Origin of the sequence: Bradyrhizobium sp. Pha-3 (assembly GCF_042258325.1) — a bacterium.
Taxonomy (GTDB): Bacteria; Pseudomonadota; Alphaproteobacteria; order Rhizobiales; family Xanthobacteraceae; genus Bradyrhizobium; species Bradyrhizobium elkanii.
On record NZ_CP170151.1, the window covers coordinates 57,672 to 283,381 of the forward strand.

204 protein-coding genes, 3 tRNA genes and 4 pseudogenes (2 of these 211 cut by a window edge) are annotated in these 225,710 nt (G+C 65.0%); 100 read left to right on the forward strand and 111 right to left on the reverse strand.

What is annotated here, in order from left to right; genetic code table 11:
* Positions 1-415, reverse strand: the 5' portion of a protein-coding gene (locus tag ACE10X_RS00295) for a DUF2239 family protein (protein WP_038382803.1). 167 nt of this gene lie to the left of the window's left edge; only the first 415 of its 582 coding nucleotides appear in the window; its start codon is at positions 413-415; its stop codon lies off the left edge, out of view.
* A gap of 119 nt (positions 416-534) precedes the next feature.
* On the opposite strand from ACE10X_RS00295, the gene ACE10X_RS00300 reads away from it, so the two are divergent.
* A complete protein-coding gene (locus ACE10X_RS00300; RefSeq protein WP_038382804.1) occupies positions 535-1,200 on the forward strand; it encodes a glutathione S-transferase family protein in 666 nt (221 codons plus the stop codon).
* A gap of 114 nt (positions 1,201-1,314) precedes the next feature.
* On the forward strand, positions 1,315-1,650 hold the full coding sequence (locus tag ACE10X_RS00305) for a GIY-YIG nuclease family protein (RefSeq protein WP_038382805.1): 336 nt from the start codon (positions 1,315-1,317) through the stop codon (positions 1,648-1,650).
* Positions 1,651-1,752: 102 nt separating this feature from the next.
* Here ACE10X_RS00305 and ACE10X_RS00310 read toward each other — a convergent pair whose 3' ends face one another.
* From ACE10X_RS00310 to ggt, 4 genes are all read right to left on the reverse strand, one after another.
* The gene (locus ACE10X_RS00310) at positions 1,753-2,628 is read right to left on the reverse strand and encodes an NAD(P)-dependent oxidoreductase (RefSeq protein WP_038389020.1); all 876 of its coding nucleotides are present in this window, start codon (positions 2,626-2,628) and stop codon (positions 1,753-1,755) included.
* Positions 2,629-2,684: 56 nt separating this feature from the next.
* A complete protein-coding gene (locus ACE10X_RS00315) occupies positions 2,685-3,782 on the reverse strand; it encodes an ISAs1 family transposase (RefSeq protein ID WP_038389016.1) in 1,098 nt (365 codons plus the stop codon).
* Positions 3,783-3,930: 148 nt separating this feature from the next.
* Positions 3,931-5,229: an MFS transporter gene (locus ACE10X_RS00320; protein ID WP_038387669.1), complete on the reverse strand. Its 1,299-nt coding sequence runs from the start codon at positions 5,227-5,229 to the stop codon at positions 3,931-3,933.
* A gap of 176 nt (positions 5,230-5,405) precedes the next feature.
* Positions 5,406-7,151: a gamma-glutamyltransferase gene (gene ggt / locus ACE10X_RS00325; RefSeq protein WP_375763915.1), complete on the reverse strand. Its 1,746-nt coding sequence runs from the start codon at positions 7,149-7,151 to the stop codon at positions 5,406-5,408.
* 126 nt (positions 7,152-7,277) lie between these two features.
* Between ggt and ACE10X_RS00330 the strand changes: the two genes are divergently transcribed.
* Positions 7,278-8,657, forward strand: a complete 1,380-nt coding sequence (locus ACE10X_RS00330; RefSeq protein ID WP_038387671.1) for an MFS transporter — start codon at positions 7,278-7,280, stop codon at positions 8,655-8,657.
* Between the two features lie 136 nt (positions 8,658-8,793).
* On the opposite strand, the gene purH is transcribed toward ACE10X_RS00330, so the two are convergent.
* The 3 genes from purH to ACE10X_RS00345 form a co-directional block, all read right to left on the reverse strand.
* Entirely contained in the window at positions 8,794-10,386 is a 1,593-nt protein-coding gene (gene purH / locus ACE10X_RS00335) for a bifunctional phosphoribosylaminoimidazolecarboxamide formyltransferase/IMP cyclohydrolase (protein WP_038387672.1), read from the reverse strand.
* Positions 10,387-10,639: 253 nt separating this feature from the next.
* Complete coding sequence (locus ACE10X_RS00340; RefSeq protein ID WP_080583545.1) at positions 10,640-12,391, reverse strand: heparinase II/III family protein; 1,752 nt, start codon at positions 12,389-12,391, stop codon at positions 10,640-10,642.
* 129 nt (positions 12,392-12,520) lie between these two features.
* Complete coding sequence (locus ACE10X_RS00345) at positions 12,521-13,867, reverse strand: RsmB/NOP family class I SAM-dependent RNA methyltransferase (RefSeq protein WP_038387674.1); 1,347 nt, start codon at positions 13,865-13,867, stop codon at positions 12,521-12,523.
* A 175-nt stretch (positions 13,868-14,042) separates the two neighbouring features.
* Here ACE10X_RS00345 and ACE10X_RS00350 point away from each other — a divergent pair, with 175 nt between their 5' ends.
* On the forward strand, positions 14,043-14,270 hold the full coding sequence (locus tag ACE10X_RS00350; RefSeq protein WP_038387675.1) for a DUF1674 domain-containing protein: 228 nt from the start codon (positions 14,043-14,045) through the stop codon (positions 14,268-14,270).
* A 154-nt stretch (positions 14,271-14,424) separates the two neighbouring features.
* Positions 14,425-14,922 (forward strand): thermonuclease family protein, encoded by a 498-nt coding sequence (locus ACE10X_RS00355; RefSeq protein WP_369529628.1) that lies wholly within the window; start codon positions 14,425-14,427, stop codon positions 14,920-14,922.
* 81 nt (positions 14,923-15,003) lie between these two features.
* On the opposite strand, the gene ACE10X_RS00360 is transcribed toward ACE10X_RS00355, so the two are convergent.
* Positions 15,004-15,531: a L,D-transpeptidase gene (locus ACE10X_RS00360; RefSeq protein WP_028342054.1), complete on the reverse strand. Its 528-nt coding sequence runs from the start codon at positions 15,529-15,531 to the stop codon at positions 15,004-15,006.
* A 332-nt stretch (positions 15,532-15,863) separates the two neighbouring features.
* Complete coding sequence (acs, locus tag ACE10X_RS00365; protein WP_038387682.1) at positions 15,864-17,816, reverse strand: acetate--CoA ligase; 1,953 nt, start codon at positions 17,814-17,816, stop codon at positions 15,864-15,866.
* 198 nt (positions 17,817-18,014) lie between these two features.
* Here acs and ACE10X_RS00370 point away from each other — a divergent pair, with 198 nt between their 5' ends.
* Positions 18,015-18,140, forward strand: coding sequence for a hypothetical protein (locus ACE10X_RS00370; RefSeq protein WP_276325886.1), 126 nt, complete (start codon positions 18,015-18,017; stop codon positions 18,138-18,140).
* Between the two features lie 430 nt (positions 18,141-18,570).
* Positions 18,571-19,749 carry a DNA topoisomerase IB gene (locus ACE10X_RS00375; protein WP_038387677.1) on the forward strand — a complete coding sequence of 393 codons (1,179 nt, stop codon included), beginning with the start codon at positions 18,571-18,573 and terminating at the stop codon, positions 19,747-19,749.
* Positions 19,750-19,906: 157 nt separating this feature from the next.
* On the opposite strand, the gene ACE10X_RS00380 is transcribed toward ACE10X_RS00375, so the two are convergent.
* Entirely contained in the window at positions 19,907-20,320 is a 414-nt protein-coding gene (locus tag ACE10X_RS00380) for an EVE domain-containing protein (RefSeq protein WP_028342057.1), read from the reverse strand.
* Between the two features lie 86 nt (positions 20,321-20,406).
* Positions 20,407-21,519 carry an alpha/beta hydrolase gene (locus ACE10X_RS00385; protein ID WP_038387678.1) on the reverse strand — a complete coding sequence of 371 codons (1,113 nt, stop codon included), beginning with the start codon at positions 21,517-21,519 and terminating at the stop codon, positions 20,407-20,409.
* Positions 21,520-21,767: 248 nt separating this feature from the next.
* On the opposite strand from ACE10X_RS00385, the gene ACE10X_RS00390 reads away from it, so the two are divergent.
* The gene (locus ACE10X_RS00390; RefSeq protein WP_038387679.1) at positions 21,768-22,529 is read left to right on the forward strand and encodes a haloacid dehalogenase type II; all 762 of its coding nucleotides are present in this window, start codon (positions 21,768-21,770) and stop codon (positions 22,527-22,529) included.
* Positions 22,530-22,535: 6 nt separating this feature from the next.
* Here the strand turns inward: ACE10X_RS00390 and ACE10X_RS00395 are convergent, their stop codons facing one another.
* Together ACE10X_RS00395 and tsaD are read right to left on the reverse strand one after the other, a co-directional pair.
* A complete protein-coding gene (locus tag ACE10X_RS00395) occupies positions 22,536-23,513 on the reverse strand; it encodes an NAD(P)H-dependent glycerol-3-phosphate dehydrogenase (protein WP_038387680.1) in 978 nt (325 codons plus the stop codon).
* Between the two features lie 13 nt (positions 23,514-23,526).
* The gene (tsaD, locus tag ACE10X_RS00400; RefSeq protein WP_304557402.1) at positions 23,527-24,600 is read right to left on the reverse strand and encodes a tRNA (adenosine(37)-N6)-threonylcarbamoyltransferase complex transferase subunit TsaD; all 1,074 of its coding nucleotides are present in this window, start codon (positions 24,598-24,600) and stop codon (positions 23,527-23,529) included.
* Between the two features lie 174 nt (positions 24,601-24,774).
* Between tsaD and ACE10X_RS00405 the strand changes: the two genes are divergently transcribed.
* From ACE10X_RS00405 to ACE10X_RS00425, 5 genes are all read left to right on the forward strand, one after another.
* On the forward strand, positions 24,775-25,506 hold the full coding sequence (locus ACE10X_RS00405; protein WP_304557942.1) for a uroporphyrinogen-III synthase: 732 nt from the start codon (positions 24,775-24,777) through the stop codon (positions 25,504-25,506).
* 120 nt (positions 25,507-25,626) lie between these two features.
* Positions 25,627-26,886: a COG4223 family protein gene (locus tag ACE10X_RS00410; RefSeq protein ID WP_304557403.1), complete on the forward strand. Its 1,260-nt coding sequence runs from the start codon at positions 25,627-25,629 to the stop codon at positions 26,884-26,886.
* 20 nt (positions 26,887-26,906) lie between these two features.
* A complete protein-coding gene (locus tag ACE10X_RS00415) occupies positions 26,907-28,673 on the forward strand; it encodes a heme biosynthesis protein HemY (protein WP_375763916.1) in 1,767 nt (588 codons plus the stop codon).
* Between the two features lie 103 nt (positions 28,674-28,776).
* Positions 28,777-28,852: transfer RNA gene (locus ACE10X_RS00420), tRNA-Thr, on the forward strand.
* Positions 28,853-29,342: 490 nt separating this feature from the next.
* Positions 29,343-31,970, forward strand: a complete 2,628-nt coding sequence (locus tag ACE10X_RS00425; protein WP_375763917.1) for a glycosyltransferase — start codon at positions 29,343-29,345, stop codon at positions 31,968-31,970.
* Here ACE10X_RS00425 and ACE10X_RS00430 read toward each other — a convergent pair.
* Together ACE10X_RS00430 and ACE10X_RS00435 are read right to left on the reverse strand one after the other, a co-directional pair.
* Positions 31,967-33,034 (reverse strand): hypothetical protein, encoded by a 1,068-nt coding sequence (locus tag ACE10X_RS00430; RefSeq protein ID WP_202948941.1) that lies wholly within the window; start codon positions 33,032-33,034, stop codon positions 31,967-31,969. The two genes, ACE10X_RS00425 and ACE10X_RS00430, sit on opposite strands and share 4 nt — an antisense overlap.
* A gap of 555 nt (positions 33,035-33,589) precedes the next feature.
* On the reverse strand, positions 33,590-34,648 hold the full coding sequence (locus ACE10X_RS00435; RefSeq protein WP_038387691.1) for a polysaccharide deacetylase family protein: 1,059 nt from the start codon (positions 34,646-34,648) through the stop codon (positions 33,590-33,592).
* 313 nt (positions 34,649-34,961) lie between these two features.
* Here ACE10X_RS00435 and ACE10X_RS00440 point away from each other — a divergent pair, with 313 nt between their 5' ends.
* Entirely contained in the window at positions 34,962-35,177 is a 216-nt protein-coding gene (locus tag ACE10X_RS00440) for a cysteine rich repeat-containing protein (protein ID WP_016842076.1), read from the forward strand.
* An 84-nt stretch (positions 35,178-35,261) separates the two neighbouring features.
* On the opposite strand, the gene ACE10X_RS00445 is transcribed toward ACE10X_RS00440, so the two are convergent.
* Positions 35,262-36,941, reverse strand: a complete 1,680-nt coding sequence (locus tag ACE10X_RS00445) for an MFS transporter (protein WP_304557404.1) — start codon at positions 36,939-36,941, stop codon at positions 35,262-35,264.
* Between the two features lie 198 nt (positions 36,942-37,139).
* Between ACE10X_RS00445 and ACE10X_RS00450 the strand changes: the two genes are divergently transcribed.
* The 7 genes from ACE10X_RS00450 (at position 37,140) to ACE10X_RS00480 (ending at position 44,985) form a co-directional block, all read left to right on the forward strand.
* Entirely contained in the window at positions 37,140-38,501 is a 1,362-nt protein-coding gene (locus ACE10X_RS00450) for a hydrolase (protein WP_038387694.1), read from the forward strand.
* Positions 38,502-38,584: 83 nt separating this feature from the next.
* On the forward strand, positions 38,585-39,970 hold the full coding sequence (locus ACE10X_RS00455) for a cytochrome P450 (protein WP_038387704.1): 1,386 nt from the start codon (positions 38,585-38,587) through the stop codon (positions 39,968-39,970).
* A 41-nt stretch (positions 39,971-40,011) separates the two neighbouring features.
* Positions 40,012-41,421, forward strand: coding sequence for an adenylate/guanylate cyclase domain-containing protein (locus tag ACE10X_RS00460; RefSeq protein ID WP_016847257.1), 1,410 nt, complete (start codon positions 40,012-40,014; stop codon positions 41,419-41,421).
* 174 nt (positions 41,422-41,595) lie between these two features.
* Complete coding sequence (locus ACE10X_RS00465; protein WP_038387695.1) at positions 41,596-42,099, forward strand: TerB family tellurite resistance protein; 504 nt, start codon at positions 41,596-41,598, stop codon at positions 42,097-42,099.
* A 226-nt stretch (positions 42,100-42,325) separates the two neighbouring features.
* Positions 42,326-43,105, forward strand: coding sequence for an SDR family oxidoreductase (locus tag ACE10X_RS00470; RefSeq protein WP_038387696.1), 780 nt, complete (start codon positions 42,326-42,328; stop codon positions 43,103-43,105).
* Positions 43,106-43,252: 147 nt separating this feature from the next.
* Positions 43,253-44,062, forward strand: a complete 810-nt coding sequence (locus ACE10X_RS00475) for a glutamine amidotransferase (RefSeq protein WP_038387697.1) — start codon at positions 43,253-43,255, stop codon at positions 44,060-44,062.
* Positions 44,063-44,175: 113 nt separating this feature from the next.
* Positions 44,176-44,985, forward strand: coding sequence for an enoyl-CoA hydratase (locus ACE10X_RS00480; protein WP_038387698.1), 810 nt, complete (start codon positions 44,176-44,178; stop codon positions 44,983-44,985).
* 156 nt (positions 44,986-45,141) lie between these two features.
* Here the strand turns inward: ACE10X_RS00480 and ACE10X_RS00485 are convergent.
* Positions 45,142-45,217, reverse strand: a tRNA-Ala gene (locus ACE10X_RS00485).
* Positions 45,218-45,507: 290 nt separating this feature from the next.
* On the opposite strand from ACE10X_RS00485, the gene ACE10X_RS00490 reads away from it, so the two are divergent.
* The 3 genes from ACE10X_RS00490 to folD are packed head-to-tail and all read left to right on the forward strand — an operon-like array spanning position 45,508 to position 47,053.
* The gene (locus tag ACE10X_RS00490; RefSeq protein ID WP_016847252.1) at positions 45,508-45,798 is read left to right on the forward strand and encodes a YggT family protein; all 291 of its coding nucleotides are present in this window, start codon (positions 45,508-45,510) and stop codon (positions 45,796-45,798) included.
* A 33-nt stretch (positions 45,799-45,831) separates the two neighbouring features.
* Positions 45,832-46,167: a DUF167 domain-containing protein gene (locus ACE10X_RS00495; RefSeq protein ID WP_080583546.1), complete on the forward strand. Its 336-nt coding sequence runs from the start codon at positions 45,832-45,834 to the stop codon at positions 46,165-46,167.
* Between the two features lies 1 nt (position 46,168).
* Positions 46,169-47,053: a bifunctional methylenetetrahydrofolate dehydrogenase/methenyltetrahydrofolate cyclohydrolase FolD gene (folD, locus tag ACE10X_RS00500; protein WP_038387700.1), complete on the forward strand. Its 885-nt coding sequence runs from the start codon at positions 46,169-46,171 to the stop codon at positions 47,051-47,053.
* A 154-nt stretch (positions 47,054-47,207) separates the two neighbouring features.
* On the opposite strand, the gene ppa is transcribed toward folD, so the two are convergent.
* Positions 47,208-47,738: an inorganic diphosphatase gene (gene ppa / locus ACE10X_RS00505; RefSeq protein WP_028337382.1), complete on the reverse strand. Its 531-nt coding sequence runs from the start codon at positions 47,736-47,738 to the stop codon at positions 47,208-47,210.
* A 165-nt stretch (positions 47,739-47,903) separates the two neighbouring features.
* Positions 47,904-48,413, reverse strand: a complete 510-nt coding sequence (locus tag ACE10X_RS00510) for a GNAT family N-acetyltransferase (protein WP_028343770.1) — start codon at positions 48,411-48,413, stop codon at positions 47,904-47,906.
* Between the two features lie 374 nt (positions 48,414-48,787).
* On the opposite strand from ACE10X_RS00510, the gene ACE10X_RS00515 reads away from it, so the two are divergent.
* From ACE10X_RS00515 to ACE10X_RS00530, 4 genes are all read left to right on the forward strand, one after another.
* Positions 48,788-49,255, forward strand: a complete 468-nt coding sequence (locus tag ACE10X_RS00515; RefSeq protein WP_375763918.1) for a DUF2269 family protein — start codon at positions 48,788-48,790, stop codon at positions 49,253-49,255.
* Between the two features lie 63 nt (positions 49,256-49,318).
* The gene (locus ACE10X_RS00520) at positions 49,319-50,647 is read left to right on the forward strand and encodes an SDR family oxidoreductase (protein WP_304557405.1); all 1,329 of its coding nucleotides are present in this window, start codon (positions 49,319-49,321) and stop codon (positions 50,645-50,647) included.
* Positions 50,648-50,706: 59 nt separating this feature from the next.
* The gene (locus tag ACE10X_RS00525) at positions 50,707-51,114 is read left to right on the forward strand and encodes a thiol-disulfide oxidoreductase DCC family protein (RefSeq protein ID WP_038387715.1); all 408 of its coding nucleotides are present in this window, start codon (positions 50,707-50,709) and stop codon (positions 51,112-51,114) included.
* An 85-nt stretch (positions 51,115-51,199) separates the two neighbouring features.
* Positions 51,200-52,105, forward strand: a complete 906-nt coding sequence (locus ACE10X_RS00530; RefSeq protein ID WP_038387706.1) for an HNH endonuclease — start codon at positions 51,200-51,202, stop codon at positions 52,103-52,105.
* Between the two features lie 21 nt (positions 52,106-52,126).
* Here the strand turns inward: ACE10X_RS00530 and ACE10X_RS00535 are convergent, their stop codons facing one another.
* The 6 genes from ACE10X_RS00535 to ACE10X_RS00560 all read right to left on the reverse strand — a co-directional run bounded on the left by ACE10X_RS00535 (position 52,127) and on the right by ACE10X_RS00560 (position 58,352).
* Complete coding sequence (locus ACE10X_RS00535; protein ID WP_038387707.1) at positions 52,127-53,377, reverse strand: NAD(P)/FAD-dependent oxidoreductase; 1,251 nt, start codon at positions 53,375-53,377, stop codon at positions 52,127-52,129.
* A gap of 202 nt (positions 53,378-53,579) precedes the next feature.
* The gene (gene typA / locus ACE10X_RS00540) at positions 53,580-55,406 is read right to left on the reverse strand and encodes a translational GTPase TypA (RefSeq protein ID WP_016847242.1); all 1,827 of its coding nucleotides are present in this window, start codon (positions 55,404-55,406) and stop codon (positions 53,580-53,582) included.
* A gap of 282 nt (positions 55,407-55,688) precedes the next feature.
* Complete coding sequence (locus tag ACE10X_RS00545) at positions 55,689-55,931, reverse strand: hypothetical protein (protein ID WP_157788131.1); 243 nt, start codon at positions 55,929-55,931, stop codon at positions 55,689-55,691.
* A 6-nt stretch (positions 55,932-55,937) separates the two neighbouring features.
* The gene (locus ACE10X_RS00550) at positions 55,938-56,210 is read right to left on the reverse strand and encodes a hypothetical protein (RefSeq protein ID WP_224741276.1); all 273 of its coding nucleotides are present in this window, start codon (positions 56,208-56,210) and stop codon (positions 55,938-55,940) included.
* A complete protein-coding gene (locus tag ACE10X_RS00555; protein ID WP_038387708.1) occupies positions 56,207-57,652 on the reverse strand; it encodes a radical SAM protein in 1,446 nt (481 codons plus the stop codon). Before ACE10X_RS00555 ends, ACE10X_RS00550 begins: the two co-directional genes overlap by 4 nt.
* Positions 57,633-58,352: a prolipoprotein diacylglyceryl transferase family protein gene (locus ACE10X_RS00560; RefSeq protein WP_038387709.1), complete on the reverse strand. Its 720-nt coding sequence runs from the start codon at positions 58,350-58,352 to the stop codon at positions 57,633-57,635. Before ACE10X_RS00560 ends, ACE10X_RS00555 begins: the two co-directional genes overlap by 20 nt.
* Positions 58,353-58,655: 303 nt before the next feature.
* Between ACE10X_RS00560 and ACE10X_RS00565 the strand changes: the two genes are divergently transcribed.
* From ACE10X_RS00565 to ACE10X_RS00580, 4 genes are all read left to right on the forward strand, one after another.
* The gene (locus tag ACE10X_RS00565) at positions 58,656-60,047 is read left to right on the forward strand and encodes a hypothetical protein (protein ID WP_244435981.1); all 1,392 of its coding nucleotides are present in this window, start codon (positions 58,656-58,658) and stop codon (positions 60,045-60,047) included.
* Positions 60,048-60,312: 265 nt separating this feature from the next.
* Complete coding sequence (locus tag ACE10X_RS00570; protein ID WP_375763919.1) at positions 60,313-60,771, forward strand: hypothetical protein; 459 nt, start codon at positions 60,313-60,315, stop codon at positions 60,769-60,771.
* A 152-nt stretch (positions 60,772-60,923) separates the two neighbouring features.
* Complete coding sequence (locus ACE10X_RS00575) at positions 60,924-62,663, forward strand: type I secretion system permease/ATPase (RefSeq protein WP_080583547.1); 1,740 nt, start codon at positions 60,924-60,926, stop codon at positions 62,661-62,663.
* A complete protein-coding gene (locus tag ACE10X_RS00580; protein ID WP_038387712.1) occupies positions 62,660-64,132 on the forward strand; it encodes an HlyD family type I secretion periplasmic adaptor subunit in 1,473 nt (490 codons plus the stop codon). The genes ACE10X_RS00575 and ACE10X_RS00580 overlap by 4 nt, the downstream gene beginning before the upstream one ends.
* A 15-nt stretch (positions 64,133-64,147) precedes the next feature.
* Here the strand turns inward: ACE10X_RS00580 and ACE10X_RS00585 are convergent, their stop codons facing one another.
* The 3 genes from ACE10X_RS00585 to ACE10X_RS00595 form a co-directional block, all read right to left on the reverse strand.
* Positions 64,148-64,924, reverse strand: coding sequence for a response regulator transcription factor (locus ACE10X_RS00585; RefSeq protein ID WP_038387713.1), 777 nt, complete (start codon positions 64,922-64,924; stop codon positions 64,148-64,150).
* Between the two features lie 205 nt (positions 64,925-65,129).
* Positions 65,130-65,714, reverse strand: a complete 585-nt coding sequence (locus tag ACE10X_RS00590) for a hypothetical protein (protein WP_244435983.1) — start codon at positions 65,712-65,714, stop codon at positions 65,130-65,132.
* 203 nt (positions 65,715-65,917) lie between these two features.
* The gene (locus tag ACE10X_RS00595; RefSeq protein WP_038388889.1) at positions 65,918-66,682 is read right to left on the reverse strand and encodes a Crp/Fnr family transcriptional regulator; all 765 of its coding nucleotides are present in this window, start codon (positions 66,680-66,682) and stop codon (positions 65,918-65,920) included.
* 266 nt (positions 66,683-66,948) lie between these two features.
* On the opposite strand from ACE10X_RS00595, the gene ACE10X_RS00600 reads away from it, so the two are divergent.
* Both ACE10X_RS00600 and ACE10X_RS00605 read left to right on the forward strand, forming a co-directional pair.
* Entirely contained in the window at positions 66,949-67,323 is a 375-nt protein-coding gene (locus ACE10X_RS00600; RefSeq protein ID WP_038388888.1) for a response regulator, read from the forward strand.
* A 94-nt stretch (positions 67,324-67,417) separates the two neighbouring features.
* Positions 67,418-68,545 carry a hypothetical protein gene (locus ACE10X_RS00605; RefSeq protein WP_038388890.1) on the forward strand — a complete coding sequence of 376 codons (1,128 nt, stop codon included), beginning with the start codon at positions 67,418-67,420 and terminating at the stop codon, positions 68,543-68,545.
* Positions 68,546-68,796: 251 nt separating this feature from the next.
* On the opposite strand, the gene ACE10X_RS00610 is transcribed toward ACE10X_RS00605, so the two are convergent.
* Positions 68,797-70,359: an alkaline phosphatase gene (locus ACE10X_RS00610; RefSeq protein ID WP_038388887.1), complete on the reverse strand. Its 1,563-nt coding sequence runs from the start codon at positions 70,357-70,359 to the stop codon at positions 68,797-68,799.
* A gap of 267 nt (positions 70,360-70,626) precedes the next feature.
* A complete protein-coding gene (locus tag ACE10X_RS00615) occupies positions 70,627-72,030 on the reverse strand; it encodes a TAXI family TRAP transporter solute-binding subunit (protein ID WP_244435940.1) in 1,404 nt (467 codons plus the stop codon).
* 211 nt (positions 72,031-72,241) lie between these two features.
* Between ACE10X_RS00615 and ACE10X_RS00620 the strand changes: the two genes are divergently transcribed.
* A complete protein-coding gene (locus ACE10X_RS00620) occupies positions 72,242-72,547 on the forward strand; it encodes a 4a-hydroxytetrahydrobiopterin dehydratase (RefSeq protein ID WP_016847224.1) in 306 nt (101 codons plus the stop codon).
* Positions 72,548-72,638: 91 nt separating this feature from the next.
* On the forward strand, positions 72,639-73,016 hold the full coding sequence (locus tag ACE10X_RS00625) for a YkvA family protein (RefSeq protein WP_304557407.1): 378 nt from the start codon (positions 72,639-72,641) through the stop codon (positions 73,014-73,016).
* Positions 73,017-73,217: 201 nt separating this feature from the next.
* On the opposite strand, the gene ACE10X_RS00630 is transcribed toward ACE10X_RS00625, so the two are convergent.
* Entirely contained in the window at positions 73,218-74,198 is a 981-nt protein-coding gene (locus tag ACE10X_RS00630) for an NADPH:quinone oxidoreductase family protein (RefSeq protein ID WP_038387266.1), read from the reverse strand.
* A 105-nt stretch (positions 74,199-74,303) separates the two neighbouring features.
* Here ACE10X_RS00630 and ACE10X_RS00635 point away from each other — a divergent pair, with 105 nt between their 5' ends.
* The 6 genes from ACE10X_RS00635 (at position 74,304) to argG (ending at position 79,918) form a co-directional block, all read left to right on the forward strand.
* The gene (locus ACE10X_RS00635) at positions 74,304-75,140 is read left to right on the forward strand and encodes an SDR family oxidoreductase (protein WP_038387264.1); all 837 of its coding nucleotides are present in this window, start codon (positions 74,304-74,306) and stop codon (positions 75,138-75,140) included.
* Positions 75,141-75,312: 172 nt separating this feature from the next.
* Positions 75,313-75,897 carry an invasion associated locus B family protein gene (locus tag ACE10X_RS00640; protein ID WP_375764668.1) on the forward strand — a complete coding sequence of 195 codons (585 nt, stop codon included), beginning with the start codon at positions 75,313-75,315 and terminating at the stop codon, positions 75,895-75,897.
* Between the two features lie 75 nt (positions 75,898-75,972).
* The gene (gene rlmN / locus ACE10X_RS00645) at positions 75,973-77,187 is read left to right on the forward strand and encodes a 23S rRNA (adenine(2503)-C(2))-methyltransferase RlmN (RefSeq protein WP_057021293.1); all 1,215 of its coding nucleotides are present in this window, start codon (positions 75,973-75,975) and stop codon (positions 77,185-77,187) included.
* Between the two features lie 4 nt (positions 77,188-77,191).
* The gene (locus tag ACE10X_RS00650) at positions 77,192-77,677 is read left to right on the forward strand and encodes a hypothetical protein (protein ID WP_038387260.1); all 486 of its coding nucleotides are present in this window, start codon (positions 77,192-77,194) and stop codon (positions 77,675-77,677) included.
* 39 nt (positions 77,678-77,716) lie between these two features.
* The gene (locus tag ACE10X_RS00655) at positions 77,717-78,499 is read left to right on the forward strand and encodes a phosphatase PAP2 family protein (protein ID WP_038387259.1); all 783 of its coding nucleotides are present in this window, start codon (positions 77,717-77,719) and stop codon (positions 78,497-78,499) included.
* A gap of 81 nt (positions 78,500-78,580) precedes the next feature.
* Positions 78,581-79,918: an argininosuccinate synthase gene (gene argG, locus ACE10X_RS00660; protein ID WP_038387258.1), complete on the forward strand. Its 1,338-nt coding sequence runs from the start codon at positions 78,581-78,583 to the stop codon at positions 79,916-79,918.
* A 168-nt stretch (positions 79,919-80,086) separates the two neighbouring features.
* On the opposite strand, the gene ACE10X_RS00665 is transcribed toward argG, so the two are convergent.
* Positions 80,087-80,674 (reverse strand): TetR/AcrR family transcriptional regulator, encoded by a 588-nt coding sequence (locus tag ACE10X_RS00665; RefSeq protein WP_375763920.1) that lies wholly within the window; start codon positions 80,672-80,674, stop codon positions 80,087-80,089.
* A gap of 95 nt (positions 80,675-80,769) precedes the next feature.
* Between ACE10X_RS00665 and ACE10X_RS00670 the strand changes: the two genes are divergently transcribed.
* Positions 80,770-81,135, forward strand: coding sequence for a polyketide cyclase (locus ACE10X_RS00670; RefSeq protein WP_038387255.1), 366 nt, complete (start codon positions 80,770-80,772; stop codon positions 81,133-81,135).
* 110 nt (positions 81,136-81,245) lie between these two features.
* Positions 81,246-83,003, forward strand: a complete 1,758-nt coding sequence (locus ACE10X_RS00675; protein ID WP_038387257.1) for an alkaline phosphatase — start codon at positions 81,246-81,248, stop codon at positions 83,001-83,003.
* 257 nt (positions 83,004-83,260) lie between these two features.
* On the opposite strand, the gene ACE10X_RS00680 is transcribed toward ACE10X_RS00675, so the two are convergent.
* The 6 genes and pseudogenes from ACE10X_RS00680 to ACE10X_RS00705 form a co-directional block, all read right to left on the reverse strand.
* Entirely contained in the window at positions 83,261-85,570 is a 2,310-nt protein-coding gene (locus ACE10X_RS00680; protein WP_304557408.1) for an OmpA family protein, read from the reverse strand.
* 230 nt (positions 85,571-85,800) lie between these two features.
* The gene (locus ACE10X_RS00685; RefSeq protein ID WP_375764669.1) at positions 85,801-86,034 is read right to left on the reverse strand and encodes a hypothetical protein; all 234 of its coding nucleotides are present in this window, start codon (positions 86,032-86,034) and stop codon (positions 85,801-85,803) included.
* Positions 86,035-86,140: 106 nt separating this feature from the next.
* Entirely contained in the window at positions 86,141-86,527 is a 387-nt protein-coding gene (locus tag ACE10X_RS00690) for a VOC family protein (protein WP_283089048.1), read from the reverse strand.
* A 187-nt stretch (positions 86,528-86,714) separates the two neighbouring features.
* Positions 86,715-87,572 (reverse strand): FkbM family methyltransferase, encoded by an 858-nt coding sequence (locus tag ACE10X_RS00695; protein ID WP_085970762.1) that lies wholly within the window; start codon positions 87,570-87,572, stop codon positions 86,715-86,717.
* A 30-nt stretch (positions 87,573-87,602) separates the two neighbouring features.
* Positions 87,603-89,654: an ABC transporter ATP-binding protein/permease gene (locus ACE10X_RS00700; protein ID WP_038387249.1), complete on the reverse strand. Its 2,052-nt coding sequence runs from the start codon at positions 89,652-89,654 to the stop codon at positions 87,603-87,605.
* Positions 89,655-90,018: 364 nt separating this feature from the next.
* Positions 90,019-92,162, reverse strand: a pseudogene (locus ACE10X_RS00705) (ATP-binding protein).
* 333 nt (positions 92,163-92,495) lie between these two features.
* Here ACE10X_RS00705 and ACE10X_RS00710 point away from each other — a divergent pair.
* From ACE10X_RS00710 to ACE10X_RS00720, 3 genes are all read left to right on the forward strand, one after another.
* Complete coding sequence (locus ACE10X_RS00710) at positions 92,496-92,783, forward strand: FeoA family protein (protein ID WP_026192088.1); 288 nt, start codon at positions 92,496-92,498, stop codon at positions 92,781-92,783.
* Positions 92,780-94,654, forward strand: coding sequence for a ferrous iron transporter B (locus ACE10X_RS00715; RefSeq protein ID WP_038387247.1), 1,875 nt, complete (start codon positions 92,780-92,782; stop codon positions 94,652-94,654). Before ACE10X_RS00710 ends, ACE10X_RS00715 begins: the two co-directional genes overlap by 4 nt.
* Positions 94,655-94,779: 125 nt before the next feature.
* Entirely contained in the window at positions 94,780-97,530 is a 2,751-nt protein-coding gene (locus ACE10X_RS00720; RefSeq protein WP_038387246.1) for a bifunctional acetate--CoA ligase family protein/GNAT family N-acetyltransferase, read from the forward strand.
* A 28-nt stretch (positions 97,531-97,558) separates the two neighbouring features.
* Here ACE10X_RS00720 and ACE10X_RS00725 read toward each other — a convergent pair whose 3' ends face one another.
* The 5 genes from ACE10X_RS00725 to ACE10X_RS00745 all read right to left on the reverse strand — a co-directional run bounded on the left by ACE10X_RS00725 (position 97,559) and on the right by ACE10X_RS00745 (position 102,142).
* Positions 97,559-98,344 (reverse strand): succinate dehydrogenase iron-sulfur subunit, encoded by a 786-nt coding sequence (locus ACE10X_RS00725; protein WP_038387245.1) that lies wholly within the window; start codon positions 98,342-98,344, stop codon positions 97,559-97,561.
* 18 nt (positions 98,345-98,362) lie between these two features.
* Positions 98,363-100,201 (reverse strand): succinate dehydrogenase flavoprotein subunit, encoded by a 1,839-nt coding sequence (gene sdhA / locus ACE10X_RS00730; protein ID WP_038387244.1) that lies wholly within the window; start codon positions 100,199-100,201, stop codon positions 98,363-98,365.
* Positions 100,202-100,204: 3 nt separating this feature from the next.
* The gene (gene sdhD, locus ACE10X_RS00735; RefSeq protein ID WP_085964893.1) at positions 100,205-100,579 is read right to left on the reverse strand and encodes a succinate dehydrogenase, hydrophobic membrane anchor protein; all 375 of its coding nucleotides are present in this window, start codon (positions 100,577-100,579) and stop codon (positions 100,205-100,207) included.
* A gap of 14 nt (positions 100,580-100,593) precedes the next feature.
* Positions 100,594-100,992 carry a succinate dehydrogenase, cytochrome b556 subunit gene (gene sdhC, locus ACE10X_RS00740; RefSeq protein WP_028340868.1) on the reverse strand — a complete coding sequence of 133 codons (399 nt, stop codon included), beginning with the start codon at positions 100,990-100,992 and terminating at the stop codon, positions 100,594-100,596.
* A gap of 229 nt (positions 100,993-101,221) precedes the next feature.
* A complete protein-coding gene (locus tag ACE10X_RS00745; RefSeq protein WP_304557409.1) occupies positions 101,222-102,142 on the reverse strand; it encodes a LysR family transcriptional regulator in 921 nt (306 codons plus the stop codon).
* A 105-nt stretch (positions 102,143-102,247) separates the two neighbouring features.
* Here ACE10X_RS00745 and ACE10X_RS00750 point away from each other — a divergent pair, with 105 nt between their 5' ends.
* Both ACE10X_RS00750 and ACE10X_RS00755 read left to right on the forward strand, forming a co-directional pair.
* Complete coding sequence (locus tag ACE10X_RS00750) at positions 102,248-102,496, forward strand: hypothetical protein (protein WP_038387241.1); 249 nt, start codon at positions 102,248-102,250, stop codon at positions 102,494-102,496.
* Positions 102,497-102,509: 13 nt separating this feature from the next.
* Entirely contained in the window at positions 102,510-103,370 is an 861-nt protein-coding gene (locus ACE10X_RS00755; RefSeq protein ID WP_375763921.1) for a sulfite exporter TauE/SafE family protein, read from the forward strand.
* Positions 103,371-103,377: 7 nt separating this feature from the next.
* On the opposite strand, the gene ACE10X_RS00760 is transcribed toward ACE10X_RS00755, so the two are convergent.
* The 3 genes from ACE10X_RS00760 to ACE10X_RS00770 all read right to left on the reverse strand — a co-directional run bounded on the left by ACE10X_RS00760 (position 103,378) and on the right by ACE10X_RS00770 (position 106,079).
* Complete coding sequence (locus tag ACE10X_RS00760) at positions 103,378-103,704, reverse strand: hypothetical protein (protein ID WP_157788091.1); 327 nt, start codon at positions 103,702-103,704, stop codon at positions 103,378-103,380.
* A 316-nt stretch (positions 103,705-104,020) separates the two neighbouring features.
* Positions 104,021-104,524 (reverse strand): hypothetical protein, encoded by a 504-nt coding sequence (locus ACE10X_RS00765; protein ID WP_038387238.1) that lies wholly within the window; start codon positions 104,522-104,524, stop codon positions 104,021-104,023.
* 25 nt (positions 104,525-104,549) lie between these two features.
* The gene (locus tag ACE10X_RS00770; protein ID WP_038387237.1) at positions 104,550-106,079 is read right to left on the reverse strand and encodes a malonyl-CoA synthase; all 1,530 of its coding nucleotides are present in this window, start codon (positions 106,077-106,079) and stop codon (positions 104,550-104,552) included.
* 86 nt (positions 106,080-106,165) lie between these two features.
* Here ACE10X_RS00770 and ACE10X_RS00775 point away from each other — a divergent pair, with 86 nt between their 5' ends.
* Positions 106,166-106,927, forward strand: a complete 762-nt coding sequence (locus tag ACE10X_RS00775; RefSeq protein ID WP_038387236.1) for an SDR family oxidoreductase — start codon at positions 106,166-106,168, stop codon at positions 106,925-106,927.
* Between the two features lie 381 nt (positions 106,928-107,308).
* Here ACE10X_RS00775 and ACE10X_RS00780 read toward each other — a convergent pair whose 3' ends face one another.
* Together ACE10X_RS00780 and ACE10X_RS00785 are read right to left on the reverse strand one after the other, a co-directional pair.
* Positions 107,309-108,124 (reverse strand): MFS transporter, encoded by an 816-nt coding sequence (locus tag ACE10X_RS00780; RefSeq protein ID WP_276325878.1) that lies wholly within the window; start codon positions 108,122-108,124, stop codon positions 107,309-107,311.
* Positions 108,091-108,708: an MFS transporter gene (locus ACE10X_RS00785; protein WP_276325877.1), complete on the reverse strand. Its 618-nt coding sequence runs from the start codon at positions 108,706-108,708 to the stop codon at positions 108,091-108,093. The genes ACE10X_RS00780 and ACE10X_RS00785 overlap by 34 nt, the downstream gene beginning before the upstream one ends.
* A gap of 327 nt (positions 108,709-109,035) precedes the next feature.
* On the opposite strand from ACE10X_RS00785, the gene ACE10X_RS00790 reads away from it, so the two are divergent.
* From ACE10X_RS00790 to ACE10X_RS00800, 3 genes are all read left to right on the forward strand, one after another.
* A complete protein-coding gene (locus tag ACE10X_RS00790; protein ID WP_038387235.1) occupies positions 109,036-109,590 on the forward strand; it encodes a fasciclin domain-containing protein in 555 nt (184 codons plus the stop codon).
* 181 nt (positions 109,591-109,771) lie between these two features.
* On the forward strand, positions 109,772-110,404 hold the full coding sequence (locus tag ACE10X_RS00795) for a cytochrome b/b6 domain-containing protein (RefSeq protein ID WP_016840266.1): 633 nt from the start codon (positions 109,772-109,774) through the stop codon (positions 110,402-110,404).
* A gap of 10 nt (positions 110,405-110,414) precedes the next feature.
* The gene (locus tag ACE10X_RS00800; protein WP_038387234.1) at positions 110,415-111,200 is read left to right on the forward strand and encodes a molybdopterin-binding protein; all 786 of its coding nucleotides are present in this window, start codon (positions 110,415-110,417) and stop codon (positions 111,198-111,200) included.
* Positions 111,201-111,315: 115 nt separating this feature from the next.
* Here ACE10X_RS00800 and ACE10X_RS00805 read toward each other — a convergent pair whose 3' ends face one another.
* Both ACE10X_RS00805 and ACE10X_RS00810 read right to left on the reverse strand, forming a co-directional pair.
* Positions 111,316-112,524 carry a YbfB/YjiJ family MFS transporter gene (locus tag ACE10X_RS00805; RefSeq protein ID WP_038387233.1) on the reverse strand — a complete coding sequence of 403 codons (1,209 nt, stop codon included), beginning with the start codon at positions 112,522-112,524 and terminating at the stop codon, positions 111,316-111,318.
* An 81-nt stretch (positions 112,525-112,605) separates the two neighbouring features.
* Positions 112,606-113,469: an EamA family transporter gene (locus ACE10X_RS00810; RefSeq protein ID WP_375763922.1), complete on the reverse strand. Its 864-nt coding sequence runs from the start codon at positions 113,467-113,469 to the stop codon at positions 112,606-112,608.
* Positions 113,470-113,743: 274 nt separating this feature from the next.
* On the opposite strand from ACE10X_RS00810, the gene leuB reads away from it, so the two are divergent.
* Complete coding sequence (gene leuB / locus ACE10X_RS00815; protein ID WP_038387231.1) at positions 113,744-114,856, forward strand: 3-isopropylmalate dehydrogenase; 1,113 nt, start codon at positions 113,744-113,746, stop codon at positions 114,854-114,856.
* A gap of 160 nt (positions 114,857-115,016) precedes the next feature.
* Here the strand turns inward: leuB and ACE10X_RS00820 are convergent, their stop codons facing one another.
* The gene (locus ACE10X_RS00820) at positions 115,017-115,421 is read right to left on the reverse strand and encodes a hypothetical protein (protein WP_016847645.1); all 405 of its coding nucleotides are present in this window, start codon (positions 115,419-115,421) and stop codon (positions 115,017-115,019) included.
* A gap of 176 nt (positions 115,422-115,597) precedes the next feature.
* On the reverse strand, positions 115,598-116,392 hold the full coding sequence (locus ACE10X_RS00825) for a hypothetical protein (protein WP_038387229.1): 795 nt from the start codon (positions 116,390-116,392) through the stop codon (positions 115,598-115,600).
* Between the two features lie 116 nt (positions 116,393-116,508).
* On the opposite strand from ACE10X_RS00825, the gene ACE10X_RS00830 reads away from it, so the two are divergent.
* Together ACE10X_RS00830 and ACE10X_RS00835 are read left to right on the forward strand one after the other, a co-directional pair.
* Positions 116,509-117,543 carry an aspartate-semialdehyde dehydrogenase gene (locus ACE10X_RS00830; protein ID WP_038387228.1) on the forward strand — a complete coding sequence of 345 codons (1,035 nt, stop codon included), beginning with the start codon at positions 116,509-116,511 and terminating at the stop codon, positions 117,541-117,543.
* A 37-nt stretch (positions 117,544-117,580) separates the two neighbouring features.
* Positions 117,581-118,141 carry a TIGR00645 family protein gene (locus ACE10X_RS00835; RefSeq protein ID WP_038387227.1) on the forward strand — a complete coding sequence of 187 codons (561 nt, stop codon included), beginning with the start codon at positions 117,581-117,583 and terminating at the stop codon, positions 118,139-118,141.
* 106 nt (positions 118,142-118,247) lie between these two features.
* Here the strand turns inward: ACE10X_RS00835 and ACE10X_RS00840 are convergent, their stop codons facing one another.
* Positions 118,248-118,904 carry a carbonic anhydrase gene (locus tag ACE10X_RS00840; RefSeq protein WP_028340853.1) on the reverse strand — a complete coding sequence of 219 codons (657 nt, stop codon included), beginning with the start codon at positions 118,902-118,904 and terminating at the stop codon, positions 118,248-118,250.
* A gap of 142 nt (positions 118,905-119,046) precedes the next feature.
* Here ACE10X_RS00840 and ACE10X_RS00845 point away from each other — a divergent pair, with 142 nt between their 5' ends.
* On the forward strand, positions 119,047-119,925 hold the full coding sequence (locus ACE10X_RS00845) for a CoA ester lyase (RefSeq protein ID WP_038387242.1): 879 nt from the start codon (positions 119,047-119,049) through the stop codon (positions 119,923-119,925).
* A gap of 466 nt (positions 119,926-120,391) precedes the next feature.
* Here ACE10X_RS00845 and ACE10X_RS00850 read toward each other — a convergent pair whose 3' ends face one another.
* The 3 genes from ACE10X_RS00850 to ACE10X_RS00860 form a co-directional block, all read right to left on the reverse strand.
* Positions 120,392-121,183 (reverse strand): hypothetical protein, encoded by a 792-nt coding sequence (locus tag ACE10X_RS00850; protein WP_038387226.1) that lies wholly within the window; start codon positions 121,181-121,183, stop codon positions 120,392-120,394.
* Positions 121,184-121,275: 92 nt separating this feature from the next.
* Positions 121,276-121,878: a 3-isopropylmalate dehydratase small subunit gene (gene leuD / locus ACE10X_RS00855; protein WP_016847636.1), complete on the reverse strand. Its 603-nt coding sequence runs from the start codon at positions 121,876-121,878 to the stop codon at positions 121,276-121,278.
* A gap of 87 nt (positions 121,879-121,965) precedes the next feature.
* On the reverse strand, positions 121,966-122,364 hold the full coding sequence (locus tag ACE10X_RS00860) for a metallopeptidase family protein (RefSeq protein WP_016847635.1): 399 nt from the start codon (positions 122,362-122,364) through the stop codon (positions 121,966-121,968).
* Positions 122,365-122,479: 115 nt separating this feature from the next.
* On the opposite strand from ACE10X_RS00860, the gene ACE10X_RS00865 reads away from it, so the two are divergent.
* Entirely contained in the window at positions 122,480-122,806 is a 327-nt protein-coding gene (locus ACE10X_RS00865) for a hypothetical protein (RefSeq protein WP_038387218.1), read from the forward strand.
* Here the strand turns inward: ACE10X_RS00865 and ACE10X_RS00870 are convergent.
* Positions 122,803-123,027 (reverse strand): hypothetical protein, encoded by a 225-nt coding sequence (locus tag ACE10X_RS00870; protein ID WP_244435938.1) that lies wholly within the window; start codon positions 123,025-123,027, stop codon positions 122,803-122,805. The genes ACE10X_RS00865 and ACE10X_RS00870 overlap by 4 nt on opposite strands.
* Before the next feature lie 340 nt (positions 123,028-123,367).
* On the opposite strand from ACE10X_RS00870, the gene ACE10X_RS00875 reads away from it, so the two are divergent.
* Complete coding sequence (locus tag ACE10X_RS00875) at positions 123,368-123,601, forward strand: hypothetical protein (RefSeq protein WP_016847632.1); 234 nt, start codon at positions 123,368-123,370, stop codon at positions 123,599-123,601.
* 127 nt (positions 123,602-123,728) lie between these two features.
* A complete protein-coding gene (locus tag ACE10X_RS00880) occupies positions 123,729-124,067 on the forward strand; it encodes a hypothetical protein (RefSeq protein WP_304498102.1) in 339 nt (112 codons plus the stop codon).
* A gap of 75 nt (positions 124,068-124,142) precedes the next feature.
* On the opposite strand, the gene ACE10X_RS00885 is transcribed toward ACE10X_RS00880, so the two are convergent.
* Positions 124,143-124,436 carry a DUF1330 domain-containing protein gene (locus ACE10X_RS00885; RefSeq protein WP_038387221.1) on the reverse strand — a complete coding sequence of 98 codons (294 nt, stop codon included), beginning with the start codon at positions 124,434-124,436 and terminating at the stop codon, positions 124,143-124,145.
* Positions 124,437-124,592: 156 nt separating this feature from the next.
* Here ACE10X_RS00885 and ACE10X_RS00890 point away from each other — a divergent pair, with 156 nt between their 5' ends.
* Positions 124,593-125,129, forward strand: coding sequence for a hypothetical protein (locus ACE10X_RS00890; protein WP_038387217.1), 537 nt, complete (start codon positions 124,593-124,595; stop codon positions 125,127-125,129).
* A 125-nt stretch (positions 125,130-125,254) separates the two neighbouring features.
* Here the strand turns inward: ACE10X_RS00890 and ACE10X_RS00895 are convergent, their stop codons facing one another.
* The 6 genes from ACE10X_RS00895 to ACE10X_RS00920 all read right to left on the reverse strand — a co-directional run bounded on the left by ACE10X_RS00895 (position 125,255) and on the right by ACE10X_RS00920 (position 131,255).
* Positions 125,255-125,464, reverse strand: a complete 210-nt coding sequence (locus ACE10X_RS00895; protein ID WP_016847629.1) for a hypothetical protein — start codon at positions 125,462-125,464, stop codon at positions 125,255-125,257.
* Between the two features lie 110 nt (positions 125,465-125,574).
* The gene (gene leuC / locus ACE10X_RS00900; protein ID WP_038387216.1) at positions 125,575-126,981 is read right to left on the reverse strand and encodes a 3-isopropylmalate dehydratase large subunit; all 1,407 of its coding nucleotides are present in this window, start codon (positions 126,979-126,981) and stop codon (positions 125,575-125,577) included.
* Between the two features lie 417 nt (positions 126,982-127,398).
* Positions 127,399-127,779, reverse strand: coding sequence for a 50S ribosomal protein L19 (gene rplS / locus ACE10X_RS00905; RefSeq protein ID WP_018269387.1), 381 nt, complete (start codon positions 127,777-127,779; stop codon positions 127,399-127,401).
* A gap of 109 nt (positions 127,780-127,888) precedes the next feature.
* The gene (gene trmD / locus ACE10X_RS00910) at positions 127,889-128,650 is read right to left on the reverse strand and encodes a tRNA (guanosine(37)-N1)-methyltransferase TrmD (RefSeq protein ID WP_051003191.1); all 762 of its coding nucleotides are present in this window, start codon (positions 128,648-128,650) and stop codon (positions 127,889-127,891) included.
* A 9-nt stretch (positions 128,651-128,659) separates the two neighbouring features.
* Complete coding sequence (locus ACE10X_RS00915) at positions 128,660-129,742, reverse strand: zinc-binding dehydrogenase (RefSeq protein WP_375763923.1); 1,083 nt, start codon at positions 129,740-129,742, stop codon at positions 128,660-128,662.
* Positions 129,743-130,055: 313 nt separating this feature from the next.
* The gene (locus tag ACE10X_RS00920; RefSeq protein WP_038387213.1) at positions 130,056-131,255 is read right to left on the reverse strand and encodes an MFS transporter; all 1,200 of its coding nucleotides are present in this window, start codon (positions 131,253-131,255) and stop codon (positions 130,056-130,058) included.
* 172 nt (positions 131,256-131,427) lie between these two features.
* Between ACE10X_RS00920 and gcvA the strand changes: the two genes are divergently transcribed.
* Entirely contained in the window at positions 131,428-132,339 is a 912-nt protein-coding gene (gene gcvA, locus ACE10X_RS00925; RefSeq protein ID WP_038387212.1) for a transcriptional regulator GcvA, read from the forward strand.
* 13 nt (positions 132,340-132,352) lie between these two features.
* Here the strand turns inward: gcvA and rimM are convergent, their stop codons facing one another.
* The 3 genes from rimM to ffh form a co-directional block, all read right to left on the reverse strand.
* Positions 132,353-132,886, reverse strand: coding sequence for a ribosome maturation factor RimM (rimM, locus tag ACE10X_RS00930; RefSeq protein WP_038387211.1), 534 nt, complete (start codon positions 132,884-132,886; stop codon positions 132,353-132,355).
* 18 nt (positions 132,887-132,904) lie between these two features.
* The gene (gene rpsP, locus ACE10X_RS00935) at positions 132,905-133,237 is read right to left on the reverse strand and encodes a 30S ribosomal protein S16 (RefSeq protein WP_028340838.1); all 333 of its coding nucleotides are present in this window, start codon (positions 133,235-133,237) and stop codon (positions 132,905-132,907) included.
* 85 nt (positions 133,238-133,322) lie between these two features.
* Entirely contained in the window at positions 133,323-134,870 is a 1,548-nt protein-coding gene (ffh, locus tag ACE10X_RS00940) for a signal recognition particle protein (protein ID WP_018269389.1), read from the reverse strand.
* 450 nt (positions 134,871-135,320) lie between these two features.
* Here ffh and ACE10X_RS00945 point away from each other — a divergent pair.
* Positions 135,321-136,384: pseudogene (locus tag ACE10X_RS00945) on the forward strand (MBL fold metallo-hydrolase).
* A 147-nt stretch (positions 136,385-136,531) separates the two neighbouring features.
* Here the strand turns inward: ACE10X_RS00945 and ACE10X_RS00950 are convergent.
* Together ACE10X_RS00950 and ACE10X_RS00955 are read right to left on the reverse strand one after the other, a co-directional pair.
* Positions 136,532-137,272 (reverse strand): SIMPL domain-containing protein, encoded by a 741-nt coding sequence (locus ACE10X_RS00950; protein ID WP_038387220.1) that lies wholly within the window; start codon positions 137,270-137,272, stop codon positions 136,532-136,534.
* Positions 137,273-137,277: 5 nt separating this feature from the next.
* Positions 137,278-137,988, reverse strand: a complete 711-nt coding sequence (locus ACE10X_RS00955; protein WP_028340834.1) for a GyrI-like domain-containing protein — start codon at positions 137,986-137,988, stop codon at positions 137,278-137,280.
* A gap of 183 nt (positions 137,989-138,171) precedes the next feature.
* Between ACE10X_RS00955 and dapF the strand changes: the two genes are divergently transcribed.
* Positions 138,172-139,059: a diaminopimelate epimerase gene (dapF, locus tag ACE10X_RS00960; RefSeq protein ID WP_375763924.1), complete on the forward strand. Its 888-nt coding sequence runs from the start codon at positions 138,172-138,174 to the stop codon at positions 139,057-139,059.
* 5 nt (positions 139,060-139,064) lie between these two features.
* Positions 139,065-140,348, forward strand: a complete 1,284-nt coding sequence (gene mtaB / locus ACE10X_RS00965) for a tRNA (N(6)-L-threonylcarbamoyladenosine(37)-C(2))-methylthiotransferase MtaB (protein ID WP_304557944.1) — start codon at positions 139,065-139,067, stop codon at positions 140,346-140,348.
* A gap of 1,501 nt (positions 140,349-141,849) precedes the next feature.
* On the opposite strand, the gene ACE10X_RS00970 is transcribed toward mtaB, so the two are convergent.
* Entirely contained in the window at positions 141,850-142,398 is a 549-nt protein-coding gene (locus ACE10X_RS00970) for a hypothetical protein (protein ID WP_375763925.1), read from the reverse strand.
* Between the two features lie 600 nt (positions 142,399-142,998).
* Here ACE10X_RS00970 and ACE10X_RS00975 point away from each other — a divergent pair.
* Positions 142,999-143,469 (forward strand): annotated as a pseudogene (locus ACE10X_RS00975) (tRNA (N(6)-L-threonylcarbamoyladenosine(37)-C(2))-methylthiotransferase MtaB); the annotation flags it as partial.
* A gap of 349 nt (positions 143,470-143,818) precedes the next feature.
* Here the strand turns inward: ACE10X_RS00975 and ACE10X_RS00980 are convergent.
* Positions 143,819-144,958: a DUF2336 domain-containing protein gene (locus ACE10X_RS00980; RefSeq protein ID WP_038384711.1), complete on the reverse strand. Its 1,140-nt coding sequence runs from the start codon at positions 144,956-144,958 to the stop codon at positions 143,819-143,821.
* Between the two features lie 105 nt (positions 144,959-145,063).
* Positions 145,064-145,765 carry an RluA family pseudouridine synthase gene (locus tag ACE10X_RS00985; RefSeq protein ID WP_038384710.1) on the reverse strand — a complete coding sequence of 234 codons (702 nt, stop codon included), beginning with the start codon at positions 145,763-145,765 and terminating at the stop codon, positions 145,064-145,066.
* A 210-nt stretch (positions 145,766-145,975) separates the two neighbouring features.
* Between ACE10X_RS00985 and ftsY the strand changes: the two genes are divergently transcribed.
* Both ftsY and ACE10X_RS00995 read left to right on the forward strand, forming a co-directional pair.
* On the forward strand, positions 145,976-146,923 hold the full coding sequence (gene ftsY / locus ACE10X_RS00990) for a signal recognition particle-docking protein FtsY (RefSeq protein WP_038384709.1): 948 nt from the start codon (positions 145,976-145,978) through the stop codon (positions 146,921-146,923).
* Between the two features lie 61 nt (positions 146,924-146,984).
* Positions 146,985-147,587 carry a septation protein A gene (locus ACE10X_RS00995; RefSeq protein WP_038384708.1) on the forward strand — a complete coding sequence of 201 codons (603 nt, stop codon included), beginning with the start codon at positions 146,985-146,987 and terminating at the stop codon, positions 147,585-147,587.
* A gap of 115 nt (positions 147,588-147,702) precedes the next feature.
* On the opposite strand, the gene ACE10X_RS01000 is transcribed toward ACE10X_RS00995, so the two are convergent.
* The 5 genes from ACE10X_RS01000 to ccmA form a co-directional block, all read right to left on the reverse strand.
* Entirely contained in the window at positions 147,703-148,296 is a 594-nt protein-coding gene (locus tag ACE10X_RS01000; protein ID WP_038384707.1) for a DsbE family thiol:disulfide interchange protein, read from the reverse strand.
* The gene (ccmD, locus tag ACE10X_RS01005) at positions 148,293-148,472 is read right to left on the reverse strand and encodes a heme exporter protein CcmD (protein ID WP_038384706.1); all 180 of its coding nucleotides are present in this window, start codon (positions 148,470-148,472) and stop codon (positions 148,293-148,295) included. Before ccmD ends, ACE10X_RS01000 begins: the two co-directional genes overlap by 4 nt.
* Before the next feature lie 4 nt (positions 148,473-148,476).
* Entirely contained in the window at positions 148,477-149,262 is a 786-nt protein-coding gene (locus tag ACE10X_RS01010) for a heme ABC transporter permease (protein ID WP_038384705.1), read from the reverse strand.
* A gap of 75 nt (positions 149,263-149,337) precedes the next feature.
* Positions 149,338-150,006, reverse strand: a complete 669-nt coding sequence (gene ccmB / locus ACE10X_RS01015) for a heme exporter protein CcmB (protein ID WP_018269392.1) — start codon at positions 150,004-150,006, stop codon at positions 149,338-149,340.
* Positions 150,003-150,605, reverse strand: coding sequence for a heme ABC exporter ATP-binding protein CcmA (gene ccmA, locus ACE10X_RS01020; protein WP_304557410.1), 603 nt, complete (start codon positions 150,603-150,605; stop codon positions 150,003-150,005). The genes ccmB and ccmA overlap by 4 nt, the downstream gene beginning before the upstream one ends.
* A gap of 240 nt (positions 150,606-150,845) precedes the next feature.
* On the opposite strand from ccmA, the gene acnA reads away from it, so the two are divergent.
* The 3 genes from acnA to ACE10X_RS01035 all read left to right on the forward strand — a co-directional run bounded on the left by acnA (position 150,846) and on the right by ACE10X_RS01035 (position 155,405).
* Entirely contained in the window at positions 150,846-153,566 is a 2,721-nt protein-coding gene (acnA, locus tag ACE10X_RS01025; protein WP_038384700.1) for an aconitate hydratase AcnA, read from the forward strand.
* A gap of 161 nt (positions 153,567-153,727) precedes the next feature.
* The gene (locus tag ACE10X_RS01030; protein WP_038384699.1) at positions 153,728-154,489 is read left to right on the forward strand and encodes a thioredoxin family protein; all 762 of its coding nucleotides are present in this window, start codon (positions 153,728-153,730) and stop codon (positions 154,487-154,489) included.
* 544 nt (positions 154,490-155,033) lie between these two features.
* On the forward strand, positions 155,034-155,405 hold the full coding sequence (locus ACE10X_RS01035) for a DUF2794 domain-containing protein (RefSeq protein WP_028340822.1): 372 nt from the start codon (positions 155,034-155,036) through the stop codon (positions 155,403-155,405).
* Between the two features lie 343 nt (positions 155,406-155,748).
* On the opposite strand, the gene ACE10X_RS01040 is transcribed toward ACE10X_RS01035, so the two are convergent.
* From ACE10X_RS01040 to ACE10X_RS01050, 3 genes are all read right to left on the reverse strand, one after another.
* Positions 155,749-156,540 (reverse strand): Bax inhibitor-1/YccA family protein, encoded by a 792-nt coding sequence (locus tag ACE10X_RS01040; RefSeq protein ID WP_021078796.1) that lies wholly within the window; start codon positions 156,538-156,540, stop codon positions 155,749-155,751.
* Positions 156,541-156,773: 233 nt separating this feature from the next.
* Positions 156,774-159,344, reverse strand: coding sequence for an ABC transporter permease (locus tag ACE10X_RS01045; RefSeq protein WP_375763926.1), 2,571 nt, complete (start codon positions 159,342-159,344; stop codon positions 156,774-156,776).
* A 13-nt stretch (positions 159,345-159,357) separates the two neighbouring features.
* Positions 159,358-160,077: an ABC transporter ATP-binding protein gene (locus ACE10X_RS01050; protein ID WP_038384696.1), complete on the reverse strand. Its 720-nt coding sequence runs from the start codon at positions 160,075-160,077 to the stop codon at positions 159,358-159,360.
* Between the two features lie 55 nt (positions 160,078-160,132).
* On the opposite strand from ACE10X_RS01050, the gene ACE10X_RS01055 reads away from it, so the two are divergent.
* The 12 genes from ACE10X_RS01055 (at position 160,133) to ACE10X_RS01110 (ending at position 174,359) form a co-directional block, all read left to right on the forward strand.
* Positions 160,133-160,792, forward strand: a complete 660-nt coding sequence (locus ACE10X_RS01055) for an arylesterase (protein ID WP_038384697.1) — start codon at positions 160,133-160,135, stop codon at positions 160,790-160,792.
* A 166-nt stretch (positions 160,793-160,958) separates the two neighbouring features.
* Positions 160,959-161,495, forward strand: a complete 537-nt coding sequence (thpR, locus tag ACE10X_RS01060; RefSeq protein ID WP_038384695.1) for an RNA 2',3'-cyclic phosphodiesterase — start codon at positions 160,959-160,961, stop codon at positions 161,493-161,495.
* Positions 161,496-161,646: 151 nt separating this feature from the next.
* Positions 161,647-162,834: a cell division protein ZapE gene (zapE, locus tag ACE10X_RS01065; protein WP_304557412.1), complete on the forward strand. Its 1,188-nt coding sequence runs from the start codon at positions 161,647-161,649 to the stop codon at positions 162,832-162,834.
* Between the two features lie 207 nt (positions 162,835-163,041).
* Positions 163,042-164,010, forward strand: coding sequence for a malate dehydrogenase (gene mdh / locus ACE10X_RS01070; RefSeq protein WP_038384693.1), 969 nt, complete (start codon positions 163,042-163,044; stop codon positions 164,008-164,010).
* Between the two features lie 161 nt (positions 164,011-164,171).
* Complete coding sequence (gene sucC / locus ACE10X_RS01075; protein WP_028340816.1) at positions 164,172-165,368, forward strand: ADP-forming succinate--CoA ligase subunit beta; 1,197 nt, start codon at positions 164,172-164,174, stop codon at positions 165,366-165,368.
* 2 nt (positions 165,369-165,370) lie between these two features.
* Entirely contained in the window at positions 165,371-165,847 is a 477-nt protein-coding gene (locus ACE10X_RS01080; protein WP_016845086.1) for a DUF1579 family protein, read from the forward strand.
* A gap of 96 nt (positions 165,848-165,943) precedes the next feature.
* Positions 165,944-166,825 carry a succinate--CoA ligase subunit alpha gene (sucD, locus tag ACE10X_RS01085; protein WP_038384691.1) on the forward strand — a complete coding sequence of 294 codons (882 nt, stop codon included), beginning with the start codon at positions 165,944-165,946 and terminating at the stop codon, positions 166,823-166,825.
* A gap of 254 nt (positions 166,826-167,079) precedes the next feature.
* Positions 167,080-170,040, forward strand: a complete 2,961-nt coding sequence (locus tag ACE10X_RS01090; RefSeq protein ID WP_038384690.1) for a 2-oxoglutarate dehydrogenase E1 component — start codon at positions 167,080-167,082, stop codon at positions 170,038-170,040.
* Between the two features lie 184 nt (positions 170,041-170,224).
* Entirely contained in the window at positions 170,225-171,472 is a 1,248-nt protein-coding gene (odhB, locus tag ACE10X_RS01095; RefSeq protein WP_028340812.1) for a 2-oxoglutarate dehydrogenase complex dihydrolipoyllysine-residue succinyltransferase, read from the forward strand.
* Positions 171,473-171,544: 72 nt separating this feature from the next.
* Positions 171,545-172,294 carry an SDR family oxidoreductase gene (locus tag ACE10X_RS01100; RefSeq protein WP_038384688.1) on the forward strand — a complete coding sequence of 250 codons (750 nt, stop codon included), beginning with the start codon at positions 171,545-171,547 and terminating at the stop codon, positions 172,292-172,294.
* Between the two features lie 84 nt (positions 172,295-172,378).
* On the forward strand, positions 172,379-173,779 hold the full coding sequence (lpdA, locus tag ACE10X_RS01105) for a dihydrolipoyl dehydrogenase (RefSeq protein WP_038384686.1): 1,401 nt from the start codon (positions 172,379-172,381) through the stop codon (positions 173,777-173,779).
* A gap of 40 nt (positions 173,780-173,819) precedes the next feature.
* Positions 173,820-174,359 (forward strand): hypothetical protein, encoded by a 540-nt coding sequence (locus ACE10X_RS01110; protein ID WP_028336313.1) that lies wholly within the window; start codon positions 173,820-173,822, stop codon positions 174,357-174,359.
* Positions 174,360-174,502: 143 nt separating this feature from the next.
* On the opposite strand, the gene ACE10X_RS01115 is transcribed toward ACE10X_RS01110, so the two are convergent.
* Both ACE10X_RS01115 and ACE10X_RS01120 read right to left on the reverse strand, forming a co-directional pair.
* On the reverse strand, positions 174,503-175,093 hold the full coding sequence (locus tag ACE10X_RS01115) for a DUF4337 domain-containing protein (RefSeq protein ID WP_026192099.1): 591 nt from the start codon (positions 175,091-175,093) through the stop codon (positions 174,503-174,505).
* A gap of 147 nt (positions 175,094-175,240) precedes the next feature.
* Entirely contained in the window at positions 175,241-176,212 is a 972-nt protein-coding gene (locus ACE10X_RS01120; RefSeq protein ID WP_038384685.1) for a tyrosine recombinase XerC, read from the reverse strand.
* A gap of 235 nt (positions 176,213-176,447) precedes the next feature.
* Between ACE10X_RS01120 and ACE10X_RS01125 the strand changes: the two genes are divergently transcribed.
* Positions 176,448-178,658 carry a primosomal protein N' gene (locus ACE10X_RS01125; protein ID WP_304557413.1) on the forward strand — a complete coding sequence of 737 codons (2,211 nt, stop codon included), beginning with the start codon at positions 176,448-176,450 and terminating at the stop codon, positions 178,656-178,658.
* 205 nt (positions 178,659-178,863) lie between these two features.
* Here ACE10X_RS01125 and ACE10X_RS01130 read toward each other — a convergent pair whose 3' ends face one another.
* Positions 178,864-179,355, reverse strand: a complete 492-nt coding sequence (locus ACE10X_RS01130) for a septal ring lytic transglycosylase RlpA family protein (protein ID WP_016843825.1) — start codon at positions 179,353-179,355, stop codon at positions 178,864-178,866.
* Between the two features lie 630 nt (positions 179,356-179,985).
* On the opposite strand from ACE10X_RS01130, the gene ACE10X_RS01135 reads away from it, so the two are divergent.
* The 7 genes from ACE10X_RS01135 (at position 179,986) to ACE10X_RS01165 (ending at position 186,496) form a co-directional block, all read left to right on the forward strand.
* Positions 179,986-180,546: a F0F1 ATP synthase subunit delta gene (locus ACE10X_RS01135; RefSeq protein ID WP_028340805.1), complete on the forward strand. Its 561-nt coding sequence runs from the start codon at positions 179,986-179,988 to the stop codon at positions 180,544-180,546.
* A complete protein-coding gene (gene atpA, locus ACE10X_RS01140) occupies positions 180,546-182,075 on the forward strand; it encodes a F0F1 ATP synthase subunit alpha (protein WP_038384679.1) in 1,530 nt (509 codons plus the stop codon). Before ACE10X_RS01135 ends, atpA begins: the two co-directional genes overlap by 1 nt.
* Before the next feature lie 91 nt (positions 182,076-182,166).
* Positions 182,167-183,045, forward strand: a complete 879-nt coding sequence (locus tag ACE10X_RS01145) for a F0F1 ATP synthase subunit gamma (RefSeq protein ID WP_028340803.1) — start codon at positions 182,167-182,169, stop codon at positions 183,043-183,045.
* 25 nt (positions 183,046-183,070) lie between these two features.
* Entirely contained in the window at positions 183,071-184,513 is a 1,443-nt protein-coding gene (atpD, locus tag ACE10X_RS01150) for a F0F1 ATP synthase subunit beta (protein WP_016843821.1), read from the forward strand.
* A gap of 116 nt (positions 184,514-184,629) precedes the next feature.
* Positions 184,630-185,037 (forward strand): F0F1 ATP synthase subunit epsilon, encoded by a 408-nt coding sequence (locus tag ACE10X_RS01155; protein ID WP_026192102.1) that lies wholly within the window; start codon positions 184,630-184,632, stop codon positions 185,035-185,037.
* A gap of 137 nt (positions 185,038-185,174) precedes the next feature.
* On the forward strand, positions 185,175-185,396 hold the full coding sequence (locus ACE10X_RS01160; RefSeq protein WP_038384678.1) for a hypothetical protein: 222 nt from the start codon (positions 185,175-185,177) through the stop codon (positions 185,394-185,396).
* Between the two features lie 104 nt (positions 185,397-185,500).
* Entirely contained in the window at positions 185,501-186,496 is a 996-nt protein-coding gene (locus tag ACE10X_RS01165) for a helix-turn-helix domain-containing protein (RefSeq protein WP_375763927.1), read from the forward strand.
* Here the strand turns inward: ACE10X_RS01165 and ACE10X_RS01170 are convergent.
* The 12 genes from ACE10X_RS01170 to ACE10X_RS01225 form a co-directional block, all read right to left on the reverse strand.
* Positions 186,454-186,954: an RNA pyrophosphohydrolase gene (locus tag ACE10X_RS01170; RefSeq protein ID WP_038384676.1), complete on the reverse strand. Its 501-nt coding sequence runs from the start codon at positions 186,952-186,954 to the stop codon at positions 186,454-186,456. The two genes, ACE10X_RS01165 and ACE10X_RS01170, sit on opposite strands and share 43 nt — an antisense overlap.
* Positions 186,955-186,987: 33 nt before the next feature.
* Complete coding sequence (locus ACE10X_RS01175; protein WP_038384675.1) at positions 186,988-187,491, reverse strand: RNA pyrophosphohydrolase; 504 nt, start codon at positions 187,489-187,491, stop codon at positions 186,988-186,990.
* Positions 187,492-187,572: 81 nt separating this feature from the next.
* Entirely contained in the window at positions 187,573-188,787 is a 1,215-nt protein-coding gene (locus ACE10X_RS01180; protein ID WP_038384674.1) for a divergent polysaccharide deacetylase family protein, read from the reverse strand.
* A 152-nt stretch (positions 188,788-188,939) separates the two neighbouring features.
* A complete protein-coding gene (locus ACE10X_RS01185; protein ID WP_018269401.1) occupies positions 188,940-190,307 on the reverse strand; it encodes a S41 family peptidase in 1,368 nt (455 codons plus the stop codon).
* Entirely contained in the window at positions 190,304-191,614 is a 1,311-nt protein-coding gene (locus ACE10X_RS01190; RefSeq protein WP_375764670.1) for a murein hydrolase activator EnvC family protein, read from the reverse strand. Before ACE10X_RS01190 ends, ACE10X_RS01185 begins: the two co-directional genes overlap by 4 nt.
* 139 nt (positions 191,615-191,753) lie before the next feature.
* On the reverse strand, positions 191,754-192,236 hold the full coding sequence (gene rlmH, locus ACE10X_RS01195) for a 23S rRNA (pseudouridine(1915)-N(3))-methyltransferase RlmH (protein ID WP_038384672.1): 483 nt from the start codon (positions 192,234-192,236) through the stop codon (positions 191,754-191,756).
* A 129-nt stretch (positions 192,237-192,365) separates the two neighbouring features.
* On the reverse strand, positions 192,366-192,734 hold the full coding sequence (gene rsfS, locus ACE10X_RS01200; RefSeq protein ID WP_016847840.1) for a ribosome silencing factor: 369 nt from the start codon (positions 192,732-192,734) through the stop codon (positions 192,366-192,368).
* A 186-nt stretch (positions 192,735-192,920) separates the two neighbouring features.
* Positions 192,921-193,499: a nicotinate-nucleotide adenylyltransferase gene (locus ACE10X_RS01205; RefSeq protein WP_229159574.1), complete on the reverse strand. Its 579-nt coding sequence runs from the start codon at positions 193,497-193,499 to the stop codon at positions 192,921-192,923.
* Between the two features lie 90 nt (positions 193,500-193,589).
* Positions 193,590-194,882: a glutamate-5-semialdehyde dehydrogenase gene (locus ACE10X_RS01210; protein ID WP_038384670.1), complete on the reverse strand. Its 1,293-nt coding sequence runs from the start codon at positions 194,880-194,882 to the stop codon at positions 193,590-193,592.
* A gap of 123 nt (positions 194,883-195,005) precedes the next feature.
* Positions 195,006-196,148 carry a glutamate 5-kinase gene (gene proB, locus ACE10X_RS01215; RefSeq protein ID WP_038384669.1) on the reverse strand — a complete coding sequence of 381 codons (1,143 nt, stop codon included), beginning with the start codon at positions 196,146-196,148 and terminating at the stop codon, positions 195,006-195,008.
* A gap of 82 nt (positions 196,149-196,230) precedes the next feature.
* Complete coding sequence (gene obgE / locus ACE10X_RS01220; protein WP_038384668.1) at positions 196,231-197,280, reverse strand: GTPase ObgE; 1,050 nt, start codon at positions 197,278-197,280, stop codon at positions 196,231-196,233.
* A gap of 101 nt (positions 197,281-197,381) precedes the next feature.
* A complete protein-coding gene (locus ACE10X_RS01225) occupies positions 197,382-197,861 on the reverse strand; it encodes a MaoC family dehydratase (RefSeq protein WP_038384667.1) in 480 nt (159 codons plus the stop codon).
* A 157-nt stretch (positions 197,862-198,018) separates the two neighbouring features.
* On the opposite strand from ACE10X_RS01225, the gene ACE10X_RS01230 reads away from it, so the two are divergent.
* On the forward strand, positions 198,019-198,933 hold the full coding sequence (locus ACE10X_RS01230; protein ID WP_375763928.1) for a DMT family transporter: 915 nt from the start codon (positions 198,019-198,021) through the stop codon (positions 198,931-198,933).
* An 81-nt stretch (positions 198,934-199,014) separates the two neighbouring features.
* On the opposite strand, the gene ACE10X_RS01235 is transcribed toward ACE10X_RS01230, so the two are convergent.
* The 3 genes from ACE10X_RS01235 to rplU form a co-directional block, all read right to left on the reverse strand.
* Positions 199,015-199,611, reverse strand: coding sequence for a GNAT family N-acetyltransferase (locus ACE10X_RS01235; RefSeq protein ID WP_038384665.1), 597 nt, complete (start codon positions 199,609-199,611; stop codon positions 199,015-199,017).
* A gap of 170 nt (positions 199,612-199,781) precedes the next feature.
* Positions 199,782-200,051 (reverse strand): 50S ribosomal protein L27, encoded by a 270-nt coding sequence (gene rpmA / locus ACE10X_RS01240; protein ID WP_016847848.1) that lies wholly within the window; start codon positions 200,049-200,051, stop codon positions 199,782-199,784.
* Between the two features lie 102 nt (positions 200,052-200,153).
* A complete protein-coding gene (rplU, locus tag ACE10X_RS01245; protein WP_038384664.1) occupies positions 200,154-200,621 on the reverse strand; it encodes a 50S ribosomal protein L21 in 468 nt (155 codons plus the stop codon).
* Between the two features lie 450 nt (positions 200,622-201,071).
* Here rplU and ACE10X_RS01250 point away from each other — a divergent pair, with 450 nt between their 5' ends.
* On the forward strand, positions 201,072-202,229 hold the full coding sequence (locus ACE10X_RS01250; protein ID WP_038384663.1) for an ROK family protein: 1,158 nt from the start codon (positions 201,072-201,074) through the stop codon (positions 202,227-202,229).
* A 433-nt stretch (positions 202,230-202,662) separates the two neighbouring features.
* On the opposite strand, the gene ACE10X_RS01255 is transcribed toward ACE10X_RS01250, so the two are convergent.
* Positions 202,663-203,526, reverse strand: a complete 864-nt coding sequence (locus ACE10X_RS01255; protein ID WP_038384662.1) for an alpha/beta fold hydrolase — start codon at positions 203,524-203,526, stop codon at positions 202,663-202,665.
* A gap of 213 nt (positions 203,527-203,739) precedes the next feature.
* On the opposite strand from ACE10X_RS01255, the gene ACE10X_RS01260 reads away from it, so the two are divergent.
* Positions 203,740-203,829, forward strand: a tRNA-Ser gene (locus ACE10X_RS01260).
* Between the two features lie 252 nt (positions 203,830-204,081).
* On the opposite strand, the gene ACE10X_RS01265 is transcribed toward ACE10X_RS01260, so the two are convergent.
* On the reverse strand, positions 204,082-204,837 hold the full coding sequence (locus ACE10X_RS01265; RefSeq protein WP_038384580.1) for a helix-turn-helix transcriptional regulator: 756 nt from the start codon (positions 204,835-204,837) through the stop codon (positions 204,082-204,084).
* Positions 204,838-205,082: 245 nt separating this feature from the next.
* Here ACE10X_RS01265 and ACE10X_RS01270 point away from each other — a divergent pair, with 245 nt between their 5' ends.
* The gene (locus ACE10X_RS01270) at positions 205,083-206,498 is read left to right on the forward strand and encodes an MFS transporter (protein ID WP_375763929.1); all 1,416 of its coding nucleotides are present in this window, start codon (positions 205,083-205,085) and stop codon (positions 206,496-206,498) included.
* A gap of 61 nt (positions 206,499-206,559) precedes the next feature.
* Here the strand turns inward: ACE10X_RS01270 and ACE10X_RS01275 are convergent, their stop codons facing one another.
* The 5 genes and pseudogenes from ACE10X_RS01275 to ACE10X_RS01295 form a co-directional block, all read right to left on the reverse strand.
* Positions 206,560-207,450: a sigma-70 family RNA polymerase sigma factor gene (locus ACE10X_RS01275; RefSeq protein WP_304557421.1), complete on the reverse strand. Its 891-nt coding sequence runs from the start codon at positions 207,448-207,450 to the stop codon at positions 206,560-206,562.
* Positions 207,447-208,085, reverse strand: a complete 639-nt coding sequence (locus ACE10X_RS01280) for a flavodoxin family protein (protein ID WP_038384577.1) — start codon at positions 208,083-208,085, stop codon at positions 207,447-207,449. The genes ACE10X_RS01275 and ACE10X_RS01280 overlap by 4 nt, the downstream gene beginning before the upstream one ends.
* A 776-nt stretch (positions 208,086-208,861) precedes the next feature.
* Positions 208,862-210,450 (reverse strand): annotated as a pseudogene (locus ACE10X_RS01285) (ABC-F family ATP-binding cassette domain-containing protein).
* A 132-nt stretch (positions 210,451-210,582) separates the two neighbouring features.
* Complete coding sequence (locus ACE10X_RS01290; RefSeq protein WP_038384572.1) at positions 210,583-211,902, reverse strand: Hsp70 family protein; 1,320 nt, start codon at positions 211,900-211,902, stop codon at positions 210,583-210,585.
* Between the two features lie 254 nt (positions 211,903-212,156).
* Entirely contained in the window at positions 212,157-214,532 is a 2,376-nt protein-coding gene (locus ACE10X_RS01295) for a glucose/quinate/shikimate family membrane-bound PQQ-dependent dehydrogenase (RefSeq protein WP_038384576.1), read from the reverse strand.
* A 336-nt stretch (positions 214,533-214,868) separates the two neighbouring features.
* Here ACE10X_RS01295 and ACE10X_RS01300 point away from each other — a divergent pair, with 336 nt between their 5' ends.
* Positions 214,869-215,618 carry a class I SAM-dependent methyltransferase gene (locus ACE10X_RS01300; RefSeq protein WP_038384571.1) on the forward strand — a complete coding sequence of 250 codons (750 nt, stop codon included), beginning with the start codon at positions 214,869-214,871 and terminating at the stop codon, positions 215,616-215,618.
* 256 nt (positions 215,619-215,874) lie between these two features.
* On the opposite strand, the gene ACE10X_RS01305 is transcribed toward ACE10X_RS01300, so the two are convergent.
* Positions 215,875-216,831, reverse strand: coding sequence for a LysR family transcriptional regulator (locus ACE10X_RS01305; RefSeq protein ID WP_038384570.1), 957 nt, complete (start codon positions 216,829-216,831; stop codon positions 215,875-215,877).
* Positions 216,832-216,931: 100 nt separating this feature from the next.
* Here ACE10X_RS01305 and ACE10X_RS01310 point away from each other — a divergent pair, with 100 nt between their 5' ends.
* Together ACE10X_RS01310 and ACE10X_RS01315 are read left to right on the forward strand one after the other, a co-directional pair.
* Positions 216,932-218,113, forward strand: coding sequence for an MFS transporter (locus tag ACE10X_RS01310; protein WP_038384569.1), 1,182 nt, complete (start codon positions 216,932-216,934; stop codon positions 218,111-218,113).
* A gap of 22 nt (positions 218,114-218,135) precedes the next feature.
* Positions 218,136-219,170 (forward strand): aldo/keto reductase, encoded by a 1,035-nt coding sequence (locus ACE10X_RS01315; RefSeq protein WP_038384575.1) that lies wholly within the window; start codon positions 218,136-218,138, stop codon positions 219,168-219,170.
* A 19-nt stretch (positions 219,171-219,189) separates the two neighbouring features.
* Here ACE10X_RS01315 and ACE10X_RS01320 read toward each other — a convergent pair whose 3' ends face one another.
* Complete coding sequence (locus tag ACE10X_RS01320) at positions 219,190-220,092, reverse strand: helix-turn-helix transcriptional regulator (protein ID WP_038384568.1); 903 nt, start codon at positions 220,090-220,092, stop codon at positions 219,190-219,192.
* A 303-nt stretch (positions 220,093-220,395) separates the two neighbouring features.
* On the opposite strand from ACE10X_RS01320, the gene ACE10X_RS01325 reads away from it, so the two are divergent.
* Together ACE10X_RS01325 and ACE10X_RS01330 are read left to right on the forward strand one after the other, a co-directional pair.
* Positions 220,396-222,036, forward strand: a complete 1,641-nt coding sequence (locus ACE10X_RS01325; RefSeq protein WP_038384574.1) for an NAD(P)/FAD-dependent oxidoreductase — start codon at positions 220,396-220,398, stop codon at positions 222,034-222,036.
* A 40-nt stretch (positions 222,037-222,076) separates the two neighbouring features.
* Positions 222,077-223,270 (forward strand): serine hydrolase, encoded by a 1,194-nt coding sequence (locus tag ACE10X_RS01330; RefSeq protein WP_038384567.1) that lies wholly within the window; start codon positions 222,077-222,079, stop codon positions 223,268-223,270.
* Between the two features lie 26 nt (positions 223,271-223,296).
* Here the strand turns inward: ACE10X_RS01330 and ACE10X_RS01335 are convergent, their stop codons facing one another.
* The 3 genes in view from ACE10X_RS01335 to ACE10X_RS01345 are tightly spaced (at most 17 nt apart) and all read right to left on the reverse strand, a layout consistent with a single transcriptional unit that may run on beyond the window.
* Positions 223,297-224,430, reverse strand: coding sequence for a pyridoxal-phosphate dependent enzyme (locus ACE10X_RS01335; RefSeq protein ID WP_375763930.1), 1,134 nt, complete (start codon positions 224,428-224,430; stop codon positions 223,297-223,299).
* Positions 224,431-224,443: 13 nt separating this feature from the next.
* Positions 224,444-225,100 carry an HAD-IA family hydrolase gene (locus ACE10X_RS01340; RefSeq protein ID WP_304557422.1) on the reverse strand — a complete coding sequence of 219 codons (657 nt, stop codon included), beginning with the start codon at positions 225,098-225,100 and terminating at the stop codon, positions 224,444-224,446.
* 17 nt (positions 225,101-225,117) lie between these two features.
* On the reverse strand, positions 225,118-225,710 hold the 3' portion of the coding sequence (locus ACE10X_RS01345) for a DSD1 family PLP-dependent enzyme (RefSeq protein WP_038384562.1). 568 nt of this gene lie beyond the right edge of the window; only the last 593 of its 1,161 coding nucleotides appear in the window; the start codon falls outside the window, past its right edge; its stop codon occupies positions 225,118-225,120.

Genomic DNA, 225,710 nt, shown 5'->3' on the forward strand with positions numbered 1-225,710 from the left:
CCTGCGCGCTGCGCGTGCGGTCCTTGTCGCCGCTTGAGCGCCGCGCCTCGTCGATCAATTTGCGGATCGCAACCGATGCGCCGCCCTTCTGCTGCGCGAGCCAGTCCCAATGCCGTGGCAACAGCGTGATCTCGCGCGCGACGACGCCAAGCTTCGGTCGACCGGGCCCGCGCGGCGCGGTCGGCGCCGCCGGCTCCCCGTCGGGCGGAGGCGCGAGCTTCGGCAGGCGGCCCAGCACGTCGTCGACCGAGCCGCGAAAATCGATATCGACCAGCGCCGAGGTGCGGCCGTTGAACACCAGGATCGCGGCGTCCTTGCGCTGGTCGAGGTGTTGCTTGGCGGTGCGCGCAACCTCCGGGAGGTCGCCGGCCCCGATGCGGTGCTCGCCTTCGAAGGCGACATAGGCAGGATTCATGGTAGACCTCTCCGATTGCGCGACCTATTGCCCGGGTAATCATTAGCAATCACGGCGCGTGGATCTCGATTTTCGTGTTGCCGGCTGGCGCCAAACGCCGTCCATTTCAGAGGATGCCCATGCTGACGGTTCATCACCTCAACAATTCCCGCTCGCAGCGCGTGCTGTGGCTGCTCGAGGAATTGGGTGTGCCCTACGAGATCGTGCGCTACCAGCGGCAGCCCGACATGCGGGCGCCGAAGGAGCTGCGCGCGATCCATCCGCTCGGCAAGTCGCCCGTCGTCACCGACAACGGTCACACGATCGCGGAATCCGGCGCGATCCTCGAATACATCATCGCGACCTGCGGCGACGGGCGCCTGATCCCGCCGGCCGATACGCCGGAGCGGCTGCGCTACACCTATTGGCTGCACTACGCCGAGGGGTCGGCGATGACGCCGCTGCTGCTGAAGCTCCTGTTCACGCTGATGCCGAAGCGCGCGCCGGCGCTGCTGCGGCCCCTGGTGCGCAAGGTGTCCAACACGGCGCTGTCGACGCTGGTCAATCCGCAGCTCAAGCAGCACATGGCCTATTGGGAGGGCGAGCTCGGCAAGAGCGAATGGTTCGCCGGCAGCGAGTTTTCCGGCGCCGACATCCAGATGAGCTTTCCGCTCGAGGCTGCCGCGGCGCGCGGCGGGCTCGAGGACGGCCATCCCAGGTGCGTCGCGTTCCTCGAGCGCATCCACGCCCGCCCGGCCTATGCGCGAGCGCTGGAGAAGGGCGGGCCGTATCAAGTCGGCCGGTAAATTCGCGGTCATCACAGCGGCTCGGGTTTCGATGCTGCTATTTTTTATCCGGGTAATATTGCCTTGTCAATAATGCCCGGGTATAAATAGCGTTCCTGGACCATTGGAGCCGTCATGAAGATCGAGGACCGCAAGCAAGCCATCGCCGACTACAAGAAACGCGCGAGCGTTGCCGGCGTGTTCGCGATCCGCTGCCGCGCGACCGGCGAGGTCTGGGTCGGGCAGGCGCTCGATCTCGACAAGATCGAGAACCGCATCTGGTTCACGCTGCGGATGGGCAGCCATCGCAACGCGGAGCTGCAGCGCGCCTGGACGGCCCACGGCGCGGATCATCTCTCACTCGAAACGCTGGAGCGGATCGAGGACGAGGAGCTTGCCTATGTGCGCGACACGCTGCTGAAGGAGCGCGTGCAGCATTGGCGCGCAGAGCTGAATGCGTTCGCGGTGTAGCTCAAAGCATGATCCGGAAAAGTGCGACGCGGTTTTCCGGAAAGATCATGCTGAGACAAGGAGCTAAAGCGCGATGATGATTCAACCTAATCTCATCGCGCTTTAGTGTGACGGCAGCGGCTGCACGGTGACGCCGGGCGGCGGCACGTCGTCGTCGGGCACGAAGAAGTCCGACATCAGCGGCACCGAGGGATCGACGCGGTAGCGCTCGAAGTCGCGCATGCCATTGGCATAGAGCACCTTGTCGTCGATGCAGAAATGCCCGGTGAATTCGCGCGACGGCCGGGTGATGATCGCGTAGGCCGCATCGCCCATGATCTCGGGCGTGCGGCTCGCGCGCATCATGGCATCGCCGCCAAGCAGGTTGCCGACCGCGGCGGTCGCGATCGTGGTGCGCGGCCACAGCGCGTTGACGGCAATGCCGGCCGATTTCAATTCGCCCGCCAGCCCGAGCACGCACATGCTCATGCCGAACTTCGCCATCGTGTAGGCGGTCGAGTGCTCGAACCATTTCGTCTTCATGTCGAGCGGCGGGGACAGCATCAGGATGTGCGGATTCTCCGCCTTCTTCAGGTGTGGAATGCAGTATTTCGACACCATGAAGGTGCCGCGGGTGTTGATATCAATCATCAGGTCGAACCGCTTCATGTCGGTTGCCTGCGAATTGGTCAGGCTGATGGCGCTGGCATTGTTGACGCAGACGTCGATGCCGCCGAACTCGGCGACGGTCTGCTCGATCGCCGCCATCACCTGCGCCTCGTCCCTGATGTCGCAGAGCACCGGCAGCGCCTTGCCGCCGGCGGCGCGGACCTCGTCGGCGGCGGTGTAGATCGTGCCTTTCAGCTTCGGATGCGGCTCGGCGGTCTTCGCCGCGATCGCGACATTTGCGCCGTCACGCGCGGCGCGCAGCGCGATCGCCAGCCCGATGCCGCGGCTCGCGCCCGAGATGAACAGCGTTTTGCCTTTGAGGGATGTCATGGCAGCCTCCTGTTAGGACGCACACTATCAGGGCTCCCTCCCCCGCAAGGGCAGGGCTATCGCATGTGACCGAGGAGTTCGAAGAGGAACGCATCGTTCCATCCGGCGCGTTTGAGCTTGCCGCGCAAGGAGCCTGTCGTGTCCGGGTGGGCTTGGGCGACGTTGAGGGCCAGGCGCCTGAGCACGGCCAGGTTGGCCGGCCCGTTGTCCTTGCGGTTGCGGGCGAGGTCCTCGTCGAGGGTGACATCGAGCGGCCAGTGCAGGTTATTTTCGATGCCCCAATGAGCGCGGACGATACGCAGGACGTCTTTGCGGCTGTAGGGGCGGCTCATCAGGAAGTAGCGCTCGACCGTGTCGTCCTGTCCACGCTTGCTGGTGATGCGGGCGACAGCTTTGAGGCCCGGGAAGTCGTGCTTCTTGGCCATGCCGGGAGCCGGCGCAACGAGAGCAACACGCTTGTCGGTGCGTCCATGGTCCGCATCGGTGGTGGCGAGCGAAGTCTTGCCCTTGCGTTTGACGGCGCAGATTGCGGCTTTGGCATCCTCCAACAGAGCGGGCTGGTTCGCCTTCACCGCCAGCACGTAGTCACCGCCCCGTGCCACGATCGCTTTGGCCATCGCGCGGTGGCAATGCAGGGCATCGGCCGTGACTACGCAGCCCTTGAGCTGCAAGAGCTCAAGCAACTGCAGGGCACCGTCGACTTCGTTGTTGTTCGGCGCCAGCACATTGGCAAGCGCCATGCGCGTCTGCGCCGCCCAGGCGGTCACCATCACCGGCGGCATGTGGCTCCTGCCGCGTTCGTAGCCGCGTCGCAACGCTTTGCCGTCGAGCGCGATCACACCGCGCGGCCGCTTGATCTTCGCGCCTTGCGCAAAATCCTTCATAAAACGCCGGAACGCGACCTCAAACGCCTTCGGGTCGAGCATCCGGAACACCCGACTGAACGTGTCGTGGCTCGGCAGGCCGTTCCTGAGCACCAGCACATCCTGCCAAAGGTAGGCCTTCATCCGGGCAAACAGCGCCATATCGGTGCAACTCGTCGCCCCGCACAGCGTCGCCATCAGCGCGATGAACAAGATCTCGGTCAGGTCATGCAGCGCGTTGTCGGCCCGCGGGTCCGGCAAATCCTCAAAGCACTCGGCAAATCGTTGCATCGGCCGCTCCCTTCAGATCAGGAACTGCCTTCAGAATCCCTTTCCTTCGATTCGGCAACTACTTGCACGCGCACACATGCGATTCCCCTGCCCGCAGGGGGGAGGGGACGACCGAGCAAGCGGCGCCGCCACAGCCCTACCTCACCGCCTACCCATCCGCATGCAGCACGCGCCCGCGCGTTTCCGGCAGCGCGTAGGCGGCGATGAAGAACACGCCGTAGGCCGCCACCGCGAAGATCGCGATCGCGTTGGCGAGCGTGGTCGTGGTCGACAGCGCGCCGACCAGGAACGGGAACAGCGCGCCGATGCCGCGGCCGAAATTGTAGCAGAAGCCCTGGCCCGAGCCACGCAGCCGGGTCGGATACAGTTCGGTCAGGAACGCGCCCATGCCCGAGAAATAGCCCGAGGCAAAGAAGCCGAGCGGGAAGCCCAGCACCCACAGCACCTCGTTGGACAGCGGCAGCTGGGTGTAGAGCAGCACCACCGCGATGGCGCCGATCGAGAAGATCAGGAACAGGTTGCGCCGGCCGATCCGGTCGGCGAGCCAGGCACCGACCAGATAGCCGATGAACGAGCCGATGATCAGCGTCGCGAGATAGCCGGTCGAGCCGACCACGGAGAGCTTGCGCTCCGTGGTGAGGAAGCGCGGCACCCAGAAGGTGATGGCGTAATAGCCGCCCTGCATGCCGGTGCCGACCAGCGACGCCAGCAGCGTGGTCTTCAGGATCGGTCCGTGGAAGATCTCCCACAACTTGGCGGGGCCGCTGCCGGAGGCCTGCGCCTGCGCCATGGTCGCGGCGGAGATTTCGGGCTCGGTGACGTAGCGGCGCAGATAGAACACGAGCAACGCCGGCAGCGCGCCGATCACGAACATCCAGCGCCAGGCGTTCTCCGCCGGCAGCACCGAGAACAGGATCGCCTGCGCCAGCACCGCGAGGCCCCAGCCGACCGCCCAGCCGGACTGCACCGAGCCGACCGCGCGTCCGCGATATTGCGGCCGGATCGCCTCGCCGATCAGCACCGCGCCGGCCGCCCATTCGCCGCCGAAGCCGAGGCCGAGCAGCGCACGGGCGATCAGGAGCTGATCGAAATTCTGCACCAATGCGCAGACCAGCGAGAAGAACGAGAACCAGATGATGGTGAGCTGCAGCGTCTTCACCCGCCCGATGCGGTCGGACAGATAGCCGCCGAGCCAACCGCCCACGGCGGAGGCCAGCAATGTCACGGTGCCGGCGAGCCCGGCGGTGCCGGGGTCAACTTTCCATAGCGTGATGATGGTGCCGATCACCAGCGGATAGATCATGAAATCCATGCCGTCGAGCGTCCAGCCCGACGCGCAGGCCCAGAACGTGCGCCGCTCCTGCAGGTTCATGTCGCGATAGAAGGCGAGGAGGCTGGTGTCCTCGATCTCTGCAACTTCCATCGGTTTGGATTCGGCCGTGCTCATGCGCGTTCCCCGGAGAAATCTTTCACCGGCTCTTTGCGATCCGCGGCCGGAGTTACGCGGACCGCCAATCTATCGCGATGTTGCAGGTGGGGCAAAGGCGGGTTTTGCCACTTCTAGGTCTTTAGTTTGAGCATGATCTTTTCGGAAAACCGCTACGCACTTTTCCGGATCAAGCTCTAGTATCCCGCAGCCTCCGTGCCGCGCGTGCGCGGATCCGGCGCGCCGAGCAGACCGTTGGTCGTGACGAGGATCGAGTTCGCGGAGGAGTAGCCGAGCGGCTCGACCAGCTTGTGGCCCTTGGCTTTCAGCTCGGTCAGCACCGCGTCGGGAAAGCCGCGCTCGATCCGGACCTCGTCCGGCAACCATTGATGGTGCATGCGGGGCGCGGCGACCGCGGCCGCGATGTCCATCTTGTAGTCGATCACGTCGACGATGATCTGCGTCACGGCGGAGATGATGCGGCTGCCGCCGGGCGAGCCCGTCACCAGCACCGGCTTGCCGTCTTTCAGCACGATGGTCGGCGACATCGACGACAGCGGGCGCTTGCCGGGGCCCGGCAGATTGGCCTCGAAGCCGACCAGGCCGAAGGCGTTGGAGGCGCCGGGAGCTGCGGTGAAATCGTCGAGCTCGTTGTTGAGCAGCACGCCGGTGCCGTCGGCGACGAGGCCGACGCCGTAGGGGAAGTTCAGCGTATAGGTGTTGCTGACGGCGTTGCCGCCGGCGTCGACGACCGAATAATGCGTGGTGTTGTCGCCTTCGCGCGGCTGCTTCGCGTTGCGCACATCGGTCCAGGGCGTGGCGCGGGCAAGATCGATGGTCGCGCGCTGTCTGGCGGCATAGTCCTTGTCGATCAAGAGCTGCGTCGGCGCGTCGACGAAGGCGGGATCGCCGAGATAGCGCGCGCGATCGGCATAGGCCCGCTTCATCGCCTCGATCATCACATGCAGCGAGGCGGCCGAGCCCTGCTTCATGTCGGACATCGGAAAGCCTTCGAGGATGTTGAGGATCTCGAGCAGCACGACGCCGCCGGAGGAGGGTTGCGGCATCGAGACGATGTCGTAGCCGCGATAGCTGCCGCGGATCGGCGTGCGGATCACCGGCTGGTAGGATTTCAGATCCTCGAGGGTGAAGATGCCGCCGGCATTCTTGATGCCGCTGACAAGCTTCTCGGCGACGGCGCCTTGGTAGAAGCCGCGCGGGCCTTGTTCGGCAATATCAGTCAGTACGCCAGCGAGATCGCCCTGGATCAGGCGGTCGCCCTCGCGGAGCGGCGTGCCGTCGGCGTGCGAGAACGTCCTGGCCGAATTCGGCCAGCGCGACATGCGGCGATACATGTCGTTCAGCGTGTCCGATGTGTCGTCGGTGACGACGAAGCCGTCGCGCGCGAGGTCGATCGCGGGCTTGAGGATCTGCGCCAGCGTGAACTTGCCGGAGCCATATTTCTCCAGGGCCAGCGCGAGGCCCGCGACCGTGCCGGGCACGCCGATCGCAAGCGCGGAGTTGCGCGACTTGTCGGGATCGGGCTTGCCGTCGGCGCTCAGGAACATGTCGCGGGTCGCGGCCTGCGGCGCAGTCTCGCGATAGTCGATCGCGACATCCTCATTGCGGCCGGCGAGATGGATCACCATGAAACCGCCGCCGCCGATATTGCCGGCGCGCGGATAGGTCACCGCCATCGCAAAGCCGGTGGCGACAGCGGCGTCGACCGCATTGCCGCCCTGTCGCAGGATGTCGGCGCCAACTTGCGCAGCCAGCTTCTCCTGCGCCACCACCATGCCGTTTTCGGCGCGAATGCTGCGAATCGTGTCCGCGGCTGAAGGTTCATAGAAGCGGCGCTGGACCTGGCCGAGGGCCGGCGTCGCGATACCAATCACCAGGAGAGCGGCAAACAGCCGTCGCGACATCGTTGCCGTCAGCGCCATCGAAATGTCCTGCCCTGTTCATCGCCGTATCAGTCAAACCGGCTCATGCTATATGGGAGCGGATTGGAGCGGCAAAAGCCTGCCTGTGGTTCGAGTTGGGGAATATCTTTCGCGATGACGGCAACAATGCAGACGGGCGCCGGTGACGCGAAGGCCTCCACCAAGGTTTATCCTGGCCGCGCAGCCGTCATCAGCTGGATCTTCTTCGACTGGGCCGCGCAGCCTTATTTCACGCTGATCACGACCTTCGTGTTCGCGCCTTATTTCGCGAGCTTCGTCGCGCCGGATGCCGCGAGCGGCCAGGCCCTGTGGGGCTTTGCCACCGCGGCCGCGGGACTTGCGATCGCGCTGCTGTCGCCGGTGCTGGGGGCGATCGCCGATGCCAGCGGCCGCCGCAAGCCATGGATCGCCGGCTTCGGTGCGCTGCTCGTGATCGGCGCCAGCGCGATGTGGATCGGCAAGCCCGGCAATCCCGACATCATCCCTATGCTGTTGCTCGCCTATGCGATCGCAAGCGTCGGCGTCGAGTTCGCAACCGTGTTCAACAATGCGATGATGCCGACTCTGGTGCCGCCGGACAGGATCGGGCGGCTGTCAGGCACCGGCTGGGCCACCGGCTATGTCGGCGGCATCCTGAGTCTTGTTCTCGTGCTCGGCTTCCTCGCCGCCAATGCCGAGACCGGCAAGACGCTGTTCGGCTTTTCGCCGCTGTTCGGTCTCGATCCGGCCATGCATGAAGGCGACCGCATCACCGGGCCGCTGACCGGGCTCTGGTTCATCATCTTCGTGACGCCGATGTTCCTGTTCACGCCGGACTATCCGACGAAGCGCCCGATGCGCGCGGCGCTCGGCGAAGGCCTGCGCGAGCTCAGGGAATCGCTGTCGAGCCTGCCGAAGCAGAAGTCACTGGCGCGGTTTCTGCTGGCGAACATGATCTACACCGACGGGCTGGTCTCGCTATTCGCGTTCGGCGGCATCTATGCCGCCGGCACGTTCGGCTGGGACACGATCCGGATCGGCACCTTCGGTATCATCCTCGCGGTCGCCGGCACGTTCGGCGGCTGGATCGGCGGCAAGCTCGACGATGGATTCGGACCGAAGCGCGTCATCACCGGCAGCCTCGTAATCCTGCTGTTCGCGATCGTCGTGATCCTCACCGTGAACAAGGATTCCATCCTGTTCATCCAGGTCGCGCCGCCGGTGCCCGGCGGTGCGTTGTTCGCGGGCGCTGCCGAGCGCGCCTACATCGTGCTGGGCTGCCTGATCGGCGCCACCGGTGCGCCACTGCAGGCGGCTTCGCGCTCGCTGCTGATCCGCCTCGCGCCGAAGGATCGCATCGCGCAGTATTTTGGCTTGTTCGCGCTCACCGGCAAGGTGACGTCGTTCATCGGCCCGCTCCTGATCGGCGCGATCACCGCGGCGACCGCAAGCCAGAAGGCCGGCATGGCGGTGCTGGTGGCGTTCTTCGTGGCGGGGCTGGCGCTATTGGCGAAGGTGCGGGAGTAATCACACCTGTCGTCCCGGCGAAGGCCGGGACCCATAACCACCGGCCATGGTTGGCGAGGGACAACTAACCCCAGCGTGCCTTCGATAGATCACGCGGTATGGGTCCCGGCCTTCGCCGGGACGACAACCGGATGGGCTAATGCCTGAAATGCCGCACGCCGGTGAACACCATCGCGATGCCGTGCTCGTCGGCGGCCTTGATCACCTCGTCGTCGCGCATCGAGCCGCCGGGCTGGATCACCGCAGTGGCGCCGGCCTCGATGCAGGCGAGCATGCCGTCGGCGAACGGGAAGAAGGCGTCGGAGGCGACCACCGAACCCTTGGTCAGCGGCTCGGCGAGCTTCAGCTCGGCCGCCGCATCCAGCGCCTTGCGCGCGGCGATGCGCGCGGAATCGACCCGGCTCATCTGGCCGGCGCCGATGCCGACGGTGGCGACGTCCTTGGCGTAGATGATGGTGTTCGACTTGACGTGCTTGGCGACGCGGAACGCGAATTTGAGATCGCGCAGCTCGGCGTCGGTCGGCGCGCGCTTGGTCGCGACCTTCAGGTTCATGTCCTCGACCACGGCATTGTCGCGGCTCTGCACCAAGAGGCCGCCGGCGACGGTCTTGGCGGTGAGACCGACCGCACGCGCGTTCGGCAGGCCGCCGGCGAGCAGCAGGCGCAGATTGCGCCGGCCGGCGATGATCGAGATCGCCTCCTCGGTCGCGTCGGGCGCAATGATCACCTCGGTGAAGATGCCGATGATGGCGCGCGCGGCGTCCGCATCGAGCGTGCGATTGACCGCGATGATGCCGCCATAGGCCGAGGTGGAATCGCAGGCCAGCGCGCGGGCATAGGCGGTGGCGAGATCGGGACCCTCGGCAACGCCGCACGGATTGGCATGCTTGACGATCACGCAGGCCGCGGTGCGCTGCGGATCGAACTCGCCGACGCATTCATAGGCCGCGTCGGTGTCGTTGATGTTGTTGTAGGACAGTTCCTTGCCTTGCAGCTGGCGTGCGGTCGCAACGCCCGGCCGCTTCTCCGGCGTGGCATAGAACGCCGCGGTCTGGTGCGGGTTCTCGCCATAGCGCAACGACTGGATCAGTTTGCCGCCGAAGGCGCGGAAATCCGGCGCCTTGGTGTCGAGCTGCACGGCAAACCAGTTCGAGATCGCGGCGTCATAGGCCGCCGTGCGCGCATAGGCCTTGGCGGCGAGCCGCCGGCGCAACTGAAGCGAGGTCGCGCCCTTGTGCGCGGCAAGCTCGTCGAGCACGGCAGAATAGTCGTTCGCCTCGACCACCACGGCGACGTCGTCATGGTTCTTGGCCGCGGCGCGGATCATCGCCGGGCCGCCGATGTCGATGTTCTCGATGCACTCCTCGAAGCCGGCGCCTTTGTCGACGGTGGCCTCGAACGGATAGAGGTTGACGACCAGAAGATCGATCGGCGCGATGCCATGCGAGGCCATCGCCGCAGCGTGTTCCTTGTTGTCGCGGATCGCGAGCAGGCCGCCGTGCACCTTCGGATGCAGCGTCTTGACCCGGCCATCCATCATCTCGGGGAAGCCAGTGAGCTCGGAGACGTCCCTGACCTTCAGCCCGGCCGCTGCGATCGCCTTGGCGGTGCCGCCGGTCGAGACCAGCTCGACGCCATGGTCGGCCAGCGCCTTGGCGAAATCGATCAGTCCGGTCTTGTCGGAAACGGACAACAGAGCGCGGGTCACGCGGCGAAGCTGCTCGGTCATATCGGAAAATCCCTGGCTGTTAAGGCAGCCGGGTAGCATGGTTTTGTGCGGTACGAAACCGGTCTCCGAGGCCGATTCCCCTGAAATTGGCGATGATTGGGTTGAAATCCCGTCTCCCCGTCATCCTGAGGTGCGAGCGCAGCGAGCCTCGAAGGATGCACGGCCCGACTGGTGGCCGTCGACCCTTCGAGACGCCGCTTCGCGGCTCCTCAGGGTGACGGGTCTAGGGTCAGGAGCGCTGCCGATACCTGTCCTACAGCGGCAGTTCCGGCTCGCGGCGGGCGTTGCGGCGCGCGGTGGTGGCGGAGGCCGAGGTCGAGGAGCGCACGAAGCTCCAGCGGATGGTGCCGGCCTGCCTCGCGTCCTGCCGGATCACGATCTGGGAGGTGCGGCGCGGGCCGTCATTGCCGGCCAGGAACACGCTGTCCTCGAGATCGACCTTGTCGTCCATCGCCTCGAAGGTCCAGACGTCGCGGTTGGGCAGCACCAGCATCACGCCGCGGGCATCCGACAGCCGGCTCGCCTTCACCGAAGGGTGCAAATGGAAGCGCAGCGCGAAATCGGCCTCGCTGCCCTTGATGCGGCCGCCCGGCGCCGGCGACAGCGAATCCTCGCCCTCCAGCCGCGTGCCGTCCTGCGCGACCATCAGCACGCGGCGGTGGATCACGCCGAAGCGCGAGAGATAGCCGTCATGCGAGGCGGTGAGCACGTCGCCGTCGGGAACGGCTTCGCGGTAGCTCTCGACATTGCTAGGCCCGCTGGTGACGGGCGCGCCGCGGAGCAGCCGCTTCATCGCCGACAGCTCGACGAACTGGCACGACGAGGCGTCGCGATAGGTCAGCGTCGAATGCGCCGCGGTGGAGCGCGCGAACGGCCGCCAATTGTCGCGGCCTGTGCTCGGCATGCCGCAATTGACGACGATGCGGCTCACCCCGGAGGAGAGCTCGAACGACAGGCAGCCGGCATGCGCGTCCTGGCTGACGCTTGCCGGCGGCGGCGCGCCGGTGTCGATGATCAACGCGGTGTTGCCGGCATCGAGGCGCTGGAAGCCGGTATGCGGCATGCTCGCCATCGGCACCCCGCGGGTGTCGTCATAGGCGAGCAGCGTCGCGACGAGATCGGACGGCGCGGTGCTCATGCCGTTGAACAGCGCGAAGCTGCCGTCGCCGTGACGGAAGAAGCGCAGCATCGGCATCATGCGATCGATGGCGTTGAGCAGTGCCGGCGGCGGCGCGATGTTGCGTGCGGCGAAGGTCTGCCGCAGCGGCAGGAGATCGCTGAGCAATTCGACCAGCGCGCCGGGATTGCGCGAGATGTGGCCGCCATCGGGCAGGATCTGGCGCTGCAATTCGTCGGACAGTTTGCGGGTTGCCGATTTGATGTTGCGCGCCTGGTTGGCGAGACAGAGCGAGGCGTAGCACAGCGCGATCAAGACCTGCAGGCGCGGCACGCCGTCATTGTCGAGCGTCGCGTGGCGCAGATAGCGGATCTCGCGCGCCAGCCCGCGCAGATATTTGCGGTAGAATTTTCCGTCGGTGTCGCCGAGCACCAATGGCGCCTGCGACAACAGCGAGATCACCCGCCGCGCGCGCACATCGGCGCGGCGCTCCAGCGGCCGCTTGCGGGCCTGGTTGGAGATCCAGTCGTCGACCAGCGAGCGGGCGTTGGCGCGGGTCAGCGCGGTGTCGGCGGCGCGCAGATGGCGCAGCCAGCCGAAGCCGAGCAGGGCGGCTTCCCAGTCCTCCGACGGCGGCTCGAGATCGAAGATCGAGCGGCCGTGGCAGGTGACGATCTTGCCGGCGAAAACGAATCGTCCGGCGTAGATCTCGGCCGCGCGGGTGGCGTCGGCGGTCCGCAGGTCGTGCGGGGCGATGATCAGCCGGTCGGTGCGGCCGGGCCAGAGCCGCGACAGCGCAACCGTGCTCCCGCTGGCGCGCGCGATCATGCTGCGGGCAAAGCGGCCAGCAATCAGCGTCGAGATGCGTCTGCTTTGAGCGACCGACACGCCTAACCTTGCGGGGAGGGAATTTTCAACGAATCCTTATTTAATCCGGAAACGCGGCCAAGACACCTGCCAAGACACCCTCTTGATACCGCACGAATCACTTCGAGCTTAGAAGACTGAAGTTTAAAATCAGGATTTAACCAGCCGGGCCGCGTAAAAGCCATCCAGCCCGCCGAGCCGCGGGTCGGCATTGGGCAAATGGCTCGGCAAAGTGCGCAGATCGCCGTCGGCGGTGATGATGTCGTCGAGGCCGGCGACCTCGCTTGTCTCGACCGGCGCACGGCGCAGGCCTGATTCGCTCGCCAGCAGCGCGGCGATCGCGTGCTCGCCTTCCTCCGGCTCAAGCGAGCAGGTGCAGTAGACCAGCGTGCCGCCGGGCTTCAGCAGATTGGCGGCCTTTTGCAGCAGCCGCTTCTGCAGCGCCGACAGCGCCGCGATGTCGCCTTCCTGCCGCAGCCAGGCGACGTCGGGATGGCGGCGGATGGTTCCCGTCGAGGTGCAGGGCGCATCGACCAGGATACCGTCGAAGCTCGCGGCTTCCGCCGGCCATTCGGCGGCGTCGGCGACGACCGTCTCGGCCTGCAACTCCAACCGCGCGAGATTGTCACGCAGTCGCGCGACCCGCACCGGCGAGCGGTCGATCGCGGTGACATGCGCGCCGGCCAGCGCGAGCTGGGCGGTCTTGCCGCCGGGCGCGGCGCAGAGATCCGCGACCGCCTTGTCCTTGATATCGCCGAACAGCCGCGCCGGCAGCGCGGCGGCGGCGTCCTGCACCCACCACTGGCCTTCGGCAAAGCCGGGCAGCATCGTGACGGAACCTTGCAGCAGCGTGCGCACGGTTCCCGTCGGCAGTATCTCGCCGTGCAGGCGGCTCGCCCATTGTGCAGCGTCCGACTTCACCGTGAGATCGAGCGACGGCTCGTGGCCGAGCGCAAGCGCCATCTCGCGCGCGGTGGCCTCGCCGTAATGCGCGTTCCAGCGCGCCAGCATCCATGGCGGCAGGTCCAGCGTCTGCGCGCTGATCTCGTCGATCAGCCCCTGGCCTTCGCGCGCGCAGCGGCGCAGCACGGCGTTGACGAGCCCGGCATATTTCGCGGCGCGCCGGTCGGACTGCACCAGCCGCACCGAGAGATCGACCGCGGCATGGTCAGGCACGTCCATCCAGAGAATCTGTGCCGCGCCGATCAGGAGCGCGCTCTGCGCGCGCGGCGCATCGGTCGGGATGCCGCGGTCGAGCAGGCGCGACAGCAGGTGGCCGAGCGTGCCGAGCTTGCGCAGGATGGTCGACACCAGCCGGCGCATCAGCGCGCGGTCGCGATCGGCCAGCGATTTCAGGCCGGGATGTGCGCCGGCGCCGTCGAGCTGGTCGTCGAGCGTGCGGTGCTTGTGCAGCACGCCATCGAGGATGTCGGCCGCGATACGGCGGGCCGCGAGGCCGGGGACTTCGGCAGGTACTGCAAATCTTGAAGGAGGCATGAAGCGGAGATATCTCGAAGGTGCTGAGTTACATTCGGCTCATGCCCATCAACTCAAGATCACCTCTGGCATGCGAATATGCCAAATGTAAGAATCGGCTTGCGGGATTTCGCGATCGTGACGTCGTCACTGAGCCAGCACAGAGATATGCAACGCACGGTCGGAAGGTTTTGCCATGTCTGATAAATCGCCATCGTCACCGCCTCTGGAGGCCGTGCCCCGCAAGCCGCTGACGCCGGCCGCGCAACGCGCGCTCGCCGAGGCCGCGGCGCGGCGCAAGGCTGCCGAGGAGGCAGCCGCGCAGAACGCGGCCGCGCGGCCGAAGGAGTTCCAGGGTCCGAAGGGGCCGGAACCGACGCGTTACGGCGATTGGGAGACCAAGGGCATCGCCTCGGACTTCTGAGAGTCTTGCCTGGCGGCTCGACTCGGGCCAGTCTGGGAAAATGTCCCCATACGAAAGAATAAATGCTTATCGTGGGACGGAACATCCGCCCTTCCGCAGGCCTCCTTCACGAAGGTCGCCTTGGGGCCGGCGCGTCTCGGCGGCGCTGCCATGGGTGTTCGTGCTCGGCATTGCCGTCGGCAGCACGCTGCCGATCCGGCAATGGGTGCATTTGCCGCCGACCTGGTCGCTCGGCAGGTCTCGCGACACCGATGTCATCTGGCAGCGGGCCGGCGCGCCCGACATCAGGCACAACGTTGATGTGATCAGGACGATCGACGGCGACACGTTCGAGGCGCGGGTGCATTTCTCGCCGGGCCCGGATCTGTACACGCGTGTCCGGCTGCGCGGCATCGACGCGCCGGAGCTGAAGGCATCCTGCGCGCGCGAACTGCAAATGGCGCAAGCGGCGACGGTGGCGCTGCGCGACCTGCTCGGCCAGGGCGAAGTCGCGATCTACAATGTCGGTCCCGACAAGTATCAGGGCCGCGTCGTCGCCGACGTCGCGACCAGGAAGACCGACAACGTCTCGGCCGCGCTGCTCGCCGCCGGCCATGCCCGCGCCTACAATGGCGGGCACCGCTTCGGCTGGTGCGGATATTTCGCGCGCTAGGCGACAGCGTCAAACCAGGCTTCCGCAAACAAAAAGCCGCGCATCCACGCGGCTCTTCTTCAGGCGAAACGCTGGACGCGATCAGCGGGTGACGACGACCGTCGTGCCGATCTCGACGCGCGAATAGAGGTCGGTGATGTCGGTGTTCAGCATGCGGATGCAGCCGTAGGAGACGAAACCGCCGACCGAGCCCGGCACGTTGGTGCCGTGGATCGCATATTCGCCGCCGGCCAGCGTCATCGCAGCGACGCCCATCGGGTTGTGCGGCGAGCCGCCGGCGATCACGTTCGGGATGCTCGGCTTGTCGCGCTTGACCTCGGCGGGCGGCGACCAGGCCGGATTGCGATATTTGCCGTCGATCTTCGTGGTGCCGGCCCACTGCTTGCCGGACTTGCCGACACCGACCGGGTAACGCATCGCGTGGCCGGAATCGAGAATGAGGTAGAGCCGCCGTTCGTTGGTCTTCACCACGATGGTGCCTGGCTCATAGTTGTCGGCGTGTATTCCCACCATTTCCGGCCGGGCTTCGGCCGCCTGCGACGTCAAAACAACCGCACCAAGGGTAACAGCAGCCGTGGCAGCCAGCGCCACCGCAAACTTCATCGACATCAACCTCTCCACTTCCCAACAGCTCCCGCGAGGAAGCCAAAACGAAGATGCAGAGCCCTTGAAAAACCGGGCCTGCCGGTCTCACGCACGCAAGATTAACCGCGTGTGTTAACCGGGTGGTTTCACACCGGCCGCGAGACACGTCCTGATGGCGCTGAGAAAAGGAAAAGTTCGGATTAAAGTAAATGACCTGAAAACAACACTTGGCCACAAACGCGCCCTAATCGCGCCATGCCTCTGACAATCCCGTGAAGCGGCCCGTTGCAGAAAGGGCCGCGGCGGTGATCGCGCGCGGCCCTTCTTTTGTCTTCTGATCCTTGCTGCTGCTGGCCTTACGCCGGCGCGCCCTTCTTGTTCTGACGGTTCTGCACGAGGTCGTCGACCACGGCCGGATCGGCCAGGGTCGAGGTGTCGCCGAGACTCGACGGCTCGTCCTCGGCGATCTTGCGCAGGATGCGGCGCATGATCTTGCCGGAGCGCGTCTTGGGCAGGCCGGGCGCGAACTGGATCAGGTCCGGCGAGGCGATCGGGCCGATGTCCTTGCGGACCCAGGCGACCAGCTCCTTGCGCAGCGCTTCGGTCGGCTCGGTGCCCTTCATCAGCGTCACATAGGCATAGATGCCCTGGCCCTTGATGTCGTGCGGGTAGCCGACGACGGCGGCTTCCGACACCGCCTCATGCGCGACCAGCGAGCTCTCGACCTCGGCGGTGCCCATGCGGTGGCCGGAGACGTTGATGACGTCGTCGACGCGGCCGGTGATCCAGTAGTAGCCGTCGGCATCGCGCCGGCAGCCGTCGCCGGTGAAATACTTGTTCTTGTAGGTCGAGAAATAGGTCTGCTCGAACCGCGCATGGTCGCCATAGACCGTGCGCATCTGGCCCGGCCATGACTTGGTCAGGCAGAGATTGCCCGAGGTCTCGCCGTCCAGCGTCTTGCCGTCGGCATCGACGATCTCCGGCACCACGCCGAAGAACGGCCGCGTCGCCGAACCGGGCTTCAGCTTGGTCGCGCCGGGCAGCGGCGTGATCAGGATGCCGCCGGTCTCGGTCTGCCACCAGGTGTCGACGATCGGGCAGCGGTCGTCGCCGACCACGCGGTAATACCACTCCCAGGCTTCCGGATTGATCGGCTCGCCGACCGAGCCGAGCAGGCGCAGCGATTTGCGCGAGGTCTTCTTCACCGGTTCGTCGCCGCCCTGCATCAGCGCGCGGATCGCGGTCGGTGCGGTGTAGAAGATGTTGACCTTGTGCTTGTCGACCACGTTCCAGAAGCGCGAGTTGTCCGGATAGTTCGGCACGCCCTCGAACATCAGCGTGGTAGCGCCGTTGGCGAGCGGCCCGTAGAGAATATAGCTGTGGCCGGTGACCCAGCCGACGTCGGCGGTGCACCAGTAGATGTCGCCGTCGTGATAATCGAACACGTATTGATGCGTCATCGACGCAAACACGAGATAGCCGGCCGAGGTGTGCAGCACGCCCTTCGGCGTTCCGGTCGAGCCCGAGGTGTAGAGGATGAACAGCGGGTCTTCGGCATGCATGTGCTCGGCCGGGCATTCCGTCGTCACCATGGTGGCGGCCTCGTGATACCAGAGGTCGCGGGTCGGGTTCATGTCGATCTTGCCGCCGGTGCGCTTCACCACCACGACCCAGTCGACGCCGCCGGTCTTGGCAATGGCGGCATCGACATTGGCCTTCAGCGGCACTTTCCTGCCGCCGCGCAGGCCCTCGTCAGCGGTGATCACCACCTTCGAGTCGCAATCCTTGATGCGTTGCGCGAGGCTGTCCGGCGAGAAGCCGCCGAACACCACCGAGTGGATGGCGCCGATCCGCGCGCAGGCCAGCATGGCGTAGGCCGCTTCCGGAATCATCGGCAGATAGATCGTGACGCGGTCGCCCTTCTTGACGTTCCGCGTGCGCAGGATGTTGGCCATCTTGCAGACTTCGTCGTGCAGCTGGCGGTAGGTGATGTGCCTGGATTCGGAGGGATCGTCGCCCTCCCAGATGATCGCGGTCTGGTCGCCGCGCTTGTCGAGATGGCGGTCGATGCAGTTCCAGGCGACGTTCAGCACGCCATCCTCGAACCATTTGATCGAGATGTTGCCCGGTGCGAAGGAGACGTTCTCGACCTTGGTGAAGGGCTTGATCCAGTCGATCCGCTTGCCGTGCTCGGCCCAGAAGCCGTTCGGGTCCTTGACCGAGTGCGCGTACATCTCGCGATATTTGGCGTCATCGATATAGGCGCGCTTGGCCCAGTCGGCCGACACGTCATAGATCTTCTCGGACATCATTTTCCTCCACTCATTGCCGATCGCATACAACGCAGCGGCAGGCTGTCTTGATCATTGCCGCGATTATGCGTTGCCGCATTCCGGCCCGGCAAGGAAAAAGGACTGTCACTTTCGTCGCGTGGAAGCCGCCGGATAGTCCGCCGGCTTCCGCTTGTGATAGGACGGCTTACCGCAACGCATCGACGAGAGAAACCTATGCGCCATCGCTTGCTCGGGGTCACTGGTCTCTTGGTCGTAGTGGTGTCGTTCTCTGCGCCGTTCGCCGCGCACGATGACGATACGCTGACGCCGATTTTGATGGACGGCTTCAGGCACAATTGAACGAATTGTCGGACGCCGTCGCGACGACCTACGTCAACACGTTCGTGACCGCGTAGTCCTTGGTTGCGGCCAGCGGTTGGACCGGCCCGTGGCTGCAGAACTCGAGCCACGTACCCAGCGAGAGCAGCGCGCGAAAGGGCAAGGTCGCTGACCTGATCTGGGGACCGCGGTGGACCCAGGGCGGTGTTCAAACGCCGGTTTTCGGCACCGCGCTCGCGTCATTTTGTCCGATCCCGGGCAGTCCAAAATCAACGTTAGCGGGCGAATGGCACCCATGAAAGGTAATTTGACACCGTCAATAACTGATTCGCGACTCGCAATGTCGGCTCCGACGCCCTAAATCGCCAAACCGAGGCCGGACGGCCCACCGGAACGAAGCCCGAAGCAACGGCATTACCGGGAGACCAGCGGAACAAGGCGTCTTGCGAGAATGATGGATCAGCAGAATATCGCGGCTGTGCGGCCCATTTCCGCCGATCCCGCTGTCGCCCTGGCAAAGGCACTGGGCCAGTGGCCAAAGCAGACGCCACGCGCAAAGCTGCGATCGCCGTCAACACTCAAACTCGACGCCCCCGCCGCCATCAGAACGACGGTCGAAGAACTGGCGCGCGATCTGGGCCTGCGGCTCGGCGACCAGAACGAACTGACCATCCGCCGCATCAAGCGCGGCAAGACCTATTCATTCGTCCGTGCCAATGGCTCGCGGGTCCGCGATGCGCGGACGATCCGCCGGCTGCACGCGATGGCGGTTCCGCCGGCCTATCGCCAGGTGCGCTATTCCAGCGACCCGAGCTCGCATCTGCAGGCGGTCGGCCGCGATGCCGCGGGCCGGCTGCAATATCGCTATCACGCCGACTGGGAGAAGGTTCGCGAGCAGCGCAAGGCGCATCGCCTCGCCAAGCTGGTGGCCGCGCTGCCGAAGATCCGGCGCAAGGTCTCGGCGTTTCTGTCCGGAGACGAGCCGACCCGCGAGTTCGCGCTGTCCGCGGTGATCGAGCTGATCGCGCGCACCGCGATCCGGCCTGGCAACGAATCCTATGCGCGCCTCAACGGCACCCGCGGCGCCACCACGCTTTTGAAGTCCAACGTCACGCTGGAAGACGACTCCCTGGTGCTGACCTTCAAGGCCAAGGGCGGCAAGGCCGTGCGCAAGGAATGCGACGCGGCCAAGCTGGTGCGTGCGATCGGCATCCTGCGCGGCGTCCCGGGCAAGCGCATGTTTCAGTATTACGACCGTTCCGGCGTGGTGCGGGCCGCTTCGACCACGGCGGTGAACGCGTTCCTGCGCGAAATCGCCGGCATCAAGATCTCGCTGAAGGATTTCCGCACCCTGATGGCGTCGGCCGTCGTCGTGGAATCGCTGTCGCGGATCACGCCGGCCACCAGCCAGCGCGGCCGCAAGCGCCAGGTGCTGGATGCGATCCGCGCCGCCGCCGACCAGCTGTCCAACACGCCGGCGATCTGCCGCAAGAGCTATGTCCACGACACCATCGTCACCGCATTCGAGGACGGCATCCTCGAACGCTTCGCCGCGACGATGGGAGGCTACCGCACCCAGTCCAAGCGCGAGCAATTGCTGGCGCAGGTGGTGATGGCGGCGGGGGCGTAAGCTCGGCCACACCCTGTCGTCGTCCCGGCGAAAGCCGGGACCCATAACCCAAATCTTGATCGTTGAGACGAGCTGTGGCCGCAGCACGCTCTAACGATGCTCGCCTGTGGTTATGGGTCCCTGCTTTCGCAGGGACGACGGTGGAATTCGCCGAACGCTACAGCCCGCCCATCTTGCAGACGTATTTCCATTCGTCCGCGGTCACCGGCTGCACCGAAAGCCGCGAATACTTCACCAGCGCCATGTCGGCGAGCTTCTTGTCCGCCTTGATCGCGGCCATCGTCACCGGCGTCTTCAGCGGCTTGTCGGCCTTGATGTCGACGCAGACGAACTTGCCGGTCTTGTCGGTCGGGTCGGGATAGGCTTCCTTGATGATCTCGGCGATGCCGACGATCTCCTTGCCCTCGTTGGAATGATAGAAGAACGCCTTGTCGCCCTTCTTCATGTTGACGAGATTCTGCCGTGCCGTGAAGTTGCGTACGCCGGTCCAGGCTTCGCCCTTCGCGCCCTTGGCGACCTGATGGTCCCATGACCAGACCGACGGTTCGGATTTCACCAGCCAGTAATTCATCGCAACTCACCCCGTTCGATTGCGCTGCAATCTACAGCGACGCGGATGCCCGCGACAAGCGCGAGCATCCGATCCTGGCGCAGCACTTACTGTTTCAAATATCGATCGAAGAACCTGGCGATGTCGGTGAACGCCTCCTTCGTCTCGGGCGCGTCGGCGTTGAACTGGTATTGCGCGTGGGACTGCCCCTCATAGACATTGAAATCGGCGATCACGCCGGCGCGGCGCAACTTGCGATGCGTGCGAACCGTGTTGCTGAGGAACAGATCGCGCGTGCCCGACGTCAGGATGGTCGGAGGGAAGCCCTTGAAGTCACCATAGATCGGCGAAATGTAGGGATTCTTCAGGCTGGTGCCGTTTGCATAAAGCTTGGCCGCGCGGCCGAGCCATCCGTCCCAGGTCACCAGCACATTGTCGACCCACTCATTGCTCGCGTAGCTGTCGCCGATCTTGTCGATATCGGACCAGGGCGTGCCCGGCGCGATGGCGGCAGGCAGCGGCAGCTTCTCATCCTTCGCCCGCAATACCATCGCAAGCGTCATCGCCCCGCCCGTCGACGTGCCGAAGATCGCCAGCCGGCGGTGCTCGTGCGATTTCAGCACCTCCTTCCAGACCGCCATCGCGTCGTCCATCGCGGCCGGATAGGGGAAGTCCGGCGGCATCCGGTAGTCGACCGAGAGGACCTTGAAGCCGCCAAAGCCCGCCATCATGATGGCTTCCGGCAACGCGGCTTCGCCGGGGCCGAACACGTAACCGCCGCCATGGATGTGGATCAGCAGGCGTCGCCTGTTCTCCAGCGCGATCTTGTTCGGGGTGACGATGTAGCAGTGCACACCGGCAAGCTTGGTTTCCTCGACCTTGACGCCGAGCTTAGCCTTCAGCGCCGGAATACCCGCGATCAGAAGCTTGGCGCGGCGATCGATCAATTCCTTCCATTCCGCCGGGGTTTTGGGATCAGCATTGAAATGCGGCGGATAGGGCGCGCCGATCATTGCCTGCATCTCGGGAGACACGTCGGCGGCTGGATTGCCGATCGATTTGAGCGGCGCGACCCGCTTGCCGTTGTCGGCATTGGCGGCGGCCTCGCTCTTGGCAAGTTCGTCGTAGGAGGTCGCGGTCTGGGCGTGGGCGATAGTGGATGAGGCGGTGAGGGCGACGGCGAGGCTGATCGAAAGGATGGCGCGATGCGATCGACGCATGGGTTTTCCCTTGGGATCCGTTTTCGATTTGTTGGACCGGGATCCGACGGTTCGCCGCCACGCTAGTACGGCGCGCACGGATCGTGAAGCTCCGCCTCGCGCGCCCGTGATGTGCGTTACTCGGCCTTGAATCGCCGCGTCAGCAGGCGTCGATTGTTCTGAGATCTGGAATGGTCTCTGCTGGAATCTGGTGATTGTGCCAAGACGTATTTCTGTGAACGGTGCCGGCTCATCATGCAGGAGACCACATGCTTCTGAATCGCCGCACTTTCGCGGCCTTGACCGCAGCTTCGCTCGCGACGGCGGCAGCGCTGCCGCACCGGGCGCGCACCGCGGGCCGCTCGTCATTCAAGGCGATCGCCTTCGACGGCTTTCCGATCGTCGATCCACGTCCGGTGTTTGCGCGGGTCGAGGAGATGTTTCCGGGCAAGGGCGCCGAGCTGAGCGCTTCCTGGCGCACGCGGCAGTTCGAGTACGGCTGGCTCAGGACCCTTGGCGGACGCTACATCGATTTCTGGCGCGTCACCGAGGACGCGCTGGTGTTCGCGGCCACGGCAATGAAGATCGAACTGTCATCGGAGCAACGCGAGCGTCTGATGCAGACGTATCTGGAGCTCAAGGCGTGGCCCGACGCGGAGCCCGCGCTGCGGCAGCTTCGTGACGCAGGCGTCCGCATGGCGTTCCTGTCCAATCTCACCGCACCGATGCTCGATGCCGTCATCAGGAACTCCCGGCTTGAGGGGCTGTTCGAGGCTCACCTCTCAACCGACAGGGTTCAGGCCTTCAAGCCCGACGCCCGCGCCTACCGGATGGGCGTCGACGCGTTCGGGCTGCGCAAGGAGGAGATCGTCTTTGCGGCGTTCGCGGGCTGGGATGTGGCTGGGGCGAAGTGGTTCGGCTATCCAACCTTCTGGGTCAATCGCAGCCATGCGACCGTCGAGGAGCTTGGCGTCGTGCCCGACGGAACGGGATCCGGATTGAACGATCTCGTCGCCTTCGTGACCGCGTGATGCACGTTACTCGGCCTTGAAGGGCCGCGTCAGCAGGCCTTCGATCGCGGCATCGACGGTCAGCTGGTCGCTCAGGATCGCGGCGACCGCGTTTGACACCGGCATGTCGACCTTTTGCGCGGCGGCGAGCTCGCACAGCACCGGTGCGGTGAACGCGCCTTCGGCGAGCTTGCCGATCGGTGCGGCTTCGCCGCGCCCGAGCGCGAGGCCGAGCGCGAAGTTGCGCGATTGCGCGGTCGAGCAGCTGAGCAGGAGATCGCCCAATCCCGACAAGCCCGAGAGTGTTTCGGTGCGGGCGCCGCAGGTGCGGCCCAATCTTGCGAGCTCGCTGAAGCCGCGTGTGGTCAGCGCGGCGAGCGCGGAGGCGCCGAGATTCTTGCCGACCACGATGCCGGCGGCGATCGCCAGCACGTTCTTGGCCGCGCCGCCGATCTCGACGCCGCGCACGTCGGTGGTATGATAGGGCCGGAACGTCGCCGAGCCGAGCGCCTGGACCAGCGCGCGTGCCAGCGCTTCGTCCCTGGTGGCCAGCGTTACAGCGGTCGGCAATCCGCGTGCGACGTCGTCGGCAAAGCTCGGCCCCGACAGGATCGCGGGTACGGCGCGCGGCGCGGCTTCCGCGATCACCTCGGTCATGAATTTATGCGTGCCGTGCTCGATGCCCTTGGCGCAGGCGATGACAGGCGTGTCGGGTTTGAGATGCGGCGCAAGATGCCCAACCGCCGCGCGCAAATGCTGCGCCGGTGTCACGGCCAGGATGATGTCGGCGTGTGCCGCGGCGGCGATATCCGACGTCACGGCGATGCCAGGCTGAAGCTGGACACCAGCCAGCTTCGGATTGACCCGCGTCGCCTGGATCTGCGCGGCATGCTCGGCATTGCGCGCATACAGCGTCACCTTGCGCCCGGCGCGCGCCGCGACCTCGGCCAATGCCGTGCCCCAGGCGCCGGCACCGATCACGCTGACTGACATATGCGCGGGCATCGCAACCCCTAGCTCAATGTCCGGCGCGGCTGTTGGCGTAGCCGGCCGGCGCCTTGGCGTTGGCGTCGAGCAGCCAGCGCGCGCGCGGCGGCGCCTCCATCGTGTCGGTGAGGCCAAGCGCCATCCGCTCGGCACCGGCCCAGGCGATCATCGCGCCATTGTCGGTGCAGAGCGCCGGCGGCGGGATGATCAGCGTGGTCTGCGCCGTCGCCGCAACCTCCTGCAGCGCGCTGCGGATGGCATGGTTGGCGGCGACGCCCCCGGCCGCGACCAGCGCGCGCGGCGTGCCGAACCGCTCCTGAAACAGCTTCAGGCCGACGCTCAAGCGGTCCGCGGTCGATTCCAGCACCGCGGCCTGGAAACTCGCGCAGAGATCGCTGACGTCCTGCGGTTCGAGCGGCTCCAGCCGGCTGGCTTCATTGCGCACCGCCGTCTTCAGTCCCGAGAGCGAGAAATTCGCATTGGGGCGGCCGAGCATCGGGCGTGGAAAGGCAAACCGCGTCGGGTCGCCGCCGGCCGCCGCGCGCTCGACCTCCGGCCCGCCGGGATAGGGCAGCGACAGCATCTTCGCCACCTTGTCGAACGCCTCGCCCATCGCGTCGTCGACCGTGGTGCCGAGCCGCACATATTCACCGACGCCGACCACGGCGACGATCTGGGTGTGTCCGCCCGAGGCCAGGAACAGGCAGTAGGGAAACGCCAGCGCGCAGGTCAGCCGCGGCGTCAGCGCGTGCGCCTCGAGATGGTTCACCGCGATCAGCGGCGTATCGTGCACCATCGCGATCGCCTTCGCGGTGGTGAGACCGACGATCACGCCGCCGATCAGGCCGGGTCCCGCGGCTGCGGCGACCGCCGACAATTGTCGGTAGCCGACGCCGGCCTCCTTCATGGCGGTGGCGACGATGCCGTCGAGCAGGTCGACATGGGCGCGCGCCGCGATCTCCGGCACCACGCCGCCGAAGCGGGCGTGCTCGTCGGTCTGCGAGCGCACCACATTGGAGAGGATTTTCGCCTGCCCGTCAGCCTGGCGCTCGACCACGGCGGCCGCGGTTTCATCGCAGGTGGTTTCGATCCCCAGCACCAGCATTGGCGGTTCGTGTCCCAATTTCGGTCCTTGTGCTACGAGCATGATCCGGACAGGCCGGAACCGGTTTCCGGCAAGATGATGCTCATCAAAACGTCCGCCCCGGGGTAGCATTGCGAGGTCTTAAAGTGCAATCGGTCGCCAACGTCCAATTTATACGGCTAGAGGCCTGAAATCCTGACAATCCTTGTCACACGACCGCATCCGGACAATGACGCGACGCTCGCGACGCTGCGCCAACGCGGCTTCGACGCCCTGTCGGCACCGGTGCTGCGCTTCGAGCCGGTGCCGTTCCGCGGCGACGACGATGCCGATTATGATGCCGTCATCCTGACCAGCGCCAATGCGCTGCGCGCGGTCGACCTCGCTGCCAGCCCGTTGTTGCGGCTGCCGCTGTTTGCGGTCGGGGCGCACACCGCCGATGCGGCCCGCGCCGCGGGCTTCGACAAGGTGATCGTGGCGAAGGGCGATGCAGTCTCGCTGCGCAATCTCGTGATCGCACGGGTCAAGGCCGGCGAACTCGACGCATCAGCGACGCTGCTCTATCTCGCCGGCGGCGACCTGTCGCGCGATCTCGCGGGCGAGCTCGGCGAGCGCGGGCTCAGCGTCGTCACCCACACCACCTACCGGATGGCGCCGGTGGCCGGCTTCCCAAGGGAAGTCAGCGACGCCTTCATGGCGAACCGGATCACCGCGGTGCTGCACTATTCCCGTCGCAGCGCGCAGGCCTTCCTGGACACGGTACGCGCCGACGGAATCGAGATTTCGGCGCTCGCGCTACCGCAATGCTGCATCTCGGCGGCCGTCGCCGCGGTGCTCCATGACGCCGGCGCGACCAATGTGGTGGTGGCGGCGCGGCCGGACGAAAATGCCCTGCTGGAGGCGCTCGGCCGCACCCTGCGGCCGTGACCGGAATAATTCTTTCGTTTGACCATGATGTTAGGCAATGCTCGGTTATTCGGATCGTGCTCTAAGAACCTGGGCCGATTCTGGTAGAGTATGCGGCCAGCAGTTTTGAGGACCCCCGCGATGGCTGAAGAAAGGCCAGACGACCCAGGATCTTCGCCGGATTCCCGGCCCAAGCGCGCGCCGCCGACCATCGATCTTCAGGCGACCGAAATCTCCAGCGAACCGTCGAAAACGGAGGGGGCCGAGGAAGCCGCCAAGGAGGCTGACCAGGATGCCGGCAAGGCGTCTGCGGACGCGGCGACCCCTGGGGCCGAGCCCCAAGGCGACGCCGCACCGCAGGCGGAGCCGCAGCCCGAGACCGCCTCTGCGGCGCAGGACGCCGAACCGGCGCGGCCAGTGTCGCCCTGGGTGGTGGCGCCGGTGTCGGGTGCGGTCGCCGCGGCGCTGGTGATCGGGGTTGGCTGGCTGCTCGGCTGGCCCGTCGTGCAGCCGGTCCCGGCGCCGCAACCCAATGCCGCCATCGACCAACTCGGCACGCGCCTGAGTGCGCTGGAATCGAAAGCCGGCAGGCCGGTCGCGCCGGCCGCCGATCCCGCGGCGACGGCGCGGCTGGAGGCGCTCGACAAATCGATCGCCGCACTGCGCACCGAGCTCGCCGCGACGCGGGCGCAATCCGACAAGCTTGCCGCGGCCGTCAATGACGCGAAAGCCGCGCCGCGCGATGGCGCGGCTGTGCCTGATATCTCCGGCATCACGGCGCGTATCGACAAGGTCGAGAACGCAGTGAAGGCGCAGGGCTCCGCGATCGCCAGGCAGGACGGCAAGATCGCCGACACCAAGGCCGAGGCGAAGGCCGACGATGTGCCGCTGCGCCGCGTCGTCGCGGCATCGCTGCTCGACGTCGCGGTGCGTCACGGCGATCCCTATGCCTCCGCGCTCGAGGCCGCGAAGGCGCTGTCGGATGATGCCGAGGTGCTGAAGCCGCTCGAGACGTTTGCGAGGTCAGGCGTGCCGAACCCGAACGCGCTGTGCCGCGAGCTGATCGAGATCGTGCCGAAACTTGCGCCGCCTCCGCCTGAGGCTGCGGCGGCCAGCGCCGGGCTGGTCGATCGTCTGAAGGCCGGTGCCTCCACGCTGATCCAGATCGAGCGGACCGACGGCACGGGGACCGATCGCGGCAGCATCGTCGCGCGCGTGACATCGGCCGCCCTGCATAATGACCTCGCATTGACCGAGCGTGAATTGAAGTCGCTGCCGCCGGCGGATCGCACGGCGGCGCAAGCCTGGCTCGCCAAGGTGGACGCGCGCCGCGCCGCGCTCGACGCGTCGCGTAAATTTGCCGACAACGCCATGGCGGCGCTCGCCACGGTCAACCAGTAAGTCTTTGCAATAGGTCTTTGATGATCCGGATCATTCTGTTCCTGCTGCTGATCGCGCTCGCTGCAGCGGGTGCGGCCTGGATGGCCGATCAGCCCGGCGATCTCGTGCTGAATTGGGGCGGCTTGCGGCTGACGTCCAAGCAACCGATGTACCTGCTCGGCCTCGTCGTCGTCGTCGCGATGGTCGCCGGCGTGATCCTGCGCGGGCTCTGGAAGATTCCCGGGCACATCCGCCGCGGTCGGCGCGAGCGGCGCCACGCCCGCGGCCGCCACGCCATCACGCAAGGCCTGCTCGCGATCGGGCATGGCGATTCCGCAGGCGCCCGCGCGCATGCCGAAGTGGCGCGGCGCCACGCCGCAAACGATCCGCTGGCGCTGCTGCTGCACGCGCAATCGGCGCAGCTCGACGGCGATCGCGACGGCGCGCAGCGCGCCTTCCGCGCCATGGCCGAGCGCGCGGACACGCGGCTGCTTGGATTGCGCGGTTTGTTCATCGAGGCGCAGCGCGCCGACGATCCGGTTGCGGCCGTGATGATCGCCGAGGAAGCGCTGAAAATGTCGCCGTCGTCGTCATGGGCCTCGCATGCGGTGCTCGGCTTCTGCTGCGCCAAGGGCGATTGGGCCGGCGCGCTGTCGATCATCGACAACAACCAGAGCGCCGGGCTGATCAACAAGGCGACCTATCGGCGGCAGCGCGGCGTGCTGCTGACGGCACGCGCGCTGGAGTTCGAGACCGTCGATCGCGACTTGTCGCGCTCGAGCGCGATGGAGGCGGTCAAGCTGGCGCCGACGCTGATTCCGGCCGCTGTGCTCGCTGCGAAGTTCGAGAGCGAGGCGCATCAGGTGCGCCGCGCGATGCGCATCGTCGAGACCGCGTGGCTGGCGCAGCCGCATCCCGAACTCGCCGACGCCTATTCGCATGTGCGGCTCGGCGATTCCGCGCGGCAACGCCTGGTGCGGGTCGAGACGCTGGCGGCGAAAACACCTGGCCATATCGAGGGCTCGCTGGCGATCGCGCGCGCCGCGATCGACGCCGCCGAGTTCGCCAAGGCGCGCGCGGCGCTGGAGCCGTTTGTCGCGGCGCCGACGCAACGCGTCGCGCTGTTGATGGCCGAGATCGAGCGCACCGAGCATGGCGACAGCGGCCGGGCGCGGGCCTGGACCCTGCGCGCGGTGCGCGCGCTGCACGATCCGGTCTGGACCGCCGACGGCTATGTCTCGGACCGCTGGCGCCCGGTCTCGCCGGTCACCGGCCGGCTCGACGCCTTCCAATGGCAGACGCCGGTGGCGGCGCTGCCGTCCGGCAAGGGCCATGCCATCGAGCCGTCGCCGTTCGAGGAGGCGATGCTGGCGCCGCGCCGGGTCGAGCCGCCAAAGGAACTGGCCGCCGAGCCGGCGGACGCCAAGCCGGCTGAGCCGGTCGAGATCAAGCCGGTCGAGATCAAGCCCTTGGAGCCGGCCGCGCCGATGGTGCAGGACAACGCCCCGCTGCCGGCGGCCATCGAGGGCGAGCCCGCCCCGGCCCCGGCCGAGCCCGCCGCGCCGGAACCAGTTCCCGCGCCGGCCGCCGAATCGGCGCCCCCGGTGCCTGCCCCCCTGTTCCGGCCCCGGGCCGACCTGCCCAAGGCGGCGCCTGCGCCCATTCCGGCCGTAATCCCGATCGTCCGGGCTCCCGACGACCCCGGGGTCGACGAGGACGGCCCGGTGGACGAATTTGCGGAACAAATCGGCCCGCCCAAGGCCCAAGTGGGCGGTTGGCGCGGATTTCTGTCACGTTTGGGAAGCTAATTCGCGGTTAGATAACCGCCGTGTGGTTCGATAACCGCGTTTTCCTTGCCAATCGGGGTCATGCCCGATATCAGGTGGCCGCGTGATCCGGCCGTTGCCGTTCGCCGCAATAGCTCAGTTGGTAGAGCACGTCATTCGTAATGACGGGGTCGGGGGTTCGAGTCCCTCTTGCGGCACCATTTTTCACACCATTTCCCGCCTCGATGCGCAGGTGAGCTTTGCTCGCGCCGCATAATCTGCTCGTGATCGCAATCGCGACCAGTCCGGTGCTGCGAGCCCGGTTGTCCGTACCCTGTTGGCAAATGTGGCCAGGGATGGATCAGGACGCCGCACAACCCCGGCGGGAGACGCGAAAACACGAAGATAACGCCGCTCAACCCCGGTAGTATCGATGTGGTGCACACCCGCGCCGAGACGGCGCGGTATTCAGATGGGTCGCGATGAGCGTGGCGAGGTCGACGCGCATGCCGATCCGGAACACGCGTCACGTATCCGCCGGTAGTGACTCGAGCGCCACACGAACCGAACTCTAGCGTGCAAGCCGACTAAATGATTGGTGAGATGAGACGCGACATAGAGCAGAATGACCGTCGCGGAATCGATGTTCGTTGATTGTGCGTTTTCGTGCGGAAGACTTAGTGCCTGAAATATGATTGCCGGGGAATCACGTTGGGACCGAAGGATCGCGATAGCGAATTTCAACTACAGCTTGCCTTCCTGAGGGAGTTCCAACGCGCCCATAACCGCCCGCTGCGCGTCCTTCATATCGGCAATATCGCGAACAACGCCTACAACAATGCCTTGATTCAGCGGCGCTTCGGAATCGAAGCGGACGTCATTTGCTATAACTACTATCACGTCATGGGTTGCCCGGAATGGGAGGCCGCAAGCTTCGACGGCAACGTCGACAACATGTTCCCGGATTGGTGGGCCACCGAGTTGGGTGGTTGGCGGCGACCGGATTGGTTTGTGCAGGGCCCCGTTCTCGATTGCCTCTCGTACCTTCGTGCGAAGAACGCTGGCGACAGCGGGGCCGCAGCATTCTTTTGGACCCTGCTGCAGGCACGATATTGGGAGATGCTTGATGGCATCGCTGCCGCAGAGAGCCGGGTCCGTCCACCGATGCCGGAGCATCTGGCAGACGCGATTTCAATTGCGCGCGATTTTCAGGACTTCCAGTCAAGTCAGGCATCCAGAATCCCGCAGCCTCTCGATCAGCCGGCCATCGTCCTGCCAGAGGCGGCCATAGAGCCTGAGTCTGCACTCTCCCGCATTTCGCCGGCCTCATCGAAGGCGGCCGCGCCAGATCCGCAGATTGAGCAGGGCCGAGCTCTCGCGGACGAATATCCAAATCCCGAAGGACCAGGCCGCCTCGTATCAACTTATCGCTCCCTCCTGACGAAGTACGTATTTGTTCATTTGCGGCGTGAGGCGGAAACCGGCGTTGTCGCCGGGCCGAGTTTGGTGGTCGCCATTTGGCGAGGTCAGAGACGCAGCCGCGGCTTGCCGCGCTTCGGCTTCGAGTTTCCTGCTGATGTCTTCACGATCTCAAATCCCGACGCCGCGACGCCGGCTGCAAGCCAAAGCCATGGGTATGTGACGTCACGCGGTTCGCGGTCACCAAATCCCGAAGGACGTAGCCGTCTCACATCGATCTATCGCTCCTTGCTGACGAAATATGTGTTTGTGCATTTGCGGCGTGAAGCGGAAACCGGAGTTGTCGCCTGGTCGAGCCTAGCGGTCGCAATTTGGCGAAGTCAGAGGCGCAGTCGCGGTTTGCCGCGTTTCGGCTTCGAGTTTCCTGCTGATGTCTTCACGATCTCAAATCCCGACGCCGCGACGCCAACTGCAAGCGATAGCAATGAGAATAGAAAGATTCGCGATACGTCGTCACCAAATCCCAAAGGCCCAAATCGCTTCACATCGATCTATCGCTCCTTACTGACGAAATATGTGTTTGTGCATTTGCGGCGTGAAGCGGAAACCGGAGTTGTTGCCTGGTCGAGCCTAGCGGTCGCAATTTGGCGAAGTCAGAGGCGTAGCCGCGGCTTGCCGTCCTTTGGCTTCGAGTTTCCCGCTGATGCCTTCACGATACCGGATCCCGACGTCGCGGCGCCGGTTGCAAGCGAAAACAACGTCTTCACGATCCCAACTGCTGACGTCGTGACGCCGGCCGCAGACAAAAGCGTGGCCGCTGACGTCGGTTCATCAGTCATTCCCATGGTAACCCGCCCGGAGATCGTCGATCGCCCGGAGTTTCGGTATTTCGAAAAGTACGGCAAGGGAGAGGATCGAAACGCCTCGCAGCGTGCGGCACTTCTTGGTGACGTGTTGCAACAGTTTACGGATTATCCGGCAGAAGCCCTCGTCTCTGTCGAAGCTTTCGCATCCACCATTGCCAATGAATTCGCTGACGTATTGGAGCAATATGACATCATTCAGGGATATTCGATCGACGGGTTCATTCCGTTCATCAACGGATTCAAAAATTACACGTGTTACGAACATGGCACGTTGCGAGAGGTGCCTTTCGAGAAGAGCTACAATGGCATTCTTTGTTCGGCGTCGTACAAGAATGCGGCTTTCTCGTTCGTGACCAATTCGGACGTGCTGCCGTCTGTGCAGCGGCTGAAATTGGAGAGGGAGCGGACCGTTTACCTTCCGCATGCCTTCGACGATGAAAAGATTTCGACCTTCCGGGCAGGACTCAAGCTTCCGAAGCGGGACTCTAGGGTCACCACATTCTTTAGCCCCACGCGCCATCACTGGCACGCTGCACCCGCCTCAATGCAGAAGGGCAATGATCTCTTCTTGAGGGCGGCCGCGCAGGTTGCGCAAACGGATCGCGATTTTCGCATTATCCTGGTCGAGTGGGGCGTTGATGTTCACCGAAGCAAGGACCTGATTCTGGAACTTGGAATCAAAGATATGGTTTCGTGGATACCGTCGTTGAACAAGGCGGAATTGCGACAGCTTTACTGCGCGAGTGACGTCGTCGTCGATCAGTTCAGGATCCCGGCGATCGGCGGAGTTACCTTTGAGGCAATGGCGCTCGGACGTCGCGTCATAACGAATCTCGATGAAACCCAATCGGCTGAGTTCTTCGGAGCGGCGCCGCCTTGCCTGGCCGCCGACAGTGTCGAGACGTGCACGGCCCGGATTCTTGAGGTTCTTTCCGATCCGCTGGACGATAATCGCCGCGGCGATGCCGCGCGTCTGTGGTTCGAGAAATGTCATTCCGCGCAACGCGTCGTCGCGCTTCAATTGGCGGCCTATCAGACGATTTGCGCCGCCTAGATCCGCGCGCCGCACAATCCGCTCATGATCGCGATCGCGACCAGCGCGCCGGCTGCGAGGCCGGTTGCCCAGATCCGGTTGGCGAGCGTGGTGGCGACGCCATGGGCGATCAGGATGCCGCGCAATCCCGATGTCAGATGGGCGAGCACGAAGAACACGCCGAGCGCGTAATGCGGCACCAGGCGAATGCTCCAGGCATCGTGGATCAGTCCGGTCGGTGCACCCGACGCCCAGGCCCAATTGGTGTCGATGTGGTGCACGGCCCGCGCCGAGACCAATGCGGAATTCAGATGGGTGAGGATGAATGCCGCGAGATAAATGCCGGAGCTGATCTGAAACACGCGGTAGGCATCCGCCGGCGCCGAGCTCCAGCGCCAGGCGAGCCGCACCCCGACGGTGACCTGGAACAGCATCAGGCCGACGAGGATCGGTTCGACGAGGGACGATCGATAGACTGTGCGCCCCATCTTCATCACGGCGGCATGAACCTCGGGTCCGAGTAGGCCCAGCAGATGATTGGTGAGGTGAAACGCGACGTAGAGCAGGATGACCGCTGCGGCGACGCCGTGCGCCACGCGCCATTTGGCGATGGATGGAGCAATCGCGGCTGATCCTGCCGGACGCTCCTGCTCACCGCCGAGCAGCACATGCAGGCACGCGGCCAACCAGCCCGCGACCCAGACAAGCTCGTCGCTGACGGGGATGTGCAGCAAGCCGAGACCGACGCCGGTCAGCACGAACAAGGGCGGCGCAGCGATGCTGAGATAGGCGAGCCGCCGGGCGCGCAGCTCGAACGACGAAGGCTCGGCCTTGGTCATCCGGTACGCGCAGGCAAGACCCAGCAAGGGCGCGGCGGTCGCGGCCAACAGGCAAAGCGCCGCCAGGACCAGTCGCCCAAACGACACCGGACCGGCAGCGGGAGAGACCACGAGATGAAATGCATCGAGCAGGAACGGATAAGCCATTGCGCCGGCCGCCGGGATCAGCCAACGGAGCCTTTCGGCGGCCGTATTCGCCAAGCCATCGTCGCCCGACCGTACGCGACCTTGTTCGAATGCACTCACTGAGCTCTCCAGGGTTCGGGCATCGTGAAAGAGAGGCCCAGACCGACGAATCTATTCCCGGTTCATCGTCGGAGGCACAGCATACGAGCTTGTGCTGTAGATGCCGGCGTGCACGGGCAAGCGGCGTAGCGCCGAGACCATGTCTCAAGGTGCAAAAACTACAGCGATACGGGCCCACTGATAGGACCAGGTTCCAACAATCCGACTGGACCACGCCAACCCGTTGGCAGCTGCTGTGCTGACAGCGCCCGCCGTCGAGCCGCTACCGAAGCCGCCGGAGGCGCCGAAATATGTCGAGCGGGCAGCGCTGATTTGTCCGACGGGTCAAGTTGCCTTGTCGAGCGCCGGCATCCGCCAGCTCCTTTGCATGGGGTTGTTTTCGATATTTTGGTGGAGCCGCAGCCACCGGACGCGATGGTGTCACTCTCGAAGGCGCACAGGCGTTCAACGTCGTCCGGCCGTGTCGGACCAGCACAAGGTGGCTGCGACCAGAAAACGAAAGCGCCCCTGGATCCGATCCAAGGGCGCTTTGCGTTGAGAGTGCGTTCGCTGGCGTTACTCGGCGACCGTCTGCACGACGTTGCCGATCGGCCGGCCCGTTGCGATCGGCTTCTCGGTCTTCGCCATCATCGCGTCATATTCGGGCAGCGTCTCGAGCTGGGTCTTGGCCTTCATCCAGACCACCTTGTAGCCGCCCGCCTTCAGCCGGCGCAGCAGCGTCGGCAGCGCCTGCGCGGTGTGCTTCTGCAGGTCGTGCATCAGGATGATGCCCTTGTGCTCCTTGTCGAGCTTGGTCATCACGTTGTTGATCACCTCGTCCGCGCTCCTGGACTTGAAGTCGTTGGAGTCGACGTCGACCGAGAACATCGCGATGTTGCGGGTGCCGAGATAGGCTGTTGTCGCCGGGGTGTGCGCCAGCGCCGGGAAGCGGAAGAACGGGGCCGGGTTGGCACCCAGCGCCAGCTTTACCGCGCTAAAACCCTTCTCGATCTCGTCCTTGGCCTGCTGCTCGGTGATCTTCTTGCCCGCCAGATGCGCGTGCGACCAGGTGTGAGCGCCGATGGTGTGGCCGGCGGCGGCAACCTGGCGCAGGATGTCCGGGTGATAGGTGGTGTGCAGGCCGATCGGGAAGAACACCGCCTTGGTGCATTCGTCAGCCAGCGCCTTGAGCACGGCCGGCGTGGTCGGCCACGGACCGTCGTCGAAGGTCAGCACGACCTCCTTGTCGGTCAGGAAGTCATACTGCTTGTACTGCAGGAAACCGAAGCCCGGGCCGCCATTGGTGTCGACCACGACGGTGCGGCTGATGCCGAGCGCATCGGGGTTGGCGCATTTGGGCGCGGCCGCGACGGGGGCCGGCACCGGCGCCGGAGCAGGGGTGGCGGCCGGTGCCGCGGCCTGAGTGGCATCGGCGCGCTTCGACAGCGCCGCGGTCGTCTCGACATCGTCCCTGGCGGCCTGTTTTGCCGTCGCAGGCAGCGGATTGGCCTTGGCCGCAGCCGTGGTTTGCGGAGGAGCCGCGTCGGCACGCGGCGAGGAGGTCCAGAACCACACGCCGGCGATCACGACCGCCGCTACAACACTGGCCAGCATCAGGCCCAACGCACTACGCATCGCTACACACTCTCTCGGAACTTAAGGATACGCCACAGCCGTAACGAGCGATTAATGCCAACAAGGTCTTAACGCGATCCCAACAAGGCGCCGGAAGGACAAGAAAAAGCGGGCCTTACCCATGCGTGATGACCGTCACAGTCGGTTTCAAGCTTCTTCGCGGAAAGGAAACGCTATAGAACCGGCGTCGCATTCCCTGGAGCCGTTTCCGCTCCGATGAAATCGGAACGGGGCTCCGGATTCCTTATTTGACGCGTTTTCTTCACGCCAACCGGCACCACCTCGCGCGAAAACGCTTGAGAGGCTTTGAGAGATGACCCGATTTCTGTTTGCCGTCGTTCCGCTGGTTTTGTTGACGTCGGCCGCCTCGGCGCAGCAGCAGGGGCGCGATGCCTGCTCGCGCGATGCCTCGCGGTTCTGCCGCGCCCATCTCAGCGAGGGCGATCAGGTCGTGCTGGCGTGTCTGAAGGAGCATCGCAGCCGCCTCAGCAAGGCCTGCCAGCAGACGCTCGCCGATCACGGGCAGTGATTTCTGGCCATCGTCATTCCCGGGGCGACGCGAAAGCATCGAACCTCAGATGCGCAACCGCGCATCGGGGAATGATACCAGCGTCTACGTACTGCTCCCCGCTGCGGTCGCGACCACCGGGATCACCTCCTTGGCCGCGCGGTCGGGGGTCTCGTCCTTCCAGCGCACCGATCCGAACGGACGCTCCAGCATCCGGCGCACGCGGATCGGCTCGGCGCCGATGTGGAAGTCGGCCGCCTTCTGATGCAGTTCGCGCTCGATCTGCGTGGCGCGGTTGCGCTGGCGCAGGAAATCGAGCCAGGTCGGGCAATGATAGCGCTCGGTCCACAACTCGGGATCGGCGATGTCGCGCGCGATCGACCAGCCATAGGCGCCGTTGCGCTGGCGGCTGAGCTGCACGTCCTGCATCACATTGTGGAAGGCACGGGCATTGTCCTGCGCCACCCGGTATTCGATCTCGACCACCAGCGGCCCGCTGCGCCCGCTCAGTTGCAGCCGCACCTCGGGATCGGCCAGCGCATCCGTCGCGTCTTCGTTGCGCGCGCCGATCGGCGGCATCCTGAGCCAGATGCCGAGCAGCGGCGACAGCAGCATCAGACCGGCGGAGATCAGCAGCGCCATCTCGACGCCGCCCGCGTCCGTGATGCGGCCCCAGCACCAGCTGCCGATCGCGATGCCGCCGGCGATCGCGGCCTGGAAGGCGGCAAGCGAACGGCCCGCGACCCAGCGCGGCGCGGAGAGCTGCACGCCGATATTGAACAGCGCGATCGCCAGCATCCACACCGCTCCGGCAACCACCAGCGCGGCGGCGGTGATCACCGGCTGCTTGCTCACGGCAACCGCGGCGATCGCCGCGCCCATCGTCAACGCACAGACGCGTATGGCGGCTTCGCCGCTGAGCCGGCTGCGGATCTCGCTGATATTGAGCGCGCCGATCACCGCGCCCATGCCGAACGCGCCGAGCATGATGCCGTAGGTCTGTGCGCCGCCATGCAGGAGGTCGCGCGCCACCAGCGGCATCAGCGCCGAGACCGAGCCGCCGATGATCCCGGTCACCATGGTGCGGGTCAGCACGATCTTGATCGACGGCGAATTGGTGATGTAGCGCACGCCGGAAACGATGGCGCGGTTCAGCCGCTCGCGCGGCAGCCGCGACGGCTCGCTGACGCGATTCCACAGGAACAGCACGACGAGCAGCGGCAGATACAGCACGGCATTGGCGGCGAAGGCGGCCACGGCGCCCGCGGACGCCACCACGATGCCGCCGATCGCCGGACCGAAGCTGCGCGCGATGTTGTAGCTGATGCCGTTGAGCGCGACCGCGGCGGGCAGTGTCTCCGGCGGCACCTGCTCGCTAACGGAGGATTGCCAGGCCGGGCCGAACAGCGCCATGCCGCTGCCGACGACGAAGCACAGCGCGAGCAGGATGTTCGGCGTCACCAGATTGAGCCAGGCCAGCACGGTCAGGATGGTGGCGCCGGTCAGCGCAATCGCCAGCGACACCAGCGCGACGATGCGGCGGTCGTGCATGTCGGCGATGGCCCCGGCCGGCATCGAGATCAGCATCACCGGCAGCATCAAGGCGGTCTGCACCAGCGCAACCTTGTCGGCCTCCGAGGTCATCTGCGTCATCGCCCAGGCCGCGCCGACGCCCTGGATCAGGATACCGAGATTGGAGAGCAGGCTGGCGAGCCAGATTCGCCGGAAGATTGAATGCCGCAACGGTGCAGTGATACTGTCGGAGCGATCACGCGGTTCGGTCATATCCGGTTCCGGTTGGCCTGCTATGGCTTGTTGAAAATGGCTTGTTGAATGATTCCGGCTGCACCAACTGATGCCCGCGAAACGCGTGTCCTGTCCAGCGATTACGGTATCCTTGGCGGGGATAGGACACAGCTAAAGCACTGAAAGAGCTGAGGAAGGCCAAGGGAAGATCAAGGGAAGGCCTGGGGAAGGGGACCAATGGCGCTGTCGCGGCGGAGAATTTTGCAAGGGGCCGGCGCGCTGTCCCTGCTGGCGGGCCGGCTCGGTGCCCCGGCTTTGGCGCAACCGGCGCCGGCCGGCGACATCCCGCCGATCCTGTTCGTGCATGGCAATGGCGATCACGCCCCGCTCTGGATGACGACGTTCTGGCGGATGGAATCCAACGGGGTGCCGCGCGAACGCATGGCGGCGATCAATTTCACCGATCCGCTGGCGCGCAGTGACGACAAGGTCGAGCAGGCGAGCCGCTCCTCGACCGAGGACCAGCGCCGCGAGCTCGCCGAGGCGATCAGGGAGCTGAAGCAGAAAACCGGCGCGCCGCGGGTCGCGCTGGTCGGCAGTTCGCGCGGCGGCAATGCGATCCGCAACACCATCAAGAATGGTGGCGGCGGCGACATCAGCCACGCGGTGTTGTGCGGCACGCCCAATCACGGTGTGTATGCGTGGGACGACGGGCTCGGCAACGAGTTCAACGGGCGTGGTCCGTTCCTGCGCGGACTGAACGATGGCGACAGCGAAGTCACTGTTGGCACCGCATTCCTGACGCTGCGCAGCGACGGCCTCGACAAATATGCGCAAGCCGACGGCCGCTTCGTCGGCAAGCCGGGCGCGCCGACCAACGTCACGACGGAAGGCCCGGCGCTGAAAGGCGCGACCAATCTGGTGCTCGGCGCGCTCGATCATCGCGAGACCGCCTTTCATCCGCGCGCCTTTCGCGAGATCTACAAATTCATCGCACGGCACGAGCCGTCGCGGATCGGGATCGTACCGGAGACGGCGGTGAGGCTGAGCGGCCTCGTCACGGGTACGCCGGGCGGCGTGCCGACCAACCGGCCGGTGCCGGGCGCCACGGTCGACATCTATCATGTCGCGGCGGAGACCGGCGAGCGCATCGGCGGCCCGCTGCACAGCTCGCAGACCGGCGCCGACGGCCGCTGGGGTCCGGCGCAGGTCGATCCGTCCTGGACGCTCGAATTCGTGCTGACGTCAGCTGGTACGGCGACGACGCACATCTATCGCTCGCCGTTTCCACGCTCGTCCGAGATTGTGCATCTGCGCGCGGCGCGGCCGCTGGGGCCGGCCGATGCCGGCGCGGGCGCGGTCGTGCTGATGTCGCGGCCGCGCGGCTATTTCGGCCTGCCGCGCGATATCGTGCTGTTCGACGGCAAGGAGCCGGCCGATGTAAAGCCCGGCGTGCCGACGGATTCGGTGACGACGCTGCGGCTCGCCGCGCACGATGTCGGCCGTCCGGTCGCCGCGATCTTCAACGGGGAACGCATTATGATGCGGGCCTGGCCGGCGTCGGAGAATCGGATTGCGGTCGCCGAGCTGACTTATTAGGTCTGGTGGAGGGTCCGCGCGCCTTCTTGGCGCCGGGATCGCATGGCCGGATCGGCCGTCGCGTGAGGCAGGAAGCGAGGACCATGAGCATAGCCGAAGTCTACGATATCACGGTCACGCGGCGTCCCCTGGTCCCGCCGGCGCCGCCGCGCGCGCCGGACGACATGGGCGCGTTCGCGCGCATGCGGGTGATGCGCAACTCGCCGATCGAGACCTGGGGCCGGCGCGCCTATGAAGACGACATTGTCCAGGGCCGTTTTCTCGGCCGCTCGAGCTTCATCCTCAACACGCCCGATGCGATCCGCCATGTGCTGGTCGACAATTACGAGAACTACACCCGCACGCCGGCCGGCCTTCGCGTGCTGCGTCCGATGCTGGGCGAGGGGCTGTTGATCGCCGAAGGGCGTGCGTGGAAGCATCAGCGCCGCACGCTGGCGCCGGCGTTCACGCCGCGCGCGGTGACGACGCTGGTGCCTTACATGATTGCGGCGGTCGACGAGACCGTCGCCAAGCTGAAGTCCGCGAGTGGCGGCCCGGTCGATCTGCGCGAGGCGATGCAGCGCATGACGCTCGAGATCGCCGGCCGCACCATGTTCTCGTTCGGCATGGATCGCCACGGCGCCGCGCTGCGCGACTTCGTGATGGAGTATGGCAACACGCTGGCGCGCCCGCACATGCTGGATTTGGTGCTGCCGTTGAACTGGCCGACGCCGCAGGATTTCCGGCGCGCCCGCTTCCGCAAGCGCTGGACCGCGTTCGTCGGCATGCTGATGGCCGAGCGACGTGCGGCCGGCAAGGATGACAACGCGCCGGCGCGCGACCTGTTCGACCTGATGGGCGCCGCACGCGATCCTGAAACCGGCGAGGCCTTTACCGATGCTCAACTCGGCGACCAGGTCGCCACCATGATCCTCGCCGGCCACGAGACGACTGCGACCGCGCTGTTCTGGGCGCTCTATCTGCTGGCGCTCGATCCCCTGACCCAGGAGCAACTGGCAGCAGAAGTCGGGAGCGCGGCGACGTCTGGCGCGCTCGACATCGAGCGGCTGAAATTCACCCGCGCGGTGATCGACGAAACCATGCGGCTTTATCCGCCGGCGTTCCTGATCGCGCGTGCGGCAGGCGGTCCCGATACCATCGCGGGCCGTCCGGTCAGGAAGGGTGACGTAATCCTGATCGCGCCGTGGCTGTTGCACCGGCATGAGAAGCTGTGGCGCGATCCGAACGCGTTCGTGCCGGCGCGTTTCATGACGGGAACGCCGCCCGATCGGTTCGCCTATCTGCCGTTCGGGGTCGGCGCGCGAGTCTGCATCGGTGCGCATTTTGCGCTGGTCGAGGCGACGCTCGCGCTTGCGAAGATTGTCGGCGCATTCCGCGTCGCGCTGGCGGACAAGGATCCGGTGCTGCCGATCGGCGTGGTGACGACACAGCCGAACCGCTCGCCGGTGTTTACGATGAAGCCGCGCTGACCTTGCGCGGCGGTGTCCCAATGCTCATCTAGGGGCTCACCATGAGCGATACGCAGGCCCATTTCGCAGTCCTCAGGCAGACGACCGATCCGGCCGTCGTCGATGCCATGCAGCAGCTGATCGCGGACGGTCATGATCGGGATCTCAATCGCATCAATCTGCTGGATTTCTCGAACCGGACCGGGCTCGACCAGGAGAAGGTGATCTCCGGCTTCCTGCATGCGTCGCGGCTCGGCCTGTTCGACATGAGCTGGAATGTGCTGTGCCCGGGCTGTGGCGGCGTGCTCGATGCGCATTCGACGCTGAAGTCGTTGCGCCATGACGACTACAATTGCGCGCTGTGCGCGGCCGGATACGAAGCGTCCGTCGACGATCTGGTCGAGGTCGCGTTCACTGTCAGCCCGCGCGTGCGCCGCATCGGCGCGCATGATCCGAATACGCTGCCGATCTGGGAATATGTCCGCCAGATGTTCTGGAGCTCGGGCATCGAGCTCAACGAAGACTCGCTGGAGCGCCTGCTCAAGGAGGTCACGCTGGAATCGCTGGAGTTGCCGGCCGGCGAGAAGGCGCTGCTGTCGCTGCAATTGCCGAAGCAGTTCCTGATCGTGTTCGAGCCGGTGACGCACTCGGCGCATTTCTTCGACGTGCAGGGCGAGCCGACCACCGAGCGCCAGCAGTTCTCGATCGTGTTCAACAAGCTGCAGGCGCCGACCGGCACCACGGTGCTGCGGCCGGGGCCGCTCCGGCTGTCGCTGGACAACCAGACCGACACCCGCGTGCTGCCCGCGGTGTGGGTCGCAGCCGATGCGCTGCATGAGCTGCTCGGCAAGCGCAAGCCGATCCTCACCGCGAAGCGGATGCTCTCGAACCAGACCTTCCGTGATGTGTTCAAGGCCGACAATCTCACGGTCGACCAGCGGCTGAAGATCACCGCGCTCACCTTCCTGTTCACCGATCTCAAAGGCTCGACCGCGCTCTATGAACGGGTCGGCGATCTCGCTGCATTCGATCTGGTGCGCGCGCATTTCCACGCGCTGCTCGAGATCATCGCTTCCGAGCACGGCGCCGTCGTGAAGACGATCGGCGATGCCGTGATGGCGACCTTCATCCGGCCCGAGCATGCATTGTCGGCGGGCCTGCGCATGCGGGCGGCGATGAAGCAGCTCAACACCGAGCGCGGCAAGGAGGATCTGATCGTCAAGATCGGCATCCATGAGGGGCCGTGCCTCGCGGTGACGCTGAACGAGCGGCAGGATTATTTCGGCCAGACCGTGAATATCGCAGCCAGGGTGCAGAGCCTGTCGACCTCGCAGGAAATCCACTTGACCCAGCCGGTGATGGAATCGGCGGAGGTCGCGGGCATTCTCGATCGCGCCGCGATCAAGCCGATCCAGAAGGAAGCGGCACTGCGCGGCATTGCCGACAAACTCGTGGTGTACGAGATACCGTAGTCATATTGCTGAAACGTAATGCTTGCCGAAACGTAATGTCGCAGCGGGAACCTGCGCGGATTGCACCGGTTCTGTTTCCACGCCATATAGATTTCGACGGAGCGTGGTCTGGAAAACTTTATAGCCGGATAGATCACGCTCAAATCAGGCAGGCTTCATTCCACAGAGAGAACGATGCTCGACGGACTTCGCCAATTCATTGCCGATATCGTTTCCCCCGACGCCCAGGCTGACCGCACCTTCGATGACGGCGACTATCGCCTGGCGGCGACGGCGCTGCTGGTGCATGTCGTCTCGCTGGACGGCGAGCCGACGCCTGCGGAGACGCGCAAGCTGCACGGCCTGATCGAGAGCCGTTTCCAGCTCGATCGCGGCGCGGCCGACAAGCTGATCGCCTCTGCCATGCGCGTCGAGGGCGAGGCCGTCGATCTCTATCACTTTACCAGTGTGATCATGCGCTCGGTGAACGAGGAGGGACGGCTGCGCATTGTCGAGATGATGTGGGAGCTGGTCTATGCCGACGGTCAGGTCAGCGAGTTCGAGGACAATGTGGTCTGGCGCGCCGCCGATCTGCTCGGCATTTCCTCGCGCGACCGCATCGATCTCAAGCATCGGATCGCCGAGAGGCAGGCGGCGCTGCCAAAGGGCCCCTGGGGCACGGCGGACGCCGCAATCTGACGCGATTGCCCGCGCCGGCGGACGCATCGTCACCGGTATCACGGATGACGAAATTTTAATGTCCGCCGCGATTGTGGGCGATCCGGCTGAAAATCTGGCGTTTCATCACAAAACCAGTGCCTCGCCGCTGTCCACAAGCTTACACACGGCTTGCGTCCCACCGCATCCCTATGCTCTCGTCGCCTTGTTGGGGACCTCACTAGAATTTGCAGTAAGAGTTTGAAACGTGACCGAGCGTGTGACGCTGATAACCGGGGCATCGGCGGGCATAGGCACCGAACTGGCGCGCGTATTTGCATCGAATGGTCACCGTGTGGCGCTGGTGGCGCGGCGCGCCGACCGCCTGAAAGCGCTCGCCGACGAGCTCGGGGCCAAGGGCGGCGCAGCACCGATTGTGATCCCCTGTGATCTCCAGCACACCGATGCGGGCGACCGGATCGCGCAGGCCCTGACCGACGCCGGGGTCGAGGTCGAATTTCTCGTCAATAATGCCGGCTTCGGCCTGTTCGGCCGCGCCATCGAGCGCGACCGTGCCGAGCAGCTCAACATCATCAATGTCAATATCCGCGCGCTGACCGATCTGACGCTGCGCTTTGCCGACCAGCTGATCCGCAACCGCGGCGGCATCCTCAATCTCGGCTCGATCGCCGGATTTCTGCCGGGCCCCGGCATGGCCGTGTACTACGCCAGCAAGGCCTATGTGCTGTCGTTTTCCGAGGCGTTGCGCTGTGAGCTGGCGCCGCAGGGCGTGCGTGTCACCGTGTGTTGCCCGGGCCCGGTACCGTCGGAGTTTCAGGATCGCGCCGGGTTTGCTCCCGGATTCGATTCCGCCATCCTCAACGTTACGCCGAAAGAGGTGGCCCGCCAGGCCTATCGCGGGTTGATGGCCAACAAGCGAGCAGTCCTGCCCGGCGCCTTCATCAAGCTGGTGCCGTTCCTGCTCCGGCTGTTTCCGCGCTCCTTCATCCTGACGGCGGTCGGCGGATTTCAGCTCCGCAAGCGCTAGCTGCCCCTGAAAAACGTCCCACGCGTCGCCGTCAAGGCTGCTTTCTGGCCCGCGATTTGCTTCGCCTGGGTGTGCGCAAACTCACACGATGTTAACGACCACTTAGCTATGATCGCGCCTTACGTGCCGAAACTTTAAGCAGAGGCAATGTCGTTCCGGTCAGACCAGAGCCGTGTCGTGGTGCCCTTCGCCAGCCGAAGGCCGACCGCGGTCACGGCTGAGGTCTCGGACCAGACCCCGCTGCGGCCGGTGCTGATCGTGCTGCATCAGGAGACATCGACTCCCGGCCGGATCGGCAATGCCCTGCGCGCGCTGGGCTACCGCCTCGACATCCGCCGCCCGCGCTTCGGCGACGCGCTGCCCGCAACGCTCGACGCGCATGCCGGCGCGGTGATCTTCGGCGGTCCGATGAGCGCCAACGACGGCGACGACTACGTGCGGCGCGAGATCGACTGGATCGCCGTTCCGCTGCGCGAGCAGCGCCCGTTCCTGGGCATCTGCCTCGGCGCACAGATGCTGGCGCGGCAGCTCGGCGCCAAAGTCGCGCCGCATCCGCAAGGCCGTGTCGAGGTCGGTTATTATCCGGTCAGGCCGACCGAAGCGGGCCACGCGCTCTGCCCGGACTGGCCGGCGCGGGTCTATCACTGGCACGGCGAGGGATTTCAATTGCCCGCCGGTGCCGACCTGCTCGCGGCGGGCGATGATTTCCCGGTGCAGGCGTTCCGGTTCGGCAACGCCTTCGGCCTGCAATTCCATCCCGACGTGACCTACGCGATGATGCATCGCTGGACCACGCGCGGTTGCGCACGGATGGATTCGCCGGGCGCACAACCGGGCCATCTGCACTTCGCCGAGCGTGCCGTGCACGATGCCGCCGAACGCGCGTGGCTGAAGCATTTCATCGACGGCTGGATCGCGCGCGTGCCGCAACGGCAGCTGCTGCAGGCCGCGGAATAGCCGCCACGCGGAATTTCACGCCGGCTTTTCATTCTGGTGGATGTGCTACTCTTGACTGCCGCGCGTAGGTATCGCCGCGCGTATCAATAACAACAAGGCACAGGGAGATCGCCGTGAGCTACGAGCACATCCTCTATGAGGTCAGCGACAGGATCGCGACCATCACGCTCAATCGCCCCGATCGCATGAATGCGTGGACCGCGATCATGGAGCGCGACGTGCGCCACGCGATGGAAGCGGCGGCCAACGACGACAACGTTCGCGTCATCGTGCTGACCGGCGCGGGCCGCGGCTTCTGCGCCGGCGCCGACATGGACGCGCTGAAGGGAATCGATCCCAACGAGGTCAGGCGCGGCGAGAACATCCCGTTCGACATGAACCGCCGCGCCGACTGGCAGACGCGCTACGCCTACTACCCGGCGATCAGGAAGCCCGTGATCGCGATGCTCAACGGCGCCACCGCCGGCATCGGCCTGGTCCACGCGCTGTATTGCGATTTGCGCTTCGCCGCCGACACCGCGGTGTTCACCACCGCCTTCGCGCGGCGCGGCCTGATCGCCGAACACGGCATCAGCTGGATGCTGCCGCGTATCGTCGGCCACGCCAACGCGCTCGATCTGTTGATGTCGGCGCGGCGGGTGTCGGCCGAGGAGGCGCTGCGCATCGGCCTCGTCAACCGGCTTTCCTCGCCGGAAAAGCTGCGCGAGGAGACCTATGCCTACGCCCGCGACCTCGCCGATTTCGTCTCCCCGAGCGCGATCGCGGTGATCAAGCGCCAGGTCTACGACGTGCCGTTCCAGACGCTCGCCGAAGCCACCATCGATGCCAATCGCGAGATGCAGATCGCGCTGAAGGGCAATGATTTCAGGGAAGGCGTCGCGAGCTTTGTGAAGAAGCGGCCGCCGCGGTTTACGGGGACGTGAGGGGGAGGGGATTGGGACAAAAGTCCGTCTTCGCCCTCCGGGCAGATCGCCTCGGCCCGGCTCCGCCCTTCGGGCTACGCCGCGTCAGCCTTCGCTTGCTTCGCTACGATGGACTTTGGGGGCTGCCAAGCCGTAGCTCGCGAAGCGAGCGAAGGCTGGTGGAGCCAGGCGGGATCGAACCGCCGACCTCGTCATTGCGAACGACGCGCTCTCCCAGCTGAGCTATGGCCCCATCGCGGCCGGGTGTTGCTGAGTGTCCCGGCCGTCAGTCGGGCGCCATTTACAGTCCCGCCCAAGGTCAAGTCAAGAACGGTGAAAGCGCGGTTTTCGGCCCGTCCCGCCGGGAACTTCCCTTGTTTGCGGGGGGATGAACCGATATCTAGGGCGTGATCCCGACCCGGCGGACCGCGCCAGCGCCCAGCGCATAGCGGTTTTCCGAAACGATCCTGCTCAAACAAGAAGCGCGATGGCGGCTCAGTCCGGTCTCGTTGCGCTTCAGTCTTACCCGCGAGCCCCCCTCATATGCGCGCTGTTCTCGACATCGTCATCATCATCCTCGACCTCTATGTCTGGCTGCTGATCGCTTCCGCCATCCTGTCCTGGCTGGTCGCCTTCAATGTGGTCAACACGCGCAACCAGTTCGTTTCCGCGGTGGCCGAGTTCCTCTACCGGATCACCGAGCCGGTGCTGCGGCCGATCCGCAACGTGATGCCGAATCTGGGCGGGCTCGATATCTCGCCGATCATCGTGATTTTGATCATCATGTTCATCCAGCGTGTGATCGCCTATTACATCTATCCCAATGTGATCTGACCCTTTCGACGGGGCCTTGGCGAGGGAGCCTTGATGGATCCTTGGCGCTATTCCACCGAGGGCATCAGCATCGCGTTGCGCGTGACGCCGCGCGGCGGCCGCGACGACATCGACGGGATCGAAACGCTGGCCAATGGCCGATCGGTGGTGAAGGTGCGGGTGCGCGCCATCGCCGAGGGTGGCGAGGCCAACCGTGCGGTGACTGAGCTGCTGGCCAAGGCGCTCGGCGTGCCGAAGGCCAGGGTGAGGCTGTTGTCCGGCGCCACCTCGCGGCTCAAGCAGGTCGCGGTGGACGGCGATCCGAAAGGGCTCGGCGATACATTGAGGAAGCTGACGGCGGCCAAGCCGAACCAGCAGACAAGGGACTGACATGACTGCCCGCATCATCGACGGAAAAGCCATCGCCGCCGAGCTTCGCGCCCGCGTTGCCGACGAGGTCGCCCGCGTCAAGCGCGACCATGCGCTCACGCCGGGGCTCGCCGTGGTGCTGGTCGGCCATGATCCCGCGAGCGAGGTCTATGTCCGCAGCAAGCACACCCAGACCCAGGCCGCCGGCATGGCCTCGTTCGAGCACAAGCTGCCGGAGGATGTGTCGCAGGCCGATCTCCTGGCGCTGATCGCGCGGCTCAACCGCGATCCCATGGTGCATGGCATCCTGGTGCAGCTGCCGCTGCCGAAATCGCTGCACACCGAGACCATCATCAATGCGATCGACCCGGCCAAGGACGTCGATGGCCTGCACCCCAACAATGCCGGCCGGCTCGCCGGGGGCCTGGCCGCGCTGTCGCCCTGCACGCCGCTCGGCTGCATCATCCTGACCAAGAGCGTGCACGCCTCGCTCGAGGGCATGAACGCGATCGTGATCGGCCGTTCCAATCTGGTCGGCCGTCCGCTGGTGCAATTGCTGCTGAACGAGAACGCGACGGTGACGATCGCGCATTCGCGCTCGCGCGATCTGCCGAAGCTCTGCGCCCAGGCCGATCTGGTCTATGCCGCGGTCGGCCGGCCCGAGATGGTGCGGGGCGACTGGCTGAAGCCGGGCGCGACCGTGATCGATGTCGGCATCAACCGCATCCCGGTGCCCGGCGGCAAACCGAAGCTGGTCGGCGATGTCGCGTTCCAGGAAGCGCTCAATGTCGCCGGCGCAATCACGCCGGTGCCCGGCGGCGTCGGGCAGATGACGGTGGCGTGCCTCCTGGTCAACACGCTGCGCGCCGCCTGCGCGATTGCCGGCCTGCCGGCGCCGGCGGTGTGAAATGCTCCCTCGCCCCGCTCTTGCGGGGAGAGGGTTGGGGTGAGGGGCCCCTCTCCGAGGTGGGATTGTCGAGAGACCTGTACCCCCTCACCCGGATCGCATTCCGCTCCGCTACATGCGATCCGACCTCTCCCCGCAAGCGGGGCGAGGTTAGTCACTTCTTCTTCGCGCGCTCGATGCCTTCGAGGATCAGCCTGCGGGCTTCGTCGGCGTCGCCCCAGCGCAGCACCTTCACCCACTTGCCTTTCTCGAGGTCCTTGTAGTGCTCGAAGAAGTGCTGGATCTGCTGCAGCGTGATGTCGGGCAGGTCGCTGTAGTTCTGCACCTTGTCGTAGCGCTGGGTCAGCTTCGATGACGGCACCGCGATGATCTTCTCGTCGCCGCCGGCCTCGTCCTCCATCAACAGCACGCCGACCACGCGGACGCTCATCACCGCGCCCGGCACGATCGCACGCGTGTTGACGATCAGCACGTCGCAGGGATCGCCGTCGCCGGACAGCGTGTGCGGGATGAAGCCGTAATTGCCGGGATAGCGCATCGGCGTGTAGAGGAAGCGGTCCACCACGAGCGTGCCGGCCTCCTTGTCCATTTCGTACTTGATTGGCTCGCCGCCGACGGCAACCTCGATGATGACGTTGACGTCGTGGGGCGGATTTTTTCCGATCGATATGGCGTCGATACGCATGGATTGCTCCGCGTGGCCTCTGGAAGTTGAGAACGATGTGATTTTTTGGTTGGCGCCGCCGGGCCGCAAAACGGCGCCAGGCCCGGCCTTGAGGCCGGGCTGGCCGACGCGCGCAGCGCTTGAGGCTGGTTTAGCCTTGCTGCAGCTGCGAGAGAAGCAGGATTTTCAGTTCGCCCAGGCGAAAGCGACCTTGTCGAGCGACTTGGGCCCGAATCGTTCCGAGGAGCGCGCCACCATCCGGCCGCCCAGCGCACGGTAGAACTCGGTCGCCGGCTCGTTGTCGGACAGCGCCCAGATCACCATGCTCTTGAGGCCGCTCTGCATCAGGTCGCGGCGGGCGGAGGCGAACAGGCGCCGGCCGAAGCCAAGCCCCTGGAATTCCGGCCGCAGATAGAGCTCGTAGATCTCGCCTTCGAAATGCAGGCTGCGGGCGCGGTTGCGGCCGTAATTGGCGTAGCCTGCGACCCGGTCGCCGAACACCAGCACGCTGACGCGGCTGCCCTTGCGGATGGCGCTGTCCCACCACTGCGGGCCGCGGCGATTGATCAGCTTTTCGAGTTCGGCGCCGGGGATGATTCCCTGATACGCCGAGCGCCAGGCTTCGTCATGGGTAGACGCCACCGCCGCCGCGTCTGCAGCTTTGGCCGGCCGGACCTCGATCAGCGTTGTGCTCATGGGTGTAATCAAAGCAAGTCGGCGGGCCGCCTTCAAGGTCCATCGTTAATTATCGGTTAATCTGTGGATTTTTTGCATCAGTGTCGTGAGAACTTGTTCCGAAAGAGGACACTTGCCGGAGTTCAAGCGGCCAACCGCCGATCCGGAGCTGTGCAAAGTGTGTATCGCGAGCGCAGTATGACACTGCCATAGTTGGAAAAAGCTCGTTCGGGGGCTGATTCGCGGCCAGGATTCTGCGAGCGAATCCAGACGCGATGTGGGTACTCCGAGCGCGCCACGCCTGCGCCGCCGCAGTGGATTTTCGCGCCCGACCGGCCTATGGCAGCGGCGGTATTTGTGCGCGGCGAAGTTGGCCCGATTACGAGCGGACTGCGATGACGCTCTACTTCCTGATCAAATATCTGCACGTGCTCGGCGCCATCGTGATCCTGGGCACCGGGACCGGCATTGCTTTCTTCATGCTGGCGGCGCATCGCACGCAGGATGCGGCGTTCATCGCGCGCACGGCGGCGACCGTCGTGATCGCGGACATGATCTTCACGCTGACCGTCGTGCTGCTGCAGCCGGTGAGCGGCGGACTGCTGATGCTGCTGTCGGCAACGAGCATCACCGAGCGCTGGCTCGTGGTTTCGCTTGCGCTCTACGCGCTCGCCGGCGTGTTCTGGGTTCCCGTGGTCTTCATGCAGATCGAGATGCGCAACCTCGCGCAGACGGCGGTCGAAAAAGGTCTTCCGCTGCCGCCGCGTTATTTTGCGCTGTTTCGCCGCTGGGTCCTGTTCGGTATTCCCGGCTTCGGCTCCGTGATGATCATCCTCTGGCTGATGATCGCAAAACCATTTTAGCGCATGATCCCGGAAAAGTGTGCAGCGGTTTTCCGAACAGGATCATGCTCAAACAAGACTTCCATGAGTGACGACGCATCACATAACATTCTCGTGCTCGGCGCGTCGGGCCTGATCGGGCGCACCATCACCGACGATCTGAGGGCGCGCGGCCTTCACGTGATCGGCATCGCGCGGCACTTCACGCCGGCGCAGAAAATGAGCGCGGGCGACATCGAGCTGCCGGTGATGTCGATGGATGCCGCGGCGCTGACGCAGCTGCTCCGCACGCACGAGGTAGACGTCGTCGTGAACTGCCTCGGCGTGCTGCAGGATGGCCCGGGCAGCGACACAAGCGCGGTGCATCGCGACCTCGTCGCGCGGCTGTTGCAGGCGATCGGTGACAGCCACCGCGCGATCCGTCTCGTCCATATCTCGATTCCCGGCACGGCCGATGCGGACCGCACCGCCTTCAGCATCACCAAGCGCGAGGCCGAACGGCTGATCGCGGCGTCCGGGATTCCCCATGCGATCCTGCGTCCGGGCTTCGTCATCGCGGCTTCGGCCTATGGCGGCAGCGCCATGCTGCGCGCGCTGGCGGCGCTGCCGGTCGATCTGCCGGCCGAGGAGGCCGCGACGCCGTTCCAGCCGGTCGCAGTCGAGGATATCGCCGCCACCATCGCCTGGCTTGCGGCGCGCGATGTCGCCGATGAGGCGGTGCGATCGGTGACATGGGACCTGATGCAGAAGCAGCCGATTTCGCTCGGCGGCGTCATCGCCCAGTTCCGCCGGTCGTTCGGCACGGCAAAGCATCTCCGCATCGCGACACCGTCGTTGCTGATCGATCTCGGCGCCCGCCTCGGCGATCTCGCAAGCCGGCTCGGCTGGATGCCGCCGCTGCGCTCCACCGCGATCGCCGAGCTGCGCCGCGGCGTCACCGGCGATCCCGCAGGCTGGATGCAAGCGACCGGCATCGTGCCGAAGACAATCGCGCAAGCGGTCGGCGGGCGCCCCGCGACCATTCAGGACAAATGGTTCGCGCGGCTGTTCCTGATCAAGGCGCTGATCTTCGTAAGCCTCGTGCTGTTCTGGGTCGGATCCGGCTTCATCGCGCTGGTGATTTCCTATGACGCCGCGGCGGGCATCTTGCGCGCGCACCATTTCCCGCCCGCTTTGGTCGGGCCGGTGACGGTGTTGACCAGCCTGATGGACATGAGCATCGGGGTGCTGATCGCGATCCGCCGCACCGCGGCGTTCGGTCTGATCGCAGGCATCATCGCCTCGCTCGGCTATATGGCGGGATCGGCGATCCTGACGCCGGATCTCTGGATCGAGCCGCTCGGCGCGCTGGTGAAGACCGGACCTGCGATCGTGCTGATGCTGGTCGCGCTGCTGATGCTGGATAACCGGTAGCGTTTTCGAGCGAAGTGGCAACCGGTTCGCGTGAAGAAAACGCGTCGAAAGAAATCGAGATGAGCACTTGGCCCGACGACGACGTGATCCTCTATGACGGCGTCTGCATCTTCTGCTCGCGCTGGGTCCGCTTCGTCATCGCCCGCGACACGGCACGCCGCTTCCGCTTCACGCCGATCCAGTCCGGCTACGGCACGCGGCTGGCAAGGGCATTCGGCATCGATCCTGACGACCCCGACACCAACGCCGTCGTCCATGGCGGCGTCGCCTACATGAAATCCGATGCGGCGCTGACGGTGCTGAGCCATCTCCCCGGCTGGGGCTGGACCCGCACACTGTTCGCGGTGCCCAAGCCGCTGCGCGACGCCGTCTACAGCCTCATCGCCCGCAACCGCTACCGCATTTTCGGCAAGTACGAGACGTGCTTCGTGCCGGATGCGGATATGCGGGCGAGGGTGCTGGAGTAGAGGCTGGAGGTCGGAGACTATCCAAATAATAAGAGCCACTTTAGATTGAATGGCGCTGAGATAGTTGTGCGCGAAGGTTTCGTCTATGGCCAAGGCAGTTTTTACTTCAAAGGTTACACCGAGCTACAAGGACCTGCCCGAAGAGAGGTATCACTTTCCGCGCACATACCTAAATTATGTCCAGCAGACCGTCGGCGACTATATCGTCTACTATGAACCACGAAGATCGAGCCCTGACCTTTCAAGTAGGGGAGGTCGTCAATCTTATTTCGGTGTCGCTCGCGTTAGCTCAGTGATTGAGGACGTCGAATTACCAGACCATTACTTTGCAATTATCGATAGCGCGACGTATCTGGATTTCGACACGGTCGTCCCGTTTCAGGAGCAGGGTGAATACTACGAGAGTGCACTCGAGAAGGATGACGGCAGCACCAATAAGGGTGCGTTTGGTCGAGCTGTACGGCTCATCCCCGATAATGAATTCGACCGGATCTTGCGAGCTGGGTTTGCGCCGATCCTTGGCGAGGTGCCTTCGCTGGAGGCGCCGTCGCCACCTGGATATTCCGAACCGCCAACACCGTTCGAACGACCAGTTGTCGAAATGGTTGTTTCCCGGCCGTTTCGAGAAAAATCATTTATGCACAGTGTACGAGCGGCCTATTCCAACAGATGTGCCATTACAGGTTTGCGGTTGATCAACGGCGGGGGCCGCCCCGAAGTGCAGGCCGCACACATTCAGCCAGTGGCGTCAAACGGACCCGACTCAGTTCGAAACGGGCTGGCGTTGTCCGGAACAGTGCACTGGATGTTTGATCGAGGGCTCATCTCGATTGACGACGATTACAAGATACTAGTTTCCAAGAATCACGTTCCCGAAGATGCCGTTAGGCTTCTCAATCAAAGCGGATTGATCAATCTTCCGAAAGATCAGACCCTCTATCCAAACCCGCACTATCTGAAATTCCACAGAGACGTCGTTTTCAAAAAGTGAGACGGCCTCACTGCCGGGCAACTATTCTGGTCGGTTGGTCGCCGCCACCACTTCCTTCGCCGCCCGCTCGCCGCTGTCCCGCGCGCCGTGCGCGGTCGAGAAAAATTCCGGCGACGTCGCTTCGCCGGCGAAGAATAGCCGGCCGTCGACCGGCGCGGCCAGCACGGCGCGCTTGTCGGCGTGGCCGGGCAATGCGTGCGAGTAGGAGCCGCGGGCGAACGGGTCGTGGGCCCAGCGGGATTCGCTGAGCGGCTTCAGCTTACGGCGGAAATCGCTGCCGAGGAAGGAGACGATCTCGTCGATGCTGTGCGCGGCGATGGCGCCGTCGCCAGCATCTTCAAGCTGTCGCGCAAAACGGCCGCCGAAGAAACCTTCGATGCAGGGCTGGCCGAACGGGCGGATGTGATAGGTGCCCATCTCGGTGCGCATGGTGGCGCCGCGCAGATTGCCCTCCTTCGGCAGCGCCTCGGGCTCGGCGAGCGCCAGCGTCACCTTGTCGGCGAGGCCGAGCGGCAGGCCGCGCGCGGCGTCGAGCTTGTCCGGCAGCGCAGGCGAAAAGCGGATCGCCTGATCGGCGATCAGGTCGGTCGGCACGGTGACGATCACCTTGTCCGCCTCAAGCACGCCGCGCGAGGTCTCGATGCGGATGCGCTTGCCGGAATGATCGATCAGCCTGACCTCGCAGTTCAGCGCGACCGGCACCTGTGCGCCATAGGCCGCGACCAGTGCACCATAGCCGCGCCGCACCCGCCAATTGATGTCGGTGTCCTCATAGGCATCGACATCGAGGATCGAGACCTGGTCGAGCTCGCAGCCGTTCACATAAGTGGAGATCGCATCGATCATCGGGTTCCAGCGGTTGCCGGGCTCGAGGTACAGGCTGGCCGGGCGGTCCTTGCCCTGCTGCGCCGCCTGCTCGATGCGGTCGTAGAATTGGTCGAGCGCGTGCGTGAAGTCGTCGCGAGCGGCCTGCGGGAACGCCTCGCCGTAGGCGCGCTCGCGCCACGGCGGCAGGTCCTTGTTGAGCTCGAAGTTGAGTTGCCGGGCGATACCGACAAAGCTGTTCTGGTCGGCCGAATGCAGCCAGCCGCAGCCGACGTCGAACACCACGTCAGGCGCGGCCTGAATCGTATGCGCGCGGCCGCCGAGGCGGTCGCGGGCTTCCAGCACGATCGTGGAGAGGCCGGAGTCCTTCAGCGCATTCGCGGCACCGAGGCCTGCGGCGCCGGCGCCGATGATGGCAACATCGATCGTGGAGGGAAGGGAGGTCATGTTCCGGCTCTAGCACGTCTGGAAAGACGCCTAAAGTCACCCCGCGCATAACGTCATCACCCGCGCATGCGCATGCGGGTGATCCAGCATTCCAGAGACAGCAGTGATAGAGCCGATGAGCCGCGGCGTACCGGGTGCCCCGGTCAAGCCGGGGCACGACAGGCTACTACGCCGCCGCTTAAGCCACCGCTTAAGCTACAGCTTAAGCCACCGCTTCCTTGGCCTTTTCGGCGCGCTTGCGGTCGTTCGGGTCGAGGTGCTTCTTGCGCAGCCGGATCGACTTCGGCGTCACCTCGACGAGCTCGTCGTCCTCGATATAGGCGAGCGCCTTTTCCAGCGTCATCCGGATCGGCGGCGTCAGGCGCACCGCCTCGTCCTTCGAGGTGGTGCGGATGTTGGTGAGCTGCTTGCCCTTCAGCACGTTGATCTCGAGGTCGTTGTCGCGGGTGTGCTCGCCGACGATCATGCCCTTGTAGACCTTCCAGCCCGGCTCGATCATCATCGGGCCGCGGTCCTCCAGCTTGAACATCGCATAGGCCACCGCCTCGCCCTGGTCGTTGGAGATCAGCACGCCGTTGCGGCGACCCTGGATCTCGCCCTTGTAGGCGGCATAGCCGTGGAAGATGCGGTTCATGATCGCGGTGCCGCGGGTGTCGGTGAGCAGTTCGCCCTGGTAGCCGATCAGGCCGCGGGTCGGCGCGTAGAACACCAGCCGCAGGCGGTTGCCGCCGGAGGGGCGCATCTCGATCATCTCGGCCTTGCGCTCGCTCATCTTCTGCACGACGACGCCGGAATGCTCCTCGTCGACGTCGATCACGACTTCCTCGATCGGCTCCTGCCAGGCGCCGGTGGCCTCGTCCTTCTGCAGCACGACGCGCGGGCGCGACACCGAGAGCTCAAAGCCCTCGCGGCGCATGGTCTCGATCAGGATCGCGAGCTGCAATTCGCCGCGGCCGGAGACCTCCATCGAATCCTTGTCGGCGGCCTCGACGACGCGCAGCGCGACATTGCCCTCGGCCTCGCGCATCAGGCGGTCGCGGATCATGCGCGAGGTCACCTTGTCGCCTTCGGTGCCGGCGAGCGGCGAGTTGTTGACGATGAACGACATCGACACCGTCGGCGGATCGATCGGCTGCGCCGGCAGCGGCGTCTCGACCGTGGGATCGCAGAAGGTATCGGCGACGGTGCCCTTGGTGAGGCCCGCGATCGCGACGATGTCGCCGGCCTCGGCCTCCTCGAGCGGGGTGCGCTCGAGGCCGCGGAAGGCGAGGATCTTGGTCAGGCGGCCGCTCTCGATCAGCTTGCCGTCGGCGGACAGCACCTTGACCTGCTGGTTCGGCTTGATCGAGCCGGACGAAATGCGGCCGGTGATGATGCGGCCGAGATAGGGATTGGCCTCGAGAATGGTGCCGATCATGCGGAACGGACCTTCCTCGACCTTCGGCGGCTCGACGTGGCGCACGATCAGGTCGAACAGCGGCTGCATGCCGAGATCCTTCGGACCCTCCGGGCTCTCCGCCATCCAGCCCTGCTTGGCCGACCCGTACAGAATCGGGAAGTCGAGCTGTTCTTCGCTGGCGTCGAGCGCGGCGAACAGGTCGAACACCTCGTTGATGACTTCGGTCGGGCGTGCGTCGGGACGGTCAACCTTGTTGATCACGACGATCGGCTTCAGCCCGATCTTGAGCGCCTTCGACACCACGAATTTGGTCTGCGGCAGCGGGCCCTCGGCGGCGTCGACCAGCACTAGTGCGCCGTCCACCATGTTGAGGATACGCTCGACCTCACCGCCGAAGTCGGCGTGGCCGGGGGTGTCGACGATGTTGACGCGGATGTCCTTCCACTGCACCGAGGCGGCCTTGGCCAGGATGGTGATGCCGCGCTCGCGCTCCAGGTCGTTGGAGTCCATGGCGCGCTCGGTGACCTTCTGGTTCTCGCGGAAGGTGCCGGATTGCTGCAGCAGGCGGTCGACGAGGGTGGTCTTGCCGTGGTCGACGTGGGCGATAATGGCGACGTTGCGAAGGTTCATGGCTCTTCTTCTGGTCGTGCAATGGTCAGATGCGCGATCTCGCCGGACCAGTTTGGCCGGCCGCTCGCTCACGTGGCCCAATCGGGGCCCGGATCACGCTCATACCCAAGAAATTTGACGGGGACGCATCACCCCAAAAAGGAAGCCCGGTCTTAGGACCGGGCACCTTGCGCGTTGCGGCGCAATATAGTCAGAAAACGCCAAAAAACAACGGTTTATTGGTGGTTTAAGTGCCTGATTTTCGCTCCGGAAGCCGGTTTTGAGTGGCTTTTCGGGGGCGATTCAGCCTCTTCTCTGCGTACGCGAGAACACAATCAGTCCAAGCCCGCCAAGTGCCACCAACACGGCGAGCCCGGTGATCGGGTCGCTGCCGGACCCGCCCAGCGTGGCGTTGAGGACCACGCAGAGGACGCCTGGGATCAGCAGAAGTACCCCCACGATCAGCATGAAGATCGTGCAGCCAGGTGGCAGTCGCGGTTCCCGCCACGGCGGCTCTGCCGGCGGGGGCGTGTCGGAATTGCTCATGGTGACCTAGCTCCCCTTGATCGCGGCGCGGATTAGCATCACGCCGGCAAAGCCGACCGCGAGCCCGAGCAAAGCCAGAAAGAGGAGCCCGGGATCGGGGCTCGCCGAGGTGAAGGCGCCGACCCCGAACAGGACCGCGCAGAGCCCCGGCAGCAGCAGCGCCACGCCAAACAGCGCCATGAATGCGGTGGCGCAGCCGCCGCGCTGCGGAGGGAGCCGTGGAGGCAGCGAGGGCGGAGGCGATCCGTCGGGCATGATGGGCCGGCTCTCGTCGCTCATCGCGGCACCTCCTCGCTTTGCCGCGTCTCGCGGTAAGTCTGGCCGGCCATCGCGGCGCGGATGCCGTCGATCTTTCCGTCGCGGTAGAACAGATTGTAGGTGTCGAACGGGATGATCGCGCCGCTCTCGGTGACGAAGTGGATGCAGCTTCGCTTGACGTTGCCGACGCAGAAATTGAAGCGGTCGAGAAACTGCACGATGGTGACGCGGAACACGTTCTCGTAGGTCAATCCCTCCGGTACCTCGAAGCTCGGCAGGCAGCACAGCAATTCGCAGACCCGCTCCGAGGTGTTCAGCGGTCCCGACGACAGCGAGAACAGGTCGACAAACTTCTCCCGCAACACCGGATATTTCTCCGGGCTGATGGTGTTGGGCATCACCGCGATGAGCTGCTCCTGCGGGATCAGCGAGGTCAGCGGCAGCACCTTGTCGCCGTTGCGCAGGCCGTAGCCGATCGAGATGCTCTCGGGATTGCAGGGCAGCGGGATCATGTCGTCGGCGCCGAACACCCCGGTCTCGATCACGCGCCGGCGGATCTCCGACAGCATGATGCGGTCGGTGTCCTTGTTGAAATGCTCGTTTCGGCCGGCATCCTGCACCGGCTGCAGCGTGACGCCGCGGACGCACGTCCAGGTCAGCGCGTGGCGGACGATGTCGCCGATCTCGCCGTCGTTGACGCCGCGCTTGATGGTCGCGACCAGCGTGGTCGAGACGCCGTGGCGCTCGAGATTCTCCAGTGCCTGTTGGCGGATTTTTCGCAAATCCGCGCCGCGCAGATTGACCAGGGCCTCGCGCTGCAGCGAATCGAACTGCAGATAGACCTCCAGCCCGCGCTTGTTCTCGGCGAGCTTCGCCACGAAGTCGGGCTCGCGCGCGATTCTGAGGCCGTTGGTGTTGATCATGACATGGCGGATCGGGCGCGCGCGCACCGCATCCAGAATGGCGAAGAAATCCGGATGCAGCGTCGGCTCGCCGCCGGAGATCTGCACCAGATCGGGCTCGCCCTCGCTCGCGACCAGCGCGTCCAGCATCTTCTCGATTTTCGCCAGCGGCGTGAAGCCGGTGCGGGCCGGCGAGGAATCCGCAAAGCACACCGGGCAAGTCAAATTGCAATGCTCGGTGATCTCGATCAGCGCCAGGCAGGAGTGCTGCTCGTGGTCGGGGCACAGTCCGCAATCATAGGGGCAGCCGAATTCGGTGTGGCGCTGGAACGCGAGCGGCCGGTCGCCGGGCTTGATGAAATCCTTGCACAGCCGCCAATAGGCCGCATCCGTCGAGACCAGCGTCGACTGCACGCCATGCTGCTTGCAGCGCTTCTCGTACCAGACCTCGTTGCCTGATATCTGGATCTTGGTCGGCACCAGGGCCAGGCAGGTTTCGCAGAGAGACTGGGTCTGGCCCCAGAAGATGTAAGGGCGTGCCTTACGCAGCGGCGCGTTCATGCTTCAAGCTCACATTCGGCGCCGTCGCCAGCATGACGGCGGCGTAAATCATGACAAGCAGCGACAGCAGGTGAAACAGCGAGAATGGTCCGATCAGCGCGCCATAGGGCTTGATGAACTCCCACAGGAAGCGCTGCAGCCCGTAGTAGAGCAGCACGAGGTAGAATCCGTTGGTGATGACGGCGGCATTTCGGTTCAATACGGCCCAGACATAGAAGGCCGCGAATGCCGCCATCGCCAGACTCTCGTAGAGCTGCACCGGATGGCGCAAGACGCCATCGCCGAAATCATGGCCCCAGGGCAGCGTGGTCGGCGTGCCATAGGTGAAATCCTCGAGCCCCGCGAAATAGCAGCCGAGACGGCCGACCGAGACGCCGATCGCAAGCGGCAGCGCGAACCGCGCGCCGGTGCGCAGCGAAATCCCGTGGTGCCATTTGTAAAGCTCGATCGCGGCGATGCCGCCCGCCAGCGCGCCCTCGACCGAGCGGGCGACACCCGCCATGCCCGAGAACCACAGGTTCAGCGTGCCGAAGATGTAGGCGCCGATGCCGGCGCCGAACAGCAACGCGGCGATGTAGGGCAGCTCGAAGGATTGCCGGGGGAATTGCAGCCCGCGCCGGCGCGACAGCCACCACATGGCGAGCGCGGCCGCGCCCCATGCTGCAACGTCGAAAACGGCGTGGAGTTCAGCCCCACTCATGAGGCGAGTGTAGCGTGATTTTCGCGGTCCGCGATAGCGGCTTCCCGGTTGCAATGGCGGGGCGAGGTTATCAACCGTCCTCATGGGAGCGGCGGGCTGATGGACCACGCCGGCGACGCCGGCCCGCGCAAAACGACAAAGGCTGTAACCGCGCCAGAACGGATATAGCCGATGTTACGACGTCCATCCGAAGCGCTATATCCGAACTGACGGCTGGGCTTTCGACCTTCCCAGGATGACATTCTGTCCGGAGTGCAGAACCCGTCCCGATTGCGCGGAGCGATTGCGATGAGGAAGGCTACGATGGATTTTTCGCGGATGTCGGATGGGATCCGGCTGCATCACGCCTCTCATCGCCACGATGGGCACGATGGTGACGACGAGCCGGGTCCGGCACCGAGCGGCCCGTTTGCAGGGCTCGATGCGCATCCCGCGACCGCGAATTCCCCGCTTTATGACTCTGGCCCAGACCAATCCGACCATCCCACCGCGTCGGGGGGCGACACCGGCGGCCACGTCGGCAACCACACTGCGGCGAGCCTGGATGCTTCGGCAACGAAGCCTGCTGACGGCGCATCCCATTCCGCGACGGGCATCGCTTCGATCGAGAGCGGGGCGAACACCGCCGGGAACGGCGGAGACGGTTACTTTTACGGAGGTATCATTCACGCATCCCTGTTGATCTATGAACCGATCAACATTTCGGTGAGTTTGGGATACGGCTCGGTCGCCGTGGCCAATCAGTCCAACGATTTGAATGTCGATCAATCCGCCTTTCAGATGGCCGGCGTCGGCGGACATGGTGGGAATGACAACCTTGCATCGGGAGGCAGCATCAGTGCTTCCTTGAGTGCTTCCTTGGGCTCCGGCGCGATCGGGAGCGGCGACAACGGCGCCGGAAATGGCGGCAGCGGCCATTTCTCGGGTGCGTTGGTGGACGCTCCCGTGGTGATCTATCATCCGATCAATATTGCGGTGGCGAGCTCAGGCGGCACGGCCTATGCAAGTCAATCGAACACAGTCGACATCGATCAATCGGCTACGCAGATCGCGGGCATCGGCGGAAGTGGCGGAAATGGCAATGGGGCCTTCGGCGGCAGCATCATCACGCTCGACCCCAGTTGGGGATCAAGCAACGGAGGGAGCGTCTGGGACGCTCAAACGGGTGGGAGTCAGGCCGGCAACGGCGGCGACGGCGCGTTCTACGGGAGTCTCGTGCATTCCTCGATCGTAGTGTACGACCCGATCAACATCGCAGTCGCGGGCTATGGCTCCAACGTTCATTCAGTCCAGACGAATGACGCCGACGTGGATCAATCCGTAGTTCAGATCGCCGCCATGGGCGGGCACGGTGGCAATGGCAACGCCGCGACGGGCGGCCATGCAAGCCTTCTCTCCCACGGCCTGTGGGGCGGCTCCGACACGATTGCAACCGGCTCGAACGGCGCAGGCAACGGCGGCAACGGCTATTTTGCCGGCAGCCTGATCGATGTCAGCGTCGCGATCTATGCACCCATCAATATCGCAATCGCGGGGCCCCATTCGACGGCCGTGGCCGATCAGGTCAACCACGTGCACATCGACCAGAGTGCGGTCCAGATTGCCGGACTTGGTGGGGACGGCGGCTACGGCAATCTCGCGCTGGGTGGCGATCTTTCCGCCCATCTTCTGTCGGATCTTCACCTGTTGGCATAGCGAAACATCGCACCGCTCGCGCAGGCCGGCCGCAAGGTAGCGGACTCCCTGCGCATGCAAACCTCGCGCAGAGCCGCCTCCCCGATGCTTCGAGCCCCGATGTCGCGCGACGAACGTCATACTTTCGTACGTAGGTCGACCAACCCGGATGGTGTCCGATTTGACATCTATCGGCAGCGCGCATCGCCGGATCAGACTCGCCCGTGCGCGTCCGCCTGATCGGGATGGATGATGCACGACAGCCAACACAAGGACGGAGGCTCAAATGTTGCCCAAGGCGATCAGCATCTCGGATTCGATCGAATTCAAATCGATCAACACCGGTGGTCAAAGTGTCGGAAATGGCGGCGACGGTACCTTCAAGGGAGCCATCATCAGCAAGCCGACCCTCAACTTCGATCCAACCAACAAGGCAGAAGGCGCCGATGTGCATGTGAACACCGGCGACCACGTCACTCAGACGGCAGATTGGGACGCCGGCGGCGCAAACGCGACGGCCTCGCTGTTTGCGAAGGCCCATGGCGGAAGCGCCGAGTCGAACGGAAGCCAAAAATCCTACAGTGGCCACGATACCTCCAAGGTATATGCCAATACGGATGCCACTCAGATCAACAAGCTCGCGGTGGACCAGCACCAGGAGGTCCTGGCCGGCATCGGCGGCAATGGCGGAGACGGCAACGCCGCGCTGGGTGGAGAAGTGAGCTTCCACCTCGATACATTCTGACCATCGGCTCGTCCGACCGTGGCGGGACCGGCGGTTGCTGCCGGTCCCGCAGTTCAAGCCATGCCCCGCCGATGCCCTGCCGATGCCCTTCTTGGCAGATCGCGTTGGCCGTCGGGCAAGTGCGCCGGACTCGATTTCAGGCGGTGACGATCATGCTGATGCCGCCCATTCGGTTGCCTGTCCTGCCGCAGATCCCGACGCCGCTGCACGCGGCCCTTTGGTCCTGTGCGGGACCGCTTGGTCTCGTATTCGCGTATAGCTGCAGCTACAACCTGCTTTTATTTGCGCCCTCCATCTACCTTCTTCAGATCTACGACAGGGTGTTGTCGAGCCGGAGCGGCGACACGCTGCTCCTGCTCACGCTCATTGTCGCGATCACGGTCGTGGTCGGCGGCGTGTTCGATGCCTTGCGGCGCGCTGTCCTGGGTCGCCTTGGCGCCTGGCTCGACGATCGGCTCCGTCCTTGCGTGCTTTCGGCCAGCCTCGAATCCGCGTTTCGCAGCGATTGGACGCGGGCGTCGGACGCATATCGGGATCTCACCGTGCTGCGCCAGTTCATCGATTCCGGCGCATGTCCGATGCTGTTCGACGCACTCTGGGCGCCCCTATTCCTCCTGGTCCTCTTTCTCATCCATCCCCTGCTTGGCGTGGTAGGCGCCTGCTGTGTGGCTTTCCTCTTCGCTCTCACGGTTGCCGGAGATCTGGTTACCGAGGACGTTCTGCTCAGATCCGGCGCCGCGCTGTCCAGAAGCTACGGCCGCCTGCAGGCCGCCGCAGGCAACATCCACATGATCCGCGCCATGGGAATGCTCGATAGCGCTGCGCGCACGGTCTACCATGACGCGCAGGAGGCACGCAGAGAGCACGATGTGGTAGTCCGGCGAAGCGAGATCGTGATGCTGGTCACCAAGCCGGTCCGCGCGCTGTCGCAGGTGTTGATAATGGGGGCTGCCGCGTGGCTTGTCCTCGATCACGGAAAGAGTCCTGCGATCATTTTTGCTTCGACACTGATGTTCAGCCGCGCGCTCGCGCCGGTCGAAAGTGCGATCGCAGGCTGGAAGTCACTCAGGACGGCCGTGAGTGCCTGTCAACGGCTCGGCGCGGTTCTCGCCGCGTCCCCCGCCGCCGCCGGACGGCAGGATCCGGAGGTTTCGCAGCGGCAAGCGTCGAGCGGTCTCGTTGTCGACAACGTCGGCGTGAGGCTATCGGGGACCAGCCACGTTCTGTTGAACGGTGTCTCGTTCACGCTCGCGAGCGGAGAATGCCTTGGCATTATTGGTGCGTCCGGGTCAGGCAAGTCGCTGCTTGGCCGGGTGATTGCCGGGCTGTCGACGCCAACTCATGGCTGTGTCCTGCTCGACAATACTGACGTCTCGCTGCATCGCGAGGGCCTAAGCGGCCACCGTCTCGGTTATCTCCCCCAGGACATCGACCTGCTCGGCGATACGATAAGCGATATCATCGCACGGCTTGATGATTCCGATCGGCGGAAGGTCGTGGAAGCGGCCAAGCTGGTCGGAATTCATGAGGCGATCATGCGCCTGCCGAACGGGTACGACACGGTGATTCACCGTGAAAAATCCTTCTCGCGCGGATATCGGCAGCGCCTCGGTCTTGCCCGGGCCTTTTTCGGCGGTCCGCGCCTGATCGTTCTCGACGAACCGAATGCCAGTCTCGATTACGGGGGCGAGCGAATGCTGCTGGACGCTATCGAGCGCATGAAGCTCGCCGGTGTCATCCTGGTCGTCGTCACTCATCGTATGGGTCTCCTCGCAGCCACAGACAAGATTGCCATTATGGAGGAGGGGGCGGTCGTCGCTTTCGGCGACAGCGAGGAAATCTTTGAGCGGCACCTGAACCGACCCCAGGTTACCTCGCGGATTGCGCCATGATCCGGAATCCTCTCACCATCTGGAAGCTTCCCACGATATCGAGGCTACCGGCGATCTGGGACCAGCTCGTGCGAACGCCGGCAAGCCCCCCGCTCGCCGGACGATCCGGGGTCGTGGTTACCGCGATCGACGATTTCGAGCCTCTCGAATATCCATGGTGTACGACCCCGACACCCATCTCTCCGCGTGGACGGCTTCGCGGTATCACCTTGGCGGGCAACCTGCTGGTGCTCTGCTTCATGCTGGGGCTCGGCACGTGGGCGTGCCTCGCGCCTCTCGAGAGCGCCGCGATCGCTTCCGGCATCGTGGAATCGGAATCGAGCCGCAAGACGATTCAGCACCTGGAAGGCGGGATCGTCAGGAAGATCCTGGTTTCCGACGGCGATATCGTGCGAAGCGGACAGACGCTGATCGCGCTGGACGACACCCGGCCCGGTTCGGAGGTGCAAAGCCTTCAAGGCCAGTTGTGGGATGCAATTGCTCGTGCCGCGCGGCTACAGGCCGAGCAGCAGAACTTCGAGAGCATCGCAATCCCGAGCGCGCTGGAACAGGACAGCAAGCGAAATGGGGTAGCCGCCGCCGCGGTATCGGCGCAGCAGTTCATTTTTCAGGCGCGCCGGCAGGTTCATGAGGCGCAGCTTGCGGTCATTCGCGAACGGAGGCTTCAAGTCGAGAGGGAGATCGAAGGTCTCAAGGCTCAGCAGAGCGCCACCGGGCAGCGGGTCGACATCGTCCGGGAAGAACTGGATATGGTCACGACGCTCGTGAACAAGGGACTCGAACGGCGCCCGCGGCTTCTGAACCTGCAACGTGAACTGGCCGACGTTGAGGGTCGCCGCGGCGAGATCACCGCGCAGATTTCTCGCGCCGGGCAGGTCATCAGCGAGCAGCAGGCCACATTGTTCAAGCTCGAGAGCGACAGGCAGAACGAGATCGCACAGTCGCTTCGTGAAGCACAGAACCAGATATTCCAGCTCCGCGAGCGGTTGCTTGCGGCCAGGGATCAGCTGTCGCGAACGGAGGTGAAGGCGCCTGAGGACGGCGTGATAACCGACTTGCGGATCCATACGACGGGCGGCGTCATCGGGGCGGGGGCTCCGCTCATGGAGCTGGTGCCCCGGCAAGACCGCCTCATCGTGACCGCCCGCCTGAGGCCCGAGGACATTGATGTGGTTCATCCCGGTCTCAATGCCGAGGTGCATCTCGTGCCGTACAATCAGCGTCGCGTACCGCGCCTGAAGGGAATCGTCGTGCACGTATCGGCAGACCGGCTACTCGACAAGCGTACCGACCAGCCATACTACGCCACCAAGCTCCGGATCGACGACGCGCAGATCGCCGCAAACGACTTCCAGATCGTCCCCGGTATGCCGGTTCAGGTGTTCATCACCACGGGGCGCGGTACCGTCGCACTTTACGCGCTCAGGCCCCTGCTCGACAGCTTCCGCGGTGCATTCAGAGAGGATTGATCCCGCTCAGGGTGACTAGGTCTCCGGCATTGGGGCTGTACCCGGGTCGTGATCGCGATTCTGCGCGAGCGACCGGCCGCGCCAGCGGAGGACCGCTTCCGTGCGATTGTGAGCGGCACATTTCCTCATGATATGCTGAATGTGCATTTTGACGGTGCTTTCCGAGAGCTTCAATTTGGCTGCGATCAGCTTGTTGGGCAGGCCCAGCTCCAATTCCGCCAGAACGTGCTGCTCTCGAGGCGTGAGACCGCTCCTGTCGATGGCCGCCCTGGCTGCCTCGTTCATCAGATATGCGGACGCAAGCCCGCGCGCGTCCGGCGGATCGAAACCCGGCATCCTGTTCATTTCGGCGACCGGCAACGGCCTGTAGACGCCGCCGACAAGAACCAGGCGCAGGCCGGCTATGACGACCTCGATTGGTAGCGAGGTGGGAAGAAAGCCGCGAACACCCCGCTGCATCGCGGCTTGTGCGGTCGGCTCGTCGTCATGGTTTGACAGGATTGCGACGGCGGCATTGGGACAGTGCTCGGCCACGAAGGCGAGATCGTCCTCGACCGAGGGATCGCCGATGGGCTTGTCCGCGATACTCAGCAGCACCAGACGAACGTCGCGGGCCGACATGCAGTCCAGGCCTTGGACCGTTGCCATGTCGAGGATCTCGAAGTCGGCCAATTCCCGCCTGAGGACGTTGAGAATACATGTGCGGGGCAACAGGTGCGGCTCGATGATCACCAGAACCGGTACGTGAAGCGCTCCATTGAGCCGTTTTGAGGAGTCCGTTATGTCGTCCATGATTTCCTCGGAATGAAAAGAATTTCTGCGACAGTCCCATCGATGCGTATTGCGCATTTACCGTTGCGGCATTCATCCTGAATGCATCATCACGCGCAGCGCCGACATCAGGATCGCATCCATTGCGGGATAGCCTGGCGCCTCGGTGGAAATTCTTTCCGCTCAAATCATTTGGACGCGCGCCGTGGCGCGGTCGACGCATCCCCTATTTGCAGATATTTCGATACGCCGTTGACGCCGCCGACCCCGACTTGCCGTCGACGACATACGCTTCATCCTCCTTCACAAGATACAGAAACGGCCTCCCTCCAGTCTCCCCGCCCGACGCGCTTCTTCCTTTCACGCGCCCGCAAATCGTATCCACGGCGCGTCCGAGCGTGTTCTTTCGCATGGCGCGCTTCATGTCGCTGAATTCGGCCGATCCCGGATCGTCTATCTGCGCTGCAATCGTGACCTTCGCCTTGGTGAGGACAGGATCCGCCATGTCCGCGGCGCGTTCGGGTGCCGGGACGTTGATCCGCGTCCGCGGGGACGCCGCCTTGGCGAGGTCGGCCGGTCGGTGTTTCTTCGATGATGGTCTCCTGCCGGATTTTGCCGGGGTTACAGACTTCGATTTGACGATCGCGGGAGCTGGCGCTAACGCCGCCGGCATCGGCTCTGTGGGTCGGGCGACTGCAACCTTGTCGAAACAGGGTCTTGACCCACACCCAACGAAATACCCTCGGGAAGGCGCGAACCAGCCAAAGCCGATCAGGATTCCTGCCAGCGCTCCGACAACAAGCAGTCCCATCCGATTCCCCTCCTCGGGAGCTCGGCTCGCACTCATTACTAGGACTAATTCCGCGCTGGTGATCCTATCTGTTGCGCAAAAGCGTTAAGCGCTCATTAAGCGCGCGGGTTGGGGCGATAGGGCGAACCCCTACGGCGATGTCGGGTTTAGCGTCGGCTTCCGGAAACATGGCGGATGCGACGAACTATGCGTACACACCCTAGCTAGTTCGCCGGGTTGTCCTCGCTGGGATACACTCCGCGCAGCACTTCCTCGAAATGATCCTTGACCGCGTCGTTGCACAGGCAGGAGCGCTGCCGCAGCTTGTCCGTGTCGCGGATCACGATCGCGCCGCGGCGCGTCTCCAGCACGCCTTCCGCCTTGAAGTTCTGGATCACGCGGCTGGTGTAGCTGCGGCCGACGCCGAGCAGGGTCGAGAGCTGTTCATGGGTGAGCGGCACCATGCCGTTGCCATTGGTGCGCTCCATCGCCGAGATGATCCATTTCGCCGCGCGCTGCTCGATCGAGTGGATCGCATTGCAGGCGGTCGACTGGAAAATCTGCGCCAGCATGCAATCGGCATAGCGCGCGAAGATGTTGCGCACCGAGATCGACTTCAGCTTGGCGGCGTTGAGCTTGCTGATCGGCAGCCGCGCGAACGGGCCGCCGAACTTGACGGCGATGCGGGTATAGGCCGGCAGGAAGCCCTGGCTGACGATGCCGCCGACCGCGCCCTCGCGACCGACCAGGATGGTCTCGATATCGCGGCCGTCCTCATTGGGCACCATGTACGAGACGAGGCTCGGCCCGCACGGGAAATGCACGGTCTGAACATCGTCGCCGGGGCTGTAGAGCAGGTCGTTGGCCTGCGCGTCGACCAGCCCCAGATGCGGCGCGATCAACTGGTAATCGGCGTCGTTCAGCCGGCGCAAAAGATTGTTGAATGGCCGGTCACTCGTCCCGGCCAACTCGGTCCGTTTCGCGATCATAGGAAATTCCTGAAGACCCAACGCCGACAATAATCGAAAGGTTCCCGGATTTATGTTCACTAGTGAACAGACGGCGCCGCTCGCGATGTGGTGGTTTCATCTCGGGAACAGCTGGCGTGCTTTCAGGCGCCGGTCGCGGGCCATCCGGCCGGACTGATCCGGTCTTTCATCCATGCTCTGGAGCGTTTTCGAGCGAATTGGATATCGGTTCGCGTGAAGAAAGCGCGTCAAAACAACAAGCTCTAGCAAACGGAAACTGGCACGCCATGGACTTCACCCCCAATGCCGGCATGCCCGGTGACGTCCTCGTGGTCGAGGACGATCCGATCATCTCGCTCTATTTCGAGGACACCATCCTCGGCTTCGGCGCCCGCACGGTGCGCACCGCGGCGAACGTCGCCCGAGCGCTTGAGCTGATCGCAGAGCGCGCGCCGGATTTCGCGCTGCTCGACGTCGGCCTCGTCAGGGGCGAGAAGACGTTCGCAATCGCCGAGCGGCTGGATGCGCTGAAGGTGCCTTACGCGTTCGTCACGGGCTATGGCGCGGACATCAAGCTGCCGGCATCGCTCGCCGGCAAGCCGCGGCTGACCAAGCCGTGCTCGAGCGAGGCGCTGGAGGCGACGCTGAGAAACGGCCACTGACGGATTGGCAGGCTTCGGCCTCGCCGCCGGAGCGTTCGTCGTCTACGATCCAAGTTGTTTGGATTCGGCGACGCGCCGGCATCGGGAAGCCGTCATGGCGATCAGGACATCTTCCGTTGCGCCGGCAGCAGCGCGATCCCTCGGGCTGCTTGGGGTGGTCCTGTTGCTGGCCTCGGCCGTCATCGGTGGTTCCGCGTCTCCAGGCATTGCGGCGCCCCTCGCGCTCACGAGCCAGCAATCGGCCGCACGTGAGGCGTACGAGAATGCCCTGAAGAGCTTCGAGTCGATCCTGCGCCAGCGACGCGCACAGATCGATTCCAATCAGCCGCTGCCCAATCTGCCGGGCCAGGCCCTCTACCTGGCCCGCGTCGAAATGATGAGCGCATACAAGGATCTCACCGATGCGCTTCCGTCCAGGATTGGAAGGCCCAGCAGATTCCGAATTCCTCCAGCGTATTTTGACGCCGACAATGAGCCGCTGTTCGACGAGTACAGGAAGCTCTTTGACATCATGGAGGCGCCGCCCGCCAGCGCGCAACGATCCGATACGCCATTCACGGACGTGGTCGATCTGGCGACCGCGATCGCGCGAGCCAAGGGTCTCGATGCCGCTGACGCCGCGGCCGCGGGCCGTATCAGCCTCGGCCTTTTCTTTGCCGAGACCGGCGGCAAGCAAAATGCGGGGAATGCGCGGTCGAATACCTACAAAGGGAGCCTGCAGACCGGTCCGTCCGAAGACCGCAACGGCCGAAGGAAGTGGGCAGCGATCAAGGGATCAATCGCGGCCCTCGATCCTGCAGTGAGCGGTCGTGACGACAAAGAAGAGGCGCGGGCCGGCAACCTTGATCACAGGTTCAATCACTGGACCGCCGTGCGGGACGCCCTGATGAACGCACACGCGGATATTTTCCCGGAGATCCCCGCGATTTTGAAAGCCCTGCCGGATCCGATCGATCAAATGAAGCTGTTTGAGCTGATCCAGATCATTCCGACGCCGACCAGGGCCGCACTCAGGTCGGGCAACCTCGTCGGTTACAGAATTTCCGATGCCAGGATCATGCGATACTTGCGCAACAACAGCATCTTCGCTTTCGGCCGGGCCGACCGGACAAGAACATCTGCGACCTTCCGCGAGATCCTCGATGCGATGTGGCTGTTCAACGCCAAGTTCGAGCAGGCGCTTGCCAGGTTCAAGGAGATCAAGGCGGGCAAACCGGGCTGATCGGTTGCGGAGAGACCCCAGCCCTCCCCGCAAGCGGGAGAGGGAACGCAGTTCGCTCGCGGCGTTATCTCAACCCAATCGCGTCGCGCGCTAGTGTGCTGAATGCGAAGTTCGTGCGATTTCGTGGCAACCACCTTCACGAACTTCGCATTCATAAAGCACACTAGAATCATAAGTTTGCTAGTGTCCTTATCGAATCCGAAGTTCGTCCCGAAGGTGCGGCGAATGATGCGAACTTCGGATTCGGGACACTAGACTGGCTTCGGATCGAGCGTGATCGCCCACAGCTCGGCGTCGACGCGGTCGCGCAGGCTCACCGTCATCTGGCCGCTCTTGCCGTCAATCTTGACGTGGCCGAAGAACTGCATGCCGGCCGACGGCGGCAGGTTCTGGTTGGCCTCGCCCGGCGCCTTGATGAACTTCACCTCGGGGCCGAAGGTGTTGTCGAGCTCGTTCGGACCGAACGTGCCGGCATGCAGCGGGCCGGAGACGAATTCCCAGAACGGATCGAACTCCTGGAACTGGGCCTTGTTCGGGTTGTAGTAGTGCGCTGCGGCGTAATGCACGTCGGCGGTCAGCCACACCGTGTTGACGACTCCCGCGGTCTTGATGAAGCGCAGAATATCGGCGATCTCGAGCTCGCGGCCGCGCGCCGGACCATCGCCCTGCGCAAAGGCTTCCGAGCCCTTCTTGTTGGCCGCATCGTCATAGACGATCAGAGAAAGCGGCATGTCGGAGGCGATCACCTTCCAGGTGGCGCGCGAGTTGAGCAGCGCGCGCTTCAGCCAGGCCATCTGGTCCGGGCCGATGAAATAGGCGTCGGGGCCGTACTGCTCCTGCAGGTTCGGGCCGTTGGGGCCGCGATAGCTGCGCTCGTCGAGCATGAAGACGTCGAGATGCGGACCGTAGCTCAGCGTGCGATAGACGCGCCCAGGCTCGACGATGCTCTCGCGCATCGGATACATCTCGTGGAAGGCCTTTGCAGCGCGCGCCGCGAGCACGGTGATGTCGCGCTCCTTGTAGGCCGCCGGCAGCTGTTTCGACAGCGACCAATTGTTGGTCACCTCGTGATCGTCCCACTGCACAAAGATCGGCACCTCGGCATTGAAGGCGCGAACGTTGTTGTCGAGGAAGTTATACTTGTGGGCGGCCCGGTATTCGTCGAGCGTCTCGGCGACCTTGGCCTTCTCGGGAATCGTGACGTTCTTCCAGATCTTGCCGTCGCGAAGCTTCACCTCGGAGGGGATCACGCCGTCGGCGTAGATCGTGTCGCCGGAGTGCAGAAGGAAATCCGGAGCGTGCTTCTTCATCGCGGCGAAGGTGATCATGCCGCCGTCGTCGGGATTGATGCCCCAGCCCTGGCCGGCGACGTCGCCGCCCCAGACGAACGAGACGTCGCGGCGATCGCTCGGAGCGGTGCGGAAGCGGCCGACCACCGGCTCGCCGACGATGTCGATATGGGCAAGGTCGCGGAAGCGGACGCGGTAGAAGATGTCCTGGCCGGAGGGCAGGTTCTCCAGCAGCATCTTGGCGGTGAAGTCGCTCTCTGGCAGCGCCGTGATCGGCGGCAGCGTATGGGCGTCCTTGAAGGATTCGGTGGTCGCGACCTCGACCATCATCTGCGACGGCCGGTCGGCACGCGCCCACACCACGCCGCCGTCGACGCCGACATCGCCGGACTGCACGCCGTGGGTGATCACCGGGCGGTCGGCGGCCCGCGACAGATAGGGCATCGCGATCACGCCGGCGCCGGCCGCAGCCGCCGTGGAGAGAAAGCGTCGGCGGGTGAGATTTCGCGAGAACCGGATCGTCATGGGGAGCCTCCTCAGGTCACAGCGACAATGCGCCGCAGGCGCGCCAAGACCTAGAAAAATTCCATGACGGAGAGATTACAGCGGTGGGCGTCGCGTGAGGTGGGCACGTCTGTCAGGCTCCCTCTCCCGCTTGCGGGGGAGGGTGGGGAGGGGGTCTCTCCACGAATCCTGTCGCGGAGAGAGCCCCCACCCGCATTGCATCTGCGATGCGGCCTCCCCCCCAAGCGGGAGAGGCGAAGGCACCTCGCGGATAGAGTAGCGGCGATTCTACGCCGTGCCCGCCGCCCTGAACTGCGTGGCAGTCCGTTGCAAATTCTGCGGCATGCTGAACAGCAGCGCCTTGCGGTCGGCGACGGCGTTATGAAGCTGCTCGAGCGCGATGTTGAACGCGGTCAGCGTGCCTTCCTCGATCGCGCCGTGCTCGAAACAGTCCAGCGTGTGGCGCAGGATGTCGTCGGCCTCCGCCTGCATCTGGTCGAGTTCCTCGATTGAATCGCTTTGCCGTGCGGCCTTCAGCATCTCCAGCAGGCGTTCGCGCTGCGAGGTGTTGGTGTTGCGCTCGTCCTGCTTGAGATAGCCGGCGAACCACGCACCGGCCGAGCCCATCGCCGAGAACGCCATCAGGCTCCACCAGATGTAGTCGCTGTAGCGGTCGAGGAAGGTTTTTTCCTCGCCGTCGACAAAGGCGGCGGCGCCCGGATGCACCGGAATGGTGGCATCCTTGTCGGTGTCCGGCGTCTCGATCTTGGCGGCGAGCGGGAAATCGGTCTTGAGCGACTGCCGGATCGCGAACAATTGCCGCGTGAATGCCGCGACCGTCGAGTCCGACAGGCCCTTTCGCGCAACGATGTGGTGCGAGAAGCTGATCGTCTTCACCTCATCGTCGGGCCGGTCGGCGGAGCCGAGCGAGCCGGCGGGGATTTCCGCGGCCTCATAGGCCGGATGGTTCTGCGCGATTGCCTCCGAGGCGTCGATCGCAAGGAAACTCGGCTCGCCGCCGTCGCGGACCGATGCCGTGATCGCGTCGATCGTGATCTTGCTGTTGGCCGGACCGACGGCGAGATAGGCGTCGGCCTTGAGGCTCTTGATCGCTTCCGCCGCCTCATTGGCCGGGAATTGCACGATCTCGACCTTCATCGGGTCGACGCCGTATTGCGTCAGGATCAGCTTCAGCAAATTGACATTGGCCGGGGTGCGGCCGACGACGCCGATCTTGCGGCCGGCAAGCTGCGCGATCTTGGTGATCCGCGCGGATTTCCGAACCTTGCCCTTGGCGGGCGGAACCCACATCACCACGACATTCTTGCGTAGGGTCGCGACCGCCTGGGCATTCTTCGGCACTTCGAGGTCACCGCGGATGATGGCGAGATCGGCCTTGCCGTCGGCCAGCGTCTGCGCGCTGGCGGTGGCGCCCTCGGTCTGCACCGGCCTCAGCTTGACCTGGGTTTGCTGCTGGTTGTTGAAGGCCTGCGCCAGCGCCTGCACGACCTTGAGGTCATCGCTGTTGGCGGGACCGACCGCGATCCGCAGCGTCACCGGACGCACGGCGAAATAATAGCCCGCCAGCAACGTGCCGATGATGGCCAGCGCGCCCGCGATCAAAACGAACATCAGCCGCCGCTTTGCCGAACGCAGCGGCTTGGGCGACATGCTGGCGGAGCCGTCTGTCATCGATCTCGCAAACAATCGTCGGGGCTCAATCTCGCAAAACTACCAACGCGCATACATTCCCTATGTGTAGCAAATTACTGAATGGACAGATGTTACAACTCCGTCATGGTTACCAGCGGCGATAGGACGCGATTTCGGCCTTAATTTGGGCGTGGATCCCATCCCGGAGGCCGGTTGTTAGGCTAAAGTCGGCGTTAAACGGGAGGTTACCATGGTCGAACGGCTGTCAGCGGAGGCAAGGAAGGCCGCCCTTTGGGAACTGGCCGGCTGGTCGGAAACGTCCGGCCGCGAGGCGATCGCCAAGACCTTCGTGTTCAAGGACTTCAACGAGGCCTTCGGGTTCATGGCCCGCGCCGCCCTGGTCGCCGAGAAGAGCGACCATCACCCCGAGTGGAAAAACGTCTACAAGACGGTCGAGGTGGTGCTGTCGACCCACGATGTCGGCGGGGTGACCAAGCGCGACATCGACCTCGCCAAGGCCATGAACGCGATCGCAAGGCAGCTTGGGGTCAGTTGAGCCCGGCGCGCGCAACCTTGCGCGGGTCCGCCGATATCCCCAGATTCGCATCGTCCGCCGCCGAACTGGCGCGGCGTCGAGGAACCTTGCGATGACATCGAGCGAACACGGTGTGGGATTTGGGCCTGCCGATCGGCTGGCGCAGGACCCTGAAAGCGTGCGCCGCCGTTTCTGGATCAAGTTCAAGAAGGTGGTGGCGAGCCTGCCCTTCGCGGAGGACCTGTTGGCTGCCTATTACTGCGCGTTCGACCGGCAGACGCCGCGCCATGTGCAGGCGGCGCTGCTCGGGGCGATCGCCTATTTCATCCTGCCGTTCGATTTCGTGCCCGACATGTTGCCGATCCTCGGCTTCACCGATGACGCCGCGGTGCTCGCAACAGCGCTCCGCATTGTGGCAAGCCACATCACGCCCGAGCATCGCGATGCCGCCCGCGCCGCGCTGAAGCGCGGGGTGCCGGAGGAGGAGTGAGCGTGGAGTAAGTGGCGGCTCTTCTCCTTCCCCCTGAAAGGGGGAAGGTCGGGATGGGGGTCAAGCCGCAGACACCGCTGCAAGCGGAGGGAGCAGATCCCCACCCGCTTTGCTCTCGCGAGCAAAGCGACCTCCCCTTTTCAAGGGGAGGTTATGTTGCATCCCGGATTTCGCTGCGCTCCATCCGGGCTACGCATTCTCTCAGCTTCCCGGGTGCAGGATCACCTTGCCCATCGCCTTGCGGCCGGCGAGCACCTTCAGGGCCTCCGCGGTCTGCGACAGTGGGAAGGTGCGGTCGACATGCGAGGAGATCTTGCCTTCCGCGGTCCACTGCACGAGCTTCTCGAGGTTCTTGCGGTTCTTGTCCGGGTTCTGCCGCGCCCAGGCGCCCCAGAACACGCCGCGGATATCGCAGCCCTTCAGCAGTGCAAGGTTGAGCGGGATCTTCGGAATCTCGCCGGCGGCAAAGCCGATCACCAGGAAGCGGCCTTCCCATGCGGTCGAGCGCAGCGCAGCCTCGGCATAGGCGCCGCCGACCGGATCGAACACGATGTCGGCGCCCTTGCCGTCGGTCAGCTTGCGCAGGCCCTCCTTGAGATCTTCCTTGGCGTAATTCAGCGTCAGCTCGGCGCCGTGTTGCTTGGCGAATGCCAGCTTCTCGTCCGACGAGGCGCAGGCAATCACCTTCAGGCCCATCAGTTTGCCGAGCTCGCAGGCAGCAAGGCCGGTGCCGCCGGCGGCCCCGAGCACCGCGAGCGTCTCGCCCGGCTTCGGGCTCGCGCGATCTTCCAGCGCATGCAGCGCGGTGCCGTAGATGATGATGATGCCGGCGGCGCGATCGTAATCGAGATTGTCGGGAATCTTCACGATCGAATTCGCCGGCAGCGCGATCTTGTCGCGCGCGCCGTTGTGGCCGCAGGAAGCGACGACGCGATCGCCGACCTTCAGGTCAGTGACGCCTGCGCCGACGCTTTCGATCACGCCGGCAACTTCGGCAGCCGGCGAGAACGGGAACGGCGGCTTGATCTGGTACTTGCCCTGGATCATCAGGATGTCGAAGAAATTCAGCGCCGCCGCCTTGATCGCGATCACGGCTTCGCCGGGACCCGCCACCGGATCGGGCACGTCAGCCAGCACGAGATCGTCGGGTTGACAGTATTGCGAGCAGAGGATGGCTTTCATGGACACACCTGAGTTTCGGACGCAGAAAGAGCTGCAAGATCTTGGACTACAAGCTTCATGCCGGATTTGCGGCGGAGCGACAATACAGTGCGGAGGGATCAAACTATGTTTGAAAAAGGCCTGCTAGCGAAAAAGCGCATCCTGATCACCGGCGGCGGCTCCGGCCTTGGCGCGGCGATGGGCCACCGCTTCGCCGAACTCGGCGCCGAACTGATCATCTGCGGGCGGCGCGAGGGGCTGCTGGAGGAAACCGCAGCAAAATTCCGCAGCGAGCTCGGCGCCAAGGTTTCCACCGCGCGCTGCGATATCCGCGACGGCGCGGCGGTCGAAGCGATGATGGATCAGGCCTGGCAGGACGCGCCGATCGACGTTCTCGTCAACAATGCTGCCGCAACCTTTATTGCGCAGAGCGAACATTTGTCGTTCCGCGCGGCGGACGCGATCCTCGCGCCGACACTGCATGGCACGATGTACTGCACGTTCGCCGCCGGCCGCCGCTGGATCGACGGCAAGCACAAGGGCGTGGTGCTCTCGATCCTGTCGACCTCGACCATCACCGGCCGCGCGTTCACGGTGCCGTCCTCGATGGCCAAGACCGCGGTGCTGGCGATGACCAAGAGCCTTGCGGTGGAGTGGGGCCCGAAGGGCATCCGCACCGTCGCGATCGCGCCCGGCGCGTTTCCGACCGCAGGTGCGACCGGACAATTGCGTCCCGAAGGGCGCGGCGAGAGCTGGGCGCATCGCAATCCGCTCGGCCGCGCCGGCGAGCATGCGGAGCTCGCCAATCTCGCGACCTTCCTGATCTCGGATCAGGCCGGCTACATCAACGGCGAGATGGTGGTGCAGGATGGCGGCTCGCACTTGCGCAGTTCCGGTGCCGAGGACCTGCTGCAATGGACCGATGCGCAGTGGGAAAAGCAGCGCGCTGCGCGCGCCACATGATAACAAGTCGCGACGTGCGCACGACCAAGTCACGATAGTGAGCGGCGTTCGTCTTTCGGCCTACTGCCTTCCCAAAAAAGCGTTTCCCGGTTATCCATCCGAGCCGGCGGAGGGGAATCGCCGGGCCATCTTGCAGTCACAATGATGGGGGAACCAGTTGGCCGTGCGGCAGATTCTGACATCACTGGTTGCTTGTATCCTGTGCGGGTTCATCACCCTCGCGTCGGTGCAGGCTGCGCCCAAGAAGGAAACCGCGAAGGAAGCAGCCAAGCCGGCGCCTTCGGCCGCGGCGGCTGCGGCCGGCGGCGCGGAGCCGACGCTGATCGGCCAATTCGGCACCTGGGGCGCGTACACGGCGTCGCCCAACGGCAAGAAGGTGTGCTTTGCGCTCGCCAAGCCTTCCTCGTCGAAGACCAATCCGGCGAACCGGCCGCGCGATCCGGCCTATGCCTTCATCTCCACCCGTCCGGCGGAGAAGGTCGTCAACGAAGTCTCGATCATGATCGGCTACACGGTGAAGCCGGGCTCCGAATCGACGGTTCAGGTCGGCGGCGGGACCTATGCGATGTACACGCAGGGCGACGGCCTCTGGATCAAGAATGCGGCCGAAGAGGAGCGGATGGTGGAATCCATGCGCAAATCGGCCGAACTGACGGTAAAAGCCGTCTCGGCCAAGGGCACCGAGACAACAGACACCTTCTCGCTGAAGGGCCTAGCGCAGGCGCTCGACCGGCTCGGGCAGGACTGCCGGCGCTAGAGAACCGGCTTAAGGCTTAAAATCGAAGTATTTGGTGGCTTTCCAGCACCGGCTGGAAGGCCTATTTGAGGTTTCATGACCGACACCGTGACCACCCATGCCGTCTCCGGCGCCAGCGCGCTGGTCGAGAAGGTTCCGCTCGAGACCTATGTGCCGCCGGCCAAGCCGTCGCTGATCGGGCTGTCGCGCGCCGAGATCGCCGATCGCCTGGGCGAGATCGGGGTGCAGGCCGGCCAGCGCAAGATGCGCACCCAACAGCTCTGGAACTGGATGTATTTCCGCGGCGCAAAGAGCTTTGCCGAGATGACCAACGTCTCGAAGGACATGCGCGCCGAGCTCGAGAAGCATTTTACCGTCGACCGTCCCGAAGTGGTCGCCGAGCAGATCTCCAATGACGGCACCCGCAAATGGTTGCTGCGGCTGCCGAGCGGCGACAAGGTCGAGCGGCCGCACGAGGTCGAGTGCGTCTACATCCCCGAGACCGATCGCGGCACGCTGTGCGTTTCCTCGCAGGTCGGCTGCACGCTGAACTGCGCGTTCTGCCACACCGGCACGCAGCGGCTGGTGCGCAACCTCACGGCCGGCGAGATCGTCGGCCAGGTGATGGTGGCGCGCGACCGGCTGAATGACTGGGCCGACCGCGAGGACGGCACGCGCCGCGTCACCAACATCGTGATGATGGGGATGGGCGAGCCGCTCTACAATTTCGACGCGGTGCGCGATGCGCTCCTGATCGTTGCCGACAATGAAGGCATCGGCATTTCGCGCCGGCGCATCACGCTGTCGACCTCGGGCGTGGTGCCGAACATCCAGCGCACCGGTGACGAGATCGGCGTGATGCTCGCGATCTCCTTGCATGCGGTGCGCGACGAGCTGCGCAACGAGCTGGTGCCGTTGAACCGCAAATATCCGATCAAGGAGCTGCTGCAAGCCTGCCGCGATTATCCCGGCGCCTCGAACGCGCGGCGCATCACCTTCGAATATGTGATGCTCAAGGGCGTCAACGATTCGCTCGATGACGCCAAGCTCCTGGTGAAGCTGCTGAAGGGCATTCCGGCGAAGATCAATCTGATCCCGTTCAATCCGTGGCCGGGCACCGCCTATGAATGCTCGGACTGGGAGCAGATCGAGAAATTCTCCGAATATATCTTCAACGCCGGCTATTCCTCGCCGGTGCGCACGCCGCGCGGCCGCGACATCCTCGCGGCCTGCGGCCAGCTCAAGTCGGAGACCGAAAAGCTCTCCGCCCGCGAGCGCCAGGCGCTGCGCGCGATGGCGATGACGGACTAATTAGATGGCCTTGATCGGCCGCCTGTTCGTCGTCGCGTTCGGCTTCCTGATGGCCTGCTTCGTGGCAGGGATCATCGTGGTCGTCGCGGTGCTGTATCCCGAGATCAGCGATTTCGGCGGCCAGATCGACCAGAGCGCCGTCAACGTCGTGCTCGGCTTCGGTTTCATCTTCATATCAGGCTTCGCACTGTTGCCGGCGCTGATCGTGGTGCTGATCACCGAGGCGTTCTTCATCCGGAGCGTGCTGGCCTACGCCGTCGGCGGCGCCATCGTCGGCGCCGCCTGCTATCTCGGCCTCGTTCCGTTCGATCCCGATATGATGCAATTCCACGGCATCGTGCGCCGGCACATGGAGATCATGACCGGCGCCGGCATCGTCGCGGGCCTCGTCTACTGGCTGATCGCCGGCCGCACCGCCGGCGCCTGGCGCGAGCCGGCGCGACCGTTGCCGCCGCCCCCACCATTACCGTCGCAATCGCCGCGGCCGTGATGCTTCCCATGCCCCGCAGCCTCGGCTAAACCGCGCGCCATGAACCGGACCGGACTTTTCATCGCGCTGGCGCTGGCGCTCATTGTCGGCATCCTGTTCGGGATCTATCCCGAGCTCGACCTGAAGCTGGCGGCGCTGTTCTACGATGCGGCGCAGAAAACCTTCCCGCTGAAGCTCGACGCGGTGGCGTCGTTCGCGCGCGATGCGGCGATGTGGATCGCCTGGGCGCTGGTGCTGCCGGCGATCGTGACCATCGTCTGGAAATTCATCCGGCCGGACCGGCCGATGCTGATGTCCGGCCGTGCCGCGGTGTTCCTGCTCACCACGATGCTGCTCTCGGCCGGCGTGCTCACCAATTTCACCTTCAAGAATTATTGGGGCCGGCCGCGGCCGGTGTTCGTGACGCAGTTCGGCGGCGACCTGCGATTCATGCCGTGGTGGGATCCGCGCGGCGGCTGCCCGCGCAACTGCTCGTTCTTCTCCGGCGAGGGCGCCACCGCGTTCTGGACCTATGCACCGGCGGCGCTGACGCCGCCCGCGTGGCGGCCGCTGGCCTTTGCCGGGGCCACCGTGTTCGGCATCGTCACCAGTGGGCTGCGAATGGCCTTCGGTGGCCATTTCTTCACCGATGTGGCGATCGCCGGCCTGGTGTCCTTCTTCACCGTCTGGCTGTTCTACGCGCTGATCTACCGCTGGGCCGCGACCCGGCTGACCGACGCCCAGGTCGACGCCGCGCTGACGCGGCTCGCAATGCCCGGCTACCAGTGGATGCAGCGCTGGCGCCGCGGCGGCCGGGCGGAGCCGAGCCAGCCTGAAGCCTGATTAAAGGCGTGCCCCGCCTTCCGAAATTTGATATTCGCCAACCCTGAAAACCTCTTCGATTTCGACTGATTGGACCGTCCCATGAGTACGATTCTGAAAAGCCTGCCCACTGGCGAAAAAGTCGGCATCGCGTTCTCGGGCGGGCTCGACACGTCAGCGGCGCTGCTCTGGATGAAGCTGAAAGGCGCCAAGGTCTTCGCCTATACCGCCAATCTCGGTCAGCCCGACGAGGCCGACTACGACGCGATCCCGCGCAAGGCGATGGATTTCGGCGCCGAGAAGGCCCGCCTGGTCGATTGCCGCACCCAGCTGGTCCATGAAGGCATCGCCGCGATCCAGTCCGGCGCGTTCCACATCTCGACCGGCGGCATCACCTATTTCAACACCACCCCGCTTGGCCGCGCGGTCACCGGCACGATGCTGGTCGCGGCGATGCAGGAGGACGGCGTCAACATCTGGGGCGACGGCTCGACCTACAAGGGCAACGACATCGAGCGCTTCTATCGCTACGGCCTGCTGACCAACCCGAGCCTGCGCATTTACAAGCCTTGGCTCGACCAGCAGTTCATCGACGAGCTCGGCGGCCGCGCCGAGATGTCGGCGTTCATGACCGCGCAGGGCTTCGCCTACAAGATGAGCGCGGAGAAGGCCTATTCGACCGACAGCAATCTGCTCGGCGCGACGCATGAGGCCAAGGATCTCGAGAGTCTTGCGAGCGGCATCACCATCGTCAATCCGATCATGGGCGTGCCGTTCTGGCGCGCCGATTGCGACGTCAAGGCCGAGAAGGTCGTGGTGCGGTTCGAGGAAGGCCAGCCGGTCGCACTGAACGGCAAGACGTTCGCCGACCCGGTCGCGCTGTTCCTGGAAGCCAATGTGATCGGCGGCCGCCACGGCCTTGGCATGAGCGACCAGATCGAGAACCGGATCATCGAAGCGAAGAGCCGCGGCATCTACGAGGCGCCGGGCATGGCGCTGCTGCACATCGCCTATGAGCGTCTCGTCACCGGCATTCATAACGAGGATACGATCGAGCAGTACCGCATCAGCGGCATGCGGCTCGGCCGCCTGCTCTATCAGGGCCGCTGGTTCGATTCGCAGGCCTTGATGCTGCGCGAGACCGCGCAGCGCTGGGTGGCACGTGCCGTCACCGGCGAGGTGACGCTCGAACTGCGCCGCGGCAACGACTACTCCATCCTCAACACCGAGAGCCCGAACCTTACCTATGCGCCGGAACGGCTCAGCATGGAGAAGGTCGAGGACGCCGCCTTCACGCCGGCCGACCGCATCGGCCAGCTGACGATGCGCAACCTCGACATATCAGACACCCGCGCCAAGCTCGGCCTCTACCACAAGACCGGCCTCATCTCGAGCGGCGAAGGCCCGCAGATTTTCCAGCTCGAGAACGACAAGGATTGAGGCGGCACTCTCTCGCCTCGTCGTCCCGGGCAAGCGAAGCGCGACCCGGGACCCATAACCACCGGCCGTGGTTATGAAGCACGCTGGTGCTCCAGCGCGTTTCCACGACTCCTCCCTGTGGTTATGGGTCCCTGCTTTCGCAGGGACGACCCGGGGATGGATATCGGCCTACTTCACCCTGAGCGCATCCAGCAGCGAGCGGAACGCGCGCGCGTAATCGGTGCCGGTCTTGCCGATGTCCGGCCCCGCGGAGACCGCAACCGCGGCTTCCGTCACCGCGCCGAGCAGCAGCCGCGCCAGCGGCTCGATCGGTTGCCTGGCGATCACGCCGGCATCCATCGCAGCAGCCAGCGCGCGTGGAAACTTGCCGCCGAAATGTTTGGCGTCGATCTCGCGCCAGCGTTCCCAGCCGAGCACGGCGGGACCATCGCGCAAGATGATCTGGCCGGTCGGGCCTTTCGAGCACGCCGCGAAATAGCCCTGCGTGCCCGCCGCCATCGCCGCCAGCGGATCGTTCTCGGCGCGCGAGATGCGATCGAGATCGGCGACGAGGTCGATCGAGACCTGCTCGAACACCGCCTCGAACACCGCCTCCTTGGTTGCGAAGTGATGATAGACCGCGCCCTTGGCGACGCGCGCTCCAGCGGCGATGTCGTCCATCGTCGCAGCGGCAAAGCCGCGCTCGCCAAAAATGAGCCGCGCTGCCTTGACGATGGCGGCTCTGGTTTTCTCGCGCCGCTCGGCCTGGGTTGCCATGGCGCATCTCTATCCCAGTTCCAGGCGCAAGCCAATTGACTTACCGACTCTTGGTCGATAAATACCGACTATAAGTCGGTAAATGGAGAGTGCCCATGCCCTCGCTCAGGACGTTGCAAGCCTTCGCTGACGCGGTGGAATCCAACGACCATGTCGGCGCGATCAGGAACTTCTATTCAGACGATGCCCGCACCCAGGAGAATGACGGCGAATGGCGGGTCGGCCGCGAGGCGCTGGCAGCGCGCGAGGCGGCGGTGCTGGCCGCGGTCGCCGGCGTCAAGACCACGCGGCTCGGGCCGCTCCTGCTCGACGGCGATCATTCGGCGATCTGCTGGCGGTTCGAATTCACGGCCAAGGACGGCAAGGTGCGCAGCATGGAGGAGGTCGCCTGGCAGACCTGGCGCGGCGAGGAGCTGGTCGAGGAGCGCTTCTTCTACGATCCGCAGCAGATGGCGCGCTGAAATCACGCCGGCCTTGCGGCAATACGCCCCGGCGCGCCTCATTGCGCCGTCATCCGCCGCAACTAGCCTCCGCTCCGATGCGCATGATGCGCAAGGGCGGAGCATCGATCATGATCAAGCAAGTTGCCGGTATGGCCGCCACGCTGGCGTTGTCGGCAGCGCCGGTGTTCGCCCAGACGATCTATCCGATCGATCGCGCCGATATCCTCGTCGGCGCCAAATTCGACTTCAAGGTCGAGCTTCCGGGGCTGGTCGATCAAGCCAAGCTCAAGGTCACGCTGAACGGCGCGGATTATGCCGCGGTGTTCGGCCAGGGCGGCACATTCACCGCGCGCGAGGCCGGCCGGGAGCAGTCGGCGCTGTTGCTGCGCGATGTCTCGCTCGCCAAGCCCGGGCAGGTCGCCGTCGAAGTCAGCGACGGCACGCAGAGCCGGACGGTGACCTGGACCGTCTACGACACCGGGGCACGCAAGGCCAGGAACGTGATCCTGTTCATCGGGGACGGGATGTCGCCGTCGCATCGCACTGCCGCGCGAATCCTTTCCAAGGGGATTGCGGAGGGCAAAAGCGGCGGCAAGCTCGCGATCGACGACATGCCGCATATGGCGCTGGTCGCGACCGCGGGCTCGGACTCGATCATCACCGATTCGGCGAACGCCGCGAGCGCTTACGCCACAGGCCACAAGGCCGCGGTCAATGCGCTCGGCGTCTACGCCGATCGCACGCCCGATCCGCTCGACGATCCCAGGGTCGAGACCATCGCGAGCCTCGCCAAGCGCCGGGCGGGCCTCGCGGTCGGCATCGTCACCAACACCGAGGTCGAGGATGCGACGCCGGCGGCGATGGTTGCGCATACCCGCCGCCGCGCCGCCTATGACGCGATCGTCGCGCAATATTTCGACGCGAAGCCCGACGTGCTGATGGGCGGCGGCTCCGCGAACTTCCTGCCGCAATCCACGTCCAGGTCGAAACGCAAGGACGATATCGACTATCTCGCGCGCTTCCGCGACGCCGGCTATCCGGTCGCGACCACCGCAGGCGAGCTCGCCGCGCTCGCGGCCAAACCGGACACCCGCCAACTGCTCGGCCTGTTCGCCGCCGGCAACATGGACGGCGCGCTCGACCGCAAGTTCCTGAAGGGCGGCGGCGTCAGGAAATTCCCCGAGCAGCCTGACCTGACCGAGCAGGTCCAGGCGGCGCTCACGCTGCTGTCGAAGCACGATGCCGGCTTCTTCCTGATGGTCGAGTCCGGCCTGATCGACAAATACGCCCATCTGCTCGACATGGAGCGCGCAGTCTACGACACCATCATGCTCGACAATGCGGTGCGGCTCGCAAAGGACTGGGCGAAAGCGCGCAACGACGACACGCTGATCCTGGTTGTGGCCGACCACAACCATCCGAACAGCCTGGTCGGCACCATCAATGACGACATGGCGGCGTCACCCAATGTGCCGCTGCGCGAGCGCGTCGGCGTCTACGAGAAGGCCGGGTTCCCGAATTATCCGGCGCCGGACGCCGAAGGTTATCCGTCACGCGTCGATGTCAGCCGGCGGCTTGCGATCTTCTCGGCCAGCCTGCCGGATCACTACGAGACGTTCCGCCCGAAACTCGACGATCCGAACGAGCCGACCGTGAAGGGCGACCAGCCCGACACGTTCAAGGCCAATGACAAGTACAAGGATGTCCCCGGCGTCGTGCTGCGCTTCGGCAATCTGCCGGCGATGATCGGCGCCAGCGTGCATTCCGGCGAGGACGTCATCCTCACCGCGACCGGCCCGGGCAGCGAGCGCGTCCACGGCTCGATGGACAACACCGAGGTATTCCGCGTGATGGTCGAGGCACTGGGACTGGGGGCGGGGAAGTAACGAATGATGAGATTGGGTCGATCAGCAGGCCCGCTGTACCTCTCCCGCTTGCGGGGGCGACACTTCTCCAACCTCCCCTTGAAAAGGGGAGGTCGCTTTGCTCGCCAGAGCAAAGCGGGTGGGGATCTACTCTCTCCGCAAACAGTGTTGCCTGCGGCTGACCCCCATCCCGATCTTCCCCCTTTCAGGGGGAAGGAGAAGAAACAAAAATGGCCGGGATCGCTCCCGGCCATTTCGTCGCGTGATGTCGCGCCGGCTCAGCGCGGCGGGGCGGCGGAGGCGGTGCCGCCGTTGAGCAGCGGGGTGATGCGGCGGACGGTGACGCGCCGGTTGATGCGGCTCGGCCCGTCGGTCTGCTCCTTCAGATATTGCGAGCCGTAACCCTGCGAGGTCAGGTTCTCCGCCGGCACACCGAACTGCTGCGTCAAGAGCTCGGCGGCGGATTGCGCACGGCGGTCCGACAGCGACAGATTGTCGGTGTCGTTGCCGGTCGCATCCGTATGGCCCTCGATCAGGAACACCTCGCGCGGATTGCGCTGGATGGCCCGGTTGAGACCGTCGGCGATCACCTGCAGCCGCGCAGCTTGGTCCGGTGGGACGGTCCACGATCCGGAGTCGAAATTGATCGTGTTGACGTCGATGCTCGGCATCTGCATGCGGACATTGGGGCTGTAGCGGATCTCGTCGAGCGAGTAGCGCCGTTCGATCCGCTGCACCGGCGGTGCCTCCATGGTCTCGTAGATCACGTCGGGTGACGCGTCCTGAGCGTCGACGATGTAGCGATCGTAGGGAATGTTGACCACCGGCGGTGGCGCGTCGACATAGAAGCCGCCGACCGCCCGCGGATCGCGATAGCTGTTGTCGATGATGACGACCTCACGTCCGCCAGTATCCCTGCGGATCCGGCGCAACATCTGGCCGTCGGAGCCGACCACCGTGATGATCTCGCTGCCGTCGGGACGAACCACCACGGTGCGGGTTTCGCCGCCGATCGTCTCGGTGCGGATGTCACGCGCGCCATAGCGGAAACGATAGACGTCGTCGCCGCGGACATAGGCCTGACCGCCCGGATCGCGGATGATGACGCGGTCCGGCTCGGTGTAGATGGTGCGGCCGCCCTCGACGACCTCCTGCCGCTGGCTGTGCAGGTCGGCGATGCTGCCGCCGATGATGGCGCCGGCGACCACGCCGGCACCGACCGCGGCGCCGATCGCGAGCGGCTTGATGTTGTCATGGCGCGGCGGCGGCGGCAGCGGTGCTGCGACGGCAGGCGCGGCGCGGAAGGCGGGCGCAACCGTCGGCGGCGCGTATTGCGCGCGGCCGGGCGGCGGCGTTGCGGCGGCCGAGCCGGGGACGACCGACGGTGCCGGCGCGCCCATGGCTGCTCCCTGGGCCGGCGATACGCCGGGGGCGACGCCCGGACGTGCTGCCGGCTGACCCGGAGCCGGGGTCGCGCCAGGCGCGCCCATTGCCGCGCCCGGGGTCGCCGGCGTTCCGGGCGGTGTCGCCGGACGTCCCTGCTGACCTGGCGCCGGTGGCGTCGCGCCGGGTGCCGGAGGCGTTGTTGCGGCAGGCGGGGTGCCTGGACGCGCGGGCTGTGCGCCGGCTGCCGGAGGTGTCGGCGTCGCACCGGGAGCTGTCGCGGCGGGCGGCGTGCCCGGTCGTGCCCCTGCTGCCGGAGGCGTTGTCGTTGTCGAAGGCGTGGGCGTTGACGTCGCCGCGGGCGGCGTGCCCGGCGGCTGCTTGGCGCCGCCAGGACGTTCACCGCGTTCGCCACCCGGACGATCACCAGGGCGGCGTTCGGCCGGCGCCGTTGTCGGAGCGCCCGGCGTTGCGGGCGTTGGTGTCGGCGTTGCCGCCGCGGGCGGGGTGCCGGGCCGTGCTGCCGGCGCGGCGCCGGGCGTTGGCGTCGGGTGCGCGGGACCTGCGCCGGGCGGCGGCGTGCCCGGTCGCTGCGGTGCTGCGGCCGGCGGCGGTGGGGTCGGCGTCGGATGTGCGGGGGCAGCCGCCGGCGGTGGCGGGGTTGGTTTCGCAGGCGCCGCTGCGGGCGGCTCCGGCCGTGCCGGGGCCGGCGAGGGCTTCGCGGGTGCGGCCGCGGGCGGCGGCGGTGTGGGATGTGTGGGCGCAGCCGCCGGCGGAGGCGTCGTCGGGCGCGCCGCAGGCGGCTCGGGCCGTGCGGGAGCCGGCGGCGGCACCGGATGCGGTGCGGCTGCCGGAGGCGGCGTCGGCTTTGCCGGGGCAGCTGCGGGCGGCTCGGGTCGCGCAGGTGCAGCAGGCGGGGTCGGCTTCGCCGGCGCTGCGGCTGGCGGCGGAGCAGGATGTGCCGGTGCCGCAGCGGGAGGTGGCGCCTGCGGATGCGGCGCGGGCGCCGGCGGTGCCGGACGTACAGGAGCACCCGGTGCGCCCGGCGCCGGCCGCGCCTTCGGCTTTCCGTCAGGTCCGGTTTCTTCCTTCTGCTGCGCCTGTGCGACGACCAGAGGCGAAGTTTGGGCGTGCGACGCTGAGGTGGCGAATTGCATCACCGTCAGCGCAGTCGTGGCAAGCAGCACGAGACGAAGCTTTGTCATTGTCTAGGAGTCCCCGGCGGAAAGTCTGGGCAGGAAAGCAAAGTGAGAACCGAACAATTCGGCAGGACGATGAACCGCCAGCCGTTAGGCCGGATTGTGGCGAGCCACGAATCATCGGCGAAGTTTATTTCGACATTATAACGGGTTGCATGCGCGGTTGTTCACTGCGCGTTCAGAAGAAACGCTCCGACACATTTGCGATCGACGTGGAACCAAGGCGCAAGAGTGGCTCACCGGCCGGCGAGTCGATCCGTCGCAGGCGGTGGGCCGGATGGTCCGGGCGGTCCGCGCACCGGTGATTCGTCAGGTGTCTTGCCGGGCAACTCGTCCGGTCGCGGCGGCTCGCCGGGTTCGCGCATCGGCTCCGGAATCTCCGGTCGCGGACTGCCGGGTGGAATTCCCGGCGGCGGTTCGCTCGGGGTGCCCGGCGTCGTCGGCGGAATCTCGGGCGGCTCGATCGGCATCATGTCGGGACCCCGCGGTTGCCGATGCCAGGTCGCATCGCGCCCATTGATAGCTCCATCGAAGTTCGCAGCGACAACGGATCGCGCGCCGCGGCGTTCCGATGTTTCACCCGGGCGTGTGGCAGACCGCCTCGATATTGTGGCCGTCGGGATCGAGCACGAATGCGCCGTAATAGTTCGGGTGATAATGCGCGCGAATGCCGGGCGCGCCGTTGTCGCGGCCGCCGGCCGCCATCGCAGCCTTGTAGAAGGCATCGACGGTGGCGCGGTCCTTGGCCGTGATGGCGATATGCACCGGCTTGTTCATCGCGCCTTCGCCGCCGATCCAGAAGTCCGGCTTGCCGTCGGCGCCGAAGCCCGCGGCGGGCGCGTGCCCGGTCACTTCCGCAGGCACTTCCATGATCAGGCCGTAGCCGAGCGGCGCCAGCGCCGTCTGGTAGAACGCCTTCGCGCGTTGATAGTCGGAGACAGAAAAGCCGATATGGTCGATCATCGCGAGCCTCCCTTGTTGTGATGCATTTGCATCCGCGTTCTCGTCTCACCTCCCCTTTCAAAGGGGAGGTCGCTTTGCTCGCGAGAGCAAAGCGGGTGGGGATCTGCTCTCTCCGCTGGCACCGTTACCTGCGGCTGACCCCCATCCCGACCTTCCCCCTTTCAGGGGGAAGGAGAAGACAGGGCTGTCAACCCCGTACCAGCAGCGTGTTGCTCCGCGTCCGGCCTTGTTCGACGTAACCGCGCGCGTGCATGTCCGCAATGCAGTCGTCGGTCCATTCGTCCTTCGACAGATGCTCGATCACCACCGCGTCGGGCCACAGCGACTGCGGCGCGTCGCGGAAAAAGCCGATCAGCACGCGGTCCTCGAAACCCTCGACGTCGATCTTGAGCGCGTCGACCTTGCTCGCGCCGGCCTCGTCGAGGATGCGTTGCAGCCGCAGCGACGGCACGTTGAACGCCTTGCCGGTGGGCGTGCCGGTGACGATGTGGCTGGCGCCGAGATTGTCGCCGTCGGTCTCGATCATCAGTTCGCCATCGGTCGGGCCGGCGGCCGCCGCAACCAGGCGCACCTGCGGAAAGCCGGAGGCCTGGGTGTTGAACTTGAGCCGCGCATGCGTCACCGGATGCGGCTCGATCGCGATCACCTTGCCGCCGGGCCCGACATCGCGCGCCAGCGCCAGCGCATAGGTGCCGACATTGGCGCCGAGATCGACGAAGGTGCCACTAGCGCCGACATGCGCCCGCAGGAAGGCGAGTTCTTCAAGGTTGTAATCGGGATTGAACAGCGCGCCGCGCTCGGTCGCGCTTTGCTGATGATAGAAGCGGAACGATGCGCCCTGATAGGTCACGTCCAGCGGACCCGCGCCGAACAGATTGACCAGCTTCGACAGCCAGGGCCGGAACGCGCCGCGCTTCAATCCTGAGCCATGCGCAAGGCGGATGATGGCGGCCTGCGCCGCATTGGGCGCGAAGGCGCCGAATGGCGCCGGCGATATGTCGTTGCTCGGGATCACGCATGGCCTCGTCAAAAGCGCGGCATGCATAGCCGGTTTTGACGGCAGCGCCAACGCCCGTTACGCCGCCTTGCCCGCCGCCTGCCGTTGCCGCAGGAAGCGGCCGAGCAGCCTTCGCTTGCCCTTGCGCGGGATCAGATCGACGTCGCTGACCAGTTTGGCGCCGCCCTTGCGGCGCTCCAGCACGATCTTGCGGCTATGGAACGCTTCGAGCTCGACGCGATGGGCGACGCTGACGATGGTCGCCTTCGGCAGTTCCGTCGTCACCGTCTCCATCATCTTGTCCTGGCTCTTCTCGTCGAGCGCGGACGTCGCCTCGTCGAGCACGACGATGTCGGGCGCGTGCAGCAGCAGGCGGGCAAAGGCGAGCCGCTGTTTCTCGCCGCCGGACAGGGTCTGGTCCCACGGCGCGTCCTCCTCGATCTTGTCCTTGAGATGGTCGAGGCCGACCTTGTGCAGGGCACGGCTGATCTCATCGATGGTCCAGTCTTCCGCCGCGCCGGGATAGGCCACCGCGCGCCGCAGCGTGCCCGAGGGCACGTAGGGCTTTTGCGGCAGCATGAACAGTCGGCGGTCCGCGTGGAGGCCGACACTGCCGCCGCCCCACGGCCACAGCCCGGCGATGGCGCGCACCAGCGTGCTCTTGCCGGTGCCGGATTCGCCGGCGACCAACAGCCGCTCCCCCGGTTCGATCACCACCTCGGTCTCGCCGACCACGGCGGTGCCGTCGTCCAGCGTGACGGAGAGATCGTTGAGGCTCAGCATGGCCTCGCCCGCGGTCTCGCCGCGCTCGATGCGGCCGAAGCCGTCGCCGGTCTCGGCGCGTTCGAGCCCGTCAAGCGACATCATCAGCGAGGCGATGCGCCGTGCGCAGGCGTTCCAGTCGGCGAGCCGCGGATAGTTGTCGACCAGCCAGCCGAACGCGGTCTGCACGATGGTGAAGGCCGAGGCCGCCTGCATCACCTGGCCGAGCGACATGCTGCCGTCGAGGAATTTTGGCGCGCACAGCAGCAACGGGACCACCGGCGCAATGAGATTCGATCCCTGCGACACCAGCGTCGTGCGCATGTGCTGCCCGGCGAGCCGCGCCCATTGCCGCAACACGTTCGAGAACGTCTTGTCGATGCCGTCGCGCTCCTCGGTTTCGCCGCCGAGCAGCGCGATGCTTTCGCCATTCTCGCGCACGCGGGTCAGGATGTAGCGGAATTCCGCTTCCGCCTGGTTCTTGTCCTCGGAGATCTGCACGAAGCTGCGGCCGATCGCCGTGATCGAGCCCGACGCGATCGCCGCATAGATGATCGCGGCGATGACCAGGAAGCCCGGGATGCTGATCGACGAGCCGCCCAGCGTCACCGTCAGCGCGCCGCCGATGGTCCAGAGCACGACGATGAAGGTGACGGCCGAGAGCAGCGCCGACGTCACGCCGGCGATGAAGTCCACCGGAGAATCGGTCGCGATCCGCAGATCCTCCGCGATCCGGTACTCCGGATTCTTGTGATCGCCGTCGACGAGGTTGAGCTGGTAGTAGCGGCCGTTGGTCAGCCAGCGCGAGACGACGGCGTTGGTAAGCCAGGCGCGCCAGCGCCGCTGGATGCCCATGCGGCCGAACACCTGGGCGACCCCCAGCAGCACGCTGCCGATCGCGAGCGGAAAGAAGATGGCCGTCAGGTGGAAGACACTGGCCGAATCGCGCTTTTCGATCGCATCGAAGATCGCGCGATTCCAGACATTGATGCCGTACTGCACGGCGACATTGGCGACGATCAGCAGCAGCAGGCCGATCGTGAACAGCCATGCCAGCCGGTCGCCGCTCCGGCCCCAATAGCCGCGCGCGCTGATCCAGAACCGCGTCAGCAAATAGTCCTTGCGCGCCTCTTCGGCCTCTTCGGCCGACAGCTCGGGATCGGGTTCGACGATTTCCGGCGGCGGCGGTTCGACATGGTCGCCGCCTTCGGCAATCACCTCGACAAATTCCGACTTCTCATCCGCTTCGCCTGCCGCGGGATCCTTGCGCTCTTGATCGGCCGGCTTTGTGCTCGCTTTCCGACGCGATGCAGTCTTGGCCGACGACGGCCTGTCCGACGATTGGGATTTTGCCTCAGCTTTGCCCATGGCACGATAACGCCAGGCAAATTACCCGGTTCCGCCCGGCTTCCGGCGGTCAGTCGCGCGGATTGCAACGACTCCAGGGGGTGAGGCCTGCGCATGCGGGCGATCCGGTACGCCGCGACCGCTTGATTCAAGCACAGCCGTCTCTGGGACACTGGATCACCCGCGGGTGATGACACCGATATTCGATATCTTGAAACGAGACCTATCCTCATCGTCGTCCTGGCGAAAGCCAGGACCCATTACCCCGAATGCAAATTGTTGCGCGAGGTTGGGGCCGCGATCCCGTTTCCAATCAACTGCGGTGGTTATGAGTCCTGGCTTTCGCCAGGACGACAGCGTGCTTGAGATGTGCCACGCAATCACCTCACTCCGCCGGCGCTTGATCGCGCCTCAGCCGGCGCGACCGCGTCGCTTTGTGCAGCACGCGCGCGAGCTGCTCGGCCGAATACGGCTTCTGCAGCAGCTCAAAGCCGCCGCTGCCCTGTTGCGACAGCACCTGGCTGTAGCCGGAGGCGAGCACGATCGGCAGATCGAGCCGCTGCCGGCGGATCTCTTCCGCAAGCTCGATGCCGCTCATGCCGGGCATCACGACATCGGTGAACACCAGGTCGAACCGGTCAGCGTCGACGGCGAGCTCCTCCAGCGCGTGGGTGGCGTTGTCCACCAGCACGCAGGTGCAGCCGAGCTGGGTCAGCGTGTCGGCGGCAAACTTTCCGACTTCGGCATTGTCCTCGACGATCAGGACCGATGCGCCGGTCCGATCGACCGAGGGCGCGTCCTCGGTGCGCTGCGCTCGCGCGCCATGCCCGCCGACGACGCGCGGCAGATACAGCGTGAATGTCGCACCCTTGCCGACTTCGCTGGTGACGGTCACCTCGCCGCCGGACTGCTTGGCGAAGCCGAACACCTGGGACAGGCCGAGGCCGGTGCCGTGACCGACCTCCTTGGTGGTGTAAAACGGCTCGAAGATGCGGCCGAACAGCTCCTGCGGAATTCCGAGCCGGTGTCGGCTACCGACACCGCGACATGGCCGGGCGAGTTCGGCGGCGTGCCGGCCGCGGACGGCAGCCTGTCCACGGCGCGGACCGCGATCGTGAGCCGGCCGACGCCGTCCATGGCGTCGCGCGCGTTCACCGCCATGTTGATGATGGCGGTCTCGAACTGGCCGGCATCGGCGTTGACGAGGCAGGTCTCGTCCGGCACTTGCGCCGTGATCTCGATGCGCGCGCCGATCAGGGTTGCGATCATCTCGCTCAGGGTGCGGACATTCTGGCAGGCGTCGAACACCTCGGGCTTGAGGGTTTGCCGGCGCGCGAATGCAAGCAGCTGGTTGGTCAGCTTGGCGGCACGGTTCACGGTGTTGGAGATCGCATCGATGTAGCGCTGCCGCCGCGGCTCCGGCAGGTCCGGCCGCCGCAACATGTCGACCGACGCGCGGATCACGGTGAGCAGGTTGTTGAAGTCGTGCGCGACGCCGCCGGTGAGCTGCCCGAGGGCCTCGAGCCGCTGGCCGTGCCGCAACGCCTCCTCGGCCTCGATGCGCCGGTTGGCCTCCTCCTGCAGGCGCTGGGTTCGCCGGAAGGCGAGCGCGAGCAGGCCGAACAGCAGGCCGGTGGCCGGGACCCCGAAGATCAGGTGCTGGGCCATGGTCGACATCCAGCGCGACTGGATCGCTGAGGTTTCGAGGCCGGCACTGACATAGACCGGGTATCCGGCCAGCCGCTGATAGCGCATGCGCCGTTCGATGCCGTCGGCCGGGGAACGGATCGTCATCGTCCCGGCCTCGGGATTGGCGACGATCTGCCGCCCGAGCGGTCCGCTCGGCTCGAACCGGACGTCGTGGTTGACGGCAGGGAAGTGCGCCAGCACGGCGCCGTCGGTCCGGATCAGCGCCAGGAAGCTGCCGGGCTCGCGGCCGATCCTGGCGTAGAAGTTCTCGAAATATTCCGGAAGCACGGAGGCCTGGATCACGCCGGCAAAGCTGCCATCGTCGCCGTTGCGGCGCCGGCCGACGCTGAAGAACCGCGAGCCCAGATAGGGCGGCCGCGGCGTCAGCACCTCGCCGATATAGGTGCCGATGTCGCCCTGGGCATGGATCCGGAAGTAGTCCCGGTCCGAGAAGTCGACGTCGGGGGCCGGCTGCACCAGGCTGTTGACGAGGGCGCGGCCGTTGGCGTCGAACACCCAGACCGATTTTACCTGGGGAAGCGCCATGGCGACCTGCCGTAGCCGCTCGTGCAGGCTCTTCTCGCGCGCGCTGATATCGGCATCACCCATGCCGCGGACGACCTCGGTGACCTCGGCCAGGCCGCGATCGATGGTCTCGAACACCTTCAGCGCGTGCTCATGGGCGACATCGAGCGTACGCTGGATCTCCTGGTCGGCGGCCTCGCTGGTCGAGATCCAGGACATTGCGGAGGCAAAAACGAACAGCGCCAGCGGAAGGGCCAGCGCGGCGGCCATCATCCATTGCAGCAGTCTCAGCGAATTGCGTTGTGCGGTCTGCACGGGCGCTCCGGCTCCGCGCGAACCATAACGCAAACCGTTGCGCGGGAGGAAGCAAAACGGCGCCGCGAGGCGCGGTGCGGACGCTAGTTCGCCATTCCACGATCGGTCAAGGTTACCGGAGACCAACCCGGATCGATCAATTCGAAGCCGGCTCACGTCCGGGGCCGCGCGGGGCGGCTGCGGCGCGGTGGCATCACGACCTCGTTAGCGCCTCGCCGGCAGTCAAGCGGAAAATCGGCCTGGATGGCGCTTCCGGGCGCTGTTTTTAGGAGTTCTAAAACCTCTCACGGGCAAACGCTTGACCCTGTGACTACCTGCTGAAAAACAGGCCGCATGACAGGCGATCCAAACAGCTCCCGGGATAATTTGCAGGACGTCCGGCTCGGACATGCGGATCGCGGTTTTGTCGGAAAGATCATCAGGCTCGATGCGCTCGTGACGGGCTCATCGCTGTCTCCGCAGGAGCTGGAGCAGCGCCTGGTCGAGATGGGATTTGTCGAGGGCGCGCGCGTGGAAATCCTGCATGAAGGCACGATCCGAAAGGACCCGATCGCGGTGCGCGTCGACAACATCACGATCGCGCTACGCCGGAGCGAAGCCATGGCTGTGATCGTCGAATGACCACTGCATCCCTGCGCCTGGCGCTGGTCGGCGCGCCGAACACCGGCAAGACGTCGCTGTTCAACAGCCTGACCGGCAGCCGACAGAAGGTCGCCAACTACCCGGGCGTCACGGTCGAGCGCAAGTCCGGCGGCTTCGTCACGCCGGAGGGCCGCAGCGTGACCGTGCTCGACCTGCCCGGCACCTATTCGTTGCGCGGCCGCAGCCCGGACGAGGAGATCACCCGCGACATCGTGCTGGGCCGCTTCGACGGCGAGGCGGTGCCCCATCTCGTGCTCTGCGTCGCGGACGCCACCAATCTGCGGCTGACCTTGCGGCTGGTGCTCGAGCTGAAGCGCGTCGGCCGGCCGATGATGCTGGTGCTCAACATGATCGATATCGCCAGGCGCCGCGGTGTCACGATCGACATCGATCGGATGTCGCAGGAGCTCGGCTTGCCGATCGTGACCTCGGTCGCGGTCCGCAAGGGCGGCATCGACGAGCTCCTGAAGCGGACCGACGAATTCCTGGCAAGGTCGCATGAGGCGGCGGCCAGCGAGTGGACGACGCCGACGATCGCCGACCTCAAGGCGGCGCAGCGCGAGGCGGACCGCATCATCGCCGCGGCGGTGACGCTGCCGACCAAGCCCGACACGCTGACCAACCGGATCGATTCGGTCGTGCTGCATCCGGTCTGGGGTCTCGTGATCCTGGCCGTGATCCTGTTCGTGATGTTCCAGGCGGTGTTCACCTGGGCGCAGCCGGCGATGGAGTTTCTGTCGGACAGCTTCGCCGCGCTCGGGCAGCTGATCCACGGCGTGCTGCCGGAAAGCTGGAGCCTGTTGCAGAGCTTCCTGCAGAACGGCGTGATCTCGGGCGTCGGCAGCGTGATCGTGTTCCTGCCGCAGATCATCATCATCTTCCTGTTCATCCTGCTGTTGGAAGATTTCGGCTACATGGCGCGCGCCGCGTTCCTGATGGACCGCATCATGGGCGGCGCCGGGCTGCATGGCCGCGCCTTCATTCCGCTGTTGTCGAGCTTTGCCTGCGCCATTCCCGGCATCATGGCGACGCGCGTCATCGACAACCGCCGCGACCGCCTGACCACGATCCTGATCGCGCCGCTGATGACCTGCTCGGCGCGCATTCCGGTCTACACGCTGATCATCTCCGCCTTCGTTCCGGCGACCACGCTGTGGGGTTTCGTCAACCTGCAGGGGCTCGTGATGTTCGGCCTCTATGCCGCCGGCATCACCAGCGCGCTGACGGTCTCGGCGATCGCGAAATTCTTCCTGTGGCGCGATCACGCGCCGGCGCCGTTCATGCTGGAATTGCCCGACTACAAGATGCCGCGGCTGCGCAGCATCGCGATCGGTGTGTTCACCCGCGCCAAGATGTTCCTGTACCGGGCCGGCACCACGATCCTGTCGATGATGGTGCTGATCTGGTTCCTGGCCTCGTTCCCGCAGGCGCCGGCCGGCGCCGAGGGACCGGCGATCAATTACAGCTTTGCGGCGATGATCGGCCATGCGCTCGAGCCATTGCTGCGGCCGATTGGCTTCAACTGGCAGATCGCGGTGGCGCTGATTCCGGGCATGGCGGCGCGCGAGGTCGCGGTGGCGGCGCTCGGCACCGTCTATTCGATCGAGGGCGGCAAGGAGGCGGCGGACCAGATCGGCCAGGTGCTGGCGCAGAAATGGACGCTGGCGACCGCGCTGTCGCTGCTGGTCTGGTACATCTTCGCCCCGCAATGCGCCTCGACGCTCGCGGTGATCCGCCGCGAGACCGGCGGCGCGAAGTGGATGGTGGTGACGTTCATCTACATGCTCGCGCTGGCCTATGTCGCGAGCTTCCTGACCTTCAACCTCGCGCAGGCGCTCGGCCTGCATTGATCGGTAACGCAGTTTCATCATTTCGACTCGAAACTGCGATAGGTGCAGGCAGCCAAGCGAAGCAGTAGAGTTGGTCGAGGGCGCATGAAGCGGGCCCCTCCGCGTGTTCCCTGCGAGACCATGCAATGTCGACGTACGGCCTGGAGCGGCTATTTTCGCCTCGAAGCATCGCAATCGTCGGCGGCAGCCCGCGTCCGTCGTCGCTCGGCGCGGCGGTGCTCAGGAACATCAAAGCGAGCGGCTTCACCGGCCGCGTCGGCGTCGTCAATCGGAACTATGCCGACGTCGATGGTGCGCCGACCGTTCCCGACCTGAAATCACTGTCGTTCGTTCCGGATCTCGTCGTCATCAGCGCACCGGCGGCGGCGGTTCCGGAGATCGTCGCGGAGGCGGCTTCGGCCGGCGTTGCCGGCGCGGCGATCCTGTCGGCCGGTCTTGGCCATGGCGCGGGCTCGCTGGCGGAGACCGCGGGGCAGACGGCGCGACGGCATGGCATGCGCCTGATCGGGCCGAATTGCCTCGGCGTCATGGTGCCGCGTGTGAAGCTCAATGCGAGCTTCGCCTCGCATCAGCCGTCGGACGGGCACGTTGCCCTGATCTCGCAGTCCGGCGCGGTCGCGTCGGCGATGATCGAGTGGGCGGCGGAGCGGCGGCTCGGCTTCTCCGGCATCGCGTCGATCGGCGACCAGCTCGACGTCGATGTCGCCGACCTCCTGGATTATTTCGCGCTCGACGACCACACCAGCGCGATCCTGATCTATCTCGAAGCCGTCAAGGACGCGCGCAAGTTCATGTCGGCGGCGCGCGCCGCGGCGCGGTTGAAGCCGGTCGTCATCGTCAAGTCGGGACGGATGGCGCAGGGCGCGAAGGCCGCCGCGACCCACACCGGCGCGTTGGCAGGCTCCGATGCGGTCTACGACGCCGCATTCCGCCGCGCCGGCATGCTGCGCGTCTACGACCTGCGCCAGCTGTTCGATTGCGCCGAGTTGCTCGGCCGCGGCTTCATCCCGCGCGGCAACCGGCTCGCCATCCTGACCAATGGCGGCGGGCTCGGCATCCTCGCGACCGACCGGCTGGCCGAGCTCGGCGGCGTTCCCGCGACACTGACGGCGGAGACCATCGAACGGCTCGACAAGGTGCTGCCGCCGGGCTGGTCCTACGCCAATCCGGTCGACATCGCGGGCGATGCCGATGCCGACCGCTACGTGGTGGCGCTCAACGCGTTGCTCGATGATGCCAACAGCGACGCGGTGCTGGTCGCGAATGTGGAAACCGCGGTGGCGCCGGCCCAGGGGATTGCCGAGGCGGTGGCGCAATGTCTGCGCGACCGCAGGACGAAGCGGAGTGCGGTCGCCGCGCTGGTGCTCGCGGCCTGGGTCGGCGCCGACGAACGCACCGGCGCGATCTTCGAGGCGGCGCGGATTCCGCATTTCCCGACGGAGGACGATGCGGTGCGCGCCTTCATGTATCTGGTGCGCTATCGCGAGGCCTCGACCGCGCTCGCCGCAACCCCGCCTGGCGTCGCATCGGTGTTCACGCCGGAGACGGCGGCGGCGCGGCACGTCGTCGTGAAGGCGCTGTCGGAAGGGCGCGCCTGGCTCGATCCGGCCGAGATCGTCGCCCTGTTCGCGGCCTATCATATTCCGATCGTGACGACGCTCGTCGCCGACAGTGCCGAGGACGCCGCCGCGAAGGCGGCGCCGCTTCTCGCCGAGGGACATGCGATCGTGGTCAGGGTGTCCTCGCGCGACATCCGGCACGCCTCCGACGTCGGCGGCGTGATCCTTGACCTGCGCACGAAAGACAGCGTCGTTGAAGCTGCACGGACGGTCATGGCGCGGGCACGAAGTGCCCGGCCCGATGCCATCCTGCAAGGCGTGACGATCCAGCCGATGATCGTGCGGCGCGCGGCGCGCGAACTGATCCTCGGCATCGCCGAAGATCCGACCTTCGGTCCGGTGATCGTGTTCGGGCGCGGCGGCCCCGCGGTCGAGGTGATCAACGACAAGGCGCTGGCGCTGCCGCCGCTCGACATGAATCTCGCCCGCGAACTGATCGGGCGCACCCGCGTCTCGCGGCTGCTCGGCGGCTATGGCGATGTGCCGGCGGTCCCGGCCGATGTGGTGCCGCTCACCCTCGTCAAGCTGGCGCAGATGGCGGCCGACATTCCCGAGGTCGCCGAGCTCGACATCAACCCGATGCTGGCGGACGAGAGCGGCGTGCTCGCGCTCGATGCGCGGGTCGCGATCCGCAAACCCACCCGGCTGTTCGCCGGCCATACGCGGCTCGCGGTCAGGCCGTATCCGTCGCAATGGGAAGGCGAGCTTGCGCTGCGCGACGGCTCGCGCGTCACGGTGCGCCCGATGCGGCCGGAGGACGAGCCGATGGTCAGCGATTTCTTCAAGCGCGTCACCGCCGAAGACCTCAGGCTGCGCTTCTTCCATGCGATGAAGGAATTCTCGCACGCCTTCATCGCGCGCCTGACCCAGCTCGACTTTGCGCGCGCGATGGCCTTTGTGGCGCTCGATCCGAACACCGGCGAGATGATGGGCGCGGTCCGGCTGCACTCGGATTCGCTGTACGAGAATGCCGAATACGCGATCCTGCTGCAGTCCGATCTCAAGGGCAAAGGCCTCGGCTGGGCGCTGATGCAGCTCCTGATCCACTATGCGCGGTCGGAGGGCTTGAAGCGCCTGTCCGGCCAAGTGCTGACCGAGAACACCACGATGATCGGGATGTGCCGCGATCTCGGCTTCACCGTCACGATGGATCCGGACGATCACAGCATCGTCGATGTCGTGCTCGATCTCGATCGATCCGGTGTCGATGCGGTCGGCGCCGATATCCTGATCCGGCCTGCTGCGGCTGGCCGCTGACGACAGCGCCAGCCGCGGCTGCAACGGATCAGATCTGGCGTTCGACCAGCTTGAACTTGAGCTCGGCGATCGCTTCGGAGGGATTGAGGCCCTTCGGGCACGCCTTGGCGCAGTTCATGATGGTGTGGCAGCGATAGAGGCGGAACGGATCCTCGAGATTGTCGAGCCGCTCGCCGGTCGCCTCGTCGCGGGAGTCGGTGACCCAGCGGTTTGCCTGCAGCAGCGCGGCGGGGCCGAGGAAGCGTTCGCTGTTCCACCAGTAGCTCGGGCATGAGGTCGAGCAGCAGGCGCAGAGGATGCACTCGTAGAGGCCGTCGAGCTTCTCGCGGTCCTCGTGGCTCTGCCTCCACTCCTTCTGCGGCGTCGGCGTCGTGGTCTTCAGCCACGGCTCGATCGAGGCATATTGGGCGTAGAAATTGGTCAGGTCGGGGACCAGGTCCTTCACCACCGGCTGGTGCGGCAGCGGATTGACCTTCACCGCGCCGCCGGCGCCGACGTCGTGCATCGACTTGGTGCAGGCCAGCGTGTTCTGGCCGTCGATGTTCATCGCGCAGGAGCCGCAGACGCCTTCGCGGCAGGAGCGGCGGAAGGTCAGCGTCGGGTCGATGTGGTTCTTGATCCAGATCAGGCCGTCCAGCACCATCGGACCGCAATCATTGGTGTCGACATAATAGGTGTCGACGCTCGGATTCTTGCCGTCGTCCGGGTTCCAGCGATACACCCGGAATTCGCGCGTCTGGGTGGCGCCGGCCGGCTTCGGCCAGGTCTTGCCGCCGGAAATCTTCGAATTCTTGGGAAGTGCGAATTCAACCATGCTTGCTCGCCTTCGTTCTCAGTAGACCCGCGCCTTCGGCGGGATGTACTGCACGTCATTGGTCATCGTGTAGCTGTGCACCGGACGGTACTCGATCGCGGTCTTGCCGGCCGGATCGATCCAGGTCAGCGTGTGCTTCATCCAGTTCTTGTCGTCGCGGTCCGGGAAATCCTCGCGCGCATGCGCGCCGCGGCTTTCGGTCCGGTTGGCCGCCGAATCCATCGTCACGACCGCCTGCACGATCAGATTGTCGAATTCCAGCGTCTCGATCAGGTCGGAATTCCACACCAGCGAGCGGTCCGACACCGAGATGTCGCCGACGCCGCCATAGACCTTGTGGATCAGGTTCTGGCCTTCCTGCAGCACGTCGCCGGTGCGGAACACCGCGCAATTGTTCTGCATCACATGCTGCATGCTGTCGCGCAGCTTCGCGGTCGGCGTGCCGCCGGAGGCATGGCGGAAATGATCGAGGCGGCCGAGCGCGAGGTCGGACGAATCCTTCGGCAGCTCCGGCTGCTTGGCGTTCGCGGTCAGCTTGTCGGCGAGGCGCAGCGCGGCGGCGCGGCCGAACACCACGAGATCGATCAGCGAGTTGGAGCCGAGGCGGTTGGCGCCATGCACCGAGACGCAGGCCGCTTCGCCGATCGCCATCAGGCCCGGCACCACCGAATTGTCGTCGCCATTGCGCTTGGTCAGCACCTCGGCGTGATAGTTCGTGGCGATGCCCCCCATGTTGTAGTGCACGGTCGGCACGATCGGGATCGGCTCGCGGGTGACGTCGACATTGGCGAAGATCTTCGCCGATTCGGAGATGCCCGGCAGCCGCTCATGCAGCACCTTCGGATCGAGGTGATCGAGGTGCAGGAAGATGTGGTCCTTCTTCTTGCCGACGCCGCGGCCTTCGCGGATCTCTATCGTCATCGCGCGCGAGACGACGTCGCGCGAGGCGAGGTCCTTGGCCGACGGCGCATAGCGCTCCATGAAGCGCTCGCCCTCGGAGTTGACGAGATAGCCGCCCTCGCCGCGGGCGCCTTCGGTGACGAGACAGCCCGAGCCGTAGATGCCGGTCGGGTGGAACTGGACGAACTCCATGTCTTGCAGCGGCAGGCCGGCCCGCAGCACCATGCCGCCGCCGTCGCCGGTGCAGGTGTGCGCCGAGGTGCAGGAGGCATAGGCGCGGCCATAGCCGCCGGTCGCCAGGATCGTGGTCTGGGCGCGGAAGCGGTGCAGCGTGCCGTCGTCGAGCTTGAGTGCGATCACGCCGCGGCAGACGCCCTGATCGTCCATGATCAGGTCGATGGCGAAGAACTCGATGAAGAATTCGGCCGAGTGGCGCAGCGACTGGCCGTACATCGTGTGCAGCATGGCGTGGCCGGTGCGGTCGGCGGCGGCGCAGGTGCGCTGCGCCTGGCTCTTGCCGAAGTCGATGGTCATGCCGCCGAACGGGCGCTGATAGATCTTGCCGTCCTCGGTGCGCGAGAACGGAACGCCCCAATGCTCGAGCTCGTAAACCGCGTCGGGCGCGTTGCGCACCATGTATTCGATCGCGTCCTGGTCGCCGAGCCAGTCCGATCCCTTCACGGTGTCGTACATATGCCAGCGCCAGTCGTCCTGATGCATGTTGCCGAGCGAGGCCGAGATGCCGCCCTGCGCCGCAACGGTGTGCGAGCGGGTCGGGAACACCTTGGTGATGCAGGCGGTGCGCAGCCCGGCTTCCGAGCAGCCGACCACGGCGCGCAGGCCGGCGCCGCCGGCACCGACCACGACGACGTCGTAGGTATGGTCCTGGATCGGGTAGGCCTTGCCGTTCGTGGCCGGGCCACCGTTGGTGGCCTTGCCGTTTCCTTCACCGGCCATGGATCAAACTCCCGACGACAATTTGAGGATTGCGTAGATCGAGGCCAATGCGACCGCGACGCAGAAGAAGTTGTTCGCCATCACGCTGGCGATCTTCAGCTTCTCGTTGTGGATGTAGTCTTCGATCACGACCTGCATGCCGATCTTCATGTGCCAGGTGCTGGCGATGATGAAGAGCAGCAGGATGATGGCGATCGGAATCGAGCCGAGGATCTGCGCCGCGCCGGCATGGTTGCGGCCGATCAGCGTGATCACCACGACGATCACGGGAACGATCAGCAACGTCATCGCAACCGCGGTGAGGCGCTGGCGCCAGAAATCGCCCGTGCCGGTGTGCGCGGAGCCGAGGCCGCGGACGCGCTCCAGCGGCGTGCGCATCGAAGAGGGGCCGCTCATCGTCCACCTCCCACGGCGTAAGCGATGATCCAGATCAGCACGGTCAGCGCGATGCCGGCGACCAGCGCGCCCCAGGTCAGGGCTTCGCGCTCATTGGCCTTGAAGCCGTAGCCGAGATCCCAGACGAAATGCCGGATGCCGCTGCACAGATGGTGCATCAGCGCCCATGTGTAGCCGAACACGATCAGCTTGCCGATCGCGCTGCCGGTGAAGGCCTGGACGTTGGCGTAAGCCGAGGGGCCGGAGGCGGCGGCGATCAGCCACCAGGCCAGCAGCAGCGTGCCGAAATAGAGGGCCAAACCCGTGGCGCGGTGGACGATGGACAGCGCCATCGTCAGCGTCCACCGATAGGTCTGCAAATGGGGTGAAAGCGGTCGTTCGATCCTGGCGGTCATCGGCGGGCTTTATGTTGTGAGGGACCGCGGCCGGCCCATCGGGGAACGCGGTAGAGGAGTTCTATTTACGGACTAGGATCACCCCGCGCAACGGCCAAATAGCCTTCGGTCGAACCGAAGTTCATTGTTAGAGTTGCCGAATTCTGGTTGATCCGCAGTGTGGTATACCAGATGCAAGGTCGAGCGAACCAAGTAGTGAATCTATATGCTCGCGGATCGATGGGCGCGCTCAGCCGCCCGCAAACGGGGTCCGCAAGGCATCGATTCTGCCCCACTGTTCCACCAGATAATCGACAAATGCCCTGATCTTAGGCGATGCGAGACGTGACGGCTGAAGCATCAGATGCAGCGGCGTCGGCGCCGGCTCATGGTCGATCAGCAGGCGCGTCAGGCGACCGTCGGCGAGATCGGACTGCACCTGCCACGACGGCACGCGGACGATGCCGGCGCCCTCCCGCGCCGCACCGACCAGCGCATCGAGGCTATTCATCCAGAGCCGACCGGATATGCGGATTTTGCGACCCGTCTTGCTGCCGTCGGCAAAACGCCACTCCGCGCTGCCGGGCGAATCGGAAAACACCAGACAGTCATGCCCGGCAAGATCATCCGGTGTCTGCGGCGCGCCGCGCCGGGCCAGATAGTCGGGCGCTGCGCATACGATCATCTGCAGATCGGTGAGCTTGCGCGCCACGAGCTGCGAGTCGCGCAAACGGCCGATGCGTATGGCCAGATGGATATCCTCCTCGACCATGTCGACGGCGCGGTCGACCAGAAGAAGGTCGACGGACAGCGCCGGATAGCGGCGCAGAAACTCGACCAGCAACGGCGCGATCACGAGCCGTCCGATCAGGCTCGGCGAGCTGACGCGAATCCGCCCCGACGGCTGACGCGGGTCGCGCGCCAGCGCCGCCTCGATCTCCCTGACCTCGCCGAGGATCGATTTCGCGCGCTCATAGAGAATGCGCCCGTCGTCAGTCAGCGCGAGCTGGCGGGTGGTGCGCAGCAGCAGGCGGGTGCCGAAATGCTCCTCGAGCGCGCTGATCTGCCGGCTCACCGAGGTGAGCGAGCTCGGCAGCGCGCGCGCCGCCGCCGACAGGCTGCCGGTCTCGACCGCGCGGACAAAGGCCGCCATCGCCGCAAGCTGGTCCAAGCCCGATCCTTCCGCATTTGGCAAGAGAGCCTGCTTATCTGCAGCAATACCCCCGTCTTTCAGAAGGGTCTAGCCTGACGGCTCCCACGATTTGAGGAGATCGACATGGCCTCAACGTCCATCCGTCCATATTCGCTCGAGCGGCGCAGACGTGCCGGCCGCGGCGGTGCCGACGATCTGGCCATCCTGCTTGTTTTCTCCTGCGTCGGACTGTTAATCGACGTACTGACGTTGCCGATGCAGGGCGCGACGTCCTCGATCCCCCTCCGCTTTGCCTTGATTGCGGTCGCTGCTCCCGTCGCAGCGTTGGTCGCGCTGTGGTTGGCCGACCGCACCGAGGCGAGCGTCTCCTGATGATGCGAAGGACATGATGGCCGGCCTCGACCCCAAGGAATTGCTCGAGCTTGCGCTGCTGCTGATCGCGGTCGGCGCGCTGTCCGGCTTTCTTGCTGGGCTGTTTGGCATCGGCGGCGGCGCGATCCTGGTGCCGGTGTTCTACGAATGCTTTCGCCTCGCCGGCGTGCCGCTCGAGGTGCGGATGCCGCTGTGCATCGGCACCTCGCTCGCGATCATCATCCCGACATCGCTGAGCTCGTTCCGTGCGCATTATCGCCGCGGCGCAGTCGACATGGCGATCCTGAAGCGCTGGTGGCTGCCGATCGTGATCGGCGTCGCCGCCGGCAGCGTCACCGCGCGCTTTGCGCCGGAGCGGCTGTTCAAGATCGTGTTCGTGGTGGTGGCGTGGTCGGCAGCCGCACGCCTGCTACTGGCGCGCGAGACCTGGAAGTTCGGCGACGATGTGCCGAAGGGCTTTTTAATGCGCGTCTACGGCTTCTTCGTCGGCCTGCTGTCGACGCTGATGGGCATCGGCGGCGGCCTGTTCGCCAACCTCTTGATGACGTTCTACGGCCGGCCGATCCACCAGGCGGTCGCGACCTCGTCGGCGCTTGCGGTGCTGATCTCGATCCCCGGCGCGCTGGGTTACGTCTATGCCGGCTGGCCCGCCGCCGCGCGCTTCCCCGACGTCACCGCGCTGCAACTGCCGTTCGCGCTCGGTTACGTCTCGCTGATCGGGGCGCTGCTGGTGATGCCGACCACGCTGGTCACCGCGCCGCTCGGCGTCAAGGTCGCGCACGCGCTGTCGAAGCGCGCGCTGGAGGTGGCTTTCGGGGCTTATCTCTTCATCGTCGGCGGACGGTTCGTGATCAGCCTGCTGGGCGGGCATTAGCCGCAGCTTAGTCCTTCAACCGAACCTCGCTGTTGCTCCAGTATCGCAGATCGCCAGCGCTCTCGATACGATCCAAATCAGAGAGTACCTGCAAGCGGGCCGCCGTCGCCTCATAGGTGATAGTCCAACCGAGTTCCTTGAAGCGCTTTTCCGCATCGGTCACGAACGCCACAACTTTCCGCCAGCGGGACTTCAAAAGCGAGAAGATGACTTCGTCCAGTTGATCTTCGGTCACCGATGGCGGGAGAAGTATCTCGCTCCATGTCAATTCGCTGAAGAGATGCGGGGGCCTCGGTGGAGATTTTAGGTCCGGATGCTGGGCATAGATGCCCACCAACAGCTTTTCGGTGGACGATTTCGTAGAGTTCGTTGAGATGCTCCCACAAGGCGTCGCGCTCGGCCTCGTCGATTTGTCCCATGGCAATGACCGTACGATCGAGTGCTCGGCCCACGTTCAGTAGGCGTTTTTTCAGTTCGGCCGCCTGCTCTCGATCCATGCCGGGTTCCGGTCACCGCGTCCTGTAAATATCCTTGCGCACTTCTTCCCGCAGCGCGTAGCCCGGATGGAGCGAAGCGCAATCCGGGGTTCTCGCAGCTGATAGAGTGGTCCCGGATTTCGCTTCGCTCAATCCGGGCTACGAAACTACGCGTTAGTCCGTCAGTCGTACTTGGCTGTGGGGCGGTGAACGGGGATCACCCTCACCTTCGATTCGACCGGTATCCCATAGGTATCGCAAACGTGCTGCCATCATGCGATAGCTGAACGGCAATCCCAGCTCGTCGGAACGTGCGATGCCTTTGCCTAGAACCAGCGCGGCCTTTTGCCAATATGGCTCCAGCAGCGACATGAGGAATTCGTCGAGCGCTGCTGTGGTCGCGCCGCGCGGCAATTTTACGTCGCTCCATGCCACGTCGGAGGTGGGGGAGGGGACAGGCAATTCCTCAAGAAGCGCGGACGGCAGCAAGTCGGGAAATTTTTCGTAAAGCGGCACCATCACTTGCCATTGCAACTCAATCAGAAGCTCGAAGAGCGGGCCGTCAAATTCGAGCTGCTCCTCTTTTCCGAGTTCTGCAATAGCCGTTCGGGCTTTCATCATCGCCTCGTTGGCGATGATGAGCTGGTCACTCAACCGAATAGCCTCTTTGCGGTTCATCGGTTATCGCGACATCGTCGCGCCCCTACCCCTTCGCGTAGATATCCTTATACGTATCGCGCAAAATATTCTTTTGCACCTTGCCCATTGCGTTGCGCGGCAATTCGTCGACGACGAAGACGCGCTTGGGCATCTTGAATTTGGCCAGCCGTCCGTCGAGCGCCTTCAGCACCGAGGCCTCGCTGATATCGGCGCCCTTGCTGCAGACCAGGACTGCGGTGACGCCTTCGCCGAAATCGGCATGCGGTACGCCGATCACGGCGGATTCGATCACGCCGGGCATGGCGTCGATCTCGCTCTCGATCTCCTTCGGGTAGACGTTGAAGCCGCCGGAAATCACGAGATCCTTGCCGCGGCCGAGGATGTGGACATAACCCTTGTCGTCAATCTTGCCGAGGTCGCCGGTGATGAAGAAGCCATCGCCACGGAATTCGGCCTTGGTCTTCTCTGGCATGCGCCAGTAGCCCTGGAACACGTTCGGGCCCTTGACCTCGATCATGCCGATGGTCTCGCGCGCAAGCTCCTTGCCGCTCTCGGGATCGGTGACCCGCACCGAGACGCCGGGCAGCGCGAAGCCGACCGCGCCGGGCACGCGGTCGCCGTCATAGGGGTTGCTCGTGTTCATGTTGGTCTCGGTCATGCCGTAGCGCTCGAGCACGGCGTGGCCGGTGCGATCAGACCATTCGCGGTGGGTGTCGGCGAGCAGCGGCGCCGAGCCCGAGATGAACAGCCGCATGTGCCTGGTGGCGTCCTTGTTCAGGCCGGGATTCTGCAGCAGGCGGGTATAGAAGGTCGGCACGCCCATCATCACGGTGGCGCGGGCCATCAGCTTGATGATCACGTCCGGATCGAACTTCGGCAGGAAGATCATCGAGGCGCGCGCGAACAGCGTCACGTTGCTCGCCACGAACAGGCCGTGGGTGTGATAGATCGGCAGCGCGTGGATCAGCACATCCTTGTCGGTGAAGTGCCAGTAGTCGACCAGCGAATACGAGTTCGACGCCAGATTGTCGTGCGACAGCATCGCTCCCTTGGAGCGGCCGGTGGTGCCCGACGTGTAGAGGATCGCGGCGAGATCATTGTTGCCGCGAGGCACCGTGGTGAATTCCGTCGCCGCCTTGTCGGCGGCCTCGGTCAGCGAGCCCTTGCCGCTGGCACCGAGCGTCTCGACCTTGGCGCCCACCTTGGCGGCGATCGCCGTGATGCCGTCCTGCTTGGAAGGATCGCAGACCACCAGCGCCGGCTCGGCATCGGTGATGAAGTATTCGAGCTCGTTCAGCGTATAGGCGGTGTTGAGCGGCAGGTAGACGCCGCCGGCGCGCACGGTGGCGAGATACAGCACCAGGGCCGAAACCGACTTCTCGGTCTGCGCCGCGACGCGGTCGCCCGGCTTGACGCCGCGCTCAACCAGCACGTTCGCCATCTGGCCTGCGCGCGCGATCAGATCGCCATAGGAGATGCGGCTGCCGTCGAGCTGCTCGATCGCGAGCCGGCCGGGGTCGTCGAGGCCGTCGAACAGGCGGGAAAACAGATTGGCGTTGGTGGTCGTGTTCATGCAAAGATTCCCCGAGGGGCGAAGGGCCGGAAGATTTCGGCTGGATTAGCAAAAACGCCCTTCAGAAAGCAACGGAGACAGTTTGCATGACAAATAATGGGAAACGCGTGGCCTGGGTCACCGGCGGCGGCACCGGAATCGGCGAATCCGGGGCGGAATTCCTGGCTGCGGACGGCTGGACGGTGGTGGTCTCCGGCCGCCGCAGGGAAGAGCTCGACCGCGTGGTGGCCAACATCACGAAAACGGGCGGCAAGGCCGAGGCGATCCCGCTCGATGTCAGCAACAAGGCCGACGTCAACAAGGCCGCCGAGGCGATCGTCGCCAAGCACGGCCGCATCGACCTTTTGGTCAACAGCGCCGGCATCAATGTGCCGAAGCGCAGCTGGGCCGACATGGAACTGGAAGGCTGGGACAAGCTCGTCGAGATCAACCTCAACGGCGTGCTCTACTGCATGCGCGCGGTGCTGCCGACGATGCGCAAGCAGCAGGACGGCTGCATCATCAATGTGGCCTCCTGGGCCGGCCGCCACGTCTCGAAGATGCCGGGCCCGGCCTACACCACGACCAAGCACGCGGTGCTGGCGCTGACCCATTCCTTCAACATGGACGAATGCGTCAACGGTTTGCGCGCATGTTGCCTGTCGCCGGGCGAGGTTGCGACCCCGATCCTGAAGCAGCGGCCGGTGGTGCCGAGCGAAGCCGAGCAGGCCAAGATGCTGCAGCCGGAGGATTGCGGCCGCACCATCGCCTTCGTCGCCAGCATGCCGGCACGGGTCTGCATGAACGAGATCCTGATCAGCCCGACCCACAACCGCGGCTTCATCCAGACACCGGCGAATCGGGATTAGGCCCTGCTCCCTCAACGGGTCGTCCCTGCGAAAGCAGGGACCCATAACCGCCGACGTTCGTTGCTAGCATGGGCTGGAGCCACAGCTTTCGCAAAACGACCATTCGTGGTTATGGGTCCCGGCTCGCGCTTCGCTTGGCCGGGACGACAGTGTGCCATTAATCCGCAACGGGGCTACGGGTCCATCTTCTCCTTCCCCCTGAAAGGGGGAAGGCCGGGATGGGGGTCATCCGCAGGCGATGCTGTATGCGGAGAGCGCTGATCCCCACCCGCTTTGCTCTGCGAGCAAAGCAACCTCCCCTTTTCAAGGGGAGGTTGGAGCTCCGTAGCCCGGATTTCGCTGCGCTTCATCCGGGCTGCAACCGACGGAGTCCCGCGCGACTCACTCGATGATCTCGTTCAATTCCTTCCCGGTATGCTCCGGCACGAACAGGAACACGCCGACCGCCATCGCGATCATCAGCACGGGGATGCAGAGGAACGACAGCGCGAACGAGCCGGTGTGCTGCTGCAGCGCGATCGAGACGAACGGGAATAGCACGAAGCCGACGAAATACGCGATCGCCCACACCACGCCGTTGGCGGCGCCGCGGATCCGGGTCGGAAAGATCTCCGCCGTCAGCGTCGTGCTCGGGCCCCAGAAGCCAAGGAAGCCGAGACACCAGGCCAGCCCGAATGCCCACAGCAGGACGCGATCCTCGGAATAGACCCAGAGTGTCATGAAGATCGCGCCCTCGATCAAGGTGATGATGAAGGTGCGGCGGCGGCCGATCTTGTCGATCAGCCAGCCGACCAGGCACAGGCCGAGGAAGCCGCACAGGCCGTAGAACACGTAGAACAGGCTGTATTCGGCGGTCGACCAGTGTTTCTCGGTCGACAGGTAAAGCGGCATCCAGGCGCCGACCGTGCCGTAGATGCAGGTCGAGGCGCAGGCCACGAACAGCGCGACCAATGTCGACGGCAGCACGTCGGGCATGAACACCTGGCGGATGCCGACCGACTTGGCCTTGCCGAACCAGGCGCTGTCCTCAGCGTTGACCGTGCCGCCGCGCGCCAGCGTCTCCGAGATGCGCCGCTTGCGGTCCTGCGCGCGCACCCAATAGGGCGATTCCGGGCAGGTGGAGCGGATATAGATCGCAAGCAGCGCGATCACGCCGGGCACCATCACGGCGATGCGCCAGCCGAAATTGGCAGCCACGAGCCCGGTGATTGCGCCGGCCAGCGTGCGCCGAGGCACCAGGCCGAGCGGGTGATGCTGATGACGCGGCCGCGCAGCCGGGCCGGCCAGGTCTCCGCGACCAGCATCGAGCCGAGCGACCATTCGCCGTTCAGCGCGAAGAACAACAGCGAGCGCGCGATCACGAACACCGCAAAGGTCGGCGACATCGCCGCGACCGGCATCAGAAGCGAGAACAGCGCGATATTGACGGCGAGCAGCGTGCGGCGACCGTAGCGGTCGGCGAGCCATGGCCAGAAGTAAAGCCCCGCGATGCCGACGAACAGCGCGATCTGCATGCCGGAGCGGTACTCCGGCAGGCTCAGCGAAAATTCCTTGATCACCATCGGCGAGATCAGCGCGAAGATCACGCCGTCCATGCCGTCAAAGCCCCAGCCGAGCGCGTTGGCGGTCGCGATGTGCCAATGGGTTTTCGTGAGCTCGGTGCTGCCGGCGACGGCGCGGTAATTGGCGTATTGCAGGTGCTTCTGTTCGAGCGGGCCGATGTCGCTATCCGCATCGCTCACTGTGGGCGCGGCGTGTCCGTCCGCCGTGATGCTGCTCATGATGCCTCCCCGCGGCCGCTCTCTGCGAAGCCGTACCGCAATCTCAGGCTGAACCAATCGCACCATGGCGGCAAGCGAATTGCTCGCGGCAGCGCACGCGTCCATTCCGTTGAATGGAATGCGCGGGCGCGCTGCGTGAAGCGCCACGTGTACGAAGCGCGCGCCGCCCGGTTTCAGCAATCACAAAGAGTTATTTCCGGAAACCGCCCGGAAAACCTCCCGTAGCTCAGGCCAACGACGACGCACACCGATTAATACGCGCCGTTGTTGCCCCTTCATCGCCGGCGAAAACTGAGCTGGCCATATTACCCATCGGGAGACGAAACCATGTCGAAGCGTATTGCCTATCTTGCCGCCGCCGCCTTCAGCGCGCTCGCGATCACGGCCACTGTCGTGGCGCCGGTCCGCGCCGAGGAAAAGACCGTGATGGTCGGCGGTGCCGCGATGTTCCCGTCGAAGAACATCGTGCAGAACGCCGTCAATTCGAAGGATCACACCACGCTCGTCGCCGCGGTGAAGGCCGCGGGCCTGGTCAGCACGCTGGAAGGCAAGGGGCCGTTCACGGTGTTCGCGCCGACCAATGCCGCGTTCGGCAAGCTGCCGGCCGGAACCGTCGATAACCTAGTCAAGCCCGAGAACAAGGCGACGCTGACCAAGATCCTCACCTACCATGTGGTGCCGGGCAAGCTCGAGGCCTCCGACCTCACCGACGGCAAGAAGCTGAAGACCGCCGAGGGCGAGGAACTGACCGTGAAGAAGCAGGACGGCAAGGTCTGGATCGTCGATGCCAAGGGCGGCAGCTCGATGGTGACGATCTCCAACGTCAATCAGTCGAACGGCGTCATCCATGTGGTCGACACCGTGCTGATGCCGGCGACGTAACACCTGGCGGCCTGATTTTGTCCCTCGAAGGACCCGCGACATAGCGAGCCGGCGCCTCGCCCCGGCTCGCATTTTTGTGACTATATCAAGTGGCGTATATCAAACTGATAACGCGAGACCCCGTAACGGAACGCCGGTTCCGGGCGTATAAGCCGGTAACGACCACGAGCAGAGACATCCCATGACGAGCCTTGCCGTCAGCGACCACCAGGCAGAGACCGCGGCGCCCGCGAAGGCGATCCAGCCGGTCTGGGTGCGCATGGTGCACTGGATCAACGCCTTCGCGATGATCCTGATGATCATGTCCGGCTGGCAGATCTACAACGCCTCGCCGCTGTTTGGCTTCACCTTCTCGCGGAGCATCACGCTCGGCGGCTGGCTCGGCGGTGCGCTGCTCTGGCACTTCGCCGCGATGTGGCTGTTGATGGTCAACGGCCTGGTCTATCTGGCGCTGGGTTTTGCCACCGGCCGGTTTCGCAAGAAGCTGCTGCCGATCACCCCCGGCGGCGTGATTGCAGACACCAAGGCGGCGCTAACCTTCAAACTGTCGCATGACGATCTCAGCAAATACAATTCGGTGCAGAAGCTGCTCTATGCCGGCATCATCATCGTCGGCGTCGTCATCGTGCTGTCCGGCCTGTCGATGTGGAAGCCGGTGCAGTTGCACTGGCTGGTGTCGCTGTTCGGCGGCTACGATTTCGCCCGTTATGTTCACTTCACCTGCATGGCGCTGATCGTCGCCTTCCTGGTGATCCATGTCGCGCTCGCGCTGCTGGTGCCGAAGAGCCTGCGCGCCATGATCATCGGACGCTAGGGAGGTAGTCATGGGTCGTCTCCGCAAGCTCCTGATCCCCGGTGTCGACAAGAAGCTGCTCGTGCGCGATGCGGTGAAGACGATGCCGGAGCTGACGCGCCGCCGCTTCATCACGGCGGGCACCAGCCTCGGCGCGCTGACGCTGCTCACCGGCTGCGACGTGGTCGATTCGTCGTCGGCCGAGGAAATGCTGAAGCAGGTCTCGAAGTTCAACGACGCGGTGCAGGCCTGGATGTTCAATCCGGATGCGCTGGCGCCGACCTTTCCCGAGAGCATGATCACCAAGCCGTTCCCGTTCAACGCCTATTACGATCTCGACGACGCGCCTGAGATCGCAGGCGCCGACTGGAAGCTCGAAGTGCGCGGGCTGGTCGAGAACAAGAAGTCGTGGACGCTCGACGAATTGTACAAGCTGCCGCAGGTCAAGCAGGTGACGCGCCATATCTGCGTCGAAGGCTGGAGCGCGATCGGCAGCTGGACCGGCACGCCCTTGCGCGATTTCCTCAAGCTGGTCGGCGCCGACACCCGCGCCAAATATGTCTGGTTCCAGTGCGCCGACAAGGACGGCTACAACTCGCCGCTCGACATGCGCTCGGCGCTGCACCCGCAGACCCAGATGACGTTTAAATTCGCCGAAGAGATCCTGCCGCGCGCCTACGGCTTTCCGATGAAGATCCGGGTCCCGACCAAGCTCGGCTTCAAGAACCCGAAATACGTGCTCTCGATGGAAGTGACCAACGACTACAAGGGCGGCTACTGGGAAGACCAGGGCTACAATTCGTTCAGCGGGAGCTAATTTGCTGTCGTCCCGGCCTGGTGCGCAATTGCGCACGGGGGCCGGGACCCATACCCCGCGGCCGAGGGAATAGGTACGAGGGGAGAGCTTCCTTACATCCCCCAACCAGCTGTGGTTATGGGTCCCGGCCTTCCCCGGGACGACGCTGGGAGGGGACCTTCCTCTGAAACGCCGACAGCAGCGCGCCGAGCGCGAGCATCGCGGCCGAGACGTTCAACGCGAATGACAGGCTGCCGACCGCGTCGGTGATGGCGCCGACCACGATCGGTCCGAGCGTCTGGCCGATGCCGAAGGCGATGGTCATCGCCGCGATCGCGGTCGGCCAGGATTGCGGCGGGTAGTTGAAGCGCACGAAGGCGGTGGTCGAGCCGACCACGGCGAAGAAGGCGACGCCGAACACCAGCGCGGAGATCGCAAGCAGCAGCGGCGAATGCCCGAAGATCGGCAGGCTGGCGCCGAGCGCGTTGACGCCGAGGATGATGGTGGTGGCGAGCCCGCCGCGGTCGAGCGCCAGCACCCGCCCCCAGACCCAGGGCGTCACGAATGCGCTGACGCCGATCAGGCTCCAGAACGCGCTCTGTGCAGCCGCGCCGCCGCCGCCGTCGCGGACATAGGCGATCATGAAGGTCATGTAGGCGATGTAGCCGGCACCGAACAGGAAATAGGCGGCGAGGTAGATCAGGACCGGCATGACAGCGAATTGGGTCCGCACGATGCCGCCGGCGGCGGCGTTGGCGTGGAGCGGCGCCAGCATCAGCGGGACGGTCATGATCGCGGAAAGCAGCGTCATCGCCCACCACACGATCCACCACGAGCCGGCGCCGAAACCCTGCAGCACGAAGGGCGCGATCAATCCGGATGCGAGGATGCCGACGCCCGGCCCGGCATAGAACAGGCTGAGCAGGAAGTTCGCGCGTTCCGGTCGCGATTGCGCAATGGTCGCCGCGAGCGCGCCGCCGCCGACGAAGCCGATCGCGGCGGCGAAGCCGACCAGCAGGCGGGCAAAACTCAGCACCACGAAATTGCCCGAGAGGGCGCAAAGCGCCAGCGACAGCGCGCAGGCCAGCGTCGACCAGCGCACCGATGCGGCAAGCCCGAAGCGTTCAATCAGGCGCGAGGCGAGCAGCGCGCCGGCCAGATAGCCGGCGGCATTGATCGTGTTCATGAAGCCGGCGGCCGAATAGGACCAGGCCAGCGAGTCGCGCATGTCGGGCAGCACCAGCGAATAGGCAAACCGGCCGATGCCGAGACCGACCGTCGGTGCGAGCGACAGAATCAGGATCAGCCGCGCGGGATGCGGGTAGGACGGGGCGGGGGCTCTCACAATTCACTCCGGCAATGGCCGCATTGTGACAGGCCGCGGCGGCGCTGCCCAGCGCCGATGCCCGCAACACTGTCTTGCGTATCAGGCAATCAGGACCAGCGCGACGCCGATCACGGTCAGCAGGGTGCCGCCGACGATCCGCGCGGTAATCTCGACATGCTTGAGCATCATCGCGCTCATCGCCACGGTGACCAGCGGATAGATCGCGGCAAGCGGCGCCACCAGCGTGATCGGGCCGTTGCGGACCGCGGCGAACAGGCTGAGCGCGCTGAGCCCGTTGCTGATCCCGGTCAGCGCAAACCAGAATCGGCCCTCGCGCGGCGCCTGCACCATGAAGCTGCCCTTGCGGATCCGCTGCACGGTCAGCACCAACAGCGAGGACATGACATAGCCGACCAGGCAGGCCCATAGCGGGCTTGGCCAGATCGCAAGGCCGAGCTTGGCGATCGGCGGCACGATGCCGCGCACCAGCGCGCTGGCGAGCGGCAGCAGCAGGGCCCAGCTGCGCCAATGGCCGAGGTCGCGCGGCCTCGTCACGGTGATGATGGCGGCGCCCGCGACCGCGACGACGAGGCCGATGAGCTGCTGCGGCTGCAAGGGCTCGTGCAGCAGCATCACGGCGGCGGTGACCGCAAACAGCGGCGCCAGATTGCCCAAGGTCGAGGTGATGACCGGTCCCAGTGCCCGGTTCGACGCAAAGGTCAGGAGCGTCAGCGAGGCCGGGAAGAACAGCCCGATCGCCATGAAGATCGGCAGTGCGCGCCAGACCACCGGCTCGCCATGCAGGATCAGCGGCGACAGCACCAGGAACAACAGGGTGAAAGAGGGCACGCTGATCGCGGCGCCCGACAGCGGCTCGACGGTGCGCAGGCCGAGCTGCGCCAGCACCACCCCGGCGCCGAGGAAAATCGCCGAGGCGAAGGCGTAGACGATGGCTGCGGTCATGAGGTCCGTCTTGTTGGCTTCTTGTTGGCTTCTTGGGGCGCGGGTTGCTCGTTGGGGCCATTCTGGGCCGATCCGGGGTGCCTTGCCAATCCGGCTCCGGCGTTTTAGCACTCCGGCCGGATTTCCCCGCTCGTCATGCCCGGGCTCGACCCGGGCATCCATCCATCTTCAGAGAGGCCTTTCGAAGCGGGATGGATTGCCGGGTCATCTGTGCGAGGACGCGCTTCGCGCTCTTGCCCGGCAACGACAACAACGATTAGCTCGAGGTAACATCATGGCGACCCATAAACTGCTGCTTCTCCCCGGCGACGGCATCGGCCCCGAAGTGATGGCCGAGGTACAGCGCGTGATCGACTGGCTGAATGCGCAGGGCATCGCGAAGTTCGAGACCGAGCAGGGCCTGGTCGGCGGCTCCGCCTATGACGCCCACAAGGTGTCGATCTCCGAGGGTGACATGGCCAAGGCGACGGCGGCGGACGCCGTGATCTTCGGCGCGGTCGGCGGCCCGAAGTGGGACAGCGTGCCCTATGAGGTCCGTCCCGAGGCCGGCCTGCTGCGGCTGCGCAAGGATCTCGGCCTGTTCGCCAATCTGCGCCCGGCGGTGTGCTACCCGGCGCTCGCCGAGGCCTCGAGCCTGAAGCGCGACGTGGTCGAGGGTCTCGACATCATGATCGTCCGCGAGCTCACCGGCGGCGTCTATTTCGGCGAACCGAAGACCATCACCGATCTCGGCAACGGCCAGAAGCGCGCGGTCGACACCCAGGTCTACGACACCTACGAGATCGAGCGCATCGGCCGCGTCGCCTTCGACCTGGCGCGCAAGCGCCGCAACAAGGTGACGTCGATGGAGAAGCGCAACGTCATGAAGTCGGGCGTGCTCTGGAACGAGGTCATGACCCAGGTCCATGCGCGCGAATACAAGGACGTCACGCTCGAGCACCAGCTCGCCGATTCCGGCGGCATGAACCTCGTCAAGGCGCCGAAGCAGTTCGACGTCATCGTGACAGACAATCTGTTCGGCGACATGCTGTCCGACATCGCGGCGATGCTGACCGGCTCGCTCGGCATGCTGCCGTCGGCCTCGCTCGGCGAAGTCGACTCGAAGACGAAGAAGCGGCGCTCGCTGTTCGAGCCGGTGCACGGCTCGGCGCCCGACATCGCAGGCCGAGGCCTCGCCAACCCGATCGCGATGATCTCGTCGTTCGGCATGGCGCTGCGCTATTCCTTCGACATGGGCGAGCTCGCCGACAAGGTCGATGCCGCGATCGCGGCCGTGCTCGCCAGCGGCTTGCGCACCGCCGACATCAAGTCGGAAGGCACCACGCCGGCCAGCACGAGCCAGATGGGCGAGGCGATCCTGAAGGAATTGCAGAAGCTGCACGCGTGATGGCGCGCGGCTGACACCAACACGATGTCGTCCCGGCGAAGGCCGGGACCCATAACCACCGATGTCGATGGTTACGAAGATCGGCGAACAATCATTTCAGATCGAGAGGCCGCGGCGTATGGGTCCCGGCTTTCGCCGGGACGACGCCGGGTGAGACGTCTCAGTATAGCGGGAAATTCCGCGGATAGCCGCCGAGATCGGCCGGCGTGCTGAGCGGCTGGCGATCGATCGGGCGGTTGTTGTTCTCGCGTGCGAACGTGGGGTAGCCGATCTCCGGCGGATACGCGTAGTCGTTAAACTTGCGATCGCCCGGCAGCACTTCGGTGCCGGCGTCGAGCCACGAGCGCGTGGTGACGTAAACGCGGGTGCGCGGACCCTGCTGGTAGACGCGGTTCGGACCCTGCGCGCCGTAATAGCGGCGGCCGTCGCGGTCATACTGCTCCTGCTGCTTGCGCTTGGCCGGGCTCTGCGCGCTGGCCGCGGTCATGCCGAACGCGGTTGCGGTGACGGCAGCCGCGGCAAGCAACACCACGAGCTTGTTCGCGGCAGGGAATTTCAAGGTCATCGCATCCTCGTCATTACGGCCCCATCGGGGCTGGCGCGTCCGCCAAAATCACTCGGAACACATTGTAGCCATGGTGGGGAGGCCGTCACTAGGTCAATTGCGCCACACCGGCTGAGATAATGCGTGTCCAAGCGCAAAAGTTTCATGAAAACCAGTGCCTTGCCACGGTCTCGCCATCAAAGGGCGCCGCGCAGGCGCGGGTTCTCGCTACCCATCACCCAGTCGGCCGAAAGGGCGGGCGCGCCGGAGGTAACGCAGTCGGTGCGCTTGAGCTCGGCATGCGCGAACAGGGCGGCGAGCCGGGGATCGTTGCCCGCGGCCAGCAGGGTCAGGCGGTTCAGCATGCAGACGATCGCGGCGCGCCGGGCCGGCAGGCTGGTGCCCTGGCAGGTCCAGCCGGAGATCCGGAGGTCAGGCGCGTCGGCCTGCTTGAGGAAGCCGAGGCAGGCGCGGTCGCCGTCCTGCCGTGCCGGGCGCAGCAAGGTGACGCTGCCGAACTTGCTGTCGACGATGCCGGCCGCCTCGAGCTCGCGGACGCCGCTCGGGTCGAGCCGCCCGGAGATCTCGGTGACCGCAGGTCCCATGGCCTCGCCGCCGGGGCGGTAGATTTCCAGCTCGGCGACCGGTGCTCCGTTGGCATCGGCCCAGCGGAAGACGTCCTTGCGGCCGCCCTCGGGGTGCCGGAATATCTCATAAGTCTCTGTTTTGTCTCGCAGATCGAGCCGGCTCACGGCAAACGCCGGCGCTAGGCGGCCGGCCGGGCTCCAGCCCGCGGCAGCAGGGGCCGCCATCGCCGTTGCGTCGGGCAGCTGCTTCCATAGATAGTTGCCGAGGACGACGAACAGCGCGAGCACGGCGACATAGGCGAACAGCCGGGAGAGCGTGGCGTACACCTCGTCGACGAAGCTCGTCAGCGCTGACGGATTTCTCGTATGATGGGGCGCGGCCGGATCGGCCCGAAATAAATGCATCAAAACGCTCAAAAGCTACGCAACGTTGTCTTGACGGGGTTTCTCGCATAGAAGCGCTGCCTCTTCCCTTTCCGCAGCTTGCGGGGGAACGGGCATTTTTCGTCGGAGAGTGAACGATGGGTTACAAAGTCGCGGTGGTCGGAGCGACCGGCAATGTCGGGCGCGAAATGCTCAACATTCTCGACGAGCGCAAATTCCCCGCCGACGAGGTCGTCGTGCTGGCCTCGCGCCGCAGCGTCGGCATCGAGGTCTCCTATGGCGACCGCACGCTGAAGGTGAAGGCGCTGGAGCACTATGATTTCTCCGACATCGACATCTGCCTGATGTCGGCCGGCGGCTCGGTCTCCAAGGAATGGTCGCCCAAGATCGGCGCCGCCGGCGCGGTCGTGATCGACAATTCCTCGGCCTGGCGCATGGACCCCGACGTGCCGCTGATCGTGCCGGAGGTGAACGCGGATGCGGCCGCCGGCTTCACCAAGAAGAACATCATCGCCAACCCGAACTGCTCGACCGCGCAGCTCGTCGTCGCGCTGAAGCCGCTGCACGACAAGGCGACGATCACGCGCGTCGTGGTCGCGACCTATCAATCGGTGTCGGGCGCCGGCAAGGATGCGATGGACGAATTGTTCTCGCAGACCAAGGCCGTCTACACCAATGACGAGCTGATCAATAAGAAGTTTCCGAAGCGCATCGCCTTCAACATCATTCCGCAGATCGACGTCTTCATGGAAGACGGCTTCACCAAGGAAGAGTGGAAGATGATGGTGGAGACCAAGAAGATCCTTGATCCCAAGATCAAGCTGACCGCGACCTGCGTGCGCGTGCCGGTCTTCGTCAGCCACTCCGAAGCCGTCAATGTCGAGTTCGCCAATCCGATCACGGCGGACGAGGCGCGCAACATCCTGCGCAATGCGCCGGGCTGCCTCGTGATCGACAAGCACGAGCCGGGCGGCTACGTCACGCCCTATGAGGCCGCCGGCGAGGACGCGACCTATATCAGCCGCATCCGCGAGGATGCGACGGTGGAGAACGGCCTATCGTTCTGGTGCGTGTCGGACAATCTGCGCAAGGGCGCGGCGCTGAACGCCGTGCAGATCGCCGAGGTCCTGATCAACCGCAAGCTGATCACCGCGAAGCAGAAGGCGGCGTAGCAGCGAGCGCGGATCGCAGCGTCAGGAAGCGCGTGGCATGGCGGAAGCGGAACAACCGGGGACCTATCGGCCCAATCCGACGCTGAAGCGCGTTGAACGTCGTTTCGAGAACCTGCTGTTCAACAGCCGCTGGCTGATGGCGCCGTTCTATTTCGGCCTCGTCATCAGCCTCGCGGCGTTGCTGCTCAAGTTCTGTATGGAGCTGTGGCACTTCATCCTGCATGTGCCGGATGCCAAGGAATCCGACATCATCCTCGGCGTGCTGGCGCTGATCGACATCTCGCTGACCGGCAATCTGATCCTGATCGTGGTGTTTTCCGGTTACGAGAATTTCGTCTCGAAGATCGATCCGGAAGGCCACCCGGATTGGCCGGACTGGATGACCAAGGTCGATTTCGGCGGCCTGAAGCAAAAATTGCTGGCGTCGATCGTCGCCATCTCGGCGATTCAGGTGCTGAAGGCGTTCATGAACATCGATACCGCGTTCGATCCCAGCAAGCTCGCCTGGCTGGTCGGCGTGCACCTGGTATTCGTGGTGTCGTCCTTCATGCTCGCGATTTCCGACCGCTGGGGTAGCAGCCATCACGGCGGGGAGTAGATGCTAGAGCGTTTTCGGTTCTGATTGAATCGGAACCGAAGCTCTAGATTCTTGTCTTGACGCGTTTTCTTCACGCGAACCGGTGTCCACTTCGCTCGAAAACGCTCTACCCGCCTGATTTCAGCTCGTCGCGGACGCTGATGAATTCCTTCGCGACCCGGTCGAGCACGAACAGCGAGCCTTCGGCGACGCCGAAATAGGCGCCGTGCAGCTGCATCTCGCCGCTCTCGACGCGTTCGCGCACGAACGGGAAGGTCATCAGGTTCTCCAGCGAGCGGAACACCGCGGCCTTCTCGATGCGGACGACGAAGTCCTGCATCGTCTCATGCTCGCGTTGCTCGACGACCTCGCCGGGCTTGATGAACATCTGCATCCATTTGCCGATGAAGTCGCCGGGCGTGAGCGGCTTGATCTTGTCGACGAAGGCGCGGATGCCGCCGCACTGGGCGTGGCCCAGCACCACGATATTCTTCACCTTCAAAACGGTCACGGCATATTCCAGCGCGGCCGAGACGCCGTGGGCGTTGCTGTCGGGCTGATAGACCGGAACCAAATTGGCGATGTTGCGGACCACGAACAATTCGCCGGGACCGGCGTCGAAGATCACCTCCGGCGAGACGCGGGAGTCGCAGCAGCCGATCACCATGGTCTCGGGAAACTGGCCGCGCTCCGACAGGTCGCGGTAGCGCGACTGTTCGGTCGGCAGCCGCTGGGTCGCGAACGTTCGGTAGCCGTCGATCAACTGCTTCGGAAAGAATTTCATGGCCTCTGGCTAACCACATGCGGGTAACGGGAACAAGACTTTCGGCGTGTGGCCTGAGATGATACGGCAGCGTTGAAGAATGGTTCCGCCCGATGCCCAAACAATGGACACTGGCGGAGCCCAAGCCCCCAGGAGAATGTCGATGACCCGTCCGCGCCGCAGCCTGTTGTTCATGCCGGGATCGAATGCACGGGCGCTGGAAAAGGCCCGGACGCTGGCGGCGGACGGCATCATCCTCGACCTGGAGGATTCCGTGGCTCCCGACGCCAAGGCCACAGCCCGGGAGCAGATCGCCAAGGCGGTCGCGGCCAAGGGCTTTGGCAAGCGCGAAGTCCTGATCCGCATCAACGCGCTCGACACGCCCTGGTGGGTCGACGACATCGGCATGGCCGGCAAGGCGCAGCCGGACGGGATCCTGGTTCCCAAGATTTCGACCGTCGACGATCTCAACGCCGTGGCCGATCGCCTCAGCGACATCAATGCGCCTGCCTCGATCCGGGTCTGGGCGATGATCGAGACCGCGCGCGCGGTGCTCGACGCCGACAAGCTGGCCGCGGCATCGAAGGATTCCGAAACCCGACTCGCCGGCTTCGTGTTCGGGCCGAACGACATTGCGCGCGAAACCCGGATCCGGATGAAGCCGGGCCGCGCGGCGATGATCCCGATGATCACGCATTGCATCCTGGCGACCCGCGCGCACGGGCTCGAGATCCTCGATGGGCCCTACAGCGACATCAGCAATGTCGACGGCTTCGCCGAGGAATGCGCGCAGGGCCGCGATCTCGGCTTCGACGGCAAGACGCTGATCCATCCGAGCCACATCGATGCCTGCAACGCGATCTTCACGCCGCCGGAGGCCGAGGTCGCCGAGGCGCGCAAGATCATTGCCGCCTTCGAGAAGCCGGAGAACGCCTCGCGCGGTGCGATCCAGCTCGACGGCCGCATGGTCGAGCGCCTGCACGCCGAGATGGCCAGGCGCACCATCGCGATCGCCGATGCGATCGCCGCGATGGGGCATTAGCCCAGCGAAGCGTCTTCCCTTCTCCCCCTGTGCGAGAAGGTGGCGCGAAGCGCCGGATGAGGGGTTGTCTCCGCTAGAGCGTTTTCGAGCGAAGTGGATACCGGTTCGCGTGAAGAAAACGCGTCAAAACAAGAATCTAGAGCCCCGTTCCGATTCCATCGGAACGGGAAAAGCTCTAGCGAGATTTATCCGTGCGGAGAGAAACCCCTCACCCGCACGCGCTTCGCGAGCGCATCCTCTCCCACAAGGGGAGAGGGTGAGACCGCGCCTGTATCAGCTGCCAAACCTCTCCGACGCCCATGATATGCCATAGCCGCGGGGCGGTCGCATAATTTCTGAATAATAGAATAGTACCGCTGATTTGCCCGACGAGTCAAGCTGCCATGTCCAGCGCCGGCAGCCGCCGGCTACTTTGCATGGGGTTGTTTTCGATATTTTGGCGGCGCGCCCCTCCAGGTGAGGGTGATTATCGCGTTCCAAACCTCTCCGCCGCCCACGCGTAGAGGCTGCCGGGGATCGGCGCCTCCTTGCCGCGCCCCTTCGGCGAGATGTGCAGGCCGATGATCCCGGGATCGTTCAGGTAGCGCGAAAAATCCGACGGCTCGAAGAACAGCTTCGGCTCGGCGTGCACGGCGTAGAATGATCGCTTCGGCAGCGCGTGCTGCAATTCGCCTGCGCGGCGCGCCAGCGCGGTGAGCGCCGCCGGGCCGTAGATCGCGACGCGGATGTCGGCGAGGCGGCTGGATTTGCCGCTCAGCCGGCGCATCGCAAAGGTCAGGCGGTGGCGCAGCGCCAGCCAGTCCGGGATCAGCTCGTCCTGCTGCATCAGGGCCTCGAACGCGCGCACGATGGGATCATCTTGCGGCAGATACAGCACGGAGTTGCCGAGCTGCCGCGGCCGCTCCCAGGCAAAATAGGGCTTTGTCGGATCGAGCTCGACGCCCTTCAGCAGCAGCACGTCGGCGTCGAGCCAGAGGCCGGCGCGCTGCGCCATCAGCCGCATGCGGAAGAAGTCGCTGAACTGCAGCATGGTCCAGTCGCGCCACGAGCCGTCGGGCTCCGCCGGGCGCAGCTTCTCCGCGAATGAATGCGGCAGCACGGCTTCGGCTTCGGCATTGCCGATACCGTCGGGCAGGCCGGGAATCGGATCGAAGCTGTAGACGGTGACCTTGTGCCCCGCCGCCACCTGCGAGCGCAGGCAGGTCTGGCGCAGCGGGTCCATCGAGCCGTGCCAGAAGGTGACGATGTCAGGCAGCATGCGCGTCAGCTATCAGCGGGTTGCGGCGAGCGAATTCGGCAAAGAAAAGCCCCGGCGCCTGACGGCACCGGGGCACGATGATGCGCTGAGCCTCAAGCCCAGGCGCGTTCCTTGAGCTTGGTCTCGTAGCTGTCGATCGACGCCTTCTTCTCCATCGTCAGCCCGATGTCGTCGAGGCCGTTGATCAGGCAGTGCTTGCGGAACGGGTCGATCTCGAACTTGACCTTGCCGCCGTCGGGACCGCGGATCTCCTGATTGGGGAGGTCGATGGTCAGCGTCGCGTTAGCGCCGCGCTCGGCGTCGTCGAACAGCTTGTCGAGGTCCTCCTGCGACACGCGGATCGGCAGGATGCCGTTCTTGAAGCAGTTGTTGTAGAAGATGTCGCCGAACGAGGTCGAGATCACGCAGCGGATGCCGAAATCGAGCAACGCCCAGGGTGCGTGCTCGCGGCTCGAGCCGCAGCCGAAATTGTCGCCGGCGACCAGCACCTTCGCGTTGCGATAGGCGGGCTGGTTGAGGACGAAATCGGGGTTCTCGCTGCCGTCATCCTTGTAGCGCTGCTCGGAGAAAAGCCCCTTGCCAAGGCCGGTGCGCTTGATGGTCTTGAGGTACTGCTTCGGAATGATCATGTCGGTGTCGACATTGATGATCTTCAGCGGCGCCGCGACGCCTTCCAGCGTGGTGAACTTGTCCATCGGTGCTCTTCCCGGGCAAAAAATAGCGGATATCGGCCGGATGTTTATCGCGAATGTGACAGCGGTAAAAGGGCCATTTCTGCAGGGCTAGCCCGCATCGGCCTCAATCGCCTCCATATCGGCGTCGGAGAGGCCGAAATGGTGCCCGATCTCATGGATCAGCACGTGGCGGACGATGTGGCCGAGGGTCTCGTCGTGCTCCGCCCAGTAATCCAGGATCGGCCGGCGGTACAGCCAGACCAGGTTGGGCAGCCGGGCCACGTCGCTATGGCTCTGCTGCGGCAGGCCGATGCCCTGAAACAGGCCGAGCAGGTCGAACTCGCTCTCGGCCTGCATCTCGTCGAGCACCTCGTCGGTCGGGAAATCATCGACGCGGATGATCAGGCCCTCGCAGAGGGCCCGGAACGTCTTGGGCAGGCGCTCGAAAACCTCGTGCGCCATGGCCTCCATCTCGGCGAGCGAGGGGGCTTTTTCTGTGGTCCACATGACACTCCTTTAGCGCGAGTGCTGTCGGCGGCGCCAGCGCAGTTGACCTTGGCGGCGCAATGGGAGACCGTGCCGCCCACGAATGGGGCTCAAGAATCGAGCTTGGGTGGGCGTAATGAAACGGATCGTGGCGGCAGCGTTGTTGGCTGTAGCAGTCGGGCTCTCGCTCCCGGCGACGGAGGCGCAGGCACAGAGCGCGGCAGCTGAGGCGCGCGTCGGCGAGGGGGCACCGGTCGTGCGCGAGCGCGTCGTCGAGCGCCGCCGGCTGAAGCGCGTGCCGATCTACCGGTCCCGGCCCGATCATTGGGAACCCGATGTCATCCCGCGCTACAATCCCGGTCCGAACGCCGTGCGCGACTGCACCGCGACTTATGTGCAGGAGCACCGGCCGAGCGGTACCGTGATCACGCCGCGCATGAACTGCTTCTGGCGGCCGGGCTAGTTGCGCGTATGTCGGCGCGTCGCGCCGATCATCGCAACGGCCGCGATCACTCCCATCGATCCATAGACCGCGACCGCCATCAGCAATTGCGTGAGATGGCTTGCCGTGCCCATGGCGCCGCCCGGTCCTTGCGAGGCGAGCGCGACATCAATTGAAATGATGGAACCGCCGAGCGCTGCCGCGCCGAGTGCCAACCATTTGCGCGGACCTTGTTGTGTCATTGGCGATGTCCTGCGAGAAGCACCTCACAACATGCGACCATAGTCAATGCCGGATTTACGCATCGACAGGAAAAATCCTGCGGCTGTGTCGGAACCGGAAGCGCGCTCGCAGCATTCATGATCGTGGCGCAGTTATTCACTTCCCATTCACGTCGTCCGCATTCTGCTTGCGATCTGCGTCGCGGCAACGGGGGTCGATTCGAAAGCTCAAGCGTTTTCCAGCGGAGCCTGTCCCGCACGTGATGCGGGATGGACGTCGGCTCGCGTGAAGAGAACGCGTCAAAGCAAGATCTGATCGTTCGTTGCAAGACGTGACTTAAAGGGATCAAGGAGACAATTCATGAAGGCGATGAAGGTTCTGGGACTGGCGGCCGTCGGTGCCGTGTTGGTGTTGGCGGCGCCGGCCGAGCGTGCAAGCGCGATGTCGCTCGCCACGCCGGGCACAGCCGCAACGGTTCAGGACAACGCGAACCAGACGACCACGCAGGTACGCTGGGGCGGGCGCGGCTGGCATCGTGGCTGGCATCGCGGACATCACCGCGGCTGGGGGCATCGTCGCCACTGGCGCCGTTGATCGCGCGGCGTATCAGCGCAGATGAGACACAGGCCCGTGAGCAGCGGGCCTGTTGTCGTTCTCAGCCATCAAACCGGCAGATTCGCCCACGCGAGATGATATCAATCGCAATCTGCAGGAGTTGATCATGATGAGATGGATCGGTGTTGCGGCTGTCGCTTGTGCATTCGCGTTGACAGCGCCGGCATCGGCAACCGCCGCGGCATCAGCCAAGCCGCAGGCCGCGGCACCGCAGCGGCAAGCAGGCAAGGCGACTGATATCAGCGCGCAGCGCCATCATCACCATTACCATCGTCGCCACTATCACTACGGCTACCGTCCCTATTACCGGCCGTACTACCGGCCCTATTCCTATTATCGGCCGTACGGCTCCTATTATTACGGGCGGCCCTATTACTATCGGCCGTACCCCTATGCCGCGCCGGCGCCATTCACCTTCGGCTTCGGGTTCGGCCCGTTCTGGTGATGCGCGCCGTCGCGCTGGACGCGACGTCAGCGCTGCAACGAGAGAGCAGCTCCGATCGGAGCTGCTCCGCCGGCCTCAGGGCGCGAAGCCCTTCGCCAGCAGCACAATGCCCTGCGCACCCGCCTTGCGATCCTTCGAGATCTCGACATATTCGGGCGACTCCGACCAGGCGCGGAATGCGGCTTCGTCAGGGAACGACATCAGCACCAGCTTGTCGCGATCCCAGCTGCCCTCGAGCACCGCGGGCTGTTCGTCGGCCGACAGCAGGCGTCCGTTGAACTTCCTGAACACGTCGAAGAAGCGCGCCTGATACCGATCATAGGCGGCGCGATCGGTCATCTTGAGTTGCACGATCACATAGACAGTCACTGACGTTTCTCCCGGACGTTTCGTCGCAGCGTTTTGCGCGTTCATGGCGCATTCAGTCAGCGGCTTCTAGCGTCATGCCGGGAGCGACTGCAATGAACGCAATGAAGCCGGCTGCCATGCAGCGTGGTGCTCATTGCCGTTGTGGGAGGTTCAGAGATGAGGGAGAGCTATTTGCGGCGCGGATTGGTGCGCCGTCTCGGCGTTGCCGCGGTCCTCGCATTGTCGGTCGCCTCGCAGCAGCGCGCCGAAGCGCTGTCGCTGGTGAGCCCGGGCGCCGCGTCCGCGGCAAAGTCCGCGGCCGATGCCATGACGACCCAGATCCGGCATGGCGGCGGCCACGGCGGCGGAGGTTTTCATGGTGGCGGCTTCCGCGGCGGCGGGTTTCACGGCGGTGGGTTCCGTGGCTTCCATGGTGGCGGCTTCCGCGCCGCACCGGCGTTCCATGGCGGCTTCCATCGCCATTATGGCGGTTACCACCGCTTCTATGGCGGCGGTTACCGCTACGGCTATCGGCCCTATTACCGCCGGCACTTCCATCACCGGCGCTTCTTCTACGGATCGTCCTACTATTACCCGGCCTATTATCATCACCGCCGTTGCCGGGTGGTCTGGACCTATTACGGTCCGCGCCGGATCTGCCGGCCGTGGTGGCACCACCGCCACTACTGGCGGCCGTACCGGGTCTATTGGTAAAGTCTGAAATGACAGCGGGCGCCTCACGGCGCCCGTCTTGTTGGGTCACTCTCTTTGCGCGCCAGAGCGTGTTCGAGCGAAGTGGACGCCGGTTGGCGTGAAGAAACCGCGTCAAGCAAGAAGCGCTAATCCCAGTTCTTCAGCTTCCAGGACTTTATCTTCCACGGCGTCAGGTTTTCCATCCGCCATTGCGTCCAGCGCTCCGGCGGCCAGTGGCTGAGGCGCGAGGTTTCCTTCACCTCGGGAAGCGGATCGATGATGCGCGCTACTGCACGACGGCGCTTCTGGCGCGTCGCGTCGCTGATCATGTCGACGAATTCGGGTTTATCGGCCACGGCACGCGCTCCTTGCGAAGGCTCGTTTTCGCAAGGAGGCAGTGTGCGTGCGCCCCGTTAACGAGCCGTTTCCGAAACGGCTCGAGCTTGAGACGAAACCTGCGCTTGCCTTACCGCCAGTCGCGGACGTCGACAAAGTGTCCGGCGATCGCGGCGGCCGCGGCCATCGCGGGCGACACCAGATGGGTGCGGCCCTTGAAGCCCTGGCGGCCCTCGAAGTTGCGGTTCGAGGTCGAGGCGCAACGCTCTTCCGGCTTCAGCTTGTCCGGGTTCATCGCAAGGCACATCGAGCAGCCCGGCTCGCGCCAGTCGAAGCCGGCCGCAATGAAGATCTTGTCGAGGCCTTCGGCTTCCGCCTGCTCCTTCACGATGCCCGAGCCCGGCACGATCATCGCGTTGACGTTGGCGTTGACGGTCTTGCCCTCGGCGATCTTTGCGGCGGCACGCAGATCCTCGATGCGGCCGTTGGTGCAGGAGCCGATGAAGACGCGGTCGAGCTTGATGTCGGTGATCTTCGTGCCGGCGGACAGGCCCATATATTTCAGCGCGCGATGCTTGGAGATGCGCTTGGCCTCATCGGCGATCTTGTCGGGATCGGGCACGAAGCCGGTCACCGAGATGACGTCCTCAGGGCTCGTGCCCCAGGTGACGATCGGCGGCAGCTTGGCCGCATCGAGCCGGATTTCGTGGTCGAAATGCGCGCCCTCGTCGGAGCGCAGCGTCTCCCAGTAGCGCATCGCGGCATCCCAGGCGGCGCCCTTCGGCGCCTTCGGGCGGCCGCGCAGGAAGTCGAACGCCTTTTGGTCGGGCGCAACCAGGCCGGCGCGCGCGCCGCCTTCGATCGACATGTTGCAGACCGTCATGCGGCCTTCCATCGAGAGCGCACGGATCGCCTCGCCGGCATATTCCAGCACATAGCCGGTGCCGCCGGCGGTGCCGATCTCGCCGATGATCGCCAGGATGATGTCCTTCCCGGTCACGCCTTCGGGCAACTTGCCGTCGACGATCGCGCGCATGTTCTTGGCCTTCTTCTGGATTAGCGTCTGCGTCGCCAGCACATGCTCGACCTCGGAGGTGCCGATGCCGTGCGCGAGCGCGCCGAACGCGCCGTGCGTCGAGGTGTGGCTGTCACCGCAGACGATGGTGGTGCCGGGCAGCGTAAAACCCTGCTCCGGGCCGATGACGTGAACGATGCCCTGGCGCTTGTCGAACTCGTTGTAATACTCGATGCCGAATTCCTTGGCGTTCTCCGCCATCACCCGCATCTGCTCGATGCTTTCAGGATCGGGGTTCGGCTTCGAGCGGTCGGTGGTCGGGATGTTGTGGTCGACGACGGCGAGTGTCTTCTCGGGCGCGTGTACCTTGCGGCCGGCGGCGCGCAGCCCTTCGAACGCCTGCGGCGAGGTCACCTCGTGCACCAGGTGGCGATCGATATAGAGCAGGCAGGTGCCGTCGTCGGCCTCGTGGACCAGATGGTCGTTCCAGATCTTGTCGTACAGCGTTGTCGGTTTGGACATGAGCTTCAGCTCCAGAAGAAATTCAGTGGTGGAATGGCATGAGCGCGTCTTAAGCGCGCGGGCAGGCGAAAGCGTCCAGGCAGCGTTACGCTGCGCGTCTAAGCTCTGATGTTGCCGACGTCGCAAAGCGCCCGAAGAAGCGGCCGGGCAGCCGCGAGCGATCGTCGATCACGACGCGCTTGCAGGTCTGACTTGGGCAGCGCTGGCTTGCTTGATCCGGAACCATTCTAAATTTCTAACACAGGGCTCGCGCCCGCGACAATCGATCCATGCGCGGGCCTGCACGTCAGATAGGTATGCCGCAACAAAAAAGCGCGGGGCAGGCCCCGCGCTTTCGGTCACATCCGGTTGTCGTTTGACGCGTTTTCTTGACGCGAACCGGTCCCCACTTCGCTCGAAAACGCTACGAGGGAAAAATTACTCGCCGACAGCGGTCTGGCGGTCCTGCTTCTCGACGATGCGGGCCGACTTGCCGCGCAGGTTGCGCAGGTAATAGAGCTTGGCGCGACGAACCTTGCCGCGACGCACGACCTTGATCGAGTCGATCATCGGCGACATCACCGGGAAGACGCGCTCGACGCCCTCGCCGTAGGAGATCTTGCGCACGGTGAAGCTCTCGTTGAGGCCCTGGCCGGAACGACCGATGCAAACGCCCTCATAGGCCTGTACGCGGGTACGCTCGCCTTCGACCACCTTCACGTTGACGATGACGGTGTCGCCGGGTCCGAATTCCGGGATATCCTTGGTGGCGGCGAGCTTGTCGAACTGCTCTTTTTCGAGCTGCTGAATAAGGTTCATTGAAATCTCCATCGGCGGCGCGCCCAGCCTTTCGCGGGCTGCGCAAACGTCCATCTATCCTGCGCGGGTGCGGATTTGGCCGCCCGTATAAGGCAAAGCGCAGGGTTTGTCACCCGTCTGTCTTGTTTTTTGTCCCTCGCGGAGCGGCTTTTTGGCCGGCCTTGCGGGCCCAGAGATCGGGCCGCCGGGCCGCCGTCAGGGCCTCGGATTGGGTCAGCCGCCAGGCCGCGACCTTGGCGTGATCGCCGGAAATCAGGATTTCCGGGATTGGCCGGCCCTCGAACTCCTGCGGGCGAGTGTATTGCGGGTATTCAAGTAGTCCTTCGGAGAAGCTCTCCTCGGTTCCCGAGGCCTGCTTGCCCATCACCCCAGGCAGCAGGCGGACGCAGGCGTCGATCAGGGCCATCGCGGCGATTTCGCCGCCGGACAGCACATAATCGCCGATCGAGACCTCCTCGAGGCCTCGCGCCTCGATCACCCGCTGGTCGATGCCCTCGAAGCGGCCGCAGACGATCAGGGGGCCAGGCCCGGCCGCCAATTCCGCAACCTGGGTCTGGGTCAATGGCCGACCTCGCGGGCTCATCAAGAGGCGCGGACGATCAGGCGCGATATCGGCGGCGTCGATCGCCGCCGCCAGCACATCGGCCCGCAGCACCATGCCCGGGCCGCCGCCGGCCGGCGTGTCGTCGACGCTGCGGTGCTTGTCGGTGGCCGAGGCCCGGATGTCGCGCGCCTCCAGCGCCCACAGTCCGCCAGCCAGCGCCTTGCCGGCGAGGCTCACGCCGAGCGGCCCCGGAAACATGTCCGGGAACAGGGTCAGCACGGTGGCGCGCCATGGTGTCGCCTGGGCTGGGGTGTCTTGCGATGTCATGGCCTCTGGTTACGGCACCACGGCCGTGAGGTCGAGGCTCTGCATCATGGCGGCGGCGTCGACCGCGCGGCGGAAGTCGGCGAGTCCGAAAGTCGCGACGTTGATCTTGCGCAGGTCCAGCAGCCCTTCGGCGGCGAGGCCGGCGAGCTGGCCTGGTGCCGTGCGGTCGTACATGAATTGCCCGACCACTTCCCAATCGTTGGCCAGCATCTCGCGAAACGAGAGCTCGAGCGGCACCTCGGCGCTGCCCATCAGCACCATCCGGCCGCCACGCCTGAGCGCGCGCAGAGAGGACAGCGTGGTCGACGTGCTCTTGGCGGCGCCGAGCAAATCGAGCGCGACATCTGCGCTGCCGCCGGCGGCGCGGCGGATGACCGCAAGATCAGCTGCGGCATCGCCGCTGACGACGGCGGGAATGACGCGCGGGCCGAACGCATCGCGCAATTGCTCGAGCGCGGCCTCTTTGCGTCCGACCGCAACGACGCGGCCCGCGCCCATCGCGACCGCGAGCATTACGCCGCCCGAACCGAAATAGCCGGTCGCGCCGTTGACGATGATGGTCTGGCCGCCGCGCAGGCCGGAGCGCTGCAATCCGCCGAACGGCACGATCAGTTTTGCGAGTCCGATCAGCTCGGTCGCCGGCTTGTCGTTGAGATTGGCAAGCGGCGTGACGCAGGCGGCCGGCCAATGTGCGATCTCCGCAAACACGCCGTCGCGCCAGCGCGTCTGCAACGCGAGCGCCTCCGGCGTCGTCACCGTCGCGGTGAGGCCGATCAGGATTTGCGGCGGATCGCGATCCGGCACGTCGCCGCGCAGATGCGGGCTGAGGAACACGCGGTCGCCGCTTTGCACATGCGTGACGTTGTCGCCCGCGGCGACGACGCGTGCGATCGCATTGGTGCCCGGCACGAACGGCATCGGCGGCAGGCTGTAGGGCAGCGCGCCCGACAAGACCTTGTTGGTATAGGACAGCACCATGCCGGCCTCGATCCGCACCACGACGCCATCGGCCGCGGGCTTCGGCGTCACGACATCCTCGAAGCGCAGATCGTTGTGGGCGTGCAGCCGCCAGGCCTTGTGCGTGCTTGTCATTATCATCCTCCGTGGCACCATTGCTTAGGTAGCCCGGATGGAGCGAAGCGCAATCCGCTCCAGCCTCCCCTTGAAAAGGGGAGGTCGCTTTGCTCGCGAGAGCAAAGCGGGTGGGGATCAGCTCTCTCCATTTGCAGCATCGCCCGTGGCTGACCCCCATCCCGACCTTCCCCCTTGGAGGGGCAAGGAGAAGTGAGGACCTGTAGCCCGGATGGAGCGCAGCGAAATCCGGGAGCGGGCTGTCCGCGGTGAGAGCGGTCCCGGATTTCGCTGCGCTTCATCCGGGCTACGGAATTCGGCAAATAACTATGCGTCACGCCGCCTTCGGATCGTCGGCGAGATGCCGCGCGAGCACGACCGCAAGCGGACAGATCGCCAGCGCCGTGAGCGCGGTCGCTGCGGTGGCGAGTGTCGGGCCGAGCGCGTCGCCAAGCAGGCCGTAGAGCACCGGCGCGATCGCGCCCGATCCGATCGTTCCGGTATAGAACAGCGCGAAGGCGCGCTCGGTCTGATGCGCGGGGGTGAGCTCGGGCACCGTGCCGTAGAGCACCGATGACGTGCCGTTGAGCATTACGCCGAGCAGCGGCAGCAGCACGATGGCCGGTGCGAGCGGCAGCGCCAGCACCGCGACGATCAGCGCCGCTGTGCCGCCTTCGGTGATCAGCACGGTGCGCAGCGTGCCGACCCGCGCGCCGAGCCAGCCGCATGTAAATTTTCCCGCGGCGCCGCCGATGAAGACCAGCGCCAGCGCGAGGCCGTTGGTCGGCAGCGAGGCGCCCTTGTCGCGCAGCAGGAACGGCAGGAAGGTGAGAAAGCCCATCCTGACCGCGGTGTCGAGAATTCCAATCGCGAGCAGCCAGTGAAAGCCGCGGCCTGTGCTGGCGCCGCGCGATATTGATGCCGCCTTGTGCTCGGCGCCCTTGCCGACCGACGGCATCCAGAGCGCGATGCAGACCGCGACGAGCAGGCCTGCAAGAGCGAGCACGAGCAGCGTGTGCCGCCACGACATGATCACCAGCAGGATCGAGGTCAGCGCCGGGATTGCCGCCTTGCCGAGATCACCACTGAAATTGTAGATGCCGAGCGGCCCGCGCGCCGCCGTGCCATAGGCGCGCGACACCGCGGCGGAAGCGATCGGATGCTGCGTGCTCGACCCCGCGCCGGAGAGCGCGAGGGCGAGGCCAAGGCCAATGACACCGCCGGAGAATCCGGCAAACGCGTAGCCGAGCGCCGACAGCGCCGTGCCCGCGATCAGGATGACCTTGCCGTCGATCCGCTCCGCGATGCGTCCGACAGGAATCTGCAGCCCGGCCATGGCGCCGGCATAGAGCCCGCGCAGCAGCGCCAGCAGGCCGTAGCTCAGCGCGAATTCGGCCTGCCAGACCGGCAGCAGTACGTAGATGACGTCGGTGTAGCCGTCGTGGAGGGCGTGGTTGAGCCCGGTCACGGTCAGGGTGCGGGTTGACCGGGCACGGTCGGGCCGCGTCGCGCCGGTTTCAGCCGATACGCTCATTGCCGCCCTCCAGTGCAAGAAAATCTAAAGTTGGGACGGGCGAGCATCAGGAGGGGGTCTCAAAAAAGAAAGCCATGTAAGCAGCTTGCATGGCAGTATGCGCCGCCAAGGCTGTTGTCACAAATCAGTAATAATCGGATCATGCGTTAGAAAATCTTGTATTGAGGGATCAATGTTCGTCCCACGCCGCAGCCTGCCACCGCTCAATGCGGTCCGCGCCTTCGAGGCCGCCGCACGGCTCGGCAGCTTCAAGGAGGCCGCCGCCGAGCTCAGCGTGACCCATGGCGCGGTCAGTCAGCAGATCCGCCTGCTCGAGGAATGGCTGGGCGCCCCGTCGTTGTTTCGGCGATCGGTGCGGCGCGTGGTGCTGACGCCGGCAGGCGCGGCATTGCTGGCGGAGTTCGCGCCCGCGCTCGACCGGATTTCGGCCGCCGTGCAGCAGCATCGCGAGCGGCGCGGCGATATGGCGGTCGCGGTGTTGCGCGTCAATGCGCTCGCGACCTTCAGCCTGCGCTGGCTGCTGCCGCGGATGAGCCGGTTTCGCGCCGAGCATCCCGATATCGAGGTGCGCCTGAGCACGTCGAACGATCCGGTGGATGCGCTGCCTGAACCATTCGACGTCGTGATCCGCGGTGGCCCCGACACCTTCCACGGCTTCTCGTCACGCTTCCTGGTGTCGGAGCGAAGATTGCCAGTGTGCAGTCCGGCGCTGCTTGCGCGATTGCCGCTGCATGAGGTCGCGGATCTCTCCAGGCACACGCTGCTGCATGTCACGTCGATGCCGCGGCTGTGGCGCGACTGGCTGACCGAGGCCGGGCAATCCGCGCTGGAGCCGGCGGCCGCGCTGACCTTCGATCACTTCTATCTGACGATCCAGGCCGCGCTCGATGGTCTCGGCGTTGCGATGGGACCGACCGCGCTGATCGCGGACGATCTTGCGGCCGGGCGCCTGGTGACGCCGTTTCCGGATGTCAGCCTGCCGGCGCGGAGCTACTTCGCGTATTTTCCGGCGGGCCGCAGCAACGATCCGCACAGCGCGGTGTTCTGCGACTGGCTCGAGCAGCAGGGCCGGATGACAGGCTGAAGATATTTCTTGATCAGGCGGCCGACGGATCGTCGCCGTCGACCTCACCGTCGATTTCCTTGGGCAGGTCGATCACGACTCGGCCACCGGCAACGTCGACGGTCGGCACCACGGCATTGGTGAAGGGCAGCAGCATCGTCGCGCCCTGCTGCGGGGCGATCTCGATGATGTCGCCGGCGCCGAAATTATGGATCGCGATCACCTTGCCGAGCGGCTGCTCCGTCGTCGTCACCGCGGCGAGCCCGATCAAATCGGTGTGGTAGTATTCGCCGTCGTCAGTGTCCGGCAGCCGGTCGCGCGGAACGTAGAGCTCGAGGCCGTTGAGCCGTTCGGCGTCATCGCGGCTGGCGACGCCCTTCAGCGTCACCACCAGATGGTCCTTGGCCTCGCGCACATGCGTGACCTCGAACTGGCGCGTGCCGTCCTTGGTCATCAGCGGGCCGTACTCCTTCACGGCCAGCGGATCTTCGGTGAAGGTCCAAAGCCTGACGGCGCCGCGCACACCATGCGCAGCGCCGATACGGGCGACACAGACCGGTGCAGTCACCGTGGTCGCCGTTCAGCCTTAAGCCTTGGCGGCGGCTTCGGCCTGCGCCTTGCGCTCCTTGCGCGGCACGGCCTTCTCGGGGTTGTTGCGCGCGGTGCGCTTGACGACGCCGGCGGCATCGAGGAAGCGGGTCACGCGATCCGACGGCTGCGCGCCCTTGGCGAGCCAGGCCTTCACCTTGTCCATGTCGAGCTTCAGGCGCGACTCGTTGTCCTTCGGCAGCAGCGGGTTGAAGTGGCCGAGACGCTCGATGAAGCGGCCATCGCGCGGGAAGCGCGAGTCGGCAACGACGACGTGATAGACCGGACGCTTCTTGGTGCCTGCGCGAGCGAGGCGGATAACAACGGACATTTAGTTCTCCTTCAAAGGTCGATGTGTTCGATTGATTGGCATTCCGCGTCGCGCCGGCCGCGTGTGAGCCGTCGCGACGAATTCCTCATTTCTTCTTGCCCGGGAAGCCGCCGAGGCCCGGCAGCATCGGCTTGCCGGAAAGGCCGGTCAGGCCCGGCACGTTCGGCAGGCCGCCGCGCAGGCCGGCCGGCAAATCCTTCGGCAGATTGGGCAGGCCGCCGCCGGCGCCGCCCTGCATCTTCTCGGCGAGCGCCTTCATCTCCTCGGCCGAGGGCGGCTTCATGCCGCCGCCGAATCCCATCGCCTGCGCGATGCCGGCGAGCGGGCCGCGCTTGCCGCTTCCCATGGCCTTCATCATGTCGGCCATGTTCCGATGCATCTTCAAGAGCTTGTTGACGTGCTCGACGCTCTGGCCGGCACCCGCCGCGATGCGCTTCTTGCGGCTCGCCTTCAGGATGTCCGGGTTCTTGCGCTCCTGCCGCGTCATCGAATCGATGATCGCGACCTGGCGCTTTAATATCTTGTCGTCGATGCCGGCCGCCGCGATCTGGTTCTTCATCTTGGAGATACCGGGCATCATGCCCATCAGGCCGCCGATGCCGCCCATATTGGCCATCTGCTGCAGCTGTTCGCGCATGTCGTTGAGGTCGAACTGACCCTTGCGCATCCGCTCCGCGGTGCGCGCGGCCTTCTCGGCGTCGATATTGGCGGCGGCCTTCTCGACCAGCGAGACCACGTCGCCCATGCCGAGGATGCGGCCGGCGATGCGGTTCGGATGGAAGTCTTCCAGCGCGTCGGTCTTTTCGCCGGTGCCGATCAGCTTGATCGGCTTGCCGGTGACGGCGCGCATCGACAGCGCCGCGCCGCCGCGGCCGTCGCCGTCGACGCGCGTCAGCACGATGCCGGTGAGGCCGACGCGCTCGTCGAACGAGCGCGCGAGGTTGACCGCGTCCTGGCCGGTGAGGCTATCCGCGACCAGCAACACTTCATGCGGGTTGGCGGCGGCTTTGATCTCGGCCGCCTCCTTCATCATATCTTCGTCGAGCGTGGTGCGGCCGGCGGTATCGAGCAGCACCACGTCGTAGCCGCCGAGCTTTCCAGCCTCTAGCGCGCGCCTTGCGATCTGCGGCGGCATCTGGCCGGCGACGATCGGCAGCGTCGGAATGTCGAGGTCGCGGCCGAGCACCGCGAGCTGCTCCATCGCCGCCGGGCGGTAGACGTCGAGCGAGGCCATCAGCACCTTGCGCTTGTCGCGCTGGACCATGCGGCGTGCGAGCTTCGCGGTGGTGGTGGTCTTACCGGAGCCTTGCAGACCGACCATCATGATCGGCACCGGCGGCACGGAGTTGATATCGATGGTCTGGCCGTCGGAACCGAGCGTGGCGACGAGTTCGTCATGGACGATCTTCACCACCATCTGGCCCGGCGTCACCGACTTGACGACGGTGGCGCCGATCGCCTGCTCGCGGACCCTGTCGATGAAGCTGCGGACCACCTCGAGCGCGACGTCGGCCTCGAGCAGCGCGCGGCGCACCTCGCGCATCGCGGCATCGACGTCCTTTTCGGTCAGCGCGCCGCGCCCCGTCAGACGATCGAGAATGCCACCAAGCCGTTCCGACAGATTGTCGAACAATGCCGTTGTCCTTCGTTGCGCCCGTGAGCGCGGTCATCCGTTTCTCGTCGTACCCCGCGAAAGCGGGGTATCCAGTACGTCGCGGCCTCCCGGTTCAATCCGAGGTGCCTCTGGGATACTGGATCACCCGCTTTCGCGGGTGATGACCAGATAGTTTGCCTCGGCACCGTGCCAAGACGATGGTCCAAACACTTTTGCGCCCGAGGGCGCATCGCGCTGTCGGGCGTTGGCCTCTGGCCTCCAGGACCAGTCGGCGGGTCGAAAAGACGGAGCTTTCCGAGAAAGTGGCCGCGTTAAACGCCGCCGGGGCGGCAAAGTCAAGGAAAGTTTCGCTGAAATCCGCTCAGCTTGGACAGTAAGGTCCTGAAATCACGTCGATTTGCTGTCTTGGTTCCGAATTCGCCGCTGCCACCCATATAACCGGAGCCTGCCTCCTATTCCGGAACCCGCGTGCTGATCACCCGCCGCCGCCTTCTCGCAACCTTGACCGGAGCCGCCGCCGCAATCGGCGTGCCCTCGATCTGGATGATCTACATGAAAACCTACGACGGCCCCGTCTCCGATCATTTCGACGGCCTGCACTTCTTCGATCCGGAGGGCTCGCCGCCGAAATCGCTTGGTGAGGTGCTGCGCTGGCAGTTCGGGGGCGGCCGGCAGCGCGCGGTCTGGCCGGAATGGGCGCCAAGTCCCCATGCCGATACGCCGCCGCCCCGCGTCGAGGGCGACAAGGTGCGGCTCTGCTTCGTCGGCCATGCCAGCTGGCTGATCCAGACCGCGGGCCTCAACATCCTGTTCGATCCGGTCTGGTCGCTGCGTGCCTCACCGTTCAGCTTCGCCGGGCCGAAGCGGCACAACGATCCCGGCATCGCATTCGAGAAACTGCCCAGGATCGATGTCGTGCTGGTGTCGCACGGCCATTACGACCATCTCGACGTCGCGACGCTCTCGAGACTTGCGGGGGCATTCGGTTCTCGCGTGATCACGCCGCTCGGCAACGACGTCACGATGCGCGAATCCGATGCTGCGATCAAAGCCGAGGCGTTCGACTGGCATCAGCGCGTCGAGCTCGGCAATAGCCTTGCCGCGACGCTGGTTCCGACGCGGCACTGGTCGGCGCGCGGGCTGTTCGATCGCAACAAGGCGTTGTGGGCGAGTTTCGTTTTGGAGACGCCGGCCGGCAAACTCTACATCGTCGGCGATTCCGGCTATGGCGACGGGGGCATTTCCGCCGGGTGGCCGAGGCGCATGGCCCGCTCAGGCTCGCGATCCTGCCGATCGGCGCCTATGAGCCGCGCTGGTTCATGCGCGACCAGCACATGAATCCGGAGGATGCGGTGAAGGCGCTGGCCGATTGCGGCGCGGCGCAAGCGCTGGCGCATCACCACGGCACATTCCAGCTGACCGACGAGGCAATCGACGCGCCCGCGATCGCGCTTGGCGAAGCGCTCGACGCAGCCAAGGTACCGCGCGAGAAGTTTTTGACGTTGAAGCCCGGGCAGGTGTTCGAGATTTGAACGCTGTTTGGGATTGAGTTGTCCTCCCGGCGAAGGCCGGGACCCACAACCACAGGATTGCGTTGTGGAGACTCGCTGTGGCTCCATCTCCTCAAGACAATTGATATTGGTGGTAATGGGTCCCGGCCTTCGCCGGGACGACAATCGCTACCTCTCCTTGATCGCCCAGGAGACGCTGACATTGACCGTCAGCGTTTCCTCGCCTTGCGCCACCGGCGTCGGCGCGGCGAAGCCGGCCGTGGCCATCTTGGGACGGAACACCGGTACCGGCGCCGAGCCGACCTCCGCGATATTCACGGGTGCGCCGAGCGTGACGCCGGCGGCCTTGGCGTAGATCTCGGCCTTGCGGCGGGCGTCGGCGATCGCCTTCTCGCGCGCATCATCGAGCAGCTTCGAGGCCTGCGACACCGAGAAATTGAGTCCGCCGATATCGTTGGCGCCGGCGCCGACCAGCACGTCGATGACGCTGGCGACCTTGCTCACATCGTGCAGCCTGATCGTGACGCGATTGCTCGCGTGGTAACCGACGATGCTGGGCGGGGCGTTCGGCGACGACGGTGTGCGGCTTGCGAATTGCGGCTGCAGCGACAGCCGCGAGGTCTGAAAGTCCTTCTCCGCGATCCCGGCGCCCTTCAGCGCAGCCAGCACCTTGCCCATCGTCACATTGTTGGCTTCGGCGGCTTCGCGTGCGGTCTTGGCGTCGGTGGTGACGCCGGCGTCGAGCTGCGCCTGGTCGGGCGGCGCCGACACGGTCGCCTCGCCGGTGACCGAAATCGCCGGCGGAAAGTCGTCATTGGCGAGTGCGGGCGCCGCCAGCAGCGCGGTCGCGATCAGCGTGGCGGCGAAGGGGAGGCCAAGGGGGAGGCCAAAGGGGAGGCGATGGGTCATCTGGCTCACTTCAGGGGTACGTAAACGTTGATCACAAGCTTGTCTTCGGCGGTCTTCAGCGGATCGGTGATGTATTCCTCGATGAAGGTGTCCTTGGCTTCGAGCTTCTTGTCGTCGAGGTGATTGGTGATCGCCTCATAGGTGTTGTCCATGTTGTCGTAGGAACCGCGATGGACGAACTTCAGCGCCTTGCCGTCAGGCGAATTGCCCATGCTCATGTTCTTGCCGAGGTTCTTGACGTCCTGATCGACCGGGATCTCGGCGATGAAGGTGAAGCCGGTGTCGTCGGTCGAGGTGTAGACAATCATCGGATTGCCCGCTGCCTTGACGCCGTCCTTGTCGAGCAGCGCGGTGAGCTGCTTGAACGCCTCGATCAAGGCGTCGAAGGCGGAATCCCAATTGGCCGTGCCCTTCAGCATCACGACCTTCTTCGGCTCCAGCGTGAACGGCTCGCCGAAGGGATCGGCGGTCTGCACCGGGGCGGCCGGCGCCGGCGCCGGGGTCTGCGCTGCGGCCGGGCTGTCGGCCGGCGACTTGGTCTCGGCCGGCGGGGGCACCGGCGTCGCCGATGGTGCAGGCGCCGGGGTTGGGCTCGGGCTCGCCGCGGGAGCGGGCGAGGCTGACGGCGACTGGGCGGGGGCCGGGCTTGCCAGTGCGATCGCGGCCAAGGGCAGCAGCGCGACCAGGGCCGCGCGGAGCGTGTTGATACGGTTCATTGGTTTTTCTCCATCCCCTGCCTCAAACGGCCGCTCGATCTGTCCCGGCGCGCGGTCCGCGAGGTGCGATATTCCTAACACGCAAGTTCTGCATTCGTCCCATGACAGATGTGTCATGGGGCTATTCAGGCTGGCTAACGGGCCATCACTCGCCATATAACCGGGCAGAATTTGGGAAAATCGATGAGCGCGCTCGCCAATCACGCATTCGCCAAGATGAACGGCATCGGCAACGAGATCGTCGTCGTCGACCTGCGCGATTCCGAGGCACAAGGTCGGGCGCAGGTGTCGGCGGCGGAGGCGCGCGCGGTGGCTTCGCCGGCCGGCGGCGTGCCCTACGACCAGCTGATGGTGCTGCAGCCGCCGCGGCTCGACGGCACCGAAGCGTTCATCTCGATCTACAACAATGACGGCTCCGAGGCGGGCGCCTGCGGCAACGGCATGCGCTGCGTGGTGCGGCGGATCTTCGAGAAGACCGGCCAGACATCAGCGACGTTCCAGACCCGCGCCGGCCTGCTCAATTGCTGGCAGGGGCCGGTGCCCGATCTCTACACCGTCGACATGGGCGCGCCGAAGTTCGGCTGGCAGGACATTCCGCTGGCCGAGGAATTTCGCGACACCCGCTACATCGAGCTGCAGGTCGGGCCGATCGACGATCCGGTACTGCATTCGCCCTCGGTGGTCTCGATGGGCAATCCGCATGCGATCTTCTGGGTCGATGACGTCAATGCCTACGACCTCGAGCGTTTCGGGCCGCTTTTGGAAAACCATCCGATCTTTCCGGAGCGCGCCAACATCACGCTGGCCCATATCGTCGATCGCGACCACATCACGATCCGCACCTGGGAACGCGGCGCCGGCCTCACCAAAGCGTGCGGCTCGGCGGCCTGCGCGACGGCTGTTGCGGCGGCGCGGCTGAAGCGTGCCAACCGCATCGTCGAGATCACGCTGCCCGGCGGCAAGCTCGGCATCGAGTGGCGCGAGCGCGACGATCACGTGCTGATGACCGGCACCGCCGATTTCGAGTATGAGGGCCGCTTCGATCCGGCGCTGTTCGCCAGCGTTGCTTGATCGTTATGGGCGTCGACGTCGTCACCTTTGGCTGTCGCCTCAATTCCTTCGAATCCGAGGTGATCCGCCGCGAGGCCGAGCAGTCGGGGCTTACCGACACTATCGTCATCAACAGTTGCGCCGTCACCAACGAGGCGGTGGCGCAGGCCCGGCAGTCGATCCGCAAGTTGAAACGCGAACGCCCGCATGCGCGCATCGTCGTCACCGGCTGTGCGGCGCAGACCCAAAGCCGGATGTTCGCCGAGATGGCCGAGGTCGACCGCGTGGTCGGCAATGATGAGAAGATGCGCGGCGACGCCTGGCGCGCGACACGTTCGGCATTCGAGGCGCCGTTCGGCATCGACGCGAGCGAAAAGGTCGCGGTCGCCGACATCATGGCGGTGACCGAGATGGCGCCGCATCTGCTCGACGGCTTCGAGCGCGGCCTGCCGCGGGTGTTCGTTCAGGTGCAGAACGGCTGCGATCATCGCTGCACCTTCTGCATCATCCCCTACGGCCGCGGCAATTCGCGCTCGGTGCCGATGGGCGCTGTGGTCGATCAGGTCCGCGCGCTAGTCGAGCGCGGCCATGCCGAGATCGTGCTGACCGGCGTCGATCTCACGAGCTATGGCGCCGACCTGCCGGGCGCGCCGAAACTCGGCCAGTTGACCCGGCAGATCCTGCGCCATGTGCCCGAGCTGAAGCGGCTGCGCATCTCGTCGATCGATTCGATCGAGGCGGATCGCGACCTGCTCGATGTCATCGCCGACGATGCGCGGCTGATGCCGCATCTGCATCTGTCGTTGCAGTCCGGTGATGACATGATCCTGAAGCGGATGAAGCGCCGGCATTTACGCCAGGACGCGATCGATTTCTGCGCGCAGGTTCGCCGGCTGCGGCCGGACATCGCTCTCGGCGCCGACATCATCGCGGGCTTCCCAACCGAGACCGAGGAGATGTTCGCGCGCTCGCTCGATCTGGTCGCGGAATGCGATCTCACCTTCCTGCACGTGTTTCCGTATTCGCGGCGTCCGGGCACGCCGGCCGCGCGGATGCCGCAGGTCGAGGGCGGCGCGATCAAGGAGCGCGCCAGGCGGCTGCGCACGGCAGGCGAAGCCGCGCTGCTGCGCCGGCTTGACGCGGAAGTCGGCGCGACGCGCGAGGTGCTGATCGAGAGCGAGCGGCAAGGCCGCACCGAGCACTTCCTGCCGGTCGCGATCGATGATGATGTGCCGGGCATGGTGCGGCGGCTCGTCGTGACCGGTCACGACGGCGCGCGTCTCGTTGGGGCGCGCGGCGACGCTATCTAGAGTGTTGCATTCATAAATTCGCCAGGTCCGCCTTGCCTTCGAAGGAGGCATGGAACCGACGCGAATGCATGGCGGCTTTCGGCCAACAGGCGACATGGCATCGCGTCAATGAATGAAAGACGGCGCCAACTGAGGCTCAAAATGCAGGCGAAGATCAAAGAACATACCTGCCCGGACTGCAACTGAACGGGCTTCCCGCCTGTTACGAGCCGGTAGAGCCGGGGCACAAATCTATGCGGTCAAACGCAAGACCTGCGACGGCAAGGGCAAGATCACGGAAGACAACTACCCGGGCGATTCCGGGACAACACTGAGGCGGCCCAGACAAAGTTACGCCGTCCGCTTGAAATAAATACGGACGGCGTTCCTCTAGCCCCGAGAGGGTACGAACAAAATCCCGGATATTGCACCTTCGAGTGCGATGACGCCTTTACTTGCGGAGCCTGTCCTTCTCCTCGTGTATGTCGGCAGCACTTCTGTGGATCTGTTTGCTCCAGAAGTGGTTCAGGGCGGCCTTAATTATTGTGTCGCTCTTGTTTGCCCACCGCTTGCGGAAATTCACTATTTTCTTCACGCCGATATGGGCATGGGATTGGTATTGACCCATCATGTTGGCGTTCGCAAACCCGGCGACCGCAGCCAGTCGCTCAAATGTGAGCCGGTTTCAGCCAGACGAGCCTTGCGGATTAGGCGCTGGCGCTCGATGCCTGGGGGAGTTCCTCGGGCCTCTTTGCGCAGCCGCTCTGCCTGGATGCCAAGACGCTGTTCAAGTGATTGAGTGTGTATGAGATGTCGCTTCATGGACACGGCACGCTCCATTCCGTTAGAGGAAGGCGGGAGCGCGATCAGGCGTTCTCATCACCGATATAAGCCACGGGTTTGGGCGGTGATGGATTTACTGTCTACCTGTCTGGAGGGAATAGCGAGCTATTTATTTCAGGCCTATTGTCGCAACTCGCGGAACGAATGGCTCGGTATTATTGCGCAACGCCCCAACAGGCGACTCCCGAATTCAAATTAGGCCATTAGGGGGATAAATAGGCCAGCATCCCCAACGCCACAGGACCAGATCACGAAAGACGAACCTTTCCAGACCTATCGTTAGAGCCGTTCCGGTCGGGGTCCCGATGTCTGGATCGGGTCACCACGCGCCGTCTGATCGACCGGCCTAGTACTCGTCCTTGTCGCTGTGATGAAGATTAAAAGCTCTATCGTACCTGTCGCGGGCTTCGGTACCAACGCTATATCGACCGGGCCACCAGCAATGTGGTGGACTGTAGTTGTCGTTCTCAGCGTCTGCCTTGGCTTTTTCGCCTAGCTTCTCGGGTGTCCAAAGGGACATTGATTTATCTTTACCCACATCTTGGTCCTCCAAGTGCGACGATATCTCATTCACAGCTAACTTGGCGCCTAGCCAATTCAAGTTAGGAGACTAACCCTAGACTGTCGGTTCTCTCTAGATGAACGCCGGCGACCAACTGAAAAGCGCAATATCGCACTTTTACTCGCTACCATCCTCGACAATGACGTTGCTGCGGCCGATGCCGCCGGCGGCAATTTGAAGCATAGTACCAATCGCCCAACAGCATCCCACCAGAACGCTGAATCCATCCCGCACGGTATGGTCAAGGACAATGATGCCAACGAACAGAAACACTGCGATCGAGGCAAAGAAAGTTCCGGTCGCGCTGGCCATCGCCGCCGCATCGGCGTCGAAGCTCCATTCTCCCGGTCGTGTGAATTTTACTGTCTGCGCAAGACGGCTAGGCAGATCGATGCCCAAATAGAAGCCAAGGGCCCCGTAAAGCATCATCAACAAGACCATCCATTCACTTCGAAAAAACTCGCTTTCCATGCGCATCAGTCCTACGGCCGCGTATAGGCCGCCCGCGCCCCCAACCATGGCAAGTCCGATCCTTTCAAGGATGTGCGCCACTTTGATGAGAACGGAACGGCCGAGCCACGTGGTAGCGGCGACGTGACCGTGCCTCGCCAACTTTTTCTCTCCAAGCGACAAAGCGCTAAGAACAACTGCAATGCTCATTTTCATGGCATTCCTTTCCTGCTTTCGACGCACGCAGGAACTGCCTGAGCGCACATGATGCAATTGAATATCAATTTTCAGGATGATGTGTGCCCACCGACGGCACTGGGCTGCCATCTCTTGGAAACGAAGACTTCGGTGCGTCGCCGTTTTGGGGGCAGCTCTCGGACAAGCAATCCGCTCGACCAAGCCAACACCCTACGCCGTTTCCATTCCAAAACCTAATGAATAACTTCCGCTTCGGGACAACTCCTCGCGGTACTCGCCGAGTCGGTATTGAAAATGGCAGGACGAATTTGCGTCAACCTCTCGCCGATCAGGGTGATCTTCGGGCCTGAAGGCTCCGGATCGAGACATCCGCTTTTCGTCGTGCAGTGCGGCCAAACGGCCGAGGCGCTGCATCATGCCTCAGGCCGGCATGCCGCGCATGAGCCCAACATTCGTACACTTCGGAGAGCGAGAGTCGATTGGAATCAGTAAGTGGGGCTGCCAGTTCACGACTGGGTTTGGTGGATGACTTGAACAACAGAAAAAGATAGCTATTCGAGCATAAAGAGCGCACCGTTGCGTGTGTTCGATTGTGGCGCTGGTGCGGAGCTGTACTCCAGCTGGATGAAGCGCCGGCATTCACGCCAGGATGCGATCGATTTCTGCGCGCAGGTCCGCCGGCTGCGGCCGGACATCGCTTTCGGCGCCGACATCATCGCGGGCTTCCCGACCGAGACCGAGGAGATGGTCGCGCGCTCGCTCGACCTGGTCGAGGAATGCGATCTCACCTTCCTGCACGTGTTTCCCTATTCGCGGCGTCCGGGCACGCCGGCCGCGCGGATGCCGCAGGTCGAGGGCGGCGCGATCAAGGAGCGCGCCAGGCGGCTGCGCGCGGCCGGCGAAGCCGCGTTGCTGCGCCGGCTTGGTGCGGAAGTCGGCGCGACGCGCGAGGTGCTGATCGAGAGCGAGCGGCAAGGCCGCACCGAACATTTTCTGCCGGTCGCGATCGATGATGATGTGCCCGGCGCGGTGCGGCGGCTCGTCGTGACGGGCCATGACGGCGCGCGCCTCGTTGCACAGGACCGCTGAGACGCTCACCCCGACTCCATCTCCGTCATCCTTGCAAGTCAGGACGCGCTGGATCGGACAGATGATGTCGCGAGAACGTGAGGCTGCGTCGCTATTCTCATTGTCGTCCTGGCGAAATCCAGGACCCATTACCCCAGATCTCAATTGTTGCGCGACGCTGGGGCCACGATCTCGCGCAGTCACCGAATGCGGTGGTCATGGGTCCTGGATTTCGTCAGGACGACGAATGGAGGGAGCTGCGCATTGGCGCCTCCGGAACAGCGGGTCACCCGCATTCGCGGGTGATGACACTGAACCAGCTGTTTGACAGGTTGCATCGATACCCATCGCGTCATCGTGCATGACGCACTCAGTGCGTGCGCGCGCCCGGCCTTGCCGGCTGCGACGCGCGAACCTGCCAGAACCGCAGCAGGCGATCGGCGTTTTCGCGGGTCAATTTGGTGAACTGGTTCTTCGCATGGGCGAGTTCGACCGGTCCCATCGAGCCGGTGGTATAGCGACATTCCATCACCGCGGCGGTGGTCTCCCAACTCATGTCTGCCGCCCGGCAGGGCACCAGCAGGCCTTCACTGCGCAGGCTTTGCATCAGGGAGCGGATCACCTCGATGTTCGACTGCGCAAGATACGCCAGCGCAACGATGGTCTCTTCATATTTTCGCTGCCTGGCGAAACCGAGCAGGGAGGCTTCGTTGAGCTCGCCATCGTCCTTGAGCTTTGCGACATGGCGCTTGGCCGCGGTGAAGTCGCGGACCTGCGACATGTCGCGCTCGACGCCGGCGGCGACCGCGGCGATCGCGTGCCGGATCTCTTCGAACAGATAGGGCGGGGCGCGCTCCAACAGACGGCCGCGAACCTCTTCCGTCGCGCGGCGCAGGAGCTGAAGGCGGAGCTCCGAAGGCATGTCCGCGCGAATGCCGGTCTCGACCGCAAGCACCGGATCGTGCTCGGCCTGCGCGAGGATGACGGCAAATCCGCCCGGCGATACTTTGGCGCCGGGATTGCTGACAAGGCGGTGGCTCACGCTCGCAAAGCGGCGCGCCAGAAGCGCGTCGGTGACGACCTCCTTCAGCCACCAACGGCCGGCGACGGCGAGCAGATGCTGCTCGCTCTTGGTCCGCGCGATCTCGACGAGGTCGTCCGCGCTGAGCCGCGACGATTCCTGCAGGATCGGCCGCGCGATCCTGATCTCGTCATTGCGGGCGAGACGGCGAATGATCGTGGGCGGTGCCTGGGCGACCGGTGCGAGCTGTTCGCTGATGTCGGTGAGTGCCATCCGGGCGCTGATGTCGGCGAGGGCGCGCAACTCGATGGTCTTCACCAGACGCTCGAGCACGTTGTCGAACAATTCGATCTGTTCGCTGTTGAACTTGCCGGCGGATGCGAGGAAAAGGCTGGTGACGCGCCTTGCCGTGGCCAGGCATTTATCGGCGGAGCCGGCGCGTATCGCAGCCTCGACCTCGTCGACAATTGCTTGCCCATCATTCAGCATTGCTCGTCCTGAGCCGTCGCGGCGCGCTTTTTCTAAGCCGCCTGTAGGACTATCCGATGGGCCTGAATGTTCCGTAAAGGATAATTGTCCGTAAAATCACGGAGGCTACTGCCCGTTCCAGCCGCAGGCCTTGAGCCGCTCCCGCATGTGTTCGGGCGCCGGCGCAACGACATGGACCGGGTCCTTGTTCCTGGAGATCGGGATGCCGATCTCGCGGGAATGCAGATGCAGGATCGGCTCGCCGAAGCGCGGACCGTTGCCATAGATATTGTCGCCGACGATCGGCCAGCCCATCGCCACCGAATGCACCCGCAGCTGATGGGTGCGGCCGGTGATCGGCTCCATCGCGAGCCAGGTGAGGCCGTCGCCGCGCCCCAGCACCTTCCAGTTGGTGATCGCCTTCTGGCCGTCCGGGTCCGGCTTCTGCCACCAGCCGCGCTCGGCGTTGAGCCGTCCGAGCGGGATGTCGATGGTGCCTTCGTCCTCGGCGGGGCCACCCTCGACCACGGTCCAATAGGTCTTCGAGATCTTGCTGTGCTTGAACAACAGCCCGAGCGAGGCGGTTGCCTTGCGGTGGCGTCCAAGGACGAGGCAGCCGGACGTGTCCTTGTCGAGCCGATGCGCCAGCACCGGCGGCCGCGGCAGGCCGAACCGCAGCGCGTCGAACGAGGCCTCCAGATTGGGCCCGCCCTTCGGGCCGCGATGCACCGGCAGGCCGGCCGGCTTGTCGATCACCAGCATCAGCCCGTCGCGGTGGAGCACGCGGCCTAAGATTTCTTCCGCGGTCAATTGGGGAACATCGATCAATTCGTCGAGACTTTCGTTTATGGGCCGAAACGGCTAACACGTCCCTGGTGCGGCGGATTTGACATTCGCTTCTTGTTTCCACGCACCTGTGAGCGAATGTCAAATCCGAAAAGCCGCACCGGAATCAAATTTTCTAGTGTCCCTTCGGCTCTAACATTCGCAACAGAGCTAGCCGCAACGGGATGCGAATGTTAGAGCCGGACACTAGGCATGAACGATACCACTGCGGGAACTCCAAAACAGAGCTGGTGGCAGCGGCTGAAGGGCGGCCTGAAGCGGACCTCGAGTTCGATCGGGACCGCGGTCGCCGACCTCGTCACCAAGCGCAAGCTCGATTCGGCCATGCTCGATGACATCGAGGATGTGCTGCTGCGCGCCGATCTCGGTACCGATGTCGCGGTCCGCATTGCCGAGGCTGTCGGCAAGGGGCGCTACGACAAAGCGATCTCGGCCGACGAGGTCAAGGACGTCGTCGCGACCGAGGTCGAGAAGGTGCTGTCGCCGGTGGCGAAGCCGCTCGAGATCGATACCGCGAAGCAGCCGTTCGTCATCCTGGTGGTCGGCGTCAACGGCTCCGGCAAGACCACGACGATCGGCAAGCTGGCGGCGAAATTCTCCGCCGAGGGCCGCAAGGTCATGCTGGCCGCCGGCGACACCTTCCGCGCTGCGGCGATCGAGCAGCTCAAGGTCTGGGGCGAGCGCACCAAATCGCCGGTGATATCAGGCGCCCAGGGCTCGGATTCGGCGAGTCTTGCCTTCAGCGCGCTGACCGCGGCGAAGGAGCAGCAGCGCGACGTGCTGCTGATCGACACCGCCGGACGCCTGCAGAACAAGTCCGAGCTGATGAACGAGCTGGAAAAGGTCGTGCGCGTCATCAGGAAGGTCGATGCGTCGGCGCCGCATGCGGTGCTGCTCGTGCTCGACGCCACGGTGGGACAAAATGCGCTGTCGCAGGTCGAGGCGTTTCATCGTACGGCAGGCGTCACGGGGCTCGTGATGACCAAGCTTGACGGCACGGCGCGCGGCGGCATCCTTGTCGCGCTGTCGGAGAAGCACAAGCTGCCGGTGCATTTCATCGGCGTCGGCGAAGGCGTCGAGGACCTCGCGCCCTTCGCGGCGAAGGATTTTGCCAAGGCAATTGCTGGAATCGAGGCATGACCCCGAAAAGTGGACACCGGTTTTCGGATCGGGTCATGCCTCAAATCAAAGTAGAGAGTTGATGGACAAGACCCAGCCGCATCCGCTGTTCAAGCTGGCGACCGAACTCGGGCCGCTGCTCGTGTTCTTCATCGCCAACGCGAAGTACCATCTGTTCGTCGCGACCGGCGCGTTCATGGTGGCGATCGTGGCCGCAATGATCGCATCCTATGTAGTCACCAGGCACGTGCCGATCATGGCGCTGGTGACTGGCGCGATCGTGCTGGTGTTCGGTACGCTGACGCTGGTGCTGCACGACGAGACCTTCATCAAGGTCAAGCCGACCATCATCTACGGGCTGTTCGCGGCCGTGCTCGGCGGCGGGCTGCTGTTCGGCCGGTCCTTCATCGCCATCATGTTCGACCAGGTGTTCAACCTGACGCCGCAGGGCTGGCGCATCCTCACCATGCGCTGGGCCTTGTTCTTCGCCGGCATGGCGGTTCTCAACGAGCTCGTCTGGCGCACGCAGACCACGGATTTCTGGGTGAACTTCAAGGTGTTCGGCGTGACGCCGCTGACCATGATCTTCGCCATCGCCCAGATGCCGCTGACCAAGCGCTATCACCTCGAGCCGGTCTCGCTGGAGGCGAGCGAGGCTGACGCGGGCGACGTGCGGAAGGGGTGATGGTTCACCGTCATTCCGGGGCGATGCGTCAGCGTCGAACCTCAGGTGCGCAATTGCGCACCGGGGAATCTCGAGGTTCCGGATTCGGGCTGCGCCCGCTCCGGAACGACAGCTACTAACTGCCCGCCGCGAGCGCCTTCTCGATCTCGGCCTTGAGCACGCTGTTGACGTTGTCCGGGGTCACCGGGCCGACCAGCTTGTAGACGATGGTGCCCTCGCGCCCGACCAGGAAGGTCTCGGGCACGCCATAGACGCCCCATTCGATCGAGGCGCGGCCGTTGCCGTCGACGCCGACGATGCCGAACGGATTGCCGTAGCGGCCGAGGAAGCGCCGGGCATTCTCGGGCGAATCCTTGTAGTTGATGCCGATGATCTGGAAGCGCTTGTCCTTGCCGAGCTCGGTCAGCAGCGGCGCCTCGTCGTGACACGGCACGCACCACGACGCCCAGACATTGACGACCGAGACCTTGCCCTTGAAGGCGGCGGGATCGAGACCCGGGACCGGCGCGCCGTCCCTCACCAGGCCGTCGAGCGCGGGCAGCGCGGTCTGCGGCGCCGGCCGGCCGATCAGCGCCGACGGGATTTTCGACGGATCGCCGCCATAGAGCCGCAGCAGGAACAACCCGGCGAGGCCGAGGAAAATCAGCAGCGGCAGCACCACCAGCAGGCGGCGGGCTTGCGGCGGGCTGTTGGTCGCCTGATCGCTCATCTTATATCCGCCGCGCTGCGGCCGGAGCGGCGCGTCACGCCGCTGGCCTCGATCTCCCTGAGGCGCGACTGTTGCCGGCGATAGTCGGCGATGATCCAGACGATCAACAGCAGCACGACCGCCGCGACCAGCGCGTAGGACGTCACGATGAAAGACGCGTAGGGGCCAAGCGACATCGTGTCACGCCGCTCCGATTTCTTTTGGACCGGCGGCCGCTTCGCCGGTGAATGCGACGCGGCTGGCCTGCATCATCTGCAGGCTGCGCACGCGCCGGCGCAGGATCTCGTTGCGCATCGCCGCCAGATGCAAGGTGATGAAGAGCAGCGAGAAGGCGATCGCCATCACCAGCAGCGGCCACAGGAACGCCTTGTCGAGCGTCGACCCGCCGGCGCGAAACACCGAAGCCGGCTGATGCAGCGTGTTCCACCAGTCGACCGAGAACTTGATGATCGGAATGTTGATCGCCCCGACCAGGGTCAGCACCGCCGCCGCCCGCGCTGCGCGGGACGGGTCCTCCACCGCGCGCCACAGCGCCATCAGCCCGAGATACATCAGGAACAGGATCAAGACCGAGGTCAGGCGCGCATCCCACTCCCAATAGGTGCCCCACATCGGCCGGCCCCACAGCGAGCCGGTGACGAGCGCGAGGAAGGTGAAGGCGGCGCCGATCGGCGCGGCGGCCTTCGCAGCGACGTCGGCGAGCGGATGCCGCCACACCAGGGTGCCGAGCGCGGCCACGCTCATGACGCCCCAGACGAACATCGACAACCACGCATTCGGCACGTGGATGAACATGATCTTCACCGTGGCGCCCTGCTGGTAGTCGTCGGGCGCCATCGCCGACTGGTAGAGCCCGATCGCGAGCAGGATCGCGGTCACGCCGGCGAGCCACGGCAGGATGCGCGCGGTCAGCGCCAGAAACTTGGTCGGATTGGCGAGGTCGGTCAGCGTCTCGGTCAGCTTCATGGCACCCTGATAATCGTCCGCTGTGTCGCAGGCAATTGGCCGAATTCCCCTCGGCGAGATTTGATCGGGCTCATCTCAGTCCAGCCCGTGCCGCAGGCTCGCGGCGGCGGCAAAGGGGCCGATCACGAGGCTGGCAAGCGACAGCGCGCAGAGGATCGAGAACGGTGTTCCAAAGGGCAAAGGCCCCGATATCGCGGCCTGCGAGGCCGCAACGCCGAAGATCAGCACCGGGATCGACAGCGGCAGCACCAGCACCGCGAGCAAGAGCCCGCCGCGATGCAGCGTCACCGCCAATGCGGCGCCGATCATGCCGGTGAAGGTCAGCGCCGGTGTTCCCGCCAGCAGCGTCGCGGCGACCGCAAGCGTCGCGGTGCCGTCGAGATTGAGCAGCAGGCCGAGCACCGGGGTTGCGACGATCAGCGGCAGGCCCGCCGCGATCCAGTGCGCCAGCGCCTTGGCCGCGCAGGCGAGTTCCAGCGGCGTCCGGCTCATCACGATGAGGTCGAGCGAGCCGTCCTCGTGGTCGGCCGTGAACAGCCGGTCGAGCGTGAGCAGGCTCGCCAGCAATGCGCCGAGCCAGAGAATGGCGGGGCCGAGCCGCGACAGCAGCGCCAGATCCGGCCCGACCGCGAACGGCATCAGCACCGTGACGGTGAGGAAGAACAGCACGCCGATCAGCGCGCCGCCGCCGACGCGCAGCGCGATGCGGATGTCGCGCCGGATCAAGGCGCCAAGCGCGCTCATGCCGCGCCTCCAATCCGCAGATCGCGCGCATCGATGCCGAGCGGAAGGTGCGTCGCCGCGACGATCAGCCCGCCGCCGGCGAGATGGTCGCGCATCAGCCCGACGAACAGCGCCTGTCCGGCCGCATCGAGCGCCGATGTCGGCTCGTCCAGCAGCCACACCGGCCGTCGCACCGAGAGCAGGCGCGCGATCGACAGGCGGCGGCGCTGGCCGGCGGAGAGGTAGGCCGCCGGCAGATGCGCGGCGTGGTCGAGCGCCACCGCGGCAAGGCAGCCACCGGCGTCCTGCGTCTCGCCGCCGAGGAATTCCCGCCAGAAGGACAGATTCTCCGCAACGCTCAGCGCCGGCTTCAGGGCGTCGCGATGGCCGAGATAGTGGGCCTGCTCGGGCAGGCTGAGCTCGGCGTCGCCGCCTTCGAGCGCGACCGAGCCCTCGGCGGGAACCAATAGCCCGGCGAGGACGCGCAGCAGCGAGGTCTTGCCGGCGCCGTTGGGGCCCGTAATGGCGAGCGCCTCGCCGGCTGCGACCGACAGGTCGAGGCCGGAAAACACCTCGCGTCCGCCGCGCACGCATTTCAGATTTCGTCCCGAGAGCCGCATGGTTCGTCTTGTCACAGCCCTCTGAAATCTTTCGCTACCGCGTGAGAATTTTTGGGTCGCGCAACGCTGTCGCACGCTTGTCGGTGTGGCGGTGCTTCTAGAAAGGTTCTATAAGCCCGGAACTTGATGCAGCACACACAATCGGCGGCCGCAACCCACCCTAGGCCATCCCTTGGCCAGTGCCGATCGACGGTGTTTAGTTACCCTTGCCGGGTATAACTGAGAATTGGGATTCCTCGCATGACCTCGCTCGACAGCTTCAAATGCCGCAAGACCCTGAAGGTCGGCGGCAAGTCCTACGTCTATTACAGCCTGCCCCAGGCAGAGAAGAACGGACTGAAGGGAATTTCGAAGCTGCCGTATTCGATGAAGGTTCTGCTGGAGAACCTGCTGCGCAACGAGGACGGCCGCACCGTCAAGAAGGAAGACATCGTTGCGGTGTCGAAGTGGCTGAAGAAGCGCCAGCTCGAGCACGAAATCGCGTTCCGCCCGGCGCGCGTCCTGATGCAGGATTTCACCGGCGTCCCGGCCGTGGTCGACCTCGCCGCGATGCGCAACGCAATGCAGAACCTCGGCGGCGATGCCGAGAAGATCAACCCGCTGGTGCCGGTCGATCTCGTCATCGACCACTCGGTGATCGTCAACTTCTTCGGTGACAACAAGGCGTTCGCGAAGAACGTCACCGAGGAATACAAGCAGAACCAGGAGCGCTACGAGTTCCTGAAGTGGGGCCAGAAGGCGTTCTCGAACTTCTCGGTGGTGCCGCCCGGCACCGGCATCTGCCACCAGGTCAATCTGGAATATCTCGCGCAGACGGTGTGGACCAAGAAGGAGAAGATGACGGTCGGCAAGAAGACCGGCACCTTCGAGGTCGCCTATCCCGACTCGTTGGTCGGCACCGACTCGCACACCACGATGGTCAACGGCCTCGCCGTGCTCGGCTGGGGCGTCGGCGGCATCGAGGCGGAGGCCTGCATGCTCGGCCAGCCGCTGTCGATGCTGCTGCCTGAGGTGGTCGGCTTCAAGCTCAAGGGCCAGCTCAAGGAAGGCGTCACCGCGACCGACCTCGTGCTGACCGTCACCCAGATGCTGCGCAAGCTCGGCGTGGTCGGCAAGTTCGTGGAGTTCTTCGGCCCGGGCCTCGACTATCTCTCGGTCGCGGACAAGGCGACCATCGGCAACATGGCGCCCGAATACGGCGCGACCTGCGGCTTCTTCCCGGTCGATGCAGCGACCATCGATTACCTGAAGACCTCGGGCCGCAAGGCCGATCGCGTCAAGCTGGTGCAGGCCTATGCCAAGGCGCAGGGCCTGTTCCGCACCGCCAAGTCGACTGACCCGGTGTTCACCACCACGCTGACGCTCGACCTCGGCGATGTCGTGCCGTCGATGGCCGGACCGAAGCGCCCCGAAGGCCGCATCGCGCTGCCGGCGGTGTCGACCGGTTTCGCGACCGCGCTGGTCGGCGAATACAAGAAGCCCGAGGGCGAGCAGAAGCGTCATGCGGTCGCGGGCCGCGACTTCGATCTCGGCCATGGCGACGTCGTGATCGCGGCGATCACCTCCTGCACCAACACCTCCAATCCGAGCGTGCTGATCGGCGCCGGCCTCTTGGCGCGCAAGGCCGCCGCCAAGGGCCTCAAGGCCAAGCCGTGGGTGAAGACCTCGCTCGCGCCGGGCAGCCAGGTGGTGGCGGAATATCTCGCCAATTCCGGCTTGCAGGCCGATCTCGACAAGGTCGGCTTCAACCTCGTCGGCTTCGGCTGCACGACCTGCATCGGCAATTCCGGCCCGCTGCCGGAAGATATCTCGAAGTCGATCAACGAAAACGGCATCGTCGCCGCCGCCGTGCTGTCGGGCAACCGCAACTTCGAAGGCCGCGTCTCGCCCGACGTGCAGGCCAACTACCTCGCCTCGCCGCCGCTCGTCGTCGCGCATGCGATCGCCGGCACCGTGACCAAGGATCTCGCGGTCGAGCCGCTCGGCATCGGCAAGGACGGCAAGCCGGTGTTCCTCAAGGACATCTGGCCGACCGCCAAGGAGATCAACGCCTTCATGAAGAAGTACGTCACCGCGACGATCTTCAAGAAGAAGTACGCCGACGTGTTCAAGGGCGATACCAACTGGCGCAAGATCAAGACCACGGAAAGCGAGACCTATCGCTGGAACATGAGCTCGACCTATGTGCAGAACCCGCCCTATTTCGAAGGCATGAAGAAGCAGCCGGAGCCGATCGTCGACGTGGTCGACGCGCGGATCCTCGCGATGTTCGGCGACAAGATCACCACCGACCACATCTCGCCGGCCGGTTCGATCAAGCTGACCTCGCCCGCCGGCAAGTTCCTCAGCGAGCACCAGGTGCGCCCCGCTGACTTCAACCAGTACGGCACGCGGCGCGGCAACCATGAAGTGATGATGCGCGGCACCTTCGCCAACATCCGCATCAAGAACTTCATGCTGAAGGGCGCCGACGGCAATATTCCGGAAGGCGGTTTGACCAAGCACTGGCCCGACGGCGAGCAGATGTCGATCTACGACGCCGCGATGAAGTACCAGGCGGAAGGCGTGCCGCTGGTGGTGTTCGCCGGCGCCGAATACGGCAACGGCTCGTCGCGCGACTGGGCCGCGAAGGGCACGCGCCTGCTCGGGGTACGCGCGGTGATCTGCCAGAGCTTCGAGCGCATCCATCGCTCCAACCTGGTCGGCATGGGTGTGCTTCCGCTCACCTTCCAGGACGGCACGTCGTGGTCCTCGCTCGGCCTCAAGGGCGACGAGAAGGTCACGATCCGCGGGTTGCAGGGCGATTTGAAGCCGCGCCAGACGCTGACGGCCGAAATCGTCTCCGCCGACGGCGGCAAGAAAGATGTCCCGCTGCTCTGCCGCATCGATACGCTGGACGAGCTCGATTACTATCGCAACGGCGGCATCCTGCATTATGTGCTGCGCAAACTCGCGGCCTAACGCGGATTTGTGATCGGTGCCTCACCGCTTAGTGAGTAGCGACTAAAAAGAAGGCGGCCTATGAAAAGGCCGCTTTCTCGCGTTTTGGGGCACGCAAGTTCAGGGACAGACTTCATGCTCCGTACAATTACGGATGGAAATCATCACGACTGGTTCGCAGTATGACAGCGATGGTGGCCTATAACTGTATCTCGCGATGGTCGAGCGCCCTTGGCATCTGCGCAATCGTCGCGATCATCCGCCCCGCCCACGCCGATCCGCGTGCCGTCGTCGAACTCTTCACCTCGCAGGGATGCTCGTCCTGTCCGCCCGCGGACAAGATCATTGGTGACCTCGCGAAGGACCCCAACGTCATCGCGCTGAGCATGCCGATCGACTATTGGGACTATCTCGGCTGGAAGGACACGCTGGCCGATTCCCGTTTCAGCGCGCGCCAGAAGGCTTATTCGCATGTGCGCGGCGATCGCGACGTCTACACGCCACAGGCCGTTATCAACGGCTCCGCGCATGTGATCGGCAGCGACCGCGCCAGCATCGAGAGCGCGATCAAGGACACCGAGAAAGGCGGCAGCGTGATGTCGGTGCCGGTGACGATGACGCTGACCGGCAAGCAGATCAACGTGTCGGTCGCCGCGTCGAAGTCGCCCGCAGTGTCGCGCGGCGAGGTCTGGATCTGCTCGATCTCGAAGTCGGTGCCGATCTCGATCGCGCGCGGCGAGAACCGCGGCCGCGAGATCACCTACCACAACGTGGTGCGCAATCTCCTCAAGGTCGGTGACTGGAACGGTTCGTCCGGGAGCTGGACCGTGCCGCTGGAGAACATCACGCGTGACGGTGTCGATGCTGCGGCGGTGTACGTCCAGGACGGCAACCGCGACAAGCCGGGCCCGATGCTCGGCGCTGCCTTCACCTCGCTTCACTAGAGCCTTGCTGCGGTAAGGCGCGATGCGCCGGCTTCCGCCCGTGGCGCGCCGTTGGACCGCACGCATGTTGTCGTGCAGCCGCGCATGGCGACGAACCTGCATTCAGTGATTTGCCGAAAGGAAAGCGCCGGGGTTTTGCGCGCGTCCAGCTTGCGCAGGTCCCAAAAACAAAAAGGACCAACTTTCGTTGGCCCAGTGTTGGGATTTAACTCCCCTGCGAACAGGCCCGATCCCGACGGCCCCGGGGGGCTGGGGGCTGAGGAATCCGGAACCGAAAGGACCGGGCCAACGCAGGATTTCCTTTTCGCAGGGCAGCGGGGCGGGCGATGGGCGGAAGTGGGGCAGCAATATGATTCCGCTAACGTTCCCGTGACTCTGCGGTTTTCCGGACAATCCGCCGCGCGCGGCCGTGGTTAAGGTCCGGTTGCATTGCGATTGGCCCCTTGCGGGCCCGCTCGCTTAGCGCGATCATGTCACTCTCGTGACGATCCCGAAGAGGGGGCCTTCGGAACCCGATCGTCGCCGAGGTGACAGGAGGCGCTCGATGAGTTTGATCTCGGAGGACACCGATCCGAGCGGGAGTCGTGCCGCGGCGCGCACCGCCGCCGCGACCCCTCAGCCGAACCGCGTGACTTTCAATCGACTTGAACTCAACCGCATTCTCAATCTCTACGGCCGCATGGTCGCCGACGGCGAGTGGCGCGACTATGCGATCGACTTCCTGAAGGACCGTGCCGTGTTCTCGGTGTTCCGGCGCGCGTCGGAAGTGCCGATCTACCGGATCGAGAAGGACCCCCGGCTTGCGCGCAAGCAGGGCATGTACAGCGTGATTTCCGCGACCGGCCTGATCCTGCGCCGCGGCCACGAACTGGAACGCGTGCTGTTCGTGATCGACCGCAAGCTGTCCCTGGTGTAGGGATTTCTCGTAGCCCGGATGAGCGAAGCGACATCCGGGAGGGTCTCACCACCCGGGTACAACTTCCCCGGATATCGCTTCGCTCATCCGGGCTACAAATCCGCTAATCCGCCGGCGCAGTTGTGCGGCCCTCGAGCGGCCTCGCCATTATTTTTGCCTCGCGCAAACGAAAAGCTTGTAGCCCGGATGGAGCGAAGCGAAATCCGGGACGGTCGCAGCCATGGATGAACCAGCCCCGGATTGCGCTGCGCTTCATCCGGGCTACGCCACATCCTGCTCCGCGCAAAAGAAAAGCCCCGGCCGGATGGCCGGGGCTTGGACTTGATCGGCTCGCTCGAGGCGCTTAGTCGCGCTGGCCGAGCAGCTGCAGGAGCAGCGTGAACAGGTTGATGAAGTTCAGGTAGAGCGACAGCGCGCCGGTGATTGCCGCACGCTCCGCCATCACGCCACCCTGCGAGGCGTAGCCGTAGATGTAGTCGTTCTTCAGCCGCTGGGTGTCCCAGGCGGTGAGGCCCGCGAACACCAGCACGCCGACCACCGAGACGATGAACTGCAGCGCCGAGCTCGCCAGGAACAGGTTGACCAGGCTCGCGATGATGATGCCGATCAGACCCATGAACAGGAACGAGCCCATGCCGCTCATGTCACGCTTGGTGGTGTAGCCGTAGAGGCTCAGCGCACCGAACGTGGCCGCGGTGATGAAGAACACGCGCACGATCGAGGTGTGCGTGTACACCAGGAAGATCGACGACAGCGATAGACCCATCAGCGCCGAGAACACCCAGAACAGGAGTTGGGCGGTCGCGGGCTGCAGGCGGTTGATGCCGGCCGAGATGACGAACACCATCGCCAGAGGGGCGAGGATGAACAGCCACTTCAGCGGGCTCACGAACATCGCGTAGCCGAACTGCGTCAGATAGGCGTTGCCGAACTTGGCGACGGCGGCCGACTGGTCGGTGGTCACCGCACCCATGTAGACGCCGAGCGCGGCGAGGCCGGTGATGGCCAGGCCGATGCTCATGTAGTTGTAGATGCGCAGCATGTAGGCGCGCAGACCGGCGTCGACGGCCGCAGCGTCAATGCGCCCGGCGGCCCGGCCGAAAGGAGAAGCGTAGTTGCGGTCTAGGTCCGACATGGTCGAATTCCCGTGGTTGGTCCCGGTGGAGCGCAAGGGATTTGCGGCGCCGGTCGTAAATCTATCTCAGATGGCTCGGTTTGCGGAACATTAATTCCGTGTCATTCAAACCGACTATCCGACCCGATTGGTATGTGGGAAATTAACACATCCGACGCAAGCTTCCACGCGCGGCCGAATGTCGCTCTACCTAGCGTTACAGGCAAAAACGGCGCTCGCGCCGCTACATTTTGTCACAAATTCCGCAACACTGAGGCCGGCTTCTGGTTTAGCGCGAGCAGCGTCCCGGCTAGCCCCAGTCCGACCGTGACGACCAGCGCGGCGACCACGACCAGCGCGGCGCTGCCGGCCTGCCATATAAAACTCAGCGTCATCAGCCGCGTCACGATCAGCCAGGCCGCGATCGAACCGGCGATCACCCCGAACACGGCGGTTGCAAAACCGATCATCAGATACTCCAGCGCGTAGGCACCGAGCAATCGCACCCGAGTGGCGCCGAGCGTCTTGAGAATCACGGCGTCATAGACGCGGTGGCGGTGTCCGGCGGCGAGCGCGCCGCCGAGCACCAGGATCGCCGAGATCAGCGTCACGGCGCTGGCGCCGCGGATCGCCAGCACCAGATTGCTGACGACGCTGCCGACCGTCTCCAGCGCCTCGCGGACCCGCACGCTGGTCACCATCGGGAACGCGTCGGCGACCTGCTTGATGATGCGCGCGTCGTCGGCGGAATCGGCGTGTGGTTCCGTCAGGGTCGCGACATGGCTGTGCGGCGCGCCCTTGAAGGCATTCGGCGAGAACACCAGCACGAAATTGATGCCGAGGCCCTGCCAGTCGATGTTGCGCAGGTTGGCGATCTTCGCCGGCACGTCGCGTCCGAGCACGTTGACGACGATCTCGTCGCCGATCTTCAGGGACAGGCCGTCGGCGATCTTCTTCTCCATCGAGACCAGCGGCGGCCCGCTGTAGTCCGGCCCCCACCATTCGCCCTCGACGATCTTCGAGCCCTTGGGAATTTCCCCGGTATAGGTCAGGCCGCGGTCGCTCTGCAGCACCCATTCCGAATCGACGGACGGCTTGAGCTGGTCGGCCTTGACGCCGCGCGCGGCCACGATGCGCCCGCGCAGCATCGGCACGTCCTCGACGGTCGAGCCGGCGGCGATCTTGGCCAAGAAGGCATTGAAGCGGTCGGCTTCGGTGGAGGGGATGTCGATGAAGAAGAACGACGGCGCCCGCTCCGGCAGGGCGGCCAGGAATTGCCGGCGCAGATTGCCGTCGATCTGGGTGATGGTGACGAGCACCGCGAGCCCGAGCCCCAGCGACAGCACCACCGACGGCGTCAGCGCGCCCGGCCGGTGGATGTTGGCGATCGCGAGCCGCAGCATGGTCATGCGGCTGCGCGGCAGCCGTCGTGCCACCGCCATCAGGAGCTCGGCGATTCCGCGCAACAGCACGAACACCGCGATCGACGAGACGACGAACACGGCGGCGACCCGCTTGTCATAGGCAAGTCCGATCGCGACGCCGATCAGGAGCGCGATCACCACGGCCATCAGCGCCAGATAGCTCCAGCGCGGGCGATGCCACTCGCTGGCGACGGTCTCGCGGAACAGCGCGGCGACCGGCACGTCATGCACCCGGCCGAGCGGCCACAGCCCGAACGCCAGCGCGGTGAGCTGGCCGTAGATGAAGGACAGCGCCAGCTCATCGGGATGCAGCGCGGGCACCACCGGCAGCGGCAGCAGCTTGCCGAACAGGCCGACGATGACGAAGGGCAGCGCGGCGCCGAGCACGAGCCCGATCACCGAGCCGATCCCGGCCAGCACCACCACCTGCGTGCAGTAGATCGTGAAGACGTCGCGGCCGGTGGCGCCGAGCGCCTTGAACGAAGCGATGACGTCGCGGCGCCGGTCGATATGGCTCTTCACCGCATTGGCGACGCCGACACCGCCGACCAGCAGCGCGGCGAGGCCGACCAGGGTCAGGAACTGGGTGAAGCGGCTGATGGTGCGTTCGAGCTGCGGCGAGGCATTGCTGCGGCTGCGGACCTCCCAGCCGGCCTCCGGCGCGGCACTGCGCGCGCCGTCGATCAGCGCGGTGGTGGCGCGATCGTCATTGGCGCCGTCGGGCAGTTTCACCCGGTAGATCCAGCGCACGAGGCTGCCCGGTTGCAGCAGGTCGGTGGCGTGCAGGCTGGCTTCGCTGATCAGGAAGCGCGGACCGAGGCCGACGCCGCCGGCGAGCTTGTCGGGCTCGGCCACCACCACGCTGCGGATCTGGTAGGTCGCACTGCCGATGGAGACGCGGTCGCCGAGCTTCAGGTCGAGCCGCGCCAGCAACGTCGAATCGGCGGCCGCGCCATAGGCGCCGTCGCGTTCGGCGAGCAGATCGGCGACCGGCATGTTCGGCTCGAGCGTCAGCTCGCCGAGCATCGGATATTTGCCGTCGACCGCCTTGAGCTCGACCAGGGCCAGCTTGCCGTCATTGCTGCGCGCCATCGCACGGAGCGTGGCCGCGATCGCAACCTCGCCGCGCGTGCGCAGATAGGCGACCTCGCCGGGCTTGGCCTCGCGTGAGATCAGCGAGAACGCGGCGTCGCCGCCGAGCAGCGTGCGTCCCTCACGCGACAGGCCGTCGCCGAGGCTGGCGGCGACCGAGCCGACGCCGGCAATCGCCATCACGCCGAGCGCGATGCAGGCGATGAACACGTAGAAGCCGCGCAGGCCGCCGCGCAATTCGCGCAGCGCGTAACGGAAGGCAAGCGACGACGCGCGGCCCTGCAGCGCGACTTCTGACGCAATGCTCATGTGGTGGCAAAGCTCATGTAGTTGATTGTCGGTCGATGCGGCCGGAGCGCAGCCGCACGACGCGGTCGCAGCGCTGCGCGAGCGCGAGATCGTGCGTCACCAGCACCAGCGTCATGCCGCGCTCGGCGTGCTTGGTGAACAGCAGGTCGACGATCTGCTTGCCCGTCGTCTCGTCGAGATTCCCGGTCGGCTCGTCGGCAACGAGGATCGCGGGATCGGGCGCGAGCGCGCGCGCGATCGCGACGCGCTGCTGCTCGCCGCCGGAGAGTTGCGTCGGATAGTGATGCAGGCGCTCGCCGAGCCCGACCGATCGCAGCTCCTGCGCGGCGCGCGCGGCCGCATCGGGATTGCCGGCGAGTTCGAGCGGCACCGCGACATTCTCCAGCGCCGTCATGGTCGGGATCAGATGGAACGATTGGAAGACGATGCCGACCTGGCGGCCGCGAAAGCGCGCCAGCGCATCTTCATCGAGGGCATTGAACGAGGTGCCGTTGACGACCACTTCTCCACTGTCAGGACGTTCGAGCCCCGCCATCACCATCAGCAAGGTCGACTTGCCCGAGCCCGACGGGCCGATCAGGCCGATGGCCTCACCCGCCGCCACACGAAGGCTGATATCTTTGAGGATATGGACCCGTGCCGCGCCGGTGCCGAGTGAAAGATTGACGTTCCTGACGGCAATGGTGTCCGGCTCGACGTCGGTCAGTGAAGAGGATTCGATGAGACTGTCCATGGTTCGGTCATATGGCACTTCCGCGGCTGCGGTCGAGGGCCGGTTGAGAATCTTCGTGCACATACTCGTGTTGCTTATGGGCTTGATGACGGCGGCCAGCGCGCAGACGCCAAGGCTGGAGAACGGCCCGGAGAAAGGCCCGGCGAAGCCGATCAAGATGGTGGTTCTGGGCGATTCCCTGAGCGCCGGGTACGGCCTGCCGGGCCCGGCGGCGTTCCCGATCCGGCTGCAAAAGGCGTTGGAAGCCAAGGGGATAAAGGTCGAGATGAGCAATGCCGGGGTGTCCGGCGACACCGCCTCGGGCGGCCGCGAGCGGCTCGACTGGTCGGTGCCTGATGGAACCGATGCCGTGATCGTCGAGCTCGGCGCCAACGATGCCTTGCGCGGCATCGATCCCGCCGTCACGCGTGCCGCGCTCTCCGACATCATCACAAAGTTGCAGGCGCGCAAGATCGCCGTGCTCTTGTGCGGCATGCTCGCGCCACCGAACTATGGCAGTGAGTATGCAGCGAAGTTCAACGCGATCTATCCGGATCTCTCGAAGGCCTTTGGCGTGCCGCTCTATCCGTTCTTCCTCGATGGGGTTGCCGCCGACGCGAAGCTCAACCAGGCCGACGGCATGCATCCGACGGCAGCAGGTGTGGACATCGTTGTGAAAAATATCCTGCCCACAGTGGAGGCATTTCTCGGCGCAATATCAGGGCAACGCAGTTGAAGCGCAGGCAGTGAGCCCTGTCGCGTCCGTAGGTTTACGAGCTGTTAACGGGTCATGCTTCGCAGAGTCACATATCTCGGGTACAAATAGGCGTCGGTGATTCGTCGCCGGGCTGTTACAGGGTGCGGGCTCCCAAAACTCGCGCCAAGCATCGAGGATTATTGCGATGCCGCGTCTGTTCACTGGACTGGAAATTCCGGCCGAGATCGGCCAAACCCTCTCCAGCTTGCGTGGCGGCCTTCCCGGCGCGCGCTGGATCGATCCCGAAAATTATCACGTCACTCTGCGCTTCATCGGCGATATCGATGGCATCTGGGCCAACGAGATCGCGTCGATGCTGTTTCGGGTGAACCGCAAGCCGTTCGAGGTCAAACTGCAAGGCCTGTCGAGCTTCGGCGGACGCAAGCCGCGCGCGGTGGTTGCCGCAGTCGAGCCGAGCCGGCCGCTGATCGAACTGCAGGCCGAGCTCGAGCGGATGATGCAGCGGATGGGGCTCGATCCCGAGGGCAGAAAATTCACGCCACATATCACGCTCGCGCGTTTGCATGACGCTTCGAGCCAGGACGTCGCGGATTATCTGTCCGTGCGCGGCTACTTCCCGAGCCGCAGCTTCATGGCGGACCGCTTCGTGCTGTTCTCGTCGCGCGCGTCGACAGGCGGCGGCCCCTATGTGGTCGAGGATTCCTACGCGCTCTGCGCGTGAGGTGCCCTGAGATCGCGGCTTGAGGCACCCGATGCGGCTCATGCGGCCGGCCGTGGTATGCAAGGCCTCGCGCTTGCATACCTGCCTGCATGGCCACTGGCACAATTCACGGCTTGCAATTTGCCGCGCACTAGGGCCGTAAGGTGGGCTCATGCTGTCCACCTCGCCCAGTTCCTTTCTCGAGCTCTACAAATCCCTGGTCGCCTCCGGCGCGATCGAGGCCGACCCCGCGCAGGCCCGCGCCGCCGAGGCGTTGGGCGCGCTGGATGAGCGGCTCGCGAGCTACAAGCCGCAGCGCAAGCAAGGCCTGTTCGGGCGGCTGTTCGGCGGCGACAAGGACGACAAGCCGCCGCGCGGGCTCTACGTCCACGGCGAGGTCGGTCGCGGCAAGACCATGCTGATGGATCTGTTCTTCCAGCAGAGCACGGTCGAACACAAGCGCCGCGCGCACTTCCACGAATTCATGGCCGAGGCGCATGAGCGCATCTACGGCTACCGTCAGCAGATCGCGCGCGGCGAGATCGCCGACGGCGACGTGATCGCGCTCACCGCGCAGGCGATCTTCGACGAAGCCTGGCTGCTCTGCTTCGACGAATTTCACGTCACCGACATCGCGGATGCGATGATCCTCGGCCGGCTGTTCGCAAAACTGTTCGATCTCGGCACCGTGGTGGTCGCGACCTCGAACGTTGCCCCTGACGATCTCTATAAGGGCGGTCTCAATCGCGCGCTGTTCCTGCCGTTCATCGCGCAGATCTCCGACCACATGGACGTGCTGCGGCTCGATGCGCGCACCGACTTCCGGCTGGAGAAACTCGTCGGCGTCAAGATGTGGCTGGTGCCCGCGGATGAAGCGGCCGATGCCGCGCTCAACGCGGCCTGGCGCAAGATGACCGGCAATGCCCCGTGCAAGGCGCGCCTCATTCCGATCAAGGGACGCATCCTGAACGTGCCCTGCTCGGCGCACGGCGTCGCGCGCTTCAGCTTCATGGACATCTGCGAGAAGCCGCTGGCCGCGTCCGACTATCTCAGGCTCGCGCACGACTACCATACGATCCTGATCGACCACATTCCGGTGATGGACTACGCCGAGCGCAATGCCGCCAAGCGCTTCATCTCGCTGATCGACACGCTCTATGACAATGCCGTGAAGCTGATGGCCTCGGCCGAGGCCGATCCGGTGTCGCTGTACCTTGCGACCGACGGCGTCGAGGCGATGGAGTTCAAGCGCACATCCTCGCGCCTGATTGAGATGAGCTCGGAATCCTACCTGGCGCTGCCGCACGGCCGGAAGGACTCCTCCGCGAGCGGCGCGTCGACCGGCCTGGTCGAGACCTGAAATTCAGCCTCGAAATTTCGTCTTGCGCGCGGTCCGGTTCGGAGCAACTTTTCGTGTCCGGGGCGGACGTGCTGGCATGCCTGATCGAATTCCAGGCAGGGCCCGCAATCGGGCAGGCCGCGACTTGAATGGATCATTCGAAAGGGATAACCACCCTTGCAACCGACTTCCCTCCCTCCCGTACACAGTTCAAAGGACTGATTTCCCATGGCACGCGACAAGATTGCTCTGATTGGCTCCGGACAGATCGGCGGAACGCTGGCGCACCTCGTCGGCCTCAAGGAACTCGGAGACGTCGTGCTGTTCGATATTGCCGAGGGCGTGCCGCAGGGCAAAGCGCTCGACATCGCGCAGTCGTCGCCGGTCGACGGTTTCGATTCCAATCTGGTCGGCGCCAATTCCTATGAAGCGCTCGACGGCGCCAAGGTCTGCATCGTCACCGCCGGCGTGCCGCGCAAGCCCGGCATGAGCCGCGACGATCTCCTCTCCATCAACCTCAAGGTCATGGAGCAGGTCGGCGCCGGCATCAAGAAGTACGCGCCCGACGCTTTCGTCATCTGCATCACCAACCCGCTCGACGCCATGGTGTGGGCGCTGCAGAAGGCCTCGGGCCTGCCGCACAAGAAGGTGGTCGGCATGGCCGGCGTGCTCGACTCCGCGCGTTTCCGCTATTTCCTGGCCGACGAATTCAACGTCTCGGTCGAGGACGTCACCGCTTTCGTGCTCGGCGGCCATGGCGACACCATGGTGCCGCTGACCCGCTACTCGACTGTCGCCGGCATTCCGCTGCCCGACCTCGTCAAGATGGGCTGGACCTCGCAGACGCGCATCGATGAGATCGTCGATCGCACCCGCAACGGCGGCGCCGAGATCGTCAACCTGCTCAAGACCGGCTCCGCGTTCTACGCGCCGGCTGCGTCCGCGATCGCGATGGCCGAGAGCTATTTGAAGGACAAGAAGCGCGTGCTGCCCTGCGCCGCCTATCTCAACGGCGAGTACGGCGTGAAGGACATGTATGTCGGCGTGCCGGTCGTGGTCGGCGCCAAGGGTGTCGAGCGCATCGTCGAGATCGAACTGGCGGGCAAGGACCGCGAGGCTTTCGACAAGTCGGTCGGTGCGGTGCAGGGCCTGGTCGACGCCTGCAAGAAGATCGCGCCCGATCTGCTCGGCAAATAATCTCGAATGGCAATGACCCGATAGGCGGTTTCAATCGTCTATCGGGTGCAAGGCGATGAAATTCCGGCGGATTTTTTAGTTGCGCGCGCTTTGGTATATGGTATGCCAGTCGCAAGGCTGACGTAAAAGGTCGCCGCACGAGGGTTTGGGAGCGTCTTTCCATGAATATCCATGAATACCAGGCCAAGGCTTTGCTGCATGAATTCGGCGTGCCGATCTCGCGCGGCGTGCCGGTGCTGAAGCCGGAAGAGGCCGACGCGGCGGCCAAGCAGCTGCCCGGCCCGATCTGGGTGGTGAAGAGCCAGATCCATGCCGGCGGCCGCGGCAAGGGCAAGTTCAAGGAAGCATCGGCCGGCGACAAGGGCGGCGTCCGCATCGCCAAGTCGGCCGCCGAGGTCGGCGAATTCGCCAAGCAGATGCTCGGCGCGACGCTGGTCACGGTGCAGACCGGTCCGCACGGCAAGCAGGTCAACCGCCTCTACATCGAGGAAGGCTCCGACATCGACAAGGAGTTCTACCTCTCGATCCTGGTCAATCGCGAGACCTCCGAAATCTCCTTCGTGGTGTCGACCGAAGGCGGCGTGAATATAGAAGAGGTCGCGCATTCGACCCCGGAAAAGATCGTCTCGTTCTCGGTCGATCCCGCGACCGGCATCATGCCGCATCACGGCCGCACGGTTGCCAAGGCGCTGAAGCTGACCGGCGATCTCGCCAAGCAGGCCGAGAAGCTGACCGGCCAGCTCTATGCCGCCTTCGCCGCCAAGGACATGGCGATGCTCGAGATCAATCCACTCGTCGTCACCAAACAGGGCCAGCTGCGCGTGCTCGACGCCAAGGTGTCGTTCGACAGCAACGCGCTCTACCGTCATCCGGACGTGGTCGCGCTGCGCGACGAGACCGAGGAAGACGCCAAGGAGATCGAGGCGTCGAAATACGACCTCAACTACGTCGCGCTCGACGGCACGATCGGCTGCATGGTCAACGGCGCCGGCCTCGCCATGGCGACGATGGACATCATCAAGCTGTACGGCATGGAGCCGGCGAACTTCCTCGACGTCGGCGGCGGCGCCAGCGTGGAGAAGGTCGCGGCCGCGTTCAAGATCATCACCGCCGATCCGAACGTGAAGGGCATCCTGGTCAACATCTTCGGCGGCATCATGAAGTGCGACGTGATCGCCGAGGGCGTGGTTGCCGCGGTGAAGCAGGTCGGCCTCAAGGTGCCGCTGGTGGTGCGCCTCGAAGGCACCAATGTCGAGCAGGGCAAGAAGATCATCCGCGAGAGCGGCCTCAACGTCCTGCCCGCCGACAACCTCGATGACGCTGCACAGAAGATCGTGAAAGCCGTCAAGGGAGGCTAACGATGGCCGATCATCTCGACGCTCCGACACCGCTGGACGAACACCGCAAGCTCGCGGCGTTTGCGGGCGAGTGGAGCGGCGAAGAGATGGTCTATCCGTCGCGCTGGACCGCGGGCGGTCCGGCCACCTCGCATGTCGTTGCGCGCATCGCGCTCAACGGCTTCTACCTGATCCAGGACAGCGTGCAGACCCGCGACGGCAAGGAGAGCTTCGCCACCCACGGCGTGTTCACCTACGACCGCGACGATCGGGCCTACAAATTGTTCTGGCACGACTCGCTCGGCTACTACCCGCCGTCACCGGCGTCCGGTGGCTGGGCGGGCAAGTCGCTGATCCTGGTGCGCGGCTCGCTGCGCGGCAATGCCCGTCACGTCTACGAGGTCGTCGACGACAACACCTACAACATGAAAATCCAGTTCTCGCCTGACGCGGAAGGGTGGGCCGACGTGCTCACCGGCGTGTACCGGCGTATCCACTGAGCATGATCCGGAAAAGTGGTCTCCGGTTTTCCGACAAGAACATGCTCAAACCATAGAGTTCCCTTCACCGATCGTCTCGCGAAAGCATCTCGAACCATGTCCATTCTGATCGACAAGAACACCAAGGTCATCTGCCAGGGCTTCACAGGCAAGAACGGCACGTTCCATTCGGAAGCGGCGATCGCTTACGGCACCAAGATGGTCGGCGGCGTGGCGCCCGGCAAAGGCGGCTCGACCCATCTCAACCTGCCGGTGTTCGACACCGTCGCCGAAGCGCGCGAGAAGACCGGCGCCGACGCCAGCGTGGTCTACGTCCCGCCGCCCGGCGCGGCGGACGCGATCTGCGAGGCGATCGATGCGGAGATCCCGCTGATCGTCTGCATCACCGAGGGCATTCCGGTGCTCGACATGGTGCGCGTGAAGCGCTCGCTGTCGGGCTCGAAGTCGCGGCTGATCGGGCCGAACTGCCCCGGCGTGATGACCGCCGGCGAATGCAAGATCGGCATCATGCCGGCCAACATCTTCAAGCCCGGCTCGGTCGGCATTGTCTCCCGCTCCGGCACCCTGACCTATGAGGCGGTGTTCCAGACCACCCAGGAGGGCCTCGGCCAGACCACCGCGGTCGGCATCGGCGGCGACCCGGTCAAGGGCACCGAGTTCATCGACATGCTGGAGATGTTCCTGGCCGACGAGAAGACCAAGTCGATCGTGATGATCGGCGAAATCGGCGGCTCCGCCGAGGAAGACGCCGCCCAGTTCCTCAAGGACGAGGCCAAGCGCGGCCGCAAGAAACCGATGGTCGGCTTCATTGCCGGTGTCACTGCACCTCCCGGCCGCCGCATGGGCCATGCCGGCGCGATCATCTCGGGCGGCAAGGGCGACGCCGGTTCCAAGACCGCGGCGATGGAAGCCGCCGGCATCAGGGTGTCGCCGTCGCCGGCGCGCCTCGGGCACACGCTCACGGAGATGCTGAAGTAACCGCCGTCCGGCGAAGTTCCCTTCCAGATTTGACGTGTTTCGGGCGGGTTCTCCTTGGGGAACCCGCTTTTTTATTGCGTTTTGTCGCCGAAATGCCGATCAATAAAAAATGAAAATAAATTCATTTCTTAGTTCTTTTAGGCAGGAATATCTGTCCTAGATAGGGTAAAGGGTATCAATCCAGCCGGCGCACTTCCAGACCGGCATCAGCGCCGTCTCCTACGCGCGAACCGAAAAAATCACCAGGACTGCCCATGTCTCGCCAAGACGCGAACGCCGCTTTTGCACTCTCATCATTCCTGCAGGGCACCAACGCCGCCTACATCGACGACCTCTACGCCCGCTACGAGCAGGACCCGTCGTCGGTCGACGCCGAATGGCAGGACTTCTTCAAAAGCCTGAAGGACGCCCCGGCCGACGTCCAGAAGAACGCCGAGGGCGCCTCGTGGGGCCGCGACAACTGGCCGGTGACGCCGCGCGACGAGCTGACCTCCGCGCTCGACGGCAACTGGGCCCAGGTCGAGAAGGCGGTCGGCACCAAGCTCGCGGCCAAGGCGCAGGCCAAGGGCGCCGAACTGTCCGATGCCGACGTCCATCAGGCCACCCGCGATTCGGTTCGCGCGCTGATGCTGATCCGCGCCTACCGCATGCGCGGCCATTTCCACGCCAAGCTCGATCCGCTCGGCATCGAGGCGCCGCGCGACCGCGAGGAGCTCGATCCGCGCTCCTACGGCTTCACCGAGGCGGACTTCGATCGCAAGATCTTCCTCGACCACGTGCTCGGCCTCGAATACGGCACGCTGCGCGAGATCGTGCAGATCTGCGAACGCACCTACTGCCAGACGCTCGGCGTCGAGTTCATGCACATCTCCAACGCCGCGCAGAAGGCGTGGATCCAGGAGCGCATCGAGGGGCCGGACAAGGAGATCTCGTTCACGCCCGAGGGACGCCGCGCGATCCTCAACAAGCTGATCGAGGCGGACGGCTTCGAGAAGTTCTGCGACACCAAGTTCACCGGCACCAAGCGCTTCGGCCTCGACGGCGGTGAATCGCTGATCCCGGCGCTCGAGCAGATCATCAAGCGCGGCGGCAATCTCGGCGTGAAGGAGATCGTGGTCGGCATGCCGCATCGCGGCCGCCTCAACGTGCTGACCCAGGTGATGGGCAAGCCGCACCGCGCGCTGTTTCATGAATTCAAGGGCGGTTCGGCCAACCCCGATTCGGTCGAAGGCTCCGGCGACGTCAAGTATCACCTCGGCGCCTCCTCGGACCGCGAGTTCGACGGCAACAACATCCATCTGTCGCTGACCGCAAATCCGTCGCATCTGGAAATCGTCGATCCGGTCGTGATGGGCAAGGTGCGCGCCAAGCAGGACCAGCACGGCGATCCGCCGGATATGCGCATCTCCGTCCTGCCGCTGCTGATGCATGGCGACGCGGCCTTCGCGGGCCAGGGCGTGGTGGCGGAATGCTTCAGCCTGTCGGATCTGAAGGGCTACCGCACCGGCGGCTCGCTGCACTTCATCGTCAACAACCAGATCGGCTTCACCACCTATCCGCGCTACTCGCGCTCATCGCCCTATCCGTCCGACGTGGCGAAGATGATCGATGCGCCGATCTTCCACGTGAATGGCGACGATCCGGAGGCCGTGGTGTTCGCGGCCAAGGTCGCGATCGAATTCCGGCAGAAATTCCACAAGCCGGTCGTCATCGACATGTTCTGCTACCGGCGCCACGGCCACAACGAGGGCGACGAGCCGGCGTTCACCCAGCCGGTGATGTACAAGAAGATCGCTTCTCACCCGTCGACGCTGGAGATCTACGCCAAGCGGCTGGTCGCTGACGGCGTGTTGACCGAGGGCGAGGTCGAGAAGGCCAAGGCCGACTGGCGCGCGCGGCTCGACGCCGAGCTCGAAGCCGGCGCCGGCTACAAGCCGAACAAGGCCGACTGGCTCGACGGCAAGTGGGCGGGCTTTAAGATCGCCGACCAGGAAGAAGACGCCCGCCGCGGCGTCACTGGCGTCGACCTTGCGGTGCTCAAGGACATCGGCCGCAAGATCACCAGGGTGCCGGACGGTTTCCGCGTCCACCGCACCATCCAGCGCTTCCTCGACAATCGCGCCAAGGCGATCGACAGCGGTGTCGGGATCGACTGGGCCACCGGTGAGGCGCTGGCGTTCTGCACGCTGCTGCAGGAAGGCCATCATGTGCGCCTGTCCGGGCAGGATTCCGAGCGCGGCACCTTCTCGCAGCGCCATTCGGTGCTGATCGACCAGGAGGACGAGAGCCGTTACACGCCGTTCAACCATCTCGGCGGCGAAGACACCGGCCACTACGAGGTCATCAACTCGCTGCTGTCGGAAGAGGCGGTGCTCGGTTTCGAATATGGTTACTCGCTGGCCGAACCGAACGCGCTGGCGCTCTGGGAAGCGCAGTTCGGCGACTTCGCCAACGGCGCGCAGGTGGTATTCGACCAGTTCATCTCGTCGGGCGAACGCAAGTGGCTGCGCATGTCGGGCCTCGTCTGCCTGCTGCCGCACGGCTACGAAGGGCAGGGACCGGAGCACTCCTCCGCGCGCCTCGAGCGTTACCTGCAGATGTGCGCCGAAGACAACATGCAGGTGGTCAATCCGACCACGCCGGCGAACTACTTCCACGTGCTGCGGCGCCAGCTGCATCGCGAAATCCGCAAGCCGCTGATCCTGATGACGCCGAAGTCGCTGCTGCGCCACAAGCGCGCCGTGTCGCAGCTCGAGGAGCTCGGCAAGAACGCCACGTTCCACCGCATCCTGTACGATGACGCGCAGATGTTGCCGGACGAGAAGATCAAGCTGGTGCCGGACGACAAGATCCGCCGCGTCGTGCTGTGCTCCGGCAAGGTTTACTACGATCTCTATGAGGAGCGTGAGAAGCGCGACATCGACGACATCTATCTGATGCGCGTCGAGCAGCTCTATCCGGTGCCGCTGAAGGCGCTGGTGCAGGAGCTCGGCCGCTTCAAGAACGCCGAAGTGGTCTGGTGCCAGGAGGAGCCACGCAATATGGGCTCCTGGCACTTCGTCGAGCCCTATCTGGAATGGGTGCTCAACCAGATCCACGCACCCAACAAGCGTCCGCGCTATGCCGGCCGTCCGGCATCGGCGGCAACCGCCACCGGCTTGATGTCGAAACATCTGGCGCAGCTCAAGGCGCTGCTCGACGACGCACTGAACTAACGACCTTCACTGAAGCCATGCCCCGCCTTGTGCAATTGCGCACTGGAGCGGGGCATCCGGTATCCGCGTCATCCAGCAGGAGTGCTGTCGTCACGGAGTACCGGGTCGTTCGCTTTGGCGGGTGATGGCGGGCAAGGTTTACGACTGCCAATTTTGCGACCGCAAGGTTATCGAGGAAAAGACCATGACTGAAATTCGCGTTCCAACGCTCGGCGAATCCGTGACCGAGGCCACGATCGGCCGCTGGTTCAAGAAGGCCGGTGAAGCCGTCGCGGTGGACGAGCCGTTGGTGGAGCTGGAGACCGACAAGGTCACGATCGAGGTGCCCGCGCCGGTCGCCGGCACGCTCGGCGAGATCATCGCCAACGACGGCGAGACCGTCGCCGTCGGCGCGCTGCTTGGCCAGATCAATGACGGCGCAGCCGCAGCCAAGCCCGCTGCCGCTGCTGCTGCTGCTCCCGCCAAGGCCGCCGCGCCAGCGCCCGCTGCTGCGCCGGCTGCTGCCGCCGCGCCGAAGGCGCCGCCGGCGGATGCGCCGCTGGCACCCTCGGTCCGCAAGCTGTCCGCCGAAAGCGGCATCGATGCGTCCACCGTTCCCGGTTCGGGCAAGGATGGCCGCGTGACCAAGGGCGACATGCTGGCCGCGATCGAGAAGGCCGCCTCGGCGCCGACCCCGGTCAACCAGCCGGCCGCCGCCGTGCAGGTTCGTGCGCCCTCGCCGGCGGACGACGCCGCGCGCGAGGAGCGCGTGAAGATGACCCGGCTGCGCCAGACCATCGCGCGCCGCCTCAAGGACGTGCAGAACACCGCCGCGATGCTGACGACCTTCAACGAGGTCGACATGACCGAGGTGATGAAGCTGCGGGCCCTCTACAAGGACACGTTCGAGAAGAAGCACGGCTCGAAGCTCGGCTTCATGGGCTTCTTCACCAAGGCGGTGGTGCAGGGGCTGAAGGACATTCCGGCGGTCAACGCCGAAATCGACGGCAGCGACCTGATCTACAAGAACTACTATCACATCGGCGTTGCGGTCGGCACCGACCGCGGCCTCGTGGTGCCTGTGGTGCGCGACTGCGACCACAAGTCGATCGCCGAGATCGAGAAGTCGATCGCCGACTACGGCCGACGCGCCCGTGACGGTCAGCTCAAGATCGACGAGATGCAGGGCGGCACCTTCACCATCACCAATGGCGGCATCTACGGTTCGCTGATGTCGACGCCGATCCTGAATGCGCCGCAGTCCGGCATCCTCGGCATGCACAAGATCCAGGAGCGGCCGATGGTCGTCGGCGGCAAGATCGAGGTTCGCCCGATGATGTATCTGGCGCTGTCCTACGACCACCGCGTCATCGACGGCAAGGAGGCGGTCACCTTCCTGGTGCGCGTCAAGGAGAGCCTGGAGGATCCGGCCCGCCTGGTGCTGGACCTCTAAGGTCGTATCGCGCGCGGCGTCCGATCGGCTCGGGCGCCGCGATCTGTTGGGTGCTCACATTTGGGGATCAAAGTGACGGATAAGGTCGTTGTCATCACCGGCGGCAGCCGCGGCATCGGCCGCGCCACCGCGCTTGCTGCCGCCGCGCGCGGCTATCGCATCGTGGTCGGCTATGCATCCAACAAGACCGCAGCTGACGAGGTCGTCGCTGCGATCGAGGCCAAAAACGGCAAGGCGATTGCGGTGAAATGCGATGTCGGCAGCGAGCAGGACATCCTGGCGCTGTTCAAGGCGGCCGACGGCTTCGGCACGCTCGGCGCGCTCGTCAACAATGCCGGCATCGTCGGCAAGAGCGGCGTACGCGTCGACGAGATGTCGGCCGAGCGTATCCAGCAGATGATGGCAGTGAACGTCACCGGCAGCATCCTGTGCGCGCGCGAGGCGGTGAAGCGCATGTCGACCAAGCACGGCGGCAAGGGCGGCGTCATCGTCAACCTGTCCTCGGTCGCGGCGAAACTCGGCGCGCCCAACACCTATGTCGACTATGCCGCCTCCAAGGGCGCGATCGATTCCTTCACGATCGGCCTCGGCTATGAAGTCGCGAATGAGGGCATCCGCGTTGCCGGCATCCGGCCCGGACTGATCGACACCGACATCCACGCCGCGGGCGGCGAGCCCGATCGCGCGCACCGGCTTGCCCATATGGTGCCGATGAAGCGTGTCGGCACGGCCGATGAAATCGCCAACGCCATCGTCTGGCTGATCTCGGACGAGGCTTCCTATGTCACCAGCGCGATCCTCGACGTGTCGGGCGGTCGCTAGCACACGATCAAGAGCGGGCGGCGGTCTGCCGACACGATCGCGCCCGCGTAATTGTCACAGAGCTTAGCTACAGGACCTTCCATCATGGCTTCTTATGATCTCGTCGTCATCGGCACCGGCCCGGGCGGATATGTCTGCGCGATCCGCGCGGCGCAACTCGGCATGAAGGTCGCCGTCGTCGAGAAGAACGCGACGCTGGGCGGCACCTGCCTCAATGTCGGCTGCATGCCGTCGAAAGCGCTGCTGCACGCCTCCGAGATGTTCGAGGAAGCCGGGCACTCCTTTGCCAAGATGGGCGTCAGTGTCCCGGCGCCGAAGCTCGATCTGCCCGCGATGATGAACTTCAAGCAGCAGGGCATCGACGGCAACGTCAAGGGCGTCGAGTTCTTGATGAAGAAGAACAAGATCGACGTGCTCAAGGGGACCGGCAAGATCCTCGGTGCCGGCAAGGTCGAGGTCTCCGGCGACGGCAAGACCGAGACCGTCGAGACCAAGAACATCGTGGTCGCCACCGGCTCCGATATCGCCCGCCTGAAGGGTATCGACATCGACGAGAAGCGCATCGTGTCGTCGACCGGCGCGCTGTCGCTGGAGAAGGTGCCGGAGAAATTGTTGATCATCGGCGCGGGGGTGATCGGCCTCGAGCTTGGCTCGGTCTGGCGGCGTCTCGGTGCCGACGTCATGGTCGTGGAATTCCTCGACCGCATCCTGCCCGGCATGGATGGCGAGGTGGCAAAGCAATTTCAGCGCATGCTCGAGAAGCAGGGCTTCGTCTTCAAGCTCGGCGCCAAGGTCACCGCGGTCGATACCTCCGGCAAGACGCTGCAGGTCAAGGTCGAGCCGGCCGCCGGCGGCGCTGCGGAGACCATCGAAGCCGACGTCGTGCTCGTCTGCATCGGCCGGGTACCCTACACCGAGGGCCTCGGGCTGAAGGAGGCCGGCGTCGCGCTCGACAATCGCGGCCGCGTCGAGATCGACGCGCACTTCTCGACCAACGTGAAGGGCATCTATGCGATCGGCGACGTCGTGGCCGGGCCGATGCTCGCGCACAAGGCGGAAGACGAAGGCGTTGCCTGCGCGGAGATCATCGCGGGCCAGGCCGGCCACGTGAACTACGACGTCATTCCAGGTGTTGTGTATACCACGCCGGAAGTGTCGTCGGTCGGCAAGACCGAGGAAGATCTCAAGCAGGCCGGCGTCGCGTACACCGTCGGCAAATTCCCGTTCACGGCGAACGGCCGGTCCAAGGTCAATCAGACCACCGACGGCTTCGTGAAAATTCTCGCAGATGCGAAGACCGATCGGGTGCTTGGCGTCCATATCGTCGGCAGAGAAGCCGGCGAAATGATCCATGAAGCCTGCGTCCTGATGGAATTCGGCGGATCGGCCGAGGATCTGGCACGCACCTGCCACGCACACCCGACCCGTTCGGAGGCGATCAAGGAAGCCGCGCTTGCGGTGGGCAAGCGCGCCATCCATATGTGATGATCGAACGTCCGGCGTCAGCCGGGTTGAGATCATAGCGATGCTGCGCCGCCTGCTTCAGCCGTTCTGGGTCCTGCTTGCGATCGTCTTCCTGGTCGAGGCTTGGCTATGGGACCACCTCGAGCCCATCGTGGCGCGGGTGGTGGCGTGGATTCCGCTCCGCGCGCTCAAGCAATGGCTTGCCGACCGGGTCGATTCGCTGTCGCCGGCGATGACGCTGATCGTCTTCGTCGTGCCGGTCATCCCGCTGTTTCCGCTCAAGCTGATCGGGCTCTGGCTGCTGGCGAACCAATACTGGTTCAGTGCGGTCTCGCTGATCCTGTTCGCCAAGTTCGTCGGTGTCGGCGTGACGGCCTTCCTGTTCGACGTGACGCGGCCGAAACTGCTGGAGATGCCCTGGTTCGAGGCGCTCTATAATTTCGTGATGGCACTGCGGGCCAAGGCCACCGCGCTGGTCGAACCGATCAAGCGGCGCATTCGCGAGATGATCAGTGGCGACGGCGAGGGCTGGGCGGCGCGCACGCTGCGCGTGATCGCGCGCTTCCGCAAAAGCGTGCATCAGACCAGCAAGCCTCTTTGATCAAAACTTTCTATTCCGTCATCCTGAGGAGCGCGGAACGCGCGTCTCGAAGGATGCACGGCCCGGCCGGTGGCCGTCGATCCTTCGAGACGCGCGCAAGGGCGCGCTCCTCAGGATGACGGTTCGAAAGCGGCGCGCGGCGCTCAATGCAGATGCAGCAAGTGCGGCTGGAAGAGGCCGAGCGCCGTCATCACGATGCCGGCGAGCGTCACCAGGCCGGACACCCAGGCCAGCGCGAGGATGCCCGTGATGATGGTCGCCGATGCCAGCACGATGGCGATCTGGAAGGCGGCGGAGGCAAGCTCGAAATGATGATATTTCGCGGTGGCCTCGTCGCGCTCATGCTCGGCGTGCTTGGCGCGTTCGGAGAGCTGCTCTGAACCCTCGCCGGTTTCCGGCTCCGAGCGATAGCGCGCCGCGGTCTTCTGCCAGTCGTCGATCTGCTTCTGCAGCGCGGCCCTGGCCGCCTCGTCGGTGGTGGTCGCGAGGTTCAGCTTGCCCTGTTCGGCCGCGGTCTGCACCGCGGTCCGGCGGATGCTCTTGGCCTGGAAGAAGGCCCACAGGTTGGAGGCCTCGACATTCTTGCTGATCGATTCGGTCTGGGCGCCCTTGCCGAGCGTTTCCGACAGCGCCAGGCACAGGGCGATCACGGCGATCAGGAGCGCGATCTTCTTGTTCTCGCCCGAAGCATGCTCGGCATGCTCCGCGTGCTCCATACTTTCATGTGCGCTCATGATTCCCCTCCGCATGCGACCGCGCCACGATTGCCGAATGCGGCGCACAAGGCAAGGGGCGGGCGGCTTGGAGTAGCCGTCTGAAGATGAACGGCGCATGACGGCGGGCCAAAGCCCGCGCTTTATTTTGAATCCAGACCCGGGCGCTCAGCCGCGCGGATGCGCGGAGCGATAGACTTCGAGCAGGCGCTCGCTGTCGATGCCGGTGTAGATCTGCGTGGTCGACAGCGATGCGTGGCCGAGCAATTCCTGGATCGCGCGCAAATCGCCGCCGCGGCTGAGCAGATGCGTGGCGAAGGAGTGCCGCAGCGCATGCGGCGTTGCGCTGTCGGGCAGGCCAAGCGCGCCGCGCAGCCGCTCCATGGTGAGCTGGATGATGCGCGGGCTCAAGGGGCCGCCGCGCGCGCCGACGAACATCGGCCCCGCGGGGCTGAGCTGATGCGGGCAGATCGCGGCATAGTCCGCGATCAATTGCAGCACGTTCTGCAGCACCGGCACCATGCGGGTCTTGTTGCCCTTGCCGGTCACCACGAGCACGTCGCCTTCGCCGGGCTTCGGCACGTCGCGGCGCTTCAGCCCCAGTGCCTCGGAGATGCGCAGGCCCGAACCATAGAGGAGCGCCATGACGGCGGCGTCACGCACCAGGATCCAGGTCTCGCGGGTCTCGTCCGCGCGCTCGTCGGCATCGGCAAAGCGTTTCGCTGCTTCCATGTGAATCGGCTTCGGCAGGCTCTTCGCCACCTTGGGCGCGCGGATCGCCGAGAGCGCGCCGACCTTGCCCTTGCCTTCGCGTTCCAGGAAACGGCCGAACGAGCGCAGGCCCGCCAGCGCCCGCATCAGCGATCGCCCGCCGATTTCATCCGCGCGGCGCATCGCCATGAAGGCGCGCACATCGCTCGCCTCGAGCGCGGAAAAAGCCTTCAGCGTCACCCGCGCGCCCCAGTGCCCGGCCAGGAAGGCGAGGCATTGGCGCACGTCGCGGGCATAGGCCTCGAGCGTCTTCGGCGACAGCCGCCGCTCCGCACGCAGATGCGACAGCCAGCGCGTCATCTCCTGCGTGACCGATGCGTCGGCGCAGTCGAGCTCGAGCGGTGGGATGGGCTGATCGGTCCGGGCCATGTCCGTGTCTTAAGTCCGTGTCTTAAGGGCTATTGGCGCTGCCAATCTCCTGATTATATCGCACTGCCTTCGTTTACCGTTCGCTAAGAGAGCGAAGCGGTGGGAGAGCGTTTTCGAGCGAAGTGGACGCCGGTTAGCGTGAAGAAAACGCGTCAAAACAAGAAGCTGGAGATTTGGTTCTGATTCGATCAGAAACCAAATCTCTAGCCCGCTCGGGATCAAGGTTTCCGATTCAATGGACCATACCACGCGCCCCGGCCCAGCCTCCGCATCGACGATACGTGTCGTCGACGTGCTGGTGCCCGTCGCGCTGAACCAGACCTATTCCTACCGCGTTCCGCGCGGCATGGAGCTTGCGCCGGGCGATGTGATCGGCGTTCCGCTCGGGCCACGCGAGGTCGTTGCGGTGGTGTGGGCGGAAAATGCCAATCCCGATCCGCGGCTGCACAACCGACTCAAGGACGTCAGTGAAAAGCTCGATGTTCCGCCGCTGAAGCCGGAGCTGCGCCAGCTGGTCGATTGGGTCTCCAACTACACTTTGTCGGCGCGCGGCATGGTGCTGCGGATGACGCTGCGGATGGGCGACAATCTCGGGCCAGAGCGGACGCGGCTCGGCGTGCGGCTGGTCGGCGAGCCGCCGCGGCGCCTGACGCCGGCGCGCCGGCGGGTGATCGAGGTGCTGTCGGACCGGTTGCTGCACGGCAAGTCGGAGGCGGCGCGGGAGGCTGGCGTCAGTTCCGGCGTGATCGACGGCCTGGTCGACGAAGGCACCCTCACGGTCGAGGCGATGCCGCCGCCGGCACCGCCGCCCGTTCCGGATCCCTCCTACGCGCAGCCGGATTTTTCGCGCGAGCAGCGCAGCGCCGTCGACGTGATGCGGACGCTGGCTGCCAGCGGCAGCTTTCACGTCGCGCTGCTCGACGGCGTCACCGGTTCCGGCAAGACCGAAGTCTATTTCGAGGCGATCGCCGAGAATATCCGTCGCGGCAAGCAGACGCTGATCCTGATGCCGGAGATCGCGCTGACCGGCCAGTTCCTCGACCGTTTCGCGCAGCGCTTCGGCGTGCGGCCGCTGGAATGGCATTCGGAGCTCACGCCGCGCACGCGGGCGCGCAACTGGGCCGCGATCTCCGAGGGCAAGGCGCCGGTCGTGGTCGGCGCCCGCTCCGCGCTGTTCCTGCCCTATGCCGATCTCGGGCTCATCATCGTCGATGAGGAGCACGACCAGGCCTACAAGCAGGACGACGGCGCGCATTATCACGCCCGCGACATGGCGGTGGTCCGCGCCCATATCGCCAAGATCCCGATCGTGCTGGCCTCGGCCACGCCGTCGGTCGAGAGCGAGGTCAATGCGCGCAAGGGGCGCTACCAGCGCGTGGCGCTGCCGTCGCGGTTCGGCGGCCAGCACATGCCGCATATCGAGGCGATCGACATGCGCCGCGCGCCGCCGCCGCGCGGCCGCTTCATTTCGCCTGTTCTGGCCGAGCAAATTCGCCATGCGATCGAGCGCCGCGAGCAGGCGCTGCTGTTCCTCAACCGCCGCGGCTACGCACCGCTGACGCTGTGCCGCGCCTGCGGCCACCGCTTCGCCTGCACGATCTGCGACGCCTGGCTGGTCGATCACCGGTTCCGGCAGCGGCTGGTCTGTCATCACTGCGGCTTCTCGATGCCGCGCCCGAATATCTGCCCGCATTGCGCGGCCGAGGAATCGCTGGTCGCGGTCGGTCCCGGCGTCGAGCGCCTGCAGGAGGAGGCGGCTCACATCTTCCCCGAGGCACGGACGATGGTGCTGTCGAGCGATCTCATCACCTCGATCGAGACCATGCGCAGCGAGCTCAACGAGATCGCCGAGGGCCGCGTCGACATCATCATCGGCACCCAGCTGGTGGCGAAGGGCCACAACTTCCCGCGGCTCAATCTGGTCGGCGTCATCGATGCCGATCTCGGCTTGAGCAACGGCGATCCGCGCGCCGCCGAGCGGACGTTCCAGCTGCTGAACCAGGTGGTCGGCCGCGCCGGCCGCGAGCAGGGCCGCGGCGTCGGCTTTCTGCAGACCCACCAGCCGGAGCATCCCGTGATCAAGGCCCTGATCGCCAATGACCGCGAGGCGTTCTATGCCAGCGAGATCGAGATTCGCGAGCGCACCGGCTACCCGCCGTTCGGCCGGCTGGCGAGCCTGATCGTCTCCGCCGGCGACCGTCCGACCGCGGAAGGTTTTGCCCGCAAGCTCGCCGCGGTGGCGCCGCTCGATGAGCGGATCCAGGTGCTCGGGCCCGCGGAGGCGCCGCTCGCCGTCATCAAGGGCCGCTACCGCTTCCGCCTGCTGCTGAAGTCGCTGCGCAATGTCGACCTGTCGCAATACCTGCGCGAATGGCTGGCGGCGGGTCCCAAGACCAAGGGCAATCTGAAGCTCGAGGTCGACGTCGATCCGCAGAGCTTCCTGTAGAGCAGGATCCGGAAAAGGGTGTGGCGGTTTTCCGACAAGATCATGCTCAAGACAAAGAAGTGGAGCGGGATGACAGATAGAAGAGAAGTCACCGCGCTCTACTGGGCCCGCAAAAAATAAGCCTGCCGTCATTTGCGACGGCAGGCCTTTTTGGCGCGAAGCGGGCCTCGCGGCCGTTACGCAACGCAACGCTTACTGAAGGCGCTTACGAGACGACCTCGGCGGTGACGCGGCCGACGCCGGCACCGGTCAGGCCAATGGCGCGGGCTGCGCCAGTGGAGAGGTCGAGCACGCGGCCGCGGATGAACGGGCCACGATCGTTGATGGTGACGACGACGCTGCGGCCGCCATGGGTGACGCGGAGCTTGGTGCCGAACGGCAGCGAGCGGTGGGCCGCGGTCATGGCGTTCTGGTTGAAGCGCTGGCCGGAAGCGGTGCGGCTGCCCGACTCATTGCCGTAGAAGGAGGCCATCCCCGAGAACGAGTGGCCGCCGGACGGCTGGATCGATGCATTGGCGTCGCGCCAGGACGAGCCTTCGGCGCGGGCGTGGTGATGATGGTGGTGGCGATGATGGTGGTGCCGGGACTTCGCGGACGCCTCGGTCACGCTGCCCCCGACCAGAATAGTTGCGGCTACAAAAGCGAGCGCCGTGCGCGAGCGGGTTACATTGCCCGCCGCCTTCTTGATATTCAGCATTGATAAGACCCTCAGACAGTATTGCCGCTAACGCGGCAAGTGGAACCCCCGTCCCTTCGTTGACCAAGGCCGTTTGGTTTCCCAATGAGGCACGAATTGGGCAGTAAATCCGGATTATCTCGTGCTGAAATATCTTGTTACCGCCTTGGGGTAGTCGGTCGAGGTTCCGTAATCTTGCTATTTAACCAATTTTTAACGAGCAATATACTTGATAATACTGATTATCGAGGTGACGGTAAGTTTTCGGTAAGTAATCGCCAAATGAAACTGCAGCCCGTCCTGAGTTCCCTGCGCGCTCGGCCATAGGCCTATGCAAATTTCGATGGAACAAAATCGCGGCGACGCGAATCGGGCCCGGCGCGCCGAGTTTCCGTGCGCCAAATTTTTCCGATTCGGCCGCCGGCTGCGGTCGGCAAAAAGCGCATGCGACAAGGCGGCACTCACGATGCCGTCATGTTGCACCTGCGCGATTGCTATGTTAGCAAAGCCGCGATTTTAACGGTCCCGGCACGTCCTGTGCCGGTCGAAAATCGAAGTCCCGCTTGAATTCCAAGGGCTTGGATCGCTAGGCGCTGCTTTGGTGGCGACGGTTTTTCCCTTGCGAATTTGACAGCAAAAAAGAGCGAGCTCGTGGCTGCTGAAGATCCGTCCGTTTCGGGAGTGTCCGGTCGTTACGCAACGGCCCTGTTCGAGTTGGCGCGCGACGAGCAATCCGTCGATCAAGTCCGGGCCGACCTCGACAAGTTCGAGGCCTTGCTCAACGAGAGCGCCGATCTCAAGCGCCTCGTCCGCAGCCCGGTGTTCGCCGCCGACGCCCAGCTGAAGGCGCTGACCGCGGTGCTCGACAAGGCCGGCATCGCCGGCACGTCGGCCAAATTCCTCAAGGTGCTCACCGCCAATCGCCGGCTGTTCGCCGTTGCCGATGTGATCCGCGCCTATCGCGCGCTGGTGGCGAAGTTCAAGGGCGAGGCGACTGCGGAAGTCACCGTCGCCGAGCAGCTCAGTGACAAGAATCTCGACGCGCTGAAGGCCGCACTGAAATCAGTGACGGGCAAGGACGTCGCGCTCAACGTGAAGGTCGATCCCTCCATTATTGGTGGCCTGGTGGTCAAGCTCGGCAGCCGCATGGTGGATAGTTCGCTTCGCACCAAACTCAATTCGATCAAGAACGCGATGAAAGAGGCAGGCTGATGGACATCCGCGCCGCAGAAATTTCTGCGATCCTCAAGGACCAGATCAAGAATTTCGGCCAGGAAGCCGAGGTCACCGAAGTTGGCCAGGTGCTGTCGGTCGGTGACGGTATCGCCCGCGTCTACGGTCTCGACAACGTTCAGGCCGGTGAAATGGTCGAGTTCGAGAACGGCACGCGCGGCATGGCGCTCAACCTCGAAACCGACAACGTCGGTATCGTGATTTTCGGCGCCGACCGCGAGATCAAGGAAGGCCAGACCGTCAAGCGCACCCGCGCGATCGTGGACGCGCCGATCGGCAAGGGCCTGCTCGGCCGCGTCGTCGACGCGCTCGGCAACCCGATCGACGGCAAGGGCCCGATCCAGGCCACCGAACGCAAGCGCGTCGACGTCAAGGCGCCCGGCATCATTCCGCGCAAGTCGGTGAACGAGCCGATGGCCACCGGCCTCAAGGCGATCGATGCGCTGATCCCGATCGGCCGCGGCCAGCGCGAGCTGATCATCGGCGACCGTCAGACCGGCAAGACCGCGATCGCGCTCGACACCATCCTGAACCAGAAGCCGCTCAACGCCCAGCCGGACGAAAACCTCAAGCTGTATTGCGTCTACGTCGCGATCGGCCAGAAGCGCTCCACCGTGGCGCAGTTCGTCAAGGTGCTCGAAGAGCAGGGCGCGCTGGAATACTCGATCATCGTCGCGGCCACCGCGTCCGATCCGGCGCCGATGCAGTACATCGCGCCGTTCACCGCCTGCACGATGGGCGAATACTTCCGCGACAACGGCATGCACGCCGTGATCATCTATGACGACTTGTCGAAGCAGGCCGTCGCCTATCGCCAGATGTCGCTGCTGCTGCGCCGTCCGCCGGGCCGCGAAGCCTATCCGGGCGACGTTTTCTACCTGCATTCCCGCCTGCTCGAGCGCGCCGCCAAGCTCAACAAGGAGCATGGCTTGGGCTCGCTGACGGCGCTGCCGGTCATCGAAACCCAGGCCAACGACGTGTCGGCCTACATTCCGACCAACGTCATCTCGATCACCGACGGCCAGATCTTCCTGGAAACCGACCTGTTCTTCCAGGGCATCCGTCCCGCGGTGAACGTCGGTCTGTCGGTGTCGCGCGTCGGTTCGTCGGCGCAGACCAAGGCGACCAAGAAGGTCGCCGGCAAGATCAAGGGCGAGCTCGCGCAGTACCGCGAAATGGCGGCGTTCGCGCAGTTCGGTTCGGACCTTGACGCCTCGACCCAGCGCCTGCTCAACCGCGGCTCGCGCCTGACCGAGCTCCTGAAGCAGCCGCAATTCTCGCCGCTGAAGATGGAAGAGCAGGTCTGCGTGATCTGGGCCGGCACCAACGGCTATCTCGATCCGCTGCCGCTCAACAAGGTGAAGGCGTTCGAGGACGGCCTGCTGTCGCTGCTGCGCGGCAAAAACGCTGACATCCTCGATGCGATCCGCACCAGCCGCGATCTGTCCGACGACACCGCCGCCAAGCTCAAGACGGCCGTCGAGGGCTTCGCCAAGACGTTTGCATAACGAATGGGGCGTCGCCCGGCTCGCCGCCGGGCGTGACGAACGGAGGCTTGCGATCTGACCGTTGTGGTCGGATCGCCGGGGTGAACGAAGAATGGCGTCACTAAAAGACATGCGGGTCCGCATCGCCTCGACCAAGGCGACGCAGAAGATCACCAAGGCCATGCAGATGGTCGCAGCCTCGAAGCTGCGCCGCGCGCAGAACGCCGCCGAAGCGGCGCGGCCCTATGCCACCAAGATGGATGCGGTGATTTCCAACATCGCCGCGGCAGCCAACGGCACGCCCGGCGCGCCGGCGCTGCTTGCCGGCACCGGCAACGATCAGGTGCACCTGCTTCTGGTCTGCACCGGCGAGCGCGGCCTGTCCGGCGCGTTCAATTCCGCCATCGTGCGCCTGGCGCGCGAACGGGCGAACGCGCTGCTCGCGCAGGGCAAGGAAGTCAAATTCTTCTGCGTCGGCCGCAAGGGCTACGAGCAGCTGCGGCGGACGTTCGAGAAGCGCATCGTCGAGCACCTCGACCTGCGTTCGGTGCGCCAGATCGGCTTCGCCAATGCCGAGGACATCGCCAACAAGGTGCTGGCGCGGTTCGAGGCCGGCGAGTTCGATGTCTGCACATTGTTCTACTCGCGCTTCCAGTCGGTGATCGCGCAGATTCCGACCGCGCAGCAGATCATCCCGCTGGAGGTGACTGCACCCGCGGCCAATGCGGCGCCCTCCACGTCCTACGAATACGAGCCTGAAGAGGATCAGATCCTCGGCAGCCTGCTGCCGCGCAACCTCGCGGTGCAGATCTTCCGCGCGCTGCTCGAGAACAACGCCTCGTTCTATGGCGCGCAGATGAGCGCGATGGACAGCGCGACCCGCAATGCCGGCGAGATGATTCGCAAGCAAACCCTGATTTACAACAGAACCCGTCAGGCCCAGATCACGAAGGAGCTGATCGAGATCATCTCCGGCGCTGAGGCGGTCTAAGGCAGATTTCGAAGGAGAACAGTCCATGGCTACAGCAGCCAACCAGATCGGTCGCGTTACCCAGGTCACGGGCGCCGTGGTCGACGTGCAGTTCGAAGGCCACCTTCCGGCGATTCTGAACGCGCTCGAGACCAAGAACGGCGGCAACCGCCTGGTGCTCGAAGTCGCGCAGCATCTCGGCGAATCGACCGTCCGCACCATCGCGATGGACATCACCGAGGGCCTCGTGCGCGGCCAGGAAGTGACCGACACCGGCGAACCGATCCGGGTGCCGGTCGGCGAAGGCACGCTGGGCCGCATCATCAACGTCATCGGCGAGCCGATCGATGAAGCCGGCCCGATCAAGTCCGACGGCCTGCGCGCCATCCATCAGGAAGCGCCGACCTATACCGACCAGTCGACCGAAGCCGAAATTCTCGTCACCGGCATCAAGGTCGTCGATCTTCTTGCTCCGTACGCGAAGGGCGGCAAGATCGGTCTGTTCGGCGGCGCCGGCGTCGGCAAGACCGTGCTGATTCAGGAGCTGATCAACAACGTCGCGAAGGCGCACGGCGGTTACTCCGTGTTCGCCGGCGTCGGCGAGCGCACCCGCGAGGGCAACGACCTCTATCACGAGTTCATCGAATCGAAGGTCAACGCCGATCCGCACAATCCGGATCCGAGCGTGAAGTCGAAGTGCGCACTGGTGTTCGGCCAGATGAACGAACCGCCGGGCGCCCGCGCCCGCGTCGGTCTGACCGGTCTGACGGTCGCCGAGCACTTCCGCGACCAGGGCCAGGACGTGCTGTTCTTCGTCGACAACATCTTCCGCTTCACCCAGGCGGGCTCGGAAGTGTCGGCGCTGCTCGGCCGTATTCCTTCGGCGGTGGGTTATCAGCCGACGCTCGCGACCGACATGGGCGCGCTGCAGGAGCGCATCACCACCACCCAGAAGGGCTCGATCACCTCGGTGCAGGCGATCTACGTGCCGGCCGACGACTTGACCGACCCGGCGCCCGCCACCTCGTTCGCGCACTTGGACGCCACCACGGTGCTGTCGCGCGCGATCTCGGAAAAGGGCATCTATCCGGCGGTGGATCCGCTCGACTCGACCTCGCGCATGCTGTCGGCGCTCGTCGTCGGTGACGAGCACTACAACACCGCGCGCATGGTCCAGCAGATCCTGCAACGCTACAAGTCGCTGCAGGACATCATCGCCATTCTCGGCATGGACGAATTGTCGGAAGAGGACAAGCTGACGGTGGCCCGCGCCCGCAAGGTCGAGCGCTTCCTGTCGCAGCCGTTCCACGTCGCCGAAGTCTTCACCGGCTCGCCGGGCAAGTTCGTCGACCTCGCCGACACCATCAAGGGCTTCCGCGATCTCTGCCAGGGCAAGTACGACCATCTGCCGGAAGCGGCGTTCTACATGGTCGGCACCATCGAAGAAGCCGTCGAGAAGGGCAAGAAGCTGGCGGCTGAAGCCGCCTAAGCTTTGGGATGTCGTCATCGCCGGACTTGATCCGGCGATCCATCGCACCAGAACTATCCTGACTGATGGACCCGCGGGTCGAGCCCGCGGGTGAGCGCGCAAAGAACGGAAAGACCATGGCCACCTTCCACTTCGATCTCGTCTCTCCCGAAAAGCTCGCCTTCTCCGGCGAGGTCGATCAGGTTGACGTCCCCGGCGTGGAGGGTGATTTCGGTGTGCTCGCCGGTCACGCGCCTGTCGTCGCCACGGTTCGTCCGGGCATCCTGACGATCACGGCGGCCGGCAAGCGCGAGAAGGTGATCGTGCTCGGCGGCCTCGCCGAGGTCTCGGACAAGGGCCTCACCGTGCTCGCCGACGTCGCGACCGCGCTTGCGGACATCGATCGCGCGAAGTTCGCTGAGACGATCAACGAGATGCAGGAGAAGCTCGCCGAGAAGGAGGGCTCCGAGCTCGACCACGCGATCGAGCGGCTCGACCACTTCAAGAGCATCCAGCAAGAGCTCAACACGACGGCTATGCACTAGGGCGCGGTTGCTGACCGGCGATCGCGCCTTTGCGTCGAGTGAGCCGACCCCCTTAGTGGAATAGCTCACACTTTTTTCGATCATCGCCTGCGAAGGCTTGAATAATTCAACGCTCGCCACGCCCTGGCGAGCGTTCAATGCTTGTTGCGCGCGGGATCGTCTGGCGGCATTCTCCCCGGCATATCTGGGTTCCGGGGCTGGTTCATGAAGCGCAGGTCGCAGCGATCCTCGCGGCCGATATTGCAAGTCAGAGCCGATCGGTTGCCGACGATGAGGAAGAGACGCTGCGGCGGCTCGCCTCTTCTCGACAAGTCGGCATCTTCGCGGTCGGCCCGAACGAACGACCTGCAAATATGTGAAGCAGCTTACAGCAGTGATCGTGCACAAATGACAAGCTGCAGCGCGATGACGATTTGGCCCGACCGCATCGCGATTTCACTCCTGACATAACGGACAAGCTGCCGTGCTGACTTTCTCCACCGATGCTCTCCGCCCGCAGGACCGTTTCGAGCACTGGTGCGAGGTGCGGGGCAAGAGCCTGTTCGGGGTCACGATCGAACTCGAGCGCGACAAGAGGGCCGATTTCCGTGGGCGCTTCTCCGCGACGCCGGTGGGCAGTGCGGTGCTGGCGCAAATGTCGGCCTCCTCTTATCGCGTCAGCCGGACCGCATCCGACATCGCGCGCGTTCCGAGCAACAGCCTGCATCTCGCCTGGCAGGTGCGCGGCCCCGGCCACATGAATATCGGCCGCGATCGCGTCCAGTTCGTCCGCAACGGCGACCTGGTGTTCGGCCATTCCAATCTTCCGTTTGCCTCGACACCCGAACGGACCGATGGCTTTGACTTCTTCAGCCTCAAGATCCCGGCCACCGACGAGCTCGTGCTCGGCGCGCGGATCGAGGACGCGCCGCCGGTCGCGCTGGCGCGCGATGCGAGCCTGACCCGGCTTGTCGGCGCCATGTTCCGCTCGATGACGCGAGATCTCGCGCAAGCCGGGCAGTGCGCCGGCGATGTTGCGCATATGGTGCGCCTGGCGCTGCTCGCGCGCGGCCGCCTGCGGCCACGCCAGGATGAAATCCGTGCCGCGCTGCATGCGGGCTACCTCCATGCCGCCCGCGAAATTCTGCTCCGCGACCTGCATCGCGCCTCGCTCACGCCGGCCGCGGTCGCCACCGAGCTCGGCATCTCGCTGCGGCAATTGCATGCGCTGTTCGAGCCGACCGGCCTGTCATTTGCGCGGACGCTGACGGCGGCAAGGTTGAAGGCGGCGAGGCGTGCGCTCTACGCCATACAGGAGCGCAGCATCGACGAGATCGCGTTCTCGTGCGGCTTCGACAGCATCGCGACCTTCTATCGCGTCTTCCGTTCGACCTACGGCATGACGCCGGGCGACGCGCGGCGCATTCCGCCGCAGGATCAGCCGGCGAATTCCGCGAACCGGGTCGCGACCGCGCGATAGACATCGCGGCGGAACGGCACCACGAGATCGGCAACGCGATCGAGGCGCTCCCAGCGCCATCGATCGAATTCAGCCGGCTGGCCGTTGCGCGGCGTCAATGGATCGATCTCTTCGTCGCGTCCGGTGAAGCGCAGCGCAAACCATTTCTGCCGCTGGCCGCGGAATTTGGCCAGCCGGTGCGATGCCGGCCCGTCATAGGCGGGGAATTCGTAGGTCATCCAGTCGGTCTCGCCGAGATAGTCGGCGTTGACCGCCCCGGTCTCCTCCCACAATTCGCGCATCACGGCCTCGCGCGGATCCTCGCCGGCGTCGATGCCGCCCTGCGGCATCTGCCATTCGAGGCCGGGCAACACGATCTCCGGACCATCGTCCTTGATCCGGTGGCCGATCAGCACGCGTCCGTCGGCATTGAACAGCGCGATGCCCACATTGGGGCGATAAGGCTTATCTGATGACATCTCGGTGGCTGCGTCGCGCGTCTACCCGGCCGGTTACTTGGCCGCGAGACCGGCAAATTCCTTCACGACGCGCTCATAGACCGGACGCTTGAACGGCACAATCAGCTCCGGCAGATTCTTCATCGGCTCCCAGCGCCAGGTGATGAACTCGGCCTTGTGGCCGCCGCCCGGATTGGCGACGTTGATCTCGTTCTCATTGCCGGTGAAGCGCAACGCGAACCACTTTTGCCGCTGTCCGCGATAGCGGCCCTTCCAGGCGCGGCCCGCGACGGTGCGCGGGATATCATAGATCAACCAGTCCGAGACCTCGCCGAGCTTCTCCACGGACTTGATGCTGGTCTCCTCATAGAGCTCGCGCCGCGCGGCCTGAAACGTATCCTCGCCGGGATCGACGCCGCCTTGCGGCATCTGCCAGACATGCGCGTCGTTGACATGCTCGATGCCGCCCGCTCGGCGTCCGATGAAGACCAGCCCGGCCGTATTCAGCAGCATGATGCCGACGCAGGTTCGATAGGGCAGGTCTTCATAACGTGCCATGCTGCCGCTACCTCGCACAGTTCCGGCGCCGCCCGACCCGGCCCCCCGGCAAGGTCTCGCGCAACACCAACGGATTGATCTTTAGCCCGATTTTGATTTCAGCATCGCCGTTGTCAATGGCACAAGCATAATGCCCTTGGAGTCCAGTGTCTTGAGCCAGGCGCCGAGCCGCTCGATCGAGACCGGCAAAGCCGAGGCGACGCCCACCGCCGTGCCGCGTTCCTTCGCGATCGTTTCCAGCTTGACCAGCGCGCGGTCGATTTCCGCCGACGTCGGCACCGCGTCGATGGCGAAATCGGCCTTGGCGAACGGCAATGACTGGCCCGCGGAGAGGGTCTGCGCGACGCTACGCGGGGTGGAACCGTCGTCGAAATAGCTCAGGCCGCGCTTGGCCGCTTCGCGGACGATGGGCTGCATCACGGGATCGGCCGCAACGAACCGGCCTCCCATGAAATTGGCGATGCCGGCATAGCCTTGCAGGCGGCTCAGGTGCCAATAGAAGCGGTCGAGGTTCTGCTCGCTGCTCAGCGTGGTCAGCAGCGTTTGCGGCCCGGGATCGTTGTCGGGATAGTCGAACGGCTCCATCGGAATCTGCAGCAGGATCTCGTGGCGCTGGCCCCTCGCGCGTTCCGCAAGCTTGCCCGGATCGGAGCCATAGGGCGTGAAGGCCAGCGTCACCGCCGGCGGCAGCTTCATGATGGCGTCGGTGGTCTTGGCGGCGCCGACGCCGAGGCCGGCGACCACGATGGCGATTACGGGCATCCGGGCGGCCTTGGCGCGGTCGGCCTCGGCCGCGTAGACCGTAAACGGCTTCAGGCCGTCGGCGACCACCGGGATCATGCCGTAGCGTGATTTTTCCAGCAGGCGCGGATCGATGCCGGTCATCGCGATTGGCGGCGAATCGCCATCGGCCTTGTCGGCCGGATCGCCGGCGCCGATCACCACGTCCTGGCGCTTGCCGCTGGAGCCGTCGATGATGGTGACGGTTCTCGCGTCACTGGCTGCGGCCGGTGGCTTGGCGGCGGATTTGGCCGTCGGTTCGGCCGCCGCCTGGGCAGCCGGAGCGTGCTTGTCGTCAGCGGCGGCGGGCGGGGGATTGCGGAGCGTGACACGGGCAATCGGTTCGCCGCCGAGCGGGTTGTCGTTGAACAGCGCGATGCCGACAAAGCCGACCAGCACGAGCCCGAGCAGCACGGCGAGCGCCTGCATCGCCGTGAATGGCAGGCGAAACCGGCGCGTCCTGCCCGCGGTGTTCTGCCCAAGCGGCGTGCTCAGTTCGTCGGCCGCCTCTGCCATGACCCTCCCCGAATCAACAGCGCGAACGATAGCACGATGCGGTGCATTCCCGCGCGCCGGCCTCCCCGTCAAAGCACGGTTACGGGTGGACACACCGAAAGCAGAAAGGGCGGCCCGCGGGCCGCCCTGTTCGCCGAGTCGATCGGATTAAATCAGTTCGCGGCCTTGTTGCCCGGCTTGTCGACCGCGGCCTTGTCGCGCGCAGCCTCCGGCGCCGCTGGCGCGCTCGAGGTCGACTTGATGCCATGCAGCAGGTCGTCGGCCATCTTCAGCGCCTTGTCGTCCTTGGCGTCCGGCGGGACGTAGGACTGCGAGCCGGTCTTCTCGTCGCCGTCGTTCTTCAGATGGCCGCGCAGCGAAGCTTCGCCCTTGGTGTCGGTGCGCGCCTTCAGCTCTTCCGGCACGTCCTGCAGCACCTCGATATCGGGCACGATGCCCTTGGCCTGGATCGACTTGCCCGACGGCGTGTAGTAGCGCGCGGTGGTCAGGCGCAGCGCGCCATTGCCCGAGCCGAGCGGGATGATGGTCTGCACCGAGCCCTTGCCGAACGAACGGGTGCCGACCAGCGTCGCCCGCTTGTGGTCCTGCAGCGCGCCGGCGACGATTTCGGAGGCGGAGGCCGAGCCGCCGTTGATCAGCACGATCACCGGCTTGCCCTTGGTCAGGTCGCCCGGATGGGCGGCGCGGCGCTGGGTTTCCTCGGCATTGCGTCCGCGGGTCGAGACGATCTCGCCACGCTCCAGGAAGGAGTCGGACACCGTGACCGCCTCTTCGAGCAGGCCGCCCGGGTTGTTGCGGAGATCGATGACGTAGCCCTTCAGTTTATCGCCGATCTGGCCCTGCAGATTGGTGATCTCCTTCTTCAGGCCTTCGGTGGTCTGCTCGTTGAAGGTGGTGATGCGGATATAGGCGATGTCATCGGCCTCGACGCGCGCACGCACCGAGCGGACGCGGATGTTGTCGCGCACCAGCGTGACGTCGATCGGATTGTCCTGGCCCTTGCGGATGATCTTGAGCTTGATCTTGGTGTTGACCGGACCGCGCATCTTCTCGACGGCTTGGTTCAAGGTCAGGCCCTGCACGGCCTCGTCGTCGAGGGTCGTGATGATGTCGTTGGCCATGATGCCGGCCTTCGAGGCCGGGGTGTCGTCGATCGGCGAGACCACCTTGATCAGGCCGTCTTCCATCGTGACTTCGATGCCGAGGCCGCCGAACTCGCCGCGGGTCTGCACCTGCATGTCGCGGAAGCTCTTGGCGTCCATGTAGCTCGAGTGCGGGTCGAGGCCGGACAGCATGCCGGAGATCGCGGATTCGACCAGCTTGCTGTCATCGGGCTTCTCGACATAGTCGCTGCGCACCCGCTCGAACACGTCGCCGAACAGATTGAGCTGGCGATAGGTGTCCGACGTCGCGGCACGCGCGCTCGATCCCATCAGCACGGCGCGGGGCTGCGTGACGAAAAGCGTCAGGGCCGCGCCGGTGGCGGCGCTAAGGAGAATTACCGAAGTCTTGCGCATCATCCGCGAACCTTTTCGCCTTCATTTGCGGCCCACCATGGACCTGGATCGATTGGAGTGCCGTCTTTCCGGAACTCGACATAGAGCACTGGCTGGCTCGCATTGGTGGCGAGAATGGATGCAACCTGGGACGTCGACCCCATGGTCGCAACCGGCTCCCCCGTAAGTACAAACTGGCCGATGTTTACCGAAATACGCTCCATCCCGGCGATCAGGACATGATACCCGCCCCCGGCATTGAGGATCAAGAGTTGTCCATAGCTGCGGAAAGGACCAGCGTAAACAACCCAGCCGTCACACGGGGTTGTGACCTGCGCGCCCGGCTTGGCTGCCAAAGAAATGCCTTTTTGTACGCCCCCCGCGCCGTCGGAACCGCCAAATTCGCGAATCTTGGTGCCATTCACGGGATAGGAGAACAGGCCGTTGGCCGAGGCGAAAGCGACCGCCGGGCTCATGCGGGCCGGGTCCTTAAGCGCCCCCAGATTCGGCTTGCCGTTAACCGTCGCCGGCGCTCCCTGGAGGCTGGCCGTGGCGGCGGCCTTGGCCGCGCTCTTGAGATCCTGCTCCATCTTGGCGATCAGGCTCTGCAGATTGTCGGCCTGCTTCGACAGCGCGATGGCGCGGGCGCCTTCGGCCTCCATGTCCTTTTCGGCCGCGCTCTGCTGCCGCTGCCGTTCGTCGACCAGCGCCGCCAGCCGGGTCTGGTCTTCCCTCAGCTTGTCGCGGTCGGCCGCCAGCGCATCGCGTTCGGTCGAGATGGTCTTGCGCAGCGCCACCAGTTCGCCGAGATCGGCCGCAAGCTTCTCGGCGCGGACGCGCAACTCCGGCACCACGGCGCCGAGCAGCATCGCGGTGCGCAGCGATTGCAGCGCGTCCTCGGGCCGCACCAGCAGCGCCGGCGGCGTGCGCCGCCCGGCGCGCTGCAGCGCGGCCAGCACCTCGATCACCTCGGAGCGGCGTGAATCGAGCGAGGCGCGGATTTCGCGCTCACGGCCGTCGAGCGGCTGCAGGCGCGCCTCGGCGTCCGCGGTCCGGGTCTCGACGCCGCGCACCTGGCCAGCAATGTCAATCAGCTGCTGATTGAGCTTGCTGCGGTCCTGGCCGATCGCGGCGATATCGGCCTTCAGCTTCTCCTGCAGCTCGGTCGCCTTGCGCTGCTGCTCGCGCGCGGCCTCGAGTTCCTGCTCGCGCTGCTTGATCGCATCGGGCGATGTCTCTGCTGTCGCGGCCTGCTGTGCGGGCGGCGCGGGCTGTTGTGCTGATGGTGTCGCTTGCGCATGCGCCGCGGCCAGCGGATAGGCGGCGAACATCGCGATCGACAGCGGCAGCGATGCCGGCAACCGGCGGCGGCGCGCGGCGGTGCCGAGGTGCGAGGCCGAATACGAAGCTGTGTCCCGCTTGTGCTGCATTCGCGTGCGTTCAGCGCTTTCGACTGTCCGTCACCACGCCTTACGCGCGATGATAGGGGTGGCCGGCCAAAATGGTCGCGGCGCGATAAATCTGTTCCAAAAGCATGACGCGGACCATTTGATGCGGCCAGGTCGCGGAGCCGAATGCAATTCGCAACAAAGCCTTGCGCTGCAATTCAGGCGAAAGTCCGTCCGCGCCGCCGATCACGAAGACAGTATGTGCTGTTCCCTCGTCGCGCCAGCGGCCGAGCTGCTGGGCAAAGCTCGCGCTGTCGATGCTCTTGCCGCGTTCGTCGAGCGCGACCAGCGCGTGCTTCTCAGGCAGCAGCGCCGAGATCGCCGCGGCCTCCTCGGCGATCCGCGCTGGCGTGTCGCGCGCGCGGCTTTCCGCGATCTCATGGATCTCGAGGCCACGAAACCCGAGCTTGCGGCCGATATCCTCAAAGCGCTCGCGGTAACGCTCGGCGAGCTCCCGTTCAGGGCCCTGTTTCAAACGGCCGATGCAGATCACGACAAGGCGCATACACGCGTTTTCCGGCAAAGTGGAATCCGGTTTGCCGTAGAAAACGCGTCAAGTCTATAACTCGCGCGCCTCCAGGCGCGCGCCCAGACTAGCTGCGCTGCAGCCGATTCGCATCGGCTACGATACCCCTTAGACCGCCGCGACCGCCGGGTTCTGAGTCCACAACCGCTCGAGATTGTAGAACTCGCGCACCTCAGGCCTGAACACGTGCACGATCACCTCGCCGGAATCGATCAGCACCCAGTCGCAATTGGGCAAGCCCTCGACATGGATGTTCTTGACCCCGTTCTCCTTGAGGCTCTTCGTCACATTTTCCGCGATCGCGCCAACGTGCCGGTTAACGCGGCCCGTGGTGACGATCATGTAGTCGGAATATGCGGATTTGCCCCGAAGGTCGATGGTGACCGTCTCTTCCGCCTTCATGTCCTCGAGGCGGGAGAGGATCAGGCTCAGCGTCTTGTTGGCATCCGGTTTGTCGGCGTCCGGCTGCGCCTGCAAGGCCGCGGTTTTCGTCGATGTTTTACGCGCAGTCTTTGGAACCTTGGGTAAAACAGACTTTGACAATACAGATGTGGCCAGGGACCATTCCTTTCACTGTATCGCGGGTGCCGAATCCTCGGCCCCACGCACCATACTACGCATGTGGGGTTAATGGTTTCAATATTCCAGTAACCCTTTTGCGCTTCATGCCGTTCTCCAGCTCCCGTCCGGGTTCCGAAGTCCGGTCGAAGACAGATTGGATTTCATTCCTGTCAGGAACACCCAGGCCGGCGCCTGCTGGTCGGCCAGCCGTGTCGCCTGATTTTCGGGCATGCGATAGCGCGCGAGCGCCTGCGCCGCCGGTGCGGCAAGGGCGCGGAAGCTTTGGGGCGGGCGGTCGATCACGGCAATCGGCACATCGGACGCGATGCGCCGCCAATCTTTCCAGCGATGAAATTGCGCGAGATTGTCAGCGCCCATGATCCAGACGAAGTGCACGCCGGAGACACGGCGGCGCAAGTGGATGATCGTGTCCACAGTGTAGCTGACGCCAATGACAGCTTCGAGACAGCTGATGTCGATGCGCGGATCGTCGGCAACGCGGCGCGCGGCCTCGGCGCGCTCGGCAAGCGCGTGCAGGCCATCATGGTTCTTCAGCGGATTGCCCGGCGTCAGCAGCCACCACACGCGGTCGAGCTGCAGGCGCTTGAGCGCAAACAGGCTGATGGCGCGATGCGCGGCGTGCGGTGGATTGAACGAGCCGCCAAGCAGCCCGATGCGCATGCCGTTGGTATAGAACGGAAGCGCCTGGGCTGCGGATAACGACACGCTCGATGCTTGCTGCAAGGGCTTACCGTGCACGTGCGACAATGATCACGGCCGCGTCTGCCCGGTGCCGTGGACGCGGTACTTGAAGCTCGTCAGCTGCTCGGCGCCGACAGGCCCGCGGGCGTGGAATTTGCCCGTGGCAATGCCGATCTCCGCGCCGAAGCCGAACTCGCCGCCGTCGGCGAACTGGGTCGAGGCGTTGTGCAGCACGATCGCCGAATCGACTTCGTTGAGAAATCTTTGCGCGGCAGCGGCATCTTCCGTCACGATCGCATCGGTGTGATGCGAGCCGTGATTCTGAATATGCGCAATCGCTTCATCGAGACCGTCGACGACCTTCGCCGAGATGATCGCGTCCTCATATTCGGTGTCCCAGTCCTCGTCGGATGCGGGCTTCACCCTGGCATCGGCGCTTTGCACGACGTCGTCGCCGCGCACCTCGCAGCCGGCATCGATCAACAGCTCGACCAGCGGTTTCAGCTGCGCCGCGGCAGCCTTGCGATCGACCAGTAGGGTCTCGACGGCGCCGCAGACGCCGGGACGGCGCATCTTGGCGTTCAGCACGACCGCCTTGGCCATATCGAGCCTGGCGCTGGCATCGACGTAGATGTGGTTGACGCCCTCGAGATGCGCGAACACCGGCACGCGCGCCTCCGCCTCGACGCGTGCGACGAGGCTCTTGCCGCCGCGCGGCACGATCACGTCGATGCCGCCGTTCAATCCCGTCAGCATCAGGCCGACGGCCGCGCGGTCACGGGTCGGCACCAGGGTAATCGCGGCCTCGGGCAGGCCGGCTTCACGCAGGCCCTGCACCAGGCAATCATGGATCGCGCGGCAGGAGCGGAAACTGTCGGAGCCGCCGCGCAGGATCACGGCGTTGCCGGACTTCAGGCACAGCACACCGGCGTCGGCGGCGACGTTGGGGCGGCTCTCGAAGATCACGCCGATGACGCCGAGCGGCACGCGGACGCGTTCGATGGTCATGCCGTTCGGGCGCTGCCAGCTTTCGGTGACGGCGCCGACCGGATCGATGATCTCGCGCACGGTCGCGACGCCATCGGCCATGCCGGCGACGCGCGCCTGGGTCAGCGTCAGGCGGTCGACGAAGGCAGAGCTCATGCCGGCGGCGCGCGCCTCAGCGACATCCTCGGCATTGGCGGCGAGGATGGCCGGCGCGTTGGCGCGGATCGCGCGCTCGATCGCGGCGAGCGCCCGGTCCTTCTGCTCCGGCGGCGCCAGCGCCAGCACGCGCGCCGCGGCGCGCGCCTTGGCGGCGAGGTCGGTCATCAGGGCAGTAAGATCGGCGTTGCCGTCGATCGCCTTCAGGGGGGCGCTCATGAAACTACCAGCTTTGGACTAAGGCCATGTTCTAGCATGGCAATTGAAGGGTGGCGAGGCGCGGAACCGGCATGGCAGGTGGGCGGCTGGCCGCTCCGCTCGGCCAATGGCCTATCCAGTGGCTTATTTGGGCGGGATCGTGCCGGCCGGGCCGATCACGAGGTCGTCGCGATGGATCATCTCGGACCGGCCGCTGATGCCCAGAATGGCCATCACGTCGGGCGAGGAGCGGCCCTTGATCTTCTCGGCGTTCTCGGCGTCGTAGGCGACCAGGCCGCGGCCGATCTCATGGGTGTCGGGGCCGCGGACCACCACGGCATCCCCGCGGGCGAACTGGCCGTCGACCCGGATCACGCCGGCCGGCAGCAGGCTCTTGCCGGCACGCAGCGCCGCCACCGCGCCGGCATCGATGGTCAGCGTGCCCTTCGGCTCGAGCGAGCCCGCAATCCAGCGTTTTCGCGCAGTGACGGGATTGGCGGGGGTCAGGAACCAGGTGCAGCGGCCGCCATCGGCGATCGCAGCAAGCGGATGCTCGATCTTGCCGGACGCGATCAGCATGTGGGTGCCGGCGGTGGTCGCGATCTTCGCGGCCTCGATCTTGGTGGTCATGCCGCCGCGCGACAGTTCGGACCCGGCTGAGCCGGCCATCCCCTCGATCTCCGAGGTGATGCTTTCGACCACCGGGATCAGCTTGGCGTCGGGATCGACCGCGGGCGGCGCGGTGTAGAGGCCGTCGATATCGGACAGCAGGATCAGAAGATCCGCGCTCGCCATGGTGGCGACGCGGGCGGCGAGGCGATCATTGTCGCCGTAGCGGATCTCGGTGGTCGCGACCGTGTCGTTCTCGTTGATCACGGGCACCGCGCCCCATTCCAGTAGCTTGGCGATCGTCGAGCGTGCGTTGAGATAGCGGCGGCGCTCCTCGGTGTCCTGCAGCGTCACCAGGATCTGCCCGGCGCCGATGCCGTGATGGCCGAGCACCTCCGACCAGATCCGCGCCAGCGCGATCTGGCCGACCGCTGCGGCAGCCTGACTCTCCTCGAGCTTCAGCGGGCCGCGCGGCAGCTTCAGGCGGCTGCGGCCGAGCGCGATCGAGCCCGACGACACCACCATGACCTCGCAGCCTCGCTTGTGCAGCTTTGCGATGTCCTCGACCAGCGCGGCGAGCCAGGACGCGCGCACCTCGCCGGCCTGCGAGTCGACCAGCAGCGATGAGCCGACCTTGACGACGATGCGGCGAAAGTTCTTGAGCGCGGGGCGTTTCATGGATTCGGTCTGGCAGGAATGTGGAAGCAATAGACGCCACAATGTGGCTTGGGAAGTCCAGGCGTTGCGCGGCTTGTGCCGTTCAACCCTGCGGCACCGGCGTCGCCCACGGCTCCGCCTGGCCCTTGGCCTTGTTGGACACCGGCGCTTCGCCGATCACGTCGACCAGCGCGCGCAGCGCATCCTGCACGCCTTCGCCGGTCGCACCTGACAGCAACAGCGGCGTCTTCTTCGCCGCCCGCTTGAGGCGGTCCTTCTGCTTCTTCAGTTCGTCGGGCGCGACCGCGTCGATCTTGTTGAGCGCGACGATCTCGATCTTGTCGGCAAGATGGCCCTCATAGGCTTCAAGCTCGGTGCGCACGGTCTTGTAGGCCTTGCCGGCATGCTCGCAGGTCGCATCGACCAGATGCAGCAGCACGCGGCAGCGCTCGACATGGCCGAGGAAGCGGTCGCCGAGGCCGGCGCCTTCATGCGCGCCTTCGATCAGGCCGGGGATGTCGGCGAGCACGAATTCGCGGCCGCCGAAATTCACCACGCCAAGCTGCGGATGCAGCGTGGTGAAGGGATAGTCGGCGATCTTCGGCCGTGCCGCGCTGACCACCGAGAGGAAGGTCGATTTGCCGGCATTGGGCAGGCCGACCAGCCCGGCATCGGCGATCAGCTTGAGACGCAGCCAGATCCAGCGCTCTTCGCCCGGCGCGCCGGGATTGGCGTTGCGCGGCGCTCGGTTGGTCGAGGACTTGAAATGCGCGTTGCCGAAGCCGCCATTGCCGCCTTCAGCCAGCACGAATTTCTCGCCGAGCTCGGTGAAGTCGTGCAGCAGCGTCTCGCGGTCCTCGTCGAACACCTGGGTGCCGACAGGCACTTTCAGCACGATCGGCTTGCCGTTGGCGCCATGGCGGTCCTTGCCCATGCCATTGGTGCCTTTTTGCGCCTTGAAGTGCTGCTGGTAGCGGTAGTCGATCAGCGTGTTCAGTCCGTCGACGGACTCGATGATGACGTCGCCGCCGCGGCCGCCATTGCCGCCGGAAGGACCGCCGAACTCGATGAACTTCTCGCGCCGGAACGCGACGCAGCCATTGCCGCCGTCGCCCGAGCGAATATAAACCTTGGCTTCATCGAGGAATTTCATGATCCGCTCTAGTTAGGGCAGGGTGGCCTTTGCGGCAACCCGGAAAGGCCCTGACTTCAGCGAAAAGCCTTAATTTTCGGGCCTTTTTACGGCCCTTGCGGCTAAGCAGGCCGCCTCCGGACCAGGAATTTCTGCATCCCCTCCAGCACCAGCTCGCGGCGCTGGTTGTGCACGGTCGAGCGCAGCGTCACGACGCCGGTGGTCTTGCCCGGCGACAGCTCGATCACCTCCAGCGCGGGGTAGATGGTATCGCCGGCATAGACCGGTTTCAGGAACTTGCTCGATTGCTCGAGGAAGCCGATCAGCGATTCCTCGACGACATAGGGAAACAATCCGGCGCCGGGCGCGGTGTGCACCAGGGTCTGGAAGCCGTGCGCGAGCAAATCAGGCATGCCGCGCGTGCGGCAATATTCGACGTCGTAATGGATCGGATGGGTATCGCCGCTGGCGGTCTGGAACGCGGCGAACACGGCCGAGGTCTGGGTCCGGCTCGGAATCACGAAGCGCTCGCCGAGCACGAAATCCTCGAACCAGCGCTGCGCGGGGACCATGCGATGCCGGGTGGGGTCGAAGTCGCTCATGCGGCGTTTCCTGCTCTTTTTGTTGCCGGGATCAGCTACCGGTATCGCAGCGACGCAGGTGCGGCAATCCGTTCAATTCGTCTCCGTTCAATTCGTCATGGGCGGGCTTGTCGCGGGCGTCCACGGCTCTTAAACCGGACGACCCGGGAATTCCTCCATGAGCCTGTTCGCAAAACTGTCCTCCTACGACGATCGATCGGCGCGGCTCGCCGGCATCGGGTTGATGCTGCTGTCGATCTTCATGTTCTCGTTCGGCGACGCGATGGGCAAATTCATCGTCGCCACCTATTCTGTCGGGCAATTGCTGTGGCTGCGCGCCTGCACGGCGCTTCTCGTGCTGCTGCCGATCGTGTGGCAGCGGCGCGCGGATTTCCTGCATCTGGAACGGCCGTGGCTGCAATTGCTGCGCGTCACGCTGTCGACGGTGGAGGTTGCGGCATTCTTCCTGGCGACCGTCTATCTGCCGCTCGCCGACGTCATCACCTACTATCTGGCCGGACCGATCTTCGTCACCGCGATGTCGGGCCTCGTGCTCGGCGAGCATATCGGCTGGCGGCGCTGGACCGCGATCCTGGTCGGCTTCTGCGGGGTGCTGATCGCGCTCCGGCCGTCGGCACAGACGATCAGCTGGCCGGCGATGATCGCGCTCGGCGGCAGCCTGTCGTTTGCGGTGCTGATGCTGATCACGCGCTCGCTGCGCGCGACGCCCGATATCGTGCTGGCGACGACGCAATTCGGCGGCACGTTCATCCTGGGCCTCGTGCTCTCGCCGTTCGGCTGGGTGACGCCATCAGCCGGCAGCCTCGTGCTGTTCTTCACCGCCGGCATCATCTCGGTCGCGGCGCTGCTTTGCGTCAATCGTTCGCTGAAGCTCGCGCCGGCGAGCGTGGTGGTGCCCTACCAATATTCGATGATCGTCTGGGCGGTGATCTTCGGCTTCGTCGTGTTCGGCGACGTGCCGTCCTGGGCCACCATCATCGGCGCCGCCGTTATCATCGCGGCCGGCCTCTACATCTTCGTCCGCGAGCAGCAGCTTGGACGCCCGGACTCCGCAATCAATCCGCCGGCGTGATTGTGTGGGATGAATGCGTCCACATACGGAGCTGTCGTCCCCGCTTTCGCGGGGACGACGACCGTTGTTGTGGATCGAGCCTCAGCTCTCCCGCCGGGTCGAGTTGTTCCAGCTCTTCAGCGACGCCCAGACGCCGCGCGACAGGCGGAAGCAGTCGACCGGGCTCGATGAGCCCAGCGCCTCGAAGCGGTGCAGCTCGACGCCGCCCCACTGGAAGCCGCACTTCTCGAGAATGTTGCGCGACGACGGATTGACGACGCGGGCGCCCGAGATCAGCTGGTCGAGATCGAACTCCTCGAAAAAATAATCGATCACCGCGCGCGCGGCCTCGGTGCCGAAACCCTGGCCCCAATAGTCGACGCCGAGCCAGTAGCCGAGTTCGGCCGATGTCTCCTCGCGCCAGTCGATGCCGACCATGCCGATCGGCGTGTGATTGTTCTCGATCAGGAAAACGGTTTCGCGTCCGCCGGCGCCGAGCGCGCGCACGAAGTCGATGGCGTCGTCCTGGGTATAGGGATGCGGCAGGCGGCGGGTGTTCTCCGCGATGCGGCGGTCATTGGCGAGGCGTGCGATTGCTTTTACGTCCGCGAGCGTCGGCTTGCGCAATGTCAGCCGTTCGGTCTCGAGGACGCATGCTCTTGCCTCGCGCAAGGTCGGCGTCGGGATGTCCTGCAACATGTCGAGCTCCTGTGATGCGAAAAATCGGTACGCAACGCTTGGAACGTCACGCGCGGTCGAAGTCGAACGCGCGCAACAAAAAGGGGAGGCCGGTCATCCCGCCTCCCCTTGGAGCCCTTTGCGACTCCGCCGGTTCAACAGGACCCGGCGGACTCATGTGTGTCCACCGTCTACTCGGCCGCCTCTGCCATCGGAATAACCGATACGAATGTGCGGCCGTTGGCTTTGGCACGGAACTCGACATGACCCTCGACCTTGGCGAAGAGAGTATGATCGGTGCCCATGCCGACATTAAGGCCAGGATGCCAGGTGGTGCCGCGCTGACGCGCGATGATGTTTCCGGGGATCACGCGCTCGCCACCGAACGCCTTGATGCCAAGGCGCTTGCCTTTGGAATCACGCCCGTTGCGCGATGAACCGCCTGCTTTTTTGTGAGCCATGGCTCGTCTCCGACTTCGCTTTGATCTCTAGATCAATTCCTTGACGGAATCATTTCACGTTTTGTCACGCTTCACATCTGAAAGCGCGACGATCACTTCTTCTCAAGCCTTGGCCGCGGCCTTCTTGGCCGGAGCCTTCTTGGCGGCCGGCGCCTTTGCGGGCGCCTTCTTCTTGGCCGCCTTCGGCGCTGCGTCCTCGCCATCGGCGGGCGCTGCGACCTTTTCCTTCTTCGGCCGCGGGCCGACGGTCGGCTTGGCGTTATCGGCGAGGATCTCGGTGATGCGAAGCACCGTGAGCTCGTCGCGATAGCCGCGCTTGCGGCGTGAATTCTTGCGGCGACGCTTCTTGAACGCGATCACCTTGGCGCCGCGCTTGTGCTGCAGCACTTCGGCCGCAACGGTGGCGCCTGCCACGGTGGGCGTCCCCAGCACCGGCGTGTCACCGCCGAGCACCAGAACTTCGCCTAGCTGCACGATCGTGCCGACTTCGCCGGCGATCTTGCCAATCTCGAGTACATCATTCGGAACGACACGGTACTGCCGGCCGCCGGTTTTGATGACTGCGAACATCGTTTGATTCCTTCGTGTTCGGTTCCGGCCTCGGACGGATCGCCCGGGTCGGCTTTTTGTTCAGTCGCTATGGGTTATGTGTTTCGCGCGAAGGGAATGAATTCCCAAACTGGATCGCACAAAAACGATCGGCGCGAGAAATCCCCGCGCCGGATGGGCGGACTTATAGCCGCAAACGACCGAGAGTCAAGGTAAAGCAGGGCAAAAACCGGCCAAAAATGAAGGGTTTGGCGCGGTTTTGGCCTCGGACTGACGCTCAAGCCGCGGCTTGAGCGGGCGGAGAGGTGACTGGCAGGCGCAAAAACACCCTCCGCACCCGTTCGCGGTCGGCAAAGCCGGTCTCGCCGGCAATTTCGTCGATCGCATGGCGGGCCCGGGCGCCGCGGCGCCGGAAGCAACCATTTGAGTTCCCCGCCGTTAACGATCGAACCTCAAGCGGGCAAAGGGCGAATGGCCGAAGATGCAGGATTGACCACGGGCATCGCGCACCACGGGGCCGCGCGGCTGCCGTCCGTCGACATCGACAGTTTCAACATCGAGCTGAAGGACGACGAGGGCTTTCTCGGCGATCGCGCCTCCAAGGGCGCGTTCCGCAAGATCCTCGACCGCTGGCGCAAGCCGCTGCGCAAGTCGGACGACGATCCGTTCGGCGACGAGCCGTCGGACAAGATCAGCAAGAAGGAGCTCGATGAGCTGCTGGTCGGCGACGACACCGAGGCCTCCGCGGTCATGCACAGCGCGATCGAGGAGTTTGCGCAGGAGCTCGCCCATGTGACGCGGCGTTTCCTCAACACCAAGGCCTGGGCCAAGACCGAGCGCATCGTGGTCGGCGGCGGCTTTCGCGACTCCAGGCTCGGCGAACTCGCCATCGCGCGCACCGAGATCATCCTGCAGTCGGAGGATTTGAAGGTCGACATAGCGCCGATCCGCTTTCACCCCGATGATGCCGCTCTGATCGGCGCGCTGCATCTGGCGCCATCTTGGATTTTCGAGGCCCATGACGGCGTCCTCGCCGTCGACATCGGCGGCACCAATATTCGCTGCGGCGTTGTCGAGACGCGCTGGAAGAAGGCGCCCGATCTCTCCAAGGCGGCAGTCTGGAAATCGGAGCTGTGGCGCCACGCCGATGACGAGCCGACGCGCGAAGGCGCGGTGAAGCGGCTGGTGAAGATGCTGAAGGAGTTGATTGCCGCCGCCGAGAAGGAGAATCTCAAGCTCGCGCCGTTCATCGGTATCGCCTGTCCCGGCGTCATCAATGAGGACGGGTCGATCGAAAAGGGGGCGCAGAACCTGCCCGGTAATTGGGAGAGCAGCAAATTCAACTTGCCGGCGAGCCTGGTCGAGGCGATCCCGCAGATCGGCGATCATGACACCGCGATCGTGATGCATAATGACGGCGTGGTGCAGGGGCTGGCCGAGGTCCCGTTCATGCAGGATGTCGCACGCTGGGGCGTGCTGACGATCGGAACCGGGCTTGGCAATGCCCGCTACACCAATCGCAAGAAAGACAACGGCAAGGACGAGAAGAAGGCTGAGAAGAAAGACAAGGACGACGAGAGCGAAAAGAACGAGAAAAAGGCCAAAAAAGCCAAGAAGGCCGACGCCTGAGCCGCGCAGGCTTCGGCGATCGCGCGCGCTCCATCCGGGCTGCTGTCTGCCTTCTCCTTCCCCCTGAAAGGGGGAAGGTCGGGATGGGGGTCAGCCGCAGGCGATGCTGTTGCGGAGAGAGCAGATCCCCACCCGCTTTGCTCTGGCGAGCAAAGCGACCTCCCTTTTTCAAGGGGAGGGAAGCATGCGTAGCCCGGATGCAGCGAAGCGAAATCCGGGGCACCTCCATCCGCAGATCCAGCGGCCCCGGATTACGCGCGGTAAGGTTGATCGGTTAGGTTAAGATCGGGTTCGCGTTGCCGTTTCGACGTCGGTCGCTACCGTGGCCCGTGTCGCTCCCGCCGACCGGCGAAGCCGCACTTCCCGGCCAGCAATATTAAGAAGCGGCACGGGACCGCCAGTTTTTGTCGCGTCCTGGCGGTCCCACCCACTTCTACTTCCAATTGATCCGCTCGAAGAAGCCGGCGATCTCGGCGGCCGCGCGGTCGGGGTCCTCGCGATGCGGGAAATGCCCGACATCGAGAAACATCTCGAGGTCCAGATCGGAGAAGGTCTCGCCCAGCCGGTCGGTCCAGGCATAGGGAAACAGCGGGTCGTGCTCGGCCCAGCGGATGCAGGTCGGCACATTGATCGGCGGCAGCGCCGGGGCGTCGCCCTGCATCATCTTCACGCGCGCGGCATGTGACGCGCGATAATGCGCAAAACCGCCGGCGAGGTTGCCGGGCTTGAAGAAATTGTCGGCGAAATCCTCGATCACGTCGTCGAACGCGGCCTTGCGGTGCGTCCAGTGGTGCAGGAAATGGCCGATATAGGTGCGGCAGCTGTCTCTGTTGGCGCCGACCAGCGCGGGCGCCATCTCCATCTGGTGGAACGACTGGTACCAGATGTGATTCAGCCGGTCGGGCGCGGCCATCCGCGCCCCGATGCCGGGATAGACGAAATCGAAGAAAAACAATCCGGCGATGCGCTCCGGCGCCTTGCGGGCGAGGGGCTGCATCACGGCGCCGCCGACGTCGTGACCGACCACGCCGGCCTTGTCGACGCCGAGCGCGTCGAGCAGCGCCAGCATGTCGTCGGTATGCTGATCGGGGCCATGGGCGCCGTGCGGCTTGTCGCTGTCGCCGAAACCGCGCAGGTCGGGGGCGATCAGGGTGTAGCGGCCGGTGAGGCGCGCCATCACCGGCTTCCAGGTCAGCCAGAACTCCGGCCAGCCGTGCAACAGCAGCAGCGGCCTCCCAGTGCCGGTCCGCGCGACGTGGAACGCCGCACCATTGGCTCGAATCGTCACATGCTCCATGGCCCGCTCCTGCTCCGGCTGGTTCGCTCGCGCGCCGATCGAACCAGAACCGTTCCGCTAGCGCTTTGTTTCCGCGCGCTTTCTTGGCGTATCCCGGTGCTTCGGTGGCGCGAGGCACGGGTGACGGAAATATTATTGCAGTGCCTTGTCTGTCCCGCCATCCTCGCCTAGAACACGCCCCGACCGCGGGTGGCGCAAATCACCCGGGCCACTGGAGAGGTGGCAGAGTGGTTGAATGCACCGCACTCGAAATGCGGCATAGGTGCAAGCCTATCGGGGGTTCGAATCCCTCCCTCTCCGCCACCCTGCGCCTTGTCCAACCCTGCCGGGCTTCGGGCGGCAGGCCACCCTTTCAGACCAGGGCGAAGGGTGTCTCCCGAAGCTTCGGAGAAGCGTAGGGCCAATGCCCCCTGACATTCCAACGATCTCGACCGCTCGCCTGAACGCTTCGTGCGCAGGTTGTCCATGACTCTCCGCCTACCAGGCGTTCCTGGCTTCGTCCCGGTCCGCCGGCATGGGCGGTCCGTTCCGGGTATTGGACGCGTTGGAGCTGACTCAACCCGAGATAACCGCTACCCGGCCTCTGGACAGTGATGCAACCTGCCCTTCGCGTCCATCCCTCGGGAGTGCGCCCTCGATGCCGAACGTTGTGGCGAGATCTCTAACTCCAACAGGCGTCACGACGAGCGCGCGGCTATCCCGGACATGCTCAACCCAATCGTGCTCGAGGGCGTGATGAAGGATGGCAGCGCCGAGCGCCCCGGCCAGATGCGGCCGGCGCTCGCTCCAGTCGAGACAGGGGCGACAGAACACCCGGCGCTTGGAGGCGAGGCGAAGATCGACGCCTAACTCATCGAAGAATGACCGACCGGCATCGGTCAGTTGTCCGCCATCCTCGTCGAGCAGAATAAACGATTGCTGGACAAGCCGGTCGGCGATTGCGACGGCGATGCGGCCGGCCATGTGGTCATAGCACGTGCGCGCGTGTCGGAGCGTCTCTCCGCCGCGCCAGAGATTGCGCTGCCGGGCGGGGCCGTCCTGCGCCACCACCATGAGACCTTCCAGCACGCGTGCGACGTGCGGAGAGGCCAAGCGAAAATATCGTCGTCGGCCCTGCTTTGCGAGCGCAAGCAATCCGGCGTCGCTGAGTTTCGCAAGATGGCCACTCGCTGTCTGCGGCGCCACGCCAGACACATAGGCGAGCTCCGAGGCGGTCAACGTTCGGCCATCCATCAGCGCACTGAGCATGTTGGCGCGCGCCGGATCGCCGATGAGCGCCGCGACTTGGGCGATTTTGGGTCCGGTGTCCATGTCTTGTTTTACGCCGACGGGGACGCAGTGCCAAGCACGAATACTTCGGCCAAGATCGTAGTGTTTCTGCAAGACCGGTTCAATCGCGGGACATAGGTTGTCTGGACGCCACTAAGCCCAGCGAAAGGCATCGCCGCGATGGGACGAAAGTCTCGCGGCTCCAAATGTTCGATTGGCATCGAATGATAATCGCAAAGCGGGCTGGTCTGAGTCATCAAAATCTCACAGACAACCGAGTGTGATCAATGCAAACAACTTCGCTCAACACAAGGCAGCCGGAACAAGCCGGCTCTGGCAGCGCGTCATCCCGTTCGCCTCTTGCCGCGGCGCTGGCGCTTGCCGCCACGAGCCTCGGCCTCGGCGTCGTGCAGTTGGATATCACCATCGTTAATACCGCGCTGAGCAGCATCAGCATCTCGCTCGGCGGCAGCGTGGCCGAGCTGCAATGGGTGGTGACCGCCTATACCATCGCATTCGCTGCCTTCATCTTGACCGCTGGTGCGCTCGGTGATCGCGTTGGCGCCAAACGGATATTTATAGGGGGCTTCGCAATCTTCACGTTGGCTTCGCTCGCCTGCGCATTGGCTCCGTCGGCGATGTTCCTGATCGTTGCTCGCTCCGTGCAGGGCCTGGCGGCGGCAATCCTGGTGCCGAACTCGCTGGCGCTACTCAATCACGCCTATACCGATCCGAAGGCGCGCGGCCGCGCGGTCGGCCTCTGGGCCGCAGGTGCGAGCGTCGCACTGACTGCGGGGCCGCTAGTTGGCGGCGCGCTGATCGCGCTGGTCAGCTGGCGTGCGATCTTTCTTGTCAACTTGCCGATTGGCGCCGCCGGCCTCTTGCTCGCCTGGCGTTACGCCAAGGAGACGCCGCGGCTCGCGCAGCGCGAGATTGATCTGCCGGGACAGATCGCGGCGATTGCAACCCTCGGCACGCTGGCCGGCGCCCTGATCGAGGGCGGCGCGCTGGGCTGGAGCCATCCGCTCGTCATCATGGGCTTCGCGGGGGCGGCCGTAATCGGACTCCTGTTCGTATGGCGCGAGGCGCGCGCGCCGCAACCGATGCTGCCGCTGTCGCTGTTCCGTCATCACATGTTCGCGCTGACCGCTCTGGTCGGGCTTCTCTTCAACATCGCCTTCTACGGCCTGATCTTCGTACTCAGTCTCTACTTCCAGAACGTCAATGGCTGGTCGCCGTTCGCAACGGGCCTCGCCTTCGTGCCCATGATGGCCATGGTGCTGCCCGCCAACCTGATCGCCGCGTCGGTCAGCGAGCGCCTTGGCGCGCCGCAAACCATTGCGCTGGCTTGTATGATCACCGCCGCGGGCTGCGTCGCGCTGCTGCCTATGGACTCAGGCGCCGGCTACGGGGCGATCGGCGCTCAGCTCGTCATCCTCGGCGGCGGGCTCGGCCTGCTCGTGCCGTCTTTGACCTCGACGCTGCTCGGTAGTGTCGAGAAGTCGCGATCCGGCATCGCCGCCGGCGTATTGAACGCGACGCGGCAGACCGGCAGCGTGCTTGGCGTTGCCCTGTTCGGCTCGCTGGTCGCAGGGAACAACGCGTTCATGACAGGCGTGCATGCCTCGCTCGTGATATCGGCCGCTGTGTTGCTCGCAGGTGCGGTCGCGATCTGGCAGGGCCGAGCAAAGAAGGGGCGATGAAGGGGAGGTGCACGATCTCGTCTACCGCTATCGGCGCCGAGTGGGGACGTATGGAGCATAGTCAATTCCGCCATCCCGTCACACCAGGCACGTTCTGCAGCTTGTCCGGATTACGCGTCACATAGATCGCAACGACCCGTTCATTCTCGATATGCAAGGCTGTCGTTTGAACAACATTGCCGTTCTCTACGGTGATGAAGCCGGGCAATCCGTTGATGGTCGCGTAGCGGATCAATCGTGAGGGATGCACGGTGAAGAGGCGGGCGAGCGCGGCGAAGCGCTCCGTGGTGGCTTCAAGCCCAACCAGAGGTCGGATAGGTGCAGGAACCCGGCCGCCGCCATCCGCGTAGACCACGACATCCTCGGCGAGCATCGCGCGCAACGCGGCAAGGTCGCCCGTCCGCGTGGCTGTGAAGAAGGCATTTGCGAGCCGCAGACCTTCTTCATTGTCGACGACGAACCTGGGCCTCGCATCGTGGATATGCGCGCGGGCGCGGCTGGCAAGCTTGCGACAGGTTGCAGCCTCGCGTCCGATCGTCTCGGATACTGCATCGAACCCCAAGCCGAACACGTCATGCAGCAGAAAGGCCGCCCGCTCCAATGGCGACAATCGCTCCAGCGCGATCATCAGCGGCAGGGTCAGATCGTCGGCGGACTCCTCGTCTTCGGGGTCGAAGAAAGGTTCGGGCAACCACGGTCCGACATAGGTGTCGCGCCGACGCCGCGCGGATTTCAATTCGTTGAGGGCCAGGCGCGTGACGATGGTGTGCAGGAGTGCCTTGGGATCGCGCATCTGATCGCGATCGGCGGCGAGCCAGCGCACCCAGGCGCTGTGCACGACATCCTCTGCGTCGGCGACCGAGCCCAGCATCCGATAGGCCAGCCGCATCAGGCGCGGCCGCAGATCGGCGAAGATTTCGGCAGCCGATGCGTCTTCAGCCGCGTCGGTCATGATGCGGCCCGAACGCTCGCTGCGACTGCGTCACGGCCGCGCGCAAACTGCAGCGCTGCCTTCGCCACCCGCAGCCCGAGGTGGCGGGCGGTTGCGAGATCGGATTCCGGCGGCGCGGTATCCGGCCCCTCGTCGGTATTCGACTGCGCGCCGGCTCCGAGCCAGAACCCCAGCCTGTTCGGATCGGCCTCCGATCCCGATGCGGAGTTGTTTCCGGGCGGCAGGTCGAGATTGACCCAATGCATGCCATGCTGGGCGGCGAACAATGCAAGCTGGATCAAGGTGGAGAGCTTGTCGCCGGCATGTGCCCCCGAATTGGTGAAGCCGGCCGCGAGCTTGTCTTTCCACAGGTAGCCCTTGGACATCACCGCTCGTGACGTTGCTTCCTGAAAGGCTTTGAAGGCCGCGGAGGCGGCGCCCATGTAGGTGGGCGTGCCGAAGATCAGCGCTTCCGCATCCATCAGCCGATCCCAGTTCTGTTCCACGTTCTCGACAGGCACCAGCAGCGCCTCCGTGCCATCGACATCCTGGACGCCGGACCTGACGGCCTCCGCTTGCCGCCGGGTATGGCCGTAGGCGCTGTGATAGACGATTGCGATCAGGGTGCGACCGCCGCCGGTTCCGAGTGTGTGCATGGTGTCCTCTGCTGCTGCCATTGCAGAAGCCAAGACAAGCCAGCGCGTCGAAACGTGACATGCCCTGCGAACTTTCGTCCGGAGGATGTTGCTCCGATTGACCGCCACTCAGGCCGGAGCGGTGGCCGCCGGCTACTTTGCATGGGGTTGTTTTCGATATTTTGCTGGGAGCCGGCCTTCGGGCCGTCTCGGTAACCTTAATTTTCCGTTTCGATTGTCGATAAAGTTTTATCGATTATCCTCGTGACAGTTGAGCGGTGTGACGAACCGCGCGATGAGAGGCAACAGCCGAGTGGCTGGATGACCTCTCTGAAATCGAAGGGTGGGCAGAGCGCAGTGCCAGCCACCTTTCGGGCTGTCCGGCGGCGGCCGGCGGGGCAAATCAATTTTGAAGTGCTTTTGATTGCCAGGTTGCGGCGCATATCGCTCCGCATGAAGCCTTTCAATTGGGATGTTCCAAGATGACGCTCGCGCATTTCCTGATCGCGGTCGGTGGCGGCTTTTTGTTGCTGGCTGGCTTCGTCGCATTTGCCCTCTGGAGAAACGCGCTCCATTCGACGGCGCGGATTTAGCAACAGACCAGATTCAGCTCCGACGGCCTCGCGCTTGGGGACAAGCGAGGCTGGCGGGATGGCCGCACCGCCGCGCGGCCTGACAGCCGAGCACCGCGCCTTACGCCCTACCCCAAGGCGACGCGTGCTCGGCTGTTCAATTCCGGACCGATCTTCGTCGTTCGAAACATTGATTGCGTAAGGGCAATTCTTCCGCTCTCCGCGTCACCTCCACGAAGCGAGATCCAGTCTGCGCGTGATCGCGATGGCCTCGAGGAAAGCCTCGTCGTGGCTCACGACCAGCAGCGCGCCGTCATAGGCACGCAAGCCGGCCTCGACCGCTTCCATGGATTCGATGTCGAGATGATTGGTCGGCTCATCGAGGATCAGGAAAGGTGGAGGCCTCACGCCGCCCAGCACACAGGCGAGACCAGCGCGAAGCAACTGGCCGCCGCTGAGGCTCGCAACGGCCTGCAGCGCGGCATCGGCGCGGAACATGAATCGCGCCAGCGCCGCGCGGCAGGCGTTCTCGCCGGCATCCGGATTGATGCGCCGGAAATTCTCCAGGATGGAGGCCGACGCATCGAGCAGGCTGACTGCCTGATCGAACATGGCGAACCGGGTCATCACCTCGACGGTGCCGCGCGCCGCGGTCAGGTTGCCGCTGACGAGCTTGAGCAACGTCGTCTTGCCGGCGCCGTTGGGGCCAGTGATCGCGACACGCTCCGGACCCGACATGGAGAAGGTGAGACCGCGCAGGATCGGCGCTTCGGTGCTGTAGCCGACATCGGCCGCGTCGATTCGCAGCACCATCCTGCTCGCCGGCAGATGCGTCGATGGCAGCTGCACCGAGAACGGTTGCAGCACCTCGATGCGCTGCCGCGCCGCGGTGGCAAGTTCGAGCGCTTGCGTCCGCCGTCGTTCGGCGAGACGGGCGTTCTCGCCGCCGCTGTCCTCGCTGCGGTCCTTGCGCAGCCCGGCGGCGATCCGCGGCAGATCGCCCTTGGCGCGCTTCCTTGCGCCTGCGCCGTCCTTGCGCGCCTTCCGTTCGTTGGCTTCTCTTGTGTTGCGGTCGATCTCGGCGACGCGCTTTTCGGCATCCGCCAGATCGTGCCGTGCTGCCGACAGCTCGATCGCCTTGCGTGCGTGATACTGGCTCCAATTGCCGCCGTAGTGCCTGGCTTCCAGCGAGGTCAGTTCGACGATCGCATCCATGGTCTCCAGCAATTCGCGGTCGTGGCTGACGATGATGGCACCGTGCCGCCAGTCGGCGAGCAGGTCGATCACCGCCTTGCGTCCCGCACGGTCGAGATTGTTGGTGGGCTCGTCGAGCAGCAGAAAGTCGGGCTGCACGAAGGTGAGGCCGCGAGACGCGCCCGGGTGGCCTGTCCGCCGGACAGCGTCGCCAACGGCGCGTCGAGTGCATCGTTCAGTCCGACGCGCTCGAGCGCGGCCGCGATGCGTGTGTCGAGCGTCCAGTCGAGGTAGGCAATCTCCTCGGTGCTCGCAAGGCCCTGTTCGGCACGGCGTAGCGCGGCCAGTGCGCGGCGCGCGCCGAACAGGTCGACGACGCGTTGATCCGGCTTCAGCTGAACCGTCTGATGCAGCATCCCGACGCGTCCCTGAACCGAGACCGTGCCGGATTGCGGCGTGCGCACCCCGGCGATCAGGCCGAGCAGCGTCGTCTTGCCGACGCCGTTCCTGCCGACAAGACCGGTGCGTTCAGGTCCGAAGTTCAGATCGATATTGGAAAGGAGAACCCGGCCGTCAGGCGCGGACAGGGTCAGATGAGAGAGTGCGATCGATGCAGGCATGGATATCCCCAAGGGCAAGGCTGATGGGCGTTGCTGTCAGGGTGAAATCCATGGTCGTCGGCATCCTCAGGGATTGATGATTGCGGTGATGTAGTCGTCTATTGAGCCGGGATCAAGGCGCGAAGCCGGCCGTCACGCGGCTTCGGCGAAGGTCCAGCGGTCGGGATCGGGCGTGTGGCCGATCAAAGCGAGGCCGTAGGCGATCGATTCGAATTGATCCGCCGACGTCAGCCGCGCTTCACCAAAGCGCTCTGCAAACAGCCGCTGCACGGCCGGCACGAACGAGGTGCCGCCGGTCAGGAACACCTTCTCGACGTCGCGCGCGGTGATGCCGGATTTCGCCAGCGCCTCGTCGACGGTCGCGCCCAGCCGTTCGATGTCGTCGGCGATCCAGGATTCGAAATCGTCGCGCGTCACGGTCGCGCCGATGTCGATGCCTTCGCGGGCGAAGCGGAACTCGACACGGTCGCGGCTCGACAGCGCGACCTTGGTGTCGGACACCGCGCGATAAAGCGCGAAGCCGAGATCGTGGTCGACGATGGTGATGAAATCGTGCAGCGGCGCCGGATCGAGCGCGGTGCGCGCGAGCTGCTGCAATTCGCGCAAATCGCCATTGCCCCGCATCATCGCCAGCTGATGCCAGCGGGCGAGGCTCGAATAATAGTGATTGGGGATCGGCAGCACCTTGTCGAACGAGCGGTAGTTGGTGCCCTTGCCGAGCCGCGGCGAGACGATGTGATCGACGATGCGGTAGTCGAAGGTGTCGCCGGCGATGCCGATGCCGGCATGTCCCAGCGGTTCGGCGCGCAGCACGCCGCCCTTGCGCGAGAACCGCATCACGGAGAAGTCGCTGGTGCCGCCGCCGAAATCGGCGACCAGCACGGTGGCGTCGTGGTCGAGTGTGCGCGCGAAGGAGAACGCCGCGCCGACCGGCTCGTAGACATAGCGCGCATGGCCGGCGCCGAGCCGCTCGAACGCGGCCCGGTAGCGCTGCATCGCGAGCTCGTCATTGGGATTGCCGCCGGCAAAGCGCACCGGTCGGCCGACCATGATGGTCGGCGCGCCGAGATCGAAACCGTCGCCGGCATGGCGCGTCAACGTGCGCAGGAACGCCGCGAGCAGGTCCTCGAACTTGTAGCGTTGCCGGAAGATCTGGGTGGTGTTGAAGGCCGAGCTGGCCGCGAAGGTCTTGAACGACTGGATGAAGCGATGGATCGTGCGCCCTTCGAGGAACTGCTCGATCGCCCATGGGCCGCCCTCGGCGCGCGGATGCAGGCCGGCGCCCGGCCGCTCCTCCCAGAAGCACAGCGCGGACACATAGACGCTATGCGTGCGGCCGCCATGGTCGAAGCGAACAGCCTCGACGCGGCCGTCGCCGTCGGACAGCGCGACTACGGTGTTGCTGGTGCCGAAATCGACGCCAATCGAGACGGCGGGCGGGGCGCTCGACATGTCATGCTCGGATTGTCTGTGAAAGGGGGGCGGACCTTTAGCGGCTTTGGCCGGATTTGCCAACCCGTCTGGACGCTAGCCGGTTGGGCCAGTTCCACCTCCCCTTGGAAAGGGGGAGGTCGCTTTGCTCGCCAGAGCAAAGCGGGTGGGAATCCACTCCCTCCGCAGAGAGCATCGCCTGCGGCTGACCCCCAACCCGACCTTCCCCCTTTCAGGGGGAAGGAGAAGGAAGATGACGGCCCCGATGAAGCGGCTCAATCCTTCAATGCGTAAGCGATGACGTAGTCGCCGCGCCTGGTGCCGAACGAGCCGTGGCCGCCGGCCGCGGTGACGACGTATTGCTTGCCGCCAGCCTCGTAGCTCATCGGCGTCGATTGGGCGCCGGCCGGCAGGCGGTCTTCCCAGAGCACCTTGCCGTTGCGCACATCGTAGGCCCGGATCGTGTACTCATAGGTTCCGGTGTAGAACGCAACGCCGCCGGCAGTGGTGATCGGCCCGCCCAGCATCGGCACGCCCATCTTGAATGGAAGCGGCAGCGGCGTGGTGTCCCGGATCGTGCCGTTGGGATGCTGCCAGACGATCTTCATCGTCTTCAGGTCGATCGCGGCCATCGAGCCCCAAGGCGGCCGGTAGCACGGCACGGACAGCGGCGAGAGGAAGCTCGAGATATCGACGCCGAACGGCGTGCCATACATCGGCTGCACTCCGACCTCGCTGCCGACCGGTTTCTCGGCGGTCGGCGCCGGAGGATTGGGCGGACCGCGCGGAATGAGTCTTGAGGCGAACGGCAACGACATCGGATTGGCGATGGCGATCTGCCTGACAGGATCGACCGCGATGCCGCCCCATTCGAACATGCCGAGATTGCCCGGGAAGACCAGCGTGCCCTGCAACGACGGCGGCGTGAAGGTGCCTTCGTAGCGCAAGCGGTGGAACATGATCCGGCACAGCAGCTGGTCGAAGATCGTGCCGCCCCACATGTCGGCGCCGGTCAGCTTCGCCTCGGGGCGGAAGGTCAGTTCGGAGAACGGCTGGGTCGGCGCAGAGCGGTCGCCAGGCGCTGCGCCTTGCGGCACCGCGCGTTCCGGCGCCGGCACGATCAGCTCGCCGGTCCTGCGGTCGAGCACGAAGATGTTGCCCACCTTGGTCGGCTGGATGATCGCGGGGATGACGCCCTTGGCCGTCGTCACATCGACCAGGCTCGGTTGCGAGGGAACGTCCATGTCCCAGAGATCATGATGCACGGTCTGGTACGACCAGGCGCGCTTGCCGGTGTTGACGTCAAGCGCGACGATGGCGCTGGAATAGCGCTCGACCAGCGCGTCGCGATTGCCGCCCCAGATGTCCGGTCCGTTGTTGCCGGTCGGGATGTAGACCAGATTCAGTTTCGGATCGAACGAGGCCGTGATCCAGGAATTCGGTGACCCGTTGGTGTAATGCCGCGTCGGCGACGGCAGTGCGTTCTCGTCCGCCGCGCCGGAGTCCCAGGCCCAGACCAGTTTGCCGGTGTAGACATCGAAGCCGCGGATCACGCCCGACGGCACCTCGACCGCATAATTGTCGATCACCGCGGCAGCCACGACCAGGATCTTGTCGCTGACGACCGGCGGCGACGTCGGCTCGAAGAAGCCGGCGGTCTTGATCCCCATCCCCTGCTGCAGGTCGAGGCTGCCGTGATCGGCAAAGCCATCGCAGAGCTTGCCGCTGTCGGCATCGAGCGCAATCATGCGGCCGTCATTGATAGGCAGGAAGATCCGCCGCGGGCATTCGGCCGGCGCCGGATTGCCGCTGCTGTCGACGGCGCCCTGCGCGGTCTCGTGGTAGGAGACCCCGCGGCAGGTCATGTGCTGAAACGTCTTGTTGTGCACAAGCTTGGGGTCGTAGCGCCAGCGCTCCGTTCCGGTCTTGGCATCGAGCGCGAACAGCACCTGGTGCTGCGAGCAGAGATAGAGCGTATCGCGCACCTTGATCGGGGTGACCTCGAAGGTCGTCTCGCCGGAATCCTCCGGCGTCTTCACGTCGCCGGTGCGGAAGGTCCAGGCGACCTTGAGGTTGCCGACATTGTCGGGCGTGATCTGCTTCAGCGGCGAATAGCGCTGTCCGAATTGCGTGCGTCCATAGGCGCGCCAGTCGCCGTCCGGCTGCGGGTCGGCTTCGCTTTGCGGCACGGCAGGGCCGGACTCGGCAATCGTGCCGTTGATGTCGTGATAGCTGGACAGCAGCCCGGCGATGAGCACCGCCGCCGCAGCGACGACGCCGATCCAGAGTGGCGCCGTCGCGCGCAAGTAAGGCACCGGCCCGCTTCGTGTCAGGGCGCGAACGATCACCGGCGTGAGCAGCCAGAGCGCCATCGGGAAGATGATGTCGCCACGCGCCGCGAGCGGCCACCAGTCGAACCGCACCTCATAGACGGCCCACGCAAGCGTGCCGAGCAGCACGATCGCAAACAGCCATAGCGCCTGATGGCGCTGCGCCAGCAGCAGCATAGCCGTGGCGAGAATGCCGACGCCGAGGACCGTGTAGAAGATCGATCCACCCAATGCGGCGAGCCAAATGCCGCCGCCGGCGAGGACTAGGCCGATCAAGGCGTAGACGATAGCTGTGATGAAGACTGCCCTGGATCGCTGCATGGTCGCTCCGGTGCGGGCGGGATCGGGCTTGTCCCGCACAAGCGCGACAGACCGTGTCCGCCATCGCGAACTGTCCTTCAGCCAACCGCAACTTGCAACCTGGAACTGCGCCGTTGATGCACCACAAGCACGTAAGGTCTATGCGAAACCCGCCGACGCAAATCATTCAAAATGCGCGCACCTTCAACAGGGAGCCGCGGAGCTGCGGCGCTGACGCAAAGGTGAGAGGTCTTCAGCGGATTTTGAATCGACGTGCTCTTCCAGTCCTGTGCAGGCGCTGCTCTATTCCGTTCCGCGGATCGCACCGCGGACGGTTGGCACGTAGGAGAAGCAACAATGACACTGAACCCCACTGCCGAGAATTATCGTGTCGCGGTCGCCGCCTACGAGGCGGGCCGACCGAGCTACCCCGCGGAGATCGTCGCCGCGCTGCCGCTTGCGGCCGCGCGCTGTGTCGTCGACCTCGGTGCCGGAACCGGCAAGTTCACCCGCCTGCTGCTGCAGCATTTGCCCGCGACTGCGCGCCTCGTCGCGGTCGAGCCCGTCGCCGAGATGTCGGCCAGGCTGGCCAAGGAAGCCGGGGTGGAGGTCATCAACACGCGCGCCGATGCGATCAACCTCGAAACCGGCAGCGTCGACCTCGTCACCTGCGCCCAGGCGTTTCACTGGTTCGACAATGAGGCGTCGGTTGCCGAGATCGCGCGGCTGCTGCATCCCGGCGGGACGCTTGCGCTGGTCTGGAACAACCGGGATGACCGAACGCCGTGGGTCGACGCGTTGTCCGTCATGATCGAGGGCTATGCGGGCGACACGCCCCGGCAACGGACCGGACGCTGGCGCTGGATCCTGAAGGACCCGCGCTTCGTGCTCGAGAAGGAAACCGTGCAGGACCATCCGCACCGAATGAAGCGAGGGGATGTGTTCGAGCGCATCGCATCGACGAGCTATGTCGCCAATCTTCCCGATGCGGAGAAGGCGATCCTGCGCGACAAGACCGGCAGCATCCTGCGTGAGGCCGGTCTCGGCGACGCCGACGAAGTGGTGTTCCCCTATGTCACGCAGCTCTTCTTGCTGAAGCGGACCTAGATCGGCTTCGAGAAGCCGCGCTGTCGATCAGCGGCGGTTACATCTCCGCACAACTCGCTGTCATCGCCCGGCTCGACCGGGCGATCCGGTATTCCAGAGGCCGTTGTGCTTGAACGAGAGGCCGCGGCGTACTGGATCACCCGCTTTCGCGGGTGATGACAATTGGGAGTGTGGCAACAGCGGTGGTCTACGCCGCTATTGCGCGACGCGGCCTTGCTTGACCGATTCGGTGGCAGGCTGAAGGCCGAGGGTTCATTCACTTGTCGCCCACGACTTTCCATTTTCCATCGGCGCCGCGCCGCAGCGAGGGATCGCCGATGCGGATGTGCTGCGCAAGAAAATCGATGAAAGCTCGGACCCGCGCCGGCAGCGGGCCGGCGTGGCCGACATAGACCGCATGGATGTCCTCGCGGTCGCCGGGGTTGAGATTCTGCAGCACCGGCACCAGACGCCCGGCCTCGATATCGGGGCCGATGTGGAAGAGCGCCAGCCGGCCGAGCCCGATCCCGCCAAGCGTGAGCTGACGCGCGGCTTCGCCGTCGCTGGCGCGGGCCACCGGCGGCGGCAGCGCTTCCTCGATCCGCTCAGCGCGGCGGAACGGCCAGCCGCGGATGCTGCGCGGAAAGGTCCAGCCGATGCCGCGATGGGCGGCGAGGTCGGCCGGCGTCTTCGGCGTGCCGAAGCGGGCGAGATAGGACGGCGCGGCGACCACCGCCATGCGGCTGGTGCCGAGCTTGCGTGCGATCAGCCGCGAGGCGCCGAGCGGGCCGACCCGGATCGCGATATCAGCGCGTGCCTGCATCAGATCGACCAGCGTGTCGGTCAGCACGATGTCGAGCGTGATGTCGGGATGCTCGCGCATGAAGCGCGGCAACAGCGGCATCACATGCAGCATGCCGAACGGGATGTTGCTGTTCACGGTGAGATGGCCGCGCGGCACGCATGAGGCGGCCTCGCGTTCGGCTTCGTCGATATCGGCGAGGATGCGTTGGGCGCGCTGGTAGAAGGCCTGGCCTTCCTCGGTGAGCTGCAGCTTGCGCGTGGTGCGGTTGACCAGCCGCGTGCCGAGCCGCGTCTCGAGCCGCGAGACCAGCTTGCTGACGCCCGACGGCGTCTGGCGCAGGCTGTTCGCGGCAGCCGTGAAGCCGCCGAGATCGACGACGCGGACGAATACGTCCATCTCGCCGGAGCGGTTGGTGTCGGTGCGGGCCATCTTGAATTCAAGTCACAAATGATTGGATTGCGGCCATTCTAATCCTTCCCCGCCCGGACCGCTATCTCGCTTTGCGGAATCCTTTTGTCCGGAGCGACACATGCCTGCTGCAGTCCTTGCCTTGACCGCCGGTGCCTTTGGTATCGGCACCACCGAATTCCTCATCATGGGACTGCTGCTGCAGGTCGCCGCCGACATGCAGGTATCCGTATCCGCGGCAGGCCTGCTGATCTCCGGCTATGCGCTCGGCGTATTCGTCGGCGCGCCGATCCTGACGCTGGCAACGCGGCGGATGCCGCGCAAGGCGGTCTTGCTGGCGCTGATGGCGATCTTCACGCTCGGCAATGCGGCGTGTGCGCTGGCGCCGAGCTACGGGCTTTTGATGGCGGCGCGCATTCTCACCTCGCTGGCGCACGGCACCTTCTTCGGCGTCGGCTCCGTGGTGGCGACAAACCTCGTCCCGGAGGACAAGCGCGCGTCGGCGATCGCCACGATGTTCATCGGGCTCACGGTCGCGACCCTGCTCGGCGTGCCCTTCGGCGCCTGGTTCGGCCTGATGCTCGGCTGGCGCGCGGCGTTCTGGGCGGTGGCGGCGATCGGCGTGATCGCGTTCATCGTTCTGGTCGTGCTGGTCCCCGGCCATGTCGGCGCCAACGACAAGCCCGCGCCGCTGCGCGAGGAGCTCGCCGTGCTCGGCCGCCCGCAGGTCCTGCTCGGACTTGCCATGACGGTGTTCGGCTTCGGCGGGCTGTTCGCGGTCTTCACCTATGTGCAGCCGATCCTGACGCGGCTCACCGGCTTCTCCGACGCCGCGATGTCGCCGATCCTGCTGGTGTTCGGCGCCGGCCTTGCGATCGGCAACGTCGCGGGCGGACGGCTCGCCGACAAGGGACTTGCGCGGGCGCTGCTGGTGTCGCTCGGTGGCCTCGCCGCCGTGCTCGTCGCGCTGACGGCGGTCGTCTCGATCAAGGCATTGGCGGTCGTGCTGCTGTTCATTCTCGGCATCGCCGCGTTCGCGACCGTCGCGCCGCTGCAGCTCCGCGTGCTCGAAGCCGCCGGCGTCGAAGGGCGGACGCTGGCCTCCAGCCTGAACATCGCGGCCTTCAATTTGGGCAACGCGCTCGGCGCCTGGGCCGGCGGCGTCACCATCGATCGCGGCCTTGGCCTCGGCGCGCTGCCGCTGGTGGCCGCCGTCATCACTGCAATCGGCTTGGTGCTTGCGCTGTGGAGCCTGCGCCTCGATCGGCCGATCGCGCTCGCCGCGCAGTGCCCGGCGGAATGAATCGGATCAGGGGAGTATGACCATGGAATACCGCAATCTCGGTGCATCCGGCCTGAAAGTCCCGGTGCTCAGCTTCGGCACCGGCACGTTCGGCGGCCAGGGGCCTTTGTTTTCGGCCTGGGGCCGCAGCGACGCCAGCGAGGCGCGACGGTTGATCGACATCTGTCTCGATGCCGGCGTCAATTTGTTCGACACCGCCGATGTCTATTCGAACGGCGCGTCGGAGGAGATCCTCGGCGCCGCGATCAAGGGCCGCCGCGACAAGGTGCTGATCTCGACCAAGACCGGCCTGCCGATGGGCGACGGCCCGCTCGATGCCGGCACGTCGCGATATCGCCTGGTCGCCGCGGTCGACGCCGCGCTGCGCCGGCTCAACACCGACTATATCGACCTGCTGCAGCTTCATGCCTTTGATGCCTTCACGCCGGTCGATGAGGTGCTGTCGACGCTCGACGCGCTCGTGCGCGTCGGCAAGTTGCGCTATGTCGGCGCCTCGAATTTCTCCGGCTGGCATCTGATGAAATCGCTCGGTGTCGCCGAGCGGCACGGCTGGCCGCGCTATGCGGCGCATCAGGTCTATTATTCGCTGGTCGGCCGCGACTATGAATCCGAGCTGATGCCGCTCGCGCTCGACCAGGGCGTCGGCGCGCTGGTCTGGAGTCCGCTCGGTTGGGGCCGGCTTACCGGCAAGGTCAGGCGCGGGCAGGCATTGCCGAAGACCAGCCGCCTGCATGAGACCGCGCAGTTCGGGCCGGCGGTCGACGATGAGAAGCTTTACGCGATCGTCGACGCGCTGGACGCGATAGCCACAGAGACCGGCCGCAGCGTGCCGCAGATCGCGATTGCCTGGCTACTCACGCGTCCCAGTGTGTCGTCGGTCATCATCGGCGCGCGTGATGAGGCGCAACTGCGCGACAATCTCGGCGCGGTCGGATGGTCGCTCTCGCCGGACCAGATCGCGCGTCTCGACCGCGCGAGCGCGGTGATGCCGGCCTATCCGTACTATCCCTACCGAATCCAGGAAGGCTTCGCGCGCCTCAATCCGCCGCCGGTGTGAGTCCGTCGCAGACCCGGTCTCACGCCTGGACGGTGTGCTCGCAGACCTGCCGGCGGTATTCCGCCGGCGTGACGTTCATGTGCTGCCGGAACACGCGATTGAGGTGGCTTTGATCGGCAAAGCCGGCGAGCAGCGCGATCTCCTTCAGCGCGACGCGGTCCTTGCGCAGATGCTGGCACGCATGCTCGACCTTGCGTCGCAGGACATAGGCATGCGGCCGCATGCCGTAATGCACGCGGAATTTGCGGGCGAACTGCACCGGCGTGCAATTGCAGATGTTCGCCAATTCCTCCAGCGTGATGTTCCGGAAGATGTTCTGCTCGATATAGTCCTCGATCAGCCGGGCATGCGCCGGGCGGAAGCGTCCTTGCGCGCAGGGCATCTTGAACTCGATCGCCGCATATTTCCGCAGGATGTGCACGCTCGCCTGCAGCGCCAGCGCGTCATAACAGAGGCGTCCGCCCGGACCTCCCGAGGCAACCTCCTGAACCATCTGGTCGTTGATCCACGTCAGCATCGGATCTTCGGCCTTGAGCAGATCGTGCAGCTCGATCGCCTCGGCGTCGCGGTCGAAGGCATCGCTCGCCGTCTTCATCATGAGGGCGGGGGAGATATAGAAGTGCGTGACCTCGATGTCATTCTTCCAGTGCCAGCTTGACGGCTCTGCGCGGGTCAGGAGTGACGTGACGCCGCGACCGACGTGATCCTGCTTCCATGCGCCGGTGACGCGGCGGTTCATCGACGTCGTGCCGTCGCGATAGAGCACGAGGAGGAAGTTCTCCGATGGCGGGACCCAGATGTCGGACGGCGCATAGCGGAAGATGCGCAGCCGGAAATCGTTCCTCCCGACCGAGGCGCTATCCAGCTTCAGCTCGCCGGGAGCGTAGCGCGGCAGCTCCTCGACCGTGATCAACTGGCCCATCGCGCGAGCCTCCTCCCTGGGATTCGTGGCGCGGTTGACCGCTTGTTCTTGGCCGGACGGCTGAGCGCAGAATAGGCCGCTTTCGCCATTTGCCAAGGAGACCAATGGCCGGTCGGGCAATTGAACGGCGGCGTTCCAGAGATTGTCGGTTTCATCCAAGCCGCGCGGCCGAACGGCCCGTAGCCTGCTCTGCGTTTCGGCGACAGCGCGAGCGGTCGAGGCCCAAATTGACGCAACGCACCATCATCCGGCGACACCGCGGATGGGAAGATGCGTGCGAGAAGCCAGACACAGGAGGAAATCATGACCGAGACCGTCACAAGGTCGAATGGAAGCAATGGTGCGCATGCAACGACCAAGCTCGACGCCGTGGTCGTCGGCGCCGGCGTCGCCGGTCTCTATCAATTGTTCCGCCTGCGTGAGCAGGGACTGAGTGTGAAGGCGATCGACGCCGGGTCTGGTGTCGGCGGCACCTGGTACTGGAACCGCTATCCCGGGGCGCGCTTCGATTCCGAAGGCCACACCTATCAGTACCTGTTCTCCGAGGAGCTCTACAAAGGCTGGAGCTGGAGCGAGCGCTTCCCGGGCCAGCCGGAAATCGAGCGCTGGCTGAACTACGTCGCCGAACGCCTCGACCTCAGGAAAGATATCCAGTTCGGCACCACGGTGAAGAGCGCGCATTTCAATGAGGCGACGCAACGCTGGCTGGTCGCGACCGACCAGGGCGACGTGATCGATACGCAGTTCCTCGTCACCTGCTGCGGCATGCTCTCGGCCCCGCACGTGTCCTTCCCGGGTCAGGAGACGTTCAAGGGCCAGCTGTTCCACACCGCGCGCTGGCCCAAGGGGCCGATCGAGCTCGCCGGCAAACGCGTCGGCGTGGTCGGCAACGGCGCGACCGGAATCCAGGTGATCCAGTCGATCGCCGGTGAGGTCGGCCATCTCAAGGTGTTCATCCGCACCCCGCAATACATCATCCCGATGAAGAACCCGAAATGGGATGCAGCGGACGCCGAGGCCTACAAGTCGAAGTTCAAGTTCCTCACCGAGCGGTTGCCGAAGACGTTCACCGGCTTCGAATTCGACTTCGAGCACGCCTGGGCCGACCTGACGCCGCGGCAGCGCCGCCAGGTGATCGAGGACTGCTGGAACGACGGATCCCTGAAGCTGTGGGTTTCGTCCTTCGCCGAACTGTTCTTCGACGAAGCCGTCAACGCCGAGATCACCGAATTCGTGCGCGAGAAGATGCGCGAGCGGATCAAGGACCCCAAGCTGTGCGAGCTGCTGATTCCCGCCGATTACGGCTTTGGCACGCACCGGGTGCCGCTGGAGAGCAATTTCCTCGAGGCCTTCCACCGGCCCAATGTCGAGATCGTCAGCGTCAAGAACAATTCGATCGCCCGCATCACGCCTGAGGGCATCCAGACCGCCGACGGCACGGTGCACGAGTTCGACGTCATCATCCTGGCGACCGGCTTCGACGCCGGAACGGGAGCGTTGACGCGCATCGACATTCGCGGCCGCGACGGGCGATCGCTGAAGGACGATTGGGGCAGGGACATCCGCACCACGATGGGCCTGCAGGTCCATGGCTATCCGAACCTGTTCACCACTGCGGTGCCGCTCGCGCCCTCGGCCGCACTCTGCAACATGACCACCTGCCTGCAGCAGCAAGTGGAGTGGATTGCCGATTGCATCAGATATTTGCGCGGCAAGAATCTGAACGTCATCGAGCCGACCAGGGATACCGAGGATCAGTGGGTGGCGCATCACGACGAGACCGCCAACGCAACACTGATCGCGAAGACCAACTCCTGGTACCTGGGCTCCAATGTCGAGGGCAAGCCGCGCCGGGTGCTGTCCTATTGCGGCGGCGTCGGCACCTACCGCCAGAAATGCGACGAGGTCGCCGCCAGCGGCTATCACGGCTTCGCCACGCAGTAGGGCTACGCGGGTCAACATCAGAAAACACAGGAGGAAGACAATGAGCGCGAATTTCAGTGCATCCGCCGATGCAATCCTTGACGGCGTCGTGACTTCAAACCCGCGCGTTCCCGGCGTCGTCGCGATGGTGACCGACCGCCATCGCAACATCTATGAAGGTGCAGCCGGCAAGCGCCGCCTCGACCAGCCGGCCGACATGACGACTGACAGCGTGTTCGCGATCTTTTCGACCACCAAGGCGATCACCGGGACGGCCGTCCTTCAGCTCGTCGAGGAAGGCAAGCTCGATCTCGACGCGCCGGCCAGGACCTACGCGCCCGACATCGGCAAGCTTCAGGTGATCGAGGGTTTTGACGACAAGGGCGAGCCGCGGCTGCGTCCGCCGAAGCGCGACATCACCACCCGCATGCTGATGGTCCATTCCGCGGGTCTGAGCTACGACTTCATCAATCACATCTATAACCGGCTGGCGCAGGAGAAGGGGCAACCCAGCGTCATCACGGCGTCCAAGGCTTCGCTGATGACGCCGCTGCTGTTCGATCCGGGCGAGCGCTGGGAATACGGCACCAACATGGATTGGTGCGGCCAGATCGTCGAGGCCATCACCGGCAGGCGGCTCGGCGAAGTCTTCAAGACACGCATCTTCGAGCCGCTCGGGATCATGGACACGACGTTCGAGCTTACCGACGCGATGCGCCGCAAGCTCGCCGGCATCCACGCCCGCAACGCCGACGGCTCGCTCACGCCGATGGATTTCGAATTGCCGGCCAAGCCCGAGATCCACATGGGTGGGCACGGGCTTTATGGGACGATCGGCGACTACATGCGCTTCATCCGCATGTGGCTGAACGACGGCGCCGGCGAGCACGGGCGGGTCCTCAAGGCCGAGACCGTGCGGATGGCGGAGAAGAACCATCTCGGCAACAACAAGGTCACCGCGATCACCGGCGTGATCACCTCGCTTGCCAACGATGCCGAGTTCTTCCCCGGTCAGTCGAAATCCTGGGCGCTGAGCTTCATGATCAATGACGAGCAGGCTCCGACCGGCCGCCCCGCCGGCGCGCTCGGCTGGGCCGGGCTCGCCAATCTGTTCTATTGGATCGATCGGCAGAACGGTTTTGGCGGGTACTGGGCGACGCAGATCCTGCCGTTTGGCGATCCGACGTCCTTTATCGGCTACATCAATTTCGAGACGGCATTCTACGAATCCCTGAGGCTGCGCAAGGCGGGATAGAGCGTGCCAATCGGAGCGCGCCAAAGCTAGCTCGCTCCGAGCAACTCCGTGATCAGCCCCGCCGCCTTGATCCCGGTGCCGCTGATGATGACGACGGTGCGCTCCGCCGGCCGGATCGCGCCGCGCGCCTTCAGGACGTCGAGCGCGGCGGCGGCCGAGGCCGAGGTCGGCTCGACGAACAGGCCGGTCTGCGCCAATCGCTTCAACGCGGCGACGATGCCGTCTTCGGGAATTGCCACCGTGCCGCCGCCGCTCTCCTTCAGCGCCGCGATCATCTGCTTCAGCCGCAGCGGATGCTTGATCGCGGTGCCCTCGGCGATGGTCTTGCGGACCGCGCGCTCGACCGGCGTGTCGACGCCGGCGGCGAAGCTGGCATCGACCGGCGAGCAGTTGAGCGGCTGGGCCGCGAACAGGCGCGGCAGCCGCGTGATCTGCCCGGCCGCGAAGAGCTCCTTGAAGCCGATATGGCAGCCGAGCAGGCTGCTGCCGGCGCCGACCGGCATGATGACGTTGTCGGGCGCGGTGAAGCCGAAATCTTCCCAGATCTCGTAGGCCAGCGACTTGGTGCCCTGCAGGAAGAATGGCTGCCAGTTGTGGCTGGAGTAGAAGATCTGCTTCGACTGGCGGATCGCCTCCGCCTCCGATTCCTCGCGCGGGCCTTCGACCAGCTGCACCTCGGCGCCGAAGGCGTGCATCTGCGCCACCTTCATCGGCGACGTCGTCGCCGGCGCAAGGATCCTGACCCGCATGCCGCCGGCCGCGCCATAGGCTGAAACCGACGCGCCGCCATTGCCGGAAGAGTCCTCCAGCACCGCATCGACGCCGAGCTGGCGCAGGAACGACAGCATCACCGTGGTGCCGCGATCCTTGAAGCTTGCGGTCGGATTGAACCAATCGAGCTTGAAATGCGGCCGCAGCTCATTCCACGCCTTCTCGACGGCAGGCGTGCAGCCTTCACCCATCGTGATCGGCTGCCTGATTTCGACCGGCAGCGCCGCGCGATAGCGCCACAGCGATCGCGTCGCGCGATCGATGTCGTCGCGGGAGATGCCGGGCAGCGGCGTTATCAGGAGCGGCTTGCCTTCGTCGGAGCACCAGCGCGGGATATCCAGCGGATAGAGTTTTCCGTTGAGCGGGTCGATGTAACTGGGTGAAGGCATCGCTATTCAGTCCTCAAGGCACGGTCCGGCCGGACACATCGCGACCGAGCACGAAAGCCGGCAAGGTCGCAAGGTTGTCACGAACCATGATCGGGGCGGGCACCCCTTCCGGCAGGTTCATTGCGGCCCGATTATGCCACCAAGTCGGCAGATGCACACGTGCCGTGCCGAACAGATCATAGGCCGATCCTGCAACGAACAGGCATCGATTGGCCGGGGCCGGCAGTTCGTCGAGCGCGAGCCGATAGGGTTGCGGCTGCGGCTTGTAATAGCCGGCGCGCTCGACCGTCACGAACACGGTGAGCGGAACGCCGAGGCGATCGGCGGCGATGCGGCCGAGCCGCTCCGAGCAGTTCGTCACGACGCCGAGCGCGACGCCGGCACCGTGCAGCGTTTGCAGGACGTCGCGAACCTCGGGCCAGGGATCAAGTTCGGCGTAGCGTGCGCCGAGCTCCGCGGCCCGTTCGAACGGCAGTCCAACGTTGCGCGCGGCCTCACCCACCAGGTCTTCATAGGGACGGTAGCGCCCGGTGGCGTAGGTATTCCTGAGATACTCGGCCCGCCAACGCAGCCCGGCTTCGTCGGAGCCCGCGACCTTGTTCCAGAGTGTCCAGCTGTCGAGCAGCGCCGTCAGCAGATCGAACAGAACGGCGTCATAGGCTCGGGTCATGAGCTGCGCTCCTTCTCCTACCATCCGCGAAACCGCTCCCATTGCCGGACCGCGCCGGAGCCGGCGGCGACGACATGATAGCGGTCGTGCTGGGCCCCGGTCGCACAAGCATGGTTCGGCAGGATCCGCACCTTGGTGCCGACCGGCAGCGTCACCTGCGGCGCCGTGCTGCCTGAGCGGAGAGCGATGATGCCGTGCTCCTGATTGGTTTCGGTCACGATCAGGTCGCGATACGGCCGTCCATCGATGTCGCAGACGATGCCATAGCCCTGGTCGACCGGCTGCTTCGCGGTGCCGCGATCGCGCGACAGCGCCATCCAGCCGGCGTCGATGAAGGTCCAGCCGCGGTCGGCGCGATGGCCGATCACCGTCGCGAGCACCGACAGCGCGATGTCCTCGACCGCGCAGACCTCGATCCCGGCCATCACAAGGTCGAACATCACGAAGACGCCGGCGCGCACCTCGGTGACACCATCGAGCCGGCGCGCGAAATGCGCTGTCGGCGTCGAGCCGACGCTGACCACGGGGCAGGGCAGTCCGGTCGCGCGCAGCGATTCGGCGCAGGCGACCGCCGCGGCGCGCTCCTGCTCGGCGGCCTGCTCGAGCGCCG

What these genes read in the sequence shown, in the direction of transcription:
- ACE10X_RS00300 (WP_038382804.1), top strand. Translation starts at nt 535, where the DNA reads ATGCTGACGGTTCATCACCTCAACAATTCCCGCTCGCAGCGCGTGCTG.
- ACE10X_RS00305 (WP_038382805.1), top strand. Translation starts at nt 1,315, where the DNA reads ATGAAGATCGAGGACCGCAAGCAAGCCATCGCCGACTACAAGAAACGC.
- ACE10X_RS00310 (WP_038389020.1), bottom strand. Translation starts at nt 2,628, where the DNA reads ATGACATCCCTCAAAGGCAAAACGCTGTTCATCTCGGGCGCGAGCCGC.
- ACE10X_RS00315 (WP_038389016.1), bottom strand. Translation starts at nt 3,782, where the DNA reads ATGCAACGATTTGCCGAGTGCTTTGAGGATTTGCCGGACCCGCGGGCC.
- ACE10X_RS00320 (WP_038387669.1), bottom strand. Translation starts at nt 5,229, where the DNA reads ATGAGCACGGCCGAATCCAAACCGATGGAAGTTGCAGAGATCGAGGAC.
- ggt (WP_375763915.1), bottom strand. Translation starts at nt 7,151, where the DNA reads ATGGCGCTGACGGCAACGATGTCGCGACGGCTGTTTGCCGCTCTCCTG.
- ACE10X_RS00330 (WP_038387671.1), top strand. Translation starts at nt 7,278, where the DNA reads ATGCAGACGGGCGCCGGTGACGCGAAGGCCTCCACCAAGGTTTATCCT.
- purH (WP_038387672.1), bottom strand. Translation starts at nt 10,386, where the DNA reads ATGACCGAGCAGCTTCGCCGCGTGACCCGCGCTCTGTTGTCCGTTTCC.
- ACE10X_RS00345 (WP_038387674.1), bottom strand. Translation starts at nt 13,867, where the DNA reads ATGCCTCCTTCAAGATTTGCAGTACCTGCCGAAGTCCCCGGCCTCGCG.
- ACE10X_RS00350 (WP_038387675.1), top strand. Translation starts at nt 14,043, where the DNA reads ATGTCTGATAAATCGCCATCGTCACCGCCTCTGGAGGCCGTGCCCCGC.
- ACE10X_RS00360 (WP_028342054.1), bottom strand. Translation starts at nt 15,531, where the DNA reads ATGTCGATGAAGTTTGCGGTGGCGCTGGCTGCCACGGCTGCTGTTACC.
- acs (WP_038387682.1), bottom strand. Translation starts at nt 17,816, where the DNA reads ATGTCCGAGAAGATCTATGACGTGTCGGCCGACTGGGCCAAGCGCGCC.
- ACE10X_RS00370 (WP_276325886.1), top strand. Translation starts at nt 18,015, where the DNA reads ATGCGCCATCGCTTGCTCGGGGTCACTGGTCTCTTGGTCGTAGTGGTG.
- ACE10X_RS00375 (WP_038387677.1), top strand. Translation starts at nt 18,571, where the DNA reads ATGATGGATCAGCAGAATATCGCGGCTGTGCGGCCCATTTCCGCCGAT.
- ACE10X_RS00380 (WP_028342057.1), bottom strand. Translation starts at nt 20,320, where the DNA reads ATGAATTACTGGCTGGTGAAATCCGAACCGTCGGTCTGGTCATGGGAC.
- ACE10X_RS00385 (WP_038387678.1), bottom strand. Translation starts at nt 21,519, where the DNA reads ATGCGTCGATCGCATCGCGCCATCCTTTCGATCAGCCTCGCCGTCGCC.
- ACE10X_RS00390 (WP_038387679.1), top strand. Translation starts at nt 21,768, where the DNA reads ATGCTTCTGAATCGCCGCACTTTCGCGGCCTTGACCGCAGCTTCGCTC.
- ACE10X_RS00395 (WP_038387680.1), bottom strand. Translation starts at nt 23,513, where the DNA reads ATGCCCGCGCATATGTCAGTCAGCGTGATCGGTGCCGGCGCCTGGGGC.
- tsaD (WP_304557402.1), bottom strand. Translation starts at nt 24,600, where the DNA reads ATGCTGGTGCTGGGGATCGAAACCACCTGCGATGAAACCGCGGCCGCC.
- ACE10X_RS00410 (WP_304557403.1), top strand. Translation starts at nt 25,627, where the DNA reads ATGGCTGAAGAAAGGCCAGACGACCCAGGATCTTCGCCGGATTCCCGG.
- ACE10X_RS00415 (WP_375763916.1), top strand. Translation starts at nt 26,907, where the DNA reads ATGATCCGGATCATTCTGTTCCTGCTGCTGATCGCGCTCGCTGCAGCG.
- ACE10X_RS00435 (WP_038387691.1), bottom strand. Translation starts at nt 34,648, where the DNA reads ATGCGTAGTGCGTTGGGCCTGATGCTGGCCAGTGTTGTAGCGGCGGTC.
- ACE10X_RS00440 (WP_016842076.1), top strand. Translation starts at nt 34,962, where the DNA reads ATGACCCGATTTCTGTTTGCCGTCGTTCCGCTGGTTTTGTTGACGTCG.
- ACE10X_RS00445 (WP_304557404.1), bottom strand. Translation starts at nt 36,941, where the DNA reads ATGACCGAACCGCGTGATCGCTCCGACAGTATCACTGCACCGTTGCGG.
- ACE10X_RS00450 (WP_038387694.1), top strand. Translation starts at nt 37,140, where the DNA reads ATGGCGCTGTCGCGGCGGAGAATTTTGCAAGGGGCCGGCGCGCTGTCC.
- ACE10X_RS00455 (WP_038387704.1), top strand. Translation starts at nt 38,585, where the DNA reads ATGAGCATAGCCGAAGTCTACGATATCACGGTCACGCGGCGTCCCCTG.
- ACE10X_RS00460 (WP_016847257.1), top strand. Translation starts at nt 40,012, where the DNA reads ATGAGCGATACGCAGGCCCATTTCGCAGTCCTCAGGCAGACGACCGAT.
- ACE10X_RS00465 (WP_038387695.1), top strand. Translation starts at nt 41,596, where the DNA reads ATGCTCGACGGACTTCGCCAATTCATTGCCGATATCGTTTCCCCCGAC.
- ACE10X_RS00475 (WP_038387697.1), top strand. Translation starts at nt 43,253, where the DNA reads ATGTCGTTCCGGTCAGACCAGAGCCGTGTCGTGGTGCCCTTCGCCAGC.
- ACE10X_RS00490 (WP_016847252.1), top strand. Translation starts at nt 45,508, where the DNA reads ATGCGCGCTGTTCTCGACATCGTCATCATCATCCTCGACCTCTATGTC.
- ACE10X_RS00495 (WP_080583546.1), top strand. Translation starts at nt 45,832, where the DNA reads ATGGATCCTTGGCGCTATTCCACCGAGGGCATCAGCATCGCGTTGCGC.
- folD (WP_038387700.1), top strand. Translation starts at nt 46,169, where the DNA reads ATGACTGCCCGCATCATCGACGGAAAAGCCATCGCCGCCGAGCTTCGC.
- ppa (WP_028337382.1), bottom strand. Translation starts at nt 47,738, where the DNA reads ATGCGTATCGACGCCATATCGATCGGAAAAAATCCGCCCCACGACGTC.
- ACE10X_RS00510 (WP_028343770.1), bottom strand. Translation starts at nt 48,413, where the DNA reads ATGAGCACAACGCTGATCGAGGTCCGGCCGGCCAAAGCTGCAGACGCG.
- ACE10X_RS00515 (WP_375763918.1), top strand. Translation starts at nt 48,788, where the DNA reads ATGACGCTCTACTTCCTGATCAAATATCTGCACGTGCTCGGCGCCATC.
- ACE10X_RS00520 (WP_304557405.1), top strand. Translation starts at nt 49,319, where the DNA reads ATGAGTGACGACGCATCACATAACATTCTCGTGCTCGGCGCGTCGGGC.
- ACE10X_RS00525 (WP_038387715.1), top strand. Translation starts at nt 50,707, where the DNA reads ATGAGCACTTGGCCCGACGACGACGTGATCCTCTATGACGGCGTCTGC.
- ACE10X_RS00530 (WP_038387706.1), top strand. Translation starts at nt 51,200, where the DNA reads ATGGCCAAGGCAGTTTTTACTTCAAAGGTTACACCGAGCTACAAGGAC.
- ACE10X_RS00535 (WP_038387707.1), bottom strand. Translation starts at nt 53,377, where the DNA reads ATGACCTCCCTTCCCTCCACGATCGATGTTGCCATCATCGGCGCCGGC.
- typA (WP_016847242.1), bottom strand. Translation starts at nt 55,406, where the DNA reads ATGAACCTTCGCAACGTCGCCATTATCGCCCACGTCGACCACGGCAAG.
- ACE10X_RS00545 (WP_157788131.1), bottom strand. Translation starts at nt 55,931, where the DNA reads ATGAGCAATTCCGACACGCCCCCGCCGGCAGAGCCGCCGTGGCGGGAA.
- ACE10X_RS00550 (WP_224741276.1), bottom strand. Translation starts at nt 56,210, where the DNA reads ATGAGCGACGAGAGCCGGCCCATCATGCCCGACGGATCGCCTCCGCCC.
- ACE10X_RS00555 (WP_038387708.1), bottom strand. Translation starts at nt 57,652, where the DNA reads ATGAACGCGCCGCTGCGTAAGGCACGCCCTTACATCTTCTGGGGCCAG.
- ACE10X_RS00560 (WP_038387709.1), bottom strand. Translation starts at nt 58,352, where the DNA reads ATGAGTGGGGCTGAACTCCACGCCGTTTTCGACGTTGCAGCATGGGGC.
- ACE10X_RS00565 (WP_244435981.1), top strand. Translation starts at nt 58,656, where the DNA reads ATGGATTTTTCGCGGATGTCGGATGGGATCCGGCTGCATCACGCCTCT.
- ACE10X_RS00570 (WP_375763919.1), top strand. Translation starts at nt 60,313, where the DNA reads ATGTTGCCCAAGGCGATCAGCATCTCGGATTCGATCGAATTCAAATCG.
- ACE10X_RS00575 (WP_080583547.1), top strand. Translation starts at nt 60,924, where the DNA reads ATGCTGATGCCGCCCATTCGGTTGCCTGTCCTGCCGCAGATCCCGACG.
- ACE10X_RS00580 (WP_038387712.1), top strand. Translation starts at nt 62,660, where the DNA reads ATGATCCGGAATCCTCTCACCATCTGGAAGCTTCCCACGATATCGAGG.
- ACE10X_RS00585 (WP_038387713.1), bottom strand. Translation starts at nt 64,924, where the DNA reads ATGGACGACATAACGGACTCCTCAAAACGGCTCAATGGAGCGCTTCAC.
- ACE10X_RS00590 (WP_244435983.1), bottom strand. Translation starts at nt 65,714, where the DNA reads ATGGGACTGCTTGTTGTCGGAGCGCTGGCAGGAATCCTGATCGGCTTT.
- ACE10X_RS00595 (WP_038388889.1), bottom strand. Translation starts at nt 66,682, where the DNA reads ATGATCGCGAAACGGACCGAGTTGGCCGGGACGAGTGACCGGCCATTC.
- ACE10X_RS00600 (WP_038388888.1), top strand. Translation starts at nt 66,949, where the DNA reads ATGGACTTCACCCCCAATGCCGGCATGCCCGGTGACGTCCTCGTGGTC.
- ACE10X_RS00605 (WP_038388890.1), top strand. Translation starts at nt 67,418, where the DNA reads ATGGCGATCAGGACATCTTCCGTTGCGCCGGCAGCAGCGCGATCCCTC.
- ACE10X_RS00610 (WP_038388887.1), bottom strand. Translation starts at nt 70,359, where the DNA reads ATGACGATCCGGTTCTCGCGAAATCTCACCCGCCGACGCTTTCTCTCC.
- ACE10X_RS00615 (WP_244435940.1), bottom strand. Translation starts at nt 72,030, where the DNA reads ATGACAGACGGCTCCGCCAGCATGTCGCCCAAGCCGCTGCGTTCGGCA.
- ACE10X_RS00620 (WP_016847224.1), top strand. Translation starts at nt 72,242, where the DNA reads ATGGTCGAACGGCTGTCAGCGGAGGCAAGGAAGGCCGCCCTTTGGGAA.
- ACE10X_RS00625 (WP_304557407.1), top strand. Translation starts at nt 72,639, where the DNA reads ATGACATCGAGCGAACACGGTGTGGGATTTGGGCCTGCCGATCGGCTG.
- ACE10X_RS00630 (WP_038387266.1), bottom strand. Translation starts at nt 74,198, where the DNA reads ATGAAAGCCATCCTCTGCTCGCAATACTGTCAACCCGACGATCTCGTG.
- ACE10X_RS00635 (WP_038387264.1), top strand. Translation starts at nt 74,304, where the DNA reads ATGTTTGAAAAAGGCCTGCTAGCGAAAAAGCGCATCCTGATCACCGGC.
- rlmN (WP_057021293.1), top strand. Translation starts at nt 75,973, where the DNA reads ATGACCGACACCGTGACCACCCATGCCGTCTCCGGCGCCAGCGCGCTG.
- ACE10X_RS00650 (WP_038387260.1), top strand. Translation starts at nt 77,192, where the DNA reads ATGGCCTTGATCGGCCGCCTGTTCGTCGTCGCGTTCGGCTTCCTGATG.
- ACE10X_RS00655 (WP_038387259.1), top strand. Translation starts at nt 77,717, where the DNA reads ATGAACCGGACCGGACTTTTCATCGCGCTGGCGCTGGCGCTCATTGTC.
- argG (WP_038387258.1), top strand. Translation starts at nt 78,581, where the DNA reads ATGAGTACGATTCTGAAAAGCCTGCCCACTGGCGAAAAAGTCGGCATC.
- ACE10X_RS00665 (WP_375763920.1), bottom strand. Translation starts at nt 80,674, where the DNA reads ATGGCAACCCAGGCCGAGCGGCGCGAGAAAACCAGAGCCGCCATCGTC.
- ACE10X_RS00670 (WP_038387255.1), top strand. Translation starts at nt 80,770, where the DNA reads ATGCCCTCGCTCAGGACGTTGCAAGCCTTCGCTGACGCGGTGGAATCC.
- ACE10X_RS00675 (WP_038387257.1), top strand. Translation starts at nt 81,246, where the DNA reads ATGATCAAGCAAGTTGCCGGTATGGCCGCCACGCTGGCGTTGTCGGCA.
- ACE10X_RS00680 (WP_304557408.1), bottom strand. Translation starts at nt 85,570, where the DNA reads ATGACAAAGCTTCGTCTCGTGCTGCTTGCCACGACTGCGCTGACGGTG.
- ACE10X_RS00685 (WP_375764669.1), bottom strand. Translation starts at nt 86,034, where the DNA reads ATGCCGATCGAGCCGCCCGAGATTCCGCCGACGACGCCGGGCACCCCG.
- ACE10X_RS00690 (WP_283089048.1), bottom strand. Translation starts at nt 86,527, where the DNA reads ATGATCGACCATATCGGCTTTTCTGTCTCCGACTATCAACGCGCGAAG.
- ACE10X_RS00695 (WP_085970762.1), bottom strand. Translation starts at nt 87,572, where the DNA reads ATGCATGCCGCGCTTTTGACGAGGCCATGCGTGATCCCGAGCAACGAC.
- ACE10X_RS00700 (WP_038387249.1), bottom strand. Translation starts at nt 89,654, where the DNA reads ATGGGCAAAGCTGAGGCAAAATCCCAATCGTCGGACAGGCCGTCGTCG.
- ACE10X_RS00710 (WP_026192088.1), top strand. Translation starts at nt 92,496, where the DNA reads ATGACAGGCGATCCAAACAGCTCCCGGGATAATTTGCAGGACGTCCGG.
- ACE10X_RS00715 (WP_038387247.1), top strand. Translation starts at nt 92,780, where the DNA reads ATGACCACTGCATCCCTGCGCCTGGCGCTGGTCGGCGCGCCGAACACC.
- ACE10X_RS00720 (WP_038387246.1), top strand. Translation starts at nt 94,780, where the DNA reads ATGTCGACGTACGGCCTGGAGCGGCTATTTTCGCCTCGAAGCATCGCA.
- ACE10X_RS00725 (WP_038387245.1), bottom strand. Translation starts at nt 98,344, where the DNA reads ATGGTTGAATTCGCACTTCCCAAGAATTCGAAGATTTCCGGCGGCAAG.
- sdhA (WP_038387244.1), bottom strand. Translation starts at nt 100,201, where the DNA reads ATGGCCGGTGAAGGAAACGGCAAGGCCACCAACGGTGGCCCGGCCACG.
- sdhD (WP_085964893.1), bottom strand. Translation starts at nt 100,579, where the DNA reads ATGCGCACGCCGCTGGAGCGCGTCCGCGGCCTCGGCTCCGCGCACACC.
- sdhC (WP_028340868.1), bottom strand. Translation starts at nt 100,992, where the DNA reads ATGACCGCCAGGATCGAACGACCGCTTTCACCCCATTTGCAGACCTAT.
- ACE10X_RS00750 (WP_038387241.1), top strand. Translation starts at nt 102,248, where the DNA reads ATGGCCTCAACGTCCATCCGTCCATATTCGCTCGAGCGGCGCAGACGT.
- ACE10X_RS00755 (WP_375763921.1), top strand. Translation starts at nt 102,510, where the DNA reads ATGATGGCCGGCCTCGACCCCAAGGAATTGCTCGAGCTTGCGCTGCTG.
- ACE10X_RS00765 (WP_038387238.1), bottom strand. Translation starts at nt 104,524, where the DNA reads ATGAACCGCAAAGAGGCTATTCGGTTGAGTGACCAGCTCATCATCGCC.
- ACE10X_RS00770 (WP_038387237.1), bottom strand. Translation starts at nt 106,079, where the DNA reads ATGAACACGACCACCAACGCCAATCTGTTTTCCCGCCTGTTCGACGGC.
- ACE10X_RS00775 (WP_038387236.1), top strand. Translation starts at nt 106,166, where the DNA reads ATGACAAATAATGGGAAACGCGTGGCCTGGGTCACCGGCGGCGGCACC.
- ACE10X_RS00785 (WP_276325877.1), bottom strand. Translation starts at nt 108,708, where the DNA reads ATGAGCAGCATCACGGCGGACGGACACGCCGCGCCCACAGTGAGCGAT.
- ACE10X_RS00790 (WP_038387235.1), top strand. Translation starts at nt 109,036, where the DNA reads ATGTCGAAGCGTATTGCCTATCTTGCCGCCGCCGCCTTCAGCGCGCTC.
- ACE10X_RS00795 (WP_016840266.1), top strand. Translation starts at nt 109,772, where the DNA reads ATGACGAGCCTTGCCGTCAGCGACCACCAGGCAGAGACCGCGGCGCCC.
- ACE10X_RS00800 (WP_038387234.1), top strand. Translation starts at nt 110,415, where the DNA reads ATGGGTCGTCTCCGCAAGCTCCTGATCCCCGGTGTCGACAAGAAGCTG.
- ACE10X_RS00810 (WP_375763922.1), bottom strand. Translation starts at nt 113,469, where the DNA reads ATGACCGCAGCCATCGTCTACGCCTTCGCCTCGGCGATTTTCCTCGGC.
- leuB (WP_038387231.1), top strand. Translation starts at nt 113,744, where the DNA reads ATGGCGACCCATAAACTGCTGCTTCTCCCCGGCGACGGCATCGGCCCC.
- ACE10X_RS00820 (WP_016847645.1), bottom strand. Translation starts at nt 115,421, where the DNA reads ATGACCTTGAAATTCCCTGCCGCGAACAAGCTCGTGGTGTTGCTTGCC.
- ACE10X_RS00825 (WP_038387229.1), bottom strand. Translation starts at nt 116,392, where the DNA reads ATGCATTTATTTCGGGCCGATCCGGCCGCGCCCCATCATACGAGAAAT.
- ACE10X_RS00830 (WP_038387228.1), top strand. Translation starts at nt 116,509, where the DNA reads ATGGGTTACAAAGTCGCGGTGGTCGGAGCGACCGGCAATGTCGGGCGC.
- ACE10X_RS00835 (WP_038387227.1), top strand. Translation starts at nt 117,581, where the DNA reads ATGGCGGAAGCGGAACAACCGGGGACCTATCGGCCCAATCCGACGCTG.
- ACE10X_RS00840 (WP_028340853.1), bottom strand. Translation starts at nt 118,904, where the DNA reads ATGAAATTCTTTCCGAAGCAGTTGATCGACGGCTACCGAACGTTCGCG.
- ACE10X_RS00845 (WP_038387242.1), top strand. Translation starts at nt 119,047, where the DNA reads ATGACCCGTCCGCGCCGCAGCCTGTTGTTCATGCCGGGATCGAATGCA.
- ACE10X_RS00850 (WP_038387226.1), bottom strand. Translation starts at nt 121,183, where the DNA reads ATGCTGCCTGACATCGTCACCTTCTGGCACGGCTCGATGGACCCGCTG.
- leuD (WP_016847636.1), bottom strand. Translation starts at nt 121,878, where the DNA reads ATGGACAAGTTCACCACGCTGGAAGGCGTCGCGGCGCCGCTGAAGATC.
- ACE10X_RS00860 (WP_016847635.1), bottom strand. Translation starts at nt 122,364, where the DNA reads ATGTGGACCACAGAAAAAGCCCCCTCGCTCGCCGAGATGGAGGCCATG.
- ACE10X_RS00865 (WP_038387218.1), top strand. Translation starts at nt 122,480, where the DNA reads ATGAAACGGATCGTGGCGGCAGCGTTGTTGGCTGTAGCAGTCGGGCTC.
- ACE10X_RS00870 (WP_244435938.1), bottom strand. Translation starts at nt 123,027, where the DNA reads ATGACACAACAAGGTCCGCGCAAATGGTTGGCACTCGGCGCGGCAGCG.
- ACE10X_RS00875 (WP_016847632.1), top strand. Translation starts at nt 123,368, where the DNA reads ATGAAGGCGATGAAGGTTCTGGGACTGGCGGCCGTCGGTGCCGTGTTG.
- ACE10X_RS00880 (WP_304498102.1), top strand. Translation starts at nt 123,729, where the DNA reads ATGATGAGATGGATCGGTGTTGCGGCTGTCGCTTGTGCATTCGCGTTG.
- ACE10X_RS00890 (WP_038387217.1), top strand. Translation starts at nt 124,593, where the DNA reads ATGAGGGAGAGCTATTTGCGGCGCGGATTGGTGCGCCGTCTCGGCGTT.
- leuC (WP_038387216.1), bottom strand. Translation starts at nt 126,981, where the DNA reads ATGTCCAAACCGACAACGCTGTACGACAAGATCTGGAACGACCATCTG.
- rplS (WP_018269387.1), bottom strand. Translation starts at nt 127,779, where the DNA reads ATGAACCTTATTCAGCAGCTCGAAAAAGAGCAGTTCGACAAGCTCGCC.
- trmD (WP_051003191.1), bottom strand. Translation starts at nt 128,650, where the DNA reads ATGACATCGCAAGACACCCCAGCCCAGGCGACACCATGGCGCGCCACC.
- ACE10X_RS00915 (WP_375763923.1), bottom strand. Translation starts at nt 129,742, where the DNA reads ATGACAAGCACGCACAAGGCCTGGCGGCTGCACGCCCACAACGATCTG.
- ACE10X_RS00920 (WP_038387213.1), bottom strand. Translation starts at nt 131,255, where the DNA reads ATGAGCGTATCGGCTGAAACCGGCGCGACGCGGCCCGACCGTGCCCGG.
- gcvA (WP_038387212.1), top strand. Translation starts at nt 131,428, where the DNA reads ATGTTCGTCCCACGCCGCAGCCTGCCACCGCTCAATGCGGTCCGCGCC.
- rpsP (WP_028340838.1), bottom strand. Translation starts at nt 133,237, where the DNA reads ATGTCCGTTGTTATCCGCCTCGCTCGCGCAGGCACCAAGAAGCGTCCG.
- ACE10X_RS00950 (WP_038387220.1), bottom strand. Translation starts at nt 137,272, where the DNA reads ATGACCCATCGCCTCCCCTTTGGCCTCCCCCTTGGCCTCCCCTTCGCC.
- ACE10X_RS00955 (WP_028340834.1), bottom strand. Translation starts at nt 137,988, where the DNA reads ATGAACCGTATCAACACGCTCCGCGCGGCCCTGGTCGCGCTGCTGCCC.
- dapF (WP_375763924.1), top strand. Translation starts at nt 138,172, where the DNA reads ATGAGCGCGCTCGCCAATCACGCATTCGCCAAGATGAACGGCATCGGC.
- mtaB (WP_304557944.1), top strand. Translation starts at nt 139,065, where the DNA reads ATGGGCGTCGACGTCGTCACCTTTGGCTGTCGCCTCAATTCCTTCGAA.
- ACE10X_RS00970 (WP_375763925.1), bottom strand. Translation starts at nt 142,398, where the DNA reads ATGAAAATGAGCATTGCAGTTGTTCTTAGCGCTTTGTCGCTTGGAGAG.
- ACE10X_RS00980 (WP_038384711.1), bottom strand. Translation starts at nt 144,958, where the DNA reads ATGCTGAATGATGGGCAAGCAATTGTCGACGAGGTCGAGGCTGCGATA.
- ftsY (WP_038384709.1), top strand. Translation starts at nt 145,976, where the DNA reads ATGAACGATACCACTGCGGGAACTCCAAAACAGAGCTGGTGGCAGCGG.
- ACE10X_RS00995 (WP_038384708.1), top strand. Translation starts at nt 146,985, where the DNA reads ATGGACAAGACCCAGCCGCATCCGCTGTTCAAGCTGGCGACCGAACTC.
- ACE10X_RS01000 (WP_038384707.1), bottom strand. Translation starts at nt 148,296, where the DNA reads ATGAGCGATCAGGCGACCAACAGCCCGCCGCAAGCCCGCCGCCTGCTG.
- ccmD (WP_038384706.1), bottom strand. Translation starts at nt 148,472, where the DNA reads ATGTCGCTTGGCCCCTACGCGTCTTTCATCGTGACGTCCTACGCGCTG.
- ACE10X_RS01010 (WP_038384705.1), bottom strand. Translation starts at nt 149,262, where the DNA reads ATGAAGCTGACCGAGACGCTGACCGACCTCGCCAATCCGACCAAGTTT.
- ccmB (WP_018269392.1), bottom strand. Translation starts at nt 150,006, where the DNA reads ATGAGCGCGCTTGGCGCCTTGATCCGGCGCGACATCCGCATCGCGCTG.
- ccmA (WP_304557410.1), bottom strand. Translation starts at nt 150,605, where the DNA reads ATGCGGCTCTCGGGACGAAATCTGAAATGCGTGCGCGGCGGACGCGAG.
- acnA (WP_038384700.1), top strand. Translation starts at nt 150,846, where the DNA reads ATGACCTCGCTCGACAGCTTCAAATGCCGCAAGACCCTGAAGGTCGGC.
- ACE10X_RS01030 (WP_038384699.1), top strand. Translation starts at nt 153,728, where the DNA reads ATGACAGCGATGGTGGCCTATAACTGTATCTCGCGATGGTCGAGCGCC.
- ACE10X_RS01035 (WP_028340822.1), top strand. Translation starts at nt 155,034, where the DNA reads ATGAGTTTGATCTCGGAGGACACCGATCCGAGCGGGAGTCGTGCCGCG.
- ACE10X_RS01040 (WP_021078796.1), bottom strand. Translation starts at nt 156,540, where the DNA reads ATGTCGGACCTAGACCGCAACTACGCTTCTCCTTTCGGCCGGGCCGCC.
- ACE10X_RS01045 (WP_375763926.1), bottom strand. Translation starts at nt 159,344, where the DNA reads ATGAGCATTGCGTCAGAAGTCGCGCTGCAGGGCCGCGCGTCGTCGCTT.
- ACE10X_RS01050 (WP_038384696.1), bottom strand. Translation starts at nt 160,077, where the DNA reads ATGGACAGTCTCATCGAATCCTCTTCACTGACCGACGTCGAGCCGGAC.
- thpR (WP_038384695.1), top strand. Translation starts at nt 160,959, where the DNA reads ATGCCGCGTCTGTTCACTGGACTGGAAATTCCGGCCGAGATCGGCCAA.
- zapE (WP_304557412.1), top strand. Translation starts at nt 161,647, where the DNA reads ATGCTGTCCACCTCGCCCAGTTCCTTTCTCGAGCTCTACAAATCCCTG.
- mdh (WP_038384693.1), top strand. Translation starts at nt 163,042, where the DNA reads ATGGCACGCGACAAGATTGCTCTGATTGGCTCCGGACAGATCGGCGGA.
- sucC (WP_028340816.1), top strand. Translation starts at nt 164,172, where the DNA reads ATGAATATCCATGAATACCAGGCCAAGGCTTTGCTGCATGAATTCGGC.
- ACE10X_RS01080 (WP_016845086.1), top strand. Translation starts at nt 165,371, where the DNA reads ATGGCCGATCATCTCGACGCTCCGACACCGCTGGACGAACACCGCAAG.
- sucD (WP_038384691.1), top strand. Translation starts at nt 165,944, where the DNA reads ATGTCCATTCTGATCGACAAGAACACCAAGGTCATCTGCCAGGGCTTC.
- ACE10X_RS01090 (WP_038384690.1), top strand. Translation starts at nt 167,080, where the DNA reads ATGTCTCGCCAAGACGCGAACGCCGCTTTTGCACTCTCATCATTCCTG.
- odhB (WP_028340812.1), top strand. Translation starts at nt 170,225, where the DNA reads ATGACTGAAATTCGCGTTCCAACGCTCGGCGAATCCGTGACCGAGGCC.
- lpdA (WP_038384686.1), top strand. Translation starts at nt 172,379, where the DNA reads ATGGCTTCTTATGATCTCGTCGTCATCGGCACCGGCCCGGGCGGATAT.
- ACE10X_RS01110 (WP_028336313.1), top strand. Translation starts at nt 173,820, where the DNA reads ATGCTGCGCCGCCTGCTTCAGCCGTTCTGGGTCCTGCTTGCGATCGTC.
- ACE10X_RS01115 (WP_026192099.1), bottom strand. Translation starts at nt 175,093, where the DNA reads ATGAGCGCACATGAAAGTATGGAGCACGCGGAGCATGCCGAGCATGCT.
- ACE10X_RS01120 (WP_038384685.1), bottom strand. Translation starts at nt 176,212, where the DNA reads ATGGCCCGGACCGATCAGCCCATCCCACCGCTCGAGCTCGACTGCGCC.
- ACE10X_RS01125 (WP_304557413.1), top strand. Translation starts at nt 176,448, where the DNA reads ATGGACCATACCACGCGCCCCGGCCCAGCCTCCGCATCGACGATACGT.
- ACE10X_RS01130 (WP_016843825.1), bottom strand. Translation starts at nt 179,355, where the DNA reads ATGCTGAATATCAAGAAGGCGGCGGGCAATGTAACCCGCTCGCGCACG.
- atpA (WP_038384679.1), top strand. Translation starts at nt 180,546, where the DNA reads ATGGACATCCGCGCCGCAGAAATTTCTGCGATCCTCAAGGACCAGATC.
- ACE10X_RS01145 (WP_028340803.1), top strand. Translation starts at nt 182,167, where the DNA reads ATGGCGTCACTAAAAGACATGCGGGTCCGCATCGCCTCGACCAAGGCG.
- atpD (WP_016843821.1), top strand. Translation starts at nt 183,071, where the DNA reads ATGGCTACAGCAGCCAACCAGATCGGTCGCGTTACCCAGGTCACGGGC.
- ACE10X_RS01155 (WP_026192102.1), top strand. Translation starts at nt 184,630, where the DNA reads ATGGCCACCTTCCACTTCGATCTCGTCTCTCCCGAAAAGCTCGCCTTC.
- ACE10X_RS01160 (WP_038384678.1), top strand. Translation starts at nt 185,175, where the DNA reads ATGCTTGTTGCGCGCGGGATCGTCTGGCGGCATTCTCCCCGGCATATC.
- ACE10X_RS01170 (WP_038384676.1), bottom strand. Translation starts at nt 186,954, where the DNA reads ATGTCATCAGATAAGCCTTATCGCCCCAATGTGGGCATCGCGCTGTTC.
- ACE10X_RS01175 (WP_038384675.1), bottom strand. Translation starts at nt 187,491, where the DNA reads ATGGCACGTTATGAAGACCTGCCCTATCGAACCTGCGTCGGCATCATG.
- ACE10X_RS01180 (WP_038384674.1), bottom strand. Translation starts at nt 188,787, where the DNA reads ATGGCAGAGGCGGCCGACGAACTGAGCACGCCGCTTGGGCAGAACACC.
- ACE10X_RS01185 (WP_018269401.1), bottom strand. Translation starts at nt 190,307, where the DNA reads ATGATGCGCAAGACTTCGGTAATTCTCCTTAGCGCCGCCACCGGCGCG.
- ACE10X_RS01190 (WP_375764670.1), bottom strand. Translation starts at nt 191,614, where the DNA reads ATGTTCGCCGCCTATCCGCTGGCCGCGGCGCATGCGCAAGCGACACCA.
- rlmH (WP_038384672.1), bottom strand. Translation starts at nt 192,236, where the DNA reads ATGCGCCTTGTCGTGATCTGCATCGGCCGTTTGAAACAGGGCCCTGAA.
- ACE10X_RS01205 (WP_229159574.1), bottom strand. Translation starts at nt 193,499, where the DNA reads ATGCGCATCGGGCTGCTTGGCGGCTCGTTCAATCCACCGCACGCCGCG.
- ACE10X_RS01210 (WP_038384670.1), bottom strand. Translation starts at nt 194,882, where the DNA reads ATGAGCGCCCCCCTGAAGGCGATCGACGGCAACGCCGATCTTACTGCC.
- proB (WP_038384669.1), bottom strand. Translation starts at nt 196,148, where the DNA reads ATGAAACGCCCCGCGCTCAAGAACTTTCGCCGCATCGTCGTCAAGGTC.
- obgE (WP_038384668.1), bottom strand. Translation starts at nt 197,280, where the DNA reads ATGAAATTCCTCGATGAAGCCAAGGTTTATATTCGCTCGGGCGACGGC.
- ACE10X_RS01225 (WP_038384667.1), bottom strand. Translation starts at nt 197,861, where the DNA reads ATGAGCGACTTCGACCCCACCCGGCATCGCATGGTCCCCGCGCAGCGC.
- ACE10X_RS01230 (WP_375763928.1), top strand. Translation starts at nt 198,019, where the DNA reads ATGAGCCTGTTCGCAAAACTGTCCTCCTACGACGATCGATCGGCGCGG.
- ACE10X_RS01235 (WP_038384665.1), bottom strand. Translation starts at nt 199,611, where the DNA reads ATGTTGCAGGACATCCCGACGCCGACCTTGCGCGAGGCAAGAGCATGC.
- rpmA (WP_016847848.1), bottom strand. Translation starts at nt 200,051, where the DNA reads ATGGCTCACAAAAAAGCAGGCGGTTCATCGCGCAACGGGCGTGATTCC.
- rplU (WP_038384664.1), bottom strand. Translation starts at nt 200,621, where the DNA reads ATGTTCGCAGTCATCAAAACCGGCGGCCGGCAGTACCGTGTCGTTCCG.
- ACE10X_RS01250 (WP_038384663.1), top strand. Translation starts at nt 201,072, where the DNA reads ATGGCCGAAGATGCAGGATTGACCACGGGCATCGCGCACCACGGGGCC.
- ACE10X_RS01255 (WP_038384662.1), bottom strand. Translation starts at nt 203,526, where the DNA reads ATGGAGCATGTGACGATTCGAGCCAATGGTGCGGCGTTCCACGTCGCG.
- ACE10X_RS01265 (WP_038384580.1), bottom strand. Translation starts at nt 204,837, where the DNA reads ATGGACACCGGACCCAAAATCGCCCAAGTCGCGGCGCTCATCGGCGAT.
- ACE10X_RS01270 (WP_375763929.1), top strand. Translation starts at nt 205,083, where the DNA reads ATGCAAACAACTTCGCTCAACACAAGGCAGCCGGAACAAGCCGGCTCT.
- ACE10X_RS01275 (WP_304557421.1), bottom strand. Translation starts at nt 207,450, where the DNA reads ATGACCGACGCGGCTGAAGACGCATCGGCTGCCGAAATCTTCGCCGAT.
- ACE10X_RS01280 (WP_038384577.1), bottom strand. Translation starts at nt 208,085, where the DNA reads ATGCACACACTCGGAACCGGCGGCGGTCGCACCCTGATCGCAATCGTC.
- ACE10X_RS01290 (WP_038384572.1), bottom strand. Translation starts at nt 211,902, where the DNA reads ATGTCGAGCGCCCCGCCCGCCGTCTCGATTGGCGTCGATTTCGGCACC.
- ACE10X_RS01295 (WP_038384576.1), bottom strand. Translation starts at nt 214,532, where the DNA reads ATGCAGCGATCCAGGGCAGTCTTCATCACAGCTATCGTCTACGCCTTG.
- ACE10X_RS01300 (WP_038384571.1), top strand. Translation starts at nt 214,869, where the DNA reads ATGACACTGAACCCCACTGCCGAGAATTATCGTGTCGCGGTCGCCGCC.
- ACE10X_RS01305 (WP_038384570.1), bottom strand. Translation starts at nt 216,831, where the DNA reads ATGGCCCGCACCGACACCAACCGCTCCGGCGAGATGGACGTATTCGTC.
- ACE10X_RS01310 (WP_038384569.1), top strand. Translation starts at nt 216,932, where the DNA reads ATGCCTGCTGCAGTCCTTGCCTTGACCGCCGGTGCCTTTGGTATCGGC.
- ACE10X_RS01315 (WP_038384575.1), top strand. Translation starts at nt 218,136, where the DNA reads ATGGAATACCGCAATCTCGGTGCATCCGGCCTGAAAGTCCCGGTGCTC.
- ACE10X_RS01320 (WP_038384568.1), bottom strand. Translation starts at nt 220,092, where the DNA reads ATGGGCCAGTTGATCACGGTCGAGGAGCTGCCGCGCTACGCTCCCGGC.
- ACE10X_RS01325 (WP_038384574.1), top strand. Translation starts at nt 220,396, where the DNA reads ATGACCGAGACCGTCACAAGGTCGAATGGAAGCAATGGTGCGCATGCA.
- ACE10X_RS01330 (WP_038384567.1), top strand. Translation starts at nt 222,077, where the DNA reads ATGAGCGCGAATTTCAGTGCATCCGCCGATGCAATCCTTGACGGCGTC.
- ACE10X_RS01335 (WP_375763930.1), bottom strand. Translation starts at nt 224,430, where the DNA reads ATGCCTTCACCCAGTTACATCGACCCGCTCAACGGAAAACTCTATCCG.
- ACE10X_RS01340 (WP_304557422.1), bottom strand. Translation starts at nt 225,100, where the DNA reads ATGACCCGAGCCTATGACGCCGTTCTGTTCGATCTGCTGACGGCGCTG.